The sequence below is a fragment of the Mesorhizobium sp. C089B genome (assembly GCF_030323125.1).
Taxonomy (GTDB): Bacteria; Pseudomonadota; Alphaproteobacteria; order Rhizobiales; family Rhizobiaceae; genus Mesorhizobium.
In genome coordinates this window covers 786,339-1,009,260 of record NZ_CP100469.1, presented here as the reverse complement: position 1 = coordinate 1,009,260, position 222,922 = coordinate 786,339, and the positions used below count along the sequence as shown (strand labels likewise).

Below are 222,922 nucleotides of genomic sequence, written 5' to 3'. Positions count from 1 at the left end.
AAACGTACAAAGCAGGTTGCCGCAAACACCCCATTTTGGAACGGGACCCGCCCTTTGTTCATTATGGGTGGAATCAATTTTTGAATGCAAATCCAAGGAATTTACGCCGTGCTCGCCAAGGATGGACAAAGCGGAGGAGTTCTATACCCGGCTTTTCGAGCGGAGGCCTGATGATCGTCCCATGGACGTGTTGATCCAATGGCGCAACGTCGCAGGCGCGAACTTGCAAATCTTCCATGATAAACGGCGAATGATAAAAAGCCCGCTGACGTCTGGCGACGCTGCAGGGATGGCCCGCGCCTGCTTCGGAGGCTGCGCGGGCCGACCATGACGAGTGGAGAGGACATCTTGGTCACCGGCACGGACCGCTGAAGAACGAGCCAGCTGTGGCCAAACAGCCTCAGAGCGGGAATGTTCCCGCCTGACGCAAAAACACCGTGGCTCAGCCGGCGGGCTCCGTTGCAGGGGCACTCAGGATAGTGCCACGGGCGCGGCGTCTGGGGTCAATGCAGTTTGCCGACTAGCCGAGCGTATTCGGCTTCAGCCCTGCCATATGACCCATCAGCCAGCGCAATCAGACGCGCTCGGTCAAGAATGACTACCTCTCCTCGCATTGAGCGTATCAGACCTTGGCCCTCCAAGGTTTGCAGCGCTATGGTGACGCCGGGCCGCCTGACACCGAGCATAACTGACAAGAACTCGTGCGTAATCGCAAAGCTGTTCCCGTCGACGCGATCATCGCACATCACCAGCCATCTTGAGAGCCTGTCGACGATGTTCATCCGGGCATTGCTGAGCGCGGTGAAGCTTGCCTGGAGGTGAAAGTAGTGAACGTAGCGGAGCAGAAAACTTCGCAGGGTTGGGCTTGTCAAAAGCGCCTTGGTGAAGAGGCCCGCGTCGATAACAAAGGCTCGGGCCTCTAATTGGACGTAACAATCGTGCGTTGACCGGTCATCGCCCATGATAAGCGCTGAGCCGGTCATACCCTCACAACCTATGATTCCGATCTCAGCTTCAATACCAGGCCGCAGTTCGCCCACCACTGACCCGAGACCGCTCTCGAAGAAGTACACGGTTCTGATTGGAGACCCCGCCACTTCGAGATGCGTCTTCAGTCCAAGGGAGACGCTTTCCAAATGAGGTTGCAGCAAGGCCAAATCTGCCGAGCACATTCGAAGCAGCAGCGAATTGCGATAGATGGAATTTTGGCGGGTGTCGCATTGCGCGGCAGTGTGAGTTCGTGAACTGGAGTCTGTCATAGCTCCCTCTCCCTATTGGGGCGGAAGCATGTTGATCGCTCACAGCCGACGGACGCCCTTAGAGTTGCCGTCGATAGCACACTGTATGCCTGCGGGCCGCGGATGTCCCATTTATTAACAACTGCGTTGATCAGCGCGAGCCAAGCTTTGGCGCGCCCGCGCTAAGACGGCATTCAGATACTCCAGGAATTCGTCATCGCTTTTCGTTGACAAGCCGACTTGTCGAGCGCGAGTCACAATGCGCTCCTGGAGTGAAACCGCTGTCTCATAGTGGTCCACGATCATCTGAAATGAAGCGCTCACTGGGGCGGATTCAAAGAGCTGTGCCATTGTGGCAATGTAGTTCCAAGATGATGAGAGTCGATGCGGCCGCTGCTTTGCGTAACAATCGTACAATGTGCTCAAGAATGTGCGGTTACCGGATCTAGACGGCCTATCCGGAGGTGGTGTGGAATTCTGCTGACTTAGCAGCACGGATAGAACTCGTGATCCGCCACGCAGCACGCGCCAGATAGGACCAATAGGGCGTAACTAGCGACGCGAGCGCCGCCGCTGCGATGCAGTGAGCCGAATGCGCCGAGGCCCATCAACTTCCACCGGGTCACCTCGGCAGTGGCCGCCTTCACCCCGGTCATGTCTTCGCTGAGCGATTCACCGCGTCTTCAGCCTTGGCAAAACGCTGCACCAGCTTGTCGGTCTTGGCGTACATCTTCGATCGGCTGGCGGCTGGGCGCTGCTCGGATTGCTCGTAAGAGAGCGCGGCTCAAGCATCGCTGTCGTTTAATGTCGCGCCGGATCTCGGTTGCGTCTCGCTGAACGCCCTCCATGGACGCCCTTCATCGTGGGTCCACCAGGGCTTTCTTGTTGTCTGAATAGCCGCCTTCGTGCGCGAGCACCTTGGCAGGCGCTTTCTTTTCGCGCGAAATTGCCATCGTTTTCAAGCGGGAGGGTCGGGATGCAGATTTTCGATGACATCGAGGCGCTGCTGGATGCGGGTGAAGCCTCGACGGCACTTAAGGAAGTGCGGGCGCTGGTGCATCAATTTGGGCGCGGGTCCAGTGTCTTGGCGGGCGCGATCGACGACCTCATTATTGACCTGTCGACGCTATCATTCGTCGCCGATGCTTACGGAGGCCGCATCGCAGAGGCGGCGCGCATGTTGGCCCGAAAAAGACTATTGAAAATCAAGTTGCTCGCACCTCGTCAAAGCGTTGAAGTGGTCAGCTAGAGATTGGTGGTCGCTACGAAAAACGTGTAGACCTGCTCGGTGCTCCGACGCATCGAAACCTCTCGCCATCATCGGTTCCGTGCGGACGAAAGAGCCGCCTGACCCTGCGACCAGATGAAAGCTTGGACTTGCGGCAGACCGCAAGCAGTTGGAGCTTGAATTGCCGACACACTCTCAGGAACCGTTGCCGGGATCGCACTCCATTGGTCGTCGGCCCAGATCCGGCGCGCCTCGCTTAAGGTGCCGGTCGAATATGGCCAGCTTCTCTTCGTAGCCGATCCGCACTCTGGACCTGCAACTATCGCATTTGAAACCGGCAATCGTTTTCAGCCAGGATCCCCTTCTCACCATAGGGCGTGAACAGGAGGGGCATTGGAATTCTAAAGGTACGTCGCGCAGTTCATTTGATAGAGGCACTGTGCATGTTCTCCTCAGCGGCACGGCCACTGCAACAAAGTAGAAGGAGAAATGTTTCCGGATTCGGCCATTTGCGGGAAAGAATCGGACCTAAGTCTAAATGGTGAGCGGCCCTGAAACCCATCGGCCTTTGCGTCGGAAATTAAAAATAGCGAGGGTTCGAAGGCGGCCGCGGGCGTGAGGCTGGCAAGTGGGCCAAGACGGCGGCGGTAAGGCGGAGCTGTGGCGATCAAATAACCGGTTCGCCCAGAATCTCGTTCACCCAGCTCATGGTTCTCAGCCCGTATGCCATTCCGGCGCAGTCGGCAAACCAGTCGAAGACACTCATGTCACGCCCTGTGACGCTTTGAAGGATTTCGATCGCTGCGCCCGTAAAAGCAAGTAGAACCGCCAGCCGGACCACCTGTTGGGGCCAGCCGAGGCTACCCAAAGCCGACAAGGTGGCGAACGCGGCGGCGTGGTTGAGCTTGTCGTGATGAGACGTAAAGGCCAACGCGTGCAGCAAGTGGTCTGGCAATAGCGCGAGCAACAGGACGACCGCCAACGTGGAGAGAAAGGCAGCCCTTGCCATGCTCTGATAAAAGCTCGACTGCGGCAATCTATCCGCAGCACTCCCGGTTCCTAGTTCTCGCTTCCGATACTGGCGCACTAGGCAGAGCTCCAACCTGCATCTGAGCTACGAGCGCGAACAACTGGCATGCTTAACAGGCCTCCTGATGTCATCAGGAAGTTCCATGAAACAGCCTATGTCACTCTGGATGGTTCCATAGGGCGCTGCGAATGTCGCCCTCCATTGTGATGAGGCCGAGGGTTTCCTGCCGAAAAGGCGCGGCGGAATAGGCGAGCCATTGGTACCGCTTGCGCCCAGGTGCGATGCGTATCGTGCTGGGCGGGAGCGGAACTCTTTCCAGCCTTGGCCCAGCTGTGCAGCCGGGCCGACGCCCTTCTGAATTCAATTATCGCCGGCGTCGCGGCTAAAAGACGAAACCGCTGTTTAGTCTGGTCATCCCTGCCTTGGTGATCTCGCCTCTACATATTCCAATCCTAGACGCTAGGCCAGCAGCGGCCACTCGCGGCTGTCCATCAACAATCCCAAACATCAGGTCGCGGTTATATACAAAAAAGCCGGCCACCTTTCGGCAGCCGGCCAGTGCAAACAAGGAAGGGAACGTTGCACTGATGGGGCAGTGCACCGTCCGAAGCGTTTCCAGGCGACAATGTTCCACCGATGAGAGAACAAAGAAGGCTTCACCGCCAGCGCACATTCCCCTTAGCTGCGCTGTATTGCCAGCGGCTAGTCTCTAAAGGCCTTTAACCAGCCACGGATCGGTGTCGTATCCGAGGCGCGGCTTTTCCGGCGTTCCATCGGCCGGCAATTTGGCGGTTCCGGTCGGCCTGCAGTCCAGTTCGAGCACCTGCTTCTTGGCAGAGTGCTTCGTAGAGCAAAGGTCCGTGGCGTCACTCACCACCACCTTCTTCTCCTTGGCTATAGCGACACCAGTCCCAGCGATCACGATCGCCGCGCAAAACACAGCTACTCTCATCATACTCCCCACCGTTGCTCCTCCCCAAAAATGCTGAGCATGACGTTACGGCACATTTAAATTAGCGCAAGCGAATATTAGCTTGACTAGTCCCCTTCACATCGGCTCTGGTCGCCTCCCCTTGCTGCTGCGCCTTGCGAAACCGGCAGCGCGATATGCTAGGATGGGCGCATGCCTGCTCATGACCGGGCGGCCGCTGTTAACGACTTGAGCTTGACATGGCAGAAGGCTGCAGCCGTCAAGTTTCCCAAGTCGTCGTGGCGATGAACGATCGCGTCGAGGATCGCTTACCAAGCGGCGTTTACTAAGTTCCGCTGGTGCAGCCCTGCGCGAACACCATAACCACGTGATGACAAATCAGCCATGTGTGTGGCGCGGCGGGCTTGTTCCGCTTGTGGCCGGCGCCTACCCACCCGGGTTCCCCAACCATGGCGTCGGCCATTTTCGTTCTCTCAGCGATTATAGGCCTTTGCTATCGGCCTATGTGTTGGCCTTGGATGGCGAGATCGCGGTTAGATCGCCTCGTTCGTTTGGATGTTTCGCTGGCGTTGGCAGGAGGCGCATATGTTCGCCAGCCGGCGGATACCACACCGCCCCACCGGTCAGGCCCAGCGCGTCCGCTGCAAAGTCCCCGCAGACCGCTGCTGGGCCGCTGGCGGGCAGCGGCTACTTGCTGACGATCCAATCCACCAAGCCAGTTTCGATCAGCTCGCACCCAGTGAAATCGCGCACCAGGGCCTTGGCTAAATCGCGCCATTGACACTCAGGCGTACCCGTTTCCCCTACTAGGGCTCGGAATGCACATCGGAGAACGTCGGCTTGAAAGGCGGAGACGGCAACAGTAGACGGGTCGGCATCTTCCCAGCCTAGCGCCACGTCGCGACGACGTTGACCAAGGCGCTTCAGAAGCTCGCGTGAGGCTCGGATGGCCCTGCGCGATTGATCCATGTCCCGGCGAAATGTGGCGGGTTCCGCCATGGACTTCTGGCGCATCAGCAAGGTGGCCGTAGTGGCCGCTCGAGCGATATCTATGGGCGTTGCAACCATCGCAGCCTCCCAGAAAAGGCAATGGCAAACGACACATTAATAAGCTCGCCGAAACTCTCTCCGCAATGAAAAGAGTTGTACGAATTTTACCAACCCGCACCCTTTCAGTGATGCCGGGCCGCTGCTGTCCTCGCTCTTGTTCTGTCATCGTAATGAAGGACGACATCTCCGAGCACCCGTAGCACACCTGTTGCATGGAAAAAGCTGTAGGCGTTTATAGGTGCCCGGGCACTCCGCCATTTGTTTGCGTTGTGGAGCGGGACAAAGCAGGTTTCCTCACTCAGGCCGCCTACCGTGAAGCGGGGCACAAGCCCGACTTCGACGCATTGCCTTGGGAAGCTGAATACAGGGCCGCCAACTCAACGAAAGCCGGTCGTACGCCTAGCTAGCAACCAGAGGCACCGTGACGGTCGTGGCGTAATTTATCGGATACTGGTCGAAATACGGGAAAGCGATGACGAAGGCATAGCTCGCGGTCAGATGCGCCATCTTGAAGCCGCCGCTGGCAGGGTCGATCGCGATCGTCACAATGACGTTCTGCAGACCCAGGTTCACCAATTTCTGCGTGGCGATGGCCTGGATGTCGCTCTGCGAAAGCGTGTTGTTCAGCTGCAGCGCCCGAGAAGAGGTTTCCAGTGTATAGCGGACGGTCGACACGGCATTCATGGCCCAGCCGAAGGCGAAGATTCCGAACAAAAGCATCACCAGGAAAGGCGCGATCAAGGCGAATTCCAGCCCGGCTGCGCCGGAGCAGTCACGGCGCCACCTGGATCCGATCCTTTCAGCGGACACGGATCACCTCCTGATGGCTGATCGCGCGCGGGTCCGGGAAAACACCGAAGTTGAACGGGGGCACCCAGGTGCCCGTGGCCGTTATCTGGACGAAGACAGTCGGCAGCTTTGTTCCGCCGCAGATGGTGGTCTCATCCACGACCGTGGCGCCGCACAAATAGGAGCGGATCAGCACGACGGCGGCGTCCTCGGGCTTGTCGTTCCAGCTCGAAAGCGCGACCGCCTGCGTTCCCGTGTCATTGGACGCGCCGGCCATTACGAGATTGGCCGCGGTTTTAACGCCCGCGCGCATCTGCAGGTAACTCGTTACGTAGGACCAGCCGTCGGCGATGCCGAGGCAAACGAGGCACAGGATGGGCAGCAACATGGAAAACTCGACGGCAGCTATCCCGGATTTGTCCAGGACAATGCGCAAGGTCCGCCCACCCATCCCGCTACTCGACGAGCTGAACGGATTGCGTCGCCGGAATGTTCTTCATCCCGAGGCTGGTGCAGTCCTGCTTGATGGTCGTACTGCCTGACCACTGGATGGTGTCGGCGACGACCTGAGTGCAGCCACCGTTCCCCGAGAAGTTGCCAAGATAGTTGACCTGCTGCCTGGGAAAATAGATGGCGCCGGTCAAAAGCGAGTCCGCTGTGCCATTGAAGGTGCTCTGTGCCGCAGTCCCGGTCCTGTCGCCGTAGAACAGCACGCCGGAATAGGCTCCGGAGGTAGGCGCGCTCAGCGTCACCTTGGCGTTGCCGTTCATGCTGACAGTGTTGCTGCCTGCCATGAAGATGGTTACCCCGCTGCCCGCGACGACCGCGTTGGCGTTGACCTTCATACCGCCCTGCACGACGTAGACGCCGGGCTGCAGGGTGACGTTGCCGCTGAGGCTCATGCCGCTACAGTAGGTGCCAGGCTGGAGTGTTTGCGACGTCTTGTTGCCGTTGACAGACTTGCACGGGTTCCCGGCCGTCGGCGCCGCCAGGCTGGAGAAAGGATCGGCTGCCGGCAAGGCCTGGGTGATGTTGGACTTGCAGACCGTGGTCGCCGGATTGTTCAGCACCATGCCGCCGACCGTGATCAGGCAGTCGGCCTTGAGCACCGCCGAGCCCTGCGTCTTTATGGCGTCCGAGGCAATCGAGTCCGACATGACCGAACAGCCGGTGAGGTTGACGGTGGTGTTGCCGGAAAAGAGCGCAGCCTGGGAGGCCGACTGACTGAGCGCCAGCACGCAAGCCTTGGAGGCGTCATTGATCAGCGCCACCGCCCTTGCCTGTTCGGCAACGGGCGCCTGGTTGAAAATCGCCGTGAAGTAGCGATCTAGGTTCTGCTTGACGATGACCTCCACCGCCTTCTTTGCGGTGTTCGGGCCGGACAATGGCGGCGTGTTGACCTGGATCGTGCCCGGCGTGGCAAAATTGTTCGAGGTCGCGGACTGCGTGGCGGCGGCGATGATGGTCGGGTTATCGGAACCCGCGACTTTCTCGAGCGCACCGGCATAGGCCGCGGCATCGGCAACGGCCTGCAGCTTAAGGCTGCTGTAATACCAGAAGGATGTCTCCACACCGAGGCCGGCGCCGCCAACCACGACCGGCAAGGTGAAGGCAACGATGACGGCAACGTTACCGTTCGTGGCGCGCCTTAGGCGGCTCAAAGCAAACCAGATCCGGGTGAACGCGTTGGATGCCATATGTATTAGAAACCATGAATAGATAAACGAATGTGTAAAAAACCCATTCCGATTCGATGAAGTCCGACCTGCCAGACGAAATAGGTGCGCTGCAATTCCTCCTCGCCTCGCATGTACCGAGATCAGGCCGCTCAATCTGCGGTCGATCTCTACGGGTTGGAAGCGGCGACCGCCGTGGCGCAGTGCGCTTTGGAGGCTCATTTCGACGGTCGACCAGATGACTATCGCTTTTGGTGCGATGTCTTTCACCAACTGAGAAGAGCAACTGAAGGAACTTTTGCCGCGAAATCGTGTTCGTTCGAGCATGACCAGAATAGCCGACCTTGGACCGCCTAAGCCCGGCAAGCCACACCAACCGCAGGACGGGCACGATCGATTTCACCCATGCCCGATCTGCGGCCAGCAGGTCGACAAGCGCGACTTCCGCCAGGTCATGTGGCACGAGCAACCAGATCATGAGCCGCTGGAGCTCGATCAGTGAGGCAGGAACAACTGGGCCGCCAGCCAGAAGCCGACGGCCATCAAAGACAAAACAACGAGTGCGACGAGGAACAGCCTCATCGCCGGTTCCTACCACGCGTCAGAACAAAACCCGCCGACCGAAGCCAGCGGGCTTTTGTTGCAGGGCCGTGGTTTGCTTAGGATGTGGATCGCGGTTCAACACTGGGTGCCAATTGCGCAGTCACTGCGCTCAGACGCCCACGTTTGGTCAGTACTGGCTTGCTGTATTCTTTCTTCATGCAGTCCCTCCAGTGGAAATTTGAGGCAAAGCGCATTTACAGCCAAAGGTTGTCAATCAGCCCGCGCCTTGTCAATTCAAAAGGTGCCCTGCCCTTGCGTCCGGCGGACGAGAGACGTCACACCGCAAGCATCTCACCAGCCATGGAATCGTCCAACACCGTCCAGGTACTGAGGTTACCTAGCCGCAGGAGGGTCCTGAAGCCGCACAACCTTGTCGAGATGTAGCCGTATCCGCTGGCCTTCAGCGAAGGACAGCGCAAACGATTCCAGGCCGAATGAGCGTGTAATTTCCTGGTCGGTCTCTATGATGCGGACGACCCATTCGCCACTGGCTCCGACCACTTCCACGCGAGGCGTGGCCTTGCGAATTGACACCACGTTGCTCATCACATCCTCCCTACGAAACGCAATGGCAAGTCGATTTAAGACCGTCGTAGTCGGTAGATCAATAACAAATGCTTGCTCGGATCGGACGAACCATCCTGGATGGGCATACAACGGGGGCTAATGCCACTTCAGTCAGGCGAACCCTCCGGGGAACCTCCCTTGAGATAGCCTCTGCTTCAGGTCGTTGGCATTCAGGATGGCCGCCAGCTCTTCGGCATACTCCATGTCGGGAAGGTCGACAGATGGGTGGCCCGCTACAATAGCCGGCAGCCCGGTGAACACGTCGAACACCGTCCACGTCCCATCCGGTTCCCGCCTTACGCCGTACCGCAGAGTTGCCATGAGGGGATGCTAATGGAAGCCGCGAATATATGGTACAAAAAATGCGAGCGGGCGATCGGACAACGGGCACGCCTTGCAGAAGTTTTGCCGCTACGACGGGTTCGGTCGGGCACGGCCAGAATAGCCAACCTCGGACCGCCCATCCCCGGCAAGCCACATGACCTGACTGGGAAGAGCATTTCTATGCGCGCCCCATTTGCGCGCAAAAGGTAGACCGTCGCGACTTCCGCCAGGTGATGTGGCACGAGCAACCGGACCACCAGCCGCTGGAATGCGACGCCTAAGAGCGCAGCACAACCCAACTGGTCATCGCTATCGAAGCAGCGTTTGCGGGGCGGCCGCTTCTAGGCGCATGGTGGCTAGATGACCCGAATATGGGTGGGATCGGATGGCGCCACGATTTATAGCGAAACCACTGTCCTGGCCGACCGAACCGGCGGCTGGCTGGTCCGGGCCGGAATGAACCGGGGCAATGCCCGGCTCAACGGCTACGCTCTCGATCAAGTGCACCTGGTCCCGGTAGATCGTGCCGTGGAGGTCGGTTTCGGCGGCGCAGTTTTACTGCCGCAACTTATCCGTGAGGCAGCATTCGTTTGCGGTGTTGACCGCTCGCAGGATGTCGTGAACGCTGCCTCCCACCGGTTCGCCGATGCAGTGCGCGTCGGACGAGCCGAGTTCCGAACCGGGCTAGTCGAGGACTTGCCCTTGCCGGATAGCACATTCGACAAGGCTCTCAGCGTCCACACAGTGTACTTCTGGCAAAGCCTTAGAGCTGGATCCGCAGAGCTCCATCGCGTCCTCAAACCAGGCGGTCGCGTCGTGCTTGGCTTCCTCCCGAAGGCACATATGGACCGGATGAACATGCCGGCCGATATTTTTACACCTCGCGAGCCGGATGAGGTCATTGCTGCCTTGCGAGAGGCAGGGTTCAGCGACCCTGAAGTGCGGAGACCGAGCACGGAAACCGCATGGCTCGTTGTGACAGGCACGCGAAGATAAGTTTCGGCGCCTGGAAGCGGAAAAGCCCGCCGCCGAAGCCAACTGGCTTTGTTGCAGGGGTTTGCCTAGGCTCCTCTGGGTTCAACACTGGGTGCCAATTGCGCCGTCACTGCGCTGAGACGCCCACGTTTGGTCAGTACTGGCTTGCTGTATTCTTTCTTCACTGCAGTCCCTCTCTAGCGAATTTCGGCAAAGCGCCTTGGGCCTAAAGGTTCTCACTCATCGGTGCAGGTTGATGGCGTGCACACAGCCGTTACGGCCGAGAGCTTCTCGCGCTTCTTTAGTTCCGGCTTCTGATAAGGCTTCTTCATGCAGGGTTCCCCACGTTTGTCCCTCAATGCGAAAATGCGGTGCGCCGACCACGATTGTCAACCGGAAACACTGAAGTAGCGGCCGAGCGACGCCAGGGGCCGGCACGCGCGGTCAGGGCGGCGTGCGCAGCGTGGATGCTGCAATTGCCTGGCCGGTTGCCATGGCCTGCTAACGAGCGCACACTGCTGCGGTCGCCTCGAAAAATCAAAAACAAACAGGCACGAGGCGCTTGGGAGCGATCATCAGGCTTTCGCCCGACCAGGGAGAAGGCCCATGCCCACACCGGCACAGAGCCGGCTCATATATTTTATGGGCCAACTCGTTCACAACGAGAGCATCGTTTCCAAGCAGGATATTATCGTCGGCTTACTGGATCACGAAGGCAGTCCGACGGCCGACGCCGACGAATTGCTGGCGAACTTGCATCGATCACTGCAACAGGCCCGACAGAGCTTGCACGAGGCGCAAGAGATCTATGGAGTCAGAAATGCGGAGTAGCGAAAAAACAAAACTCGCATACACAGCCGCAGAGTTCGCCGAAAAACACGGTTTGACCGTGAAGGCAGCCGAAATCATCCTGTCCGTGAACGGCTCCTCACGTGTCGCTTGCGATGCAGCAGCACGCGCATTCAAAGAAGCGGTTGCGCACCGAGCACACAGCAATGACGGCGAATGAGGCCCGCGCCTGCTTCCGAGGCTGCGCGGGCCGACCATGACGAGTGGAGAGGACATCTTGGTCACCGGCAGGAATCGCTGAAGAACGAGCCGGGTGTGAACGAACAGCCTCAGAGCGAGGTTGTTCCCGACTGACGCAAAAAAGCCCGCCAACATGAGCCGGCGGGCCAAGTAATGGGTCGCTGTCCAATGAACGCGTTAGGTGTCTTCAGATGGATTTTGGTCGAGAAGCCGCCGCGCGTCAGGCGCAACAAATCGGGCGCCGATTGAACGCCCTGCGGACGCAGGAACGCCTTCGTCTCGCGGGCGCTCCGCGTAAGCAAATCTTCGCCGCCGAGAAGCTCAATCGTCTCGGCCCAACCGTCGTCTGCAAGCAATTCGTGTGTCATCGCAGTTAGAATCCCACCCGATTCCGCAGGGCAATACCTATCTTATCGCCTAGGCCCTTTTGCCCCTACCGCCGAGACATGACCGCGCACCACGGAGCTGTCGAACATCTGCACCAGGTGCGACCGGTGTCGTTGCGCCCACTTCTGTGCCGGATAAGCAAAGACTAGGCCGGTAAACGGTGAACGCAGTTCGGGGAGTACCCGCACCAGATCGAGCTGATGGGCGAGATAGCCTGGAAGAAAGCTGATGCCCAATCCTATCGCCACGAGCGCCCTCACCGTTAGCAGATCATCGCAGGTGAGGCCCCCTGTCAGGTCAACACCGATCTTCCGGTCGCCCGCCAGCATCGGCAGCGGTCGCGCCCATGCCTTGCTGAGGGCGATTAGATCGTGATGTTCGAGTTGCTCCAGTGAGACAGGTGTGCCCCGGCGGCCGAGGTAGGCCTTGGAAGTGTCCTGAAGGACCCGTCACGAAAGCGCGTGAGATCAGGCTGGAATCGCGCAACGGGCCGACGCGCACGGCGAGGTCGATGCCGTCGGCGACGAGATCGGCAACGCGGTCGGTGACGACGAGATCAACGGCGACCGCCGGATAAGCCTTACGGAACGCTGCAATAACAGGCGGTAGAAGCGTCTGCGCGATATCCACTGACGCCGTCAGCCGAAGCTGTCCGTCCATCCCCGCCGACTCTGCGCGAAGCTCAGCTTCGACGGTCTCGATTTCTCGCAGCGCGATGCGACACCGCTCGAAATAGGCTTGGCCCTTGGGCGTAGCGCGCAGCTTTCTGGTCGTGCGCTGGATCAACGAGAGCCCGAGCCGTCGCTCCAGGGCCGCGACCTTGGCGCTCACTGTCGTTGCAGGCATGCCGAGACGGCGCGCCGCGCCGGCAAAGCTCCCTGCCTCGAGGACGTTGATGAAGACACATATCTCGTCGATGCGCATTCCCGGATTATGCAGAAAACGGGATGCTCATTCCAGTCATCTCATATTTTCCGGGCAATGCATTTGCGCGATGATTTCGCTTGTGGAAATCGCCAGCAGGGGAGCGGAGGCCATGAACGATCAATCGATCAATCCCAATGACGCCGCCAGCGTCGTCGAAAAATATGCCATCAACCCGCGCGTTCGGGTCGGTCACGTCCATCTCAACGTCGCCGACATCGAGCGATCGCTAGCCTTTTATTGCGGTGCCCTCGGGTTCGGCGTCACCATGTCGCTAAGCGAGGAGGCTGCCTTTCTCGCGGCGGGCGGATATCACCATCATCTGGCGCTCACTAACTGGAAAAGCCGCGGCGGCGCCGCGCCCCCGATTGGCACGACGGGCCTACACCATGTCGCCTTTCTCTATCCGACACGGGCGGCGTTGGCGGCTGCGCTGCGCCGCCTGCGAGCAGCAGGGGTGACGCTCACCGGCGCGAATGACCATGGCGGCTCGGAGGCGATCTATGTGCGCGATCCCCGGCAACGGGGTAGAACTCTATTGGGATCGCCCGGAAGCGGAATGGCCGCGCAACCCGGACGGCGCGCTGAAACTGGTCAGCAATCCGCTCGACGTGGACAATCTCGCCCGCGAGGGGGCATCAGACTGCTAAGCCGGCCACCGCCATGGCGGGCTGCGTTCGGAGGACTGCTGCGACAGTGCTAGCCATTCACCGAGCCACGGAGCCGGTTGGCTGCGAGCGGAGGGCAACCACTCGGCTGGCGGGCTTCGCCACCCCAGGTATTAAAGTGTACGCTTCGAGAAGACCGTCGGCAAACTCAAGCGCTTAAAATGCGTCGCAATACCCTGCGGGAAGAGAAGCGAAGCTTCGCATCCGAGCTTATAGGACTTGACCGGCGGCTAGCCAGACGGCTCCCGCGCGGCTGAGACGGCCCTGTCCCGTTCCTTTGGATGAACTGCGCCTTGTGGCCGGTGATGTTCTCGATCGCCTTCAAAAGGGGTCGATGGACCTCACAGAGCTTGGCATGCTCGCTGTGGTACGCACAGCGACCCGAATATGCTCTTGTGCAGCGCTTCGGCTGCCGCCAGGAAGCGCTCGATTTCAGCCCGGGAAAGCTGTTCGGAAGGTTTGGTTCTGGCCATTGGTGCTTGCGCAATTACTAATTTAGTGAAACCTTACGTTCTTCTGGGGAGTAGACGTGAGACCGGTCGGTCCAGCTATGGGCGGCATTGAACATGATGTTTTTTCCGCGATTACTGATTGGGATGTTTGCCACGTCGACCGTGGTAGCGACCTGGACTTACCTAGCAACCGATTCGTTCTGGAAGTCCCTTGCATGGACCTTGCTGATTTTTATCATCTTTCAGGTTGCATATTTCCTATTTTCATTCGCGCTTTTCTACAAGTAAGTTTTGGATGAAAAGAACCGAAGAAAAACCGAACACTGCCGAGCCTACCTGTCGAGACGGCGGTGTCTCATCTGAAGGGCGCTCGATGACGCTTTGAGGGAGACCGCCAGACACGAGAGCAGCGATCATGCTAATCTTTGCGAACCATGCGAAAGAAGGAAAGCCGTGGCAGCGCCAACAATCATCGAAAAGCGCGCTGGCGCTGGATGTCGCCACGGAGATCGTCGTTAGGGTGCGGACCGACGACGCCGAAGCCGAGGAGGGCGAGCGGGGTCTAAGGAGGAAACACAGATGGCTGCCTATCTGATAGCGGATGTAGACGTAAAAGACGCTGCCTTGTTCGAGGAATATCGGCGGGACGTTCCCGCTACCGAAGAGCGGTACGGTGGGCGGTACCTGGGCCGCGGTGGCGCCACCAAGGTTTTGGAAGGTGATTGGGATCCACACCGACTGGTCATTGTCGAATTCCCCGACATGGCGTCATTGATGGGCTGGTATAATTCGCCGGAATACGCCCGGCTGATCGAGATCCGCAAACGTTCCGCTAACACCAGGATCATCGCTTTAGAAGGGATTGCAACGCCTGCCGCGTGACCCATAAGCGCGGCCAGCGGACCCGACGACAGTTGGGCATCCTCAGCGTCATTTCTTCCTCACGGCGAGATGCCGGAGCAGCAAGACCACTTAGTACCGTCTATGATCAATTTGCCGCTGCGCCGGCGAGCGAGCAAAAGACGCGGGAACAGGTGTCTCGTGACCGCCGTGTTATCCCGATCATCCGAAGACGTTCGCTCTGGTGCGGGACGACTTCAAGTTCTTTTTCAAGGGTGTTCGGAGGTTGGCCCACGGCTGAAGGGCTGCACAACCAAGGGGCGACGATCAGCTTCTCCACCTTCAGACACATCGTGATAACCTGTCGGCCATGAAATCGGTGGCTTGAGAGAAACGTGGGCGGGCCCCAGGAGACTAATTTCTGCCCATGGGGAAGGCGATGTCCGCGCTAGCCGGAATGTCAGCTACCGAAGATCCGCCGTGTGAAGGCTGCCAGTCCGCTAACGGCCGCCCCAAAGCTGCCGGTCAAGACAAGGTCGCGTTGGAACCGATCCTTCGCATCCCCCGTTATCGAATGGAAGGGACATTACTTGCCATTAGGAGATGAAGAATGAAACGGCTTCTTTTTGCCACTGCCATGATGGCTCTTTCCAGCGGGCTTGCGTTCGCGGGGACGACAGGGACAACAGGGACGACGTCGAGTGGCTCCTCCACTACCACAACGATGCCGACGACAGATAACAACACGGATTCGACCACAACGAAGTCGACCAATTCGAACTCAGCGAAGGACTGTGCGCCCGGCCAGCAGAGTGGCAGTGCTAAGCAGGCCGCTCCTGGTCAACAGGATGACACCAGTGCCAAGTCCGCAGCCCCTGGACAGATGAAAACGACTGCCGAAGGTTGCTAATTGTGGCGGGAGGGGCTGGTTTGCACCGGCCGGAATGGATGCCTCCCGCTGCCGACCGGCGGCAACGGACCGGCCCGCGCCCTTCGATCAGCGCGGGCCGTTTTTCTGAAAGAACCTCCCTTAATCGTCCAAGGAGCCTGCAGCCTTTTCTTGGGCGAGCCGGAATGCATAGTTGGTTGCGGATGTGATTGTTGAATAGCGGCCCTTGGTGGGGCAGATTTGAACGCGACAAACGCCTCAAGCGGCACGCCCAGGAAATCGTATTGCTTCCCCCCTCGCTCAAACAGACCGAGAGAACCCTGGTCCGGGTCAATAGTCGAACTTGCGCATCGAGGTCGACGGCATGGTGCGTTTCAAGAAACCAGCGTGAGCCGCGGCCAGCCGGGTATGGACCGCCCTACAGGCTGAGCTGTATTCGAAGATGTGGCCGGGCGTAGAATGACCTCGCGTTCCGCCGCTTCGCGCGCCGCCCTGATCGGAGTTTTCGCGTTGACGGTGTGGGTGGCCGTCACGGCATCGGCTGCGATCTCCTCAACACGGTATTTCGGCACTTTTGTTCCTAAGCGTCGGTAGCGACTCCGCTTGTTTAGGGGTCGCCCTCAAAGAGGAGAAAAGGTGGCAAGCTCGTCGTCTCCCTGCCGCCGGGGGTGTGACCCGGCGGCTTGCACGTTCGACTAGGGTCGTTTCAGCGGTGACCGGTCTTACGGCGTTGGCGCAGGATCCTGTTTGGAAGCCATCTCGTCGATCTTCTCGGCAAGCACGCTGTTGGCCCATTCGGTGACCTCGGCGTCGACCGGCTTGTTGGCCATATCGGCGAGCGCGTCATCCAGCGATGGGACGGCGGCAGCAGCATCGGCCGCCGCTATATTGGCGGCATCGAGCGCCGCCTGCGCTGCATCGATCTGCTCCTGGGTCGGGACTTGGTCGGCCGGAGTATTCGGGTCGTTCAATTTGGCGTTCAACGCGTCGACTTCCGCTTGGGCGGCATCTACCGCGGCTTGGGCGCCCTTGGCGGCAGCCGAAGCTGTCACATAAGCCTGAATGCCGGCGAATTTCTTGCTCTTGGAGTTCATATAAGCGTTGATGTTGCGCTGCAGCGAGTTCAGCCGGCCAAGCTTGGCGTGAATGTTCTTGTCCTTAGGCGTCGCGGCGACCTCAATGTCGTCGACGGCGACCTGGTCTTCGCCCGAGGCCTTCTTTCCGGCGTGAGCCGATGCCGACTTGCCGTGCGAAGCGCTGTTGCCGGACTTCCCGCCGCCGTTGCCGGACTTGCCGCTATTGCCGTGACCACCGCCATTGCCGTGACCACCACCATTGCCGTGACCACCACCATTGCCGTGACCACCACCGTTTCCACCCGCACCAGCGAAAGCAGGAGCGGTCACTAGCGCAAGCGCGGCAAGCGCCGCCAAAAGGGTTTTTCGGGATGTCATGGTACCTCCTCAGGCGAATAGCCACCTCGCCGATTCGTTATAGAGCGGCTTATAAGAGTTTCCTAATTCGACTGAATGAACTTTAGATAAATGCTTGTTGCAATGAGCGACTGACGACTGCGAAGCGCTTTGTAACCCTCTGAAATCTAGCAAAAAATCCGGAGTCGCAGACCGTATCCCCCTTTAGCGCGACTGAAGTCCCATACCGATCGACCTTGGTCGGGCGATGCACAACCGCGGAATGCTTGCGGCATTTCGGAGTATGGCGTCACCATGTGGCTGTGACTGCGCATTGGCAGACAACTCGCCGGGCGAAGACCCCAACAACCTCGAGCCCGGCGAGCCTTACACCTGATCAGAGTACGCGATCAGGACCGGGGATCAGCCGGCGAAAGATGTGGGTGCAATATGGGTGCCAAACTATTCGTCCCAAATTGGGACCATGCTGCGGCCGGCAAGCTGCGCTTAGGTCTCATAAAAGGCTTAGGCGCTGGCATCGGAAATGGCGATCGCTGGTCGCTCTGCGCCAAGCCGCAGGACCAGCATCATGGTTGCCCCATTTTGCAGAACTTGACGCACACAACCCCCCGCGACAAAGGCTGCTGGGCCGTCGTAGCGCCGATCTGCTCCGGCATGGCCGCGTGAATGCCCGCTCGACTCCAGCAACAGCTTCATCCTTGGTTGCGACGTTCCCGCGCGCGCCGCCGTCATCGAGCGTATTATCTTACTCGCCTAACCCGGATCGTGCCGCGTCCGCTTTCCGGGACGCACGGATCTATGCTCAATACCTAATGTCAGGCGCGTACCTGAATGGGTCCTCGAGCCGAGATAGCGCGTTAGTCCATACCCGACATTGCGATGTCCAGAAATCGACCGTTTCGCGAACAGCGATGACTACTCGGAGCTGCTATCTCGTTTGCGCCACGAACTGTCCCCTGCCCTCAATGCTTCCAACGTCTCATTTGGGGGCCGATAACGGACTGACAGCTTCGAGCGTCGAGCCGTTGGATTAGACCCTGACGCCGATGCGTGCGCCGACGGAATCTTCCAACAGTCAACAACGCCGAGCTAAGCATCGAGCAAAACCGTCCCTCGCGGGCGGCTGCAACATGCCAGGACATAGCCGGCAGATTTCTCTTTAGCATTCAGTCCGCCCAAATCGTCCATGGTAACCTCGCCGGATAGTTTGGCTATTCGGCACGTTCCGCAAACGCCCTGCTGGCAGGCGGTTGGGATGTAGATGCCACAGTTCCGCGCCGCGTCCAGCAGGGTCTCTCCGGGCGCGCAGCGATGCTCCACACCCGAGCGGACAAAACGGACCGAAGACGAAATCGCCAAGCCCAATTCCGACCGAGAACCATTGCTGCCTCCGAAACTCTCCTCGTGATACTGCGCCGGCGGGAAGCCTATTGCATCAAGGCAGGCGCGTGCCGTCTTCATGTATCCTTCGGGCCCACAGGCAAAAACGGTGCGCTTGTGAAGATCGGGAACCAGGCTCAGCAGCATCCGACCATCAATTCGGCCGGTTGAACCCGTCCAAGCGGGACCTCCCTGGCCGCAAACCAAAGTCACTTGAACATTGGGAAAGCGAGCGGCAAGTGCTTCCAGTTCCGCTCGGAAGATGATGTCGCCTGGGGTTTTCGCGCTGTGAATGAAGCGGATCTCCCTGTCGTCTGCGCGGTCTGTAAGCGCACGCAGCATTGACATGGTCGGAGTCACGCCGCTCCCGCCCGAAAGGAAAACAGGTTTCTCCGACGGCAATTTATCCAGATTGAACGAACCGAGCGGCCCTTCGATCTCGATCTCGCTGCCCGGCGTCAAATGGTCATGGATCCAGTTGGAAGTGAGCCCGCCCTGCGTTCGCTTCACGGTGATCTGAAGATCAAGCGGTCGCGTCGGCGGTGACGATACCGAGTAGGCGCGCGTTATTGTGGCGCCGTTGATCCTGAGGTGCACGAGAACATACTGGCCCGCGCTGAAGCAGAACATCCGACCAGCGGCAGATGTGAGAACAAATGTTTTCACATCGTGCGTCTCGTCTATCACGCGACGGCAGAGCACTATATCTCGCGTCTTTTGTGCCCATCGCCGCTGACGCATGGTGGGCACGACATCTGAGGCTTGGATGGAGGCGTATGCATTCATCGTGCGGCTCGGCGTTAGGTCGAGCGAACATGCCAGTTCTTACCCCGCTGAACAGCAATATTATCCCAGCGTTATGATCGGGAATATCGATTAAACCTCCAGCGACATAACAGCGAGATGGAGAGCACGGATGCCTTTGCGAATGATCGGTTCGTGTTTGCGGCGTGCCAGTATCGCCGTATGGACTGGCTGGTGCAAGGTCGGCGCTCCTTCGACCAGGAACGATGGAATCTCACCGGTAAACCTGCGCGCATCATCGCTGCGCATGTAGCAAGTGCCGCCCGTTCGCCGGAGCATGATCTCCGCCAGAGCTTCCGATCCGGTCGAAAGTCGGCAGATCGCCAATTGAGCCAGCATCTCTGCGTGCGTTTTCTCCAGCACGACGGTGTAGCCTGGGCGGATGTAGGTGTCGGGATCGACGTCCGACAGGTTTCTGGCGGCAGTCGAAACCATTAAATATTCCTCGACCATCAGGTGCTCGTATGCGATCTCAGGCAAGTAGCGGGGGGCATAAAGCACCGCGATATCCAGGTTTCCCATGCTGAGGTCGCTGACCATCTGGTTCGAATAATCCGACTCGACATGGATTGAGGACTTCGGAAGTGCTTGGCACAGGGTTTCGACCCACCCGGGCAGGACTGAGCGGGTCATGCCCACTTGGGCGGCAACGCGCAAGGTGCCTTCGAAACGGTTGAAGGCCCGGACATCGTGGCGAGCCTGCGACCAAGTGGATACCAGAGATCTTGCGTAGGCTTCGAACCGGCGCCCTGCGGCAGTCGGCTCTGCCCCGGCGCGTCCGCGTTGGAACAGTTCAGATCCGATTGCGCTCTCCAGGTTCTTGATGCGGGTGCTGATTGTCGATTGGGTTAAGCCCAACCGATCTGCGGTGCGATTGAAATTTCTCGATTCGATGATGTCGAGAAAGGTTTCGATGTGATCAAGCTGCATGGAAATCCCGATCGAAAAATTCGATCATGTTCCTGCCTACCATAAGCTTGATCAAACAATACTCAAGGGGGAAGCTGCACCAGATCATCGGCCGGCGCACCGCCGGGACGGGCCACGGAGCGGAACAAAGTGTTCATAGTTGATTGCGACTGTCACAATTACTGGTCAAGCGCCACCGTGTTGACGCCATACCTTTCCGGCTTGTGGAAAGACATGTTCACCGAGGGCGAGAAAACAGGTCCAGTCGGCGCATTTCCGCATGGCCATCGCCCCTGGTTTCATCCGCAGGACTTCTCCCGCAAGGACGTCCGTCCGAAGACGGAAGCCGACAATTATCTCATCATGAAAGAGAAGCACCTCGACAAGTACAAAGTCGACGTGGCGATCCTCACCGGCGATGAGCCGATCGAGGCGTCGACCCTCGCCAATCCTTACTATGCCAGCGCCCTGGTCAGCGCCTACAATGACTATCAGATCAACCAATGGCTGCCGAAAGACGATCGTTTCATGGGTTCGATCATCATCGCACCACAGGATCCGAAGCTCGCTGCCGCCGAGATACGCCGTCTGGGCAGTTATCCGCGTATGGTCCAGGTTCTCGCTTCCCAAGGGTCCGTCAAGCCGTATGGAGACCCGTTCTACCATCCGATCTACGAAGCTTGCGCTGAAGTAGGGTTGCCGTTCGCCATACATCTGGGCGGGCATGGCGGCGTGAATTCAACTGCCATTGCGCCTGCGCCCACGACATTCTTCTGGGAAACGCATGCCATTTTGCACATGTCCGCGATGTCGCACGTGGCAAGCATGATCGCCCATGGCGTCTTCGAGAAGTGGCCGGACCTCTACTTCGTGATCATCGAGTGCGGTGTCGCCTGGGTTCCGTCGGTCCTGTGGCGCCTGGATGCCGACTACAAAGCGCTGCGTAAAGAGACGCCATGGCTGAAGATGCTGCCATCGGAATATTGCCGGCGCAACATCCGCTTTTCCACGCAGCCGCTGGAGCAACCTGCAAACATCCAACATCTCTGGTCCACGCTCGAAGCGATGGACGGGGAAAACACGCTGATGTTTGCGTCGGACTATCCGCACTGGGATTACGACGATGCCAACACGCTGCAAATCCCTCCTGCCTGGAAGAGCAAGATCATGGGACTGAATGCGTTGGAAGTCTACAAACGCATCCCCCGTGCGCAAGCCGCGAATGCTGCCTGAGGAACCATACGATGCCCGAGAAGACATATATCTGCCGCGTCCACGAGATCGAAACAGGATCTCCGTTTATCGCCAAGATCCGCAGCCTTTCGGTCGGGATTTTCCGCATCGGAGATTCATTCCACGCGCTGCTGAATGTCTGTCCGCACCGCGGCGCTCCACTTTGCGAGGGACCGCAATGCGGGACAACCGCGCCCGTTGAACAAGCGCAATTCATCTATCATCGCGAAAACGAGATCGTTCGATGCGCCTGGCATGGCTGGGAATTCGACATCAAGTCAGGTGAAGCCTTGGTCGATCCGTCCATTCGCGCTCGCACATTTCCAGTCACCGTCGAAGCCGGCAGCATCTATGTGACGGCCTGATTGGCCCAAAAGCCGATTGGGATTGGAAAAATTCGAAGAAAGATGGCCGAAGCCAACTAGCAGATTTGTTCGCAGGTGCTTGAAAAAAATAACGCGGAGAACTCCGCAATGGGAGAGTCAAATGTCAGAATCTGAATACAAGCTTGGTCTCGCGCAAAGCCTGGTCGGTGGCAGCAAAGTTTCCCGCCGCGACTTCATTCATCTTGGGATAGCCGCAGGCCTGACGGTCGCCGCCGCCGACACGCTCTTCGTCGCCAGGGCGCGTGCCGAACCGATGCACGGCGGCTTCGCCAAGCTCGGCATGGCTCATGGCGCGACGACGGATTCAATCGATCCGGCCGGCTACCCCGATACGTTCACACAAACCGCGTTTTCGGGCTCGCTATCCAACAGCCTCACTGAGGTCGACGCCAAAGGCAATGTCCAACCGGACCTCGCCGAGAGCTTCGAATCTTCGGATGGGGCCAAGACCTGGGCCTTCAAGCTGCGCAAAGGCGCAACCTTCCACAACGGCAAGACTGTGACGGCGGATGACGTCGTGACGTCATTGCAATATCACATGGGCAAGGACACAAAATCGGCGGCGAAGTCGCTGTTGGAGTCCGTCGCCGGGATCAAGGCCGACGGCCCGGAAACGGTGGTCTTCACGCTCAAGAGCGGCAACGCCGATTTCCCTTACATCATGAGTGACTACCATCTGGTCATCATGCCAGCCAAGGACGGCAAGGCGGACTGGGCTTCAGGGGTTCGCACCGGCGCTTTCCTCCTTGAGAATTTCCAGCCCGGCGTTTCGGCGAAACTCAAGCGCAATCCAAACTACTTCAAAAACGGCAAGCCCTATCTCGACGAGGTGGAATTCATCGCCATCACTGATCTTGCCGCTCGCATGGCGGCCTTGTCGACGGGCGAGGTGGACTATATCGGCCGCGCCGACCTCAAGACCCTCGGCATGTTGAAACGCAATCCGAAGGTGGAAATCGTCGAGGTCACCGGCTACGGACATTATACCTTGCCGATGAATGCCGCGATGGCGCCGTTTGATAATCCAGACGTGCGAACGGCATTGAAATGGGCGATCAATCGCCAAGAAATCGTCGACAAGATCTTTCTCGGCCACGCCACCGTGGCTAACGACAACCCGATCGCGCCAGCGATCAAATTCGCCAAGGATCCGCAACCGCAACACAACTTCGATCCGGAAAAAGCCAAGCACTACCTGAAAAAGGCCGGAATGGAGAACCTGAAGGTGGATCTCTCGGTCGCCGATGCCGCTTTTGCAGGCGCGGTGGATGCGGCTTCGCTCATTCGCGAGACGGCAGCCCAATGCGGCATCGACGTCAATGTCGTGCGGGAGGCCGAGGACGCTTATTGGGACAATATCTGGCTCAAGAAACCCTGGTGCGCATCCTATTGGAGCGGTCGAGCGACGGCCGACTGGATGTTCACGCAAGCCTTCGCCGCGGACTCCAGCTGGAATGAGTCGTTCTGGAAAAATCCCCATTTCAACGAATTGCTTGTTAAGGCGCGGGCCGAGACGGACGAGGCCAAGCGAGCGGGAATGTATGCCGAGATGCAGCAACTAACCCACGACGATGGCGGCAGCATCGTGCTGGTCTTCAACAATTTCGTCAGCGCCCAATCCAAAAAGCTCGCACATGGCGAAGTGGCGCCCAACTGGGAGAACGATGGACTGAAAATGGCCGAACGCTGGTGGATCGCCACGGCATGAAAAGGCGGCCGGGGCCACGATGGTTGTGAGGCTCCGGTCGGCTTGCTCCGAGTGCAGGACTGCCGCCCAAAGGGAGACGGCACTCACATGAACCCCGTCGCAAGAACGGTTCTGCAGCGCCTTGGCCTCGGCCTGGTCACTTTGTTCATCGTGTCCATCATCATCTTCTCTGCCATCGCGATGCTTCCGGGCGACTTCGCCAAGGCCACGCTCGGGCAGTCGGCGACGCCCGAAACGGTCGCCGCCTTTCAGCGGGAAATCGGCATCGATCGTCCGCCTGTCGAGCGCTATTTCGTCTGGGTCGCGCAAATGCTTCACGGCGACTTCGGCTCTTCGTTCGCGAGCCGCACCGGATATCGGCGTACCGTGGCCGAGATCATCGCGCCACGCCTCTACAATACGATGTTTCTTGCAGCGGTGACCGCGCTGATAGCGGTTCCGCTGGCGCTTGGGCTTGGCATTCTCGCCGCGCTGTACCGCAACGGCTGGTTCGACCGGCTGGTGAATGCCGTGACACTGACAACTATTTCGTTCCCGGAGTTTTTCGTCGCCTATATGCTCGCCTACCTGGTGATCTCGCGCGACACGTTCATTGCATCCGATTTCGCTCAATCCCTGCCCCATTGGCTCAGTATCTCACTGACCTGGGCACTCAATGCGGTTCCCAAATTTCCGACATTGTCGAATGTGAACGATCAGACCCCATTTTGGGAGCACCTCTGGAAAGTGGCGCTGCCGGCAATCACCCTTACACTCGTGATCGTGGCCCACATGATGCGCATGACCCGAGCGGCCATCATCAACATGCTCGCAAGCCCCTACATCGATATGGCGCGCCTCAAGGGAATGTCCCCGATGGTGATCGTGCTGAGGCATGCCCTGCCCAATGCCTGGGCTCCCATCGTCACTGTCGTGGCGTTCAATATGGCATATCTCATCGTCGGAGTGGTCGTGGTCGAGGTCGTTTTCGTCTATCCCGGGATCGGCCAACTGATGGTTGATGCGGTAAAATCCAGGGATGTTCCGGTTGTCCAGGCCTGTGCCCTGATTTTCGCCGCGACCTACATCCTTCTCAACCTGCTGGCCGACATTATTTCCATCGCCACCAACCCCAGGCTCTTGCACCCACGATGACCAGATCCCAATCTATCGCGGCGGTTCAGAGGCTGAGGCGCTCGCGTGCCAGCCGGGCGACAACAGCGCTGAAGAAGGCACCGCTTAGTGCATGGTTCGGCATCGTGGTGATCGTTGGCTACGTCCTTGTTGCGGTCTTCGCGCACTGGATAGCCCCATATGGCGAGACGCAGGTCTTCAGCGAAGCCTTCGCGCCGTGGAATCAGGAATTCGAATTGGGAACCGACCAGCTCGGCCGCGACATGCTCACCCGCTTGATCTACGGTGCGCGCAACACCATCGCTATCGCGGTCGCGACTACATTGCTCTCCTTCGCGGTAGGCGTGTCGCTCGGCCTCCTTGCCGCATTGTATAGGGGGTGGCTCGACCAGATCTTGTCGCGTGCGGTGGACGTGCTGATGTCGATCCCGAGTCTGATCTTCGCGCTGGTGCTTCTGTCGATCTTCGGCTCGTCGATCACCAGCCTGATTGTTATCATTGCGCTTCTCGATTCCACCCGTGTCTTTCGGCTTTCTCGCGCCGTTGGGCTTAACGTGGCCGTGATGGAATATGTCGAGGTGGCGCGATTGCGCGGCGAGGGACCGAGATGGATTATCGCCAATGAAATCCTTCCCAATGTCATGCCTCCACTGGTCGCCGAGTTCGGCTTGCGATTCTGCTTCGTGTTCCTGACAGTCGCGGCGCTGTCGTTCCTCGGAGTCGGTATTCAGCCGCCGACGGCCGATTGGGGATCAATGGTGCGCGAGAACGCAACCCTGATCACTTACGGCGATGTCACGCCGCTGCTTCCGGCCGGCGCGATAGCTCTTCTTACCGTATCCGTAAATTTCGTTGTGGACTGGTACCTGCACGCAACAAGCGGGTTGCGGGATGAAAAGTAGCGATCCAGGCTCACGCGAAAAAGGAAAGGATCTACTGCAAATCCGCAATCTGCATGTGGAGGGATCCTCGGACGAACAGTGGCATCCCATCGTCCGCGGGATCGATCTTACGCTGAAGCGGGGGGAGGTTCTTGGCCTAATCGGCGAGTCAGGCGCCGGCAAGTCCACCATTGGCCTTGCCGCAATGGGCTATGCCAAACCGGGCTGCCGGATCACACAGGGCTCGGTCCTGTTCGACGGGATTGATCTCCTGGCAGTCAATGAAAAGGGGCGCCGTCGTCTCCGGGCTCCCGCATTGCCTATGTCGCGCAAAGCGCGGCGGCCTCCTTCAATCCGGCACATCGACTTTTGGAACAAACCATCGAAACCGCGGTGGCGCATCGAATCGTCAGCCGGGAAGAGGCGAACCGGAGCGCCGTGGATCTTTATCGGCGTCTTCAGCTCCCAGTACCCGAGAGCATAGGCTTTCGCTATCCTCATCAGGTCTCAGGCGGGCAGTTGCAACGGGCCATGACAGCGATGGCAATGGCTTGTCGACCGGACCTCATAATATTCGACGAGCCAACAACGGCGCTCGATGTGACCACGCAGGTTGAAGTCCTTGCCTCCATTCGCAACATCGTTGAGGAATTCAGTACTGCTGCAATCTACGTAACGCATGACCTGGCGGTGGTGGCGCAAATGGCGGATCGCATCATGGTTCTGCGACACGGAGTTACCGTGGAGGTGGCTGACACACGCCAGATGCTGGCCTCCCCCAGCCAGGAATATACGAGGACGCTCTGGGCAGTCCGCAAGCTCGCCAAGCCCGAAGTTCCAGCCGATGACTATCTCTTGACGATAGACAACGTCACCGCGGCTTATGCCGGAGGGGTCAAGGTGCTCCAGGATGTCTCCATCAAGGTTCCGCGCGGAAGAACAGTCGCTGTGGTCGGCGAATCCGGTTCTGGGAAATCGACGCTCGCTCGAGTCGTTACCGGACTCTTGCCGCCAAGTTCGGGTTCGATTTCTTTCGCAGGCCAGCTCCTTTCCAAGAGCCTGAAGGCGCGGCCCAAGGAGGTCCTGCGTCGCGTCCAGATGATTTATCAAATGCCCGACAACGCCCTTAATCCGCGCCAAACGGTCGAAGAAGTCTTAGAGCGGCCACTCGAATTCTACCTCGGCCTCAAAGGCGCGCAGAGAGATCGCCGGATAAGCGAACTTATGCACCTGGTCGAGATGAGCGAGGATTTTCTGGAACGTCTACCTGGCGAGCTATCAGGTGGCCAAAAACAACGCGTCTGCATTGCGCGGGCATTGGCTGCCGAACCGGAGCTTATCATCTGCGACGAGATCACATCCGCGCTCGACCAAATTGTGCAGGAGGAGATCCTCAAGCTTCTGATGCGCCTACAGCGTGAACTCGGGATGAGCTACATCTTCATTACCCATGACATTGCCACGGTGCGCGCGATAGCAGACGAGATTGTCGTCATGCACGGCGGCAAAGTCGTCGAGCAGGGATTGAAGAGCGTGGTTCTCACACCTCCGCATGCCGCTTACACCGAACGGCTTTTGTCCTCTGTTCCCGAAATGGATCCTGACTGGCTGACAAGATTGCTGGCCAGTCGGAAAATCTGACAGGTTGCAAGGTGGTCAGGAATTAAGTCCCCGTCCGCCCATCTTCCACGTGCTTTGAAGGGCATGATCGAGCTCCACGCGCAGCGATCAGCGCGACTATTATGCACGCCTTCTGGAACCGTCTATCGCTGATCCAGGACCATCAGGCTAGGTTTGACGCTGAGGCGTATCGGAAATACGTTCGCGCACGGCATGCTCGGTCTTGTCTGCTGTGGACTTCACGATCTCGCCGAGCTGATCGGCTATCGTGTCTGCTTCCATATCTTGCCGGCCAGCTTCCTGCTTGATGGTCTCATAGGCGTCGGCGGCGACCTGCTTGGCCTCATCGAGGCCCCTGTCGAGCAAAGTTTCGGCGGAATCGCGAAGCTTGTCGCCATAGGCGCCTAGTTGCTCGTCCTCCGTTGCGGTATGGGGCAGAATTGCACCTATAGCGGCGCCGATGGCGAGACCGACGGCCGCAACGGCCAAGGGTTGATCCTCCAACAGATCTTGCGCGGAGCGGCTGGCTTTCGCCGCCATGTCCCCAGTCGTCGAGCTTGCATTGGCAGCGCTTCCCGTCAGACCCGCCGCAGCGGCTCTTGCGGTGCTCGATATGGTGTCGCCGACGCTGGCAGCGCTCGAGGAGACCAATTCCGCGGCATCGGAGAGCGTGCCGCCCAAGCCGCCGCGCTCCCCTGCTACATCATGTCGTCCCGGCGCTGAAGGCAATGGATAGCCAGCCGAACGGTGGGCGGTGTTTGAGGTACCGCTGCCGAACATCAGCCAGGCCAGACCTGCGCCCACCATGGTGACCGGCAAAGGATTGTCTCGGACCTGCGTTCTGAGATTGCTGAGCATGGCCGCGCTCTCCCCTCCCGAGAACAGCCCGGTGAACTCATCCAGCAATTGTCCAGGCGTCATCTTGCCTCGAATGGATTCGGCGGTCTCCATCACCCGAGCGCGAGCAGCCTCGGCCTCGCGTTCAAGTTCGGCTGCGGATTTCTCGTTCATCTCACCTGTTCCTTAATCGCGCTCGCGTCGCGCTTGAGCTGTCCCTGGGTCCGGTCGGGGGTAAGTTCCGAAGGCGCCATGCTGGCCGTCCCGGTCCGCAGCAGGATGACGCCGAGGACCGCCACGACCACACCGACCAGCAGGGAAGACCACCCCGCGCCAAGCCCTGCCCGCGTCAGCGCGATAATGAGCGCCTGCAGCAACACCAAGAGCGCGGCGAGCAGGCAAATCGCGCCGCCCAGCACTTCCGCGGCACCTGCTCCGGCTTTGGTAAGCTTTTCAGAGAGCTCGGCCCGAAACAGCCTCGCCTCGGTTTGCACCAGAGTGGTGACATTCTGGGCCAAATCGGTGACTAGCCCGGCAAGGCTGGGATTGTCCTGGGTGTTCATCTGTCCTGCTCCGCGATCTGCGTGGCCCCATCATCGCCGACCACGCCAAAATCTTGTGGACGATCAGCGGACCAACCCTGTGGCTGATCGGTGTGTGATCTGAGGCCTCCCGGAGCGGCCTCAGAATCGGGCCTTGCCGGCGGAGAAGCCTTGATGAACCGCCCGAGAGCCAATCCGGCCAACACCGATCCCGCAAGCAGGACACCGGGATTTTGCCGGCCGAAGGACTGCACGTCATCAAGGACTTGGCTAAAGGGCTTCTGTTTCAAGGACGATGAAAGCCGCTCAAGGCCACTGGCAGCATCCAAAGCGAACTTCGATGCGTTCCTTTCATCGTTGCTGGCAAGGTGATCGCTGGCGGCTCGCAGTGCACCACCCAACGCCGCCAAGCTCGATCCGATGTCGCGCTGCGCCTCCTCCGCCTTGTCGGAGATGACCTGCGTGGCTTCAGATGCATAGTCGCCAGCCTTACGGGTCACCTCGTCCCGCGCGTCGTGAAGCAACTCGCTGGCACGCTCATTTTCCTGGCGAAGTCTGTCGGAGACGTCGCTTTTCGCCTTGTCGAAATCGGTGGGCTGTCCGCCCTGATCGTTCTCATGCTGCATGAGGCCACCTAGTGAAAACCGAGGAAGGAGAGGACCGCGAGCACGACAACGATAAGGCCGATAAGATAGATGACACTGTTCATGTGCACGTCCTCCGTAGCTTTCCAACTTCGACGAACCTGCGATGTTCCGTAAGTGAGAGCATTTATCTCAGCCGAAACGAAGAGCTTCGTCAGGCACGCACCCAGTCACCAGTGAGTTGCCCTGTCCCTCGTGCGGAGCGCCAGTTGCTCCGTACGAACGGGTGCGCCCGACATGGTTGACGCGATCCCAAAGAAAACCGGAAGAGCGGACTTGGATCGCTTGACCTGGGCAAATATGATCCTGACGCCTTGCAGAGGGACTGGATGGAAATCGGTCGGGTCGAGCGCAAGCTCTCGGCGATCCTTGCGGCTGACCTCGCCGGGTACAGTCAACTGATGGGCGCTGACGAAGAAGGTGCCCTCGAGCGCTTGAACAGCCATCAACGTGACCACCTCGATCCCTGTATTGCCACGCATCGCGGCAAGATCGTCGGCGACATCATCGAACAGGACGGTCACGTCTTGGGCGCGGGGGTCAACATCGCCGCGCGTCTGGAGAGGATCGCCGAGCCTGGCAGGATCTGCGTTTCCGAACGCGTGCAGGAACATGCAGCGGGAAAGATCGGCCTGCGCTTCGAGGACTCGTGACAGTCCGGCGGAGTGCCCAGAATTTTGCCTGGTATCGTCGCGCCTCATCCATTCGGCCCAGCTGAGCATTTGCCGCGAACATAACAGCCTGAGGGCTGGCCGTTTGGCGACGCCCGCTTTTGGTGAATGGACTGAACCGGGGAACCGACTGTCATGAGGCGCGAAGCCGCCGTTCGCGTCGTGAAAGACATACCTCCACATCGGTGAGATTGTGGAATAGCGGTGACCAACCTGGACTAAGATCTAGGGTCAAAGGGGGCGCTCACGAGCCGCCTAATCGATAGACCGGGATGCCGAGCTTGCGGGCCTTGTCGGCGAGGTTCTCCTGAATGCCGGTGCCGGGAAAGATGATGACGCCGATCGGCATGACCGCCAACATCTGGTCGTTGCGCTTAAAGGGAGCGGCCTTGGCGTGTCTGCTCCAGTCGGGCTTGAAGGCGACCTGCGGCACCTTGCGATGATCGGCCCAGCGGGCGGCGATCTTTTCAGCGCCTTTGCGTGATCCGCCGTGCATCAGCACCATGTCGGGGTGCTTGGCGCGGATTTGGTCGAGCTTTGCCCAGATCATCTCGTGATCGGCGGTATCGCCGCCGGAGAAGGCGATCTTGGGGCCGGCCGGCAACATGACCTCGGTTTCCGCGCGCCGCCTGGCCGCGAGGAAGTCGCGGCTATCGATCATTGCGGCGGTGAGATGGTGGTGGTTTACCATCGACCCCGTGCGCGGTCGCCAGGCAGAACCGGTGTACTGATCGTAGTGTTCGGCGGCCTGGTCACGCATGAGCTCGAAGGCGCCCCGCCGTTCGATCATGGTCTGGCCCTGGGCGGTGAGTGTCTCGAGTTCAACCGCCTTGATCTCGCTGCCATCCTGTTCGCGCTGCAGACAGCGCTGGGCCTGCTCGTTGTCTTCCAGTTGCCGCTCGATCCGTTGTACAGCTCGGTGGAAGACATTGGTGAGGGACCAGAGCAAGTCATCGAGGTCGGGTTCGAGGCGCGTGTCAGCCAGGGTGACGATGAGGGCGTCAAAGATGTCGGCCACGGCTCCGGCCACTTGGTCGCCACCGGGGAGCGGTCGCGGATCGGGCTCGTCCGCAAATGGTCGCCAGCCATAGAGCTGGAGTTCGGTGAGGATGTGATCGGTCGCAGAAGCGGCGTGGTGCGGTTCAGTGTCGTCGTGCTCTCTCATGGGGATGCTCCCGTCGGTTTGACCGCGACCCTCGCGGCCTTCATGGCGACGAGAGCCCACGGGCGGGACGGTCCGACACCCGCAGCGATGCGGAGGGCCGGAGCGCAGCGGAGGATGGCGGCGGCCGACTATTTTGCCTCGCGATGGAAAGGCGTCGCGCCCGATCGCTGCCATTCGCGACCAGTCGCGCGCGCCGGAAAATAGTCGGCCGCCGCCATTGCCTGGCCGGCCAGTTCGTGGGCCGATCGCCCTCTCGAAGGCCGGGTCTCGGGTCTCTGCCGGCGGGTCACTCATCCATGCGCCGCACCGGCACCGTGCGCCGCGCGCTTCCCCTCCCGGCTCATGCCGCCTGTGTCAGATATCGGATGCGATCTTTGCGCATGAGCTGGTCTGCAATCGAGGCCCGGAAGGCCGCAAGTCCGAAGCGGCTGAGGTCTTCGTTGAAGTCTTGCATCGCTGGCGACAGCACGATTGCATCGATTCCGGCGTCCGTCGCGCGCTCGAGCAGGCTGTCGCGGGCACCGTCACCGGCCGGATCGTTGTCGCGGATGACATAGAGCCGGCGCAGGGTTGGCGGGAACAGGATGGCGGCTAGATGGGCTGCCGAGAGTGCCGCAGCCATCGCCATATCGGGCAAGGCGCATCTGAGCGACAGCGTCGTCTCAATGCCCTCGCCTGCCGCCATGACGCTGCCGGGTGCACCGAAGCGGACGGCGTGACCCAGAAGGTCACCCATTGCGCGACGCGGCGTGTCGACGAGCGCCTTGCCGGTGCCGTCCGGTGCGAGCCAGGTGCGGTGCGCGCCGGTCAAATGTCCATCTAGGTCGGTGACAGCAGCGATCATTGCCGGCAAGGTCTCGGTCGGTCCATGATCGCCGGGCCGGTAGTAGCAGCGCGGATGGAACCGCAGCGATCCGGTGCCGGACAAAGTCGCAATGCCACGTCCACGCAAATAGGTTTCCACGAGGGTGCCGATAATGGGCTTCGACATGGCGACCAGTCGGCGAGCCGCTTCCGGAGATCCAATGGGGACCTGCGTGATCGGCGCGGCCGGTCGGGGTGGCATGGCATCTGGCATAGCGAGAAACAGGCGCGCCTCATTGGCGACGTCCCGGAAGTTGACCAGTCCGAGGGATTCGCGGATGACGTCGAGCAGGTCGCCATGCTCGCCGGTAGCGGCGTCGGTCCATTTGCCTGGCGGTCCCTTCGGGGATGGCTGCAGACGCACGAACGTCGAGCGGCCCGGCGCATTGCGGACGTCGCCGACGCTCCAATAGTTGCCCTGGCGACGGCCATTGGAGAGGTAGTGGCGGCACACCGCCTCGGCATGTTCGGCGAGGCGGTGTGCGAGGTCGGATGCAGCGTGACGCGGAATCATGCAGCCTCCCGCTCACTGACCCGCTCGATTGGGAAGCGGTCGAGCACGCGCTCCAGCACGGCGAGCCCGTTGGCGTCGATCGGCACGAACATCCTGAGCTTCCACGAAATGATCTCGTGGAAGAGACCGTAGGCGGTGAGGCGCTCCCGCATCATGTCGGTGAAGCCCGACAGTTCGATGCGCCACGCGCCCATGACGCGGCTGCGGCGAAGCTGGAGACCCTCGGCGAGATCAAGGATCGTCCGCCCGTCGATCAGCGCCGCGAGCGCCTGCTCGGGCGATAGCGATGCGACGCCTGTCACCGTGGCGTTGGCGGCCCAGGCCGGCGTGACAAGGCGACCAATTATGCGCTCGCCCTCGTCGGTCTGAAGTCGAAAAACGCGGGTCGACTCGTTTGGCAGACGCTTCCAGATCGGCAACAACAGGCCCGTCACCATGTGCAGCACGGCATCGGCAAACTCGGGAGTCTCGGCGACCTCCGCATTCCATGCTGCAGCGAAAGCTTCACGGTGGGCCTCGACCCAGCGGGTTTCGCCCATAGCCTTGAGCGGCATGTTCTGGCCTTCCATTGGCCGGATCAGGCGGACCCGCGGCTCGATCTCGCCGTCGTCGAGCATGATGCTGGTGGTTGGGATCTGCACGGCGGCGCGGCCAGATTGCTCGTTGATCAGTAGGATGGCGCGCAAATCGCGAAGGTGATGGAGCGCCGCATCGAGCATGACGGGCCGATTGCGCTTGCGCTGGGTGATCGTCAGCAGCCGCGTTTCGGCGCCGGTGCGCGGATGGGCGTAGATGACCTGCCGGTCGGTGATGACGAAGCTCTCGGCCCGCAGGGTCTCCAGCCCGGTGTCATAGGTGCCCGAGGCGATGGCGCCACCGATCCGAGCGGCCAGAAGCTGCTCGAAGGCGCCGAACAGCACGCCCTGCACTTCGATGGTCAGCGCCAACAGGCGATTGAGGAAGGTGGTGATCGGCGGCAACTCGTCCTTGATGCCGTTGTTGTCCATCAGCTTGAGACCGGTCGCCGCCTCGAAACGCTGGAGTGTGCAACCCTCGACCTTGCCGCGTACGATCAGGAGATAGAGCTGCCGCAAGGCATCGCCGGCATAGTGGCTTTCAAGATTGTCCTCTGGCCGGAACAGCCCTTGGCCACCGGTCTGGCGCTGGCCGCGCGTGATTGCGCCCAACGTGTCGAGACGGCGGGCGATCGTCGAGAGGAAGCGCTTTTCCGCCTTCACATTGGTCGAGATCGGCCGGAACAGCGGCGGCTGCGCCTGATTGGTCCGATGCGTGCGGCCCAGGCCCTGGATGGCGGTGTCGGCCTTCCACCCGGCTTCGAGCAGATAATGCACACGCAGCCGCGTGTTCCGTGCCAAGAGTTCGGCATGGTAGGAACGACCCGTCCCGCCGGCGTCGGAAAACACCAGAACGCGCTTCTGATCGTCCATGAAGGACTGCGCCTCGGCCAGATTTGCCGACCCTGCTCGGTGCTCGACGACCAGGCGGTCGCGCTTGCGCACGATGCGGCGCGAGCGGCCAGTGACTTCGGCGACGAGGTCCGCGCCGAAATGTTGGACGATCTGGTCGAGCGCGCCGGGGACAGGCGTCAAGCTGGCGAGTTTCGCGATCAGCTCGTCGCGCCGGGCGACCGCCTCGCGGCTCTCGACCGGCTGGCCATCGCGGTAGACCGGGCGCGACGACAGATTGCCCTCCGAATCCGTGAAGGGCTCGTAGAGCTGCACCGGGAAGGAATGAGCGAGGTAGTCGAGGACGTATTCGCGCGGCGTGATGTCGACGCGAACATCGTTCCATTCCTCGGTCGGCAACTCGGCCAGCCGCCGCTCCATGAGCGCCTCACCCGTCGAGACGATCTGGACAACGGCCGCATGGCCCTCCTCCAGATCGCCGGTGATGGATTTGATCAGGGTCGGTGTCTTCATGCTGGTCAACAAATGGCCGAAGAAGCGCTGCTTGGCGCTTTCAAAGGCGCTGCGCGCGGTCGACTTGGCCTGGGCATTGAGCGTGCCGGTGCTGCCGGTGATGTTGGCCGCCTGCATCGCAGCATCGAGATTGTTGTGGATGACGCCGAAGGCCCCAGCGTACGCGTCATAGATGCGCACCTGTTCGGGCGTCAGCTCATGCTCGAGCAGTTCGTATTCGACACCGTTGAAAGAGAGCGAGCGGGCGGTATAGAGGCCAAGTGCCCTGAGGTCGCGTGCCAGTACTTCCATCGCCGCCACGCCGCCAGCCTCGATCGCCTCGACGAACTCGGCGCGGGTCGAGAATGGAAAATGCTCGCCGCCCCAGAGGCCGAGCCGCTGGGCATAGGCGAGATTGTGCACGGTGGTGGCGCCAGTCGCCGACACATAGACGATGCGGGCATTCGGCAGGGCGTGCTGTAGCCTCAGGCCGGCACGGCCTTGCTGGGAGGGAGCGGCGTCGCCGCGTTCGCTCTTGCCGCCACCGGCATTTTGCATGGCGTGCGCCTCGTCGAAGATGATGACCCCATCGAAATCCGGACCCAACCATTCGACGATCTGCTTGACCCGCGAAAGCCTCTCGCCGCGATCGTCGGACCGCAGCGTGGCATAGGTGGTGAACAGGATGCCGTCCGCCAGCGTGATCGGCCTGCCCTGCGGGAAGCGGGAGAGCGGGGTGACCAGCAAGCGCTCCATGCCGAGCGCGGACCAGTCGCGCTGCGCATCCTCGATGAGCTTGTCTGACTTGGAGATCCAGACGGCCTTGCGACGGCCCTGCATCCAATTGTCTAGGATTACGGCGGCGGACTCGCGGCCCTTGCCTACACCGGTACCGTCGCCGATCATGAAGCCTTGCCGGAAGCGCACGGCCCGCGCCGCGTCATCTGCCGCCGCGCTAATTACGTCAAAGGTATCGTCGAGCGTCCAGGCGCCGGCGAGATACTCGGCGTGAGCATCGCCCGCATAGATGACGGTCTCGAGCTGCGCGTCCGAGAGCAGGTCAAGGACGTTCTTCGGCAGGCGCGGCCGATAACTCGGCTTGGGCGGCGCGACCGAGGCCATGGCCGCCGATTGCACGAGTTGGGTGGGGTGCGGCTGCGCGCCGGGAATGCGGATCGCCTGAAGCGCGTAGTCCTCGTAGATGGCGTCGCTGATGTGGCCGCCCTCGGCGGCCTTCCAGTCGAGCACCTGATAGGCGAGCTCAACGGCATCGGGATCAGTGAGCGGTGGCCGCGGTGTTATTCTTGCCGTGGGACCAAGATAGCCGCGCACTGTGCGGGGTGCGGCCGACGACGATGTGGGAGTTGCACCTGCGGGTATGGTGACCGGCAGCCGTGCCGGCACATGCTCGCCGACCCATGCGATCAGCGTCGCGGCATCCGGGGCAACGCCCTGATCTGCCGGGAACACGTCCGGATCGTCCGCCGGCACCCGGTCGATGACGGTGAGGCGTGTCGGAAAGGTCGTGCCATGCTTGGCGTAGGCCGAGCCGTCGATGGCGGCGGAGAAGACGATGCGGCCACGTTCCTGCAGGCGAGTAAAGGCGGCGGTCCAGGCCGGGTGGTCGGGCGCGAAGTTCGCACCGGTAATCGTCACCAGCCGCCCGCCGGGCGCAAGGCGCGCCAGGGCCGAGGCGATGTGCCGCCAGGCCGCGTCGGCCATGCGGCCCTCGACGTTGGCCATGACCGAAAAGGGCGGGTTCATCAGCACCACGCTGGGCACGGCGCCGGGATAGAGATGGTCGTCGATCTGGGCGGCGTCGAAGCGGCTGGCGCAGACGGCCGGAAAGAGGCCGGAGAGAAGTGCCGCGCGGGTTTCGGCAAGCTCGTTGAGAATGAGCGAGGCGCCGGCTATCTCGGCCAGGATGGCGAGCAGCCCGGTGCCGGCGGAAGGCTCCAGCACACGGTCGGCCGGCGTGATGGCAGCGGCCGTTGCGGCGACCATGCCGAGCGGAATCGGCGTCGAGAACTGCTGGAAGGTCTGTGCTTCTTCGGATCGGCGGGTATGCGTCGGCATGAGCCGGGCGATCTTCGACAATGCTGACAGCCGGAGAGCCGGAGACGCGGCCTTGCGGAACAACGCCTTTCCGTACTTGCGCAGGAAAAGGACCGTCGCAGCCTCGCAGGCATCGTAGGCCTGCTTCCAGTCCCAGGCGCCGGCGGCGTCGGAGGCGCCGAATGCGGCTTCCATCGCCGCGCGCAACTTTGGCGCGTCGATGCTGTCGCCGCGCTCGAGATGGGGAAGCAGAAGGCCGGCGGCGGCGAAGATAGCGCCGGCTGCACCGGTTTGGGGGAGCGGGAGCGGCGCGGCTGCGGGAACTGCCACAGCGGGCGAGATCATGTACATGGTGTGAACCTCGGGAGAGCGGGGACAGGATCGAGCCGCGCGGCGCTCTCTCTGGACCGTGCGGATTCAAAACCATCCCGGCTCGCCTCTCCCTCTCTGGCCTCCACCGAAGCCAAAATGAAACAAGCGCCCCGCCATGAGGTGGAGCGCTTGCCGGTATCAACCGATCTCGATCATATTCCGCCGTCAGGCCCCGACTTCTGTAGGAAACCATTGGCGCTGTCGGGATCGGGCGGCAGGTAGGCATCATAGGGATTGCCGTCGGCAAGATGAGCGAACGGCGTGAACTCGTAGTGAAGAAGAAAGGGCCGAGCGACCCGCGCCACTCCGCCGACGGTGCTATCCGGCGGCGACCGCGTGTGCGGCAGTCTCATGGGTGGCCGAGCCGTCCTCGTCATCACCGGCCAGGAATTCGGGGAGGTCAGCTTCCTCGCCCACATTCGGCCGGGCGGCGTCATTGCCGCGAAGGCGGAGCGGTTCGGGTAGCCAGCCACTATCGGCCAGGAGGCGCTCGGCCTCTTTGGCCATGTCGGCCTTCTTGAGATGGTCGATAAGCTGGGCGGCCTGGTCGCCGGCGCCTTCGCGCACGGCTTCGAGAATGCGGGACTTGGTGACGCGACCGAGATAGTTATCCACCGTCGGCCGCCAGCCGGCATCTACCATGTCAAGCCCGGTGGCACGGGACAACCGATCGGCTTCACGCCGGCGCTGATCGAGTCCATGCTGGGAAACGCCGCTGCCGTAGGGATTGGGTCGTTCGAACAAGGCGTTGATCCCATAGCTGACGCAATGCGCCAGCAGCGTCTGCCGGCTTGCTTCATCGAGTCCGTCGAGCCACGCCCATAGGGCCTCGTCGTCATCCAGTGGAATGTCGCTCTTCCATGCCTCATGGCGCTCATGGACGGCCTTGGCCGCAGGGCTGTCCTTGAGACCGACGTCCTGCCACGGCAAGTGGACATGTCGGACGAAGGCCTCGACGCAGCCGATGGCGGAACGCTGACCGAAGGTGTCGAGGACGAGCCGGTGCAAGAGCGCCGTGATGGCCACATGCTGGTTCTCGGCCAGTGCGTTGCGCAGCGCCAACGTGCGATGGGCAGTAAGTTCGATGACCAGGCGCTCGGGTAGCGGCTTGATGGTGTCGCCGTCATCCTCCTCAGGCTCGGACGCCTGCGCGCCGATGGTGATAATCGCGCGGGCCGAAGGATTGTGTCTGCTGTCTTCGTTCTCGGTGGCGCAACCTGGCTCGGCCGAGTGGCCGTCGACCGCCTGCATCGCTTCGTCCTCGGGGCGCACATGGGCCCGATCGACGACGAGATCGCCATCACGATCGATGCTGATGAACACACCGGCGCGGGCGATCTCGGCCCCATCGTAGTGCATCGGCCGGCTCTCGAAGGCCTCAAGCGCGGTCTCGATTTGACCGAGGCGCTGATCGACATCGTCGGGGAGTTCGTCGGATTCGCCATACTCGGCTTCCAGCCGGTCGTACTCCGCCCGCAGGGCTTCGCGTTCCGCCCGCTCCGCGTCGGTCAGACCGACGGGGGTGCCAGCGATTGCCCGCAGACCGTGATTGTACCCGTAGGGCAGATCGGCATCGACCACGATCCACTTCCAGCCCTCCGCCGCGATCTCGTCGGCGATCGACTTCAGCCTATCGCCGACCAAGCGGTCGAGCAGAGCGGGGTCCTGCAGCCAGCCGCCATTGTCGGCCTCGAACAGGTCGCGCAGCACCACGCCGCCGGCAGCGACATACGCGTCGACACCGACGAACAGCGCCCGGCGATCGCTTGCCCGCACAGTGGTCTCCGTCAGCAGGCGCCGGATCTGCTGCGGCTCCTTCGACCAGGAGTTTTCGAGCGCCTCCCAGACCTGCTCCTGACGGGCGTGATCGTCGGTCACGGTGAACGCCATGAGCTGCTCGAGCTTCATGCCATCCTGCTCGTAAATCTCCTGCAGCTTGGCCGAAACCCTGGCCAGCCTGAGGCGCTGCTGCACGAATGTTGCGGAGACGAAGAAGCGTGCGGCAATCTCCTCATGGCTCGCGCCCTGGTCATGAAGTGTCTGGAAGGCGCGAAACATGTCGAGCGGATGTAAATCTTCGCGCTGAAAATTCTCGGCCAGCGAGTCCTCCTCGATCGGGACCGCGCTGTGGGCGTCGCTTATGACGCAGGGAACTGGCTCGGTCTTGCTTATGCGCTTCTGCTTGACCAGCAGTTCCAGCGCGCGATAGCGGCGCCCGCCAGCCGGCACCTCAAACATGCCGGTCTCGTTGCCCTCGCCGTCCAACACTGGCCGGACGTTGAGGCTCTGGAGCAGGCCGCGCCGGGCGATCGACGCGGCGAGGTCCTCTATGGTTTCCCCGCGCTTGATGCGCCGGACATTGGACTGGCTCAGCATCAGCTTGTTGAAGGGGATGTCACGTGAAGCGTTGAGGGTGATCTTCTGCTTGGGCGTAGCCATGTGGACTATCTCCGCGACGGGCGGCCGAAACTCTCTCGTCCTCCAAACCCGTCAAAAAAGACGGGCGCAGCCCTCTCACTCTGAGGACTGAGCCGCACCGAAGATCCAGAGGTGGGGACAGGGCCGCAGACACGACTGCGCATCTGCGGCTTGCGGATTACAAGCTGAGATCTCACTCGCCGTCTCGGCCAGATTGGCCGGCATGGTCGAGTTGCGTTCGGCGTCGCGAAGGTTTCCGCCCCGGCGGACCGCCTCTGCCCAGACGGAAATCGGCAGGTCGGTGCCAAAGAGCATGTCCCGCTCGATGCCGATGCCGAAAGGCAGCCGGATCGACGTCATCTCGAGCGCGGTTGCGAGCCAATTCCTTCGCCGAGTTGATTTGAAGAGCTTCACCACCCGTACGTGTTCGGCGTCGCGATCGCGGCTATTGGCGAGCAGGCACGCGCAGTTCCTCGGTGAGAACGATCATGCCGCCCTCTTCTCGATTTCGACCTCATCGACGCTGGCGGGCCCTGCCCTGGTTCCGTTGTCGGGTTGCGGAAGGAAGGCGAGCAACCAGTCGGCTGCCTTGCTGGCTTGGGAGGCGGCACGCACGATGGCTCGGTTGTCTTCGCGCAGGACGTCGAGCCAGGAGGCCAGGTAATCGGCGTGGCGCACGGTCGGCGCAATACCTCGCGAGGCGCAGCAGAAGGCTGCGTTCATTTCGGCGACCAGTTCCTCGAAAGCATATCGCTTTGTGCCGAAGGCGCAGCCGAGGTCACGGCCGACGCGGGAGGGATGGCCGGTCGCATGGCCAAGCTCGTGCAGGGCGGTGCGGTGCCAGTCAATGGTCTCGAAATACGCCTGCGGAGGCGGCACCTGCACGTAGTCGTGCGCCGGCACATAATAGGCGCTATTGCCGCCGATGCGGAAATCGATCCCTGTCGCCTTGATCAGTGCCTCGACGGCCGGTTCGATCAGTCCGGGCTCTGGTGCGGGCGGAAACACCGCCAGATCGTCGGGCAGATTTTCGCATTGCGCGACGTTGAAGACGGTGAAGCGCTTCAGAAACTGTATGGCCCGTGCTGCCTCGCCGGTCTCCCGCGCGCGTTTCTTCTCGTCGTCAGGGATGAAGCGGTCAGAATAGACGACGGTGGTCCCGTGTTCGCCCTTGCGGACATGGCCGCCCAGCGATAGCGCCTGGCGGAAAGTCAGCCAGCCCTGGACGGGAAAGCCATGCTCGACGACCGCACCCCACAGGATCAGCACGTTGATCCCCGAATAGGCACGGCCAGAGGCGGCATTGGCCGGCATGGCGAGGGGTGCTTGCTCCGCCGCCGTGCCCCAGGGCACCCAGGGAAAGCGCCCAGCCTCCAGCTCGGCGATGATCTTGTTGGTGATGTCATCATAGAGGCTTGCCCGGTCGGCGCCGGCGCGAGCGTAATGTCTGGACATCTGGTTTCTCCGCGACGGGCGCCGGAGGCCTCTCCTCCAGCTCTCAACCCGTCACGGCAAACCGGTCCGTACTCTCGCTCTAGAGGCTAGCCCAGGCCTCGAAGGGGGACGCTCCCGGACTTGGGGCAAAGGCGGTCCGCGCCAATCAGTAGTGTCGCTGACCTATGGTTATTGCTGCCGGACTGCGTGCCGAATGCGGTCGGTAAGCGTTTGTGCGACGTCGAAATAACCTTCCCAGGCTTCGCGCACCTGAGCCCGCGCGGCGGCGGCGAAGACATCGAAGCCGTTGGCGTTTTTCGCAGGTGGGCAACTCATCCCAGCTGACAGGCACCGCGCACGACGCCCCCGCGCGTGCCCGAGTCGACCAGGGGCAGATTGCAGTGGAGCCCTGGCCGTTGCGCAGGTAATCGAGAAACATTCGGCCCTTGCGCTTCGCCTTGCTCATATTGGCGACGAAGCGCGACGGATCTGTACGGGCCAGCAGTTCGGCGAAGTCCTGGCAGAAGCTCTTGACCTCGTCCCAGTCTGCCTCCGGGAGGAGCAGGACGACCACATGAACGCCCTTGCCGCCGGACAGCAACGGCCACGACTGCAATCCAAGCGCTTCCAGAATGCTCCGAATGTCGAGGGCTGCCTGCTTGACGGCAGCAAAGCCCAAGCCCTGTCGGGGTCGATGTCGAAGATCATGCGGTGCGGCAGATCCGGCTGCTGGCGACGGCTTCCCCAGATGTGGAATTCGAGCACGTTCGTCTGGACGCCCGCGATCAGCCCAGCCAAGTCATCGACCACGAGATGCGGCTTTCCTTACCGGACACCTTCTCCAAGTGGCCATCATGGATGGCCCTGGGCACGCCTGGCAGGTTGTGCTTCTGAAAGAAGGTCTGCTGCAGGTCGCCGTGAGTATCGCGCACCAGCGACAGCGGCCGATCCTGAATGTGCGGCAGCATCTTCTCGGCGACCACTGCGTAGTAGGCGGCGAGCGTGGATTTGGTCACCTTGGTGCCTGGATACATGACCTTGTCCGGATGCGTCAGCTTGACGCCGACAGCAGCGGCGATCTCGTTGCCGGATCGAGATTGGCCGAGTCTCTGGGCCGTTTGCGCCTTTTGTTGAGAGTGCCGTCTACTCGGACATGAGGAACTCGGATACATGTCAATACGCTGCCTGGGATTCGGTTCCATGCCCAAGCACCGCGCCGGCGACCGTCGGCGCTCAAGGAAGAACGGCGCATAAGCCGCAGTCCTGCGCGCGGCCGCAACAGCGGACAATTGTCACGCGCAGGACGGAGGAAATTCGCCCCCCGCCGCGGGCGGTGAACAGGACAGCCGTAGGAGCGTCAGCATAGCGCCGGCCCCAGGACGGGACGCGGGACCGACTGTCCCCGTCCGCGGTGGTCCGCATGTTTTGGTTCGAAGCCCACCGGCTGAGATCGCGCAGTTCAGTTCTCGACAGTCCGACCGCTGATCCGCGATGATGCAAACAGGATTGAACCACACCAGAGCCGAGTTTGGCTGCAAGAAATCGATCTGGTCTTGCACCCTTTCGGCTTCTTCCTCAATTGCGTTGCAGCTTGTGAATTCCAAGCCTGACAGGCCCTCCCCTGTCACAACTCGTGCAGAAAGCGCTCGCTCGACCGAACTGAGAATGCGGCTTTTCCATTGCGCTCGATGAGGCGTTTTGCCGTTGCATGGTGCGAACATGATCTGCAACAAGCTCGCAACACATGCCACTCGCGAAATGTCGAGCGCCCATACAGGCCACCGTGAACGCTGCCAGGCGCTCTCAAGCGTCAACGCCGGTTGCTGTTTAGCTGGCGACGTCCCTTGGCACGCTTTCGGTCGGAGAAAAGCGAATATCCGCCGTCCTCCCGAAATCTGCAGCGACGCATGAGCCCCGGGCTTGACCCATTGCGTCGCCGAGATTTATTCCCTTGGGCGCCGGCATGGTGTGCCCCAGGAACCTCTTCCACAGTCGCTAGCCAATAGCGGGGCTCGAATTGATGCGGCTGAGCCCACAAATTGGTCGATCGCGCGGCCAATCGAAAGCCATGAAGAGAGGTGGAAACCCTGTAGTGCCGAAGTATCACGTTGAGGGGATGGATGGTGCTACGCAGACGGCCATACGGACAGTCAACGCCCATGTGGGCCGGTAAGCATCCGAATGCACTCTGCGCGCAAGTGAACCCCTTGCGCTAACGCTTCGACGCGCCATCAAAGCATTGACCATGTTGGGGGGCGATCGCACCGCTGATGGCCAGCGAAGGCCAACAAGTGGTCCGGCTACCCTTGGAGCCAATCCGCATTTCTGGCGATTTTTCCCTGGAGCAATCAGTGCATTGACATGAACTCGGCCGTTTTATTGTTCCTTGCTGAGTGCAGGTAATCGTGCCGGAACTCAGCAAGAAAGGCCAGTCCTTCCCAATCATGGATGGTCAATTGGCCATTCACAAGTGATGTAAGGTGCTTCTCCCGAAGAGACTTGAGCGTGCGGTTGATGTGGACTGCCGACAGCCCTGTCGCCTCGCCAAGGTCAGCTTGAGTCACACCAAAAGCGCAGGTTTGATCGGACGCAAGTCCGGCATCTTCCATACGTAGCATGATTTCACAGAGAAGGTGGGCCACTCGGCCAAGCGCTTGGCGCTTCCCGACATTGACCACCCATTCGCGAAAAATCGATGCATCAACCAGTGTCGTTCGCCAAAGATTTGCCGCCAGCCTGGGGTGGCGTTCGCAGAGCAGCCGGATAGCCGAGTGATCTATGAAGCCAACACTGCAAGCGCTCACCGTTCGAACGTCGCTATCCAACAGATCGAGGTGCAGGCTCAACAGATCGGGCATGTCGCCAGGCACATGATAAGCAGTGACCTGACGCTTCCCGTCTCCTGTTACCTTCGAGGTGCTGGCTAAGCCAGCCAGGACCATTATGCACCGGGACGGCTGGTCGCCTTCCCGGACCAAGTTCTGGTTTGCGCCAATCGCAACGATCCTTATTCTTACCGCGTCGAGAGCTTGACGCTCACCTGACGTGAGGGTGAAGGCACGATGGAACTTGGCGGTTAAGGGGCTTTGATAAAGCATGTCGGCTCTCCGTTTGGGCGGGAGCGCTATGGTCTCTCAGTCACCCGCGGCCAGCAGAACGCGAATGATGCCCGACCTTATATCATAAACACCGGACCGACTTAACCTGTGATAAGTCTGGCACTGCTTCCGATGGTCCTTTCCCCATCGGCAAACACAGGCTCAACAGGATTGGTGCTTACGAGGGAAGCGGCCCATCATCGGGCCTCGAGTTGCGCAGCTGCGGCAGCAGCTATAATAGATCGTTCTCAAATTCGAGGACTCACACCATGACCGACGCCCCCGACCACGCCGCTGAACTGGTAGAACTCACGGCGGATGTGGTATCCGCGTACGTCAGCAACAATCCCGTGCCGGTCGCGGGCTTGGCGGACCTGATAGCCTCAGTGCACGGGTCGCTGTCTGGGATTGGCCATCGCGTGGCTGCCGCGACCGAAGAACCAGTGCCTGCGGTAAATCCAAAAAGGTCAGTATTTCCCGATTACATCATCTGTCTTGAAGATGGTAAGCGGTTCAAAACCCTTCGGCGACATCTGCGCGTGGATTTCGGTCTCACTCCTGACGCGTATCGAACGAAGTGGAACTTGCCATCCACTTATCCGATGGTCGCTCCCAACTATGCGGCCTCACGGTCTGCCATGGCGAAGTCGATCGGTCTGGGTAGGAAGGCACCGCAGCCCACGGCAACTGCAACGGGCAAGGCAAGGCCGACGGCTAAGGCTAAAGCGTAGCTTCCGCGATCACACCATTACCACCGCGGCACCAATCGGCGATGTATGCATCGCGGCGGACCTGTCCGCTCTTGGCCGGTGCCCACCCAGGTTCCCCAACCCATGGCGCCGGCCATTTGTGGCCCACACCTCAGCTTCGTATTGCTGCCCAATCTTTTCTTGTTGTAGGCCGCTTACGACGTTAATCTCCGCTTGGCCTGATTGCTGGGAGGCAACGCCATGGCTGACATAATTCCAATTCGCAAAGCACGCCCTTGTGTCGAAGTTGGCAAACCCTGTGGCGAGTGGTTTGTCCGCGTGATCGAGGAAGACCAGGAACTCACCCGATCATTCAAGCTCGAATCCTATGCCGTGGCCTTTGCAGAAGGCCAAAGGTCGCGTCTGCATCTCAACACGTTTTCGCGGCTGTAGAGCAAGCCTATGCAGAGGTCCGCAGGGTTACTGGCGAATTTGGGCGATAGCATCGAAGCCATCGCCGGCCACATTGCGACCATGGAAACGCGACAACTGCACCAATAGCTCAAGTCGTTGCCATCGAGATCGGAAATCGCCAGCGCGGAAATGGTGATGGGCATCCTCGTCTATCGAGAGGTTGAACTGCGCCGCCGGCGGGGGACGGGCGGCAACGTGCTGCCCTTCCCCGGTCTCGGGACTCCACTTATCCAGCACTAGGCAGCGACGCCGGACCTGTAAGAGGCCATCGGATAGCGCATCCCTGTCGGTGATTGTTCACGTTCTTGAGCAGCACTTCATGCGGATCCTGCACGGCCTGGTGATTGTCGCAGATCGGCGACAATCGGGCCGACGATTGCCTTGTGCAGCCGTTCCGCCTCGATCTTGAAGCGGGCGAGCTGTTCCTGCGAAACGTGTTGTGAGGGGTTTTCGTCTTGACCATGGTAGCGAACTCCGTTGAGGGGATCGCCGCAAACGGTTCTTGCACAAAAAGCCCGTCGCGGTGAGCGACAGGCTATTATGACATCAGGGATTAGAACTTGTAGGCGATGCCGAAGCGAACCTCGTTGGTCTTCAGATCAACGTCGGCATTGACCAGACCACCAAAGGATTCTGTACCGAAGTCGGTATAGCGATACTCGCCTCGCAGCAGCAGATTGTCGGTCATGGCATAATCCAAGCCCACGCCTATCGTCCATCCTGTGAATGTATCTCCGAACGAAGGTCCGCCTCCATTATTACTTATGTCGACATCGCCAAACGCAACGCCACCCGCAATATAAGGAAGAAAGCGATCAACGGCATATCCTAGGCGCAGTCTTGCCGCCGCACTCCAGTTGAGTTCTTCGGTGGCGATGCCGCCCGGGATCGGGATACCAGGAGCGCTGAAGACTTGGCCGCTGCCATCAACATTCGCATATACGACGTCCAGCTCCGCGCCAATCACAATGTTATTGGACATCTGATAGTTGTAACCGGCGTAGACGCCACCAAGGAACCCGTCGGGATCTGTGTCGACAAAGCCCGGCCCACCGATTTCGTCTATGTTCCCATTCCCCCAAGCATAGCCTGCCTGTAGGCCGACATACCCACCCGTCCAGCTAAAGACCGGCGCGGCTTCTGCAACGATGGCATCGGCAGCATACGACGACGAAGCCAGCAGAGACAACGACAGACCAAGAAGCAGCTTCTTCATAGGTGATCTCCTGTAACTAACCTTTTTGGTAGCAGAGCGCGCCGATTGATGCAGTTGTTTTTCTGCCACAGTTGGCCGAATTCAAATCGGCCGCCCGCACTTACATGAGAACCTTATGCCAACTCGCTGGTGGCGATCGGATCGCCCCTCGCCACAGTGGGCAACTGCTCGGCCACCCAAACTGTCCGGAACCTTCAGGCCGGGAACACTCATTCCGGTATCCCAAATTTAACATCGAGGAGGGTACGATAAAGGCTGTCGACCTCCTTGTCGTCGAACGCCTCGGTCAGCTCGCTTTCCGCAATCCCCTCAGCCTCTGCGTCGGCGATTAGGCGCTTTGCGAGCTGCTCGATCTCCGCTCGCTCTTTCGGCGCACCGGCGTCGGATAGATCGTGTTTTTTTATCCATTGGTTCAAAATAGGACGGCCGGCTTGCTCATTCGGAAACACCTGGGGCAAAGTGCACGACGGCATCGACCAGCGTCCGATATAGGCTATCAACCTCTTCGTCGATCTCTTCGCGCTCGATCGTCAAGGCTTTAGCGTCGGCATACAATTTGTGTATGTACTCACTTACCGAAACGGCGTCGGTTTTAGCCGTTTCGGGGAAATTGTTGCCGATCCAGCGATCGAGAAAGTTGACGCCGCGTGTGCTCATGAAGCCTAAGCTCGATCCAGCGCTTAGGTTCCAGCAGGGCGCTCGACGGCAGCTTCGTCGACCTCGGCTTCCATTTCGTCGTTGACAGTCTTGGTCTTGCCGAAGGCGGCCACCGGCTCACCGTCAAAGCCCTGCAGCCACGCGTCGGCATGCTCTCCCCAGTAGGCTGGCACCGCACGTCTCCTTGCCATCCTTGCTCGCTTGGGCGTACATCCAGGCGTAGGTGGCGCGCTCCTGATCTTTCCTAGCCACGGCCATCTGTGTCATCCTCTCGGAAGTCCTGCAGTGAGGCGTGGCGCAGGTCATCCTCGCCGCGCAGGTGCTTTACGCGGCCGATCAGCCCCGGCTTGACCCATTGCGTCGCAGGCCGCTTCATGACGCCCTTGGGCGCCGTGCCTGGGTGCTCTTGGACGCGTTTCCATAGCCTCTCGCGCATTTCCCGGTTCAAGGTGACGAACGCGCTGCCGACATAGCGCCCTGTGCCCCGCTCGGCCATGAGAGCGAAAGCCGGCTTGCCCGCTTCACGCTCGACGCCGAGCAGATCGAACTCGTCGATCGCATAGCACTTGGCCTTCAGCCAGTTGGCTGACGGACCGCTGCGGTATTTGCTGTCCTTCCGCTTCGACACCATGCCTTCAAGTCCGGCTTGGTCGAGCAAGTGAAGGATCGCCTTGGCTTCGCCGGGCAGAGGCTCGCTGAACTGAATACGCCGCCCGGGCTTGATCATGCTGGCCAGGATCTCGCGCCGCACCTCAAGCGCCATGTCGCGCAGATCGTGCCCATTGAGGTGCAATAGATCGAAGGCGACGAAATAGAGGTCTTGCTGTCGGCGGGTGATCGCTTTGCGCAGATCGCCGAAGTCCGAAAGGCCAGCTTCGTTCAAGACGATGATCTCACCGTCGACAATCGCGCTTTCGGCACCAAGGCGCTTGGCCTCTCTCACCAGGTCGCGATATTTCGCAGTCCAGTCGTGGCCGTTGCGCGTATAAATGCGTGTGCCGTCTTCATCGATGATCATCTGCGATCGGTAGCCGTCGAACTTGACCTCGTGGGTCCAGCCTTCACCCTCGGGAGGGTTCTCCACAAGGGTCGGCATCAACGGCTCGATGAACTTCAAACGCATGCACTGATCCGCCCTCCGGCGATTCAATAAGATTGAGCTAAAATAGTTCCGAAACCGGAAATCAGCCTCTTGGGTGCAACAAACACGTCAACTCGGCGTTGCGGGATGAGCGAAGGAGGAATCGATATGGCCGACGACAAGAGCAAGCGGGACTTTCGCGATCGGGACCAGGTCTCGGCCGATGAGGATTATGAAGTCGAGTATTTCGCAGCCAAGGCCGGGATCACCCCGCAGCAGGTCAAGGAATTGATCGCGAAGCACGGCAACCAACGCGAAACGCTGGAGCGAGAAGCGAAGGCTCTGCGGAAATAATGACCAGGCTATCGGATCTCGGCAGACCAATAACTGGGCACCGACATGAAGGCCCGCCCGCGAGCGAACTCGCGCATTTCCTCCCTTGCCCTGTTTGCGGGCAACAGATCGATATGCGCGATTTTCGCCAGGTCGCTTATCATGCCGATCCGGATCACGATCAGCCTCTCGAACTAGACGCTTAGGAACACAAGTGCCGAAATACCACGTTGAGGAAATGGATGGCGATACCGTGACGGCTACCCACATCGTGCACGCGACAACGCCGATCAGGGCGGCGCGGGAAGCGACGGAGCGCGACGTCACCCTGCGCACCAGCGAACCCATTTGGATCAGGGTTGCCGACGAGAAGCGCGGGCACGTCTTCGAATACTGTTTCAGCCTGTAGCTGACGATCCAACTCGGCTGGCTGAGTTTTTGAATGGCATACCATGCCGTCGACCTCGATACGCAAGTTCGACTATGACCCCAGCACCAGGGTTCTCTCGGTTTGGTTTGTAGCGAGCGGGAAGCATTACGAGTTTTTGGACGTACCTGCTGAGGCCTTTGCCGCGTTCAAAGCTGCCTTTGCCAAGGGCGTCTATTTTAACAGCCACATCCGCAATCGTTATGCATTCCGGCTCGCGGCAGGGAGGGTAGCACCCGCTTCGGGCGATTAACAGAATCTCAGATTCGAGGCGGCCCGCGCCACCCCAGGGGAGCAACTGTGCGAATTGACCCAGGTTCCGAGGGCAAACGAAAGAGCCCGCCGGCCGGGGCCAGCGGGCGCGTTTTATACTAAGCTAGGTGTTGGGCCTATTTGCCCATCATCATCGCAGCTTTGCAGAAGTTTTCATGGGCCTGTCGGACAGGTCTGCCACGACGCGTGACCCACGGCGACGGGTCGGCAAACAGCGCACTCCTGCGCATCCACTGGGCTTACGAAGTCGGTCGGCTGCTCTGCGATCATAGTGCCTTGTCGGAGAACCGCGCTGAGCTCCGCGCAGTCACCGGTCCTGCAATACGGCCGGATCTATGATCAAAGCGCTGAGCAGGAGCCATTCGGGGTCTACGCCTGCCGCCCGGTATTTATTGTCACAAAAAGGGGAACAACGGCAGCTCGGCCGTGTTGGGAGCACAACATGTATTTCGTCAAAGTGCTTTTGGCTGCGATCGCCATCGGTCTCATCAGCCCGGGGGCAATGGCTCAGACCGCGACGACGTCCCCGCAGGAATTTGTCAAAGCAGCTGCGAGTTCAGACATGTTCGAGATCCAGTCGAGTGAGTTGGCGCTGCGGAAATCGAAGACATCACGAGTGAAGGAATTCGCTCGCATGATGATCAAGGACCACACGAATTCTTCCAAGCGGCTCATTGCGGCGGCAAAGAAGGACGACGTCGCAGTGGCACCGGAGATGACAAGCAAGCATGCTGCCCAATTGGAAGCATTGAGCAACGACAGCAGAGGGGCGTTCGATAACGCCTACGTCGACGCCCAGGTTGCAGCGCACCAGGAAGCCCTGACGCTGATGACCTCCTATGCGGAAAACGGTCAGGAAAAACATTTGGCGGCCCATGCGAAAAAGACCGCGCCGGCTCATCCGGCAGCATTTCAAACATGCCCAGCAACTGAGCAAGAGCGGTTCTCAGGGCTGAGTGGATCTGGCCACGACGTTGGTTCTTCGCGGCGCTGTGGAGTCTGTGCCAACCCTCTGGCACTGCCTCCGCCCCCAGGGACGCTGCAACCTTCAAGCGGTCGTCGATGCAGGCTCTAAAGGGTGCGTCGCTCAGGTAGTCCGGCGTGCAAGCACCAGCGTCGTCGAATTTGCCAAACGAACAGGAGACCTGACATGCCAAAGCAAAACGAGACCTCGCATTCGAGACGAAGTGACTTCGCCAATGATGAACCCATTCGCCCGGAGGATGCCGCCGTGTTGGACAGCCCCGTGGGCCACGAAGACAGGCACGGCGCGGAGCCAGGTTTCGGGGGAGCCGACGATGTCGACCAGCCGATCGGCGCAAGGCCCCGCAGCGAAATTACCGGTCGTCATGATGAAGGGGCAGGCGCCAATGAGACGATCGACGGCTTAAGCGAAACCGAGGAACTGACCCGCAGCTACGCCGAGGACATACCAACCGGTGACAATGATGAGGAGGAGGAAGACATCCCTGTCTTCGAAAGAGGCCGAAGCAACACCGAACTCTGAGCGCGCCAGGTTGAACCCCGCACGGTGAGGAACATGACAATGAGCACATTCGGACTTCGGGTTGCGTCTTTGGGGCTCCGGGCTTTTTTGGGACTGGCGGCCTCGCTGACTTTGGGCGTCGAGGCATCTGCGCAGACAAGTCAGCCCGCGCAGCAATCCGGCGACTCGTCGCAAACAGCCAAGCAGGGTCCACTGCCGGCGCAAGGATCGTCGCCGACCGGCAAGGATGATGTCGGCGTTGACGTCTCGCTCGGCCGGCCGGAGGTGAAGCAACAGGTTGCAAGACATCTGGGAGTGGCTGAGACCGAGTTGCCACTGGCGGTGCACGTGCCGATCGCGCTCGCTTCGCAAGTCTGCGGGCAAGAGGTATTTACCGCCCGCGCCAATGTAAACCGAAGCTGCACCGCGACGAAATTCATTCCGGAAATCGCCGAGGCGGCACGCAACCATCCACAAACCTCCGCGGTACCGGAGCAGTAGCACCGAAAATGTCCGAACCCGGCGCGACGGTCGTGCCATGCTTACCCGAGGGTAGCGCTCCAACCCGGGGTAAATCAGCCAGCCCCACCGCCGTCTGTTTTTGGCGGCATGCATGATGGCGTTCGCCGCCATCTCTTAACCAATGTGAATGCTGTTGCTCCGCAGCCACGCTACGAGATCCTGTCCGAAGCGGAGGCAGGCAGATGCCACTGGAATCCCTGATCGATCAATATGTGAGCAGCCGCAAGCGGCGGGGTCTTTTGTCGATACGGCACGCTCTCGAGGCGTTGAAAGAGGCCGTTCCGGCGCTGTCGATCGGCGAAAGCCATCTTGTCAATATGATCGCCGAGCGAGCGCTCGCCTTTGGCCTCGCCATCCACTTCGATCATTCCGGCGAGAATGCCGGGTAAGACATCCACGAGCGTCTGCTGATGCTACAGGACGAGGAACTCGGTGTTCGCGTAGCTTCATTGCCTGGTGGGCGGATCTTTCCGAGGCTGCTCCCATCCGTGTTCTGGGCGGGTGGTTAAAGTCGCCGAAGCGATGCCACGGCGTGCACCGAGCCCACCCCGGCGTTGGACAAGCTCCCCAGCTTTCGCCAGTTGGAGCTTTCGTCTACTCGCAGCAGCCCTAGCGAGGCTCGATCAGCCTCCGCGTTGGGCGGTCTCGGGTTTTGCTCCAAGGGGCGGTTCGGGCCGGCGAATTGAGGTTGAAAGGAGAAGATGATGACGGACAACAAAACCGAGCGTGATTTTCGCGACAGGAACCGGGTCTCGTCCAACGAACGCAACGAATTCTTCCATTTTGCCCAGCAGAACGGCATCACGCCTGAGCAGGTGATGGAGCTCATCAAAGCCGCCGGGAATGACCGCGCCTCGTTGCGGCTGCGAAGGAATTGAAATCAGTTTCCCGGGGCGGCTCGCTTACGGCATGAAGCCTCGCTGCCGAGGAGAACCTTGAGCCGTGGTGAGAATTTGAGTGTAGCATCATCCTGACGCACACGCGGAGCAGGTCGAGCGTGAAAGTGAAAATTGTACCCCTGCCCAACATGCGGCAAGCGCTGGAGGTTCGAGGCTGCGCAGATCGGCTATGGTCACCCCGAACCATAATCCACTCCAACCCGAGTCCTGGACGCACGGCGTGGCACCGAGCCTACTTCCTGCCGTCGTTCAATAATAATCCCGCGCCGCAGTCAGCCAGCGAGATCACCGTCGTCTGCCGGACGCGTGTCGGCTTCCAAACTGACAACGCACAGCCTTTGTAGCGACGCTTTCCAGCCACGATCACCTGCGCAGCTTTGCCGCGCTCGCTGCGCACCAATAAATTCCATCTCCTTCCCTCACACTGATCTTGTTCAGGCGGTCGTTTTGCCGCTGCGGTAGGCGCTGTCCTTCCGCTTCGATCGCGGTAGCGCCCAGTATCAACGCTGCCAGATCAAACCGCACAATCAGCACCTCAAAGCTGATCAGCAGAAGCAGCAGTGAATCAGGACCTCGTCGATCAGGGTCAAAGGGCCAAGCACATATGTCTGGGCACGGTGACCGTGGCATAGCCGGCGCTGCAATGACGGCGTCGGTGCCCGTCTTGTGGAGCCGGAAAGCCCAACTTAGAAAACAGTCGGCGGTGCCGATCTCGAAGAAATTCTAGCCCGGCACGGTGAACAGGCTGGGGGCCGCATCGCGATCTAGGGTTCAGCACAACTCCGGCGGCATCGAGACGATCGACCTCAGCCCGGTCGGCGGCCCTCGGCCACGTCCATGACCAGCACGCGCAGCATGGTCAGCTGGCGCTTACCCTCCATGGCGCGCCCGTCGGCGACGGTCTGTCTCTTTCGGCTCAGGAAAACGTCACTCTGAGTTTGCTAAACGCGGTGCTGGACCGGTTACCACGCGTCAGATCTGGATCATCACCTTGCCGGCCTCGATTCTCATCGGATAGATCGCGAGCTTGACGCAGACCGGCGCGCCCTTGACCTGGCCGGTCGCAGAGCGGCCAATGTGCTTCAAGGCATTCGATGACGTCGTCGATCACCAGCCCTTCGGCTAGATGCGCCTTCTCATGGGTCCAATATCCGTCGGTGGCGAAGAGCTCGTCATCGGGCGAGCGGCAAACCGCGAGGATCGAAGCAGATGACATCCTCTTCCTCGATGTCATCGACCGCGCACGCTTCAATCCAGTCGGCCATCTCCGGCTCCCGCACCATCCGCTATGGCTATTCAGCCGCCGCCGACATATCCACCTGGTGAAATTCGCCGCGATAGGGTCTGGCTGTCGGCGGCAATTCGCGCTTGAGATAAAAATCCTCGTACCGCAGCTGCTTCAGCAGCACCGGCCAGACCTCGCGATAGGCATGCCACATCGACGGGTTCGCTACCGGCAGGTCGTGCTTGATCAGCTCGTGCAGCCTCGGCAGCGCATGATAGGGCACCATCGGGAACATGTGGTGTTCGACGTGATAATTCATGTTCCAGTAGATGAAGCGGCTGACCGGGTTCATGTAGACGGTGCGGGTGTTCAGCCGATGGTCGACCACGTTGTCGGCCAGGCCGATATGCTGCAGCAACCCTGTCAGCACCATGTGCCAGCTGCCATAGAGGCGCGGCAGGCCGATCAGCACCAGCGGCAGCAGCGACCACGTGAACAGCGCCAGCCCGACTGTCGCCGCATAGATGGCGACATGCCAGCGCGCAGCGATCACCGCCTTGTGCTGCTCCATCTCGGGGATATAGCTCTTCTCTTCATCGGACAGCTTGCCGAACGCCTGGCGCACCAGCGCCGGCAGCGAATAGCGGAAATCGAGAATACCGGTGAAGGCGAGCGCCGCCCGCAGCAGATCTGGGGGCGCATGACGGCGATTTCGGCATCGCGGCCGACGATGATGGTATCGGTGTGATGGCGGGCATGGCTCCAGCGCCATTGCACGGGGTTGCGCATCAGCATGAAGCTTGAGATCTGGTAGACGACATCGTTCATCCAGCGCGTCCGGAACGCGGTACCGTGGCCGCATTCGTGCCAGCGCGAGTCGCTGGACGAGCCGTAAAGCACGCCATAGACGAACAGGAACGGCACCACCCACCACGTGGCCCAGAACCATACGATGCCGGCGGCCGACACCAGGATCGCGGCGACCCAGATGATCGTGTCGCGGATCGCCGGCCCGTCGGAGCGTTGCATCAACTCCTTGATCGCCTTGCGCGGGACATCGGTGTGATACCATTCGGCCGAAGCCAATCCGGTCTCAATGGCGCGCTTGGTGCTTTCACCGACCAGGCTGTAGTCGCGCTTCCTGCTTGCCGTCATCGTCATCTCCGCTTTCCCGCCTGCGCTCCGCAAGGGCCGCCTGGGGCCGGCCGGGCCGCGCCTGCTTCCGTATTCCGGCGCACTTCCCGCCCGCCGCGGCAACCGATCGTGCGTTTCAAGCCGGTCACGCCTGCAGTCTCGCAAAAGCGCCCGACGGCGCAGGGTAATCCTGTTGCGGCTGCCGGGCGATCGACCCTATCCTCGCTTCCGCTTGGGCGATCTGGCCGGCACCGTCGAGCACCCGGAACACGGCGTCATAGGAGCGGCTTTCGCCATGGTCCAGCCAGATCATCTCGCCCCGTTCGCGCGCGGCGAGATTGCCCAGAACATGATGCGTCGAAGGTTCGATTCCCAAGGCATATAGGCCGGCCTGGAAGTTCTGCCACTGATAGGTGCAGGGCAGCTGATCCTTGCGGGTAACGACCTCGAAGCCGAGGCCCAGGTGGTCATTGACGACGGCCACCGGCACCTCGCCCGCCGCATCGGAGCCAAGCTCGTGCTCCCAGACCTGCTCGCTGAACCCCAGCTGCGGCGCCGGCACGGTTCGGTAGCCGACTTTCTGCGCCTCGTAGCGTTCGCCGGCGTGCGCCGCCCAGACGACATCCCGGATCGGCGCCAGGTAGCGCGAACCCTCGTCGAGCAAGGGATGGCTGACATTGACGTGATAGAAATACATATGCGGCGTGCGGCTGAAACCGTGATTGACGACGCGGTCCGACAGGCGGATCTCGCTGCCGCCGACATCGGCCTCGATGCGGCGCAGCAAATGGAGATCCTCGCCGAACACGGTTGCCTGCTGGACGATGCCTTCCGCCCACAGCACGCAGCGGTCGCCGTCCCAGGCCTCGCCGTAGCCGGTCAGCCGCGCCGGCACGGTGCCGATGCGGCCATGCAGCGAGTGCAATACCCGCTTGCGCCCGGGATAATTGTAGCTTTCGGCCGGCACGTCTTGCCGGCCCAGTATATGATCGAGGCCGCAGGTGACGAGCAGCCCCGAGAACGACCGGCCAAAGGCGAAACCGTCCTCCCCTTCATGCTCGTGCAGTCCGGGGTGGCGAAAGCCGCTCGGCGAATGCCAGCCGATCGCCTGGCCCCGGAAGTCGCAATCGGCGATATCAAGCGCCCGGTCGACCAGCGCCGTGAAGCGCAGGCCGGAGCCGGTGCGGAACTCGAGCATCCGGATGCCGCGCTCCACGCCGTCGCCGAGCGTCATAAGCCGCACACCGGCAAACTGCGACAGCATGCCGGACCGCTCGGCCACCTGCCTTCGCGACAGCGTCTTGCCGTAAAGCTCTACCATGCGACGTCCTTCACTTTGCCCGCCTCCTTGAGCAAGGCCGACATGTCGGCGCCGGTGATGATGCTTTCCACCGTCAACAGGTCGGTGTCGGCGACCGTCTGTTCCGCGACGATTTCGCCGCGGCGCATGACGATGATGCGGTCGGCGACCTGGAACACGTGGTGGATGTTGTGGGTGATGAGCAGCACCGAGTGGCCGGCGTCGCGCACCTCCTTGACGAAGCGCAGCACGCCGTGGGTTTCCTCGACGCCAAGATTGTTGGTCGGCTCGTCGAGTATGATCACCTTGGCGGCGAACTGCATGGCGCGCGAGATCGCGATCGATTGCCGCTCACCGCCCGAGAGCGTGCTCACCAGTGCATCGGCATCGAGCTTTTTCGAAATGCCGACCCGCTTCAGCAGCGCCGAGGCGGCGTTGCGAAGCTTGGCGAGGTCGAGGGGCGCGAACACGCCGAGCCAGCCGAAATTGACCGGCTCCCGACCCAAGAAAAGATTGCGCGCGATGCTGAGGTCCGGCGCGAGCGATGTGTCCTGATGGATAGTCTCGATGCCGAGGTCCATCGCGTCGCGCGTCGAGCGGATCGACGCCTTCTCGCCGCGCACGAAGATGTCGCCGTGGTCGGCCGGGAAGACGCCGGAGATCGCTTTGATCAGCGTCGACTTGCCGGCGCCATTGTCGCCAAGCAGGGCAACCACCTCGCCTTCGTTGAGGGTGAACGAGGCGTTCTTCAGCGCACGCACGTTGCCGAAGGACTTTTGCAGGTCTTGCAGACGCAGCACTTCCATCGTCAGCTCCTTGCGGCGTTCTTCTGCAGCAAAGCGTGCAGGATGAGCATGGCGAGGATGATGACGCCGACGAAGATGTTGTATGCCAAGCCCGGCACGCCGATCAGCACGATGCCGTTGCGGATGGCGCGCAGCATCAGCGCGCCGACGATGGTGCCGAGGATGGTGCCGCGCCCCCCAGTGAGCGCCGTGCCGCCGACCACCACCATGGCGATCACTTCGAGTTCGTAGCCGGTGCCGGCCACCGGCGAGGCGGCCGAAATCCGGAACGCGCTGATCATGCCGGCCAGCCCGGCCACCACCGAGGTCAGGATGAACAGCCAGATCTTGACCGCGTCGGCCGGCACGCCGCGCGCCACCGCTGCGTTGCGGTTGCTGCCGATGGCGCTGATCCAGTTGCCGAGCTTGGCGTAGCGCAGGATGTAAATCGCCAGCAGCGACAGGCCGATGAACCACCAGAGCGAGGTGTAGAACCGGAACGAGCCTACATTGAAGCTGCCGGCAAGCAGCGTGACGAAGAAGCCGGGCTGGTCCCACGACTTCAGGGGGAATCCCTGCGTGATGTAGAGCGCCGCGCCGCGCACGACGAGCAGCATCGACAGCGTGACCAGGAAGGAGGAAATGCCGATCTTGGTGACGATCAGCCCGTTGATGGCGCCGATCGCGATGCACAGCACAAGCCCGGCCAGGAGGGCGACGCCGATGTCGATACCGCCATTCTGCACCAGCAGCATCACCACGACGGGCGCAAGGCCGAACACGGCGCCGACCGATAGATCGAACTCGCCCGCCGTCAGCAGCAGCGTCATGCCGAGAGCGATGATGCCGAGCTCGGGCAGGAACGCCATCATGTTGGATATGTTGAGCGGCGACAGGAAGTTGCCGTCGGCGATGGCGAACACCACGAGCAGCACGATGAGGATGATGAGCGAGGAGAATTGCGGCGAACGCAGCAGCGCAGACCTGCCCTTCGCTCGCTGCGTGTCGTCGTCTGCTGTGATTGCCATATCTGTCAGGACCATGCGTTTCGTCCGGCGCCCGCCATTTCGGGGCGGGCGCCGATTGTCGTCACTTGTTGTAGAGTTTCAGGATCGGCTCGACGCTCGAGGCGTCGTAGAGGCTGAATGTGTGAATGTCGTAGCCGATCGGCTCGCCAGAGGCCGCTAGCCCGAGCAGCGCCACCGGCATGAAGCCCTGCGCCGACGGGTACTGCCAGGCCGCAGCATTGACGAAGCCGGACTTGACCGCCTCGGCCGTCTCCTTTGAGTTGCCCCAGCCGACGACCGGGACCTTGCCGGCCGACACACCGGCCCCGTCGAAGACGCGTTTGATGCTTGCTGCCACGGAATCGCCCAGTGCAATGATTGCCGGCGGATTGTTGGCGACCATGTAGTCGGTCATCTTGGCGATGATGCCGGCCGGGTCGGTGCCGCAATCGACCACGTCGTACTTGATGCCGAGCGGATCGAAGACGCTGGCGATGCCCTCGGTCTCGAGCTGCTGGTAGCTGGCGCCCGGCACTTCGACCGGCAGGAACACCTTGTCGCCCTGCTTCACCATCTTGTGGTCGACGAGATACTTGGCCCAGATGACGCCCGCTTCCCTGAGGTCGGCCCCGACATAGGCCTGCCGCCCGGTCGCCGGATCGTCGGTGTTGAAGAACACGATCGGGATGCCGGCGGCCTTGGCGGCCTTCACCTCCTCCGTCCACAGGCCGGGCTGAGCCGAGGTGGTGGCGATGCCGTCCGGCTTGGCGGCGAGCGCCGAGTTGAAAGCCTCCTTCTGCGCCGCCATGTCGCCGCCGCTGAACGAGATCTTGCAGGTCACCTTGAGCTGGTCGCAGGCCTTGGTTGCGCCGGCATTCCAGTCGATCCAGAACGCGTCCGAAGGGCCACCATGCGACAGCAGATAGAAGGTCTTCTGGCCGTCCTGCGCGAATGCCGGCAGGCTCAAGGAGACCCCGGCCACCAGCGTTGCCGCAGCAGCCACTTTCAATGCGAATTTCAACATTCATTCCTCCCTTGGTTGGAGTTGCGCCGCCATGCGCCGGCGGCGCAACCGGCGCTCACAGGCCGTTGGCGCGGAACTTCCCGTCGAGGAATTTCTTCGCGCGCGGCACGTCGTCTTCCGAGAGATGCTCGATGATGACCGGGATGTTTGGGTGCTTTTCCGCCAGCCGCTGCAGATAGAGATCGTAATTCAGCGACCCCAGCCCGGGCGCCGGCAGCTCGATCTCGCCGACGCCGCGGAAGGTGTGGCTCTCCATCGCATCCTCGTCGCCGATGTCGGCATGCTTTTCCGACTTGTCGCTGCCCGAACGCTTGACGTCCTTGGCATGCGCGATCTTGATCTTGTCGGTCAGCGTATCGAACACCTGGTTCAGGATCTGGTCCATCCTGTCGATGTTGTGGGTTTCGAAATAGTTGGTCGGATCCATCAGCAGGCCGAGGCCCGGATGGTCGACCTGGGCGAACATCTTCACCGTCTCCTCGACCGAGCCCACGACGTTGTTGACGTAGGTCTCGAGGAGGAAGACCGCGCCATGGTCATAGGCGGTCTGGGCAAGCTCGGCGATCACCTTGCGGCATTCCTCGAATCCTTCCTCGGTCTTGTTCTTGGGATGATGGACCCAGTCGGATTCGGTGTTGTAGGTGCCGGTCTCGGAGATCACGTAGGGCGAGCCGAAGCTGCGGGCGTTGCGGATGATCTCCTTGAGATAGCCGACGCGCTTGTCGCGCTCGGCCTTGTCGGGATGGATGATGTTGGTGTAGCCCGACACGCAGCAGATCGGCAGGTTGTTGTCGCGGAAGACGTCGCGCACCTGCTTGGCCTTTTCCTCAGTGATCTGCCCGGCCGACAGATCGATATCCCTAAAATGCAGGTCGAGCTGCACCGTGTTGAAACCGAGCCCGCGGATCTTCTTCGCCGTCTCTTCGAGGCCGTACGGGAAATAGCCCGTGAAAATACCTGCCTGCATCATGATGTGAATTCCTCCCTGTAAGCGATTCAGTTGGCTGATTTTATCGAGATTTCGGAAAGCTTGACGGTGCGGCCTTGCGCCATCGAGCGATAGCCGGCCTCGACCAGCGCCATCGTCTTGACGTTGTCGGCCACCGATAATGCCGGCGGCGCGCCTGTCTTTACCGCATGCTGCAGTTGCTCCATGACGCCGATGAAGGCATGCGGGAACCACATCGTGTCCCAGCTCGGGCTGACCCATTCGCCGCCGGTCGTCTCGGTCGAGGCATAGGTCAGCGTCGAGGCCACGCCTTTCGGCCAGCCGATCGTGCCTTTGGCGACACCCTTGGTGCCGTCGACGCGCCAGTTGATGTGCTGGTCGTCCAGATAGCCCTCCTGGCGCGGTCCGGACCAGACATCCTCCAGCGACACGGCGAGCACGCCGGAGGGAAAGCGCAGCGTCGAGACGGTGATGCCGTCGCTATGCTCGAACGCCGTGCGCGGGTCCTTGCGTGTCAGCGTGGTGATTTCCGAGGGATCGCCGAACAGGAATCGCAGCACGTCGAGATGATGCACGCTCATATTGGCGAGCGTCAGCCGGTCGTAATCCTGAAGGAAAGTCTGCCAGTGCGGGATCGCATGCATGTCGATCTGCGCGAAGACGATGTCGCCCAGGGCGCCGCTGTCGATGATCTGCTTCAGCACGCGCATCGACTGGTCGTAGCGCATGTTCTGGTTGACCGAGAGGATCTTGCCTGACTTAGCTGCCTCGTCGCGCAGCTTCACGGCTTTATCGACCGACAGCGCCAGTGGCTTCTGCGCCAGGATCGCCTTGATGTGAGGCTGCTTCAGCGCATGGCGGATCAGCGCCGGCTGCAGATCGGGCGGAAACGCCAGGTCGACGATCTCGATCTCGGGATTCTCGATCAGCTGTTCCGGTGTGTCGTGGACGGTCGGGATGTCCCAACGCGCGGCGACCTTCTGCGCATTGGAACGGGTGCGCGAGGCGATCGCCACCACGTTGAACCCCGCTTCGCGATAGGCGGCAAGATGGCATTCGGCCATGATCATGCCAGCGCCGATGCAGCCGATACGGTATTCTTTCGTGCGGACCTTCACGTCCGGCTCGAAGCCTTCGCTCGCCATGTCTTCCTCCCGCAATTCTGTTTTCGCAGCCGCGATCATCTCGCCAACGCGCCTCCGTCCTGCCCGAAATAATGCACCCGGGCCGGCTCGCAGGATATCGCTACCACCGCATCCGGCCTGATGTCGGGCTGGCCGCGCAGCAGCGCCTTCAGCCGCGCCTCTCCGGCGGCGAGCGTTACCACCGTGTAGCCGCCAAGCGGCTCGACCTCGAATACGCGCGCCGGGCGGCCAGCGCCCCCGTCGACCCAGGGCCGGACCTTGATGTCCTCCGGCCTCAGCCCGATTTCGATCGCGTCGGCCGGAGCAGCGCGATCGTCGATGCTGACCGTGCCTTCGGCGGCCTCGACGCCATCTTCGCCGCGAACGGATTTAAGGATGTTCATCATCGGCGAACCAAGCAGTCGCGCCACATAGGTGTTCGCCGGGCGGTCGTAGATCTCGGACGGGGCGCCGATCTGTCGGATCCTCCCATTCTCCAGAATCGCGATGCGGTCGGCGATCGACATCGCCTCTTCCTGGTCATGGGTGACGTAGATCAGCGTCTTGCCGAGTTCGCGCTGGATGCGCTTGAGCTCGACGCGCGTTTCCTCGCGCAGCCGCGCATCGAGCGCAGAGATCGGGTCGTCCATCAGATAGGCGTTCGGGTCGCGCACCAGGGCCCGGGCTATGGCCACGCGTTGCCGCTCGCCACCGGAAAGCTGCGCCGGCGGCTTGTGAAGGATGTGGCCGATATGCAGCTTGGCGGCGACGTCGGCGACACGCTTCTCGATCTGGGCCTCGGCGACCTTGCGCTCGACCAGCGGGAAACGCACATTTTCGCGCGCGCTCATATGCGGGAACAGCGCCAGGTTCTGGAACACCATGGCGACATTGCGCTCGGCCGGAGAGACGGTGTTGACCGGTTTGCCGCCGATCAGGATCTCTCCGGCGTCAGGCGTCTCCAGCCCGAGCACCAGGCGCAGGATTGTCGATTTGCCCGCCAGCGGCGGCCCGAAGAAGCAGAAGAATTCGTTGTCATTGACGGTGAACGAGGCGTCGTCGACGGCGAGCGTCGTGCCGTAACGCTTGCTGACATTGCGAAAGACGATATCGGCCATGTCAACCTGCCTTCATCGCAATGCCGCTGCGGGCATCGAAGACACGCACGGACGATGCCACGGGGGCGACGACGGCAAGCTCGCCGATCGACAGTCCGACAGCATTGTCGAACACCGCCTTCACGGCGGTCTCGCCATCGCCGAGATGGACGATGGTCCTCGCGCCGATCCGCTCGACGAAGCTCACCGGAATGGCGAGGCCCTGCCCGCTCTGCACCAGCGACACCTGTTCGGGCCGGAAGCCGTAAAGCACCTCGGAGCGCGATCCGCGCAAGGTGGCGGCCAGCGCATCCGGCAGCGTCGGCGTGACCCCCAGCTGCCCGAGATCGACCACCAGGCCCCGATCGCTCTCCGCCGGCCTCCCCCTCAGCAGGTTCATGCCCGGGGCGCCGATGAAGCGTGCGACGAAGACGTTGGCCGGATTGTTGTAGACTTCCAGCGGCGTTCCCACCTGCTGCAGCACGCCGTGATCCATGACGGCAATGCGGTCGGCCATGGTCATGGCCTCGAGCTGGTCATGGGTGACGTAGACCATCGTCTGCCTGAACTGGCGCTGCAGCTGCTTGAGCTCGGTCCGCATCACCGCCCGGAAGGCGGCGTCGACATTGGACAGCGGCTCGTCGAGCAGAAAGATCGCCGGCTCCATGATTGCCGAGCGCCCGATCGCCACCCGCTGCAGGATGTTGACCGAGAGCCGGTCGGCCTTGCGGTCGAGCAGCGGCGTCAACTGCAGCAGCTCGGCGATGGCGCCGACGCGGCGGTCGATCTCGGCTGTCGCCGCACCGCGCATCCGCGGGCCGTAGGCAAGGTTCTGGCGCACCGTCATGTGGGTGAAGATGGCGTAGTTCTGGAAAACGAAGCCGACGCCGCGGCGGCCCATGGGCACGCCGGCCATGTCGCGCTCGCCGAACAGGATCTTGCCGCTGGTCGGCTCTTCCATGCCGGCGATCATGTTCATCGTCGTCGACTTGCCGCAGCCCGAAGGCCCGAGGAGCGCCATGAACTCGCCATCGGCGACATCGAGATCCATGGTCTTCAGCGCCGTGAACTCGCCAAAGGTCTTGACCAGGTTGCGCAGCTGGATCGCGCTCATGCCGGCACCAGCCTTGCCCGCGCCATGCGCTTCATGGCCAATACCGCAACGATCGAAAGCACGACAAGGATGGCCAGCGCGATCGCCGCCACATAGCCCCAGATCAGGTCCTGCGTCGTGACCTTGTAGATGTAGACGGAGATCGTCTCCGTGGCGACGCCGGGGCCGCCGCCGGTCATGATGTAGAGCGTGTCGAAGATCTTGAAGTTCTCGATGACGCGGATCGCCAGCGCGATGATGATGATCGTCTTCATCTTCGGCAGCACGATGGTGACGAAGCGCTGCCACGGGTTGGCGCCGAGCAGGGTCGCCGCCTTGATCTGGTCCTGCGGCACGCCGACCAGGCCGGCAAGCAGGATCAGGAACATCAGCGGCGTCCACTGCCAGATATCGGCGATGATCACCGCGATCAGCGCCAGTGTGGGGTCAGACAGCCAGGCGATGGTGACGCGTGAACCGCTGAGTGCCGACAGGATGTCGTTCAGCGGCCCGCCCGACTGGAACAGCATGAAGAACATGTAGCCGGCCACCGCCGGAACCACCATCATCGGCATCAGCAGGATCGAATAGAAGACCCGCTTGCCCGGAAAATCGTCCGCGAACAGCGTCGCCAATGCCAGGCCAAGCAGGAATTCGACAGGCACGCACACGACCATGACGATAGCCGTGCGCCTCAGCGCGCTCCAGAAGCGCGCATCGGCGGCAAGGTCGGTGTAGTTGGCGAAGCTGTTCCACATCTCCCATGCGTTCCACCAGCCCAGGCCGGAGAGGGGCGACCAGTCGGTGACGCTGATGTAGAGCTGCATCAGCAGCGGGAAGGCGGAGATGAAGAGCACCAGGATCTGCGCCGGCAGCGTCAGCCGGAATCCCAGCCGCACTCCCTCGTCCCGCAGCGCGGGCTTGCCAAGCGCGGCCTTTGCGTCCTTTGAGACAGTCACGGTCACCGCGCTCATTGCTTGAGCGCGCCGAACGTCAGCCCGCGCACCAGATGGCGCTGGATGGCAATGCCCATGATGACCGGCGGCACCGCGGCCATAAGACCGAGCGCGGCCTTGGCGCCATAGAGCTGCCCGGTCATCGAGGAGGACAGCGAGGCCATGTAGACGGGGATCGTCACCCATTCACGCGTCGTCAGGAGCAGCGCGATCAGATAGTCCGACCAGTTGAGGATGAAGACGAAGAGGGCGGCGCTGGCCAGCGGTGCGCGCATCATCGGCAGCGTGATGCGCGTGAAGACGCGCAGCCGCGAACAACCTTCGACAAGCGCCGCTTCCTCGATCTCGCGCGGCATGTCGTCGAAGAAGGTCTTCATGAGCCAGAAAGCGAACGGCAGGGTGACGATGCCGTAGATCAGGGCCAGGCCAAACCAGCTGTCGGTGAAGTTCAGGAAGGCCCACATGATCATGACCGGGATCATCACCGCCATTGGCGGAAACAGCCTGAGCTGGATCAGCGCCAGCGGCAGGTTCTGGCCCGAGCCGAAACGCGACAGCCCGTAGGCCGCAGCCGTGCCCGCCGACATTGCGATCGCCGTGCCGAACACCGAAGACAGCAGCGACGACAGGATCGGCTTCAGCGCGGTGCGGTCGAGCGCCACGATCAGATTGTTGTTGGACTCGCCGAAGACGAACTGGAAATTGCCCAGCGTCGGGTTCTTCGGCCACCATGTCAGGTCCGCGCCGGTCGCCGACCATTCGGCGATCGGCTTGAAGGCCATCGACACCATCCAAAGGATCGGCACCAGCGTCACCGCCATCGCCGCGAAGATCGCGGCGTAGCGGAATATCTCGAAGGGGACGGAACGCTTCATCTGGCTGCTTTGCTGGTGGCGTTGACTGCGGCGGGGAGGAACAGATGCTCCTCCCCTCCAGCGCTGATCCAGGGAGACGGATCAGCTGATTGGATCGAGAACAGTCGGCCAGGCCTCCTTGTTGGTCCTTATGGCTTCAAGCAATTTGTCCTCGCCGATGCGGCGGGCGATCTTCTTCCACTCCGCTTCCGTGTCGGCCATCGCCTGTTCCGCTGTCTTGGCCTTGGTCAGCGACGCCATCAGGTTTTCGTCCAATGCGTTGTGGAAGGCGGTGGCGCCGGGATAGTTGATCGTCGGCACCGTGCGGGCGACGGTCTCGCGCACCACGTCGATGTGGTAGGCGTGGTAGGTCTGGCGCACCAGCGGATCGGAGAAATCCGAGAGCCGGAACGGATCGAGATAGCCGCCCGGATTGGCGCTCATCCAGGCATAGATGCGGGCGGAGCCCAGCCACTGCAGCAAAAGGTAGGCGACCTCCTGGTTTTTCGACTGAGACGAGACCATGCCGGTCAGCGAGAACCACAGCACGGAACGGCTGATCAGCTTGCCGTCGACTTCGCGGCCGGGCGGCAGCATCGAGCCGATCTTGCCGGTGACGGCGGAATCCTTGTTGCCGGCATTGTCGAGGAATTTCGGCAGGTTCGAGAAGGCGCAGGTCATCGCCGCGCCGCCCTTGGCGAAATTTCCATACTGCTCCGGCCAGCCCCAGGAGATCGCGTCCGGCGAGTGATGAACGAGCGAGCCGACATATTCGTTGGTGGCGGCAATGCCGTGCTCGGAATTGATCAGCGGCTTGCCGTCGTCGCCGAACAGGAACTGGTTGGGCGATGCCATCGAGACATAGCGCTGATACCAGTTGGTGTAGCCCCAGCCCTGGTTGCGCAGGTCGGTGGAGCCGAACAGGCCCTTGTCGGGGCGCTGGAAGAAGCCCGCGATGTCACTGTGCTGCTTCCAGGTCTTCGGCGGCGCCAGATCGTAGCCGAATTTGTCCTTGAACGCCTTCTGCTCGGCAGCGTCGCCGAACAGGTCGGTGCGGTAGACCCAGGTCTGGAAGTCGCCGTCCAGCGACACGCCATAGTTGGACCCGCGATATTTGTTGAGCAGCGACACGCCCTTGGCGCCGTCGACATAGCCGGTCTTGGGATCGTCCCATTCGGGCTTGTACTGGGCGACGAAGTCGTCGAGCTTGGCGATGCCGCCGGTCTCAGCGAGGTCGCCTAGCCGGTTCCATTCCGTCGAGTAGATGTCATAGGCCCCACCCTTGGTGGAGATGTCCTGCATCGTCTTGGTGAATTCCTGGCCGTTCGGCAGGCCGACGATCTCAATCTGGATGCCGGTTTCCTTTTCCCACAGCTCCTTGATCGACGGCGCACCCGCCGGGAAAGGCTGTGTGAGTTGACCAATCGAGCCATCCGACAGGCCAAGCACGATCTTGGCCGGCGCCTTGCCTGCTCCCTTCAAGGCCTTGGCCGCCTCAACGGCACGGCCTTCCGGCGTCTCGGCGCCATATTGATAGCGCTCGGCGCCCTCGAAACCGGTGGGGCCGCCTACCATGCCTGGCGCCAGCGCGTCGGCCGCAACGGCACGGCCGGGACGGATGAATTGCGGTGCGATACCAGCCGCAGCCACGAACGCCGCCGCCTTTCCTCCGGACGCCAACAAGCCGCGTCGCGATATGCGGATCAAATCAGACATTGGAATTCCTCCCTCAGGCCCGATGTTTCCTCCACGAGCCCATCTGAGGGATATTGACGGCAGCACCGGAAGGCTGTCAACATCATAAATACTCAAAATACATCGTAACACCGCAACTGCGGAGAAAATACGTCATGCAAAGGTCGACACACCGGCTCAATGCCTCGATTTGATGGGAAATCTGCATTCGTAGCACGGGACGTATCACGACGCGATTTAGCCCAACCTCCTTGCGCATCGGCTAAGGCTGGATACATCATTTTCCATCAGAATCGCTGATGGCTGGCAGCTGTGGCCGTCGGACGGGCTAGCGGCATTGTGCGATCTGATGCATTGAGGAGATGAAAGACGGTGCGTTCCACCTTGACTGACATAGCCCGGGAAGCCGGCGTTTCCGCCGCCACCGTCGACCGCGTGCTGAACAACAGGCCCGGTGTGCGGGCGCGCACGCGTGAGATCGTGCTCGAAATGGCGCATCGCCTCGGCTACATCGCGGAGGGCCCGAACGGAGCGCCGCCCAGGCCCTCACCTGGAGAGGTCATCCGTCTCGACTTCGCTCTGCCGGCCGGCACCAATTCCTTCATCAAGATGCTGCATCGACACATCGAGGCGCAGGCCTTGGCGCGCCCCGATCTCGACGTCCACATCGCCACCATAGAGGGCTTCAACCCCGACCGGCTCGCCCGCCTGCTGCAAGAATTGCGTGGACAGACACAAGGCGTCGGCGTGATCGCGCTCGATCATCCAACGGTGCGCGAGGCGATCCGCTCGCTGTCGGCCAATGACGTCAAGGTGGTGACCATCGCCTCCGACATCCTGCATGTTCCGAGAGTGGCCTATATCGGCATCGACAACCGCGCCGCGGGGCGGCTGGCCGGCTATCTGCTCAACCGCTTCATGGGATCGGAACGCCCAAGCAAGGTGGCGCTGTTCGCCGGTTCGCTGTCCTACCGCGGCCATGAGGAACGCGAGATGGGATTCCGGCACATCTTGACCGAGGAGTCGCCCAATCTCAAGATCGTCGAGATGCGCGAAATGCTGGATGACCGAGAGAAGGCTTATTCAGAAGCATCGGCGCTTCTGGACCGGCACCCCGATCTTGCCGCGATCTACAATGTCGGCGCCGGCAACACCGGCATCGCTCGGGCGCTCAAGGAGCGTGGACGCGCCAAAGACATTCTCTTTCTCGGCCACGAGGTGACAGACGGCACCAAGGAACTTTTGTTGGATGGGACGCTCGATGCGGTCATAGATCAAAATCCGCGCGTCGAGGCGCGGGAAGCGCTCAACATTTTAAGCCACTCTGTCAGGCACCTGAACTATGAACCGCATCAACCACGACTTCAGGTCATCTTCAAAGAGAATATACCTGAAATCTGATCAATGGATCCGTGATCGTATCGCAAAGCACAGCGTTGGCGTCGCCACCGGTCCCAAATACGAACGAGAGCCCGAATGATCTCGTCAAAGCCGCCGATCTGGCACTATTCCGTGCGAAGTCGGAGGGCCGAGATCGGGTCGTGGTTGATGGTGCATGAGAAGGCCGTCGCCCGTTGCAACTCGGTCAGCCTTTCCGAACCTAAAAAGACCAAGTCCACTCATAGCACCGAAGTCGCGAACGATTGGGGCGAAGACGGTTCTGGATGTCGCCGGCACGAAGCCGACGAATGGCATACGCCCGTCCGTCCGCCACGATCACCTGAAGCATCGCCCCGATCAAAGGCGCTCGAGCAGATATGTTGCAGGCGACCTCGTGTGTTATACACGCACGCTGAGTTTTCGGGTCGGACACGAGATCGATGGATCAGGAGACGCTTCTTGCCGCAGTCCTCTTAGCTGATGTCGTGGGCAGCACGCCGCTCTATGAGCGGATCGGAGACGATGCCGCTCTACAGCAGGTCTCGGATTGCCTGGACACAATGCGCGAGATTGTCGCCAAGCACCGTGGTGATTTCATTTACTCGAAAGGCGATGACATACTCAGCCTCTTCGAGAGCCCGGAAATGGCGCTGAGGGCCGTCTGCCAAATTACCCATCAACTGACTAAAGGGCCGTTGAGCGCCCGCATCGGATTGCATTTCGGGGCGGTCATTCGCGCGCGGGGCGCGATATTCGGTGACGTTGTCAATGTCACCGCAAGGTTGTCCACCACGGCGAACCCCGGAGAGGTGCTGATCAGCCAGAGCTTCTGCGAAGCCCTTTCCCCGAGAAGCCGCAAGGGCCTGCGGCTCCTCGACAAAATGGCCTTGAAGGGGAAGCAAGAGTTCTTCGATGTCTATACCCTGTGGAGCGACGATGAAGCCCCCGGTACGCAGATCACCAGCCATGGCGCCACTACAGATAGACGCTCGGTCCTGCCGCGGCAGATTCATATGGTCATCCGCTACAGAGATCAGCTGCGATCCTGTCGAAACGGCGAATCCGTGACAATCGGCAGATCGGCGGAATGCGACATCATCGTCGAGCGGCCCTGGGTATCGAGGCGCCACGCCGCCTTCACCATATTGAATGGCAGAGCTCGGCTTCTCGAACGAAGCTCTTCGGGCACATTTGTGTCCATGGGACTCGGCCATGAAGTATTCGTACGCCGTGAAGATATTATCCTCTTCGGCTCCGGCGTCATCTCGCCTGGAGTGAAGTCGGCACTCGACGAAGCCCAGCTTCTTCACTACGAAATTGTCTCGGATTGACCCGGCCCGGCTACTAGCTCGACCGGTTTAGAGCTGGTTCGCTGGCGCCCTCAATGTCGCGCCGTACTCTTTGACAGCCATTGGAATCGACCGTTCATAAATGTGCCAAGGCCAATCCAGGAACGCTCTCGAAGTTGGGCTGCGAAGAGCTGACTTCCGTTTCCCTCGCTGAGTTCGACGGAGCCGCGGCCGGTGCATCTCCCTCGCAGGATGCGGAGTTCTACCTGCTCCTAGGCGACATTCTGCAGGTGGATGGCTTCGGCAGCAAGCTGGCCCGCTCGATCGGTGACGCGATAGGTCTTGCCGCGAGGGGATTGTGCTGGACTGTCGGCCAGACAATGAGCTGGCGACGGGAGCGGCCGGCTGAAGCGGGATGCCCGGACCATCCCTGCCCTGTGTCGCCTCGATATCCCCAGGTGCTGAAGGTCAGCACAGGCTGTTGCAGCCCGGGGTCGACGAACGCTTCATCAGACCATTGCGCCGCAATAGCTCCTCGACCACCTGCGAAGGCTCGCGATTGGGCTACCGTCACGAAATTGGCGCAGAAGCGCAGACCACTGACATATCGCGACGTCGAGATGGAGCTCGATGCCACCGTGTTTGCAGCACCGGGGAGATTCCTCTTGGGCCGATCGAGTTCAAGTTGCTGCGCCACATGCTCGACAATCCTGAAAGGTGATCAGCCGTGATGAATTCATCGCAGCTGGCTGCTCGCAGAAAGCCAGTGTGAGCGCCCAGGTGGTCGACGTTCACATGAGCCAGTCGCGAAAGTTGTTGAAGCAGTCGTCGCAGAGTTGCCATTCGCACCCTGCGGCTTGCCGGCTATTCTCTCGAAGACACTGCGGGCTGACGATCTCGGCGATTGGGTTCAGAAAGGTCGCTGCGTGAGGCCGCAAGGGGACCGACCCAATGGGAAAGGTCTTGGCAGCTAGGGACTTAACGCGACCGACATTGCAGCCGGGCGCTGCTCTAATCGAGAGAAAGTCTGGGCGTATAGAACAAGCGACATGAGCGTGTCGGATTGTTTGCATTCAAACGACCTTTGCGACGTTATCCGTGCCTTCGCCTTGCTGGTGCCGGAGGAAATCATGACGTCGCCCGACAATTCGGTCGAACTCGTTCGCGACAAGAAGTGGACGGTCCGCATCACCGCCTACGGCAGCACCCTGACGTTTCCGTTCGAAGCAGAAAGCTATGCACGTTCTTATGCCGATGGTCAGGCATTCCGTCTCGGCGTTCAGGTGGCGGAACTGAAGCGATGCGGCTGACACTTTGTCGACGCGTTGGCGGATAGCCTGCATCGCGATCGGAACGAATAGTTCGCTGATTGCAGCCTCGCGATTTCCATCAAATCCCGCCTGCAATCTTGACAGCAACTCGGCAAAATCCCTCGCCGACTAGTGTTGTCATATGAGCTGGAGCTTTCCTCGCCGCCGGTGGTAGGCGGGATACGCTGCCGGGACAGCCCTCTTTTCGCATAGACGCGAACCTTGTGCTTTTCCGTCTCAAGGCTGATTGGCGGCTGGATGCGCGCGCCGTCTTTCATATTCTGCCATCAGCCCGCGCGGAGCGTGGAATCAACGGCGGGGAAGCGGATGATGTTTCCTGTTTGCGCTCGCGTAGCGCAAGAAACGCTGCGAAGAGCATGATAGCCATGCCGATGATGTCGATCAGGCTAACCTCCTCGCCGTAGGTGATGATGCCAAGCACGACGGCAATGACGGGTGAGACGAAGGCAAATGCTCCGGCGCGCGAGGCGCCGATTTCGTGCAGGAGCCGGATAAATAGAGTGTAGCCTATGAACGAACCAAACAGCACGAGGAACAGCCACCCGACCCAGGCCGGCCAGCCCCAATTGCCTTTTAGAGCCGCGGTCGCGCCTGGCTCCACAACGAGTGAGATGAGAATTAGGAATGCGCCCCGAAAAGGGTGGTGAAGCCGGCGATGAAGTCCGATGAATATACCTCAAGAAGCGGCCGCGCGAGCACCGAACCCCATGCATAGATTAAAGCTGCCGACGCCACCGCTGTCATCGCCAGCAGCCGGAGCCCCCTGCCCTGCTGGTCTGCGTGTGTCCAACTAGCATAGGCTTCGGGCCCGAACAGGACGCACAGACCGGCCGCACCGAGCAAAATCGCAAAGAGCCTGCGGCCGTCATAGCGTTCGTCCCCCAGAAGCAACGCAAACCCAAGCAGCGTGACGGGGGTCAGCGAAAGCTCAAGAACAGCCGCGGTGCCCGTATCGACGTAGAGCATGCCCCAAAAGAGTGGGCCATAGCAAAGCGGAATCATGAACAACGTAACAACGAAAAGACGCGGCCAACTCCTTTTCGCCACCCGTGGTAGAGCAGCGCCCCTTAGGCGCGTCGCGCTGAGGATCAGCAAGCCGGCTACTGTAAAACGCGTGCCTGCGAACATCAGAGGCGGCACGGTGGCGATCCCTGCCTTGATACCGATCCACGTGGTGCCCCAGATCACACATAAAACCAGAAATGTCGCTGTGTTGCGGTTCATCGGAAGCAGCCTTCGCTGGGCGTTGTTGGTTCGTCGTAACGGCCAAAAGACGTTTATTTCGTTACAACGGCCTCTTGCCAATACGGTTCCGCCAACCGATGTTTCCGGGATGGATGGTGCGAAGACTATCGTCGACATGCGCATGGTTGGCGGTCACCCCTGCTTGGACTTCGTCAACACGGTCGACGCGCGACGCGATGTGTGGGGGCCAGACCTCTTGCAGACCTATGCCGACCTGGTCGTCTGGGCTGGACGTGCCGATTTGATCGACGTCGATGAGGCGCGAGCACTGCTCGCGGAGGCTTCCGCCCGCCCGCTCCTTGCGGAGGCGGCATTGGAAAAGGCCAAGATTTTGCGCGAGGCCGTTTACGCGGCTCTCCAGGCCGAGGCGGCAGGCGCCCGGGTGCCGGACGATGCCTTGCAAATCGTGCGCGATGCAGTCGCCCTAGCCCTGCCGAAGCGCTCGCTTTTCCCGTCCGGCGACCGCCTCGCTTGGCAGTGGACCGACGCAGCCAGTCTGAACACGATCGGCCACCGCGTGGCCTTTGAGACAGCCGAGTTTTTGGTGTCCAGGAATGACCGCCGCCGCGTGCGCGAGTGCACCGGGCCGAACTGCGGTTGGCTTTTCATCGACACCTCGCGTGGCGGGCGCAGACGGTGGTGCTCGGATGAGAGCTGCGGCACACGCAGCCGGGTAAGGCGCTTCAGGGCAAAAGCCGCAGGGAACATGGCTCCCGACAGCAAGAATTAGTATCTGACGCCAGGCTTGGATGACCAACGCAGCATAGTTGGCTTCACGCTATCCCTGTCGCTGTTTGTCCAACGAAGCTGGTCTCGCGAGCGACTGTGGCCAAGAGTGTGGAGAACACAGCCGGCGCGGCAAGCCATCATCGCGTTCCAGAGCGGGTTGCTTCGGGGCCGCCTACCTCGCCACGCTTCGATCGGTCGATCTGCTCAAACTTGACGGGAACTCCGGTAGCGTTACGGCGTTTTTCTCAATCCGAAACAAACAAGGATAGGTGCCATGGACTGGAACCGTGTCGAAGGCAATTGGAAGCAGGTAAAGGGCAAGGTCAAGGAACAGTGGGGCAAACTCACAGACGATGATCTGGACCGTATTGCCGGTAACCGCGATCAGTTGGAAGGCAAGATTCAGGAGCGCTACGGCATTGAGAAGGACCGCGCTCGGCGCGACATCGATGACTGGTATGGCCGGCAAGGCTGGTAGGTCGCCGGTTCCAAACTGAACTTGAAAAAGGGCTCCGAGAGGTACGGCGCCCTTTTTTGCCGCGTTTCTTGTCGCCTTTTCGTGAGTCTCACGACAAGGGCGCTCACCGAGAGACGTGGAACCGCGAAAGGTGCCCGTCGTTATCTGGTTCTCGAAATTACATTGGGGGATTAGTTGGACAGAGACGACGCCTCGGCGATCACAACTGGAGTTAGCGGCCTCGACTACATTCTTCGTGGCGGCTACGCCAGGAACCGCTCCCATCTCATCGAAGGGAAACCAGGTTCTGGAAAAACCACTCTTGGCCTCCAGTTTTTGATCGAGGGCGCCAAGAATGGCGAGACATGCCTTTACATCACTTTGTCAGAAAGCAAGCGCGAACTGCTCTCGGTTGCTGGCCGTCACGGCTGGGATCTGAAGGGGGTGCAAATTCTTGAACTTGTGCCGCCGGAGCTCAGTTTCGATCCTGCGCAGCTACAGACATTGATCCATTCCTCGGAATTGGAACTCGGCGAAACCGTGCAGTCTGCCATGGCCGAGATCGGACGCGTCAGACCCGATCGCGTGGTGTTCGATTCGCTCTCTGAAATTCGACTTTTATCGCAAGGGTCACTGCGGTATCGGCGCCAGGTGTTGGCATTGAAGAGCTTCTTCATGCTCAACAATGTGACGGTGCTTATGCTCGACGACCTGACCGCTGAGCAGGATGACCTCAATTTGCATTCGATCAGTCACGGCGTCATTCGGATGGAGCAGCTGTCGCCCGTCTATGGTGGAGAGCGTCGGCGGCTACGCGTGATCAAAATGCGCGGCGTGCAGATCCGGGGCGGCTTTCACGATTTCGTCATTCGCCCAGGCGGCGTTATCGCCTATCCGCGGCTCGTTGCAGCCGAGCATGAGGTGGCCGAGCATGATACGCCGGCCATGAGCAACAACCGGATCGACACCCTGCTTGGCGGCGGGCTGGCCCGTGGTACCAGCACGATGCTGATGGGGCCGTCTGGCGTTGGCAAGTCTACAATTGCCTGCACCTATTGCTATGCCGCACTCGAGCGTGGCGAGCGTGTGCTGGTGCTGTTGTTTGACGAGACAAAGCGCATCTTCTTGGCGCGCGCCGCCGGGCTCGGCATGGACCTGGAGCCGTTTGCCGAGGACGGCACGCTGATGCTTGAATCTGTCAATCCGGCTGAGCTTTCACCAGGCGAATTGTCTTCGCGCATCCAAGCGGCCGTCGAAGAATCCAATGTGCGGATCGTCGTGATCGACAGCCTAACTGGCTATCTCAATGCCATGTCCGAAGAACAACATCTGGTGCTTCAGATGCACGAGATCCTCACCTATCTCAATCAGAAGGCAGTGGCGACGATCCTGCTGTTGGCCAATCACGGGCTGTTTGGGCAAACGGCAGCGCCGGTCGACATGACCTATCTCTGCGATTCCATCATGCTTCTGCGCTTCTTCGAGAACGCAGGTCAGTTGAGACGCGCGATTTCCGTTGTCAAGAAACGTGTCGGCCCCCACGAAGAGACGATTCGTGAGTTTAAAATCGGCGGTAACGGCGTGGCCGTAGGTGAGCCACTGGAACAATTCCGCGGCATCCTGATGGGATCTCCGGAATTTGAAGGCAAGCCGACAGACCTTCTGAGGGACAAGGCGTTATGATGTCGTCCAGCCCCGCCGTTCTCGTGCTGGCGCCGCTTGGCCGTGACGCGAGGATCGCGGCCTCCATCCTGGCTACAAACCAGATTGCCTCGCGTGTGTGCGGCAGCTTGGAAGAGGCAGTGCCGCTTCTCGACGAGGCTCAGTGCCTTGTCGTGGCCGAGGAGGCCCTGCTCAGTTCCGATCGAACGCAGTTTGCGGCCTGGCTTGAAGCCCAACCCGCATGGTCGGATTTTCCGATCGTGCTTCTGACGATGCGGGGGAACGAAGTCGACACGCGGATGGCATTTCTGGACCGCTATCTGATCGTGCTTGAACGGCCATTTCTGGCTTCGAGCCTCGCCAACTCGGTGCGCTCCGCCTTGCGTGCCCGCGCCCGCCAGCGTGAGGTCCAGTCCTACATCGAACAGAAGCGGGAGGTCGCCGATCGGCAGAAATTGCTCATCCGCGAGCTGCATCACCGCGTCAAGAACACGCTGGCCAACGTTCGCGCCATGATGGGCGCGACGGCCAAGTCGAGCGGCAACGTCGATGATTTCGTACGCGATTTTTCAGCCAGGCTCGTTTCCCTGGCCCAGACCCATTCGATGCTTACCGACGATTATTGGCAGACTGCCTCCCTGCACAAGCTGCTCGAAAGCGAGCTTGACCACTATGAGACGCGCGACAGGCCGCGTATCGTTCTGGAAGGCCCGAACGTAGCGCTAGTCGCCGACATTGCGGTCCCTGTCGGGATGGCTTTCCACGAACTGGCCTCCAATTCGTCGAAGTTTGGCGCGCTTTCGCAAACGGGAGGCCGCCTTGATGTCCGCTGGTCGTTAGGCGGGTCCGGCGATACACAGATCGTCAATCTTGACTGGCGGGAACGAGATGGGCCGAAAGTCGAGCAGCCCAGTCGCCGGGGGTTTGGCACGACACTTCTGGAAAAAGTCGTGACCGTGCAATGCAACGCCAAGATCGAATTGAACTACCATCGTGACGGCTTGCAGTTCACCATGGCCTTGCCGTTGCGAAACACGCGCCTTGTGCCGGCTTACTGAGCGGCAACGGAAAGGCTGGCTGGGCGCCGCGATAGGGATTAACTGAGCGTCACTCGGCAGGCTGGTCTAGCGCTTTAGCCAAAACATCAGTTCCGAAAAAGACCGCCTCTATATCTCCCATATGCCTCTGCAACATTGCGAGAGCTCCGGCGTGGTCTATGCGGCCGACCTTGGTGATGAAGTCGAACTCGTGCCGCGGCGCTGTGACCCGGGTCATGCGTCCTAGACGAAACTTTGGGCTCCCGGAGCGCAGTTTTGTCGCCTTCGTGGTCACCCCCCGCCATTTTGCTCACGATCCTCGTTGATAGCCCGGATGCGCATCTGAATCATCCGCGACCCGTCTGGGTTCCGACTGGCGTCGTAAAAAACCAAGAGGCCCGCAGACAGGCTCGATCGACGGTCAGCTATCCCGAACAGCAAACGAAACACCCTCGCCTTTGGCCAACCAACTTTCGCCAGATCACCTTCGCAATGCCTGCGGCCCCAGTACGGTCGGACAGCCCGCGCTCTGGCGGCCGAAGTGAGGCGCCGGGAACATACAACGTCGGTCGTTGTTTCTCTGATCAGGAGGAAAGATGATGGCAGACGATAAGAGCAAGCGTGATTTTCGAGATCGCAATCGTGTATCAGTCGATGAAGATTATGAGGTTCGCTATTTCGCCAAACAGCATCGTATCACGCCAGAACAGGTCCGCGAACTAATCAGAGAACACGGCAACGACCGGAAGAGGCTCGAACGCGAGGCAAGAAAACGGGCTGATATCGGCTGATGGTCGCGACGCATCACGCGGCTTTTCGACGAGCGGGCTTGAAAGGCTGCGCGAGCGTGAAAACGTCTGGCCGGATGCCCGCCTCGACTTGCTTCCATGTGACCGGGTGGGCAATTGGGAAGCCGGGCCGCGCTCGCGGGGAAAAAGCGCCTATTGCGGTATTGCCCCGTCCGTTGCGGAGATAGTCGAGAAAGATCCGGCCTCCTCGGGCTGCGGGGTCAGCTGACAACAGGTATCGGTCAGGATAGGTATCAACCAGACGGTGGGCGAGCGACTTGGCCAGTTTCCGGGCGCTGTCATGGGTCATCTTCGCAACGAGCGGGGCCATCAAGTGGATGCCTTTGCCGCCAGTGACCTTTGGCCAGCTCTCCAAGCCTGCCGCTTCCAAGATGCCCCGTAGCGCCAGCGTGGCCTCGATCACAGCGTCCCATGGCACGCCTTCTCCGGGATCGAGGTCGAGGACGAGCCGGTCCGCATGTTCGATGTCTTCAATCGTCGCGTTCCAAGGATGAAGCTCAACGGCATCCATCTCGACCAAGCCAAGCAGACCATCCATGTCATCTATCCATACCCGAACGCCTTCGCCGCCTTCGCGCTTTTGAACGCGGAGCTGGTGCACGGACGACGGTATCCGAGGTAGCGGTCCCTTGTGATAGAAGGTTGCGCCGGAGGCGTGGCGGACCAGCTTCAGCGGTCGCCGAACGAGATGAACTAGAACTTGATCAGCGACCCGCCGCCAATAGTCTGCCAGCTCTTCCTTGGAAGGTGCAACCGCATCGGGTAGCAGCTGGAGAATGTTCTCGCGCGGGACGCCGTGTTGTCCTTCCGACCTCCGCTTGGACGGCGATGGAGGCTTGGGCGGGATTGCCTGAAGGTCCTCGCGGAGTCCCTTGAAGACCGCCTCACGCAAGATGCCCCGGTCCGACACGCCACTGAATTGCACCTCGGCAAGAACGTCTGGTTCGACCCATGTCGCCTTGGGCTTCTTGATCGGCTCCGACAGCGGTGACTTGGCGATTACAAGCGGATCAAGCCGCTCCCTAACGCGCCGGGCTGCGTCCAGCGTATAGCCGGTCTGGGCCTTCCCGGCATAAAGCAGCCGGTCGCCCTCTCGCCTGCCGATGTACAACGATGCGATGCGGCGCGGCTGCGCGCCAAGTTTCTCGACGAAAGCCACGATTGGAAAAGTGTCGCTCTTGACACATTTGACCTTGACCCAACTGGTCTGGACGCCCGAGCGGTAGTGAGCATCCGCTCGCTTGGATACGATTCCCTCTATGCCCATCCGGCAGGCATGGTCGAACATATCCTTGCCGTTCACCTCCAGATGCTCGGCATAAGTCAGGGTTGGCTCGGTTTCGGTCAGCAGCTTCTTCAGCGCAGCCTTGCGCTTCACTAACGGTTGTTCCCGTAGATCACGGCCATCGAGGTACAGGAGGTCGAAAGCGTAGAGAGTCATCCGCAGCGAACTTGGGTTGCCCAGCTCACGTTCCAGGGCTTGATAGTCCGGCAGGCCGGTGTCGCCCAGGACGACAGCTTCACCATCGATGATAGCGGATTTGACCGGCAGGCTTGCCGCGGCCTGAACAATCCTCTTGTAACGGTGGGACCAATCGTAGCCGCGACGCGTGAATGCTCGCGCCTTTCCGCCTTCAACGACCAGCTGCGTCCTGTAGCCGTCATATTTGATCTCGTGAAGCCAATCTCCGCCTTCGGGAGCTTTCTCGACCAGTGTGGGCGATTGGAACTCGATGAACGAAAGCCGGTCAATGGCACTGGTCATATGCTCGCGACTCCAGGAATCGCGACTCAAGCCCCAGCGCCCCTGTCGGTTCCGAGCCTTTTAGAAGAATTGCATCGCGACGATTGGTTATCCGCCTCACTTGTTGATGTGACGGCGCAGCAGAGTGATGTTGCGATTGTTCGCCTTAAAATAGACGTCGAAGATCGAGCCGAGAATTGGGACACTTCCTACGAGCGTATCCAGCAGCACGTTGCCTAGCATGCGGGCGACCAACCCATTTCCGGCACCGACGTTTCGAGCTCGCAAGACGATGTAGGCCGAGACAATGCCCGTCGCCGCATCTCCGAGTACGGGAACCAGACCTACGAGCGCATCCAGTCCAAAACGAATTGATGTGCCTGGAATGCGCCAGCGGGAATCGAGTAGCGCGGCCAATAGATCCAACTCGGCAAGTACGTTTGCTGTATGACCATCGTGACCGCCCTGCCCGATCATGCCAACTCGCGCGCCAGTACGATTTAGTATCTCTCCCTGATGGATAGCCGTCACCTTAGATATCGCTTTGACCGCCTGAATTCGCTTGCGTCCTGTGCGATGGCACGTCGTCGAGCAAGGTCGTCTCACCGGAGCTTTTCGGCGCCTCAACGGGCAATTCACCAGTAGGCGTCATCTTGCTGACGGCCTCAGGCAAATCTCGCGTGATCCGGCTTATGAGCTCCTCGCGCGATAGGCCGGTCTGCATCGAGAGGGAAGTCAGGGTGTCTTCGTCTATGGCTGCTTCCACCTCGCTTGGCTGGATCGGCTCGTTCGGCCCGGTGCCTACCCACGAATCGACCTTCGATCCGGCGCCTGCCCCTCTGAACCGGTCGAGAATATCGCCAAGCGCGGTCCCCGAAACGCCTTTTGAAAGCTGATCCAGAATCCCGCCTTGCGGATCATTTGGGTTGCGATCGCCCGCTCCACGGATCATGTCGCCGATCTTGTCGCGATTTTGGTATGCCAAGACGCCGAGCATCGCGATCGCCAATTTTCCCAGGTTAGCCATTGGTACCTCCACTGTTCAATGGACAAGGGCTCAACATCACAAAAGTTCCGACCGGCGACGATCTAATTGAATAAGGGCCGGCATATCGACACAGACGTGAGCGGTGCTGCCTAACCGGCTTGTTTCCGTTTGCGGTGCGGCTTCGGCCTCGCAGACGTTGATCGTGCAAAGCTCGTTGCCTGCCTGATCGCGCATGCGCACTAACCATCCGGTCATATCGTCATCGCCCAGATCAGCCAACAGGCCGATTCCGCAACGGATCGCTTCGGCGCGAGCGGCCTCAAAACTTGGCGTCTCGGCAGGCGGAACCTGGCGAGCCTGGTCGCCGTCGCGATAGTACAACGTATAAGCGAGATGGATTCCACGCGCTGCCTTAGAGTATGGAACTACCACCCTCATCTTTACGGGGGTTTGGCCAAACAGCGAACATCGGCTAGGCCTAAGACGATCGATCGAGGTCGACTCGCGCGACGGCGTAGGCGCCAAGCGAGATGCTTTGATCATCCAGCGGTCTTGCGGAACTTTCCATGAAGTCGGGATCGGTTGCCGCCCGCTCGAACTGCTCGGCGCCGAGAAGAGCAATGCGGGCGCTGCTCGGCGAATCCGAAAGCCGCACAGATTGCGTCTTGGCGGTAAGGTTAGCGACCCACAGGGTCACGCGGCGATCTTGTTCAGCCGCGATCGTGGCGACGCCGTCAGCGCCGGAAGTTCGTACGGACAGCAAGGTGGCTCCGCCGAGCTTTGAGAGACCAGCCAAGACATGGAAAGCGGGATAGACCGTTGGGCCATCCTGCTGGTCATACCATGGCTGCACGAAATCAGCCTTCCTATGGATTTGGCCAAAGGGGCCGGCGAAGTCACCGAACGCGACGGCCTCGATTCCTTCGCGAGCGCAGGCCGCGAAATATCCGACAGTCCAAGCCGCATTGAACAGCCCGCGCTGACGAGGATCAATGCGCGATAGACAGACGCGAGCGTTCGCTTCATTCGGCGCAGTGGATTTTCCGTATGGGTTCTCACGGCAGCCGAGCTGGATGGGACCGATACGCAGTGGCAAGCGTTCCCCCATGAAAGCATGCGCGGAGCGGATTAGATGGGGGATTGCCTGAAGTGTCTCCATCACCGAGACATCACCTGCGGCGTGCACGCTTGGACAGGTGGTGAAGGTCACGTAGTCGAGCGCTTCGGCTGGCGGACGCTTGCGGTTGAGTTCGGTGAAGTAAGCGGCCATGCCGCCGCCCAGCGCGATGCCCGGGAAAGCCCGGCGAGCGGCGGAGTAGCTTTCGTGGAAGCTGGGCATAGTCGGCCACGGTGCTCCCGGCTGTACGGATGTCATGTCCTGCGCCGGAAAGACGGAGACAGCTTCTAGTTTGAGGCCGAGTGAGTGGACAGCATCCGCGACCGGCGCCAATTCGCCGAATGGATCGCGCGTGCCCTTGGTGATAATCTCGAGGACCACTCCAGCGCCGGTCAGCCGTGCGAGCGCGGCGTAGCTTTCTAGTTCGTCCTGGCCGTGTGCGATCCGGAGATCGACCTGGCAGACCATCCACTGGGGAGCCATTCGTCGTAGGAGCTCGGGGGTTTCGAGCGCGTGCTTTGCCTCGTCGGCGGCGACGCCGACGCCAGTGCGGGGCACTCGGCCGACCGGTCCGCCGATCGTCAGGTTGATGAGTGGATTGCGATTTTCAGACGTCCCGGCAGGGAGCGTTCCTGACACGTGAAGCCGGACGGCCTGCGTGAATTTCTGGCCCCTGGGCAGTCTGTAAGGCCACGGGCGACGCAGAGGGCGGACATATGTTTTATACGAGGCGTCAGACCAATTGCGTTGGTCCTCCATCTCAAAGGCATCACCCTCCATGGTGCATGTCGCCCAGATCCCAGGCGCGATCTCGTGCGACAACGCCCGGATGTCGGTGAACGGACATTTTGGATCGATGTGGTCCGGCAAGAACGATAGCTCGTCGTGACCATCCTCATGCAGCACCTTTATCGGCTTGCCGGCTAAGCCCTCGATCGGATGAAGGACGACGAAGCCGGTCCGATTCGTCAAAAGGTCGGTCTCGGGCTCTGCCTCCGCCACAAACGACAGCGCACCATCGCCACGGCCTGAGACGCGCGCCCGGTAAATCAGGCGGCCGGATGTTGCAGCACATGTTGCACGGTATTCAATGGCGAACGCATCCGGCCTCTCGTCGATCCGCAGATCATCGAGAACGGTGGTACATGTTCCCCAGTTTTCGTCCCGTACAAGAAACGAGATTCCGCGCAAGACCTCGATCGTCCCAACGTGGATGTAACGCAACGCCCCATTGTCGAACGCGACCGACAAGGATCCGGCGCGCAGCGTGCGCAGCGGTGCCTCGAGCTCTTCGGTGCCACACAAGCGGACTGCCAGGGAAGCTGCCGAGGTCAAATTGCGCGCTCCGTCGTGGCGTCGAAGATCGAGGCCCGGTTCATGTTGATGTCGATCGCAAGCTTCTCGCCCGGACGGCTGACATCGTGCGCCTGCAGCTCAGCCATCACCGGCGCGCCGGCCAGTCGGAATGTCGCGTAACTGCGCGAGCCGGTCGGCTGCAGCAGGTCGATCGTTGCCTCATAGCGAAACGTGCCCTGCTCCGGCGTTGCAGTGTGCGCACGAGTGAGGTGTTCTGGCCTCAACCCGAGCAGCACCTGCTGTCCGTCCGCGACGCCCTTCAGCCCCCTGCCGCGCGCTAAAGGCAGCAGTGCATCCGCGAGCCGGATGGCAGCGGCGCCTGCGTCCAAGGCAAGGGTACCTGGCAGGAAGCTCATCCGCGGCGAACCCAGGAACCCAGCGACGAACGTTGAGGCCGGGTGCTCGAACAACTCGAGTGGCGCGCCCTGCTGCTCTATCAACCCGTCGCGCATCAGCACGATGCGGTCAGCCAACGTCATCGCTTCGATCTGGTCATGGGTGACGTAGATCATCGTTGTCGCAATGTCCTGGTGAAGGCGTTTGATTTCGCCGCGCATTTCGTCGCGAAGCTGTGCGTCGAGGTTGGACAGCGGCTCGTCGAACAAAAAGATGCGCGGGTTGCGGACTATGGCGCGGCCGATGGCGACGCGCTGGCGCTGGCCGCCGGATAATTGGCGCGGAAAACGCCCCAGCAAGGGAGTGATGCCAAGCATGCGTGCCGCCTCGGCCACGCGCACCTCGACCTCTGGCTTCGGCATCTTGCGAGCCTTGAGGCCGAAGCCAATGTTCTTGGCCACGCTCATATGCGGATAGAGCGCATAATCTTGAAACACCATTGCCACGTCGCGATCGCGCGGCCGGAAATCATTGACCACCTCGCCGCCGATCTCGATCGTGCCTTCCGATATCTCCTCCAGGCCGGCGATGGTCCGGAGCAGCGTGGACTTGCCGCAGCCGGACGGTCCAACCAGAACGGTGAACTGGCCGTCGCGAATGTCCAGGTCGATCCCGCGCACGGCATGGAACGCGCCGTAGCGCTTGTGCAAGCCGGTAATTTTGACTTCGGCCATGCGGGAGCTTTCCTAACCGCGAACGGCGCCGAGCGTCAGCCCGCGCACCAGATGACGTTGAGCAAGGACCCCAAGGGCGATCGATGGCACAAGGGAGACGATGGCAAGGGCCGCGGCTTCGCCATATTGCGCGCCCTGGAAGCCGATGAAGGCGCGGAAGACCGTTGGCAGTGTAAAGGCAGTTCGGCTGGTCAAGATCAGAGCGAAGAAGAACTCCGTCCAGCATGCAATGAAGGCGAAGACAGCCGCCGCGACGATGCCCGGTGCTGCGAGCGGCACGGCAACGCGCCAGAACGCCTCCCATCTCGTGCAGCCATCGACGAGGGCCGCCTCCTCCATCGACTTCGGCATGCCGCGGAAATAGGCGAACATCATCCACACCGAGACCGGCAGCGTGAAGACCGTATAGGCGATGATCAGGCCGACATGAGTGTCGTAGAGCCCGACCTGGCGATAGATCAGGAACACCGGCAGCACGATCCCGATCGGCGGCAAAAAGCGCTGCGACAGCACCCAGAAAGACAGATGCTTGCCGCCGGTGTCGTAGCGCGCCAGGCTATAGGCCATCAGCGTGCCGAGCAGCGCCGAAAGCACCGTGGCCGAAAGCGAAATAATCAGGCTGTTGATGAGCCCGTCCAGACCACGATAGGCGAACAGCGCAGCTTTGTAGTGGACAAGCGTCGGAGCGGCGGGGAACCAGACAGGCGGTACGGTGAGGTAGTCGTCGCTGGGCTTGATGGAGGTGTTGAACATCCAGTAGAGCGGCCAGAGCACGAACACCAGGAAGAACCCCAGCAGCAGAATTCGGCCGATCGGCAACGACCGGCGTTTCCTGCGGCGGGCGGGCGCGACGGCGGCCATCAGACCGGTTCCACCTTCAAGAGCCGACGCACCAGCAACGTCACGATGAGCGCCGTAAAGATCAGGAACAGCCAACTTCCTGCTGTTGCCTGCGACAGATGAAACTGCGTGAAGCCTATGGTATAAAGATAATAGGAGGCCGTGTAGGTTTGTGTTCCTGGGCCACCCCCTGTCATGATGAAAATGGTATCGAACATACGGATTGCGTCGAGCAGACGGAAGGTCAGCGCCAGCAGCATCATCGACCCGAGATGCGGGAGCGTGATCGCCCAAAAAACCTGCCAGGCGTTGACGCCGTCGAGTTCTGCCGCCTCATAGAGATTGGGTGGGATTGCGGTCAGCCCGGCGAGCAGGATGACGAACATGAACGGCGTCCACTGCCAGACATCGGCGATGATCAGCGAGACGTAGAGCCACGGGCGCTCCGTCATCCAGCCGATCGTAACCTCCTGCCCCAATAGTTGCGTCAGGACATAGTTGGTCGGTCCAAAAGGCCGCTGTAAGAGCAGCGTCCAGGCTTGGCCAACGATGACCGGGCTGATGAACAGCGGCACGATCAGGATCGACATGATCACACCGCGGCCCGGAAAGCTGCGCACCATTGTCAGCGCCACCAGGAGGCCGAGAACGAACTCTATAGCGACGCTGATGCCCGACAGCGATGCTGTCAGCAACAGCGACCAACGTGCTACGGGATCGAACACGACCCGCTCGAAGTTCTTCAATCCGACAAAGGCGTGGCCCGGCACCTGGAAGTCGTAGTTGATGAAGGATACCACCAGCGAGAACAGAAGCGGATAGATCGACAGTGCCAATATCAGCAGCACAGCGGGGGCGACCAGCAGCCACTTGAAATGACGGTCAGCCCATTGGGCAAAGGCAGACAGCCGGGGCGGTGCGCCGGCGGCCTTCAAATGGCGGATCGTGGCTGTGGGCTGCATAGGCGTATCCAATCGCCGCTTAGCGGGGGGTGTTGCGAGCCAAGCGCCCGCAACACCAATTGCTCCAGAGAGTCCGCCTCCCTTCAGAGGGTGACCGCCATGCCAAGTTTTTCCACCGTGTTGTCGGCGGTGGCGCCAGGCAGTTTCAAGAACTCGGTGTAGAAGCCCTTCTGCGAATCCACACCCAGTCGGTCGGTCGTCTCGTTCCACTCGGCGGCCGCCGTTTCAAGCGACGCCTTCGGATCCGCACCAGCCCACACCGCCGTGCACATGCGATCGATGCTCAAGAAGTAGTCCTGCGCGCCTGGCATGATCGGGTCGAGCAGACCGACGTTTGCCGAGTTGTTGAGGTTGGCAAGGTACTCCTTGGCACTCGGGAAGAGCGCGCCGTAGAGCTCGGACTTGAAGTGCGAGATGCGGTACGGGTCGCGTAGCGCGTAGGGCAGCATGCAACGTGCCAGCGAGACGGGTGGCGAGCATACCCACTGCATGAACAGATACGCCGCCTCAGGGTTGGGCGAGTCGGCCGACAGTGCCTTGTTGTAGCCGGTGGCATGTTCCGGATTTCCCGGAACCACGGCATAGCCGACCTTGCCGGCGATTTGGGACTGCGGAATGAAGTTGATTGCCGTGGCCGACTGCGAATAGTTCGCCGCCATACGGCCGCTAGGAGGCCAGGAATAGATCATCGCGACTTTGCCGGTCAGGAAAGCCGCCCACAAGGAGACGGCGTCGAGCTCGTTGTTGCCGGGGATCGAGGCCTTGTTTGCGGCGAGCATGTTTGTCAGCGTCTTGACGCCGGCATCCGAAACCAAACCTGCCTTCATGTCGTCGCCGAAGAGTTTTCCGCCGTTGGCCCGGTACTGCTGCAGAAAGTCGAACTGATTGCCGGGGCTGCCCGCCTTGCGGAAATGTCCCGCGCCATAGACCTTTGGCGCCATCTGGTCGGTGATGAACTGGGCGATCTGGGCATATTCTTCCCATGTCTTGGGCGGTCCAAGCTTGGTGTTGAACTTCGCCTGGTAAGCCTCCATCATTTTCGGATCCTCGAAAATGTCCTTGCGGTAGTAGAGAGCGAACATGTCGCCGTCGTCGAAGAACCCCCAGATCTTGCCCTTGTAGGTCGGCAGCGCCTTGTACAGGGGATGATAGTCCTCCAGGTCTGCCGGGTTCATGTATTTGGCGATGTAGTCGTCTAGCGGGGCGATGACGCCGCCATCGGCAAGCGACGGCGTCCAGGCCGGCGAGATGTCGAGGACGTCATAGGCACCCGAGCCGGCGATGTGCTCGGCGACCGCCTTGGAGTACTGGTCCGGGTTCGACAGCTCGACGACATTCGACTTCATCCCGGTAAGCTGCTCCCACATCGGCCCGCTGAAATTGCGCGGGTCGAGTGCCTGCAGGCCAGCCTCGTAGGTCATGTTGAGGGTGACGCCCGAATGCGCCTTGGCCGCCTCCGCCGCGCGAAAGGCGGAACCGTCCGCAGGCCCTTCCTTCGATGCTTTCAGGGCTGCGGCCTGCGCCTGGCCGAGCGGCGACGTGCCGTCCGCCAATTCCAATGTTTGCTGCGCCAGCGCCCAATCGGTCATCATCCCCAGCAGCGGGCCGGACACGGCCAACATGCCGGTCATCTGACCGAAGCGGGTGATGAAAGTTCGGCGGGTGGTTTCGCCGCGCATGAAGGCGTCGACCTCTGCTTCGAGACCTGCCTGAAAGTCACGTTTTTCACGATCGTTCATAGTGCTTGGTCCTCCCATTTTCCTTTTGCTTCACTCGTCCGCCGGCGCAGCGGTCAAGCATTTCCTCCCGTAAGGTCGCCGCAAACAGGCCGCGGCGGCGCGCCGAAAATCAGTGTCCTCCTAGGTTCCAAAGCGGGCGGCGAGCCCAGACAGCCTGGTCTTCCACAGCTCGCTCGAAAGCACCTCGCGATTGACCACGCCGCGCGGCTCGCGACCGCGCTGCACCTCCATTACCGCTTTGACGTCCGCGGCACCGTTGCCGGCAAAGCACTGGTCGGTCCAGCAAAGCGCGTGCGGCGCCAGGATGACATTGTCGAGTTTGAGGATCGCATCGTCTGCGTCGGGAGGCTCTTGTTCCAGCACGTCGAGACCGGCGCCGGCGATGCGGCGCTCCTGCAGTGCTTGCGTCAGAGCTTTCTGGTCGACGATCGGGCCGCGCGCGGTGTTGATCAGGTAAGCTGTCGGCTTCATCAGGGCGATCCGCTCGGCATTGACGATGTGGTGGGTGTGGGTCTGGGACGACAGGGGGCAACTCACCGACAGCACGTCGGCGCGGCGAAACAGATCCTCCAGCCCTACCAGCTCGACGCCCAGGTCGGCAGCGACCCCCTTGTCGGCAAACGGGTCATGGGCAATGAATTGCATGTCAAAGGGCTTCGCCAAGCGGAAGACCTCGGCACCGATGTTGCCGATGCCCAGCGACCCAAGCGTACGCCCGACGAGGCCGACCCCCATATGTTCGGAGCGCTTCTCAAAACCAACAGACCCTTTGCGGGTGAGCGCGTCCTTTGTCAGCAGCTTGCCGGTCAGCGCCAGCATGAAGGTGACGACGGATACGGCGACGGGCCGTCGCACGCCATCGGGCGTGATAACCAAGGCAATACCGGCTGCGGTGCATGCCTCAACGTCGACAGTGTCGTAGCCGACCCCGAAGCGGGCAACGACGGCCAGGCGGCCGCTCCTGGGGACACTCGTGGCATCGAAACGATGGGCGAGGAGGATCAGCGCATCGAAATCCTCAAGTTGGTCGGCGCGAAGCGGACTGTTTGACTCCAGGAACACCATCTCGACAGCTGTCGCATTGCGCAGCGGCTCCAGATCGAAATCTGGGTAGGTCGGCGAGCCGTCCGGCCTGCGGAAATCACCGGAAAGCGCCACCCTGAATTTCACGCTGTCCATCGTCTCCTCCGCTCCTATTGGCACCCGGCCCGGATCTTGGAAACCGCGTCGGCGATCGCGTCGTGCAGGACCCAAACGTCGCCTGAATAACAAATGAAATCGAAGCCCTGTGCGTAGAACTCGTGTCCCTGGGCGACGTTGGGCACCAAGCGTCCAAGCGATTTGTTGTGCTTCTTGGCGGCGGCAACGATTTTGGCCATTGCAGCAGTGAAAGTGGGGTGGGCGAAGTCGCCAGGAATGCCGAGCGAGACGGACAGATCGAAATGTCCGACCCACAGACAATCGACCCCGTCCAGTCCCGCGATGCCGTCAATGTTCTTGACGCCGTCGGCGGTCTCGATCAGGCAGATGAACGTCGAGCGCTTGTTGGCGGCATCGAATTTGTCAGCGACCGAGCCTGGCCGGTAACGGTCATGAGCGATCTGCAGCGCCACGCCGCGGGCGCCGGCAGGGTGGTATTTCATGGAGTTGATGATGTGCTGCGCCTGTTCGACGCTGCTCACCATCGGCGCGATCAGGCCTTCGGCGCCCATGTCCATGGCGCGGGCGAGGAAATGGTAGTCCTGCGACGGCACACGCACCATGACCGGCAGATCAGCCGCCTCGAAATAACGGATCGCACTCTTCAGCGTTTCCAAGCTAAATCCCGAATGCTCCATGTCGAAAAAGACGAAATCGCAGCCAGCGGACTTCAGGATGTGACCGATTCCCGGCGTGGCGAACTCGGCGACGAGCGTACCGAGCTTGACCCGCCTGTGAGAAGCTAACGCCCTGAGACTTGGCTCCGACATGCACTTCCTCCCGTTCGCCCCAATGGGCCAATCCGCCTATGTTCGCTTCAATGCGTGGCTTCAAGAACGAGGTCGCAGGTCGTCACCAACTTGGTCACGACGAGCGGCGCGCTCTGCGTATTGAATTCGTCGAAATGAGCGGTGCGGCAGTGGTCCTCGAATGCGGCCTCGCTATCGTAAATCTCATAGAGCAGGACCCGATCCAGTTCGCCGCGCGCCTCCGTCACGTCAAAGCGGCGACAGCCGGCCTCGGTGCGCATCGAGGCGGTCGCATTGGCGTCGACAAGTTCTCGGAATCTGTCCCGGGCACCAGGCCTCAGGCGGAAATCGACCCAGACGACAAATCCGGTCATCACTTGGGCCTCGCAAGTTGCAGATACCGCTTGGCCACATATTCGAGATGGCTGCGCATGGCCGTCTCTGACGCGTCTGGATCGCGCGCGGCGACGGCCTCGAAGATTTCGCGATGAGCCTGGTAAGCCTTGCGGTCTTCACCCTTGGCCAATGTGGTGCGACGCTGTTCGAGCAACCATTCAGCCAAGGCCGCGTGAATAGCTGTAAAGATCCGATTGCGGGTGATTACCGCCAGCACGTAATGGAAGTCTACGTCCGTGCGCTCGAAGCGCGCCAGATCGCCGATCGACTGCCGGTTGAGTTCGAGCGCCTCCTTGAGGCTGTCAATGTCTTCCGGGGTAGCATGCACAGCGGCGTTGCGGGCAAGACCGACCTCGAAAAACAAGCGCGCGCTCTGGAAGTCGTGAACGCCTCCCGGCGCCGAAATCATGTGCCGAGCCGGCCCTGAAAGGGCGTCAATCACGAATTGAGGAGTGGGTCGAGTGACGCGGGCACGCTCCCCCGATTTTACCTCGACAAGGCCCATTTTGCTCAGATGCAGCAGCGCCTCACGGATGGAAGGCCGCCCTACCCCGAACTGCCGCATGAGTTCCCGTTCAGATGGGAGACGGTCGGCTTCGGCCAACTCTCCCTCTCGGATCATCCGTTCGAGGTGCGCTGCCACCTCGTCCGAAAGCTTCCGCTGCTTGATCAGAACTCCGATCATGTGGCATACCTGTTATACCAGTCAGGTACGTTATGATCCCATAGCACCCTTGTCAACGATGTCTAAGCATCCGGTAGCCGAGCCGTTTAATCACTCCGCCGATGTCGAGGCGTCCTTTGCACACGCCTTCAACGTCTTCACCAAGGATATCGGTGACTTGAGGAGCGCGAGCACACTCTGCTCGGTGTTCCGATCGGGGACCGTCTTCGAACCCTGGGTCGGGTGGTCAGTTTCAACTGCGGTGTGGACCGCAGTGAGTGCCACCGGGCCGTGTGCTGGCCGAGACCTACCCAACCGCCTGCTTATGAGCCGCAACATGAGCCCTCGATGGCAAAGTAGACCTCGACCTGAGCAAGACCAGCGAATGGAAGTGGGGTTCACAGCCGAGGCGGAAAACGCGAACTCTCGCTGGTGGACCCATTTGGCAATACGCCTGCTCCATCTCGTAATCTTTTTGCGCCGCCGCAATGCCGCAAAGGAAGGTGGTGTCGGGTCAGTTCTCTCTAGGCTCCAGAGCGCTCGTCACGTTGTGCCCATCCTCGTGCGGTGGGCGGCCGCCGCTTGAGGATGCGCATTTGAAACTGGTTTTCTCAAGATCTTTTAGTCCTGAGGGCCTCAGGCGGGGGCGCTTGCCATTTAGTTATCGTCACCTGCAAATGCCGAACCCGCACTCGACGCCAATCTACGCGCTGGCCAGTTTGCGACATCTGGCTTCGGCGATTCCGCTTTCAGTAGCGACGATCATGCTGGACGGCTGATATGAGGCGCGTTCCCGCCTGGCAGCTTAGGGGCAGCAAGCAGGACGTCGGCTTTCTTGCCTCGACCTGGCCTAAGCAGTCATTCAATTCGTGGCCTCAAGCAGCTCATCCACGCTCCTCCTGACGCGGCGTGCCATCCAGCCGATCTCGGGCTGATGTGCGTGGACGGCAGTCGTCCTTTGACCACCGCTTCTGGCGGCGCCGATTGGCGAGCCGCCTCGCCATCATTAGCTATGGAACGGAAAAGAAACCATTCAGCATCAGACTACCGCTTTTCGACGCACCTTTTCGAATATGTCGGAACGAGCGCTTGTCGCGCAGCCCACGATGCCCCCCATTGGTGAACCGGTTCCATGAAGAGTCTGACAATACGCCACCGCATCCTCGTCAGTTTCGCAGCCGTTCTGGTGGTCATGTCCGTGATAGCCCTCATCGCGTACGCCTGGTTTCTTCAGGCGGGGGAGGAGGCGACTGAGGTCGAGAAGGGCATCCTTCCGGACCTTTATCACAGTACCGAGATCATGACGGGCCAGATGGCGGCCCATAGTCTGCTTCAGGAATATGCCCTTCAGGACAACCCGTCAGACAGAAGCACGGTTGAAAACGCGATCACGACCAATCGCAACCAGGTGCAGCGGTCGATGGACGACTATGAGGCAACGATCGTCTCCGATATCGACAAGCAGAATTATGCAGCCGTCAAACAACTCGCCAACCAATTCCGTCTGGCTGAAACTGCTGTGCTGGAAACAAGCCGGGCTGCCTTGTCGAAAGGTGAAACTCCCAATGAAAGCCCAGCTATCAAGAACGAAGTAGAGCCGATCTTTGTAAAATTGCAGTCCGCTCTGCAGGCCATGGTTGAGGATCACAGAGGCGAGGCAAACAGCGCGACGCAGCGGATCAGCTCGATCGTCAGAACGGCCGAAGTCGGTTTGAGCGTTGGCTTGTTGATAGCCCTCGGGCTAGCCCTTCTTTTGGGTTACCAGCTGTTTCGCGCCATTACAGGTCCGCTCACCCGTTTGGTCGACGCGGTTCAATTGATGCGGCAAGGCGACTTCAGCGAACGGCTCGATCTGAGGCGCCGAGACGAATTCAGCGTGCTTGCCGACGGCTTCAACGCAATGGCGGACGATCTCACAACCCTCATTGGTCAGGTTCAAAGGTCCAGCATACAGGTCGGCACGTCGATAACTGAGATCGCCGCCACCTCCAAGCAACAGCAGGCAACTGCGACTGAAATCGCAGCGACCACAACAGAAATCCGAGCGACAGCCAAGGAAATCTCCGCCACATCAAACGAACTGGTCCGCACGATGAACGAGGTCTCCACAGTTGCCGAACAAACCGCTGCCGTGGCTGGCGGGGGGCAAGCGGGGCTGACCCGTATGGAAGAAACCATGCAGCAGGTCATGGAAGCGGCTGGCGCGATCAATTCCAAACTGGCGATCCTGAGCGAGAAAGCCGGCAGCATCAATCAGGTGGTGACGACCATCACCAAAGTGGCCGATCAGACGAACCTGTTGTCGCTCAACGCTTCCATCGAGGCGGAGAAGGCAGGCCAATATGGCCGGGGTTTTGCAGTGGTGGCGACGGAAATCCGAAGGCTCGCGGACCAGACAGCTGTCTCCACCTACGATATCGAGCAAATGGTCAAGGACATCCAGTCGGCAGTCGCGGCCGGGGTGATGGGCATGGACAAGTTTTCCGAGCAGGTCCGTCGGGGTATGCAGGACATCCAGCAGGTCGGCGGGCAACTCTTCGAGATCATTCAGCAGGTTCAGGGGCTGGTGCCACGTTTCGAAGTCGCCAATGAAGGCATGCAAGCACAGGCGACCGGCGCGGGGCAGATCAGCGACACGCTAACCCAGCTAAGCGAGGCAGCTCAGCAAACAGTCGAGTCCCTTCAGCAATCGACGCTCGCGATCGACGAGCTCAATCAAGTCTCAGGCGGCATGCGAAGTAGCATATCGAGGTTCAAGCTACGAGCATAGCGAGCCGGCAGTAGGATGTGACAATGCTATTCCTCGCCTTCAGCATGGGTCCGGATCGCTACTTGATCGATGTCCACAAAATTGAAGAGGTGCTGCCCTATATCGACGTGAAAGTTCTTCCGGGTGCGCCAACTGGTGTGGTGGGTTTGGTCAGCTATAACGGAATACCCATCCCCCTGATCGATGTCACCCTTCTTGCGATTGGCCGACCATCGGAGCGCCTGTTGAGCACCCGGATCGTTGTGACGCGCTATCCGGCGGATGATGGCGAGCGACGCCTGCTGGGGCTGATCGCGGAACGGGTGACGGATACGATCGAGCGAGACCCGGCCGATTTCGCGCCGTTCGGACTGGAACCAGGAACCCCGCCCTATCTTGGGCCGGTGGCTTCCGATGGTTCGGAGATCATTCAGTGGGTCAAAGTGGAAGCGCTGCTTTCGGAAGAGATTCGTACCGCTTTGCTCCGCCAGGCGGCAATAGGTGATCAATGACCGGAGCAATAGAAAAGCTCCTGACGGAAACCATTGGACTGGACAGTGCCAGCGTTGGTCCGACAGTGGTTCGTCAGGCGGTCAGAGAACGGATGGAAGCATGCCGGATAACCAACCCTCAGGCCTATAGGGAACACTTGGCCGGTTCCTCGCAGGAGCTGCAGGAGCTGATCAATGCGGTGGTGATCCCAGAGACCTGGTTCTTTCGCGACCGAGAAGCGTTCACGATGCTGGCGCGGCATGCGCGCGCGCACAAGCCTGCTCAGCCGATAAGAATCCTGAGCCTGCCATGTTCAACCGGCGAAGAGGCTTACTCGGTCGCCATGGCCATGTTCGATGCCGGCTTTGAGGCGCATGAGTTCAAGATCGATGGCGTGGACGTCAGCAGCCGCAATATCGCGACGGCTGAACGCGCCATCTATGGCCGCAATTCGTTTCGCGGCAGCCATTTAGAATTCAAGGATCGCTATTTCGAAGCGACCGAGGGCGGGTTGCGGCCTGTTGCTGGGGTGCTGAAACAGGTTCGGTTCATGGTAGGAAACCTGTTCGGTTCTCACGCGCCTTTCGGGCAAGAGGTCTATGACATCCTGCTTTGCCGCAATTTGCTGATTTATTTCAATCGAGAGCTGCAGGATCGCGCATTGATCTGCCTGAAGGACCTGCTGGCCAAAGACGGACTTCTTCTGGTCGGTCCGGCGGAAGCAGCTCTTCCAAGGGTGCATGGCTTTATTTCCGCTGAATGGCCATTGGCCTTCGCCTTTCTGAAATCGGAGCCCGTCAAGACCACGGCGCCGAAAGTTTCGGCCGCCGTCCCGGTGCGGACGCCAAGCCCTAAGGTCAACAAGAGCGAGCCTCTTCGTCCGTTCCGACCGACAATTGGCAATGAAGGCCGCGGGCAGGCTCCGGCCAAGCCGCTTGCACACGCCTCGGAAAGCCTCATCGCGGTTGAACGGATCGCCAATGCAGGACGCGTAAAGGAGGCACAGGAGGTCGCCCTGGCGCATCTCAAGGAGTTCGGTCCTTCCGCAGAAATCTTCTACCTGCTGGGCCTCGTCCAGGATGCGGATGGTTCTGCACCCGAAGCCGCGCAAAGTTATCGCAAGGCGCTCTATCTCGCGCCAAATCATCGAGAAGCTCTTGTCCATCTGGCCTTGCTGCTTAGCAAGCAAGGCGACCATAACGGCGCCGAGGCGCTGGCCGGCCGGCTGGGTCGGGTCCAGAAAAGGAGCGGCAGTTGATGGCGGCTTCGACAAGGATCGCTCAGCCGGTGGAGGAGATCGAAATCAACGACTGCTGGCGGCAAATAGGCGTACGGGGTGACAAGTCATGTCCGCTACTAGAGCAGCATCTCCACTGCCGCAATTGCCCGACCTACAAGAAGATCGCACGACGCCTCCTCGACCGTGCAGCTCCCTCGGCATCTCGCGACGAATGGCCTGACAACGCTGGTCGTGCAGGGATCGATTCGGCAGACAGCGACGCGCTGCAGACGGCCGTTCTCTTCCGTTTGGGGGAGGAATGGCTGGCACTTCCGGTCGGTATTTTTCATGAAGTGGCTGAATCTCGTCGCGTTCATTCACTTCCACATCGCAGGAACAGTGCACTGCTCGGCATTGCGAATGTCCGTGGTGAATTGCTCATTTGCCTTTCCCTGGCCGAATTGCTCGGGATAGACGAGCGCAAGGAAGGGGAACAGGGCACACGAACCAAGGTATTTCGCCGCCTTGTCGTGGTAGGCGAGCGCGACAAGCGGGTTGCTTTTACGGTTGATGAGATCCACGGCTTACATCGGTACCAGGAACGCGACACTCTCGCTGTTCCGGCCATGATTGGGAAGGCACTGTCTGCCGCTACGGTTGCCGTGCTGCCATGGCAAGGACGAGCCGTTGGTTGTCTCGATCCACGACAACTGCTCACGATGCTGGATCGGAGCATCGCATGACAGATGAAGACTTCAGCCAGGTTTCGATGCTCAGCCTCTTCCAGGCCGAACTGGAGACGCAGTCACGGGCTCTGACCTCTGGACTTCTGGCACTCGAACGCGATCCTATCGCCGCCGACGCCCTGGAAGCATGCATGCGTGCCGCGCATTCCCTGAAAGGAGCTGCCCGCATCATCGACCTGATGCCCGCAGTCAAAGTTGCAAATGCGATGGAAGACTGCCTGGTCGCAGCGCAACGCGGGCATCTGAGGGTGCGACGGGAGCATATAGACGCGCTTCTGCAAGGTTCTGACCTTTTGAAATTGATCGCATCGGGATCATCGAGCGAGAGCGCCAACTCAGAAGTCGAAACCTTTCTCGCCAAGTTCGAGGGGTTGTCCCTCCCCAGGCAAAGCCCGGTCCCCAAGATTCTGCAGCTGATTTCGCAACTCCAGATCATGCCCAGGAGCAACTGGCGACGACCTCTTCAGCGAACCTCCTCGTTGGGGCGGTGCCGCAAGCCCACGGCAGCATCAGCTCTGATAGAATGGTTCGGGTGACGGCAGACAGCCTGAACCGATTGCTCGGGCTGGCTGGCGAGTCGCTGATGGAAGCTCGGCGGCTCAGGCCATTCGCTGACGGGCTGCTACGGCTGAAGCGACTTCAATCGGACCTCGCAAGTGCATTCGACAATCTTCATGCAGTGCTGCCGCCGGTTTCAAACGATGCGGCGGTGGTGGAGGCGCTGGCTGAAGCGCAGCGAAAGCTTCGGTTGAGCCAAGCGTTCCTGGCGGAGCGTTTCGATGAGTTGGATTCAGTGGATCGGAAAGCGACCGATCTTGCCAACAGATTGTACGACGAAACGTTGGCGAGCCGGATGCGGCCTTTTGAGGACGGCGTGCGACACTATGCGAGAATGATCCGCGACCTCGGTCGTACCCTTGGCAAGCGGGTGCGACTGGAGATCGTAGGCGGCTCGACCGGCATCGACCGCGATATCCTCGAGCAGCTCGATGCCCCTTTGGGGCACCTTCTGCGCAACGCTGTAGACCATGGGCTTGAACCGCCTGAGGAGCGCCTCGCGATGGGCAAACCCGAAGAGGGGCTCATCAGGCTCGAAGCGAGGCACAATGCCGGGCTGCTGCAGATAGCCGTGGTGGACGACGGCAGGGGATAGAGCTCTCGAAGCTGCGCGAGACCGTCGTCGCCCGGCAACTTGCAACCAGGGAAAGTGCTGAAACACTCGGCGAAAGCGAATTGCTCGCATTTCTGTTTCTGCCAGGCTTTTCCATGAAAGCGGGCCTTACCGACGTCTCAGGTCGCGGTGTGGGGCTCGATGCAGTGCAAGCCATGGCGAAGGAAGTCCGGGGAGTCGCAAGCGTCTCCTCAGAATTTGGCCACGGAACCCGATTTCAACTGCAATTGCCGCTGACATTGTCGGTCCTGCGCACGCTGCTCGTCGATGTCGATGGAGAGCCCTATGCTTTTCCACTCGCTGCCATTTCCAAGACTTTGAAACTGCAGCGGACGGAGATCAACGTCCTGCAGGGCCGGCCGCATTTTCGATTGAACGATCGACAGATCGGGCTGGTCACCGCTCGCGAGGTGCTCGATCGAGGTGAGCCCGGATCGGAACCGAATGAACTATCGGTCGTCGTCGTGGATGCGGGTCGGGGCGATGCGTACGGCCTGATCGTTGACCGTTTTCTCGGGGAACGCGAGTTAGTGATCAGACCTCTCGATCCACGGTTTGCCAAGATCAAGGACATCAGCGCAGCGGCCCTGATGGAAGACGGTTCGCCTGTTCTGATCTTCGACGTCGACGATCTGATCCGATCGGTGGAAAAGCTTGCATCGTCCGGCGGATTTCGAGCTCTTCGGCGCGCCGCGGGCGGTCCCGAAGCGAGCAGGCGCAAGCGCGTGCTCGTGATTGACGATTCACTGACGGTTCGCGAACTCCAGCGCAAGATGCTCGGCAATTACGGTTATGAGGTCGAAGTGGCGGTAGACGGCATGGACGGGTGGAATGCCGTCCGGTCTGGTCCTTTCGATCTCGTCGTCACCGACATCGACATGCCTCGCATGGATGGCATCGAGCTGGTGAGTTTGATTAGAAAGGACGCTGATCTCAAGAACACACCCATTATGATCGTTTCATACAAGGATCGGGAAGAAGATCGCGCGCGCGGGCTCGACGCAGGTGCGGACTATTATCTGACCAAGAGTAGTTTTCAGGACGAGGCGCTGATCCATGCCGTCGTCGTGGACATGATTGGCGAGGCGGCTGAATGAGATCCGAGATTGGAAGCCAGCGAATGAGAATCGGCGTAGTCAACGACATGCCGATGGCGGTTGAACTTCTGCGTCGACTGGTTCTGTCGACCGGCGAACATCAGGTCGCGTGGATCGCGACTAATGGGCGTGAGGCGGTCGAGGTCTGCAGACGTGATCTGCCGGATCTGATACTCATGGATCTAGCGATGCCAGAGATGGACGGCGTGGAAGCGACCCGCAGAATCATGGCGGAAACCCCGTGCTCAATCTTGCTGGTGACCGCCAGTATCGAAGCCAACCTCGCCGGCGTCTACGAAGCAATGGGTCATGGCGCGCTTGACGCAGTCGATATTCCGTCAGTGGGCATCGAAGGCAACGCGTCCTCGCAATCCGCCCGGCTTTTGACGAACAAGATACGAACGATAGGCAAGTTGATCGGCGATGCGCCTACCCAGGCAAAAAGGCGGATGTCACGTGCGGCTGAGCCGTCAACTCGACACGTGATAGCAATCGGCGCCTCTGCGGGCGGGCCGGCTGCCGTTGCCGCAGTCCTGAGCGCGTTTCCCGTTGATTTTCGCGGCGCGATTGTGCTCGTCCAGCATCTCGATGCTCAGTTCGTTCCAGGCCTTGTTGATTGGCTAGGGCAGCATACGCGTCTCCCGATCCGTCCGGCGGGGGAAAGGGATAGTCCACAAGCGGGCACCGTTCTCGTTGCCAGTTCTGCGGATCATCTGGTTTTCAAGTCAGCTCAGCAACTTGGCTATACGCCCAGCCCCAAGGACAATGTTTATCGGCCGTCGGTAGATGTGTTCTTCGAAAGTGCGGCGCAATGGTGGCCTGGCTCGGTGATTGGTGTTCTGCTCACAGGCATGGGCAGGGATGGTGCGCGCGGGCTGAGACAGCTCCGTGACAAGGGACATCTCACAATCGCGCAGGATAGAGCAACCAGTGCCGTCTATGGCATGCCGAAGGCCGCCGCCGACATCGGCGCGGCTGTTGATATTCTTCCTTTGGGTGCGATCGGCTCACGTATAATCGAAGCCTGCGAGCGCTCCACGTGAAAGGCCCCTTCCGATGACGCAAGAACCAGAGTTGGTCCCGCCACTCGCAGATAACTATTCATCCATGGTTCTGCTCATCGATGATCAGATCATGGTTTGCGAGGCGGTCAGGCGCGCCCTAGCCAACGAGCCCGATATTTCCTTACACTTCTGCACCGACCCGTTGAGAGCGATGACGGTCGCGGATGAGGTAAAGCCAACCGTCATCCTGCAGGATCTCGTCATGCCCGGGGTGGATGGGCTACATCTGGTGCGAGAATACAGGAAGCATGCGTCGACACGCGCGGTTCCAGTCATTGTGCTGTCGAGCAAGGAAGATCCAGCCACCAAGGGCGAAGCCTTCGCTGCGGGCGCGAACGACTATCTCGTCAAACTGCCGGATCGTATCGAGTTGATTGCACGCATTCGATATCACACGCGGGCCTATCTGGATCACGTCCAGCGAGACTCGGCACACCGAGCGCTGAGGGAAAGCCAGCGACAGCTGATCAGTGCAAATCTAGAGCTTGAACGTCTGACGCGGATCGATGGCCTGACAGGTCTCGGTAACAGGCGCTATTTTGACGAATATCTGGCGGCTGAATGGAAACGCGCTTTTCGCGCACAGTCCCCACTGTCGCTGTTGATGATCGATGCCGACAACTTCAAACGATACAACGATACCTATGGCCATATGGCCGGCGACGATGTGCTCAAGCAAATCGCCCGCGTAATCCAGAGCGGTTCCGGCCGTTCCACCGATCTCGCTGCGCGGTACGGAGGCGAAGAGTTCGTCATCGTGCTGGTCGACACTATACTGGAACAATCCAGTGCGATCGCCGAGCGGCTCGTCCAGAGCGTGCGAGAGTTGAACATACCCCACGGCCCGGATCGCGTGACCATCAGCGTCGGCGTCGCAACAGCGGTGCCCACCGAGAACGAGACGCCAAACGATTTCGTCAATGCCGCCGATTTGGCTCTGTTTCGTGCCAAATCGGAAGGACGAAATCGTGTTGCGCTTCATATGTCCCGCAGCTAGAGAAGCTCACATCTCAGTCAACGAAGCGCGCCCTGTTCGATTTGAGGACGACCTTGGCGAAGTCGGGCATCTCGAGACCTTGCCGCACCAGGCCATCAAGAGTTTTCTCAGCCGCCCTGATGGCGGAGAGCCGGGCCAGCACCGTCTCAGCCTCCAGGCGAGGCACCACGGCGAGACCGTCGCGGTCGCCGACCAGTATGTCTCCCGGCGAGATAGTCACTCCTCCCACCACCACCGGGAATCCGACCGTGCCTGGACCATTGCGCGCAGGCGAGTTCGCAATGATCCCGGCACAGTAAACCGGCAACCCGACCGCCTCGATCCCGACAACGTCGCGCACGAGGCCGTCAGTGATGAAGCCGGCGACCCCCTTGTTGCGCGCCATGCCGAGCACGAGATCGCCAGTTACCGCCGTACCGGCAAAGCTGTCGGTGGCCGCGACGATGACATCGCCACTTGCTGCGGCATCCAGTGCTCCAAACAGGGCGAGGTTGTCGGCGGGGCCGCAGTGACAGGTCACGGCGACGCCGACCATCGTCGCAGTAGCTGGCGACAGTGGCTTAATCGCATAATGCAAGGCGCCGCGTCCCCCCATCGCGTCTACGACCTGGCTAACCGGCACGCCCGCAAAAGCACTGATGATTTCTGCTGCGGGCCGTTCGAAACGGCGCTTGATGGTGAGCAGTGGTGGGTCTTCAATCATGTAGCGGCCCCATTCCCTGAACGAACGAAATACAGTCCGGCCCGAGGTCGCGCAGGCTCCGCGCGCCCATCAGTCCCATGACGCGGTCGATCTCCTTGCGGTAGAGTTCGAGCACGTGGCGTACCCCCTCCTCGCCGGCGACCGCGAGCCCCCACAACTGCGGCCGCCCGATCAGACAGCACGAGGCGCCGAGCGCCAGCGCCTTGACGACGTCGGAGCCTCGCCTGATGCCGCCATCGATAAGCACCGGTATGCGGCCTGCGACAGCCGCGACAACCGCCGTCAACGCGTCCAGCGATGCGGCGGCGCCGTCAAGCTGACGGCCCCCATGATTGGATACGATGATGCCGTCGATTCCCCGCGCTACAGCCTCGGCGGCTTCGCTGGGATGCAGGACGCCTTTCAGCAACAACGGTCCGGACCAGACAGTGCGCAGCCAGTCGACATCGGCCCAGGAGAGTCCGGGATCGAGCATTGCGGCCATGCGGCCCGCCAATGCACCGACCGTCGCCGTATCCCCGGGGCGCGCGTAGTTGCCGAAGGTCAGTTTCGGGAGTCGGGTGCGCATACGAAGAAGCCACGCCGCCTTGGTGGCGGCCGCGAGGGTTCCGGCCAAACCGAAGCGCGGCGGGATGGCAAAACCGTTGCGGATGTCGCGTTCACGGTTGCCAAGCATCTGGTTGTCGATGGTGAGCACCAGCGCGTCGTAGCTTGAGGCACGCGCCCGATGCACCATTTCTCGGGTGAAGCCGCGATCGGTGTAGACGAACACCTGCATCCACCGTGGGGTACTTCCGGTGGCTGCTATGTCCTCCAGCGTGCAGACGGATCCGTGGCTGGCGCAGTAGAATGTCCCTGCGGCCGCTGCGGCTCGGGCGGCTGCGCGCTCGCCGTCGGGCCAGAACAGCCCAGCCAGGCCGGTTGGCGCGATGCCCAGCGGGATGGCAAGTTTCGCGCCGAAGAGGTCAAGGGAAAGGTCTCGCGTCGTTGCACCGTTGAGCGGTCGCGGCAGAATGGCAACCTCGTTGAAAGCTTGCTCGTTCCGGCGCAGCGTTCGCTCATCCTCAGCACCGCCATCGGCGAAGTCGAACACCGGGCGTGGCAAAGTCCGCCGCGCGGCGATGCGGACCGCGGCCACGCTGTACAGGCGCTTCAACGCCGCCATCGAAGCAGACGATGCCGCACCGCGGGCGCCGGGGTCATCGCCTGTGTTTGAGGCGGACGAGGAGCTACTCACGGTTGCTTTCCGCCGATGCGACCATGATGCGTCGGTCCACCGCCTCCCGGAACACGCACGCAGGAGAGTGTTCCCTCAAAGGAGGGATCGCTGCCGGTCGCCAGCACGCCGGCATTTGTCACCCAAAGCATCTCGCCCGAGAAGACGCAGTTGGTCGTTGCCTTGCCGCAGACGAAGAAACCTTCCGCTGTGCCGTTGGGCTTCAGAACGTGAATGCCGTTGGCGGCAATATCCGTGACATAAAGGCGGCCATCGGCTCCGACCTTCAGCCCGTCCGGGATCGGATTGGGCCCAGGCAAGCGGCCCAGGTCTTCGACGCAACCATCCGGACGCTGCCGCTTGACGCGCCCCGTATAGGACTCCCCCCAAATGATCGAGCCGTCGGCTTCGATCGCCACACCATTGGGGAAGGTCGGCTTGTCGAAGCCGAGAGCAAGGTACGCACTGCCGTCGGGGTTGACGGCAAAGATGTAGCTTGGGTCCGGATTCCCCGGGTTGTATGTGCCGGGATCGCTGAAGATGAGCCGGCCGTCAGCAGCAAATACAAGATCGTTTGGCCCATTGAGCCGAATGCCCGCGACTTCGCTCAGCAGGATTTCCGGCTTTCCGCCATCGGCAACCCGCTGGATCGATGGCGTCGTCATGTCCGCGGCCCGCCAAGGTCCGGTCGTGCCGCCGTTCTGGCAGACATAGAGCAGGTCATCCGATCCGAGAACGCAGGCGTTGGGCGCTCCGGCAACATACGCGAACTGGCGAGCACTTCCGTCGCGATCTATGGCCGTCAGCTGGCTGCGATAGCTTTCGACGATGACAATTCGGCCATCGGGCAGCACCGTCGGGCCCTCGGGCCAGCCAAGGCCGGTCGCGACAACCTCGACGGCCAGCTTTTCAACCTCGTTCATCGTGCGACCCCCAGAACGGCAGCCTATCAAGATTTGTCGGGTATAATCCAGCCTGACGATCTGGCGGTCACCGGACCCGGCGACTCGAAAGATAGCCAGGCTGACGTGCGCGTTGCTGGGCCCCCCCTAGGCCGGCCCCCACCCCGGCGCCGGTGAACCCCGACGGGCGGAGGCCTATGGCTACAGCGCGAGCCGATCGGTGTCTACACAGCTCGGTAGCACTGGCTTGCTCCTCCAGGTTGCGTGGCAGGATTAGGTGCTGCTGAGGCCAGCGTGCAAGGAACAAGTGCAGGTGGAGAAGGTTGAATCTCAGTTCCTCTCCCTCTACCACTCACAAAGTCCAACAATTCTCTGCTCCGCTGCCAGGCGCTCTGGAGCCCGAGCGTTTGCAGGGCGTGCGTGTGGCCAAAAGCTGGGGAGCGCCGCAGCGCCCAGGCGTGCAAATTGCTCTCTGAACGCCGATCCTTCTCCGAAGCTGGGGAGTAGCCCCAAAATCCAACAGCAATATCATGCCTCAACGGCGGTTTTGCCACTGCCAGTTTTGCGGTTCGCTCGCCTGTCAAAAGGGACAGTCTTTCGGGTCACGATCCGGAGTGGGTTTGCCAAGGCTCCCGGAATCGAGGTGGCCCACTTTTGCGTCGGGGCTCCGCCACTCTTCAGATCAACAGCAACCAGCACCAATACGCACCAATCACCATTTGCACAGCGAACGCGGTGAACCTGAGACTGACCGCGAGTTGGCTGGTTGAGACGAGGTGGATCACCGACTGCACTATACGTGCGCCTAACATCGTGGAGGCCAAGGGATCCGTGACATCTGTCTTTGAAATGATGATCGCGACTCCGAGCAGACCTCCGAAGATTGGAAGCCCTTCAATGCAGGCACGGGCTAACCTCCGCATAAACGGGGAGAGGGCTCCGTTATCTGGCGTAAAGCCGTTTGCCGGGACTTGCCCAGAGATCACCAGGTAGCTCCGGATAACTTCCATCACGATCAGCAGGGCCAGCGCCCACGAGATGAAGCCAGTCAATGCGTAAGCACTCGCCGACATGTGCCCTCCCCGTTGCTAGCACTCTAGGTCGTTGTAGCCGATCAACTAGTCCAATGCTATTCGACGAGGAGGGGCGGCCTGTAGTGGGGCCGAAACGGAATAGCAGCTTTTGGACGTTGTGCCCGGAATAGCTGCCGTTCAGCCAATCAGCAGTGATTGACCGCTTTCGCCCTTTAGCGACCCTTCCGCGCCAGATCAGTCGATGCTTGAAGCTGCCATTCGCAGAGTGAAAGCGGCGTCGAGCATGGTCAGAAAGGCGCGCACGGCGGGGTTGGCGCGTCGGCTTGCCGGCCAGAGCACGGTGACATTGTTTCGCTCGACCGCGAACGTGGACAGCACTGGGACCAGTTCGCCGCGCTTCACATAGGGAGCAGCCATGAAGGAGGCGCCTATGCCTATCCCACCGCCGGCTGCCAGCATGATGAGCACGGCATCGCTGGCATCGGCGACCACACCGGAATTGGGCACGATCTCGATTTCACGGTCGCCAATCCGGAAGGGCCAGCGAAAGGCCTGGCCTGTGCTCTGATATCGAAGGTTGACGGTGTCGTGCCCTTCCAGGTGATCGGGATGGGTCGGTGTGCCGCGTTCCTCGAGATAGGCTGGCGAGGCGAAGCAGCAAAGCCGATGGGGTGCGAGCTTGCGTGATAGTAGCCGGGTGTCAGCCAGATCACCGATGCGTATGGCGACATCGATCCCTTCCTCGATCATGTCCACCATCTGGTCACCCAGCCTGAGATCGACGATCAGGTTCGGATGGAGCCGACGGAAAGCCGGTAAAGCCGGAGCGATCAGATGGAGTCCGATCGGCAGCGACGCGGCCACGCGCAACGTGCCCGATGGTTCGGAGCGCGCGGTCATTGCCGCCTGCTCTATTTCCTCCGCCTCGCGTAGCAGACGCAGCGCGCGCTCATGCAGGTCGCGCCCTTCGGGCGTGAAGGTGAGCGAGCGCGTTGTACGGGTAAACAGCGACACTCCTAAATGCCGCTCGAGCCGCTGGACGCTCTTGCTGACCGCCGACGGGGAAATCGACAGCGCGCGCGCCGCTGCCGTGTAGCTGCCCAGCGATCCCGCACGCGCGAAGGCGATGATGCCGGTGAGCCGATCCAAAGTGATATGTTCCGCCATGGCATTACTTAACCGCCATCGGCACCGATTATCAACCGGCGGTCATGCCGCTAGATTCGCTCCAATGACATGGATGAGCGGAGATTTCACCAATGAGCGATAAGATGAAGGCAGTCCGTCTGCACGCATTCGGTGGTCCCGAGATGCTGGTGTACGAAGACGCGCCTAGGCCGGGTGTGAAGCCCGGCGAGGTGCTTGTCCGAGTCCAGGCGGCCGGGCTTAATCCGCCCGACTGGTATCTGCGGGATGGCTATCGCGCACTGCCGCCAGAATGGCGACCCAACGCGTCCTTCCCACTGATTCTCGGCACGGACGTGTCGGGCGTCATTGAAGCGATTGGCGCTGACGTCGCTGAGTTCAGCATCGGTGACGAGGTCTACGCAATGGTTCGCTTCCCCGATAACTTGATGACGGGTAGCAATGCCTACGCGCATTATGTCAGTGTGCCGGCATCGCATGTTGCGTTGAAACCAGCCGGCATCGACCATATTCATGCGGCTGGTGCGCCGATGTCGCTTCTGACGGCATGGCAGTTCTTGATCGAACTTGGCCACGACGAGCCGAATCCGTTCCAGCCCTTACCGCATGAGCCGGTGCCCCTCGACGGCAAGACGGTGCTCATCAATGGTGCCGGAGGCGGTGTCGGGCATCTGGCCGTCCAGTTGGCGAAATGGCGGGGCGCTCGCGTCATCGCGGTGGCATCGGCCAAGAACGAGGCGCTGATGCGCGATCTCGGCGTGGATCAGTTCATCCACTACAAGACAACCGCGGCGGAAGATGTCGTCCGAGACGTCGACCTTGTCCTCGACGCGGTGGGCGGCGCGAACATGGAGCGGTTCTTCCAGGTTCTGAAGCCGGGCGGCGCACTGTTCCTGGTCAACCCGCTGGGCTTCGCTGGTCACGAGGAGACAGAGAGGCTGGGGATCACGGTCTCATCCACACAGGTTCGATCCAATGGCGCGCAGTTGGCAAAAGCCGCCCGCCTGCTCGACGACGGCATTGTGCGCGTCGTCATCGACAGCACATTCCCGCTGGCCGAGGCATCGCGCGCGCATGAGCGCGCCGCCGACGGCAGTATTCAAGGCAAGATCGTGCTGGCCGTCTGAATTGTTGCTTTCAGTCGCCCGACCATCGGGAGTGCAGACGGTCGGGCGGGATTACGCCGTTCAGCCGACGAAGACCACCGACCGACGTCCGGCTAAATCGTGCTCGACTACAAGTGCCGCGATGGCTGCCGCGATCTTCGCGCCGCCTTGCGCTGACGGTTCGATAGGATTGGCGAAGTCCGCGTCCTCATTCGATACCAAGCGCAGGTCGACGAGCGGCAAACCGCGCGAGAACGCCGCCCGGGTGATGACGTCGTTGAGGACCGTCAGGGCAGTTGCGGCAAGTCTACGACGCTGTGGGTCGGGAAAGCGCGCCTCGTAGATCGTGCAGACAGCGGTGGGTAGGTTTTGGCCCAGCGCCCCCTCGAGCATCGTACAGTAGTCGTGCTCGAATTCCTCCCGGATATCGCTGATCCTGTCCAGAACCTCGGCCACAGAACAGGCCCCCTGCTCCAGAATCCCTGCATGACGAAGAGCATCATTGCCACCGACGCTGACGACAAGATGGCTAGCATCCTGGGGGAGCCGTTCAAACTGCCGCTCGACGCCGCTTGTGACGGCGCCGTCGACGGCGTTTAGCGTTGCACGCCACCCCTCCGGCAAGCGCTCCCGCAGCTGCCGCACTACGTCGGGCCCGTGCGCGACATAGGCAGCGTTGTCAAAGATCGAATCCCCGAGAAGGACGACGTGTGGCATCGGATGCTCCGTTGAGGCCTCTGCAATGCTGCATCAGCAGAGGAGGTAAGGTGGTGGGTTGTGACCGCGGCAGCGAGCACGGTCAGGAGATCACGGCGAGTCAGGCCACCTGCAGAACGGAACGGCATCTCAGCCGTCCAGGAACGCCAGAAGCGCGGCATTCACCGCGCTGGCCTCTTCGCGCTGTACCCAATGCGTTGCCTTCTCGAACGTCTGCAGGCCCCGATCGTTGCAAAAGGCCAGACTGCGCTCGGCCAGGCCATATTCCAGAGCTTGGTCCTGCATCCCCACAGTACAAGGGTCGGTGTCCTGATCCGCTGCTTCAGGCTTGGGCGGAAGCGCAGCGCCCGATACCAGTTGAGCATGCCGGTCAGCGCCCCCGGCCGTTCCCAGGCCTGCCGATACTCTGCGATTTCCTCCGCCGTGAAGGCATCTGTTCGGCTGGATTTGATGAGCGCCCGTGCCAGCAGAGCCGAGTGCCCTGCTCCCAGAACAGCCTCCGGCAGCAAGGGGAACTGGAAGAAGGCCGCATAGCTGCTCCGCAGGAACTGGGTCGGAGATCGCAAGGAATGGGCAAGCAGCACCTCGGGATGGGGCGCGTTCAGGATGACGAGCCTTTCCAGACGGTGCGGCAGCTTTGCGCCTGCCGCCCAGGCGACGATACCGCCCCAGTCATGACCGACGAGGTGAAACCTTCCGATGCCGAGCGCGTCGGCGATGGCAACGACATCGCCGACGAGCTTGGGAGCGTGTATTCACGGATGGCTTTCGGCTTGTCACTGGTGTTGTAGCCCCTCTGGTCGGGGACGATGACCCGGAATCCGGCGGAAGCGAGCGCATCGATCTGCCGTCTCCAGCCGATCCAGAAGTCGCCGGGAGCAGTCTGTCCCGGTCCAGCCGCTAGGCTGGCAGCAGCGGCGGCGTCGATCAGAGTTAACATCTCGCGGAGTTGACGAGGAGTTCTGATAAGCAAGTTTCAATTTCGCGCTTTTTCCCGCAAATTCGAGAGCGTGAGGAATTGAAACCATTCGTTGATGAATCAGGCGTTTTCGCCGGCCTGTCACGCCGGAGGTCGCGGGTTCGAGCCCCGTCACTCGCGCCATTTCTCCTCAGGAGAAATGTGACATAATCGTCTAAAATCATGGTCTTGCATGTGGAAATTCAGATCCGGTCGGATCTGAATTCGGTCTCTCCCGCAACGACGTCACCCCTTGGCCAGCAGCGCCTCGACCTCCTGCAGCGTCGGCATGGACGGCGCGGTGCCCGGCCTTGTCACCGAAATGCCGGCGACGGCGCAGGCGAAGCGGACGGCTTGCAGCGGCTCCACGCCTTTGGCGAGTGCGGCGGCCAGGCCGCCATTGAAGGCATCGCCCGCACCGGTGGTTTCGACCACCGGGCCGGCATTGACCACCGGGACATGGTCGGACCGAGCGGCCGTGTGCAGCAGCGCGCCTTTTTCGCCGAGCGTGATGATGACCGAGCCGACGCCTTTTTTGAGCAGGCTGTCGGCGGCGCGGCGAGCGTCGTCGATCGAAGAAACCTTGATGCCGGTCAGTTCCTCGGCCTCGGTTTCGTTGGGGGTCACATAGTCGCACAGCGTGTAGATGCGGTCCGGCAGCTTGGCCGCCGGCGCCGGATTGAGAATGGTGGTCACCCCTGCCCCGCGCGCGATCTCGAGTGCGCGCAGTGCCGCGTCGATCGGCTGTTCGAGCTGGGTGACGAAGACGCCGGCGCCACGGATCAGGCCGGCATTGGCCTCGATGTCTTCAGACGAGATCAGCATCGCCGCACCCGGGCTGACGATGATGGCGTTGTTGCCGGTCGTCTCCTCGATGAAGATATAGGCCGCGCCGGTATAGCTTTGCGGCGTGTCGATGACGGCGGATTTCACGCCCGCCTCTGCCCAGGTCGCCTTGGCCATGTCGGCGAAAGCATCGACGCCAAGCCGGGTCAGGAAAGTGATGTCGGCGCCGAGCTTGCCTGCCGCCACCGCCTGGTTCGAGCCCTTGCCGCCAGGTCCCAGCTTGAAGGAATTACCAAGAATGGTTTCACCCATGCGCGGCTGTCGATTGGCCCGGTAGGCGGTGTCGGCGACGAAAACGCCCAGAATGACGACAGGTTTGCCCGACGCCATGGCCCTACTCGGCGTCCGGCGGCACGACGCCCTTGCGAAAGGCGAAGCAGCCATAGAAGCGGCGCTCGCCGGTCTGGATGACGCAATAGGCTTTCTTGGCGCGCTCGTAGAAGGCGTAGCGCTCGACCGAGATCATCGGCCAGGCCTTGCCCTCGGCCTTGTCGATCTCCTTTTGCACCTCTTTTTGCACCGGCGGAATTTCGTCCGGCTTGCCGACGATCTCCATGCGCGCGGCCGCATCGTCGACGAAAGTGTCCAGCGGATAGAGCGACAGCACCGCCTTGACCACATCGGCCGCCGAGGCGTCGATGTGCAGCAGCTTGCCGAGCACGGTCTGCTTTGCCACCGAATCGGCGGGGAAATTGGTGTCGGCGATGATCAGATCGTCGCCGTGTCCCATTGCCCTGAGCGCCTGGAGCACATCGGCATTGAGCAATGGGTTGATCCCTTTGAGCATGGCAGTCCTCGTCAAACAGGTTTGGTCAAAGTCGATTGGAAATCAGAGCCGGTTGCCGGTCTCGGCGTCGAAGAGATGGACCTGGTCGAGGCGCGGCTTGAGATTGAGCGTGTCGCCGGGCTTGAAGTCGTGGCGCTCGCGAAACAGCGCCACCATCTCGCCGCTGTCGCCGAAGCGCACGAAGACCAGCGTTTCGGAACCCGTGGGTTCGACCACCGAGATCTTTGCCGGCACGCCGTCGGGATGGATTTCGAGATGCTCGGGCCGCACGCCATAGACCACGGCCTGGCCCTCCTTGGCGGCGCTGCCGGCAGCAATCGGGAACAGCGTGCCTGCTATCTCGACCTTGTCGCCCTTGCGCACCACGCCTTTGAGCAGGTTCATCGACGGCGAGCCGATGAAGCCGGCGACAAACAGATTGGCCGGCCGGTCGAACAATTCCAATGGCGCGCCGACCTGCTCGATACGGCCATCGCGCATGACGACGATCTTGTCGGCCATGGTCATGGCCTCGATCTGGTCGTGGGTGACGTAGATGGTGGTGGTCTTCAGCCGCTGGTGCAGTTCCTTGATCTCGGTGCGCATCTGCACGCGCAGCTTGGCGTCGAGATTGGAGAGCGGCTCGTCGAACAGGAAGACCTGCGGATTGCGCACGATGGCGCGGCCCATGGCGACGCGCTGGCGCTGGCCACCGGAGAGCTGGCGCGGATAACGTTTCAGGTACGGATTGAGGTCGAGAATGTCGGCGGCGCGCTTGACCCGCTCGGCGACCACGGCCGGATCGGTCTTGCGCAGCTTCAGCGCAAACGCCATGTTCTGCTCCACCGTCTTGTGCGGATAGAGCGCGTAGTTCTGGAACACCATGGCGATGTCGCGCTTGGCCGGCGGCAGATTGTTGACGATGCGCTCGCCAATGGCGATCGTGCCGCCGGAGACGGTCTCCAGCCCGGCCACCATCCTGAGCAGCGTGGACTTGCCGCAGCCCGACGGGCCTACCAACACCACGAACTGGCCATCGGCGATATCGACGCTGACCTCGTGCAGGACCTTGACGGTTCCGAACGCCTTGGCCACATTGCTGATCGCGACTTGAGCCATCGTCCCCCCTTTTCTCGCGGTGAAGCTAGCCATTGCCAACGGCAAGGGCAAGTCGGTATGTTATCGATAAAAAGCCATTCGTGTTGACAAGGTAATCGATTACGCAAATATTAGCTGTTGCCAATCCGGCAGTCGGATTTTTATCCGAAAATCGGAGCTCCAGGCGACGCAGGGTGGGGTCCCACGTCCCCGTATGATAAAGGAGAACCGCCGACGTTTCGGCGTCGGAGGGATTGGCATTTAATTCACGACTGTTGTTCTGGGAGGAATAGATGAGAGTCGGTCTGTACGAAAAACTCGTCCGCGCGGGTGCCACCCGGCGTGACATACTCAAAGGCGCGGCCTCGATGGCCGCGATCGCCGCCGCATCGGGCGCTGGGCTCGGCGCTTTCACCCGCCCGGCTGAAGCCGCCAGCGAGCTACGCTCCAAAATTCTGCAGATCCCCGGCGTCGGCAAGGGTCAGCCGACGGATGCCGATTTCCAGAAGGTCGGCGAACTCTGCCTGGAAGCCACCAAGGCCAACGTCAAGGAAGGCGAATTCGCCGGCGTCGAGCTCACCTTCATGGGCCTCAACAACCAGAACCTGCACAATGTGCTGTTCCGCGGCTTCCTGAAGCCGTGGGAGGCCTATACCGGCGCCAAGATCAGCTGGATCGACCTGGCGCAGGCCGACTACAATGCCCGCCTGCAGCAGTCGATCGCCACCGGCACCGTCGACTTCGACATCATCGAGATGGGCGCGCCCTTCGAAGGCGATGTCTGCGGCAAGGGCCTGACGTCCGAGATGCCCGACTGGGTCAAAGAGCAGATCGACATGAAGGATGTCGTGGCCTATCTGCAGCCGCCGGTCGGCACCTGGGACGGCAAGCAGTACCGGATCACCGTCGATGGCGATGCGCACAACTTCAATTACCGCACCGACGTTTTTGCCGATGCCGACCTCGCCAAGGCGTGGAAGGACGGCGGCGCGGCCACCGAATGGGGTGTGCCGAAGACCTGGCAGGAAGTCCAGGCCGTCACAAAATTCCTCAAGGGCAAGAAGTTCAAGGATCAGGACGTCTTCGGCTATCTCGATGCGCCCAAGGCCTGGGGCGGTTTCGGCTTCTACTTCCTCGGCAGCCGCGCCACCGCCTATGCCAAGCATCCCGACGACAAGGCCTGGCTGTTCGATGCCGACACGATGAAGCCGCGCATCAACAATCCGGCCTGGGTGCGCGCCATCCAGGACGTCATCGACGCGCTGCCGTCGGAGCCCGCCGACCAGATCAACGCCGACCCGAACACGACAGCCTTCCAGCAGTTCCTGGCCGGCACCGGTTCGATGGTCACCTGGTGGGGCGACGTCGGCTCCAACGTCAAGACCAACGATAGCTCGGTCATCGGCGACGTCACCGGCTTCTCGATCCTGCCGGGGTCCGACGACGTCTACAATGCCAAGACCGGCGCTTGGGACAAACTCGCCAGCGGCCCGAACTATGCGCCGAACTGCGCCTATCTCGGCTGGGGCGTCTACGTCATGGCCCGCGTCGATACGGACGAAAAGAAGAAAAAAGCGGCATGGTCGGCCGCCGCTCATCTCGGCGGCAAGGACCTGTCGATCTGGACGGCGATGTATCCGTCCGGCTTCCAGCCCTACCGCAACTCGCATTTCGACATTCCCGAATGGGTGGCGGCAGGCTACGACGAGGCGTTCATCACCTCGTATCTGAAGTCGGAAGCCGACAGCTACAACCATCCGAACGCGGCGATCGAGCCGCGCATCCCCGGCATCTTCCAGTACTATTCGGCTGCCGAGGACATTCTGGCCAACACATTCGCCGGCAAGATGAAGGCGCAGGAAGGCGCCGACGCCATTGCCGCGGCCTGGGAGAAGCTGACCGACCAGATCGGCCGCGAAAACCAGATCAAGCTCTACAAGGCCTCGCTCGGCGTGTAGGCTGATCCTATCGTGACAACAGGTTCGGCGGTGCAAGCCGCCGGACCTGACCGGCTCGGGCCGGTCGCAGGCTTGATTTTTAAACGGACGGGGACGCGTGGCTGACCAGACCACCAATGCATGGCCGGCCAACGCCGGCCCAGCCGATCTGATCTCGCCGGCCCGCAAGCGGGCGGGTTTTGCCCTGATGGCGGCCGCCACGCTTGGCCTGCTGGCGGTGATCGCGTTTGAGATCCTCTACAAGAACGAGATCACCACGCTCGGCTTCGAGACCTGGCGTCCGATCGTCTACGCCTATGTTCTGTGGGGCGTGGCGCTCGGCATCGGCCAGGTGCTGACGCGCGGCGAGGACGGCCAGCGCGCGCTGTTCCTGCTGCCGGCGCTGCTGTTCACCATCGCCATGGTGATCTTCCCGACGCTGTTCGGCTTCTATATCGCGCTGACCGACTGGAACCTGTCGTCCTTTTCCGGCCGCAAGTTCAACGGGCTCGACAATTTCTGGCAGATGCTGGCCGATCCCTACTACCGCAACGCGCTGTTCAACATGGTGCTTTATGTGCTCGCCGTGCTGGTTGAGTATGTGATTGCCTTCGGCCTGGCGCTGCTGCTCAACGCGCAGATCCGGGCGCGCAAATTCTTCCGAGTCGTCTTCCTGATGCCGCTGATGCTGTCGCCGGTCGCGGTATCCTGGATGATCGGCAAATCGCTGATGGAGTACCGTTTCGGGCCGGCGGCGACGCTGGCGCGCCATCTCGGCTGGGAGAACCCCGCCTTCTTCTCCAACCCGATCACCGCCCGCATCTCGATCATGGTGCTCGACGCCTGGACCTTCATCCCGTTCATGATGATCATGCTGCTTGCCGGCCTGCAGGCGATGTCGCGCGACGTGCTGGAAGCGGCGCGCGTCGATGGCGCCACGCCCTGGCAGACTTTCTGGCAGGTCACCTTCCCGCTGATGCTGCCGGTGTCGGTCACGGCGGTGATCCTGCGCATCATCTTCAAGTTGAAGCTCGCCGACATCATCATCACCGTGACCTCCGGCGGGCCTGGCGGCGCCACCGATTCGGTGTCGAGCTTCATCTACCGCGAATACCGCGACCGCTCGAATGTCGGCTACGGCACCATGCTGGCGATGGCCTATCTCGTCATCATCGTCGTGTTCGTGACCTGGCTGTTGAAATTCGCCAATCGCTTCGTGCGCAACGTGAACTGACGAGGCACAATGAGCGTCCAGACCACCGACTATACTGCCTCGGAAATCCGCTCACCGCTAGGTTTTCTGGCCAATCGCATCTTCATCTATGGCGCGCTGGCGTTCTGGGCCTTCATCTGCCTGTTCCCGATCTACTGGACGATCACCACCTCTTTCAAGACCGCGGTCGACGTCACGCAAGGACACCTCATCCCGTTCGTCGACTTCCAACCGGACTGGAAGGGCTGGCGCTCGCTCGGCCTGTCGCCGGATTCGATCTTCCAGACCTCGACGGTGCGGGAGGAGTTTTTCAAGCGCTTCATGAATTCGGTCATCACCTCGGTCGGCGCATCGAGCCTCGCCATCGTCATCGGCAGCCTCGCCGCCTATGGGCTGACCCGGTATCGCTATCAGTTCGCCTGGTTCAAGAACGAGGACATCTCCTTCTTCTTCCTGTCGCAGCTGATCCTGCCGCCGGTGGTGCTCGCCCTGCCCTTCCTGGTGCTCTACCGCGAGGTCGGCCTGCTCGACACACGCATCGGCCTGATCCTGCTCTACACGCTCATGGTGCTGCCGATCGTCATCTGGATCATGCGCGACCAGTTCAACTCGATCCCGGTCGAGCTCGAGGAGGCAGCGCTGGTCGACGGCCTCTCGATCTGGGGCGCCTTTTTTCGCATCGTCATGCCGATTGGGCTGCCAGGCATGGTCGCCGCTTTCATCCTGGCGATGGTGCTGTGCTGGAACGAGTACTTTTTTGCGGCACTCCTGACCTCGACCGACGCCAAGACCATCCCGGTGATGGTGGCGAGCCAGACCGGCTCGCAAGGCATCAACTGGTGGTCGATGGCGGCGCTCGCCACCGCCGCGATCGCACCGCTGGCGGTGATCGGGATTGCGCTGGAGCGCTATCTGATCATGGGCATGACGGCGGGGGCGGTGAAGTAGGCGAGAGGCAGCGTGCCCCTCTACTGTTGACCTCGGCGGGACAGCACCCCCCTCTGGCCTGCCGGCCATCTCCCCCGCAAGGAGGGAGATCGGCAGCTTTGGCTGCATCGCTTTTCTTGCGACGTAGGTGATTGGCGAAAGCGGAAATGACATCTGATCTCCCCCCTTGCGGGGGAGATGTCCGGCAGGACAGAGGGGGTGTGAAGGATCGCTACAGAGCGACTTTGTCTGCTAGCGCCCCAATATCGCCCTCAGGTGATCCATGATCATCGCCACACCCTTTCGCCCCAGCTCCGCCGAGGCCTCCGGCGCACTGGCCGTATACCACGCGGTATTCTCGCCAAAACGCCCGGCATCGACCGCTTCCGGACACAGCGCCAGCATCAGCGACGTCTCGCCGATGCCGGCATGATCGAACGGATACTTCCCGTTCATGGCAGCCGACATTAGCGGGTGCACCTGCACCCAGTTGAAGAAATTCTCGCCGGCGGCGTGCCCGGCATAATAATCGGCCATCTCGTCTGAGCCCCACCAGCCCTCGCCGCGCTGCTTCTCGAGGAAGCGGAAGATCGCCTGGCGGCCGGCGGCCTTGAAGGCGAGATCGGTCGGCATGCCGGCGGCAAAGTTCTCGGTCTGGTGGTGGATGATGGCGTTGATGTTACGAAAGCCGATGCGCAGCAGGCTGTAGAACAATTCTTCGGCGAACGGCGCCAGCTGGTTGCCGCCGACCTGCACCGAGCCGTTGCCTTCGGGTGCTGCCACCACATAGCTCGCCGCACCGTAGTAGAAAGCCGGCAGAATGACGATGTCGGCCTCCTTCTCGTAGAGCTCCAGCGTCTTGATGACGGCCAGCGTGTCCATGCCGACAGCCATGTGCTCGCCGTGATATTCGAGCACGCCGAGCGGGAGAGCGACCGGCCAGTTCTCGGCGATCGCCTTGCGGATCTGGTGCGGCAGCATCAGTTCGTAGCGCATGATCTATTCCATGTTGGTGTGGCGGGCGCGCATGGCCTCGGACGACTGGCCGGTCAGCGCCTTGAGCTTCAGCACCATGACCTCGAACAGCAGGAACAGCGCCCCTTCGAAGACCGAGCCCATCGGCAGCAGCGATGTCTTTTGCGGCCCCTGGTCGCGCGCCATGGTCTGCGCCGGGATCAGCAAGGTGAAGTCGGCAAGGGCGACCGCACTGCTGCTTGCCTCGGCGGTGAGCAAAAGCACGGTGGCGCCGGCCTTGCGGGCGACTTGCATCAAGGTGAGCACCGTCGTCGTCTCGCCCGGGCCGGAACTGACCAGGAAGACATCGGCTGCGCCAAGCGGTGGCGTGTTCATGTCGCCGACCACCGACACCTCAAGCCCGAGGTGATAGAGGCGCATGGCGAAACCCTTGAGCTGCAAGGCCTCGCGGCCGCAGCCATAGACGACGATCTTTTGCGCGCGGGCCAGGGTTTCGCAGGCGGTGTCGATGCCGGCTTCGTCGACGCGCGCCAGTACGGCGCCCAGCTCTTGCAGGGCCGTCGAAAACATATCCGAGCCGGCATTCGCCATGAGAGTCCCATCTGTCCGGCTGGGTTGTGGCCGGTGATTTCGGGTTGCGCGCTTTCGGAAAAGGCTTGTTTTTTGTTCATGCTATCACCGCGAAAATGCCTGTCCAACGGCCATGGCGGCTTTTGCTGAGCCAGCGGCGTGATAGTGTCATGTCAGACAATCAATCCAGGAAATCAGCACGACATGAAGACACGGCATTTCGACCGCATCGGCAATGGCGGCCTCGACTTCACCGAGCTTGGCTTCGGCAGCGCGCCGCTCGGCAACCTTTACCGCGCCGTCCCCGACGAGGATGCCAACGCGACGCTGGAGGCGGCGTGGGCGACCGGCTGCCGTTACTACGATACCGCGCCGCTCTATGGCCTGGGCCTTGCCGAAACACGGCTCAATGCCTTCCTGCGTGGTAGGAAGCGCGACGACTATGTGCTGTCGAGCAAGGTCGGTCGCCTGTTGCGCGCCTGCCCGCCGGAGGAACGAACCGGCATCGGCAAGTTCTTCGACACACCGACGCGCAAGGAGGTCTACGACTACAGCTACGACGGCGTCATGGGCTCGTTCGAGGCGTCGCTGGAACGGCTTGGCGTCGACCGCATCGACATCCTTTTCGTCCATGACCTCGACATCTTCACCCATGGCAGCAAGGAGGCGTCAGACCAGCGCATCGAGGAATTCATGGCCTCGGGCTACAACGGACTGGTTGCGCTGCGCGACCAGGGCGTGATCAAGGCCTTCGGCGGCGGCATCAACGAATGGGAGGTTTGCCAGACGCTGGCGGAGCGTGGCGACTTCGACCTGTTCCTGCTGGCCGGGCGCTACACGCTGCTGGAACAGGAAGCGCTTGCCACCTTCCTGCCGCTCTGTGAGCAACGCGGCATCGGCATCGTTCTCGGCGGTCCTTACAATTCCGGCATCCTGGCGACTGGGCCGAAGCCAGGCGCCTATTACAATTACTCCGAGGCGCCAAGGGACATCATGGATCGTGTCGGGCGCATCGAGGCCGTCTGCCAGCGCCATGGCGTCAGGCTGATCGAGGCGGCGCTGCAGTTTCCGCTGCTGCACCCTTCTGTGGTGTCGGTCATCCCCGGCGGCCAGCGGCCGAGTGAAGTCGAAAGCAACCGCGCCCTGCTCGATGCCAAGCTGCCTGCGGCGCTGTGGGCGGACCTCAAGCAGGAAGGCCTGATGCGCGCGGATGCGCCGGTGGGCTGAAGGCTCGCCTCAGCGGGCTGACGGCCTGCCGCCATCGAGGCAAAAGAAAAGCCGGGCGAACCCGGCTTTTCAACATTCTCTGAAAAATTTTTAGTTGACCGCGTCCTTGAGGCCTTTGCCGGCCGAGAACTTCGGCACGGTACGCGCCGGAATCTTCACTTCCGCGCCAGTCTGCGGGTTGCGGCCAGTCGATGCCGCACGCTTGGAGACGGTGAAATTTCCGAAGCCGACGAGCCGTACATCGCCGCCCTTCTTCAGTTCGCCAGTGATGACGGAGAACACCGCCTCAACCGCCGACTGTGCGTCACCCTTCGAAATGCTCGCGGATTCAGCGACAGCGGAAACCAGTTCGTTCTTGTTCATAAAAATTCCCTTCCATGAGAAAACCGGAACTTTCGACTCATCCGGCAGGAGAGGGACTTTAGAAAGAAGCGCTGGCAAACCCAAGTCAAAAAGCCGGAAAAAAGTTGAAAAAAGCCCGGAAATGGTGGGTTTTTCACATGAAAAAGCCGGGCTCAAGGCCCGGCTCTCTCTTTGTGCACTGCAACTTTAGTAGTTTCTAATGTGCAAGCGACTTTCCAGCATCGTCAACGGTATCGGTGGAAGCCGGCGGATTGACCGGCTCGACCCACTCGATTGGCTCCGGCATGCGCACCAGCGCGTGCCTCAGAACCTCGCCGACACGTGAGACCGGAATGATCTCCATACCGTTCTTCACATTGTCCGGAATCTCCGCCAGATCCTTGGCGTTGTCTTCCGGGATCAGCACCTTCTTGATGCCGCCGCGCAATGCGGCGAGCAGCTTCTCCTTGAGGCCGCCGATCGGCAAGATGCGGCCGCGAAGCGTTATCTCGCCAGTCATCGCCACATCGGCCCGGACCGGAATACCAGTCATGACAGACACAATGGCTGTCGCCATGGCAGCACCTGCAGACGGACCGTCCTTCGGCGTGGCGCCTTCGGGCAAGTGGACGTGGATGTCACGCTTGTCGAACAGCGGCGGCTCGATGCCGAAATCGATGGCCCGCGAGCGGACATAAGAGGCCGCCGCCGAGATCGATTCCTTCATCACGTCGCGCAGATTGCCGGTCACCGTCATGCGGCCCTTGCCGGGCATCATGACGCCTTCGACCGTCAGCAGCTCGCCGCCGACTTCCGTCCAGGCAAGACCGGTGACGACACCGACCTGATCGTCAGCCTCGACCTGGCCGAAGCGGAAGCGCGGAACACCGAGGTAATCGGCGAGGTTCGCCGCCGTGATGCTCACCGTCTTCTTCTTCGTCTTCAGGATCTCGGTCACCGCCTTGCGCCCGAGCTTCATCAGCTCGCGCTCCAGGCTTCTGACGCCCGCTTCACGGGTGTAGGTCTGGATGATGCCGCGGATCGCGTCCTCGCCGACGGAGAATTCCTTCGGCTGCAGGGCATGATCGCGGATCACCTTGGGCATCAGGTGACGCTTGGCGATCTCGATCTTCTCGTCCTCGGTGTAGCCGGCGATACGGATGATCTCCATGCGGTCCATCAGGGGCGCAGGGATGTTCAGCGTGTTCGCCGTCGTCACGAACATCACGCTCGACAGGTCGTATTCGACCTCGAGGTAATGGTCCATGAACGTCGAGTTCTGCTCGGGATCGAGCACCTCGAGCAAAGCCGATGACGGATCGCCGCGGAAGTCCTGGCCCATCTTGTCGATCTCGTCGAGCAGGAAGAGCGGGTTGGACTTCTTGGCCTTCTTCATCGACTGGATGACCTTGCCGGGCATCGAGCCGATATAGGTGCGGCGGTGGCCACGGATCTCGGCCTCGTCACGCACGCCGCCAAGCGCCATGCGGATGAACTCGCGGCCGGTCGCCTTGGCGATCGACTTGCCGAGTGAGGTCTTGCCGACGCCGGGAGGGCCGACGAGGCACAGGATCGGCCCCTTCAGCTTCTTCTGGCGGCTTTGCACGGCGAGATACTCGACGATGCGGTCCTTGACCTTGTCGAGGCCGAAATGATCGGTGTCGAGCACGTTCTGCGCAAACGCCAGGTCCTGCTTGACCTTGGAGTTCTTGCCCCACGGGATCGACAGGATCCAGTCGAGGTAGTTGCGCACGACGGTCGATTCCGCCGACATCGGCGACATCGTCCGCAGCTTCTTCAACTCGGCTTCCGCCTTTTCGCGGGCCTCCTTGGAGAGCTTGGTCTTCTTGATGCGCGCCTCGATCTCGGCGGCCTCGTCGCGGCCGTCCTCGCCTTCGCCGAGTTCCTTCTGGATCGCCTTCATCTGCTCGTTGAGGTAGTATTCGCGCTGCGTCTTCTCCATCTGGCGCTTGACGCGCGAGCGGATGCGCTTCTCCACCTGCAGGACGGAGATTTCGGCTTCCATGAAGCCCATCGCCTTTTCCAGCCGTTCCTTGACGGACAGCGTGGCCAGCATCTCCTGCTTCTCGGGGATCTTGATGGCGAGGTGCGAGGCAACCGTATCGGCGAGCTTGGAATAGTCGTCGATCTGGCTGGCGGCACCCACCACTTCAGGCGAGATCTTCTTGTTCAGCTTGACGTAGTTTTCGAAGTCGGTGACGACCGAACGGGCGAGCGCCTCGACCTCGACCTCTTCCTCCTCCGGCTCGACCAGCGCCGTGGCGGTAGCTTCGTGGAAGTCCGGACGGTCGGTGAACGAGACGATCTTGGCACGCGAAGCGCCTTCGACCAGCACCTTGACGGTGCCGTCGGGCAGCTTCAGCAATTGCAGCACATTGGCGAGCGTGCCGATGTCGAAGATCGCATCGGGCTCGGGATCGTCATCGGCGGCATTCATCTGGGTGGCAAGCAGGATCTGCTTTTCCTGACCCATAACCTCTTCCAGCGCCTTGATCGACTTTTCACGCCCGACAAAGAGCGGAACGATCATGTGCGGGAACACCACGATGTCGCGCAGTGGGAGGACTGCGAAGACGCCGTCGCTGGGAGCCTTGGATATTTTGGCCATTGTCCAACCTTTCATGTCGCGGCCGCTAATTGAGCCAACCGCGAATCTCATATTAACGACCGGGGATCGTTCCGCCTACCACCGTTTGTGACGGGAGTTTTACAGCACAGAATTCGGCACCACGGCCTTCCGATGTTAGTTGGATGCACGAGGGGCAAAGATCAAGGGTCGACACGTTCGTTCATCCACTCCGTCACAAGGATCGGTACCTCACCACAGCAAAACGGCGCCCCGCGGGCGCCGTTCCATAAAAAGGTTAGGCCAGATGCCAGATCAGGCGCTGACGTTGCCCTTCTTTTCCTTCTGCTCGGAATAGATGTAGAGCGGCCGGGCGCTGCCGGTCACCACTTCTTCCGAAATCACCACTTCGCGCACGCCTTCCAGGGCGGGCAGTTCGAACATGGTGTCGAGCAGGATCGCTTCCATGATCGAGCGGAGGCCACGGGCGCCGGTCTTGCGCTCGATGGCGCGCTTGGCGATCGCCGACAGCGCATTCTCATGGAAGGTCAGGTCGACACTCTCCATCTCGAACAGCCGCTGATACTGCTTGACCAGCGCGTTTTTCGGCTCGGTCAGGATCTGGATCAGCGCCGGCTCGTCGAGGTCTTCCAGCGTCGCCAGGACCGGCAGACGGCCGACAAACTCGGGGATGAGGCCGAACTTCAAGAGATCCTCGGGCTCGACCAGGCGGAACACGTCACCGGTGCGGCGATCCTCGGGCGAAGCGACGATGGCGCCGAAGCCGATGGAAGTCTTCCTGCCGCGATCCGAGATGATCTTGTCCAGCCCGGCGAAGGCGCCGCCGCAGATGAACAGGATGTTGGCGGTGTCGACCTGCAGGAACTCCTGCTGCGGATGCTTGCGGCCGCCCTGCGGCGGCACGGAGGCAACGGTGCCTTCCATGATCTTCAGAAGCGCCTGCTGCACACCCTCGCCCGACACGTCGCGGGTGATCGATGGGTTGTCGGACTTGCGCGAAATCTTGTCGATTTCATCGATGTAGACGATGCCGCGCTGGGCGCGCTCGACATTGTAGTCGGCCGACTGCAGCAGCTTCAGGATGATGTTTTCGACGTCCTCGCCGACGTAACCGGCTTCGGTCAGCGTCGTCGCGTCGGCCATGGTGAAGGGCACGTCGATGATGCGGGCCAGCGTCTGGGCAAGCAGCGTCTTGCCGCAGCCGGTCGGGCCGATCAGCAGGATGTTGGACTTCGCCAATTCGACGTCGTTGTTCTTGCCGGCATGCGCCAGGCGCTTGTAGTGGTTGTGGACAGCCACCGACAGCACGCGCTTGGCGTAGGGCTGGCCGATGACATAGTCGTCGAGAACCTTCAGGATCTCCTGCGGGGTCGGCACGCCCTCGCGCGACTTCACCATCGAGGTCTTGTTCTCCTCGCGGATGATGTCCATGCACAGCTCCACGCACTCGTCGCAGATGAACACCGTTGGGCCGGCGATCAGCTTGCGCACCTCGTGCTGGCTTTTGCCGCAAAACGAGCAATAAAGCGTGTTCTTCGAATCACCGCTGTTGTTGCCGACTTTGCTCATTTTCCTGTCCTTTCATGGCCGCCCGCCGATGGTCTGGCTGAAAGGGCGCATATTCTATCTATCGCGGGAATTCGCCGCCGCCAGTGTCCCGGCTCCCGCAACGCATTCCGTACGAAACACAAATCAGAAAACGTCGCAATGATTCGCGCCAACCCTGCACAAAGCTAAGCCGTCGAAAATCAACATAGCCTTAACGTAGGCAATCCCATCCACCGAGGGAACAGCCAATTGTGGCCGAAATGCCGCAAATCCCAGCAAAAGCGCGTTATCCAGCCACGCAACTGCCATGCAGCGCTTATGCCGCAGCGCCTTCGACCGGCTCGCGCGACGAAATGACCTTGTCGATGAGGCCGAAATCCTTGGCTTCGTCGGCTGTCATGAAATGGTCGCGGTCAAGCGTCTTTTCAATGTCTTCGTAGCTCTTGCCGGTGTGTTTGACGTAGACCTCGTTGAGGCGGCGCTTCAGCTTGATGATGTCCTGCGCGTGCCGCTCGATGTCGGAGGCCTGACCCTGGAAACCGCCGGAAGGCTGGTGAACCATGATACGGGCGTTCGGCGTGGCAAAACGCATGTCCTTGTGGCCGGCGGTCAGAAGCAGCGAGCCCATCGACGCCGCCTGGCCGATGCACAGCGTCGACACCGCCGGCTTGATGAACTGCATGGTGTCGTAGATCGCCATGCCCGAGGTCACCACGCCGCCCGGCGAGTTGATGTAGAGATTGATCTCTTTCTTCGGGTTCTCGGCCTCGAGGAACAAAAGCTGTGCACAAACCAGCGTCGCCATACCGTCTTCGACCGGGCCGGTGATGAAAATGATGCGCTCTTTCAGCAGGCGCGAGAAAATGTCGTAGGCCCGCTCGCCGCGATTGGTCTGCTCGACCACCATCGGAACGAGGTTCATGTAGGTTTCGACGGGGTTCTTCATGGACTACCCTTTTTGGAGATGGGGATTCCGGCGCCGGAACATCGGGCAGAATCGGTTCTTGATGGTTAGAATGTAAATAGGATGCCGGCTCACCCTAGCGCAAGGCCGCCTGCTCCTAGCCATCTGGTTAAGTCGAATCAAGGTTTCCGCGCAAGGGAAAGTCCGAACGCGGCCAGCGGCGTTTTTGCGGTGTAGCAATTCCTTAACCGCGTCGCTTAACGAAATGCGGCGAAACCGCTTTCCCCCGGAGAACCTTCCCCTACAATTCAACATTGAACCTCACGTTTCGGGTTCAAACAGGGGGAGTGCCATGATCAGGAAAACTGCTTGCCTCGCCATCTCCGGCCTTGCCGGTCTCGGTATGGTGTCCGATGCGGTTGCCGGCGGCCGGGCCGCCGAATGCTATGAGCCGGTGCACAGGCCGGCGCTCTATGACACCGTCTATGAAGACGTCATGGTCAGTCCCGGCGGGCAGTTGGTCGACTATGATCCGCCGATCTATGGCACCATGGAGCGCGTCGAGCAGATCGCGCCGCCCCGAGTCACCTATGACATCGTACCGGCGAGAACCCGCACCGTTTACCGCACGGTCCAGGTCGACGATGGCGGCTATGCCTGGGAATGGCGCGTCATCCACGGCCGCAAGGTGCTGTGCAAGGTGTGGCGCAAGGCCCGCTACGCGCGTGTGGCCGAAACGGTGGTGGTTGAACCGGAGCGCACCCGCCGGGTTGTGCTGCCGGCCGAATATGAGAGCGTCGCCCATGAAGTGCTGGTGCGGCCCGAGCGGCGGCACGTCACCCAGATAGCGCCGTCATACCAGAGGATGGCGCGCCGGGTGGTGGTGCAGGAAGGCTCGACCAGCTGGCGCCGCGTGCATATTGCCAGGCATTGCGAGGATTAGACTTCGGTACTTCGCCGAGGTCCGCCTCGGTTGGCTCAATCCATAGGGCCGTCGGGTGCCAACATCCGGTCTGGCACCAAGCCGGCAAGCCGCGGTAATGGTCTGGCATGACCACATCCATGCCGCCCTACCTCGCCTTTGATCCAGCCACGCGCCGCCTGCGGCTCGACCCGCACGGACCGGCGTTTTTCCAGAACCCTTACGACGCCTATGCCGTCCTGCATGGCGCATCGAATGCCTTCTTCTGGGAGGAATTCGGCTCCTGGTGCTTTGGCGGCTTCGACGACGTCAACCGGCTGTTGCGCGACCGCCGCTTCGGCCGCCAGAACCCGGCCGGCATTCCCGACAGCCGCGGCATCGGCGAGGATCGCTCGCATTTGGCCGCTTTCGACGGCATCGAGAGCAATTCGATGCTGGAGCTGGAGCCGCCGGTGCACACCAGGCTCAGAACCCTGGTCAACCGCGCCTTCGTCTCGCGCCAGGTCGAGCGGCTGCGGCCGCGCGTGGAGGCGCTGGCCAATGAGCTGATCGACCGTTTCGAACCGCGCCACGTCGATCTATTGCCCAGCTTCGCCGCACCTTTGCCGATCACCATCATTGCCGAAATGCTCGGTGTGCCGGTCGAAATGGGGCCGCAACTGCTCGACTGGTCGCACCGGATGGTGGCCATGTACATGCATGGCCGGACGCGCGAGACCGAGCAAGCGGCCAATCGCGCCGCGCGCGATTTTTCCGACTTTTTGCGCGGCTATGTCGCCGAGCGGCGCAAGAAGCCTGGCGACGACCTGCTATCGCTGCTGATCGTGGCGCAAGAGGATGGCCAGAAGCTGTCGGAAAACGAGTTGGTCTCGTCCGCCATCCTGTTGCTCAATGCCGGCCACGAGGCGACCGTCCATCAAACCGGCAACGCCGTGCGCACGTTGCTGGCGCAAGGCGGCGACCCCGGCCGTTTCTTCACCTCGCCGGAAGCAACCGCTGCAACGGTCGAGGAGTGCCTGCGCTTCGACGCGCCGCTGCACATGTTCACCCGCTACGCCTATCAGGAGGTCGAGGTGACATCGGGGGTTGTCGTACAACCGGGCGAGACGATCGGCCTGCTGCTCGGCATGGCCAATCATGATCCGCTTGCCTTTGCCGAACCTGGCGCCTTCCGGCCCGGCCGACTAGACCAGAAGAATGTCTCGTTCGGCGCCGGTATCCATTTCTGCATCGGTGCGCCGCTGGCGCGGCTGGAGTTGCAGGTGTCGCTGAAAACCCTGTTCGAGCGGCAGCCGCAACTCCATCTTGCGGAGCAGCCGCGCTTCCGCGACACCTATCATTTCCATGGGCTGGAAAAGCTCACTGTGAGCTTGTGAGGACGGCGGAGCCGACGCATGCCCGAGAAAATGAGATTCGCCTTTCTACAGGAACCACCCCTTCTGCTTTATCGACGGATCGGGACGTCTGGGCGGCAGCGATGCCCAACTGGCCAAGAGGGTCTGCCTGACGCTCGGGCTGGAACTTTTGCCCATCGAGACCGAGTTTGCCGAGCTGCTGCCTGGGCTTGCCGAAGGGGTGGGACATGACCACCGGCCTGTTCATTTCCGAAGACCGCCGGAAGCTGGTCGACTTCACAAGGCCGATCTGGATGCTGGCGGATGGATTGCTGGTCGCGAAAGACAATCCCCGCGCCTTTGATGGCTATCGGTCCGTCGCCAATGATCGGACGGCGCTGATCGGCGTCATATCGGGCCAGATCCAGCACCGGACGGCCCTGCAAAACGCTATTCAGCCCGAACGGCTAAGGATATTTGCCACCCAGGCCGAAGCAGCTAACGCCGTCGCGGCCGGCGTGGTGCATGCCTATGCGAGTGTAGCGCTCGCGCATCGCGGCTATCTGAGCCGGCGACCCGACGCGCCTCTCGACGTCGTCGACGTCCCGGCAGTCGAAAAACAGCCAGCGCCCGGCGCTTTCGCTCTCGCCAAAGGCAGTGCCACCCTGCTCCAGCGCGTCGACTTATGCCTCAGTGATTTGCTTGGCAGTCCCTGGCACAGGGAGATGATGAGCGGATACGGCTTTTCCGACACTGACATCGATCGGCTTTTGTGAAGTCCAAGCGCGCCGCGAGATCAGAGCTTGACCACATACTCCTTGCGGGTCGTTTCAAGCACTTCCCAGCTGCCCCTGAAGCCTGGCCTGAGCACGAAGCTGTCGCCGGCCCGGACCGTGCGCGCCTCGCCGCCATCCTCGGCAACCACCGAGACGCCGGACAGGATGTGGCAGAACTCCCATTCGTCATATTCGATGCGCCATTTGCCCGGCGTCGCTTCCCAGATGCCGGCATAGAGGCGGCCATCGCGCTCCTCGACATTCCAGGTGCGGAACTTCGGATCGCCCGCAATCAGACGATCCGGCGCCGGGGCGCCATGTTCGGCGTCGACGCTGTCGGTCGATATTGCCAAGTAATGCGCGGACAGGGTTTGCCTCCAACAGATTAGTGACTAGTGAGTAGTGCAGAGTAGTGACTAGTGGGTAGTGAGTAGTGAGTAGTGAGCGGAAAGCGCTCCCTCGAGCGGGTGGCTGATCACTAATCACTGCTAACTAGTGAATACCGACTACTACTCACTACTCACTACTCACTACTCACTAAAAAAATTCAAACCTTGGTCAAAGCCTGTTCCAGATCGGCGACGATGTCGTTGACATCCTCGATGCCGACGGAAAGCCGGACCGTGTCCGGTCCGGCACCCGCCTTGACCTTCTGCTCGTCGGAAAGCTGGCGATGCGTGGTCGAGGCCGGATGGATGACCAGCGACTTGGTATCGCCGACATTGGCGAGGTGCGAGAACAGTTCGAGCGCCTCGACGAACTTGATGCCTGCGTCGTAGCCGCCCTTCAGGCCGAAGGTGAAGACAGCACCGGCGCCTTGCGGCGAGTATTTCTTCTGCAGCGCGTTGTTCTTGTCGCTGGGCAGGCCGGGATAGTTGACCCAGGCGACCTTGGGGTGGTTGGACAGCCAGCCGGCTACGGTGATCGCATTGTCGCAATGGCGCTGCATCCTGAGTGGCAAGGTCTCCAGCCCGGTCAGGATCAGGAAGGCATTGAACGGCGAAATCGCCGGGCCGATGTCACGCAGGCCAAGCACGCGCGCGGCGATGGCGAAAGCGAAATTGCCGAAGGTTTCGTGCAGGACAAGGCCGCCATATTCGGGGCGCGGCTCCGACAGCATCGGATATTTGCCGGATTTCGACCAGTCGAACGTGCCGCCATCGACGATGGCGCCGCCGATCGAATTGCCGTGGCCGCCGATGAACTTGGTCAGCGAATGGACGACGATGTCGGCGCCATGCTCGATCGGCCGCACCAGATAGGGCGAGGCCAGCGTGTTGTCGACGATGAGCGGCAAGCCGTGCTTGCGGGCGATGTCGCCGATTTTCTCTATGTCGACGAAGGTGCCGCCGGGATTGGCCAGGCTCTCGATGAAGATCGCCTTGGTCTTGTCGTCTATCTGGCTTTCGAAGGTGGAGACGTCGTTGGTGTCGGCCCAACGCACCTCCCAGCCGAAATTCTTGAAGGCATGGCCGAACTGATTGATCGAACCACCGTAAAGCCTTGTGGCGGCGACGAAATTATCGCCAGGCCGCATGAGATTGTGGAACACGATCACCTGTGCGGCATGGCCGGAAGCAACGGCAAGTGCAGCCGTGCCGCCTTCGAGCGCCGCGATCCGCTCTTCCAGCACCGCCTGGGTCGGGTTCATGATGCGGGTGTAGATGTTGCCGAAGGCCTTCAGCCCGAACAGCGAGGCGGCATGGTCGGCATCGTCGAACACAAAGGAGGTCGTCTGGTAGATCGGCGTGGCGCGTGCGCCCGTCGCCGGGTCGGGCTTGGCGCCGGCATGGACGGCGAGCGTGTTGAAACCGGGCGTGCGGGTCATCGAAAACCTCCCTGAGCGGTAAACGTGTGAATGATGAAATGGTCAATGGTGAGCGATGAATGGTGGTCGCAAAGTCGGCCAGTCCCACCTTGATTGCAAGCCGCTCATATGCGGCTTTACCCGGCTTCCAGGAAAATCCTTCTATTCACCATTCACCATTCACTGCCTTACTTCTGGCGCACACCGAAACTCTGGAATCCCGACCGCATCAGCGGCTTCTTCGACGAAAGCACACCGGAGTTGACGCCGGTCCAGCCGATCTCGCCCGACAGCTTGCCATATTCGATCTTCGGGCAGCGGTTCATCACCACCTTGATACCGGCCGCCTCGGCACGCGCGGCCGCCTCGTCATCGCGCACGCCAAGCTGCATCCAGACGACTTTCGGCAAGGGGTCGAGCTTCAGCACCTCATCGACAATGCCGGGCACCGCTGCGGAGGCGCGAAAGATGTCGACCATGTCGACCGGTTCAGGCAGATCGGCAAGGCTGGCATAGGTCATGCGGCCGAGGATTTCCTTGCCGGCCTGCCCCGGATTGATCGGAAACACCGAAAAGCCCTTGGCCAGCAGGTATTTCAGCACGAAAAAGCTCGGCCTGACATCGTTGGCCGACGCGCCGACCATGGCGATGGTCTTCACAGAATTGAGGATGCCGCCGATATAGGCATTGTCGTAGCTATCGTGATTCACTCGTCGGTCTCCCTCAGTGCTTCCTCCATAAAGGACTGCGGGTCCGTGCAGAAGTCGCGCATCATGCGAAAATGATCGGTATCGGTGAAATCTGTGGGGTCGAGGCCGAAGCGGCTGATGCGGAACAGCCGCGCGCCCGGACAGGCCATCAGCAGCGGCGAGTGCGTCGCCATGATCACTTGAGCCGTGCCGGACCGGTCCATGCGCCGCAGCATCTTCAGCAGCTCGATCTGCCGCGATGGCGACAGCGCGCTTTCGGGCTCGTCGAGGATGTAGATACCTTGCCGGCGGCAGCGCTCCTCGAAGAAGCGGATGAACCCTTCACCATGCGACCAGGACAGGAAATCCGGCGGCGCCCCGCCAGATTCCAGCGCCGCCTGATCGAGATAGCGGGCAACCGAGTAAAAAGATTCGGCGCGGAAGAACCAACCCGCTGTGACCTTCGGCAGCCAGTGGCCGCGCAACGTGTCGGCAAGCGCTGCACCACTCTCGTCGATGGCGCCGGAGTGGTCGACGGGCATGTAGCCCTTGCCGCCGCCGGCTTCGTCGTAACCGGCCAGCGCGCCGATCGCTTCCAGCAGCGTCGATTTGCCGGTGCCGTTTTCGCCGACAATGATGGTGATCGGCGTGGTGAATTCGAGCTCGAATTCGCGGCCGCGGAACAGAGGCAGGTTCCAGGGATACTTGTCCCAATCTTCCACGCGCTCGGGGTCAATCAGGATGCGTTTGAGATAAGGCGCCTTAAGCCGGGTCAGTTGCTTGCGATAGCCCATGCGGACGCTCAGTCCGGCAGCGAGATGGTGCCGTCATCCGCGATCGGGAAGGCCGGATTGTGTGCGACTTCCCAGACATGGCCGTCGGCATCGGCGAAATATCCATACCAGCCGCCCCAGAAGGCGCGGCCTGCCGGCTTGACGATCCTGCCGCCGGCCTTCTCGGCGGCCGCCAGCACGTCGTCGACTTCGGCATCGGAGCGGGTGTTGTAGGCGAGGTAGACCGCCGACGGTGCTGCGGCGAAGGCAATGCCTGAATCCTCCTCGGCGCTTGGCCTCGGGAACAGGCCGAGAATGGCGCCGCCCATCTGGAAGAAGGCGACGCCATCGGTGATGCCGGCGTGGCGCTTCAAGCCCATGCCTTCGTAAAAGCGCACGGCGCGCTCGAGATCGTCGGTGGCGATGGTGATGATGGAGATGCGCGGTTCCATGGATCGAAAACCTATTCGTCCGTCCATTCCGGTTTGCGCTTGCCGATGAAGGCGCCGATGCCTTCCTCGGCGTCGCGGGCCAGCATGTTCTCGACCATGACGCGGCCGGTATAGGCATACGCGTCCGCCAACCCCATCTCGGCCTGCGCGTAAAAGGCTTCCTTGCCGGTCTTGACCACCAGAGATGATTTGGAGGCAATGGTTTGCGCGTATTTGGTGACGATCTGATTCAGGTATTCGCGCGGCACGACGCGGTTGACCAGGCCGAATTCCTTGGCGGTTGCGGCATCGATGGTCTCGCCGGTGAGCAGCATTTCCATGGCGTGCTTGTGAGACACGTTGCGTGACAGCGCCACCATCGGCGTCGAACAAAACAGGCCGATATTGACGCCCGGCGTGCAGAAGGTCGCTTCATGCGAGGCAATGGCGAGGTCGCAACTGCAAACCAGTTGCAGCCCCGCAGCGGTGGCTAGGCCATCGACTTCGGCGATGATCGGGAGCGGATGGCGCACGATCTGCTGCATCAACGCCGCGCAAGCCGAAAATGTCTGCTCGAAAAACCCCTTGCCCTTGTCGGCGTCGGCGCGGCGCGCGGTCATTTCCTTGAGATCGTGACCGGCGCAGAAGACTTTCCCGGCGGCCGCCAAGACGATGACGCGGACCGATTTGTTGGCCTTGGCACGGTCGAGCTCGGCGCTCAATGCCGCCATGACGGAAAGCGACAAGGCATTGGCGGGCGGATTGGCGAGCGTCAGGCGCAGCACGCCCTTGTCCAGCCCGGCGATGACCGGCCCGTCTATGGCAACAGGTTTGATCGAAAGGATTTCGGCCATGACAAGGGTCTCCGCGATTCCGCCGGGCGCCGCCAGACTATCTAATATCGGATCGAGTTTCATCAACACCCATCGCTTGCGCCAGAGGTGTTGCCAGAAGCGCATCATTGCGTTCATACAGGCCCGGCATAGAACGAGAGACCGACATGCCCGCCCAGGACAATCTCAAGCCGGTGCTGACGGCGGCTGAAGTCAATGCGCTGATGGCCAGCGTCTACCCCCAGCTCAACGACGAGTTCACGTCGTATGAGGCGCTCGATGTGTTTCCCGGCGGCTGCACGGTGCGGCTCAACGCCAGCGAACGGCATTTGCGTCCCGGCGGCACGGTGTCCGGGCCCTCGCTGTTCACGCTGGCCGACATTGGCGGCTATGTCTGCGTGCTCAGCCATGCCGGGCCGGATGCGCTTTCGGTTACCGTCAACCTCAACATCAATTTTGTCCGCAAGGCCGAAGCCGGGCCGATCGACGGCCATTGCCGCATCCTGAAGCTGGGCAAGAGCCTGATGGTGTTCGATATCGACATCGTCGCCGGACCGAAGGGACACACGGTAGCGCATGCGACCGGCACCTATTCGATCCCGCCGAAGCGCGCCGCCGATGTGGTAAAATAATACCTTTTGATCAAACCTTTGTTTTTATTACACTTTACGAGCAGACGTGCTTTTCCCGCGCCTTGACGTGCACCACCCCCTCGCCTATAAGCCGTCACGAAGCAGCGGCCCGCAAAGGCCGCCGTTTTGTTATTGGCGGCGGGCAAGTGCCTTGTCGCCAATCCAAGCAACAAGAAACGCCTTCTTCGGAAGGTCAAAATCGAAAGCAGAAATCCATGGCAACCTTTTCGCAGAAGCCTGCGGATGTGGTGAAGAAGTGGGTGCTGATCGACGCCGAGGGTCTCGTCGTCGGCCGTCTCGCCACTGTCATCGCCAATCATCTTCGCGGCAAGCACAAGCCCACCTTCACCCCGCATGTCGACGACGGCGATAACGTCATCGTCATCAATGCCGACAAGGTGGTGTTCACCGGCAAGAAGTTCACCGACAAGGTCTATTACTGGCACACCGGTCACCCCGGCGGCATCAAGGAGCGCACCGCGCGCCAGTTGCTCGAGGGCCGTTTCCCCGAGCGTGTCGTCGAGAAGGCCGTCGAACGCATGATCCCGCGCGGGCCGCTCGGCCGTCGCCAGATGAAGAACCTCCGCGTCTATGCAGGCACGGAACATCCGCATGTCGCCCAGCAGCCCGTCACCCTCGACGTCGGCGCGCTGAACGCCAAGAACAAGAAGGTTGCATAAGATGGCTGAGCTTTCCTCGCTCGCAGAATTGGGCGCCGCCACCGGCAACACCAACACCCAGCCGGCAGCACCCGTCCATGTCCAGAAGCTCGACAAGTCGGGCCGCGCCTATGCCACCGGCAAGCGCAAGAACGCCATCGCCCGCGTCTGGGTGAAGCCGGGTTCGGGCAAGATCGTCGTCAACGACAAGGAATTCGCGACCTATTTCGCGCGTCCGGTCCTGCAGATGATCCTCAACCAGCCGATCATCGCTTCCAACCGCGCCGGCCAGTACGACATCGTCGCCACCGTCATCGGCGGCGGCCTGTCCGGCCAGGCCGGTGCCGTTCGTCACGGCATCTCCAAGGCGCTGACCTACTATGAGCCGGCACTGCGCGCCGTGCTCAAGAAGGGCGGCTTCCTGACCCGCGACAGCCGCGTCGTCGAGCGCAAGAAGTATGGCAAGGCGAAGGCCCGTCGTTCCTTCCAGTTCTCGAAGCGCTAAGCGCTGCGACGTTCCAGACATCGAAAGGCCGCCTCCGGGCGGCCTTTTCTTTTGGGTCTCGGCAGTCACCCCACCCGGCGCTTCGCGCCGACCTCCCCATCGAGGGGAGGTAGGAGGTCGCGGCAGTTTTGCCGCCCGGACAATCCACGATGGTCCAGCGGCTAGCAAACCAGTTCGACCATAAAAACGCGGCACCCTACCTCCGCTCGATGGGGGAGGTCGGCGCGAAGCGCCGGGTGGGGTGATGGCGCCGGCCTCGGTTCAAGTCTCAGAACTTGCCGGCCTTGATGTAATCGATAAACGCCCGTAGCGGCGCTGGAACCAGACGCCGTCCGGGATAGTACAGAAATGGTCCGGGAAAACTCTGCCACCACGGTTCGAGCACGGGCTCCAGGGCGCCGCTTTCGAAGTGAGGGCGAAGCCAGCCCTCGAAGAGAGCGACGATGCCGCTGCCGGCAATGGCCGCATGGACGGCAAGATCGCTCGCCCCGCCGATCCGCACGATCAACGGCCCCGTCGTGTCGACACGCACCACCTCGCCGTCGCGCTCGAATTCCCACGGCAGCATCGCACCGCTGGCAAAACGACCGCGCAGACAAGCATGGCCAAGCAGGTCGCTCGGGTGCTGCGGCCGCCCATGGCGCTCGAGATAGGCGGGGCTGGCGCCAGTGGCGAAGCGCTGGACGCGCGGTCCGATCGGCACCGCGATCATGTCCTGCTCCAGTCGCTCGTCATAGCGGATGCCGGCGTCGCAGCCCGCCGCCAGCACGTCGACGAAGTTCTCATCGGCGATGACCTCCAGCCGAATGCCGGGATAGGCGGCGAGGAAGCCCGGAACGATGTCGGGCAATATCAGCCGCGCGGCGCTGACCGGGACGTTGAGGCGCAGCGAACCAGCCGGCCTGTCGCGAAAGCCATTGACCACGTCGAGGGCCGCCTCCACCTCCGACAGCGCCGGGCCAAGCCGTCCGAGCAGGCTGAGACCTGCGTCGGTCGGAACGACGCTGCGTGTCGTGCGGTTGAACAGCCTGACGCCGAGCTGCGTCTCCAGGCGGCGCACCGCTTCGCTCAGGCCCGACGCGCTGCCGCCGCCGGCGCGAGCCCCTTCGCGAAAGCCGCCGGCACGCGCCACCGTCACGAAAGCGTTCAGATCGCCAAGGTCCATCATTGTTCGCCATTCCGCACAAGCTGTACGGATTGTACCTTATTATCCCGAGGTTGAGCAGCGTCTATCTTCGCCTCCTCAAAGGAGACCGACCATGTCCACCATCCAAAAATCCGGCACATTCACCCTCGGCAGCCACACCGTGAAACGGCTCGGCTACGGCGCCATGCAACTTGCCGGCCCGCACGTTTTCGGTCCGCCGAAGAATCATGACGCGGCCATTGCAGTGCTGCGCGAAGCGGTGGCCTCCGGGGTCAACCACATCGACACCAGCGACTATTATGGCCCGCATGTCACCAACCAGCTGATCCGCGAAGCGCTGGCGCCCTATCCGCAAGACCTCGTCATCGTCACAAAGATCGGGGCGCGGCGCGGCAGCGACGGCTCATGGCTGCCTGCCTATTCCGCCAAGGAACTTGAGCAGGCCGTGCACGATAATCTCAGGAATCTCGGTCTTGAGGTGCTGGATGTCGTCAATCTGCGCATCATGTTCGGGGTGATGGGTCCCGCCGAGGGCTCGATCGAGCCGCAGTTGACCGCGCTTGCCGAACTGCAGCGCAAGGGTCTGGTGCGCCATATCGGCCTGAGCAACGTCACCCCAGCGCAGGTCGAGGAAGGCCGTGGGATCGCCGAGATCGTCTGCGTGCAGAACCAGTACAATCTGGCGCATCGCGACGACGACGGGTTGATCGATGAACTGGCGCGCGCCGGTATCGCCTACACGCCGTTCTTCCCGCTCGGCGGTTTCAGCCCGCTGCAGTCGTCGACCTTGTCGGATGTGGCCGCGCGGCTCGGCGCCACACCCTTGCAGGTTGCGCTCGCCTGGCTGCTGCGCCGCTCGCCGAACATCCTGCTGATCCCGGGGACGTCGTCGATCGGGCATTTGAGAGAGAACCTGGCGGCGGCGGAACTGGAGCTGTCGGCCGATGTGCTAAGGGAATTGGATGGGGTGGCGAAAGCGGCGTGAAGATTTTGCGGGCGGCGCTGTCACCCCACCCGCGCCTTCGGCGCGACCTCCCCATCAAGGGGAGGTAGGAGGTCGCGGCAGCCTTGCATGCCTCGCAATCGCTACGACTGTCGGAATCTAAAGCGCCAACGCCCTACCTCCCCTCGATGGGGAGGTCGGCGCGCAGCGCCGGGTGGGGTGATGGCGCCGACGTACGATTTCTAATTGATACTCGCCGTATTCGCGGCTCGGCCGGCTTCGCCTCATCCACATAAGGCACCCTAAACCCGTTGGCCCCCAGCCAGCCAATGGCAGCCTTCGGTTCGTCGGTCTGGATGATGGTGGCGCCGCGTTCGGCCCAGAAACCGTGGTCTCGGCCGGCATGCCGGCCTGCACCGCCAGTTCATCGCCGCAGCCGCCGGAGAGGAAGCCGCCGGGCCTTGCACCTTGGCGATACAAGTCCTTCGCCAAGCTGTGACTGGCATCTTGCGTGCCGGTTCTGTAGTTGTGGCAGCCCGATGAACAAAGAAGGACCCGTAATGGCGAACCAGACCATCGACAACGCGTTCACCGCCCGCTCCAAGACGGGGCCTTCCTTCGAGCCGACCTATGCCGGCGCGCTGTCGTTCATGCGGCGCAAATACACCAAGGATGCAAAGGGCGCGGACGCCGTCGTGTGGGGCATTCCGTTCGATGCCGCCGTCACCAACCGGCCGGGCGCGCGCTTCGGGCCGCAGGCGATCCGCCGCGCCTCGGCGATCCTCGACAACGACCCGCAATATCCGTTCTCGCGCGACCTGTTCGAGCATCTCGCCGTCATCGACTATGGCGATTGCCTGCTCGATTCGGGCAATCACCAGAAGACACCAGGCACGATCGAGCGCGAGGCGGCGAAGATCCTGAAATCGGGTGCCTTCCTGTTGTCGCTCGGCGGCGATCATTTCGTCACCTGGCCGCTGCTCAAGGCACATGCCGCCATCCACGGGCCGCTGGCGCTGGTGCAGTTCGATGCGCACCAGGACACCTGGCCTGACGATGGCAAGCGCATCGACCATGGTTCGTTCGTCGGCCGCGCCGTCAATGAAGGCATCATCGACCCCGACCGCTCGATCCAGATCGGCATCCGCACGCATGCCCCCGATACGTTCGGCATCAAGATCCTTTACGGTCACGAGATCGAGGAGATGCGGGCTTCCGACATCGCCTATGCGATCGTCGACCGCACCGGCGGCAGGAAGACCTATCTCACCTTCGACATCGACTGCCTCGACCCGGCCTTTGCGCCCGGCACCGGCACGCCGGTTGCCGGCGGACCGTCCTCGGCGAAAATCCTGTCGACGCTGCGCCAGCTCGGCCAGGTCGATATTGTCGGCGCCGACGTCGTCGAGGTTGCGCCGGCCTATGATCACGCCGATATAACGGCGATCGCCGGCTCGATGGTGGCCATGCACTATCTCGGCCTGGTGGCCGAGCGAAAAGCGCGGGCGGAAGAGCTGAACAGCGGCAACCATGGCGCGGCAAACCATGGCCAGGGCATATAGGCCTGAATTAGCAGGGAATTGACGGGCACATGAAACCGAAAATCTTCATCGATGGCGAACACGGCACCACCGGCCTGCAGATCCGGGCGCTGCTGGCCGAGCGCGGCGACCTCGAGATCATCTCGATCCCGGCCGAGCGCCGCAAGGAAACGGCGGCGCGCGCCGAGTTCCTCAATGCAGCCGATGTCGCCATCCTGTGCCTGCCGGATGCGGCTGCCAAGGAAAGCGTGTCGCTGATTGCCAACGACACCACCAAGGTGATCGACGCCTCCACGGCGCATCGCGTCGCCGAGGGCTGGGAATACGGTTTTGCCGAGCTGGACAAGGATCAGGCCAAGATCATCGCCAATGCGAAACGCGTCGCCAATCCCGGCTGCTGGCCGCAAGGGCCGATCGCGACGCTGCGGCCGCTGGTCGCTGCCGGTCTGCTGCCGGCGGATTTCCCGATCACGGTCAATGGCATTTCGGGCTATTCGGGCGGCGGCCGGCCGATGATCGAGGACTATGTCGCCAAGGGCGAGGATGCCTCTGAATTCCAGGTCTATGGGCTGACCCTGCAGCACAAGCATGTGCCGGAGCTGCGCACCTATGCGAAGCTGTCGCACGATCCGATCATGCAGCCGGCGGTCGGCAATTTCGCCCAAGGCATGATCACAGTGGTGCCGCTGCAGCTCGGCGGGCTCGACCATGTGCCGGCCGGCGCCGAACTGCACGCGGCAATCGCCGACCATTTTGCCGCCATCAAGGGCGGCGTGGTCGAGGTAGCTCCTTACGAGCACGTGGAGCGCCTGCCCGAGATCAATCCCGAGGTCTATAACGGCACCAACCGCATGAAGGTCTATGTCTTTGCCAATGACGACAGGGCGCAGGCGCTGCTGATTGCGGTCTATGACAATCTCGGAAAGGGCGCCTCGGGTGCTGCCGTTCAGAACATGGATCTGATGCTCGGCCTTTAATTCAGTTGGAGAGAGCATGTTGCCCGAAAACCGCTTAACACTTTTCGGCATCACGCTCTGAATGGACGCGCCTGCATTTCCAAAGCGCTGGAAGATCAGCGCGCCCGAGCTCATTGCGGAGACGTTTTCGAGCCGCATCTGGAAGGTGCGGCGTGAGGACGGCTCGCCGGCCATCGTCAAGGCGCTCAAACCATTCGACGATGTCGAGGACGAGTTGCGCGGCGAGCACTATCTCGCATGGCGGCGCGGCGAAGGCGCGGTGCGGCTGCTTGGCCGGGACGGCCACCGCATGCTGCTCGAATATGCCGGCGACACCCTGCTTTCCGACGTTCTGGCCAAAGAAGGCGACAACGCCGCGACCGCAATCGCGGCCGAGTTGATGGGGAGACTGTTCTCGCCCTCAAGACACCCTGCCCCGCCGGACCTGCAGCCGCTGCGGACACGGTTTGCCAGCCTGTTCAAAAAGGCCGGAGCCGATCGCGACGCCGGAGAGCACAGCCTCTATATCGAGGCCGCCGAAATCGCGGACCGGCTGCTCGATGCCCCGCATGCGGTCAAGCCGCTGCATGGCGACCTGCATCACGACAACATTTTGCGCGGTGCGCGCGGCTGGCTGGCGATCGACCCGAAGGGCGTGCTCGGCGATCCCGGCTTCGACGCCGCCAATCTGTTCTACAACCCACTGGGGCGCGACGACCTCTGCCTCGATCCCGAGCGCATCGCGCATATGGCCGAGATCTTCGCCAGGACACTCGGCCAGACGCCGGCTGCCATTCTCGACCATGCCATCGCCTATGGCTGCCTGTCGGCCGCATGGCATCATGAGGACGAGAATGCGGTCGACGAGAACCGCGAGCTGTCGGTTGCGGGAGTGATCCGAAAGGTGCGGCTCAGCTTCTGACCGGCGCAGCCTCGCGCGTTAGACGTGGCGAGGCAGTTCGTTCGCGAAATAGATTATTGCGACGGCCAAGAAACACCGTAGACGATGTACCTGCGTTCATGGGCGGCCGCGTTGGCAGTGGATAGGCGCCCTTGTTGCCGCGCCAGTGGGCGGCGGCAAATCCCAGCAGGACAAGCGCGAAGGCCTGATGGGTCAGCGCCATGTGCAGCGGCACCTGCATCAGCAGCGTGCCGATGCCGATCGAGGCCTGGACCAGCACCAGCAGAAACAGCAGCGTCGCGCGGCGTGCGTGTGTCGTGCCTGGTAAACGCCGGCGTGTCGCGATCATGTGCCAGAGCCCGACGGCAAAGACCGTGTAGGCGCCCAGTCGGTGGACGAACTGCACTGTCTTCGGGTTCTCGAACAAGTTGCGCCAGGCCGGCTCGAGCAGAAGCAAATCTGACGGGATCACCTTGCCGTCCATCAGCGGCCAGGTGTTGTAGCTCAGGCCGGCGTCGAGCCCTGCGACCAGGCCGCCGAGATAGATCTGGACCAGCACCAGCAGCACGATGAAGCCGGCCAGCCTTTGTGTCGGCCGGCCGGCGGCAGGCTCCGAATGCGGCGCCAGCCCGCGCGCGACCACCATGGTGGCGGTGAAGATCAGGGCGGCAAGCGTCAAATGCGTGGCCAGGCGGTACTGGCTGACGGAGACCCGGTCGATCAGGCCGGAGGCCACCATCCACCAGCCGATGGCGCCTTGAAGGCCACCAAGCAGCAGAATACCGACCAGCTTTGGCCCAAGGCCGCGCTCGATGCGGCGCGTCGCCCACAAGACCAGCAGCGGCAGGCCGAAGACCAGGCCGACACTGCGCGCCAGGATACGGTGCGCCCACTCCCACCAGAAGATCGATTTGAAGGCGTCCAGGCTCATGCCCTTGTTGAGCTCGGCATATTGCGGAATCTTTTGATAACGCTGGAATTCCTCCTGCCACTCCGCGTCATTGAGCGGCGGTATCACACCGTGGATCGGCTTCCACTGCGTGATCGACAGGCCGGAATTGGTGAGCCTGGTGGCGCCGCCGACCAGCACCAGCGCAAACAGCACCAGAAGCACGACATAGAGCCAGCCGCGCACCAGCGCCCGATTCTTCAAGTCGCGATCGCGGTCAATGTAAGGCGCGGCGGCTGATATTGCGGCCATGGGTTGGTCCCGGCAGGTTGACGTGGCGGATTGGTGAACCATCGCAACCCGGCTGACAAGACCGGACGGCGCGGCACGCCGTCGCGCCGCATCTCCCGGGTTGCACAGGCGCGCGGTTGGGCCTAAGCGAAGGCGATCAACGAGAACGCCTCATGCCCATCCGCCTGAAAAAGCTGATCGGAACCTTCCTGCTGGTGGCGCTGGTCATCATCTATGCGCTGGTCGCGTCGATCATAGCGGTCGCGCAGCTGTCGCAATCCAGCCCGCTGGTGCACTTCCTGTTCTTCCTGTTCAGCGGCCTGTTCTGGGTGCTGCCGGCGATGGGCATCATCAAATGGCTGATCCTGGAGCCGCCGCCGAAAGGCTGAAGCGCCCGACCCAGGTTAGATGGTGACGACCATTTTGCCGGCATTGGCCAGCGGCGTCGTCACGCCCGACAACATCGTGCGGACATGGGCGACGCTCTGGTAGCGGCCGTTGATCGAAATGCGCGGCAGCGCGTGCAGGAAGCCGGCGTGCTCGGCGTGCAGCACGCCGTGGCGAGTGGTCACCGCCGAGGCGTAGCCGGCGTCGCGGGCAAAGCCCACTTCGCGGCAGCCGACAGCGCTGGCGTAACCATAGGGGTAAGCGAGATGACGGGGGTCTTCGCCGAGCTGCGCCTGCAGCTGGCGCCTGACGTCGACGATTTCATGGCGCGCATCGGCTTCGTCGAGCCGCTTCAGATTGCGGTGGTTGACCGTATGCGCGCCGATCGTCACCAGCCTGTGCCCGGCCACGGCGCGGATATCGTCCCAAGTCATCAGCGTGCTTGGGCGCAAGCCATCGAGGTCGATGCCGTTCGAGTGCGCCAGATCGCGCAGCACGGCGCGCTGATCCTCCTCGCGCACCTCGAGCGTCAGATAGGCATGCAGACGCGCATTGGCGTGGAGTTTCTTGCCGTGGGTCGAGCAGTCTATGGTCACCGGCCCCTTCGGCGTCGCCAGCGTCAAACGCTCCCGCGCGTTGACGATATCCTCGACCACGTCCCACCATAAATCGGCGCTGCCGTCGATCAGACCCGGCGCGACATAGATGGTGATCGGCGCGTCGTGCTTTTCCAGCACTGGCAGCGCTTCGGTCATGTTGTCGCGATAGGCGTCGTCGGCGGTGATGGTGGCGAACTGGCCGTCCTTGCCGCCGGCCTTGATGCGCTCGATCGCCTCGTCAAGGGTGACGAAGGCATAGCCCCTCGACTTCATGTCGGCGACGAGAGCGTCGAGGAATCGCGGGGCGATGTTGAGGTGGCGGTTGACGCCGTCCGGCTTCTCCGGCGTGGCGGTGACCCGATGCAACATGAGGATGGCGCCAATGCCGCCGACGAACGGCTTGGCCAGCGGTGCAAGGCCGGTAAAGCGGGCGATATTAAGCGCCAGTTTCCGAACTGCCTCACCACCGTCGATCATTCATTCACCTTTTGCGCCTAGGCTCGATCCAAGCACGGAACGCGCCGACGCGAACTCCTGATCGCGACGAATACGCCTTAAGGATTGAGGTATGGTTGACGCCACCGCGTCATTTGACGGCAATCGGCTCGCCGCAAGCAAGGCGTCTGCGCGCACGCCGGCTGCCGACCAGACCAGTCTGTCGGTGTCGATCGCAGATGCTGCCGCGCTCGCCTCTTACGGCGAATTCTGCCGTTCGGCGCTGTTTGCGCCGGCGCAAAGCGCGTCCTGGGTTCGTGCCTGGACGGCGCAGGCCAATCCCGATGCAGTCGTCGCCACGCTCAAAATCGAGGACAGGCCGGTCTTTGCACTGGCACTGGAAATCACGCGAACTGGTCCATTCCGCGTCGCCCGCTTCATGGGCGGGCGCCATGCCAACGGCAATTTCGCCGCCGCCGATCCGGCATGGCTGGCAAAGGCCGATGCTAAGGGGATCCGCAGGCTGGTGACGGCGATCGGCAAGGCGCGTCCCGACATCGATCTCGTTGCCTTGGAAAGGCTTCTGCCCGAACTCGATGGCGTTGCCAATCCGCTGGCGGCGTTCTCCAACTTTCCGAGCCCAAACCTGTCGCTCGCCGTCAATCTCGACGGTGGTTTCGATGCGCTGCTGTCGCGTGTGGGCGGCAAGCGCAAGCGCAAGAAGCACCGTTCGCAGACACGCAAGTTCGAGGCGGTCGGCGTTCATCGCCGCATCGAGGCGCAGACACCGGAAGACGTGAACCGGCTGCTCGACGCTTTCTTCGAGATGAAGGAGTTCCGCTTCGCCAAGATGGGCATCGCCAATGTCTTCGGCGAGCCGGAGGTGCGGGCTTTCTTCCGTGCCCTCTTCGCCGGCGCGCTGGCCGAGGAGAAACCGGCCTTTGTGCTGCATGGGCTCGAAGTGGCCGGCAAGCTGCGCGCAATCACCGGCTCGAGCCGCTCGGGCAAACGCCTGATCTGCGAATTCGGCGCCATCGCCGAGGACGATCTCGGCCACACCAGCCCCGGCGATTTCCTTTTCTTCGACATCATCGAGGAAGCCTGCCAAACAGGCTTCGATGTCTATGATTTCTCGGTCGGCGACGAGCCCTACAAGCGGCTCTGGTGCGATATCGAGACCAGGCATTTCGAGGTGCTGGCGCCCCTGACGCTGAAGGGACGCGCCCTGGCGTCGGCGCTGCGGCAGGGCGCACGTGCGAAAGCCTTCATCAAGAACAACCCGACGGTCTGGAAGCTGACCAAGATGCTGCGCCGCAAGGCCGTCGGACAGGCAGCGCCCGCTCCAGCGGACGACGAAAACTAGCCATCAGAAATTCAGCGCTTCGCGGAGCGCCGGGCCGGCCCTGACCCGCAGGTCGAGATCTGCCTCGATGTGGTCGATATGGTGCAGCATCAGCCGGCTCACCAACCCGCAATCGCCGCTTTCCAGCGCGCCGACCATTTCCGTGTGCTCACTGTGTCCGCAGGCCGACACGCCGGATCGTCCGTAAAGGGCGATCACCAGCGACGAACGCGCCACCAGCTCCTCCATGAAGCGCTGCAGGATGGCATTGCCGGCGACGGAGGCGAGCAGCAGGTGGAAATCGCCTGATGCCTTGATTTCGGAGCGCCGCGCGGTTGGGCCGCGCTCGGCGATGAAGCGGCCTTCCTCGTCGAGCTGCGCGCGGAACGCAGCGATATCGGTGGCTGTGACCCGCCCACAGGCGGCAATGGCTATGCCCGGCTCGATCAGCCGGCGCGATGCGAACACCTGGCGCGCTTCCTCGGGCGAAGGGTTGGCGACGAAGGCGCCACGGTTGCGCTCGGTACGCACCAGCCCCTCGAAGGACAGCATCTGCAGCGCCGCGCGCGCGACGGTGCGCGAGACGTCGAACAGCGTGCCGACCTCGCCTTCCGACAGCTTGGTGCCGGGCGTCAGCCGACGGTCGACGATGGCGTCCCGCAGATTGTCGCGGATCGCCTGGGCGCGATCCTGGTTGGCGCTGTCGGCGGAATGGATCTGATCGGCAATGTTCATGGCGATGATGGTTCCCAGCCTCTTCTAGCGCAACTCGTCGCCTGCGCACGAGAGGCAAAGTGGACACCAAGCCAAAAAAGATTGCATACGATTCTTGCGCAGATCGCGCACAATCGCCCATAATTTGTGCAATGCACAAGATAGCCTACCGGCTAGGCAGTGGGCAAGAACCCCGATTTTGCTGACGATTCAAACGCTTGGGCCGATTGCCGCCGATTGGCACGCATAATGCATTGGTTAATGCGACCAAACGGGGAAGCCTGAATGTCCAAAGCCGCCGAGATCGACATCGTGTCCGTTTCGAAAGTGTACGGAACGACGACTGCCGTCGAGGCCATCAGCCTGAAAATACCGGCAGGCACCTATTGCTGCCTGCTTGGCCCCTCCGGCTGCGGCAAGACCTCGACGCTGCGCATGATCGCCGGCCACGAAAGCATTTCGTCGGGCGATGTCCGCCTCGGCAACATTGTCGTCACCGACCTGCCGCCGGCAAAGCGTGGCACGGCGATGATGTTCCAGTCCTATGCGCTGTTTCCGCATCTCGACCTTGTCGACAATGTCGCCTTCAGCCTGAAGATGAAGGGCGTCGACAAGGAGCAGCGCCGTGCCAAGGCGCTCGACATGCTCAAGCTGATGCAGATGGAGGCCTATGCGACGCGCCGGCCGGCGCAGCTTTCCGGCGGCCAGCAGCAGCGTGTTGCACTCGCCCGCGCTCTGATCACCGATCCCGAGGCGCTGCTGCTCGACGAGCCGCTGTCGGCACTCGACCCGTTCCTGAAGATACGCATGCGCGCCGAGCTGAAGAAATTGCAGACCTCGCTTGGCATCACTTTCGTCCACGTCACCCACAGCCAGGAAGAGGCCATGGCCTTGGCGGACCTGATCGTGGTGATGAATGACGGCCGCATCGAACAGGCGGCACCGCCGCGCGATGTATTCGAGCGGCCGGCCACGGCCTTTGTCGCGCGCTTCATGGGCGACCACAATGTCATCTCCGGCCGGGTCACCGGCGAGCGTGGCGGCATGGTCGTCTTCGACGTCAATGGTGGCGCCTCGCTCGCCGCCCGCGGGCAAGGCCAGGAGGTGGGCACGCCGATCGACATCGCCATCCGCACCGACCATGTGCGCATCGGCGAAGCACCCTCTCCCGGCCTCGGCTTCACCGGCATCGTCTCCAACATCGAATATCGCGGCGCCACGGTGAAGCTGTCGGTCACCGGCGGCGGCATCGACGATTTCACCGTTATCATCGACGATTCCGACTTCTTCGCCAAACCCGTCGCCCTTGGCGACGCCGTACCGCTCGCCTGGGATTCCGAGGACGCCATCGTCCTCGGCCGCCTTCATTCATGAATTCAACGAAGCAAAACAAAACAGGGGAATAGGAATGACAAAAACAGTAGAAACAAAGACCGGAATTTCGCGCCGTTCGTTGCTCAAGACAGGTGCGGCCGCCGTCGGCCTCGCAGCAGGCTCGGGCGCCATTACAGGCTTCCCGACCATCTGGGCGCAGTCCAACATCACGCTGCGCCAGTTCGGCACCGGCGTGTCGAACCTGAACGCGATCGCCGACAAGTGCAAGGCCGACCTCGGCATCACGCTGGAAATGACGGCGACCGATTCGGACGCGGCCGCCCAGCGCGCCGTGACCCAGCCCGACAGCTATGACATCGCCGACATCGAATACTGGATCTGCAAGAAGGTGTTCCCGAGCGGCGTGCTGCAGCCGATGGATGTCAGCAAGCTGAAATACTACGACGAACTGGTGCCGTTGTTCAAAACCGGCAAGCTGACGCCCGACAGCATCATTGCCCAGGGCACCGCGCCGCACACGGTCGGCTATGTCGAAGCGCAGGACTCAAAGACCTTCGCCAAGGCGCCGACCAAGTGGTTCACCATGGTGCCGACGATCTACAACGCCGATACGCTAGGCATCCGGCCCGACCTCGTCGGCCGCGACATCACCACCTGGGCCGACATCATGGACCCGGCCTTCAAGGGCAAGACCGCGATCCTTAACATCCCGTCCATCGGCATCATGGATGCGGCCATGATCATGGAGGCCACAGGCAGCATCAAATATGCCGACAAGGGCAACATGACCAAGGAAGAGATCGACAAGACGATCGACTTCCTCATCAAGGCCAAGCAGGCCGGCCAGTTCCGCGCCTTCTGGAAGTCGTTCGACGAGAGCGTCAATCTGATGGCATCGGGCGAAGTGGTCATCCAGTCGATGTGGTCGCCGGCCGTCGCTGCCGTGCGCTCCAAGGGCATCGCCTGCCGCTTCCAGCCGCTCAAGGAAGGCTACCGGTCATGGGGCGGCGGCCTTGGCCTTGCCGCCCATCTCAAGGGCGCCGAGCTCGACGCCGCCTACGAATACATCAACTGGTATACGTCGGGCTGGGTCGGCGGCTATCTCAACCGCCAGGGCTACTATTCCGCCAATATGGTCTCGGCCAAGAAGTTCATGTCCGAGGACGAATGGGGCTACTGGATCGAAGGCAAGCCGGCCAAGGGCGAGATCAAGGCGCCGGACGGCACCGTCATGGAAAAGGCCGGCGCCGTGCGCGACGGCGGCTCGTTCGAAGAGCGTATGGGCAAAGTCGCCTGCTGGAACTCGGTCATGGACGAGGACCGCTACATGGTGAAGCGCTGGAACGAATTCATCGCGGCGTAGAGCGGACGCGTTCACTGTGATGTTGCGATCCTTCGCGCCCCCCTCTGTCCTGCCGGACATCTCCCCCACTTGGGGGGAGATTGGCAGCGTCATGGCCGGCTCTTCGTTAGCAACGTTGGAGTTTGGCGAAGGCCGTTATGAGAGTTCGATCTCCCCGCTCGTGGGGGAGATGTCCGGCAGGACAGAGGGGGGCGCGAAGGATCGCAAGTCATCGCGATCACGCGGAGGATTTTCCCAATGACAGTCGCGCTCGAACGCCCCGCCATCGCAGCAGCCAAGCCCGCCAGACGCCGCCGCGTCTCCCTTGGCGCCGTCACGCCCTATTTGCAATCGGCGCCGCTGGCGCTCATCCTCGGTGCGTTCCTGCTCTTGCCAATCATCATGATCGTCGTCGTCTCCTTCTGGGATTATGACTTCGCCGCCATGTATCCGGATTTCCTGACGACGAACTATTCCGACGTGCTGGGATCATGGGTCACCTGGAAGACCTATCTCAACACCATCAAATTCGCTGCCATCGTCTGGGCTCTGACCTTGTTCATCGGCTTCTGGGTCGCCTATTTCCTCGCCTTCCATATCCGCACCACCGCCATGCAGATGGTGCTGTTCCTTGTCTGCACGGTGCCGTTCCTGACCTCCAACATCATCCGCATGATCTCGTGGATCCCGGTGCTTGGCCGCAACGGGTTGATCAACTCGACGCTGGTGCAATTGGGGCTGGTGCCAAAACCCATCGAATGGCTGCTCTATTCGGAATTCGCCGTGGTGCTGGCCATGGTGCATCTCTACACGCTGTTCATGGTAACGCCGATCTTCAACACGTTGATGCGCATCGACCGCTCGCTGGTCGAGGCCGCGCGCGATGCCGGCGCGTCCGGCTGGCAGATCTTGTGGAACGTCGTCATCCCGCTGGCCAAGCCCGGCATGGCGATCGGCACCATCTTCGTCGTCACGCTGGTGATGGCCGATTTCTCCACTGTGCAGGTGATGTCGGGCGGCCAGAGCGCGTCGGTCGCACTGATGATGAAGAACCAGATGTCGCTGCTGCAGTATCCCGCAGCCGCCGCCAATGCCGTAGTGTTGCTGGTGTTGGTACTGTTGATGGTCGCGGGCATCCTGCGCATCGTCGACATCCGCAAGGAGCTTTGAGGTGAGCCACGAAAAACGCACCCTCGAATTCTATGTGCTTGCGGTCTTCTTCACTCTGTTCGTGCTGTTCCTCTACGGCCCGCTGTCGGCGATCCTGATCCTTTCTTTCCAAGGCGAGACCGGCGGCCTCACCTTCCCGCTCAATGGCGTGTCGCTGCACTGGTTCGCCAATCTGTTCGAGCGCCAGGCGGTCGGCGATTTCGGCGGCAGCTTCAAGCGCTCGCTCGTGCTCGGCCTTATGGTGATGATCGTCACCGTCGTCGTGTCGCTGCTGGCAGGGCTCGCTTTCCGGCAAAAATTTCGTGGCGCCACCGCTTTGTTCTACCTGGCGGTCGCCAGCCTCGTAGTACCCTCGATCATCATTTCGCTCGGCATCGGCGTCGTCTTCCAGCAGGTCGGCTTCCGCCCAGCCTGGTACACATCGGCCTTCGGCGCGCACCTGACCTGGACCTTGCCCTTCGGCGTGCTCATCATGTTCGCCGTCTTCAACCGCTTCTCGCCCGCCTATGAGGAAGCCGCGCGTGACCTGGGCGCCAACTCCTGGCAGACCTTCGCCCATGTCGTGCTGCCGATGATCGCGCCGAGCCTGATCGGCGTCGGCCTGTTCGGCTTCACGCTGTCCTATGACGAGTTCGCCCGCACGCTGATGACGTCGGGCACCTTCAACACGCTGCCGCTCGAGATCTACGGCATGACCACCAATGTCACGACGCCGGTGCTCTACGCGCTGGGCACGGTGACCACCGTGTTCTCCTTCCTGGTGATCCTGGCCACACTGGGCGCCATCCTCTATGTTGGCCGCAGGCGGGCCAGGGTTTGATTGTGCAGATACTGGTGGTGAACCCCAACACGACGGCGAGCATGACCGAGACGATCGCGGCGGCGGCGCGCGGCGTTGCCGGCGCCGGGACCGAGGTGATCGCGGTCACCTCCTCGATGGGCCCGGCCTCGATCGAGGGCTATTATGACGAGGCATTGGCCGTGCCCGGCCTTTTGATGGAGATCGCCGCCGGCGAACGTGCCGGGGCTCAGGCCGCCATCATCGCCTGCTTCGACGATACCGGCCTGGATGCGGCACGCGCCATGGCCTCCATTCCGGTCATCGGCATCTGCGAGGCCGCACTCAGTGTCGCCTCCTACATTGCCCAGCGCTTCACAGTGGTGACGACCACCGAACGCTCGCGTGTCCCTGTCGAGGGGCTGGTGCAGCGCTATGGCATGGCCGGGCGTGCCCGCGTGCGCGCCGCCGACATTCCCGTACTCTCGCTTGAAGACGCTGCTTCCGGCGCTGTCGAGAAACTGCGCGCCGAGATCGCCCGCGCCATAGCGGAAGACCGCGCCGAGGCCATCGTGCTCGGCTGCGCCGGCATGGCCGACCTGGCACACCGGTTGCAGCAAGAGTTCGACCTGCCCGTCATCGACGGCGTCGGCGCCGCCCTCAAACAGGCCGAGGCGCTGATCGCATTGGGCCTGTCGACCTCGAAGCGCGGCTCCTATGCCAGTCCGCTGGCCAAGCCCTATCGCGGCGTGCTGAAATCCTTCTCGCCGGGGGTGGTCGCCGCGGAGTGAACGCTATGAAGCCTACCGTCCGCGCATTGTCTCCGCCGGAACTGACCGTTCTCATCGACTGGGCGGCGGCTGAAGGCTGGAACCCTGGCCTTGACGATGCCGCGGCGTTCCGGCCAACCGATCCTGAAGGGTTCATCGGCGCTTTTGTCGACAACGAGATGACCGCCGCCATCTCGGCTGTCGCCTATGGCGGCAACTTCGGTTTCATCGGTCTCTACATCTGCCGACCAGACATGCGCGGCAAAGGCCATGGCAAAGCAGTCTGGAATGCGGGCATGGCCAGGCTGGCCGGCCGAACGGTCGGCCTCGACGGGGTCGCCGCGCAGCTGGCGAATTATCGCCGCACGGGATTCAGCTCGGCGTACGAAACCATCCGCTTCAGCGGCCGTATCGCGACCCCGCCCGTCCGAAGCGAAGGGGTGCGCATGATAACCACGCAACTCGTGCCCGACATCATCGTCTATGACGCCCGCTGTTTCCCCGCGCCTCGACGAGCCTTCCTGCACCGCTGGGCGCAGCCGCCGCATTGCGGGTTCGCCGCGATCAGTTCACTCGGCACCATAGGCTACGCCGTGGCTCGTCCCTGCCGTTCGGGTTACAAGATCGGCCCGCTGTTTGCCGACGACACCGAGACGGCGATGCAGCTCATGGGCAGTCTGGCTGCCGCATGCGAAGGTGGCGACCTGCATATCGACGTTCCTGCCGAAAATTTCGATTTCACCACGGCGCTTTCAGCAATTGGTTTCAGGCCGACCTTCACCACCACGCGCATGTACAAGGGCCCGCCTCCGAAGGTCGACTCGCGCCGAATATTTGGCGTGACGACCCTGGAGTTGGGGTAGATCCCGGCGCCGACTGACAGGCTTGGTTTTTCGGGAGCCGGCGGGCGATGGACGAGCCGATCCGTAGTAGCGCCGCCTAAGTCGAATTGTCTGATGTCTCAGGCGGCGCTACGTCGTCCCGGCACGGGGTTACCCGGCGTCTCGTGGCCGATCGGCGTCACCAGAGTGAGGTCGGGATAGCCGCTTTCGATCAGCTCGACGGCGGCCTGCGCCACCTCATCGTCCGCCTGCAGCATGGACATGAAGACCTCGGTGCTGTCGCCGACCAGTCGGCTGATGCCTTGCGCATCGGCCGGTCCGCATTCGACGATGACCAGATCATAGGCGGTGGTCAGCGACTGCATGATGATCGGCAGCCGGTCGGCGGCGCGCATGGCGCGAACCGGATCGGCGGTGCCGACGGGAACGACATGGCAGTCCGAATAGAGGTCGGCGTGGATGACGTCGCTGAACTGCGCTTCCGAAGCCAGCAGATTGGTGATGCCGGGGAAAAGTCCGCTGTCCAGCATCGGCCGCGAGGCGGCACCTGACGCCGTGAGATCGAGCAGCAGCACGCGCAGGCCAGCGTCGGAGACTTCGCGCGCTACCAGCACTGCCGATGCAGCCGCCTCATCGCCTTCGGGCGACACGAAGATGGCGCGCGCAGCACCGCTGGCGATCAGCTTTTCCGCCGCCTTCTCGACATCGATCTCGCCAAGGCTGGAGCGGACAGGTTCGGCTTGCGGTTCGGAACCGGCAGCCGCTGCTCCTTCCAGCACTGAAGGAGCCGGCTCGGGCTCTGGCACCAGTTCAGACTCCACGGTCGTCGGCTGATCGTCCACTTCCACGACCTCAGGAGCCGGTTCCGGGTGGACGACCGGCGCCGACATTGCCGACATCGCAACCTGCTCGATACGCTCGAAGCGCGCCCCTGGGGCCGGACGCATGGCGCGGCCGGAAAACAGCTCCTGCAGCAGCGTGATGACCGACATCAGCAGCAGCGAGCCGACTAAGGCGGCGCCGACGATCGGCACGAGCTTGGGGAAATAGGGTTCCGACGGCACGCGCGCCTCGGAAAACACGGTGGCATCGACCGGCAGGTAATTCTTGCGCGAGGACACTTCGCGGAAGCTCGCCATATAGGATTCAAGCTGCTGGCGCCGGACGTTCGCCTCGCGCTGCAGCGCATCCAGCTGGACCTGCTCCTCGCCGGCCCGCGACGACGCCGCTTTCAGCTTGTTGACGTCCGATATCAGCTGGTTTTCGCGCGCCTGGGCGGTCTGCGCCTGCGTCAGCAACCCGCGCATGATTTTTTGCGCTTCGTTGCGGATCTGGCCGTCGAGATCGGCAAGCTGCGACCTCATCGCCCGCAGGCGGGGATGGTTGTCGAGCAAGGTGGTGGAAAGATCGGCGATGTTGGTTCTGAGCTCGATCTGACGCTCACGCAGCCGCTGGATCAGATCGGAAGACAGCACTTCGGGTACAGCGTCCAGCGAACCGCCATTCTGCAAAGCCTGGCGCACCCTTTCGGCCGTCGCCTCGGCCGAGGCGCGGCTGGCGCGCACACGCGACAGTTCGGTCGATAGCTCGGACAATTGCTGTGTCGCCAGCACCGAATTGTTGCCGCCCATCAACAGGTCCGACTGGGCGGAACGGAAGGCCGCGACCTTGGCCTCTGCATCCCTGACCTGCTTCTGCAGATCGTCGATTTCCGGCCCGAGGAAGGCGGTCGCGGCGGCGTTCGACTTGGTCTTGGCGTCCGCCTGATAGGCCAGGTAGGCCTTGGCGATGGCGTTCGGAATGTCGGCGGCAAGCTGGGGATCTTCAGAGGAAAATTCGACGGCGATGACGCGGGTCTTTTCCACGCCATAAACATTGAGCTTGTCGCGCATCTTCGTCAGCACGCGCTCTTCGAGCGGAATTTCTTCCGGATCGCTCTTCAGCCCGGCAATGACCAGGAGCCGGGTGACCGGCGACATGCCGAGCGCATAGTTGAACTCGGGCTTGTCGCCCAGCTTAAGGTCGGCAGCCACCTGCTTGAGAATGTCGGACGAGGAAATGACCTGAACCTCGGTTGCTACACCTTCCGCATCGAGCACAGGTTTGTCGTCTTCATTGGTGCCGGCAGGCCGCGTATAGGCCGATTCGCTCAACTGGATTTTCAGCTGCGTCGTGGCCTTATAATGTGGCGTGGCAAGCCACGCGAACGCGAAGGCGAGACCAGTGACGAGAAGCGTGATCACAAGAATGCGCAGCCAGTTCCGCGCCAGGCTGGCGAAGAGCTGTCTCAGGTCGACATCGACATCTGCGGCCGCGGACTGGTCGGACATGCATTCCTGCTCCGGACATGAGGCTAGATGGTAGCGTAAACAACTATGGTAACTCAGCCGTTAAGATCGCGGTAAGCAGCTGTTAGGGTTTGCTGACATCCGGTAAACAAAGCCAGCAAAACTATACGGCTTTTTGTCGATTGCCGCCAAATCGGCCGCGTCCCTTTACCGGCCATTAACCCTAACAGGATGATAACGAACCCAGATCCTTAAGGTTTGCCGCCGTGTCCTGGCGGCCATAGCGACGAAGGTGTGTGTCCGATCATGAAAAGCGCTGCTGGTCTGTTTCGCGCTCTGCTGGCCGTGTCGATGCTCGCCGGCTGCTCCAGCTACCGGCCGACGCCGGCGGCCTTCCACGAGGTACTCGACCAGCCCTATCGGCTCGGCGCCGGCGACCGTGTCCGCGTCACGGTGTTCGAACAGGACGGTCTGACCAACACCTACAGTGTCGACCAGTCCGGCTACATGTCCTTCCCGCTGGTCGGCGCGGTGCCGGCGCGCGGCCACACGGCCCAGCAGCTGGAAAAAGCGCTCGCCGACAAACTGCGCCAAGGCTATCTGCGCGACCCCGACGTGTCGGTCGAGATCGATCGCTACCGGCCGATCTTCGTCATGGGCGAAGTGGGTGCCGCCGGCCAGTATTCCTACGTGCCGGGCCTCACCGTGCAGAAGGCCATCGCGATTGCTGGCGGTTTCTCGCCGCGCGCCAACCAGGAAAGCGTCGACATCACCCGCGACATCAACGGCAAGGTGATGACAGGCCGGGTGGTTACCTCCGATCCGCTGCTGCCGGGCGACACGGTCTACGTTCGCGAACGCCTGTTCTGACATCAACGTGGCGGACCAGCTCAGGATCGTCCACTGCTTTCGCTCACCCGTCGGCGGGATCTTCCGGCATGTGCGCGACCTGACGGAGGCCCAGCTCGCCGCCGGACATGTCGTCGGCATCGTCTGCGATTCGACCACCGGCGGCCAATACGAGGAACGCCTGTTCGACCAGATGAAGGACAGCCTGGCGCTCGGTATCCATCGCACGCCGATGCAGCGCCATGTCGGACCGGGCGACCTCGCCTCCGCTTGGCGTACCTATCGAATCATCAAGGAATTGCGGCCGGACGTGTTGCACGGGCACGGCGCCAAAGGTGGCGCCTATGCCCGTCTGTTCGGCTCATTGTTGCGGGTATCAAGGTCTCGCGTAGCCCGCCTTTATTCGCCGCATGGCGGCTCCCTCCACTATGACGAAACGACGACCACCGGAAAGCTGTTCTTCGCGCTGGAGCGCTTCATGGGGCGCTTCACCGATTGCCTGCTGTTCGTCTCCGACTATGAGCGGCGCACCTATCGCAGGAAGGTCGGCGAGCCGCCTATCCCGAACACGCTGGTCTATAACGGCCTGCGCGCCGCCGAATTCGAGCCGGTGGTCACACAGCCCGACGCAGCCGACCTGCTCTACATCGGCATGATGCGCGACCTCAAAGGGCCTGACATTTTCATCGACGCGCTGGTGCTGGCCGGGTCCCAGCTTGAGCGCCGCTTGACCGCGGTCATGGTCGGCGATGGCGACGACCTGCCGCGCTACCATGCGCAGGTGAAACGGCTGGGCCTCGAAAAACAGGTCCGCTTCTTGCCGCCTATGCCAGCCAGGGAGGCCTTTGCACTGGCCGACCTCGTGGTTGTGCCGTCGCGCGCGGAAGCCATGCCCTATATCGTGCTGGAGACGCTGGCCGCAGGCAGGCCGATGATCGCCACGGCCGTCGGCGGCATTCCCGAAATCTTCGGTGAGGGATCCCCTGCCCTGATCCGTCCCGATCCGCGCCAACTCGGCGACAAGGTGGGTGAAGCGCTGCGCGATCTCGACGCCTACCGGCGCGTCATGCCCGATACCGCCAGCCTCAAGGCGCGATTCGGCGCCGATGTGATGGCCGCCGAAATCGAAAAGGCCTATTTCGCCGCGCTCAACAGATAGACGACCGTCCAAAACCACAAGTTGTCTCAAGGTTTTTTTAGCTCTCTTTCTGCTATCGTCATCGCGGAAGCTTGTGGGAAACCCGATGAACGAGACCGACCCCACGCGCCGCTTTTCGGCCGATGCGGTGCGCAAATTCGACAGTCCTGCCGAGAGCCCCACGCCCGGCGGCATGAACAGTGTTGCCCGCCAGGTCGCCTCGCAATACCGGCGCGATACGATGTCGCCGGTCATGGTCAGCGGCGTATTGCGCATCGGCGAATTCGGCTTGCTGTTCCTGTCGGGGCTCGCGCTCTACTTCCACTTTGTCGGCTTCTTCAACTATCTCGCCTGGCAATATCCGCTGACCATTGCCGCGGCGTCATTCGTGGCCGTGGTGCTGCTCGACGTCAGCGATTGCTACCAGATCTCCGCCTTGATGCGACCGATCTCCAATCTCGGCCGCGTGCTGATGGTCTGGGCCGGCACCTTCGCGCTGATGGCGCTGACGGCCTTCATCATGAAAATGTCGGAGGATTATTCGCGTCTGCTGTTCGGCACCTGGTTTGTCGTCGGCCTGCTTCTGCTGTTCGGCCTCAGGCTGGTGATGTCGAAGCTGATCCGGCGCTGGGCGCGCAACGGCCGCATGGAACGCCGCGCCGTCATCGTCGGCGGCGGCAAGGCGGCCGAGATGCTGATCCGCTCGGTCGAGAAGCAGCCAGACAACGACATCCGTATCTGCGGCATCTTCGATGACCGCGGCGACAAGCGCTCGCCGCCGATCGTGGCCGGCTATCCCAAGCTCGGCACCATTTCGGAGCTGATGGAATTCGCTCGCATCGCGCGCATCGACATGCTGATCGTGTCGCTGCCGCTGACTGCCGAAACGCGCGTGCTGCAGCTGCTGAAGAAGCTCTGGGTGCTGCCGGTCGACATCCGGCTCTCGGCGCATTCGAACGCTTTGCAGTTTCGCCCGCGCGCCTATTCCTACATCGGCTCGGTGCCGATGCTCGATATCTTCGACAGGCCGATCAACGACTGGGATTCGGTCGCCAAGCGCGCCTTCGACATCGTCTTCTCGCTGATCGGCATCATCCTGTTTTCCCCGGTGATGCTGGCGACGGCCATCGCCATCAAGCTCGACAGCAAGGGTCCGGTGCTGTTCAAGCAGAAGCGGCACGGCTTCAACAACGAGATCGTCGAAGTCTACAAATTCCGCTCCATGTATACCGACCGCTCGGACCCGACCGCCAAGCAGACGGTGACCAAGAACGATCCGCGCGTCACCCGCGTCGGCCGCTTCATCCGCAAGAGCTCGATCGACGAGCTGCCGCAGTTCTTCAACTCGCTGTTCGGCACGCTGTCACTGGTCGGTCCGCGCCCGCATGCGATTGCCGCGCAGTCGCACAACCTTCTCTACAACGAGGTGGTCGACGGCTATTTCGCCCGCCACAAGGTCAAGCCCGGCGTCACCGGCTGGGCGCAGATCAATGGCTGGCGCGGCGAGATGGACACCAATGAGAAGATCCGCATGCGCACGGAATACGACCTCTATTACATCGAGAACTGGTCGATGCTGTTCGATCTGCGCATCCTGCTCATGACGCCGCTGCGGCTGCTCAACACGGAAAACGCCTATTGAGCGCGATTTCCCATGATGTGCCGAAGGCTGCGGTCAATGCCAAGCTGATCGCGCTGATATCCTCGGGCGCGGTGTTTTTCGGCGTCTTCCTGTCAGGCTTCGTCATCGACGAACCGGCGCCCTACGATCTTTTCATGCTCGGGCTGATCGGGGTGTGGGTGCTGTTTGGCCTGCGCATATCGCGCGCCGCCGTGCCGCTGCTCGTGCTGCTGATCACGATGAACATCGGCGGCATGATTGCCATGACGCAGATGGCCGATCTCGCCAACACACCGCTCTATCTCGCCGTCTCGCTGTTTCTCGCGTTCACCGCGGTGTTCTTCTCGTCGGTGACGGCGGTGCAGCCCGGCCTCTACCGGCTGATCTTCATCGCCTATGTCGTCTCCGCGGTGGTGACCTCGCTGCTCGGCATTGCCGGCTATTTCCACGCTTTCCCGGGCGCTGAAATCTTCACCAGATACGACCGCGCCCAGGGCGCCTTCCAGGATCCGAACGTGTTCGGACCATTCCTGGTGCTGCCCGGCATCTATCTGCTCTATCTGCTGTTGACCGGCTCGATCGCGCGCATGCCGCTTCTGGCGGTGCCGCTGCTGATCATCACCGCCGGCATCTTCTTTTCGTTCTCGCGCGGCGCCTGGGGCATGTTCGCCGTCTCGGCCATCCTGCTCACCGGCGCCCTGTTCCTGCAAAGCAACAGCGGCAAGTTCCGGCTGCGCGTCATCATCATGACCATTGCCGCCGTCACCCTGCTGGTGGTCGCCATGATCGTCATCCTGCAGCTGCCCGGCGTCGGCGAGATGTTTTCCAGCCGCGCCCAGCTCGAACAGAGCTACGACACGGCGCGCCTTGGCCGCTTCGCCCGCTACACGATCGGCTTCGAGATGGCGCTCGAACGTCCGCTCGGCATCGGCCCGCTGGTATTCGGCACCATTTTCGGCGAAGACACGCACGACATCTGGCTGAAGACGCTGATGGATTATGGCTGGCTCGGCTTCGTCTCGTTCCTGTCGCTGACGCTGTGGACGATCGCCGCCGGCTTCCGCATCCTTTTGCGCGACCGGCCATGGCAGCCCTATCTGCTCTGCGCCTACGTCGCTTTCATCGGCAATATCGGGCTCGGCACCTTCATCGACATCGACCACTGGCGCCATGTCTACCTGCTGCTCGGCCTGATCTGGGGCGCGATCGCGCTGGAATACAGGCATCAGCGCGGGTTGCGGGCGGTGGCGGCAAGCTAAACCGATGGGAAAGCCGCCGAGTTCGGATGACTTCGCCTTCGGAACGAATTGCGACCGACGATTTCGTCTATCTCGCGATACCGGTCACCCGCTCGGGATACCGCACGGCCAACATCGAATTGTCCGCATGGCTGGCAAAGATGGCGCTGACCTTTTCGGCGTCGAACCGCGCCCGTCGCTTGCGCTTCTCGTCGTTCAGCAAAATCCCGCTGATGGCGTCGAACTTGCGGCCGAGGTTTTTCAATATGCCTCTCTTGATCGGCCAGTTGCTGTTGAAACGGCCGGCCCAGGGCGTGCCTTTCGCCAGATCACGATAGATCGCCATGGCGCCGACCTCGACACCGATCGGCGGACGGTCCCAGGGCTTGCCCCAGGCGAAGTGGCGGGCGTAGCAGCGGCTGAAAGAAATCTGGCTGGTGTAGTTGGTCATCACGTTCCAGAACGGGTGCATCGTCTGCCACCTGCCCTCGAAAGCCACGTTCAATGCACCTTGATCCATCCCGTAAACCTGCTCGGAGGCCAACTGCCGGGTACGCTCCAGAAGCCCCTCCTGCCTGACCAGTGGCATGTTGAACACCAGCACGCCGGCATTGAACTTCGGCGCGCCTGGCTGCATCGGTAAATGCTGTCGATACTTTACGTCGAAATAGGTCTGCTCATCGTGTGCGGCCAGCAGCGGAGCGTTGAGCGGGACGTTGCAGAGGTCTTCTATCGATCTGTTGAAAAGCACATCGGCGTCGGAATAGGCGATGCGGTCATATGGTTCGAACTCCGGCAATTGATCGGCAAACAGCCTGATGTAGGTCGCAAGGGTTGGGTGCGTTCCGCGGTTGAAGTTTGTCGCTTCCATGAATTTCGTGACATCCAGGATGCGGATCTTCCCACCGAGCAGACGCTCTCCGATAGCTCGGTCTTCGTTGGAGATGACACCGGTGTGCAAAATAAAGCCGTCGAGGAGGTCCGACACATTCAGCACGCGGCGCGCCGCCAGGCTGGCATACGGGAAATACCTCTGGTCGGTGGCGAAAAAGAAACACGATTTTTGCGGCATGCTACAACCTGTTGCCTGACCCATTCGCGAGAGCTCCGTTGCGGGTCTCAGGCGAAACCACCGAGTACTTCCGGAAACTGCACAGCCATCGCCCCGGCGTCAGCATGCTCGGCATATATCTTATGCACCTTGCTGCCGTCGTACCGTGCGCGCCGCCGATACCGGTCCTTGTTCGGCAACATCCCCATGATACCGTCGAACCTTCGGGCGAACCGCCTCATGACGCCCCGCTCGAAGGGAATACGCTGCCGGAAGGGCTCAAGCCACGGCGTATCCCTTGCCAGATCGCGCCAGACGGCAAGCGCCTCGGGCTCCACGTCGACCTGGCTTCCCCAGGGCTTGCCGCCGGCGAAATGCCGCGCATAGGCTTGGGCGAACCGAAACTCCTTCGTATCGTTGGACATCAAATTCCAGTTCGGGTGCATCGTCTGCCACTTGCCCTCGAAGACGATGTTCAGCGCGTTCTGATCGTTCATTTGCCCGGCAACGGCAACATCTCTGGCGCGGTGCAAAAGTCCCTGTTGACGCACCGGCGGCATGTTGAAGACGATGATGCCGGCGTTGAAATAAGGCGCCCCCGGCTGCATCGACAGTTTGTTCCGATAGCCCGGGCGGAAATACATGTAATCGTCGTGAGCGGCCAACAACGGAGCATGAAGTGTCTGGCCCACCAGGTCGGCGATATCTCGATTGAACAGAACATCACAATCGACATGGGCGATGCGGTCATAGTCCGCGAACTGAGGCAGTTGGTCGGCGAAAAGCCGAACAAAAGTGCCGACATTGCTTGGCCGGAAAGTATGGCCAGCCTCCGCAAACAGCCCCGAAACGTCCACTATGCGAAGACGGTTCTTCAGCAGGCGTTCAGCAACACGCATATCGGCATCACGTGCGCCGACATGCAGGATGAAGCCTGGCGTTGCGTCTCCCGAAACATCCAGAATTCTGCGCGCCGCCAAGCATGCATACGGAAAATAATTGGCGTCGGCCGCCAGAAAAAAACAGGAATTTGCCACGCGCAATCCTTCGTATCGATACTGCGCGAGCCATATCGCCTTGGCGTTGCGGCGACAAGGCCGAATGCTGGCGACTTTCAGGCCCGGCGCGCCGTTTTAGCGCTTGCACCATACCCCTTGAAAATATATGGCTTTGCGCGGTCCGGAGTGTAGCGCAGCCCGGTAGCGCACTTGACTGGGGGTCAAGGGGTCGTCGGTTCGAATCCGGCCACTCCGACCATTTTTAGACAGGACATGCCCCCAAAGGTCCTGCTTCTCAAATCACCAACATTCATCCTTGGCACACATCAACCCATTCGGCGCCGACAATCTGTGCCATGCGCTGCGGGCTGAGCCTTACAGCGGCGTTGATGGCGCCGGCCGCGGGCACGACTTCATCGAAGGCGCGCAGCGAGACGTCGCAATAGACCGGCAGCGGCGCCGGCAGGCCGAATGGGCAGACGCCGCCGACGGGATGGCTGGTAATCGCGACAACCTCATCGGCGTCAAGCATGCGCGGCTTGCCGCCGAAACGGTCCTTGAATTTGCGGTTGTCGAGCCTCGACATGCCGCCGGCCACGATCAGCATGGTCTCACCGCCGACGCGCAGGCAGATGGTCTTGGCGATCTGCGCCGGCTCCACGCCGTGCGCCTCAGCCGCCAGCGCCACCGTCGCGGAACTCGCTTCGGTGACGAGCACTTCGACATCGGGCGCATGGGCAGCCAGGAAGGCGCGCACGGATTCAAGGCTCATCTCGGCATTGTCCCATTCGAAAACGGTTAGCGTTCACACTGGATAGCTTCACGCTCGGTCGGCGGCAACCTCCCCGCCCCTCGACGGCTGCAGCGATACCAGGCCAGGCGGGTCGCGCCGCATGTCAGCAACGCAAGGCGCATCCCCCGTGCGGGAGATGTGTTCGGGCTGCTGCCTTGGTAGGTCGCAATGGATCAGGGCCGGCGCTGATGCTGTGCTCCCACCACCAACCGGAGAGATCATCATGCTCAAGCTCGCCTCGGCTCTGGCGCTGCTGCTTATCGGGACGGCGCCGCTGCTTGCCGACGACATGCCGATAAACGCGGACGCCATCAAATGGGGCCCTGCTCCTGCTGTCTTGCCCGCCGGCGCGGACATGGCTGTCATCGCCGGGGACCCCTCGAAGGATGGCATCTACGTGCTGCGGTTGAAGCTGCCGGCCGGCTACAGGATTGCCGCGCACAACCATCCCACCTCGGAATATGTGACGGTGATTTCCGGCAATTTTCATATCGGCATGGGCGACAAGCTCGACGAGACCAAGGGCATCGAACTGACCGCCGGCGGCTTCGGCGTAGCCCCACAGGGAATGAACCATTACGCCTGGACGACAAGCGCTACGATCGTCCAGGTTCATGGCGAGGGGCCGTTCGCGATCACCTACGTCAACCCGGCGGACGATCCGAGCAAGAAGTGACATTCGCCGTTGGGCGAATGCAACAAGCCCGCCAGGGCAAACCATGGCGGGCTTGTTGAACGACGCTTGGCCGTTGTTTATGAAACGGACCGGTTTTCCACAGGCGCCGTGGGCGCCGGGGCATCGATCAGGGCCGTTTCCGGCAATTGCAATGCTGCGGCGATCCGGCGAAGTTTCGTCGGATCGGTGTCCTTGCCGCTCTCTATGTCGGCAATCTCGCTGGTCGACAGACCGCAGGTCAGGGAAAGCTCTTCAATACTGTATCCCTTTGTCTCCCGGATGGCTTTGAGGCCGGGGTGCTCGAGCGCAACGTCGGCCGCAACATCGGCCGCCAGCCTGGAGAAGGGTTCGTGTTTTGCAGTTTGGGGCATTGGCAACTCCATGGGGCTAAAGAGTTTTGGATCAAATGATAGGGTGTTGCCTGAGAGCCGGGACAATGCCCGCTTGACGGCGATTTGCCAAGGCCCAAACCGACCGTCACAGCATCGTGAACCGGCGTCAAAACCGCAGGCGCCAGGGCACATATAGGATCTCCGCCCCGATCTCCCAATCAAGTTCTTTTGAAGGGCCGCACGCCGAAGTGTTCAGCGGTTTTGCGCCGCTCGCGCGTTAGCCTGATGTTGCTGGCAGCCGCATCGGGCCAGCTTTTCCCAAGAGGATCAGATCCATGACATTCAAGACATCAGCCATCGTGCTCGCCACGATTTCAGGCCTCGCTGGCGCGAGCATGGTCGCGGCGCAAGCCGCCGAGGCCGTGCGCATTCGCGGCACGGTGACCGCCTTTGCCGGAGCGACGCTGACGGTGAAGACCCGCGAAGGCGCTACCGACGCCATCGCGCTGGCTGAAGGGTGGAAGATTTCCGGCGTCGCCAAGGCGGATGCCGGGGATATCAAGCAAGGCGATTTCCTCGGCATTGCCTCTGTTTCGAAGGCCGATGGCGGCAGCGGCGCGCTCGAGGTGGTGATCTTCCCGGCCGCGCTGAAGGGCGCCGGCGAAGGCGACCGCCCGTGGGATCTCGAGCCCAACAGCCGGATGACCAACGGCACGGTCGCCGATGTCACCGAGATTGCAGGTCGCACGGTGACGCTGACCTACGACAATGGCCAGAAAAAGCAGATCGCGATCCCGCAGACGACGCCGGTGGTGACCTTCGCGCCGGCGACGCCCGCCGACCTCAAGCCTGGCGCTGTGGTGTTCGTCAACGCCGAGCGCGGCAGTGACGGCAGGCTGACCGCGGGCCGGGTCGTTGTCGGCACAAACGGCGTCATTCCGCCGATGTAAGTTGCCGACGAAGCCGCCAGACACAATCCAGAAACAAAATTCTACAGTCCGGAAAAACTGTCGAAAAGTTCGGAGGCGATAGTCATGACTGCGGGGTTCACCGGCACCGATCTTGCTCGGTGACGGCCAAATTCAGCCCGCGCAGAAAAGGAAACGAAGTCATGAAGAAGTCCCTCCTGTCGGCTCTCGGGCTGGCTTTTGCCCTGGCTGTCTCTCTGCCGCTCATCGGCGCCAGCAGCGCCGACGCAGCACCGCTGCACAAGAAGCATCACCACCATCATCATCATCACAACAAGCATCACCGCCATCACCATCACCACCACCACCACCACCACCACCACAAGAAGGTGGAGGCCAAGAAGGCCTGACACGGCCGACTTGCCCAACGGGAAGGCTGGCCCTGGAGTCCTCGCCAAGGCCGCCTTCCCGTTGGTTTTTGCCAGGCGACACGTGGAAAAGCTGAAGGCAGGATTCGATGGCGCCGATGCGCCAGAACGCGAGCAACCACAGCGCACCCCAACGAACGTATCAGGCGCAAGGCCGACAACACAGCGGTTGCCAGTTGCAGGACACCACGGGTCTCTCAATGCTGTCGGAACCCGCTAGGACGGCGCCGCGAACGCGAGCACTATTGCGATCAAAATCAAAAGCGGTCCCATCCATTTGAAATGCTTCGCGACCTGCAGCCACCATGGCTGCTGACCTTTCTGGGCCTGAAAAGGACTTTGGAGCAGCCCAAAACCAACGCCTGTCATCCACAGCCCAGCGCAGAACATGATGAACTCGTCGATGTAATTTGCGACCACGCCCGTCTCCTCCGCCGGTACCTTTGGACTGGCGTTATAGTCGCAGCCGGGAGTGGCAGAAAGCGCGGTGCCAAGTGGCGGCAATGACTGCTGCCGCTACCTGACAAGAGCCGGGCGCGGACTAGGTCTTGGCCGGCCATTTGGGCACGCCACGGTGTGACCTTCGCATGGGATGCCGCGCCGCTACCTCAGCGGCCTTCACGCGAAAATGCATGATCGATGCCGGCCCCGCCAGGCGCCGTCCGTTGGCGAAGGCTAAAAATCGACGTCGCGAAAAAACGCGAAGAAAATTCGAACCACGCATGAACCTTTGCTTTGGAGGCCGCACTAACCGGCATGGACGCCGAGAAGGCGATCCCAACACAGAAGGACGCCATGGTGGCGATCCTCGATCCAGAGAAGGAAATGCTCAAATGACCAACTTCAAGCGCATCACGCTCGCCGCGGCCCTCATCGTCTCGGCCTTCGGTTCGGCTTCCGTTCCGACCTCGGCTTTCGCCAACGGCACGCATCCCACGGGCGACGGCGGCGCGGTTTGCAAGGGCTCCGGTCATTGCCTGGTGCTCTCGATCGAGTGCAAAGGCACCTATACCGACGCCACGGACAAGAATGGCACTGTCTATGGCAAGTGCAGCCAGACCGCGCAGGTTTTGCCGCAGGCCAAGATCAAGCTCGCCAAGTAATCGGCCGCAGATCAGGGAAATGGCGGTCGTCCGCGGGACGGCCGCCATTTTCTTTTTGTTTTCGTGAATTGTTTTAGCGCCGGCTGAGCAACAGGCTGGCGAGAAGGCCGACCACGACCAACCCAACAGCAGCGGCTGTTGCCGGACGATCGCGCGCCGTCTTTTCGATCGCCCTGCCCTGCTTCCTGATCGCCGGCAGCGCATCGCTGACAAGGTCGGCAAGCTGCCCATAATAGTCCGAAGCGGCATCGCGCCCGTCCTCGTAGTAAGCACCGCCGCGTTTGGCCACGACTTTGCGCAACGCGGCGAGCTCTTTGGAAAGGGTCGCGACCTGCTTTTCGAGATCGAGATCGGAGAGGGTCGAAAGCGATACCATGATTGTTTTTCCTTCTTTTGAGAGAAGGCCAAACGCATGGCCGCAGAACCGGTTCCGGTCTGCTTGCCCGAGGGCAGCGGAAAGGTTAGCGCACCTGGTCGAGCAGGCGCTTGCACTCCAAGAGGTCGAACAGCGCCTCCTGCAGCAAGGCCCGGTTGTCGCGCGACAGTTTCGATGCGCCGGGCTGGACCGGACCTTCCTCCTCGGTCTTGCCCAGGCCGAAAAAGCGGCGGCTGGGTTTTACTTTGGGCTGACCGACCAGCATCTCGTCATCCATGCCGCGCGGCTGGGCGGCTGGCGTCAGCGGCACCTGATCGGCCTGCCTGCGCTGCGAGATCGCTTCGACGGCAGCCATGTCGCCATTGCCGATGGCGACCAGGAAATGGTTGCCGTTCTCGCGCAGCAGTTTCTGCACGCCCTTGATCGTGTAACCCTGGTCGTAGAGCATGTGGCGGATGCCCTTGATCAGTTCGACATCCTGTGGCCGGTAGTAGCGGCGGCCGCCGCCGCGCTTCATCGGCTTGATCTGGTTGAAACGGGTTTCCCAGAAGCGCAGCACGTGCTGCGGCAGATCGAGATCCTCCGCGACCTCGCTGATGGTGCGGAAAGCGTCGGGGCTCTTGTCCATGGGCGAAATCCTCACGCTGGACGGCGATCCGGCCCAGTCTACCGAATCGGGTATCATTTCAGCGGTTTATGAAACAATATTCAAGCCCGGCGTCAAAACGGCCCGGCGTTTTCAACCGAAGCCTGCGGCAGAACCTATTTGCCGCCCTTGGCCTTGCTGTTCTGGTGCGAGCGCAGGATACGGCTTTTCAGCACGTTCGACGACTTGAAGGTCATCACCCGGCGCGGCAGGATCGGCACTTCCTCGCCGGTCTTGGGATTGCGGCCGATGCGTTCGTTCTTGGAACGGACGTGGAAGGTGGCGAAGGACGACAGCTTCACCGTCTCGCCGCGTACGATGGCTTCACAGATTTCGTCCAGCACCGCTTCGACGAGTTCTGCCGATTCAGTGCGTGACAAGCCGACCTTACGGTAAACAGCTTCGGCAAGGTCGGCGCGCGTAAGTGTCTTTCCCCCCATGCGACCGTCCCATCAGTTCAAAAAACATAAATCGATACAGGTAAAGGCAGAGCCTAAGTAATTGATCCGGCAAGGTCAAGGACCGAAACCGGACCGTTCGGCACTTACCAGCGAACGAGAACCGCGCCCCAGGTGAAGCCTCCGCCCATCGCTTCCAGGAGCACGAGATCACCCTTCTTGATGCGACCGTCGGCGACGGCCACCGAAAGCGCTAGCGGCACGGAAGCAGCCGAGGTGTTACCGTGCAAATCGACGGTGACCACCACCTTTTGCTCAGCAATCCCGAGCTTCTTGGCCGAAGCGTCAATAATGCGTTTATTGGCCTGATGCGGCACGAACCAGTCTAGGTCGTCGGCGGTTATGCCGGCCTGCGAAAACGTCGCCTCGATGACATCGGTGATCATGCCGACGGCGTGCTTGAACACTTCGCGGCCTTCCATCCTGAGATGGCCGACCGTGCCGGTGGTCGAGGGACCGCCATCGACGAAAAGCTTGTCCTTGTGGGCGCCGTCGGAGCGCAGGCTCATCGCCAGCACGCCACGGTCGGCAATGCCGCCGGTGCCCTCATCCGCTTCCAGCACCAGCGCGCCGGCGCCGTCGCCGAACAAGACGCAGGTCGAGCGGTCGCTCCAGTCGAGGATGCGAGAAAAGGTCTCCGCGCCGATCACCAGCACGCGCTTGGCGAGGCCGCCTCTGATGTAGAGGTCGGCGGTGGTCACCGCATACACGAAGCCCGAGCACACCGCCTGCAGGTCGAAGGCAAAGCCGTGATGCATGCCGAGCCGGTTCTGGATCTCGACGGCGGTCGCCGGAAAGGTGTTGTTGGGCGTCGAGGTCGCCAGCACGATCAGATCAATGTCGGCAGGCGTAAGACCAGCATTGTCGAGCGCTGCGCGCGCCGCCGCCTCGCCCAGCGACGCCGTCGTCTCGTCATCGGCGGAGATATGACGCTGGCGGATGCCGGTGCGCTGGGCGATCCACTCGTCCGAGGTCTCGACCATGCCTTCGAAATCGGCATTCTTCATGATGCGGCGGGGCAGCGCAGCACCGGTGCCGCGCACGACTGATCTGATCAAAGCTCTTTCCTATTCCTTTTCGTCGACGGTGGCGTCGGATTTCCTGCTTGCCTGGGCATGCGGGTTGCGCGCATGGAACAGGTCGAGATCGGCCTCGATGCGGTCGATCAGATTGTTGCGCACCATGTCGTAGCCAAGCTCGATGGCCGCCGCGAAACCGTCCGAATCGGCGCCGCCATGGCTCTTTACCACGATGCCGTTCAGACCCAGGAAAACACCGCCATTGGAGCGGCCCGGATCGAGCTTTTCGCGCAGGCGGTCAAAAGCGCCCCTGGCGAAGACATAGCCGATCCTGGCCATCAGCGTGCGGTTCATCGCGGCGCGCAGATAGCCTGAGATCTGGCGCACAGTGCCTTCTGCCGTCTTGAGCGCGATGTTGCCGGCAAAGCCCTCGGTGACGACCACGTCGACCGTGCCCTTGCCGATGTCGTCACCCTCGACGAAGCCATGATAATTCATCGAGGCCATGTTGGCCTCGCGCAGCATGCGCCCGGCTTCCTTGACCTCTTCCTGTCCCTTGATCTCCTCGACGCCGACATTGAGCAGGCCGACTTTCGGCCGGTCGATGCCGAACACCGAGCGCGCCATGCCGGTGCCGAGAATGGCAAAGTCGATCAGCTGGTGCGCATCGGCGCCGATGGTGGCGCCGACATCCAGCACCACGCTCTCGCCGCGCATCGTGGGCCAGATCGCCGCGATCGCCGGACGATCGATGGTCGCCATCGTGCGCAGGCAGAACTTCGACATCGCCATCAGCGCGCCGGTATTGCCGGCCGAAATGCAGGCCTGCGCGCTGCCACTCTTGACTGCTTCGACAGCCTTCCACATCGACGACTTCCAGCGGCCGTGGCGCAGCGCCTGGCTCGGCTTGTCATCCATCCTGACCGCGACTTCGCAATGGTGGAACTCGCTGACCTCGGCCAGTTTGGGAAATTTGGCGAGTTCGGGGCGCACCAATTCCTCGCGCCCATATATGACGAAGCGGATGTCGGGACGCCTGACGGCGACCGTCATGAGTGCCGGGATGACCACGTTTGGCCCGTGATCGCCACCCATGGCATCGATGGAAATCCTGATCACGCGGTCTTTATCTCACTAGCTTGGGCCAGGGCACATGGCCCGCGAAAGAAATACTAAACTCGCGAAATTCGGGGGCTCGCGAAGGTTCGGCGAAAATAGCGGTTTTGGGCTGCCGCACAACCGGCTTTTCTCCGATCGCTTCGTGTTTTAGGATTTTCCAAGCAAGGATCGCAGCTTTTGCTGGAATTCATTCTCGACGGGCTCGTCCGGGCCGGCGGCATCGAGAGAGGCGCCTGCCTTGCGCGGATAGGGATCGATCGCCAGCCCGAAGAACTGTTCGGCGAGCGCGCCGACGTCGATCGTGTCGCCGGAGAATGTTTCCGGGCCGTCTGGCCCGTCGGCGTCGAGCAGGATCTCGCCGCCGCCTTCGAAACCTTGCCGTCCGAGTTTGGATTGTTCGGGCAAGAACAGCGCCTCGACCTCCTCGTCGATATGGGCCGCGACCGGCTCAAGGGTGACGATGCAGGCCTGGGTGATATCAGCCTCGACGCGGCCGCTGACCTTGACGCCATTGCGCTTCCACGGCGCCACCAAAAGCTCAGCACGGTAGTTTTCGACCGAAAGCAGCTCGTGCTCGCGCGCAAGCATTGCGCGCTGCGCGGCGTCGGCGTCGATCACCACCTGCAAACCTTTGTGCGGCAGGCGGCCGACATTGGCCGCGAATGAGACCGGGCTAGGCGTGTCCACATGTTTCATCTTGGTCTCCCCTCCTCACTCCGCTTTCGCGACGGGAAACGCCACGGCACCGGAAACGATCGATTCGGACGGCTGTGCTTCAAGCTGCCTGGCGGCATCGATTACATAGGACGCCAGCGGCAAGGCTTGCGGCCAGGCGCCGGCATCGGGTCTGACATTGCGCGCCAGGGCGGCAGCAAGCGCGTCGCGGTCGCTGCGTCCCAGCGCGTCGTCATAGGCGGCGGTACGGCCGTAGAACATTTTGGCCAGCCTCTTCATGCGCTTGGGCACGCCGACATCGCCAACGCCCAGTTCCCGCAGCGAATGCTCGACATCGAGAAAGAACTCGTCGATCAGCACCTGCGCGACCTCTTGCGCGACGCCCTCTTCGCCGCGCAGCCGGTGCTGAAACAGGAACATGTGCAGCGACAACATCTCGAAACGGCCGAGCGGCGTATCCGGCACATTCCAGTGGGAATAAAACACGGTCTGCCGCGCCGCCGCCACGATTTGTGCGTAAAGCGCCTCGGTGATAGCGCGGTTGGCGTTGCGTTCGCGGCCAAAAAGGCGCTGGAACATTGAGGGTGGTCTCCTGGGGACCGATTGTTTGAATGGGCCTTGTTGCATCGGCAAGCAAGCTGGTTTACCGGTTTTGCCGCCCAGCGCAAGTTGCGGCCAGCTAATGGAGTTGTTGTTGCGCGCGCTGAAATTCAAGTCGACTTTTCTGCCTGGGGCCACCGCCGCGGTTTCGCTGGTGCTGGTGGCTTCCGCGCTGTCGGGCTGCAATTCGTCCAAGATGTTCGGCGACCTTAACCCTAGCGAGACGCTGACGCAGGGCTATGTTATCGACCAGCAGGCGGTCGATTCGGTGCCGGTGGGCTCCAGCCGCGAACAGGTGCTTCTGGCGCTCGGCACGCCATCGACGAAAGCCACCTTCGACAATGAGGCGTTCTATTACATTTCGCAGACGCGCAAGCGCTATGTCGCTTTCGACAAGCCGCGCCTGGTCGACCAGAAAGTGCTCGCGGTCTATTTTGGCGAGGACGGGCGCGTCACCCAGATTGCCAATTACGGTCTGAAGGACGGCAAGATTTTCGACTTCATCTCGCGCACCACGCCGACCGGCGGCAAGGACCAGAACTTCCTTAGCCAGATCATCAAAGGCGCCAGCAAGCTGGCGCCCCCCATTCCTGGCGGCGGCGCCTAAGAAGCGACCGCCTTCCTTAGATTTTTGCTTCCCCCGAAGCGACACCATCTCAGGCGACCAAAAGCCCGCGGGAGCGATCCTGCGGGCTTTTGTTTTGAGGTCATGCGGCCGCAACACCCGTCGCGCTTTGCCGCGCGTGGCCTGTTCGGCCGCCGGGCTCCAGCGAGGCGCGGTGCACAGCCGCACTCTGCCGCGCTTCCGAAGGCGTCATGCCGAAATGCCGGCGGAAGGCGTGGTTGAAGGTCGAGAGATCGCCGAAGCCGGCGTCGAAGGCGATGGCGCCGATGGTGCGGTGTGCCAGGCGCAGGTCGGCTAGCTTGCTGCAAACCAGCGCCAGCCGCCGGCCAAGCACGAACTGCGACAGCGAGGTACCCTCACCCTCGAACAGCTTTCTGATATAGCGCGCGCTGACGCGGTGGCGCCCGGCCAGGGCGTCCGACCCGACATCGCCGGAAGCCAGATTGCTTTCGATATCGGCTTTGATGGCGCGCAGCCGCGCGGCGCGTATGCCGCGGCCTGCGGCGACCTCAGTGGCGTCCTGCGTTGCCCCGACCACGACCGCGACAAGGTCCTGTATGTGCTTGGCGGCAAGCCAGCGCAATTCGGACGCGGCCAGGTTCGGCTCCTGCATCAGCAGACGGACATAGCTGGTCAGCAGCAAGAACTTTTCGCCCACGCATGACATCGGCGTCATCAGGGCGGCGTCCGCATTCGCAGCCATGGGCCCGAGCGCTGCCTTGGGGATGGTGATGAAGAGATGATGCGACATCGCCCGCTCGATCACATGCGGATCAGAGGAGGACAGAAGGATTGCCTGGCCGGCCTCGATGCTGGCCTCGCGGCCGAGATGCGAGAAGGTGGCAGCGCCCTCCAGACACATGAAGAAAATGTAGTCATCGGTCCCCTTGGCCATGGCGCTGGAACGGATGGTGCGGAAGGCGGTGGTCCTCGAATCGGCAATGCCGACGCCCGGCAGCCGCAGGATGGTCGCGTCGACGGAGAGCTTTTCCTCCGTGACGTTAAAATCCATGTCGGTCACCATCCGGCGCAACAGGTCGCAATAGACGTTTCGCCATTCCGCTCGCGGCCACATGGCGGTCGAAAAGCGCGCATACGCAAACTCGGGGGGTCGAATAGTCATGGGGTACTCCCAAGCGATTGTCTTCATTTCACTGTCGTTCGTAGTCGAGGCTCGTTCCATGAACGGCCTCTCATCCGACGGCGGCAATCGGGGGCACTGGATGGCTACAATGATTTGCGCACTTGGACAAAAGACTATTTACGAAGCTATGGATGAGCTTTGTTCATTCATGCTAAGGAACCCATGGGCAGGATCGGGTAACGGCAAATGACAAGACGGCTTCCACAACTGGAATCCATTCGGGCTTTCGAGGTCATTGCCCGGCTGGGCAGCTTCAAGCGCGCCGGCGATGAGCTGAATGTTACGCCAAGCGCGCTCAGCCACCGCATCGCCGATCTCGAAGCCGATCTCGGCGTGCTTCTGTTCACCCGCCATGTCCGCCGCGTCGAACTAACGCTTGAAGGCGAACGATTGTCCGCGGGCGTGCGACGCGCATTGCTGGAAATCCAGAGCACGGTCGCGAGTGTCGCGCGCAACGAGCGCACGAGGCTGAGGGTCACTGCCATTCCTTCGCATGCCGTACGCTGGCTGGCCCCGCGCCTGCACAGGTTTCGCAAAAAGCATCCCGAAACAGAGATCGACATCAATGCGGATCTTGCAGTCGTCGACCTTTCGCAGCGAACAGTCGACATCGCATTGCGTTTCGGCGGCGGACACTATCCGGCCGTCGAGACCGAATGGCTGATGGCAGATGCGATCTTTCCTGTCGTCAGTCCCGACTATCTCGCCGCCAACGGCCCGGTCAGAGACCAGCACGATGTGCTGCGACTGTTCCGCATCCTCGACACGACGGCCGAAAATGACGAGAGCGGCGCCAATTGGCGCCACTGGTTCGAGAGAAACAATCTGCCGCTGGATACGGTTGGCGACGGCATGAATCTGAATGGCACCTTGTTGGCGGTCGAAGCGGCGGCGAGCGGTCTGGGCGTCGCTATCGCGAGGAAGTCGCTGGTCGAGAGCGATTTGCGGACCGGCAGGCTCGTCCGCCTCCTGACGACGGACATACCGACGAACTGGAACCACTACGTCGTCGTCCACCCGTCCATCTCCGCCTGGGAGCCTGCCAGATCGTTCATCAACTGGCTGAAGGCGGAAGCCGGCGACAACACCGGCGCCGGTTGACCTCGGCGGCCGTCCAGGAGCTCTCATCGGAAGGCGTCGGGGCTCACGGACTCATCGTATCGGCCAGTTGCTCATCCTTGCGGCCCGACTGGTTCGCCGCCTTGGCGCCAAGCGCTGCCGCCATCTGGCTCTCCAGCTCGCGCAGCTTGGCGTCGAGTGTCGCCATGCCGCCCCAGGCGAATGTCGCGCGGTATAGCGGTGCGATCTCGGGCGTCAGGAATTCGACCAGGGTTTCGTCCTCGACCCAGACCTTGAGCACCTTGAACAGGCGGGCATCGATCAGCTCGCTATGCCAGCCCATGCGGGCGGCAATGCCCTGGATGGTTTCGGTCGAATTGGGCGTGCTGAGCAGCACATGCGAGCCGGAGCGCAGGCGCATGTTCGGGTCGAAGCCGATGCCGAGCGGCGCTTGCTGGTCCAGAACCGTGCCGCACGGCAGGATTTCGATCAGCGAGCCGAAATCGTCGCCGAGGCAGACGAACCATGCTCCCTCAGGAAATGGCGGCGACGGCGCACGAACCGCGGTGGCGACAAGCATTTCGGCAAGGACGCTGGCGACAGCCTGGGGATCGCGGGCGTTGAATGAAGCGTGATGCAGCATGGCAATACTCCTGTTTTCAACGGCGGCGACCGGCAGAAGTGCCGACCCATGGTGTGGCGTTCCGCAAAAACTGAATCATCGGCTGAGCGTCAGGATGACCGCGGCAAACAGGCAGGCGTATTCAGCCAGTCCAAGCACAAGGCGCAGATTGTGGTTGGCCGCCCAGCTGTCGCGCGTCTGCGCCCAATCATCGGGGATGGTCACCGGCGTCCAGCTCTGCACCTGTTTGTTGAGCGGCACCTGACGGCTGACGGTGAAGCCAATGTCGATCACCACCAGCGCCGCGGCGACGATGGCCAGGATGCGCGGCAGGCCGGCATCGACCGCAAACATCGCCATCGCCGCGATCAGCACCAGCGTCGTCAGCCTGACGACCGGCATCACCCGGGTAAACGTCCGGTCGCGCATCTGATGCATGGCCATGTACTGGCCGGCGGTAAGATCATCGATGCGAAAATCGTGGATTACGCCCGAGACGTAGATGCCGGCAATAATTCCAGCCAGCGCAAGCGAAGCCGCCATCAAGAAAATGTCCATGTCTTTTCCCTGCCCGAATGTCGTTTCCCTGGCCAAAATCGCCGCAGAGGCGAGCCCGACACCGCGCCTATTGCAATGTCCTGGCCAATGGCCGGGGTATTAAAGCAGGCGGACGGTCCGGGCTTGGGTAGGATGGAACGATGTTTTGGGCAATGCGGCCCTCCGATTGCGTCGGAAACATCAAGTGCCGTGAGGTCGAAAGCTATCAGCAAACATTGACGCGTACTTGCCAGCGACCGGTGAAATTCGTATCAGACCGTGCTGGCCAATGGCGCATCACGCTGAATTGGGAGGAGCATCCGTGCCGGAAAAAACCCGGACAAAACCGACAGGCTGGATGGCGACCGGAACGGCTGACGGCCAGGTGGTCACGCCTGACTGGATGCCCATCGAGCCGGTGGCGATCGATGGCGTGAGGGTCAAGGAGATAAGGCCGGTCGCAACCTCCACCGGCTATCTGACCGAGATCTTTCGCAAGGAGTGGGAGCTCGATTCCGAACCGGTCGGCCAGGTCTTCCAACGCACCTTGTATCCCGGCGCGGTGACAGGCTGGCATGCCCATGCGGTGACCACCGACCGGCTATTCTGCTGCGTCGGCAGCGTCCGCATTTCGCTGTTTGACGGACGCAAGGCCTCGCCGACCTTCGGCGCCGTCTGGCACAAGATTATCGGCCCGTTGCGCCCGGCGGTCGTCATCATTCCACCCGGAATATGGCACGGTGTTGTTTCGCTCGGAGCGGAGACGGCGGTGCTGCTCAACCTCGTCGACAAGGCCTATGCCTACGATCAGCCCGACCATTGGCGCTTGCCGCCAGACACCGACCACATTCCCTACAGACTGGTGTAGCGTGGAAGCATCGGCGCAGCGCGATCAGGCCGGCGGCGAACCGCTGGTCTCGATCGTGATCGCGACGCACAACCGGCCGGCAGCACTGCGGCAGGCATTGACCAGCGTCATGCGCCAGACGTTGCAAGGCTGGGAAGCCTTGGTCATCGGCGACGATTGCAGGCCGGATACGGCGGCCGTTGTCGCTGAATTTGACGATGCCCGCATCGTCTACATCGATCTTCCTGTCAATTTCGGCGAACAGTCCGGTCCCAACAATATCGGCTTTGCCAGGGCGCGTGGCCGCTTCGTCGCCTTGCTCAACCACGACGATCTGTGGTTTCCCGACCATTTGGCGGCGATGACCGGCTGGATCGACGCCTCGGGCGCCGACGTGGTGCTGGCGCGCGGTGCCGTCATCCAGCCGCCGTCGGCGGCCGGCAATCCTGTCAATTCGATCTTCGGGATCGGCAAGGATGGTTTTTACGACCCCGTCACGACGGAAGGATTTGGCTCGGCACACATGTTTCGCCGCGCTTCGTTCAGCCTGCTCGGACCTTGGCGACCCGCCAGCCAGTGCTTTTGCGAAAGCTCGCAGGACTGGCTGTTTCGGGGATGGCGAAAGGGCGCGGTGATCGCGACGATGCCGCACCTCACGGTGATCAAGCTGCATTCCGGCATACGCAAGGGTTCCTATCTCGGCGACAATGCGCAGGAACAGAAGGATCTTCTGGACGCCATGCAGACGCCGGACGCCTTGCGCGTGAAAATCCTTGGCTGCGCGGGCGAACCCATTCGCCTGGCGGCATCGAGTTATCTCAGGCGCAGGCTGATGGCGGCTCTTGGCATCCATCCCCGCGCCCGCGCCTTCCGCCGCAAGTATAAGCGAGGCGCCTTCCTTGCCAAGCTGCGGCGCCTGCGTGGCCTGGCGCCGATGCCTGAGCGCGAACCTGGCGTGAGCGAATTGCTCGATCGCTACAGCAAGCGCGGCGATGCCGGCACCGAGCCGGATGAGGGTTGACTGCCACCAGCGTAAATCTCAAACAAAAACCCGCGGGATCGCTCCCGCGGGTTTGTTCCTGAAGCAGTGGCGTTGCCTTAGCCGTGCGCGAGCACGGCCAGCAGCAGAAGCGCCACGATGTTGGTGATCTTGATTGCCGGGTTGACCGCCGGGCCGGCGGTGTCCTTGTAGGGATCGCCAACCGTGTCGCCGGTGACCGAAGCCTTGTGCGCTTCGGACCCCTTGAGGTGCTTGACGCCGTCCTTGTCGACAAAACCGTCCTCGAACGACTTCTTGGCATTGTCCCAGGCGCCGCCGCCCGAAGTCATCGAGATGGCGACGAACAGGCCGTTGACGATGACGCCGAGCAACGAGGCGCCGAGTGCCGCAAAGGCGGACGCCTTGGAGCCCGAGATCAGCTGCACGCCGAAATAGACGACGAGCGGCGCCAGCACCGGCAGCAGCGAGGGGATGATCATTTCGCGGATCGCCGCCTTGGTCAGAAGGTCGACGGCGCGGGCATAGTTCGGCTTGGAGGTGCCGGCCATGATGCCCGGATCCTCGCGGAACTGCTTGCGCACCTCCTCGACGATGGCGCCCGCCGCGCGGCCGACGGCCGTCATGGCGATGCCGCCGAACAGGTACGGGATCAGGCCGCCAAAGATCAGGCCGGCGACAACATAGGGATTGGAGAGGTCGAAGGAGACATCGCCCATGCCCTGGAAGTATGGATATTTGTCGCCATTGGCGGCAAAGAACTTCAAATCGTTCGAATAGGCCGCAAACAGCACCAGCGCGCCAAGACCGGCCGAACCGATGGCATAGCCCTTGGTCACCGCCTTGGTGGTGTTGCCGACCGCGTCGAGCGCGTCGGTGGAGTGGCGCACTTCCTTGGGCAGGCCGGCCATTTCGGCAATGCCGCCGGCATTGTCGGTGACCGGGCCGAAGGCGTCGAGGGCGACGATCATGCCGGCCAGGCCGAGCATGGTGGTGACCGCGATCGCCGTCCCGAACAGGCCGGCGAGCTGGTAGGTCGAGATGATGCCGCCGACGATGACGATTGCCGGCAGTGCGGTCGATTCCAGCGACACCGCAAGTCCCTGGATGACGTTGGTGCCGTGACCGGTCACCGAGGCCTGGGCGATGGAGTTCACCGGGCGCTTGTTGGTGCCGGTATAGTATTCGGTGATCACCACGATGAGACCGGTCACAACGAGACCGATCAGGCCGCAGATGAACAGGTTCTTGCCGATGATGGTCATGCCGGCGACGGTGCCGACCTCGCCCCAGCCGACGGTTGCCGAGGTAGCGACACCGAGACCGACGATCGACAGCAGGCCGGTGACGATCAGGCCTTTGTAGAGGGCGCCCATGATCGAGCCGTTGGAACCGAGCTTGACGAAGAAGGTGCCGACGATCGAGGTCAGGATGCAGGCACCGCAGATAGCGAGCGGATAGAGCATCGCCGCACCCAGAGCGGCGGTTCCGCCGAAGAAGATGGCGGCCAGCACCATGGTGGCGACGACGGTCACCGCATAGGTTTCGAAGAGGTCGGCGGCCATGCCGGCGCAGTCACCGACATTGTCGCCGACATTGTCGGCGATGGTGGCCGGGTTGCGCGGATCGTCTTCGGGAATACCGGCTTCGACCTTGCCTACGAGATCGCCGCCGACGTCGGCGCCCTTGGTGAAGATGCCGCCGCCCAGACGGGCGAAGATCGAGATCAGCGATGCGCCGAACCCGAGCGAAACCAGCGCATCGATGACGATGCGGTCATTGGGCTGCAGGCCCATCGGGCCGGTCAGGATATAGTAGTAAATCGACACGCCGAGCAGCGCGAGGCCAGCCACCAGCATACCGGTGATGGCGCCCGACTTGAAGGCGATGTCGAGACCGGCGGCGAGGCTGTTGGACGCCGCCTGCGCGGTGCGCACATTGGCGCGCACCGAGACGTGCATGCCGATGAAACCGGCGGCGCCCGAGAGCACGGCGCCGATCAGGAAGCCGACCGCGGCGGTGATCGAGAGCAGCCACCAGGCGAGCACGAGCACGACCACGCCGACGATGGCGATGGTGGTGTACTGGCGCGCCAGATAGGCTTGCGCGCCTTCGCGGATGGCGGCGGAGATTTCCTGCATGCGTGCGTTGCCCTGATCGGCTGCAAGAACCGATCGTGTCGCCCAGATGGCGTAAAGGATTGAAAGCAAGCCGCAGGCGATGACGGCAGAAATGATGGTCATTGCCGAATTTTCCTCGATTGATGGCCCAAAAGAACCCCTCCCTGGGCCGTTGGTGCGGGGAGCGGAAAGCCTAGGCGGAATCCGTCCTTCGCAGCGGTGTATGCGAAACAGGGCTCGGAACGTCAAGATATTGTTCGGTTTTTGCCCCGCTTTCAGCCAAAAGGTTTAGGCCACAACATTCCCGTGGCCGATGCCTTGCTATTAGATCGGTTGAAATGACGCTGCGTCGGTCAATGCTTTGCCCGCAGTCCAGCGAAGGTCAGTCGCCAGTCTCCTGCCCCATCTTGCGCGCCGTGTAGCGCTCGATGGCGGACAGTCCGTCATAGATCAGCACCGCCAGCGCCGCGACGATCAGGCCGCCTTGCAGGACGAAGGCGAGATTGTTGGACAGCAGGCCGGCGATGATCACCTCGCCCAGCGTCTTGGCGGCAACCGTCGAGCCGATCGTCGCCGTGGCCAGGCTGATCACCACCGACAGCCTTATGCCGCCCAGAATGATCGGCGCGCTCAGCGGCAATTCGACCTTGACCAGTCTTTGCCAGCCCGTCATGCCGGCGCCGCGCGCGGCCTCCATGATGTTGCCCGGCAGCGTTGTGAGGCCGGTCAGCGCGTTCTCGAAGATCGGCAGCAGGCCGTAGAGAAACAGCGCAATCAGCGTCGGCTTCTCGCCGAAACCGACGGCGGGCACCGCCAGCGCCAGCACCGCCACCGGCGGAAAGGTCTGGCCGATATTGACCAGACTGCGCGACAGCGGCAGGAATTCGGCGCCCGCCGGCCTGGTCACCAGGATGGCAAGCGCCACGGCAACGATGGTCGCGGCGACGGTAGCGATCAGCACGGTCCTGAGATGCAGCAGGGTCAGCGTCAGCAGGCTGCCCTGATTGTAGATCGCCGGCGCATTGTTTTCGGTCAGCGGCTTCAACAGCGGCTCGAACCAGCCGGGATTGGTGACGAAGGCTATGAGAAGCACCACCAGGGCAAGCCTGAGCAGCGAAGGCAGCCAGGCTTTTAGACCGGCCCCTTTCATGCCGGCCTCGCCGCGCGCTTCACCAGCCCGTCGACGGTGACGCGGCCGAGCAGCTTGCCGTCTTCGCCCTTGACCGGCAGCGCCGGCCGGCCCGACCACAGAAGCTCGGCCAGCGCGTCGCGCTGGCTGGCGTCGCCTGGGATCGCCTCGCCTTCGGCAGTCCCCTTTTCCACGGCGTCGCGCACGCGGCCGAGCGACAAGAGCCGGAACGGCTTTTCGCTGGCGCCGACCAGGGTTTCGACGAAGGCGTTCGCCGGCCGCGCCAGGATCTCTTCCGGCTTGGCGTATTGCACCAGCTTTCCGGCATCCATGACGGCGATCTTGTCGCCCATGTGGACGGCCTCCTCCATGTCGTGGGTAACGAGGATGATGGTGGTGCCGAAGCGCTTCTGGATTGCCAGCAGGTCCTCCTGCGCCTTGGTGCGGATGATCGGGTCGAGTGCCCCGAACGGTTCGTCCATCAGAAGCACATTGGGCTCGGCGGCGAGCGCGCGGGCGACGCCGACACGCTGCTGTTGCCCGCCGGACAGTTCGTGCGGGTAGCGCGGGCCATAGGCCTCGGGGTCGAGCTGGTAGAGTGTCATCAACTCATCGACGCGGGCCTTGATGCGGTCCTTGTCCCAGCCCAGCAGGACCGGCACGGTGGCGATGTTCTGCGCAACGGTGCGGTGCGGGAACAGGCCGTGGCCCTGGATAGCGTAGCCGATGCTGCGGCGCAGCTCGTAGCCGGGCAGCGTGCGGTTGTCGTTGCCGTCGAGCTTGATGACGCCGGCGGTCGGCTCGACCAGCCGGTTGATCATTCGCAGCAGCGTCGTCTTGCCGGAACCGGAGGTACCGACAATGACGCAAACCGTACGCGGCTCGACGACCATGGACACGTCGTCGACCACGGTCGTCGCGTCATAGCACTTGGTAATGCCTTCGATCTCGATCATGCCGTTTCAACCCTGCGCCTGGTGGCGGTCATTTCGATCACTGCGTCGAGGATGATGGCCGCGGCGAAGGCCAGCGCCACCGTCGGCACGGCGCCGAGCAGCACCAGGTCCATTGCGGTCTGGCCGACGCCCTGGAAGACGAAGACGCCAAAGCCGCCGCCGCCGATCAGTGCGGCGATGGTGGCCAGGCCGATGTTCTGCACCAGCACGATGCGGATGCCGGTGAGGATCACCGGAAAGGCCAACGGAAACTCGACGCCGAACAGGCGCTGGCCATCGGTCATGCCCATGCCGCGCGCTGCATCATTGGCCGCGCGGGGTACGCCGGCAAGCCCGACCACGGTGTTGGCCACCACCGGCAGCAGCGAATAGAGGAACAAAGCCACGAAAGCGGGCGCGGTGCCGATGCCTCTGATACCGAGCGCTGCGGCACCCGGAACATGCGCGGCGACCCAGCCCAGCGGCGCGATCAGCAGGCCGAACAGCGCGATCGAGGGTATGGTCTGGACGATGTTGAGCACATTGAGCACGCCGGCCCGCAACCGTTCGACGCGGTGGCACAGGATGCCGAGCGGCAGGCCGACGATCACCGCCGCCGCCAGCGACCCCAGCGCCAGCGTGATGTGCTTGGAGCCTTCGGCCCAGAAACTATCGGCGCGGTTTGCATATTCCTTGAGGATCGACAGGCTGTCCCACTGCCCCGATATCAGCAACAAGCCGATGGCCAGCGCCGCGAGGACGAGCACGCCGACGCGGGCCGGTGGCGACAGGTTGAGCCTGGTCAGCACGTCGGCGAGCAACAATGTGAAGGCAAAGATCAACAGCCAGAACCCGGAAGCCGGCGAGATGCGGGCGAAGGTGTTGCCGGCCGGCGTCAGGAAGGTGCCGGCGACACCGATCAGGATGGCAAGGGCGGCGAGCGCCACGACGCTTGCGGCCAGGCGCAGGACAAGCGGGGTTTTCAGCAAGGCAACAATTGCGGCCACGACGACGATCGCCAGCAGTAGCGGCCCGACTGTGGCCGGCAGCGCCTCCAGGATCGAGCGCGCCTGACCGGGAACGATACGATTGGCGCGGAAGGTGGCGAACGGAGCCAGAAACGCCGCATAGGCAACGATCGCCGCGATAACCATGCCGAGCTTGTCGAAACGCAGGGTCATGGATGCCCCTCATGAGGAGCGATTTTCCACGTTGCGCAGACTACGCTGGTGATCGGCGCAAGCCGACGCGAAATCCGATCTCCCTCTTTGCGGGGGAGATGGCCGGCAGGCCAGAGGGGGGTGTGAAGGATCGCCAGCTTTCGAGCGTCGGCTTGTTCAGAAGCAACCCTGTCGAGGCACGCACCTGCTACCGGTTGTGAGGTCGGCGGGACAGCACCCCCCTCTGTCCTGCCGGACATCTCCCCCGCAAGGGGGGAGATCAGCAGCTTCCAGAGAGGGGTGTCTCGCACCAGCGTCACGATCAGCTATGCGCTGACTACTTCAAAAACCCGTTCTTCTTCAAAAAGTCCTCGGCGACACCCTTGACCGGCTCGCCGCCGACCTGGACGCGGCCGTTGAGTTCCTGCAGCGTGACGAGGTCGAGCTTGGCGAACACCGGCTTCAACAGCGTCTCGATCTCCGGATGCTCTTTCAGCACCGCTTCGCGGATGATCGGCGCCGGCTGGTAGACCGGCTGCACGCCCTTGTCGTCGGCGAGCACGACCAGGCCGGACGGCGCGATGCCGCCGTCGGTGCCGTAGACCATGGCGGCGTTGGCGCCGTTGGTCTGGTTGGCGGCAGCACCTATTGTCGCGGCGGTGTCGCCGCCCGAAAGCGTGATCAACTGCTCGGGCTTCAGCGTGAAGCCGTAAGTGGTCTGGAACGCCGGCAGGGCTGCCGCCGAATTGACGAACTCAGCCGACGCCGCCAAAACCACCGTGCCGCCGCCGGCGACGTATTTGCCGAAGTCGGTCAGGGTCGCCAGCTTGTTGGTCTCGGCAACCTCCTTGCGCAGCGCGATCGCCCAGGTGTTGTTGGCCGGTGACGGCGACAGCCAGACGATCTTGTTGGCGTCATAGTCGAGCTTCTTGGCGGTCTCATAGGCCTTGGCGGCATCCTTCCAGACCGGATCGTCGGCCTTCTCGAAGAAGAAAGCGGCATTGCCGGTGTACTCGGGATAGATGTCGATCTCGCCGGCAGTGATCGCCTTGCGTACCACCGGCGTGCCGCCGAGCTGGATGCGGTCGGTGGTCTTGATGTTGTTGGCGTTGAGCACAAGCTGGATGATGTTGCCGAGCACGCCGCCCTCGGTGTCGATCTTCGAGGAGACGACCACCTGGGCATTGGCGGAGGCGGCCGTGATGCCGAGCGCCAACGCCGCGCCGGCCAGAATCTTGACTGAAAACATTGTGAAAACCCCTTGCTTTGGACCGAAATGCGGTGGCCGCATATGAGCATGGCTTCAACGCCCCGTCGGGGCACACGGTTTCATAACAATGGGTACAGACGCAATAATTTTGTGCGGTCGCCGCGATTTCGGCCGCCGCCATGCTGACACGTCGTGCCAAGCCAAAGATAGAACCGGATCAGGCGCGGGCTTTGCGCGATCCGGTCAGTTTGAGCGCGCCAAGGGCGACGAAGCAGAGGGCGACGACCGGGAAAACCAGCCAGTTCAGCATCTCCCAGCCCCAGGCATTATAGATGGCGCCCGACATTAGCGAGGCGAAGGCGACGGAGCCGAACAGGACGAAGTCGTGGAAGCCCTGCACCTTGCTCTTTTCGGACGGATGGTAGCTGTCGGCGACCATGGAGGTGGCGCCGATGAAGGCAAAATTCCAGCCGAGGCCAAGCAGGATCAGCGCCGTCCAGAACTGCCACAAATGCAGGCCGGACAATGCCACAGCGGCGCAGCCGATGAGCAGGACCAGGCCGGTTGCGACGATGCGTTCGGCGCCGAAGCGATGGATCAGCGATCCGGTGAAGAAGCTCGGCGCAAACATCGCCATCACATGCCAGGAAATGCCGAGCGTGGCGTCGTCCGTCGACAGGCCGCAGCCGACCATGGCCAGCGGCGCGCCGGTCATGACGAAACTCATCAGCGCATAGCTGCCGACGGCGCAAAACAGTGCCGCGACGAAACGCGGCCGGGTGACGATCTCGGACAGCGGCCGGGCGTCGTTTGACGCGACTTGCGCGTGGCCGGGAGCCTTGGCCGGGATGCGCAGGAATGACAGAATGATGGCGCCGGCCGCCGCCAGAACCGGAATGGCCACGAACGAGCCGGCAAACATCACCGGCGCCAGCAATTCGCGGGTGAAGATGACGATCTGCGGCCCGAGAATCGCGGTGATGACGCCGCCGGCCAGCACGAAGGAAATGGCGCGCGCCTTGAATTCGGGCGGAGCATTATCGGCGGCGGCGAAGCGGAACTGCTGGACGAAGGCGCCGCCGACGCCGATCACCAGCAGCGCGAAAGCGAACAGCCAGAAGCTGGCGTGGAACAGAGCCAACGTGGAGATGACGCCGCCAAGCGCGGTGACGATGGTGCCGGTCATGAAACCGCCGCGCTGGCCGAGCCAGCGGATGATGGCCGCGGCCGGCAACGCGCCGAGCGCCACGCCGATGTTGAAGCCGGTGATTGGCGCCGTTGCCAGCGACTTATCGGGGCCAAGCAGATATTGCCCGGCCAGCCCGCCCATGGAAATGGCAATCGGCGCAGCCGAACCGATAATCGCCTGCGACGTCGCCAGGATGATCGCCGTGCGGCGCGCGTCCCGTGCTGCGCCGGCGACGGTGCCGGTCACAATGCGTCCTTGCCGCGCCCCTCGCCCCGCACCCGGCGCGACACACGGTCGAGCACGGCGTTGGTCAGCTTCGGCTCGTCTTCCTCGTAGAAGGCCTTGGCGATGTCGACATATTCCGAAACGATGACGGCCACCGGCACGTCGTCGCGCTTCATCAGTTCGTAGACGCCGGCGCGCAGGATGGCGCGCAACGTCGAATCGAGTCTGGACAGCGGCCAGTCTTCGGTCAGCGCCTGGCGGATGATCGGATCGATGGTCGTCTGGTTCTCGACGACGCCGGCCAGGATGGCGCGAAACCATTGCGCGTCGGCCTCGCGATAAAGCGCGCCGTCGACTTCCTTGCCGAGACGGAACGCCTCGTATTCGGCGGTGATCTCGAAGACGCCGCTGCCGGCAACGTCCATCTGGTAAAGCGCCTGCACGGCGGCCAGACGGGCGGCGCCACGCTTATTGGCATGGCGTGTCGCGGGCTGGCCGGGCGAAGCGGGTTCGCTCACGATTGCGCTCCCAGCTTCTCCTTGAGCGCGATCATGGTCAGCGCCGCGCGCGCGGCAAAGCCGCCCTTGTCGCCCTCCGAGCGCTTGGCGCGCGTCCAGGCCTGCGCGTCGTTCTCGGTGGTCAGGATGCCGTTGCCGATCGCAATCGCTTCCTGCACCGAGAGATCCATCAGCGCGCGGCTCGATTCATTGGCGACGATGTCGAAATGATAAGTGTCGCCACGAATGATGGTGCCGAGCGCGACAAAACCATCATAGTCCTTGCCGCCCTCGCCCATGCCGTCGAGCGCAAAAGTGATCACTGCTGGAATTTCCAGCGAACCGGGAACGGTGATGACGTCATAGGTCGCGCCGGCTTCGTCGAGCGCGCTCGTCGCGCCGTCGAGCAGCGCGTCGGCAAGATCGTCATGAAAGCGCGCCTCGATAATCAGAAGGTGGGCCTTCTTCTTCGGGCGAATGAACGCTTTGCCGTGTTGGGATGTGCCTGCCATGAATGTCTCCGGGGGTAGCCGGTGACTTAGGCCGAAGCGGTCACATTCGCAAGCTTTGTCCGACGCTCAGGCCCGGTCTAATTTCCCAGGGGGCTCAAAGCCCCTCTTTCACCGCCTCGAGCAGTCGCGCGGCGTAGCGGGCCATGGTGTCGATCTCCAGGTTGACCTTGTCGCCCACCTTGCGCTCGCCCCAAGTCGTCACGGTCAGCGAATGGTGGATCAACAGCACATCGAAACGGGCGCCTTCGACCTTGTTGACGGTAAGCGAGGTGCCGTCGAGTGCGACGGAGCCTTTTGGGGCAATGAATTTTGCCAGTTCGCGCGGCGCCTCCAGCGTGAAGCGAACGGCATCGCCTTCATCCTTCCGCTCGGCGATTTCGGCCATGCCGTCGACATGACCCGACACGATGTGGCCGCCGAGTTCGTCGCCGATCTTCAGTGCCCGCTCGAGATTGACCTTGGTGCCTGATTTCCAGCCCGACGCCGTGGTCAGCCTCAGTGCCTCTTCCCAGGCTTCGACCTCGAACCAGCGGGCGTTCGAGCCGCCATCTGGCAGCGCCGTCACCGTCAGGCAGACGCCGCCGCAGGAGATCGAGGCACCGATGGCGATCGTCGCGGGGTCATAGGCGGTGTCGATGCGCAGGCCGACGCCTTCGCTCAGCGGCTTGACGGCCGCGACGGTGCCGATATCGGTGACAATTCCAGTGAACATTTCAGATATCTCTCACCCATTCGGCATAGCTGTCTTCCCCGAAGCGCATCTCGCGCAATTTGCGGAAGCCTGCCGGGATATGGTTGGCGTCGATGGGCGATGCAATGCCGCCCTCGCCGATCGCTTCCGGTCCCTGGAACAGCACGATGCGGTCGACCAGTCCTTCGGCGAGGAAGGCGCTGGCCACCTTGGCGCCGCCTTCGACCAGAACGCTGGCCATGCCGAGCGCGCCGAGATCCTCGAGCAGTTCCGGCAAGGCAATGCCGCCTTCATGGGTTTCGGTGCCGATGAAGCGCACGCCGGCACGCTCCAGCACCGACCGCCGTAGCGGATCAGCCTCCAGGCTCGCGGTGATATAGAGCGGCACCCGGTCGATGCCGGAGACCAGCTTCGAGGCTTCGGGCAGCCTGATCTGGCGGTCGAGCACGATGCGCGCCGGCGAGCGGTTCTCCAGCCCCGGCAGCCGCACGGTGAGCGCGGGATCATCCTCCAGCGCCGTGCCGATGCCGACCAGTATGCCATCGGCTTCGGCGCGCATCAGATAGACTTCGCGGCGGGCGACATCGCCGGTGATCGCAACCTGGCCGGCGCCATACCTGCCGATCTTGCCGTCGCTGGAAAGCGCAAGCTTCAGAGTCACTTCCGGGCGCTTTTTTAGGGATCGAATCAAATAGCCGGCCATCTGCCCGGCGGCTTCCTCGACCAGCACCTTTTCGACCACTTCGATGCCGGCGGCGCGCAGGATGGCGTAGCCTTTGCCGGAGACGCGCGGATCGGGATCGCTGGCAGCGCCTACCACCCGCGCCACTCCGGCATTGACCAGCGCGTTGGCGCAAGGCGGCGTGCGGCCATGGTGGGCGCAGGGCTCCAGCGTGACATAGGCGGTGGCACCGCGCGCCAACTCGCCGGCTTCAGCCAGCGCTTCGGTCTCGGCATGCGGCCGGCCGCCAACAGCGGTGACGCCGGTCCCGACGATCATCGGGCCGGCGCCATCGTCGCGAACGATTATGGTGCCGACGGAAGGGTTGGTGGAGGTGCGGCCGGCATTTTTCCGCGACAGCCGCAGCGCCGCGGCCATGAAGCGGCGATCGAGGGCCTGCTGATCGGCCTTCCCTGACGTTTGGCTTGCCATGCTCAGCCGGCGTCCTCTTCGCTCTTCAGCTCGTCGCCTTTGAGTTCGTCACCTTTGAGCTCACCCAGCACATCGTGGAAATCCTTGGCCTCGCGGAAATTGCGATAGACAGAGGCGAAGCGGACATAGGCGACGTCGTCGAGCGACTTCAGCGCTTCCATCACGAGCCGGCCGACCTCGCCCGAGGCGATTTCCGTCTCGCCGGAGCTTTCGAGCTGGCGCACGATGCCGGTGACGGCGCGGTCGATGCGCTCGGGATCGACATTGCGCTTGCGCACCGCGATCTCCACCGAACGCAAGAGCTTGTCGCGGTCGAACGGCACCTTTCTGCCGGACTTCTTGACCACCACGAGGTCCCGCAACTGGACGCGCTCGAAGGTGGTGAAACGGCCACCGCAATCGGGGCAAACGCGCCGCCGGCGGATCGCGGCGCCATCCTCGGCGGGGCGCGAATCCTTCACCTGCGTATCTTCGGACTGGCAATAGGGACAGCGCATGGAGAGCCTTCGGGTTGGCGATTCTGGCGGAACGATAGGCTTAGAGGTTTTTGCCGGGACGGCAAAGGTTCGGCAACGGCCGCTCGCGCCCTCAGAGATAGCGAGGCGGGAGGAAAATTGCCAGCCGCGCCAGATATGTCAGGGGGCGACGTCCTTGGTCGGGAAGCCGCAGGACGTTCCGAGGTTGCGGTAGGCCTTGGTGAAGCCATCCATCGGGATGCTGGCGACAGCCTGCTTGCCGAACGTCACATCGAGCGAGATGACCTGGCGCATGGCCCGCAACAAAGCGAGACTGGTCTTGACCTGGTTGTCGACGGTCCAGCTCGGGCGGCCGGCATCATTGGAATAGACGGTCGCGGAAACCTTGACGCCGGGGTCGCCAAAGGTCGCGGCGATCTTCTTGCCGGTCGGCAGCTCCTTGTTGGCGATGGTGAACATGATCGCCGGATAGGCATCGGGCGGCAGGGCGTCGCCAGTCGAGATCGAAAGCGTCAGCGTGCCGGCATTGCCGTTGCCGTCGACAAAGGCTGTCGAGGCCGCACAGGTCTTGTGCGAATCCTGGCCGGTGTCGAGCGCATCGATGATCGTGGTCCACCTGCCAAAGGTGCTGGTGGCCGGGATATCCGTGCCCGGCTGCGTCTGCTCCTCGGCGATCGCGCACGACACAGTGAAGGTGGCAAGCAAGCCGAGGAAGGCCAGAACGGCAGGATGGAACATGCGCATCGTCAGATCTCCACAGGCCGCGCCGCCCGGACAGCAAGCGGCGCAGAGCGCGGGATAAAAGACGATGCGCCGCTGGCGGTCAACCGAGATAGGGATAGAGCGGGAAACGATCGGTCAGCGCCACGACCTTGGCCTTCACGGCTGCTTCCACAGCCGCATTGCCTTCGTCGGAATTGGCGACCTTCAGCCCGTCCAGCACCTCGGCGATCAACTTGCCAATCTCGCGGAACTCGGCCTGGCCGAAGCCGCGCGTGGTGCCGGCCGGCGTGCCCAGACGCACGCCCGAGGTGACGAAAGGCTTTTCCGGATCGAACGGGATGCCGTTCTTGTTGCAGGTGATGTTGGCGCGGCCGAGCGCTGCCTCGGCGCGCTTGCCGGTGGCGTTCTTGGGCCTGAGATCGACGAGCATCAGATGGTTGTCGGTGCCGCCGGAGACGATGTCGAGGCCGGTTTCCTTGAGGCTCGACGCCAGCGCCTTCGCGTTGGCGGCGACACTCTCGGCATAGAGCTTGAAGCTCGGCTTCAGCGCCTCGCCGAAGGCGACCGCCTTGGCGGCGATGACATGCATCAGCGGGCCGCCCTGCAGGCCGGGGAAAACCGCCGAGTTCATCTTCTTGGCGATGTCCTCGTCATTGCACAGGATCATGCCGCCGCGCGGGCCTCGCAACGATTTGTGCGTGGTCGTGGTCACGACATGGGCGTGCGGCAGTGGTGACGGATGCACGCCGCCGGCAACCAGGCCGGCGATATGGGCCATGTCGACCATCAGATAGGCGCCGACCGCATCGGCGATCTCGCGAAAGCGCTTCCAGTCCCAGATGCGCGAATAGGCGGTGCCGCCGGCCAGGATCAGCTTCGGCTTGGTCTCATGCGCGGTCTTTTCGATCGCGTCCATGTCGAGCAGATGGTCGTCCTTGCGCACGCCGTAGGAAACGACCTTGAACCATTTGCCGCTCATGTTGACGGGCGAGCCGTGCGTCAGGTGGCCGCCGGAGTTCAGATCGAGGCCCATGAAGGTATCGCCGGGCTGCAAGAGCGCCAGGAAGACCGCCTGGTTCATCTGGCTGCCGGAATTCGGCTGGACATTGGCGAAGTTGCAGCCGAACAGCTTTTTGGCGCGCTCGATAGCGAGTTCCTCGGCGACGTCGACGAACTGGCAGCCGCCATAATAGCGCTTGCCCGGATAACCCTCGGCGTATTTGTTGGTCATGATCGAGCCCTGCGCCTCGAGCACGGCGCGCGAAACGATGTTTTCCGAGGCGATCAGCTCGATCTCGTGACGCTGGCGGCCAAGCTCGTTGCGGATCGAGCCGAAGATCTCCGGATCGGCATCTTCCAGCGTGGTTTCGAAGAAGGATTCGAATTTGTTCGACGCTGCCGCTGCAGTTGCCATGGCCTGAAATCCTTCGGTTCGGGGCATTTATCTATGCATATCGTTGCCCCGAAACCGCTGCACGGTTCCGGGCGACATGCATTGCCGCGCCATTAACACAGTTGTTTTCGCCTCGCCACGTTTGCAGCGCGAAATTTGCTGGCCGGATTGCGCCAGAGCGGCCCTGACCCACTATTTTCGCTCCTGCCGCCCTGCAGCAAGGCTTCGGTGAGCGTGATCTCGGTAAACAGCGCCCGCGCCGTATGGTCGTTGATCGCGCCGCTGCTTAACATGTCGCGCACGGCGATGCGCTCGGCCTCGATGCCGGCAAGCCGCATTTCGAGCTCCAGCCGCCCGGCTTCGCGGGCCTCCGCCCGGGCGTCGTCGGCCTCGTCCGAGGTGGCGATGCGGCGCCGGTAGCCGGCGACGATGTTTTCGGCGGCGGCAAGCCTGGCGCCGGGCACCTCGCCCTGGTCGTCGTCGCTCGCGCCCGCCATGCTTTCGATGCGGGCGATGGCCGCCTTGGCGGCGCCGATGCGGGCGAGACGCTCCTCGATGGCGCTGCCATCCTCGCCCGGCTCGACCAGCCCGCGCGCTATCTTCGGCAGCGCCACGCTGGCGATGGCGAGCGAACAGATGATGACGCCGGCGGCGAGGAAGATCACCAGGTCGCGCGCGGGAAAAGGCGAGCCGTCCGGCATGGCGAGCGGGAGCGACAGGATGCCGGCCAGCGTGATCGCGCCGCGCACGCCCGCCACCGAGCCGGCAAGCCGCACACGCATCCCGAACGGCTCGGCCTTGCGCTTTCCCCATTTTGCCTTGAGGCCTGCCGCGATGTCGCCGACCCAGATCCAGAGGAAGCGCAGCGCGATCAGGCACAGCGTCAGCGCAATCACCGTCGCGACCGGCTGGATGATCGGGTAATGGCCAGTCAGTTCGGGCGGCACGCGGCGAATGATTTCGGGAAGCTGCATGCCGAGCACGATGAACAGCGCGCCATTGTAGACGAAGGACAAGGTCGTCCACAGCGAGATCGTCTGCATGCGCGCCGAGACGCCGAGGAAGCGGAAGACGCCGGAGCCGCCGGTCAAAAGCCCGGCGGTGACCGCCGCCAGAATGCCTGAGGCATGCAGATGTTCGGCGACGAGATAGGCAATGAAGGGCAGCAGGACCATGACCAGAACCTGCGCCTCGGCCGGAACGCCGCCGATGCGATTCAGAAGCTGCAGCAGCCTGGCGGCGATGAACAACGCGGCGATGCCGGCCAGGATGCCGATGGCGACGGCATAGACGAAGGACAGCGATGCATCGGCGAAGGAAAAGCTGCCGGTCACGGCGGCGGCGACGGCGAAGCGGAACATGACCAGGCCCGAGGCGTCGTTGAGCAGCGCCTCGCCTTCCAGAATATGCATCAGCCGCGCCGGCACCAGGCTTCTGTCGACGATCGAGGACACCGCCACGGCGTCGGTCGGGGACAGCACGGCGGCGAGCGCGAAGGCGACGACCAGCGGGATGCTCGGCACCAACCAGTGCAAGGCATAACCGAAGCCGACAATGGTAAAGAAGACCAGCCCGATGGCCAGATCGAGGATCGGTCCGCGCAGCGCGATCAGCTCGCGTTTGGGCGCTCCATAGGCATCGCCGAACAAAAGCGGCGGAATGAACACCAGCAGGAAGAGTTCGGGGTCGATCTCGACATGGATGCCTTTCACCGGCCAGGCGAGCGCGGCGCCGATGGCAATCTGCAGCACCGGCAGCGGCACCCGAACCAACCGCACCAGTGCGCCGGAAAGAGCGACGAAGACCAACACGGCGAGGATGAAGATTGCGACCTGCATGGCGCGATTCCGGCTGTTTTGAGGACCATGCGCAATTGCCGTTAGTCCGTCCAGATGGGCCTGCGGCGCAACGTCCGGCAGTGTTCATGGCCTGCATGGCTGGCGGCCACCAGTCTTCTTCTGTTGGGATGTCGAACGGAAAAGGCCACCTTGCGGTGGCCTTTCCTAAATGAGATCAGCCGCTTAGAGCGAAGAGGTGATCTGCAGTTCGCTGGCGCCATCGAGCGCGTAGACGTCGTCGCGGAACTGCACGACGCCCGGACCCGTCGACCAGGCCGACACATAGAGGAAGTGGACCGGAACCGGGTTGACGACCTGCACCGGCGTGTTCTCGCCGGTCTTGATGGTAGCCTCGAAATGCTGGCGGTCCCAGCCGGGTGTGTCGCGCAGGATCCATGTGACGAGGTCGCGCACGTTCTGGACACGCACGCAGCCCGAGGAATCGAAGCGCATCATCTTGCCAAACAGGCTTTGCTGCGGCGTATCGTGCATGTAGACGCCGTCGGGGCTGGGGAAGTTGATCTTCACCGAGGCCATGGCGTTGCCGGAACCCGGATCCTGGCGGAAGCGGTATTTCGCGGCATCATCCGTCGACCAGTCGACAGTCATCGGATCGACTTCGCTGCCATCAGGCGCAAACAGCCGGATGTGGCTGTCCTTGAGATAGTCGGGGTTCTTCCGCATCAGCGGAATGATGTCCTTGCGCACGATCGAGACCGGCGCGTTCCAGTAAGGATTGACGATGATCTCGTTGATCTTGGAATTGACCACCGGGGTCTGGCGGTCGATCTTGCCGACGATTGCGGTGTGGCGCAGCACGACGCGATCGTTCTCGACCGCCTCGATCTGTGCCGCCGGGATATCGACCAGCACATAACGGCTGCCCAGCGTGCCGGCCTTTTCGCGCAGGCGCTCCAGATTGGTCTGCAGCTGACCGAGGCGGATCTGCGCCGAAACGTTCATCGCCGCATAGGTGTATTTGCCCATGGCGCCGTCGGCCGGCAGGCCATGGCGCGCCTGGAAGCGCTTGACCGCGGCGTCGACATAGGAATCGAACGACGTCGAAATGCCGGCGCTCTGCGCCAGGTCGCCCGAAACCATCAGCCGCTTGCGCAGCGGCACCACGTCCGGATCGTCGACGCCAAGCTGCAGCTTCTTTGTCGCCGGCACCTCGCCCCAGCCGCCCTGGGCGACGATGTTCTGATACTGCGCCACAGCCTGTTCGGTGAAGGCGACCGTCTGTAGGCTGAAGATCGGCAGCGTCGAGGCGACCTTGCCGCCTTCGGAGGCGCGGGCGTCGAACTGGTCGTCCCAATTGCCACGGTTCGAAGACTTCAGGATGTCGTCGATCACATCCTGCGCGCTGGCGGCATTGGCAACCATGGCAACGGCGAGCGCGGAAGCTCCGGAAAGGAAAAAGCGGCGGCTGGTTCTCATGGACGTTCCAGACATTCCTGTCGTGTTTGGCTTGTAGCGTTTGGCTGTTGCAGCGTTCGGCTACGTGCTCGATCTTGGGCGATATCGCCCGCACTCTAAAGTTGGCACTGTTAACAATTAGCCAACCATGACCTGCATCACTTAGCCGTGAAAAGCGGACCGCAATGCGACATTACAGGCGCGCCTATGGCTTTCGCCGCCGCATCACCCGCACCCTCGCTTCCACCGCGAATATGGCGGCAACGTGGCTTTGCGCCGAATTTGGACGCGCAGGCGATCTGAAATGGAGTGACCTGTGCTTTTCGGCACCGGCTCGCCTCCAACGATCTCCGCCAGCGCTTACCCACTAGCTGTTAGAGCCCAGGGCTTTGCGTTGGGACCAGAGCCTCTACCTTCGTTAAACGTAGACAGTTTTATGCCGCAGCAGCAATCTGCAGTCACTTTCTGTAGCGGGGGCGTACATGGAAAAGCTAATCACCGAGCTTTTGGTGGATTCATTCGACCATCTTGGCAAGCTGGGCGTACCGGTCGCATGGTCAATCGGCTCTATCGATGTGATGCCGGGAACTACACAGAAGAGTTACGCCCAAATCAACATCCCGAACCTTCAACGGGTCCTTTATAAAACCGAAGAATTCCCTCCGTTTTTAGCTTTTGCTAAAGCGCTGCAGCAATATGAGCCCTACACCACCCTATTTGCCGAAGCCCCCGACGAGAACGAGAAATTCCTACTTGATCCAATCTACATCGCCTACGAGGTTCTACGCAGCCATATGGAGGCTTATTCCCAGAGGGGCATCGAGATAGCTCTGGCGTCGCAAATCGCGGCTAACCTTGATGACTGCATTAAGCGAAAGATTTTCGTCATTCGCGGTTGGAGTCCGCTGGCAGGGTTTACCTCGACCCAGGACGAAATCGACTGTGGCAATGGACTAGTCATACGTCGTTACAGCGAAATTGATGCCTACAGAATCGGCAGAGTTTTTGAGGATGGCTCCCTCGATATGTTCAATATCCCGCCATATGCGCTTGAGTGGAACAAGGAGTATTCGTTCGTTGGCAACAAGTCCGACGAAAGTTCCTGGCAGAACCATATCTACCCAACGGTTCGGGCTCTGCGTGTTCTCAGCCCCGGCAAAGTCGCGGTTTCATTTACGAAGATAATCCGCGCTGGGCCGGGTCGCCTTTCACCTCACGGCGGAGGCTCAGTACCGGGCTTTGTTCCCCACATCTTCGAGACCAACTATGAACTCGCAGAAGCGGACTATGAGACGTTGCAGGCCCTCATTAAAGTGGTTGCCCGAACAGACCTTCCGAATCCCGTCAGAATTGCGCTGGATAGGGTTCATACGGCGGTTGAGCGCCCAAGTTTGGAAGATGAGTTCATCGACCACATTGTGGCTCTTGAGGCTATGTATGGCGACAACCTCGGCGGGTTGCCGGGTGGACTGTCCCACAAGATCGGCGTCAGGCTGGCGATGTTCCTGTACGCCAGCGTTGCCGACCGAAAGCTGGCTTTCCGCAAGATGTTGGACGCTCTCACCGCGCGAGGGGGTCTTGTCCACGGCTCTAACACCCTCGCCAATCTGAAACCGCGATACCGGGATGCGGTAGTATGGGCCGGTGACGCTGCCCGCGCATCAGTCCGCAAGGCTCTGCTTGAGGACGTGCAGTTGGAAAAGGACTACTTCGAGAACCTGATTTTCTCAGCCAATATACCTACGCCTAGTGTGAAGAAACCCGCCAAAACCAAGGGGTCGGCCTAATACCCCCACCGGGTAGTGATATCAAACCGCAAACTCACTTCGGTTCTGTCCTTCGGCTTCATAGGCGGCCAGCCACTTCGGCGAAGCGCCCCTGCCGGTCCAGGTACCCGCACAAAACGTCAATCAACTTCCCATGACCCAAAGATGAGCCACGACTCATCCGAGATAGAAGGCCAATTGATCGATGGTCAGGATGTACTGCAATGCTCTCGCGAGGGTATACGCCTCTGCTTTTGCATTGCCATGCCCGACTGGGTGTCGGCCAGCGGCCGCACTGGCGCCGGTTTTCGGGTCAAATGGGGCATAAATATATTCCCCGAGATATTGGCCGAACTGATTGGGGAACATTAGCGTATCGTCGCCTTCCGCCTTCGTCACGCCCGCGACTTTGGCGAATTCGCTCAGACTATCGATTTTCGCACCCTTGCCGTGGATCGTGATATGCGCCTCCTGCAAGATCCCCTCGATTTCAGAAGAAAGGGTTTTGATAGCGGCGACGGCATCGCCTCGCAGAAAACTGTCGAGACCCGACTTGAGGATTGCCATTTTGTCTTTTAGTACGGGTACAGCTCTCCAGCGCTCTTCCAGAAATTCTAATCGCTCCCTGTCGAACGCCTTTATGGTTTTTCCTTCAATCTCGGCCATATCAAAACCAGCGGTCAAGTGGTTCATTATTTCTCGAAATTCCGCAGTGATTATCTCAGCGAACGGAAACCAGCCGGCCTTAAATAGATTTGCCACAAACGCTTCGTTGCCAAGCGCATCGTACAGATAATCATATCGCAGAGCCCTAAAAAGCGCTCCGAGCGTGCGCCCCATCTCCTTCTCGTCAAAAGCGCCATTGTCTCTCGACAAATCAAAATAGAGCGCAAACTTCCAACCTTCGCGGAAGCAGACAAGCACACCATCGTCCGGCTTAAATTCAACACCGATGAATCCCATGGCACGAACGTCGGTGATATCCCTTTCAAATACCGGACTACCGGCTTGCACCGAGCGCTTCACCCTCATCTCTACACGGATGCCTGTGGTGTCCACGTAAAGGTCGGCTGATTGATCGGCATGGCACACGAGCAATACCGTATTTGCTCGCGCTAGATTAACGGCTGCGCCAATCTGAGCGGCTTCATGGGTTAGGCCACCATTCAGTCCAGCTACCAGCGTATGGAATAGAGGGGCGTCGGAGGTTGTTGCCAATTTTACGAAAATCGGGATCGTATCACCTTCGCGCCCTGCCCCCGCTGAGAATCCAGCGAACCTATACACCGGCAACTTGATTGACTTGGCAGGCGCTGACTTGACCAGACCCTGACTATCGATAGTGGTGGCGGAGCTTCTTCCGGTTTGGCTTCGTCAACACTCATCTCAACATCCCCTATTGCCTTCGCCTGACTTAGCACGTGTTGGTGGGCTGTGTCGGCGTGGTGAGGATACCAGGCGAAGAAGGTCGCCGGGAGTGACTTCCCTCCCGACGATTACTTTTCAGAGCGGTAGTTCGAGTTGTGCCGGCGGCACGCTGCCGAACCGTTCGCCGGTGTTTATCTCGCTCACGCGGCCCTGATTGACGCCGAGCATCGTGGCGATGTCTTGCTGGCTATATCCAAGACCCAGGAGAGCTTTGGCCTTGGCTGCCATCTCGTCCGACATCCGCGGCGACGAGCGCCTGGGAGCGAGTGGTATCGGTGGAAAGGGTTTCATGTATGTTCTCCAAAGGTGCGGAGATCGCACTTGCTCCAGAGAAGGCTTATCGGTTATATCCGACACGTCAGGGACGGATATTTCCGCTTCCTTTCTCCAGTGACCTGCGTGCGACTCCAATCAAATTGCAGGTCATTCGATTCTGAGGCTGGCTGGGTGTGCTAGACCCATTGCTGGCCTCAGGACGCTGCGAATCAGCGCACCCCTCAAAATATTGGAATTGGCAAGGCACGACGACCCCTATCTGCGTTCGTACCCGGTTTCCACAGGTTATTCACAGACATAGAAAAAGGGCGGCAGAGACATGCTCTACCGCCCAACTGGAATTTGGGGTGCTACGCAAGTGCAACGCTACTCCTGGAACACAGTACGCCTATTGGCGCCTTCTCGTGCCCTTACGTTGCACCCAGCAAGCTTTCACACCCTAATAAAATCAATCACATACGATATGCAATCGTGTCGTTCCAGAAGCGGTCGAGGCGCTGCAGCGCGCGGTTCATCTGCTTGAACTCTTCGCTGTTGATGCCGCCGACCTGTTCGATCGAGCCGACATGGCGCTCATAGAGACCGGCGACGACTTCCGCCACTTCATTGCCCTTCGGCGTCAGCGAAACGCGGACCGAACGGCGGTCGATGCGCGAGCGCTGGTGGTTGATGAAGCCGAGATCGACCAGCTTCTTCAGATTGTAGGAGACGTTCGAGCCGAGATAGTAGCCACGCGAGCGCAGTTCGCCGGCGGTCAATTCGGAATTGCCGATATTGAACAGAAGCAGCGCCTGGATGGCATTGATGTCGGAACGGCCGTTGCGGTCGAACTCGTCCTTGATCACGTCAAGCAGACGGCGATGCAAACGCTCCACCAGCTGAAGCGATTCCATGTAAAGCGAACGGATAGCCTCGCGGCGATCGTCGGATACGTTGGCGGTCTTCGCCGCCGGACGCGAATTGATCATTGTCTTTGCCTCTCGTTTGTCGCCCTGGTGATTTTTTGTTTTTCACCTTGATTGCGACACTATCGAATACTCATAAAATTCGACTTAAACGCTAGGGCTAACAAGAGCTTACCGGTAATAGGTTTCGCAAGACGCTTAACGAACGGTCACCCGAGCAAGGATAATTAACCTAAAGATTTAGCCAATGGCTGCGGGGCGGCGTTTCAGGCGCGCGCAGGGCGCTTGCGCATCCAGATGACGACGCGGAAGGCGATGTAGAGCAGCGCGACCGCGGCATGCGAGAAGACGATCAGCGGCCGGTGGCCGTACAGATCGGGGAAGCCGGCATACATGATGGTCTCGGTGACAGCACAGATGAACCAGATCACCGGGCCCCACGACGCCAGCATCCACAGGCCGGCGGCGGCGAAGGGGAAGAACACGGCCAGCATCACCGCCACGACCTGCCAGTGCACCGGCATCAGGTCGAAGCGCCACAGCGGGCCGGGATAAAAGCCGATCAGCCGGATCCAGTACAGGATGCCGAACAGCAGGCAGTAGCCCGCTATGACGCGCTGGAACCAGGCGAAGATGATCTCGACGCCAGAGGGCTGCAGCACGATACGCCGCGACGTGACCTCGCTCACAGTTCGAGCTCCCGTTCGAGCGGCGCGAAATAGGCGTCCACCGAAGCAGCGTCGACCTCGGCCAGGCTTGCCGGCCGCCACTGCGGCGTCGAACCCTTGTCGACGAGGACGGCGCGGATGCCTTCATAGAAGTCGTGGCCGGCCAGCATTCGGTTGAGGATACGGAACTCCATCTTCATGCAGGCTTCCATCGACAGCGTCAGCCCGGCGCTGATCTGGCGCCACGCGACATTGAGGCTGGTCGGCGAGCGGGTGCGGATGGTGGCCAGCGTCTTGGCGGCAAACTCGTCGGCGCCTGCCGCCCGCTCCAGGCTCTCGAGGATTTCGGCGAGCGAGGGTTGGGAAAAATGCCGGGCGATGGCTTCCAGCACCGGCTGGGCGGTTTCGCGCCGGGCCGGCACGAAGAAGCCGCGCAGCACCGATTCCGGATCGCCATTGGCGCAGAGCCGGTCGAGAAAGGCAGCCTGGTCGGCGGCCTTGATGGTGTGGGTGGCCAGGCCCGACCACAGCGCATCGCCATAGCGAATGCGGTTGCCGGTCAGCGCCAGATACATGCCGAAGCTGCCGCCAAGGTCGGGCAGCAGATGGCTGCCGCCCACGTCAGGGAAGAAACCGATGCCGACTTCGGGCATGGCGAACTGGGCGTTCTCGGTCAGCACGCGCTGCGAGCCGTGGAAAGAGATGCCGACGCCCCCGCCCATCACGATCCCGTCGATCAGCGCGACATAGGGCTTTTTGTAACTGTTGATGCGGGCGTTGAGCCGGTATTCGTCGGCGAAGAACTCGACCGGCGGCTTCCCGGCGCGGGCCTCGTAGACGTGCATGATGTCGCCGCCGGCGCAAAACGCTCTGCCCTCGGCCTTGACGACGACGACATCGACGCCGGTATCGCGTTCAAAAGCGTCGAGCGCCTTGTCCAGCGCCTTGATCATGCGATGTGTCAGCGCATTGAGCGCCTGCGGCCGCGTCAGCGTGACGACGCCTGCCTTGCCCAACCGTTCGAAGCGGATCTCGTCGCCGCCGCCAAAGTCCATCGTCAGAGAATCCCTCCCCGCGCCTGCGGGACTGAAGTGCTAAAGGTGGCGCATGGGTGCGTCAACCGGCGGGCGCGGTTTGGATTTTCGCAAGGCAACGCGACCGTGCTTTGCCTCCGACAGAAATGCGCGCAAAATTGCCGGGCAAAACAGCCTTTCTTCTGATGCAGGGACAAACGCATGACGCTTGAAACCGCAGCGCCGAGCCATGGCTGGGAGATGCCGAAAAAGTTCGACCCGGATGATGTTCTCAGCCGCCCGCTGATGGCCAATCTGGCGACCGTGACCGCTGACGGCGCGCCGCGCAACGCGCCGATGTGGTCCATCTGGGAGGACGCTGCGATCTGGCTACTCGGCTCGACCGGCGCAAGTGCTGTCAAACACCTCGAACGTGACCCGCGCTGCGCCGTGGAGATCGTCCATTTCGACAATGAGGCCGGCATCCTGCTGCATCTCGGCCTGCGCGGCGTCGCCACCATAGAAGCGATGGCGCCGAACCGCTTCAAACGGCTGCTGCACCGGCCCGGAGGCGACCTGGAACCGCTGGTTCATCGACAATGTCGCCGACATCGGCCATCCGGACGGGCGCCTGATCCGGCTCGCCCCGGAGAGCACCTTCACCAACAATGTGTCGTTCTTCAAAACCGGCCCAGAACTGGCGTGGCCGCCAAAGCCGTAAGCACCGCGTCATCGGCTGGCACAATCGTGTCGCATTGGTCAGCGGCAAGGCCTCGTGGTAAAAGCCGCCTCGACCCGGAGTTTTTGCGATGAACAAATTCACCCCCGCGACGAGCAACAAATTCGCGCCGGCAAAGCTCGGCGCACGCAGCGTCGACGAGATCACCGGCAGCCGGCGCTTGCGGCGCATGCGCAAGGCCGACTGGTCGCGCCGCCTGGTGCAGGAAAACCGGCTTACGGTGAACGATCTGATCTGGCCGATCTTCGTGATCGACGGCAAGAACACGCGCGAGCCGATCGCCGCCATGCCCGGCGTCTTCCGCCTGTCGCTGGACCTCGCCGTCAAGGAGGCCGAGCGGGCCGCTAAGCTCGGCATTCCGGCGATCGCCACCTTCCCCAATGTTGAACTCAGCCTGCGCGACCAGACGGGATCGCACATCCTCGACCCGGAAAACATCATCAACCGCGCCACCCGCGCCATCAAGGACGCGGTGCCGGAGATCGGCATCATCACCGATGCGGCGCTCGACCCGTTCACCTCGCACGGCCATGACGGCATCTTGCGCGACGGCATCATCGTCAATGACGAGACGGTGGAACAGGTGACCGCCGCGGCCGTCATCCAGGCGGCGGCCGGCGCCGACATCATCGCGCCGTCCGACATGATGGACGGCCGCATCGGCGCCATCCGCGACGCACTCGACGCCAACGGTTTTTCGGATGTGGCGATCATGTCCTATGCGACGAAATTCGCCTCCGCCTTCTACGGCCCCTACCGCGAGGCGGTCGGCACCGCGGGCCTGCTCAAGGGCGACAAGAAGACCTACTATCTCGACCACGCCAATTCCGACGAAGCGGTGCGCGAGGCCGAGCAGGATATCGCCGAGGGCGCCGACATGCTGATGGTCAAGCCCGGCCTGCCCTATCTCGACATCATCCGCCGGCTGAAGGACGAGTTCCAGATGCCGACCTTCGCCTACCAGGTGTCAGGCGAATATTCGATGATCAAGGCGGCGGCCGCCAATGGCTGGATCGACGGCGAAAAGGCAATGCTGGAGAGCCTGCTCGCCTTCAAGCGCGCCGGCTGCGACGGCATTCTGACCTACTTCGCGCCGGAAGTGGCGCAAATGCTGAAGGGATAAATTCACTCCAGCACATAACTCTCTTTGACATTTCTTGTTTCGAAGTCCAGCCGACCACGCCCGCAAACCGACATGTCTTGGAACAAGTCGGGATTCTTGATGCCTGCTTCGACACAGGCTTCTCTCAATTTGGCGGTGCAAATGACGATCCCCATGTTCTTCTGTTTGAAGATATGCGCATCGCCAACAATCTCCTCCTTGAAATAGAAGCACGCGCCTCCGGCGCGGTCGTAGTGGACGCCTCCATTCTCGCCGATCAAAAGCCTAAACTTCGACGATTCGAGATCCACGGCATCAATCTTGCGAACGATGTCGCAAAGGTAGTGCTTTGGTTCGATCGGCTTTCCGCTCAAATAGAATACGTCGCAGTCGTTAAACACGACCCCATCGGGGTCGACTGACTGCAGAACTTCCTTCAGGCGCTCGGATACAAGCCAGTAACAATGAAAATCTTCTAAGTCTTTTGGTGGCCTGCAATAGGCTGTCGCTTCAGGCCGTAGCCTGGGCGTCTCCGGGTACTCAGGAAAGCCGTATCCCCCAAACTCCGTCGGCCCGAGCAGTATGCGGGGTGGCGGCACCAAAGCTTGGGCGTTTTCCAGCTGAAGACAATGGGACCCGCCGCGATATGTCGGTCCGATCTGGAAGAATTTTCCATGTTTCTTGAATTTCGCCTCTTTGCGGAAAACCCGCTCTGGGACTTGAGCTGGCCTATTCTGCGGGCGGTTCCGGTTGGCAAACAGTTTTGCAATGAGTGAAATAATGGTCACGTGCGCGCCTGCTCAGTTTACCGACTTTCGAGTTCAAGACTAAATCGCGTGAGAGTACCCGTCCACCTGCTTCGCGCCCGAAGTGGCGCAAATGCTGAAGGTTAGCCGGAACCCTGATACACCGGGTTCCGGCTTTTCCTCACGCCTTCGGCAAATAAGGGATCGTTCCAACGAGATCGGTATCGTCGATCAGTTGGAAGCGGCTGTCGCTGCCCTTCTGACGCTCCGCCACAAACGGAGCGTATTGCGGATCGTTGGTGAAGGCCTCGGCTGCCTTTGCCGACGGAAACGCCATGATGGCGATCAGGCTGGTGTCGAGCGGCTTGCCCTCCAGCGTCTTCACATTGCCGCTGCGGGCGAGATACTTGCCGCCATGCTTGTGGACGAGGTCATGCACCGAAGCGGCATAGGCCGGCACCCATTTGTCGTCCTTCACCTTGATGTCTGCGATCACGTAAGCGGTCATTGTCCAACTCCTCATGGATCGGCACCGGACTGCCCGGTGACGTGACCGCTGCCTCGCATGGCGGCGCCGGACCGCTCCAGTCACAGAACTGTACCGGGGGTGCCAGTACAGCTTCTGTACTGGCTGAACTCAGGTTTTCTGAATAAGGTCCGGCAACATCTTTTGGAGCTCACCACATGACACAAGCCGGTTACAAGCAATTCTGCCCGCTCTCCATGGCCGCCGAGCTGCTCTGCACACGCTGGACCATGGTGCTGCTGCGCGAACTGGTGGCGGGATCGACCCGCTTCAACGATTTGCGCCGCGGCGTGCCGAAAATGTCGCCAACCCTTCTGTCGCAACGGCTTAGGGATCTCGAAGCGGGAGGCATCGTCGAGCGGACCGAGATTGCGACCGAGAAGGGCGTGTTCGAATACCGGCTGACCGAGGCGGGCCGGGATTTGCGCCCGGTTGTCGAGGCGATGGGGTTTTGGGGCCAGAAATGGGTCGAGGCCAGGCTGTCGCTCAAAAACCTCGATCCGTCGCTGCTGATGTGGGACATGCGGCGCAATCTGAACCCCAGTCCGCTGCCGGACGGGCGCACCGTGATACAATTCCTGTACCATGACCTGCCGGCGTCAAAACGATCGTGGTGGCTGATCGTCGAAAAGCAGGGCGAGGTCGATCTTTGCTGGTACGATCCGGGCTTCGACGTCGATCTCTACGTCTCGACCGATCTGTGCACCATGACCTCGATCTGGATGGGGCTGACGACAGTTCACAAGGAACGCGACAAGATCATCCTGACCGGCGATCTCGACGTCGCCGGCAAGATGCAGATCTGGCTTGGGCTCAGCCCGTTTGCGGTGATGCCGAAGCGCGTGGCGGCTTGAGGTCCCCGCGCATTCCACAGATCGGCTTGCCTCTAAAAATACTAGTTGCAAAATGCAATCAGTTTGAATACTGATTGCAAATCACAACTGGTCACCAAAGGGAGTCTTCCATGTCCAAACTGCGCGTCAATGCCTTCACCTTGTCGCTCGACGGTTTCGGCGCCGGTCCTGACCAGGACCTGCAAAATCCGCTCGGCGTTGGTGGCGAAGATCTGCACAAATGGATGACCGGCACCCGCACCTTCCATGAGATGGTCGGCAAGGATGGCGGCAGCACCGATGTGGACGACCGGTTCACCGTCCGCAGCTTCGACAATGTCGGGGCCTGGATCCTCGGCCGCAACATGTTCGGCCCAATCCGCGGCGAATGGCCAGACGAGAGCTGGAAAGGCTGGTGGGGCGACAACCCGCCCTATCACGTGCCGACCTTCGTGCTGACCCACTACAAGCGCGACCCCATTGTGATGGAAGGCGGCACCGTTTTCCACTTCGTTGCCGGCGGCATCCACGCCGCGCTCGAACAAGCAAAGGCCGCGGCCGGCGGCAAGGATGTCCGCGTCGGCGGCGGCGTTTCCACCATCCGGCAATATCTGCAAGAGAAGCTCATCGACGAGTTGCATCTGGCGGTGTCGCCGGTGTTGCTCGGGAGGGGCGAGAGCCTGTTTGCCGGGCTGGATATGCTGAAGCTGGGTTACCAGTGCACCGAGCAGGTGGCGACAGCGCTCGCCACGCATGTGACGATCAAGCGGGTGTAAGCCTCATTTGGGAAAATTGCGATCCGTCGCGCCCCCTCTGTCCTTCCGGACATCTCCCCCACGCCGGGGGAGATCGGATGTCGCGCCGGCTTTCGCCACTCATCAACGTAGCAAGAAGGGCGCCATCGGCGAAGCTGCCAATCTCCCCCTTGTGGGGGAGATGTCCGGCAGGACAGAGGGGGCGCGAAAGAATGCCGTCCTCTCGTGTCTTCAATTGCGAAGACGCTCAATACTTCTCCGGCACGTAAAGCTCGCGCGGCAGGACCTGGCGCTCGTACTCCGGGTTGAACACCCGCTCGGGCAGCGTGATTTCTTCGTGCGGCACGTCCTCATAGGGCAGCTGTTTGAGGAGATGGTCGATGCAGTTCAGCCGCGCCCGCTTCTTGTCGTTGCCTTCGACGATGTACCACGGTGCCTCGGGGATGTTGGTGCGGGCAAACGTCTCTTCCTTGGCCTTGGTGTACTGCTCCCAGCGCACGCGCGACTGCAGGTCCATCGGCGACAGCTTCCACTGCTTCATCGGGTCGTGGATGCGCATCATGAAGCGCATCTGCTGTTCCTCGTCGGTGATCGAGAACCAGTATTTGACCAGCGTGACGCCGGAGCGGACCAACATGCGCTCGAACTCCGGCACGTCGCGGAAGAACTCTTCGACCTGATCGGGTTCGGCAAAGCCCATCACCCGCTCGACGCCGGAGCGGTTGTACCAGGAGCGGTCGAACAGCACGATCTCGCCGCCGGCCGGCAGATGCGGCACGTAGCGCTGGAAATACCACTGCGATTTTTCGCGCTCGGTCGGCGCCGGCAGCGCCACGACGCGGCAGATGCGCGGGTTGAGGCGCTGGGTGATGCGCTTGATGACGCCGCCCTTGCCGGCGGAATCGCGTCCTTCGAAAACCACCACCAGCTTCTTCTTGTGGTAGGCGACCCAGGACTGCAGCTTGATTAGTTCCGACTGCAAGCCGATCAGGTCGCGGAAATACTGCATGCGGTCGATCGACGGCGGATGCGCGTTCTTGTAGATCTTGGAGATCTCCAGCGACAGCGCCGGCTCCGACATTTCAAGCTCATAGTCCTCGTCGAGCATGTCGGCGAGTTCGGCTTCCAGCCAATCCCTGGCCGGAGAATTCTGCTTCAACTCGGTCATTTCCACTGCTCCGCTTGCCGGCTGACATGAAACCCTGAGCCGACTTGATATAGGCCGGCAATGACGGTTTTATTGCAACCCGCCAGCCAGCCGATCATCGCTGCAAATCGGCGAGGCATGGCTGATCCATCGCCGTGGCATGGCGACAAGCCGCTCAAATTGTCCTACAAATGGCCGACCCGTTCGGGCTGCCCGCCCTTCTCCAGTAAATCCCCACCCACCAAAATTGCGAGGACCGACATGGAATACCGCACGCTTGGCCGTTCCGGCTTGAAAGTTTCGACGCTGACCTTGGGAACCATGACCTTCGGCGGCAGCGGGCCGTTCGCTGCCGTCGGCAATTCCGATCTCGCGGAGGCCTCGCGCATCATCGACACTTGCATCGATGCCGGCATCAATCTCATCGACACCGCCAATGTCTATTCGAACGGATTGTCGGAAGAGATCATCGGCGAGGCGCTCGGCGGCAAGCGCAAGAACGACGTGCTGATCGCCTCCAAGGCGCGCATGCGGATCGGCAAGGGCCCCAATGACGAGGGCCTGTCGCGCCATCATCTGATCCGCGAATGCGAGAAGAGCCTGAAGCGCCTCAGGACAGATGTCATCGACATCTATTTCCTGCACGAATGGGATGGCGCGACGCCGCTCGAGGAAACCATCGCCGCGCTCGACACGCTGGTTGCCCAGGGCAAGATCCGCTATGTCGGCTGCTCCAACTATTCCGGCTGGCAGGTCATGAAGGCGCTCGGCATCAGCGACAGCCAGCACCAGCCGCGCTTCGTCACCCAGCAGATCCACTACACGCTGGAAGCACGCGAGGCCGAGTATGAGCTCTTGCCGATCTCGGTCGACCAGGGCCTTGGCGTGCTGGTGTGGAGCCCGCTCGCCGGCGGCCTGATGTCGGGAAAATACCGCCGCGACAGTCCGACGGCGCGCCAGATCGGCGGCTGGTCGGAACCACCGATCCGCGACGAGGACCGGCTGTGGCGGATCGTCGACGTGCTGGTCGACATCGGCGCCACTCGCGGCGTCTCGGCGGCCCAGGTGGCGCTGGCCTGGCTGCTTGGCCGGCCGGCCGTCAGTTCGCTGGTGATCGGGGCGCGCAACGAGGCCCAGTTGAAAGACAATCTCGCCGCGGCAAGCCTGACGCTGTCCTTTGATGAACGCCAGCGCCTCGATGCCGTCAGCCGGCCGCCGGTGCTCTATCCCTACTGGCACCAGCAGTTTACGGCGAAGGACCGCTTCGGCCCGGCCGATCTGGTTATGGACCGCAGCGTTATCTGACTTAAGGGCGCCGGAAGCGGCTAGCCCGCGATAAACCGCCAGACCTGCGGATCGGGCTCGATCTGGCCGCTGAGCACGAAATATTTGTAGAGCACGAGCAGGCAGATCGCCTGCTCGGCCCGCTCGTCGGCGAATTTGCGGCAATAGGCGTTGGCCGCCGCAACGATGCGCTGGGCCTCGGCCGGATGCTGCTCGAGATGATGCACCCGCTCGGCCAGATCGCTGAAGTCGGGCGCCAGCGGCACATAATGGACATCGGGCTCGAGTTGCCCCTCGGCGAACCAGGTCTCGTAAGTCGGCGGCGGCATCAGGCAGAGCGAGTTCGAGCTCATGATCCATTTCAGATTGGTCGCGACATCATTGCCTTCGAGCGAGATGATGTAGCGATAGCGGCGCTGCTGATCGATGCTGAGATAGGGCTTGCGGTATTCCGCAAGTGCTGTCGCCCTCGGCGTGCCGACATCGCAGAACGGCAGATTGCGGGCTGCATCCAGCAACAAGGTGCGGATCGGATTGTTGAGTTCGCCGCGCCAAACGACGAGCGGATGCTTGTCGGCGAAGGCGACATCGTCGGCCGGCATGTAGAAATGACGGAACTTGTTCAGCTTGAACAGGACGCCGTTGCCGTTGTCGCCCGCTATCGGCCGGTCCTTGACGATCGACGGCATCTTCGGCACTTCGATGACGTCGCCGAATTCCAGGTCGATGCGCAGATCTGGGTCGAAATAACGGGTGAACTCCTTCAGATCGTAATAGTACATGCTGCGGTCCGACGGCAGCCGGCTGACCGGCACGGCCTCGGGGCTGGGGCTAAAAGGCTCCCGCAGCGTGTTGTAGTAATTGAGCCGCTGGCGGACCGATGCGTCGGAAAGCCTGGCCTGATCGAGCAGCCGGCCGAGCCGGCGCCGGAAAAGAACCGGCGGCGCGATGTCGCGCATGGCGTTGCGCGCATAGTAGATCAGCTTCTGTGCGTTTCTTTGAAGCGTGGCCATCGGTCGTTTTGATTCGAAATCGGTCGGCGGCGGCTCCAGCAACTGTCCCGCAGCCTTTTCTAAACCATTGTGTTCGCCATCACGCAAGTCCAGAACCGCTGGCATCTGCCCTCGCGGCGCTGTTGTGTTTGCCGGCCAATGCTTCTAGGCAGGATCAGGCACAGCGAAAGGAAACGATATGGCTCGACCACCGAATTACGGTCAGGAACGCAAAGAGCGCGACCGGCAGAAGGCCGCCAAGAAGGCGGAGAAGCTCGCCGCCAAGGTCGCGGCCAAGGAGCGCGCCGAGCCTGAGAACGAGGCAAGTTCCAAAACCGACACCGAGACAGAAAAATAGGCAAGACAGGATCACCGGCCCGCGAAACGGGCCGGATCCTGGCAAAATGCCGGTGTGATCAGGCCGATGTGATCAGGCCGGGGCCTTGTCGCTGACGAAGACGTTGACCTCGCGCGCGGCGGCGATGAAGGCGCGTCTTGCAATCATCGCCGGCTTGTCGCCGGCCAGCGCGTCATGGCAGGCCTGCAGCGCTTCGCGGTGCTTGGGGCTGCGCTTGCCGGGCCAGCTGTTGAGCAGGTAATCGGAAGCCTCGCGCACCGTACGCAAGAGCTGAGTGCTTCCCTCCGTGCCCGACTTAACGGTCACGGGTGTTTCAAATCGGTTGTTTTCCATGGCCGCCTCTTACGCCATCGGCGTCCGCGAAGCGAGGCCGAAAGCGGATGGCGTCGGCGTTCTTTCGTTTTCGTGACCGGTATCAAGCGGCGACGACGGCAAAACCCCTGGCGCGCAGGCCGCGCCGGTCATTGTGCAACGACGTCACCAGGCGGGCGCGGCTGCCGGCGATATGGGCGGAAAGTCGCGCCGCCGCCGCATCGGCATCGCCGGCCCGCACCGCTGCCAGAATGGCGTGATGCTCGCTCCAGGCGCGGCCAAGCGCCGCCTCGTCGCGCACCTCCAGCCAGCGCGCCCGCGACAGGCGCGTCATGGCATCGCGCACGGCCCGAAACAGGAACTCGTTGCCGGAGAGCCGCGCCAGTTCGATATGGAAATCCATGCCGACGCGGTGCCATTCCTCGCGCGGCGTGGCAGTGTCGCAGGAGTCCAGCATCGCCTCGATGACATCGGCTGCGCTCCTGTCGACCAGCGCCGAAGTCAGCCTGACCGCCGCGACCTCGACCGCTTCGCGGTACACAGCGATCTGTTCCAATTCGGCAAGGTTGATCGGCGACACGGTCCAACCGCGCCCGTCGCGGCAGATCAGCCCTTCCGTCTCCAGCCGCAGCAGGGCTGCCCTGACCGGCGTGCGCGAGGCGCCGAAGCGGCTCTCGATCCAGCGCTCCGTCAGCCGCTCGCCAGGACCGATCTCGAGGCCAAGGATCATCTCGCGAAGCGCTTTTTCGACGATCTGCATCTGCGACATAGTTGCTTCCATTGCTGGCGATCGGCCGTTGGTCTTGCCGATCACTTTGAGAGCGCCTGATTGACAGCAGCCGGGCTTTGCGTCCATGAGGTACCAAGTTGGTATCCCAAAATGGTATCCGCAGCAAGCGGACAGGACAGGACATGCCGCAGGACAGTGCAGCGCAGGCCGCCGAAGCGCCTTCCACCTACAACATTCATTGGCGGCGCAACCTGTTCGTGTGCTTTGCCGGATCATTCAGCACGCTTGTGGCGATGACGTTGCTGCTGCCGTTCCTGCCGCTCTATGTCGAACAGCTGGGCGCCGTCGGCCACGCGGCGATCGTGCAATGGTCCGGCATCGCTTTCGGCGCCACCTTCCTTGCCGCCGCCCTTGTCGCGCCACTGTGGGGACGGCTGGGTGACCGTTATGGCCGCAAGGTGATGCTGGTGCGCGCCAGTTTCGGCATGGCGATCTGCATGTCGCTGACCGGCATGGTGCAGACCGTCTGGCAATTGGTGCTTTTGCGCCTGTTGATCGGCTTTGCCGGCGGTTATTCCTCAGGCTCGACGATCCTTGTCGCCATGCAGACGCCGAAGGAGCGCTCCGGCTGGGCGCTTGGCGTGCTGTCGGCCGGCATCACCGCAGGCTCCCTGGTCGGCCCGTTGCTTGGCGGCGCGCTGCCGCCACTGATCGGTATTCGCGCCACCTTCCTCATCGCGGGCGGCGTCATTTTCCTGGCGGCGCTGGCGACGACGTTCCTGATAAAGGAGATGCCTCGCCCGCCAGTACAGGCAAAACGCGAGGAGAAACCAAAGGGAAGTTGGGCGCAGATCCCCGACAAACGCCCTGTCGTGGCCATGCTGGCGACCGGCATGCTGTTCACCTTCGCCAACATGTCGATCGAGCCGATCATCACCGTCTACGTCCAGCAACTGGTCGCGGACGCAAGCCGGGTGACCCTGGTCTCAGGTGTCGTCATGTCGGCGGCCGCACTCGGCGCCATCCTGTCGGCGTCACGGTTGGGCAAACTCGCCGACCGCATCGGCCACTGGAACGTCATCGTCGCATCGCTGGCCGTCTCGGCGCTGCTGTTGATACCGCAGGCCTTCGTCACCGAGAGCTGGCAGTTGGTCGGGCTGCGGTTCCTTATGGGTCTGGTGCTGGGCGGGCTGTTGCCCTGCATCACCAGCGTCATCCGCCACAATGTTCCCGATGGGGTCGGCGGCAATGTGCTGGGCCTGGCAATCTCGGCGCAATATGTCGGCCAGGTTGCGGGGCCGCTGCTGGGCGGCTTCGTCGGCGGCCATTTCGGCATGCGCGCGGTGTTTCTCGGCACGTCGTTGCTGATGGCGGGCGGTGCCGCGTATAATTGGCTGGCCCAGGCGCGCCGCACGCGCGACATGCTGGCGATATCGGAAAAATCCTGACAGACAGGTCGCGCCGCCTATCGTCAATCACGGAGCCCGAGACATGAGCATCGCCGAGTCAGCACCAGCAAACAGCGCGCGCATCCTCGTTTTCGCCGGCGGCATTGCCGGCGCGGCGGGCGTGGCGCTGTCGGCGGCTTCAGCGCATCTCGGCGGCGCGTTCGTCGGCACGGCCGCATCCTTCCTGCTCATGCATGCGCCGGTGTTTTTGGCCGTCGGCCTCGCCGGCGCAAACCGGATCTTGCGGATCGGCAGCCTGGTGCTGCTCGTCGGGCTTGTTCTGTTCTGCGGCGATCTGCTGGCACGGGATTTCGTGGGATCGCGGCTGTTCCCGATGTCGGCGCCGATCGGCGGCACCTTGCTCATCGCGGGCTGGCTGGTGATCGCGGCCTCGGCGCTCGTGCGGCAACGGTCCTGACGAGGCAAGAACCCTGCCCCATCAGATATCACACGAGGCTTAATCCTGCCGGTTTTCCGGCAGCAGGTCGCGGTTGCGCTTGGCAGGCTTGGTCGGCCGCCGCCGTTGCGGCTGCTCCGTGGCAGGCGAGATACCCCAGTAATTGCGATAAATGTCTTCGAACAGATGTTTCACGGGATGCATGTTCGTTCTCCTCTTCAAGAACTTGAATCGATCCAATCAGCTGGCACGAAAATGTCTGGCCGATCAGCTGCGCTTGCGTTTCACAAGGTATTGCAGGTCACGCCTCCACGGCAGACCTTGTCGCGGCGCCTGCGGGTGGCGGCGTCGGAGACTATGCCCCAATCATTGCCGTAGATGTCTTCGAACAGATAATTCACGGGATGCATGGCACCCTCCTCTTGAATCGATCCAAGTTGTACTTGATGAATTTCTTGGATCGATTCAAATATAGACCCTCTCCGCCGTCCGATCAAGGGAAAATTTGAACCGATCCAACGAAAGTGCTAAACAGGCTCCGGTTCAGGAGACGAAAATGACGGCATTGACCTCCGGCAAGACGAGACCAGTGCGGCTTGCCGACATCGCCAAGGCGGCCGGGGTCTCGCACGGTACCGCGTCCAACGTGTTCGCTCGCCCGGAGATCGTGCGCGAAGAGGTCCGCGAGCGGGTCAAGGCGGCGGCGGAAGCGATGGGCTATGCCGGCCCGGATCCCAAGGGCCGGCTGCTGCGCGCCGGCAAGGTCAACGCCATCGGCGTGGCAACGGCAGAACCATTGTCCTATTTCTTCGACGATCCCTTTGCCCGCGTCATGATGGCCAGCATTTCGCAGGCCTGCGACGCCACCGGCGCCGGAATTTCGCTGGTCTCGGCCGCCAACAGCGAGCAGCTCGCCTGGAACATCCAGAGCGCCCTAGTCGACGGCTTCATCGTGTTCTGCATCGAGGGTGGGTCGCGGCTGGTCGAACTGGCGCGCGAACGCAAACTGCCTTTCGTGGCGCTTGATCTCGATTCGGAAAATGAGGCGGTCGCTGCGATCGGCGTCGACAACGTCGCCGGCGCGGGTCTGGCGGCGCGCCATCTGGCCGAGTTCGGCCATCGCAGCTTTGCCGTACTCGCCCTGGAATCTGCCGACGCTGGCTTTGGTCCCGTCACGCAGGAGCAAGTCGAGACGACATCCCTCTACTCGGGCACACGCGACCGTCTGCGTGGCTATTTCGGCGAGCTCTCCCGCTTCGGCATCGACGTCTCGCAAGTGCCAATCTACGAAACCCTCAATGACGAGGCGAGCGTTCGGGCCGGCCTCGATCATATTTTCGCGCTGCCGCAGACGCCGACGGCAATCCTGGCCATGTCGGACAAGATCGCGCTGCATGCGCTCGACTGGCTGCGCGAGCGTAACATTGCCGTGCCGGGCGATGTGTCAATCGTCGGCTTCGACGGCGTGCCGGAAGGCGCCGACTCCGAGCCGCCACTAACCACTGTCGCCCAGCCGATCGCCGAGATGGGCCGGCTGGCCGTCAAGGCGATCCTCGAAAATGACGGCTCGCAGCACCGGCAATTGCTGCCGGTCGATCTTGTGGTGCGGGGGTCGTCCGGCCCCTCGCCTGCTAGCTAGGCGGCTGATGTGGGATCATCGGCTTAGCCTTGGCATCGCGGGCATGCCGAAGGTCTGGTGAACGGCTGGCGCTTCTTTGCGAACCGGCTTTTTGCCCAAGCCGATGCCGGACAGCCACTCAAGATAGAAGGCGAGCGCGAATTGCATGGCGATGCCGGCCGAAATCAGCAAGACGTCATAGGCAAAGCCGCCCGGATTGATCAGCTTCATCACCTGCGCCGCCATGGCGATCAGCGTGCCGGCGAGGAACACCGGCAAGGAGCGCTTGCCGAGCAGGGCAAGCGGATGGTCCGGGCTGAGACGGAACAGGTTCGAGAAAGCCGGCAGGGCGACGATCAGATAGCTCACCGCCAATATGTGCAGGAGCCGCGGCAGCGACAGGAACGTCTTGTCGAAGCCGCCGATCACCACGGGCAGGTTAAACCACGTTATCTCGCCCCAGAGCGGGCTGTGCACCCAGACCGCCGCTGCCGCGACATAGGTCGCCGCGGCGCCCACCAGCCAACGATTGACGGGAATTGTGCCGCCGCGCCTGGCATGCAGCATGCCGGCAAGGCCGATGTTGAACAGGAATTGCCAGGACAGCGGGTTGAGGAACCAGAAGCCGGGCTCGGGATAGTTCGGCGGCGCGATCTGCCAGAGGCCGGCGACGAGCCACAGCGCGCCGGAAAAGACCAGCGCCGGGAGCGGCCGGTAGCTGACGAAGAGCAGGAAGAGCGGCGCCATCAACAGCAGCGCCGCATAGACCGGCAGGATGTTGTTGTAGCCAAGCTGGTGGCCGAGCGTGACAATGCCGATCATGACCTCCGGCGTGTTCTTCATCAGCGGCTCGATGTTGATCAGCTTGAGCAGTTCCGGCCGCCGGCCGAACACCGCCGCGGCGCAGAACAACGCCATCACAACCATGGTGGTGACGATGTGGGCGCTGTAAAGCACGCCGGCCCGGCGCCACATCTTCAACATCGCCAGCAGCCGGCCGCCCGGCTGGAACTTGGTGCCATATGCGAGTGCGACCGACATGCCGGAAATCAGCACGAAGGCTTCCGCCGCGTCCGAGAATCCGAAATTCTTGTAGGTCAGCGTTTCGAAGACGGTGCCCGGCACGTGGTCGATATAGATGGTCAGGAGTGCGAGCGCGCGGAACACGTCAATGCGCGTGTCGCGATCGGGGATACGCGGAGCGCGATCGGCGATACGCGGGGCGCGATCGGGCGGGACTGGCAGGGTCATCGACAAAAGGCCTCAAAGGAGAGCAAGGATGCTCGCGTTGTTCATGCCGGGATGCGACCATCGGCGCACACCGCTTCGATTCCTCCCGCAGGGAGCATATCGGCGCAGAAACGGTCTGAAATGAGCCTGTTGCAATCACATTTGGCGGAGCGTGAAAATATTCCGTTTTGAAGCTGGCAAAGGACCAATGTCTCCGTGAAAACAACGAGATATGAGCGTGTATCGATATAGCGACGAGAACGCCTTTCTGCACCAGGATCTGGCCTTTCCCTACCGCCTCCTCAAGCCGGAGAATGCCGGCGGCGAGAGCCTGTTTTTACTGCACGGATCGGGTGTCGACGAAACGACGATGGTCCCGATTGCGAGGCAGATCGCCCCCAACGCCACGCTGGTCGCGGTGCGTGGCCGCATCCGCCAAGAAGACGGCTTCCGCTGGTTCGAGCGGATCACGCCGACCAGTTTCGAACAGGCGAGCATCCGTGCCGAAACATCGTACTTTGCCGCCTTCGCAAGCGAGGCCGCAAAGCGCCACGGGCTCGACCTCGCCCGGGCGACTTTCGTCGGCTATTCCAACGGCGCCAATCTGGTTTCCAGCCTGATGCTGCTCAACTCTGACCTAGTCCGAAAAGCAGTGCTGCTGAGAGCGATGCCCGTGCTTGACGATGCGCCGGCAACCGATCTGACCGGAACGCGCGTCCTGATTGTCGCCGGTGCCGCCGACGAGACCTACGGGCCGTTTGCGCCGCCACTGGTGACGCTGCTCAACAAACATGGCGCCGAGGTCGATGCGCGCATCGTGCCTTCAGGTCACGAAATCGGCGACCCGGATGCCGCCATCGTCCGGCAGTGGCTTGCGGGACCAGCATTGGTCGCACGCCAGGCAGGCTAGGAGACCTTGGTAGACCGCATCGGCGCCCGGCGGAACGGCTGAGCAGATGCTCGTCGCCTAGCCCTGTCCCATCCGGTTCCAGGCATCGAGCCCGGCGATCTTGTAGGCTTCGGCCAGCGTCGGATAGTTGAAGGTGTTGTTGACGAAGAAATCAACCGTGCCGCCGAGGTTGATCACCGCCTGGCCGATATGGATCAGTTCGGTGGCGCCTTCGCCGACGATGTGGGCGCCGAGCAGGCGGCGCGTTTCGACCGAGAACAGCAGCTTCAGAAAGCCGGAGTTGACGCCCATGATGTGGCCGCGCGAGGTTTCGCGGAACCGCGCCAGACCGACTTCATAAGCAGCGCCGCTCTCACGCACCTGCTCCTCCGACTGACCAACGGTGGAGATTTCCGGCACGGCGTAGATGCCATAGGGGAAGGTTTCCGGCGGCGGTGGCAGTTGCACGCCGAAGGCGTGGCAGGCGGCCACCCTGCCTTGCTCCATCGATGTCGAGGCAAGGCTGGGGAAACCGATGACGTCGCCGGTGGCATAGATGTTGGGCGCACTGGTCTGGAAGGTCTGCGGATCGACCTTGATGCGGCCCCGGGAATCGGCCTCGATGCCGACCACGTCGAGGCCGAGGCTGCCGAGATTGCCGCTGCGGCCGGCGGCGTAAAGCACGATCTCGGAGCGGATGGTGCGGCCATCGGCGAGCGTCACTTCGGCATAGTCGGGTTTTGAGACGATTTCCTTGACCGTACTGCCGAGGCGAATGGTCATGCCGCGGTCGCGCATCTGGTGGATGAAGTCGTCGACGATCTCGCGGTCGACGAAATCGAGGATGGTGTTGCGCGGCTCCACCAGCGTCACCGGCACGTCGAGCGCCGAAAAGATCGTCGCATATTCAACGCCGATGACGCCGGCGCCGATCACCGTCAGCGTGCGCGGCAGATGGTCGAGTTCCAGCATCTCATCGCTGTCGAAGACGCGGATCTTGTCGAAAGGCACGTCGCGCGGCCGGTGCGGCCTGGTGCCGACCGCGATCAGGGCATTGGTGAAACCAACCTCCGAGTAGTCGCCATTGTCTGCCGTCAGGCTGACCTTGTTTGGGCCGACGAATTTCGCCATGGCGCGCACGCTTTTGACGGCGTTGCGCATAAACTGGTGCTGCAGCACCTCGACCTCGTGGTCGAGCGTCTTGTGCAGCCGCTCGACCAGGTCGGCGATGGAGATGTCCTGCTTGACCCGGTAGCCTCGGCCGTAAAAGCCCCGCTCGCGCCAGCCGGACAGGTTCAGCACCGTCTCGCGCAGCGTCTTCGACGGGATGGTGCCGGTGTGCACCGAGACGCCGCCGAGGCGCCGGCCCCTGTCGACCACCAGCACCGATTTGCCGAGCTTGGCCGATTGCACCGCGGCGCGGCGCCCGGAAGGGCCGCTGCCGATGACCAGCATGTCGTAATCCATGTAACCCCGTCCCCTCGGCGTCTTGTTGCGCCGCAGCAAGCTAACGCCATCCGTCCACCAAATTCAATCGGCTCAACCGCGTCACACTGCCGAGCCGGACCGATGGACGAACCGATCTTGATTCCGCCCGCGGTCTTCACCATTTCAGTGGCGGCGCACCCTAGCGTGGCGCCTGTTACGAGGACATGACATGAACGCGCGCGTACTTGACGGCGAAATCATCACCAGCAGGCTCGACGACGTCAGGGCCTATGACGGTGTGCGCACGCGGCGCATCCTGGCCTTCATCATCGACTATTGCATCGTGGCGCTGCTCACCATTCCGTTCGCGATCCTGGTGGCCGTGCTTGGCCTTTTGACATTCGGTCTTGGCTGGGCGCTGTATTCCATCCTCGTGCCGGCGGTCGCCATTCTCTACATCTGGAACACGCTGGGCGGTCGCAACCAGGCCACCTCAGGCATGAAGATGATGGGCATTCGGCTCGATCGTCTCGACGGCAGCCGTACCGACGGCCTCACCGCCGTTGTCCATTCGGTGCTGTTCTGGGCGAGCACGGTCATCCTGACGCCGCTCGTCCTCCTGGTGACGCTGTTTTCCGATCGCAAGCGCACACTGCACGACCTGCTGCTTGGCACGGCCGTCAGGCGCAGCGACCGTTGAACCGGCGTTCAACCGACGCCAACAGGCATTTGTGCGCAAATGTGAAGGGGTCCGTTCAACCCCGCCTTCACAATCCTGTTGAATTTTTCGCCAGCCAAGCCAAAGGTAGAGCGATTCGCAGGAGTGTTCCCAACGTTCGATGACGCACCATCCGACCCAGTCGCCGCAGTTCTTCCTGACCGCGCCATCGCCGTGCCCGTATCTCGAGGGCCAGTTCGAACGCAAGGTGTTCACGCATCTGGTCGGCGACAAGGCGCCGGAGATGAACGACCTGTTGACGCAAGGCGGTTTCCGGCGCTCGCAGAACATCGCTTACCGTCCCGCCTGCGAGACCTGCCGCGCCTGCGTCTCGGTGCGCATCCTGGCGCAGGAGTTCACCGCCAGCCGCAACATGAAGCGGGTGATCCAGCGCAATTCCGATCTGATCGGCGCCATGCACGACGCGCAGCCGTCGACCGAGCAGTATTCGCTGTTTCGCGGCTATCTCGACGCTCGCCATCGCCGCGGCGGCATGTCCGACATGACGGTGCTCGACTACGCCATGATGGTCGAGGATACCCATGTCGACACCAAGGTGATCGAATACCGGCGCCGCGGCCCCGACACATTCATCACCGGCAAGGGCCAGGGCGAGCTGATCGCCGTGGCGCTGACCGACAAGATGGCCGATGGCCTGTCGATGGTCTATTCCTACTTCAATCCCGAGTTCGAGGACCGGTCGCTCGGCACCTTCATGATCCTCGACCATATCGCCCGCGCCCGGGCCATGGGCTTGCCCCACGTCTATCTCGGCTACTGGGTCAACGGCTCGCGCAAGATGAACTACAAGATGCGCTTCATGCCGCAGGAGCATCTCGGCCCGAAGGGCTGGGAACGCTACGACCACGAAGCGGTCACGCGCTGATTTTTCTTCTTACCAAATCCTGATCTAAACATTTTCAGCCGAGACGATGCTGGTCTTTCCGCCCGTTGGCGGGGCGATTGCGCCGACCGGCATCTGCTCAAATCATTGCGAAAGCCGTTGCATGTCCTCTCACAATTCCCACACCAAAGGACTTCTGCTCACCGCGCTTGGCGGGCTGGCGCTGACCATCGACATTCCCCTGATCCGGCTCGCCCATGGCGAAGCCTGGACGATCCTTTTGCTGCGAACCGGCTGCACCTTCGTGGCAGGGCTGATCGTATGGGCCATCTGGCGCTCGTTCAGCAAGAATGCTCCGCAGCTGATACCCGGCTGGTCGGGGCTCGTGGTCGCCACACTCTACGGGCTCGGCGCAATCGCCTTCATCACTGCCGTCTACAACACCTCGACCGCCAATCTGGTTTTCATCCTGGCCTTCTCCACCATGTTCTCGGCGCTGCTCTCGTGGCTGTTCCTGAAGGAGCGACCGCAGCCGCTGACGCTTGCGGCAATGGCGCTGATGATCGTCGGCATCGCGATCATCGTCGGCGATTCCGTCGGCACGGGAAATCTGTTCGGCGATGTGATGGCGCTGTGTTCGGCCTTGGCGATTGCCTGCGCAATCACCGTTTCACGCGCCAGCGGCAGGGATATGGGATTCACCGCGCTGACCGGCGTCCTGCTGCCGTTCGGGCTGGCGGCGCTCATGGTCTCCAGGACCGGTTTCCAGGTGGAAGCGCCATGGTGGATCGTTTTCAACGGCGCCGTCATCATGCCGTTCGCCTTCTTCTGCCTAGCCAACGGGCCGAAATACATTTCAGGCCCGGAAGTGGCGATGTTCTATCTCCTGGAAACGGTTTTGGCGCCGGTCTGGATATGGATGATCTTTGCCGAGACGCCGTCGCGCAACAGCTTGATCGGCGGCGTGATCCTGATCGTCACGCTGGTTGCCCATTCCCTGTGGCAGTTGCATGAAGGGCGCAAGCGCCGGGCAGCGCTCGCCGTCGCTTACCCAGCCTGACTTTTCTTCGCCGGGCCGGCGACAATCTCGATCTGCGGCGGCCCGCCTTCGAGCTCGGCCGCCGCGTCGGGAACGGTGTCTTCGGCCAGTTCCACCTCGCGCAGCCATTCGCGCCAGATCGCGACGAGCAGCGCCATCAGCACCGGGCCGATGAACAGGCCGAGAAAGCCCATTGTCTTTACGCCGCCGATCAGGCCGAAAAAGGTCGGCAGGAAGGGCAGCTTGATCGGCCCGCCGACCAGCTTCGGGCGCAAGGTCTTGTCGACGATGAACAGTTCCACTGCGCCCCAGATGAACAGCGCCAGACCCGCCATCGGCGAGCCGCTGGCGGCGAGGTAGATCGACACAAGCGTAAACGACAGCGGCGCGCCGCCGGGGATCAGCGCCATCACGCCGGTCAATGCGCCCAGCGTCACCGGCGACGGCACCCCGGCCAGCCAGTAGGCGATGCCGAGCACCAGCCCCTCGCCGATGGCGATCACGGTCATGCCGGTAACGGTCGAGGAAATGGTCGCCGGCACGACGCGCGAAATCCGCTCCCAGCGCGTCGGCAGGATGCGTTCGCCGAGCCGGTCGATCTGGCTGGCAAAGTGTTCGCCGTCGCGGTAGGCGAAGAACAGCGCGATCATCATGAACAGCAGCGTCAGCAACAGGCCGAAGGCGCTGCCGCCGGCAGCCAGCACGCCGCGATAGATGCTGCCGATATTGGCGCCGCTGACCAGCTGGATCAGCTCGCCGATGCCGCCGGGATGGCCGAAATTGTCGATCCACTGTTCGTTCAGCCACTCGCCGACGACAGGCAGCGAGGTGATCCAGTGCGGTGTGACCGCGCCGTGCCTGTTGGTCTCGATCGCCCAGCCGACCCATTCGCGGACCTCGTTGATGGCGTAGGTGCCGGCGAGCGCTATCGGCACCACCAGGAAGGCGAGGATGAACAGGATGGCGAGCGTCGCGGCGACGGTGCGGTTACCGCCGACACCGGCAAGCAGCCGGCGGTAGAGCGGCCAGCTGGCAAAAGCAATGACGAGGGCTGCCAGCACGGGAAACAGGAACCCGTGGAAGAAATAGACGCCGGCGGCGACGATCAGCACCAACAGCCAGCGCGCCGCCGACAGCGGCGGGATGACGGCGGCTCGCAACGGCGTCGACAGGCCGAACAGGCGCTGCTGACGTTCCGGCTTCTGGATCTTCGCTTCCTTCAAACGGTCAATTCTCCCCAGCCTACACAGCGTTTATGCACTGTTATAGTGCCGCAATCGTGACGATAGTCCAAATGGTTGTTGAAGCTGCCAATCTCCCCCCTTGTGGGGGAGATGTCCGGCAGGACAGAGGGGGGCGCGAAGGATCGCCGCCTGGCACCCGACATTGAAGACCCAAGAGTTGCGACCGAGTGGCGAGCCATGACCATTTGATGCGCTGGCGGACAGCGCCCCCCTCTGGCCTGCCGGCCATCTCCCCCACTTGGGGGAGATCAGCAGCTTCAACCAAATTTCCCCGTCCGCGGGAATCCCTTCGGCACCATCCGTCCGGCCGACGCTCTCGCGCCGATCCATTCCGCCAGCTCCTCGCGCGACCTGACGAAGGTGCGGTCGGCGGAATCCTGCCAGGACAGGCCGCTCGCCAGCGTGAAGGGTTTCAGGTCGAGCAGACCGCCATCCTTGTATTTCTGCAGGCGAACGCCCTTGCCGCGGCCCATCTCGGGAATTTCGGAGAGCGCAAACACCAGCATCTTGCGGTTCTCGCCGACAATTGCGAGATGATCGCCGGAAACCGGGACGCAGGCCTTGGCCTCGTCGGGCGCCTTGACGTTCATCACCTGCTTGCCCTTTCGGGTGTTGGCGACGACCTCCTCCTCCGGCACGACGAAACCATTGGCATCGTAGGAGACGAGCAGCAGCTTGCGCTTCGGGTCGTGGACAAAGGCGGTGACGATGTCCTGGTCGTTGTCCATGTCGACGATGATGCGGATCGGTTCGCCATGGCCGCGGCCGCCCGGCAGCCGGTCGGCGCCGATGGTGTAGAATTTGCCGCCGGTGGTGAAGACCAGGATCTTGTCGGTGGTCTGGGCATGGAAGGCGAGCTTGAGGCTGTCGCCTTCCTTGAAGGTGAGCGTGGAATGGTCGGCCAAATGGCCTTTCATCGCCCGCAGCCAGCCCTTTTCCGAGACCACCACGGTGACCGGCTCGCGCTCGATCATGGCGTGGGCAATGTCGGTCAGATCATGCTCCGGCGCGTCGGCGAACTGGGTGCGGCGCTTGCCGAGTTCGGTCTCGGGGCCGAACTTGTCGCGAACCTGCGTGACTTCCCATTTGATCGTCGACCATTGCTTGGCGTCGGATGCGAGCAATGCCTCGATCTGCTTCTTCTCGGTGGTGAGACCGTCGAACTCCTTGCGGATCTCGAACTCTTCCAGCTTGCGCAAGGCCCGCAGCCGCATGTTGAGGATGGCTTCGGCCTGGGTGTCGGTGAGCGACCAACGGGCCATCATCACCTGCTTGGGCTCATCCTCCTCGCGGATGATCCTGATGACCTCGTCGATGTTGAGATAGGCGATCAGGTAGCCGGCAAGGATTTCCAGCCGCTTCTCGATCTCGCCAAGCCGATGCTTCGAGCGGCGGATCAGCACATCGCGCCGATGGTCGAGCCACTCCTTCAGCACGCCCTTCAGCGACAGGACGTTGGGCACCTTGCCGCGCGACAAAACGTTCATGTTGAGGGGAAACCGGCTTTCGAGCTCGGTCAGCTTGAACAGCGATTCCATCAGAATGCCGGGATCGACCGAACGGCTTTTCGGTACGAGCACAATGCGGACGTCCTCGGCGCTTTCATCCCTGACATCCTCAAGCAGCGGCAATTTGCGCGCGATCAAAAGCTCGGCGATCTTCTCGATCAGCCTGGCCTTCTGGATGCCGTAGGGGATTTCAGTGACGACGATGCTCCAGGTGCCCCTGCCCTGATCCTCCTGGCCCCATTTGGCGCGCACGCGAAAACCGCCGCGGCCGGTCTCATAGGCCTCCAGGATGGATGCGCGGCTGTCGACGATGATGCCGCCGGTCGGGAAATCCGGCCCCTGGACGAACTCCATCAGCTTTGTCACGGGCGCGTCCGGCTGCTCGATCAACTGCAGCGCCGCGTTGCAAAGCTCGGCGGCATTGTGCGGCGGGATGGAGGTGGCCATGCCGACCGCAATGCCGGAGGAACCGTTGGCGAGCAGATTCGGGAAGGCGCCGGGAAGCACTACGGGCTCCTCGTCCTCCTCATTGTAGGTTGGCCGGAAATCGACGGCGTCCTCGGTGATGCCGGCAAGCAAATCGCTCGCCACCTCGGTCATGCGCGCCTCGGTATAGCGCATGGCGGCGGCGTTATCGCCGTCGATATTGCCGAAATTGCCCTGCCCGTCGACGAGGGGATAGCGCATGGAGAAATCCTGCGCCAGGCGCACCAGCGCGTCGTAGATCGACTGGTCGCCATGCGGATGGAACTTGCCCATCACGTCGCCGACGATGCGGGCGCATTTGGCAAAGCCCTGGTCGGGGTTGAGCCTGAGCAGCCGCATGGCATGCATGATGCGGCGATGCACAGGCTTCAGCCCGTCGCGCACGTCAGGCAGCGCCCGGTGCATGATGGTCGAGAGCGCATAGGCGAGATAGCGCTCTTCCAGCGCCTTCTTCAGATCGACCGGTTCGATGTGGTCACCGCCGCCATTTTCAGGCGGCAAAATCCTTTTTCCCATGCGGCTGGACTAGCCGAGCGGGTGATTCGCGGCAAGGCGGGGCTGCGGAAACTCCGCACTTTGCAGCCTTTGGGCTTACGAGCGCGGCTCAAGGTCCGACAATGGATGTGACGGACTTCATGTTCCCCCTTGCCGTCCCTGTGCAACAGCAACGGTAGCAGCGCTGTTGCCAACCAACATCAATCTGTTACACGCCCTCTCTAAGGCAGGAGACGGTACGCAGGGGAGCCCGACCTTCATGACATATTCACCGCATCGGGCGAAGGCTCCCGCTCCGATTTGCCTTTCGCCGTGATTTTCGACAACTCTGCGGGAAAGCGCCTTTTTCCCGTCCAGTTCGTCACGGAATGGTGATGGCGTAGAATTGAGAAAACACTTTTTCAGGACTCTCTCAGGGAACTCGCGATGACAATCCAACGTTCGACACTCAAGAAACTTGCTTTTTCGACCTTTTTGCTGACGCTGCCGCTGAATGCCGCCTTTGCGCAAGACACGGCGGTTGCCGACCGACTGAAGGCCGCACTTGCCGTCCAGGGCGTCGATATCACCTGGACCGGCGTTACCGGCGACAATTCCAGCATGGTGCTGCAGGGCGTGTCGGTCAAACCGGCGGCCGAAAAGGAGGCGCTGCCGATCGGCGACGTCAAGCTCGAGGGCGTGACCGAAGCCAATGGCGGCTTCGATGTCGCGACCATCACGACTTCGGCCTTCGAGCACAGCAAGGACGGCGTCACGCTCAACCTCACCCCTTCGTCATCCACGACGCCAACATCCCGGCTGAGGGCGCTACAGGCCCGCTCGGCTCGATGATGATCTACAAGTCGGCCGAACTCGAAAACCTGACGGTCAAGGTTGCCGACAAGACCGCCTTCTCGGTGGATGGGCTTGCTGTCCAGATCACGCCGCCGGCCGACGGCAAGGCGATGGAGTTTTCCGCCACCACGGAAAAGTTCAACGCCGACCTGACCCTGGTCGACGATGCGAAGTCCAAGGAAGCCATCGAGGCCCTCGGCTACCAGAACATAACGGGCAATATCGAGATCGGCGGCACCTGGCAGCCGAGCGACGGCAAGATGGACCTGTCGAAATACGATATCTCGGTCGAGAATGCCGGCACGCTCGGCATGACCTTCGGCCTCGGCGGCTACACGGTCGACTTCGTCAAGTCGCTGCAGGAGATGCAGAAAAAGATGGCGGCGCAGCCCGAAGGCGCCGACAATTCGGCGCAAGGCATGGCCCTGCTCGGCCTTTTGCAGCAGCTTTCCTTCAACAGCGCGTCGATCCGCTTCGACGACGATTCGCTGACCGGCAAGGTGCTTGAATATGTCGGCAAGCAGCAGGGCATGTCGGGCAAGGACATCGCCAACCAGGCCAAGGCGATTGTGCCGTTCGGCATGGCACAGCTCAACAATCCCGAACTGACCGCCGAAGTGACGGCCGCGGTGAGCAAGTACCTCGACGATCCGAAGAGCCTCGAGATTTCGGCCGAGCCGCCGGCAGCGGTGCCGTTCGCGCTGATCATGGCCGGTGCCATGTCCAACCCGGCCGACCTGACCAAGACGCTGGGCGTCCATGTCAAGGCCAACGAAGACTGATCGAAGTTCGCTCCCTTCTCCCCGTCACTATACGGGGAGAAGGTGCCGGCAGGCAGATGAGGGGCGGCGCCAACGCCTGCAAATTGTAGTTCGATGCTGAACCGATTGTCAGAAGGCGCCAACTGCTAAGGCCGTTCGCCAATCGCCTGCATGCGTGCTGCCCCTCATTGTCCTGCCGGACATTTCTCCCCGAATAGAGACGGGGAGAAAGGGCAGTTGCAACGCTGCTGTCAGTCCTTCTTCACTGCCGCGACACGCAGCGACAGATCACGCAACTGCTGCGGCGAGGCTTCCGAAGGCGCGTTCATCAACAAATCGTAGGCCTGCTGGTTCATCGGGAACATGGTGATCTCGCGCAGGTTCTTGGCGCCGACCAGCAGCATGACGACACGGTCGACGCCGGCCGCCATGCCGCCATGCGGCGGCGCGCCATACTGGAAGGCGCGATAGAGGCCGCCGAAACGCTCCTCGACGGTCTGGCGGTCGAGGCCGCGTATCTCGAATGCCTTGACCATGGTTTCGGGCAGATGGTTGCGGATGCCGCCCGAGGCGATCTCGAAGCCGTTGCAAACCATGTCGTACTGGAAGGCCTTGATTTCCAGCGGATCCTTGGTCGTCAGAGCTTCCATACCACCTTGCGGCATCGAGAACGGGTTGTGGGCAAAATCGATCGCTTTCGCCTCCTCGTCCCATTCATAGAAGGGGAAGTCGATAATCCAGCACAGTTCAAAACGCTCGCGGTCGACAAGGTTCAGCTCCTCGCCGGCACGCGTACGCGCGGCACCGGCGAAGGTAACGAACTTCTTCGGATCGCCGGCGACGAAGAAGGCGGCGTCGCCATCGGCAAGGCCGAGCTGCTGACGGATCGCCTCGGTGCGCTCCTCGCCGATGTTCTTGGCCAATGGACCGGCGCCTTCAAGCTTGTCGCCTTCCTTGCGCCAGAAGATGTAACCCAGTCCCGGCTGGCCCTCGCCCTGCGCCCACGAGTTCATGCGGTCGCAGAAGGCGCGGCTGCCGCCGGTCTTGGCCGGAATGCCCCACACTTCGGCCTTCGGATCGTTGGCCAGGATGTTGGCGAAGACCTTGAAGCCGGAATCGCGAAAATGGTCGGAGACGGCCTGCATCTCGATCGGGTTGCGCAGGTCCGGCTTGTCGGAGCCATATTTGCGCATCGCGACATCGTACGGGATGCGCTGGAATGTCTGCGTCACCGGCTTGCCGTTGGCGAAGGTCTCGAAGACGCCGCGCATCACCGGTTCCATGGTCGACAGCACGTCGTCCTGCTCGACGAAGCTCATTTCGAGGTCGAGCTGGTAGAATTCGCCGGGCAGACGGTCGGCGCGCGGGTCCTCGTCGCGGAAGCAGGGCGCGATCTGGAAATAGCGGTCGAAGCCGGAGACCATGATCAGCTGCTTGTACTGTTGCGGCGCCTGCGGCAGCGCGTAAAAGGTGCCGGGATGGATGCGCGACGGCACCAGGAAGTCGCGCGCACCTTCCGGCGACGAGGCCGTCAGGATCGGCGTCGAGAATTCGGTGAAGCCGACATCGGTCATACGCTTGCGCATCTCGGCGATGATTTTCGTGCGCGCCACGATGTTCCTGTGCAGCGTCTCGCGGCGCAGGTCGAGGAAACGGTACTTCAGGCGGATGTCTTCGGGATAGTCGGGCTCGCCGAACACCGGCAGCGGCAATTCCTTGGCTGCCGACAGCACCTCGATCTCGCGCGCAAAAATCTCGATCTCGCCGGTCGGCAGGTTGGCGTTGGTGGTGTCCGGCAGGCGCGCCTTGACCTCGCCGTCGACGCGGATCACCCATTCGCCACGCAGCGTCTCGGCCACCTTGAAGGCGGGCGAATCCGGATCGGCGACGATCTGGGTCAGGCCGTAATGGTCGCGCAGATCGATGAACAGCAGGCCGCCATGATCGCGCACGCGATGCACCCAGCCCGACAGGCGAACCGAAGAGCCGACATCGCTCTTTCTCAACTGGGCACAGGTGTGGCTGCGGTAACGATGCATTGTCATGTCAAAAGTCCGGGGTGCTGGGTTGTGGGCCGAGCGTCAAAGCCCGGTCCAAAATTTGCGCGAAAAGCGCATGGGAGGCCCGATTTGTCAAGGCAAGCCGGGTGATCCGGCGCAGGCCCATTGTTCAGGCGAAGTGGATTTCGGCGCCCTGACGCTCGAAGTCGGCGAGGATCGCGGCCGGCGCGGTCTTTTCGACCACGAGATGGCGGATCGCCTCTGGCCTGGCGACCCGGTAGGGTGCGGCTGTGGCCAGCTTGTCGTTGGTTACAGCGATGACGATGCCTGCGCTGTTCTTGGCCATGGCCCGCTTTACCTCGGCCTCAGCCGAATCGAAGGCCGTGACGCCGCGCGACGCATCGAGGCCGCAGGAGCCGAGAACAAACAGATCCGCGCCAAGTTGCGCGACGGCGGCAAGCGTGTCGGCGCCGACGCAGGCGCCGAGGTGGCGGTCGAACCGGCCGCCCAGCACAATCAGTTCGACCAAAGCGTGGTCTGACAGGACAGAGGCGATTTCGAGGGAATTGGTGGCGACGGTCAGTTCGAGGTCGCGCGGAATGGCCCTGGCGATCGCGGCATTGGTCGAGCCGCTGTCGATGAACAGGGTCTGTCCGCCCGAAAGCAATGCCACGGTCGCGCGGGCCAGCCGCGTCTTTTCTTCGACCGCATGGCCGGCGCGCAGGCCGACTGGTGTCGATGCGAAGGGTGCGGGCGCGACCGCACCGCCATAGACGCGGCGGCATTGCCCGGCCTTGGCGAGTTCCCTGAGGTCGCGGCGAACCGTGTCCTCCGAAACGCCGAAGCGGCTTGCCAGCTCGCCGGCCAGCACCCTTCCCTCGACGGCGAGGCGATCGCGAATGATTTGATGCCGCTCATCGGTCAGCATTGCATGATCCTGCTTTCTTTGTGCACGTTCTTGCACGATTTGCCTGTTTGTGCAAGATAAGAGAATATCAACGACAATCGCCGGCTCTCTCCCCCGAAAGCATCGTCATGACCTTTGGCCTCCGCCTCGCTCCCCAACACCGGGTCTACGCCGGCTTTGCGATCTATTCGTTCGCCATGGGCCAAATCTTCCCGCGGCTGCCCGACATCAAGCATGCCATGGGCATAGGAGACGGCACGCTCGGGCTCAGCCTGATCGGGACGCCGATCGGCACCTTGACCGCGCTGACGCTGGCGGCGCCGATCCTGGAGCGCGTCGGCTTCCGCCGCGCGCTGCTCGGGCTGGTGCCGCTCTTGTCGGTTGTCTTTGCCATTGCCGTGCATGCGCCTGGGCCGCTTGCGCTGTTCCTGATGCTGTTTCCGGTCGGCCTGATGATCGGCAGCGTCGAGATCATTCTCAACGTCGAGGCCGACAGAACCGAATTCCTGCTCAAGCGCCGGATCATGAACCGGGCGCATTCGTTCTGGAGCATTGGCTTTTTCGGCGCCGGCCTGTTCGGCGCCGCGCTTGCGCATCTCGGCATATCGCCGCAACTGCACCTGGCCATTGTCGTACCGATGGTGGCGACAGGAATAGCGCTGTTTCTCGGCGGTTACGAACCGGCGCCGAGCCGCTTCGCCGGCAATGACGAGACGGCGGCAAGGCTGGCGCGGCCGACGCTGCCTATCCTCGTCCTCGTCGCGGTGACGCTGTCGGCGATGCTGATGGAAGGCGCCAGCATCGACTGGTCGGCAATCTACATGCGCACCGTGTTCGATGCGGGCCCTTTCGTCGCCGGTTTCACGGTGGCGCTGTTTGCATTCTCGCAAGCGGCCACGCGCTTCTTTGCCGACTCCTTTGTCGACCGCCACTCGCCGAGCGGCGTGGCGCGGGTGCTGCTGGCGACGATGGCGGTCGGCGTGCTGCTCGTCTTCTTCTCGCCTGCCCCGCTTGTATCGATGCTGGGCTTTGCGCTACTTGGCATTGGCAGCAGCGCGATCTTTCCGCTGGCGATCTCGGCGGCTGCCCAACGCACGGACCGCTCCGCGGCAATCAATGTCGCGGCGCTGTCGCAGATCTCCTTCGTCGCCTTCCTGCTCGGCCCGCCATTGCTCGGCTTCGTCTCCGACCATTGGGGCATTCGCTCGGCCTTCGGTATCGGCATCCCCTTCATCATCCTCAGCCTGCTGACTGCCGGCTCGCTTGGCCGAAGGGCGTCCCGGGGCAAGCCTGCGCCGGCGAGCGAAGCTTTGGCGAGGGCCGACGGAGCTTGAACGGCCGCACTTGAAGCCACACACCTGTTGGCGGCGGGACAAGCCACTGGCATTGGCCACACCGATGGTTCAGAACTGTGGAGCCACCTGGACGAGTATGACGTTTCGTCGATCGTCACACTCATCCAACTCTTTCTCGAAGCATGATCTTTTCCGAAAACCGGTTCCCACTTTTCGGATCATGCTCTAAGCAACGGTTCCGTATGTCCTCCATCCGCCCGCTGATCCCGCTCCTCATCGCCGCCGGCATCCTGCTTGGCGGCAACGGGCTGCAGGGCACGCTGATCGCGTTGCGCGGCGCGCAGGAAGGGTTTTCGGCCTCCGACATCGGCCTGATGGGCACGTTCTATTTCGCCGGCTTCCTGCTTGGTTGCCTCGCAGTCACCCGCATCCTCAAGGCAGTCGGCCATGTCCGGACGTTTTCAGCGCTGGCCGCCATCGCCGCGGCCAGTACGCTGCTCCTGGTGCTGGTGATCGATCCGGTGATGTGGTGCGCGGTGCGCTTTGCCGGCGGTTTCTGCTTTGCCGGCCTGTTCACCGTCATGGAAGCCTGGCTGAACTCCGGCGTCGAAAACAAGGATCGTGCGCGGGTGCTCGCCATCTACCGCATGGTCGATATCGGCTCGGTAACCGGCGCGCAGTTCCTGATCCCGATCTTCGGCC

The 222,922-nt window shown here is 61.8% G+C and carries 234 protein-coding genes, 1 tRNA gene and 7 pseudogenes (1 of these 242 running past the window's edge); 97 read left to right on the top strand and 145 right to left on the bottom strand.

Translation table 11 applies throughout. The features are described from left to right. Positions 1-503: 503 nt before the first annotated feature. Entirely contained in the window at positions 504-1,259 is a 756-nt protein-coding gene (locus NLY44_RS05100) for a Crp/Fnr family transcriptional regulator (RefSeq protein ID WP_023706251.1), read from the bottom strand. A 464-nt stretch (positions 1,260-1,723) separates the two neighbouring features. Next, positions 1,724-1,846: a hypothetical protein gene (locus NLY44_RS05095; protein ID WP_245261978.1), complete on the bottom strand. Its 123-nt coding sequence runs from the start codon at positions 1,844-1,846 to the stop codon at positions 1,724-1,726. A 368-nt stretch (positions 1,847-2,214) separates the two neighbouring features. Here NLY44_RS05095 and NLY44_RS05090 point away from each other — a divergent pair, with 368 nt between their 5' ends. Next, on the top strand, positions 2,215-2,487 hold the full coding sequence (locus NLY44_RS05090) for a hypothetical protein (RefSeq protein ID WP_023690703.1): 273 nt from the start codon (positions 2,215-2,217) through the stop codon (positions 2,485-2,487). 646 nt (positions 2,488-3,133) lie between these two features. Here NLY44_RS05090 and NLY44_RS05085 read toward each other — a convergent pair. From NLY44_RS05085 to NLY44_RS05060, 6 genes are all read right to left on the bottom strand, one after another. Continuing rightward, the gene (locus NLY44_RS05085; protein ID WP_245261975.1) at positions 3,134-3,502 is read right to left on the bottom strand and encodes a VanZ family protein; all 369 of its coding nucleotides are present in this window, start codon (positions 3,500-3,502) and stop codon (positions 3,134-3,136) included. Between the two features lie 703 nt (positions 3,503-4,205). Further along, positions 4,206-4,451, bottom strand: coding sequence for a hypothetical protein (locus NLY44_RS05080; protein WP_023673947.1), 246 nt, complete (start codon positions 4,449-4,451; stop codon positions 4,206-4,208). A 663-nt stretch (positions 4,452-5,114) separates the two neighbouring features. Then, positions 5,115-5,495 carry a hypothetical protein gene (locus NLY44_RS05075; protein WP_023690706.1) on the bottom strand — a complete coding sequence of 127 codons (381 nt, stop codon included), beginning with the start codon at positions 5,493-5,495 and terminating at the stop codon, positions 5,115-5,117. A gap of 381 nt (positions 5,496-5,876) precedes the next feature. Next, entirely contained in the window at positions 5,877-6,287 is a 411-nt protein-coding gene (locus NLY44_RS05070; protein WP_023716265.1) for a TadE/TadG family type IV pilus assembly protein, read from the bottom strand. Beyond that, positions 6,277-6,702 carry a TadE/TadG family type IV pilus assembly protein gene (locus tag NLY44_RS05065; RefSeq protein WP_031210656.1) on the bottom strand — a complete coding sequence of 142 codons (426 nt, stop codon included), beginning with the start codon at positions 6,700-6,702 and terminating at the stop codon, positions 6,277-6,279. Before NLY44_RS05065 ends, NLY44_RS05070 begins: the two co-directional genes overlap by 11 nt. Before the next feature lie 19 nt (positions 6,703-6,721). Beyond that, entirely contained in the window at positions 6,722-7,963 is a 1,242-nt protein-coding gene (locus tag NLY44_RS05060) for a pilus assembly protein TadG-related protein (protein WP_352498131.1), read from the bottom strand. A gap of 111 nt (positions 7,964-8,074) precedes the next feature. Here NLY44_RS05060 and NLY44_RS33185 point away from each other — a divergent pair, with 111 nt between their 5' ends. Then, a complete protein-coding gene (locus tag NLY44_RS33185; protein WP_084013115.1) occupies positions 8,075-8,299 on the top strand; it encodes a Y4oE-related protein in 225 nt (74 codons plus the stop codon). Positions 8,300-8,878: 579 nt separating this feature from the next. Here NLY44_RS33185 and NLY44_RS05055 read toward each other — a convergent pair. Together NLY44_RS05055 and NLY44_RS05050 are read right to left on the bottom strand one after the other, a co-directional pair. Continuing rightward, positions 8,879-9,091, bottom strand: a complete 213-nt coding sequence (locus tag NLY44_RS05055; protein WP_023690461.1) for a hypothetical protein — start codon at positions 9,089-9,091, stop codon at positions 8,879-8,881. 132 nt (positions 9,092-9,223) lie between these two features. Beyond that, positions 9,224-9,433, bottom strand: coding sequence for a hypothetical protein (locus NLY44_RS05050; protein WP_023694061.1), 210 nt, complete (start codon positions 9,431-9,433; stop codon positions 9,224-9,226). 363 nt (positions 9,434-9,796) lie between these two features. Here NLY44_RS05050 and NLY44_RS05045 point away from each other — a divergent pair, with 363 nt between their 5' ends. The 3 genes from NLY44_RS05045 to NLY44_RS05035 all read left to right on the top strand — a co-directional run bounded on the left by NLY44_RS05045 (position 9,797) and on the right by NLY44_RS05035 (position 11,420). Beyond that, the gene (locus NLY44_RS05045) at positions 9,797-10,432 is read left to right on the top strand and encodes a class I SAM-dependent methyltransferase (protein ID WP_023670654.1); all 636 of its coding nucleotides are present in this window, start codon (positions 9,797-9,799) and stop codon (positions 10,430-10,432) included. Between the two features lie 585 nt (positions 10,433-11,017). After that, a complete protein-coding gene (locus NLY44_RS05040; RefSeq protein ID WP_023690459.1) occupies positions 11,018-11,242 on the top strand; it encodes a hypothetical protein in 225 nt (74 codons plus the stop codon). Beyond that, positions 11,232-11,420, top strand: coding sequence for a hypothetical protein (locus tag NLY44_RS05035; RefSeq protein WP_245261925.1), 189 nt, complete (start codon positions 11,232-11,234; stop codon positions 11,418-11,420). The genes NLY44_RS05040 and NLY44_RS05035 overlap by 11 nt, the downstream gene beginning before the upstream one ends. Before the next feature lie 109 nt (positions 11,421-11,529). Here the strand turns inward: NLY44_RS05035 and NLY44_RS05030 are convergent, their stop codons facing one another. From NLY44_RS05030 to NLY44_RS05020, 4 genes are read right to left on the bottom strand one after another with little or no spacing between them, the layout of a single operon-like run. Further along, positions 11,530-11,808, bottom strand: coding sequence for a hypothetical protein (locus NLY44_RS05030; protein WP_023670652.1), 279 nt, complete (start codon positions 11,806-11,808; stop codon positions 11,530-11,532). Between the two features lie 42 nt (positions 11,809-11,850). After that, positions 11,851-12,219, bottom strand: coding sequence for a LysR substrate-binding domain-containing protein (locus NLY44_RS32920; protein WP_084013112.1), 369 nt, complete (start codon positions 12,217-12,219; stop codon positions 11,851-11,853). Further along, the gene (locus NLY44_RS05025; RefSeq protein ID WP_023690457.1) at positions 12,125-12,751 is read right to left on the bottom strand and encodes a LysR family transcriptional regulator; all 627 of its coding nucleotides are present in this window, start codon (positions 12,749-12,751) and stop codon (positions 12,125-12,127) included. The genes NLY44_RS32920 and NLY44_RS05025 overlap by 95 nt, the downstream gene beginning before the upstream one ends. Positions 12,752-12,758: 7 nt before the next feature. Beyond that, complete coding sequence (locus NLY44_RS05020) at positions 12,759-12,953, bottom strand: hypothetical protein (RefSeq protein WP_023694062.1); 195 nt, start codon at positions 12,951-12,953, stop codon at positions 12,759-12,761. Between NLY44_RS05020 and NLY44_RS05015 the strand changes: the two are divergent. The 3 genes and pseudogenes from NLY44_RS05015 to NLY44_RS05005 all read left to right on the top strand — a co-directional run bounded on the left by NLY44_RS05015 (position 12,864) and on the right by NLY44_RS05005 (position 14,753). After that, a pseudogene (locus NLY44_RS05015) lies at positions 12,864-13,401 on the top strand (VOC family protein). The gene NLY44_RS05020 and the pseudogene NLY44_RS05015 overlap by 90 nt on opposite strands. 584 nt (positions 13,402-13,985) lie before the next feature. Further along, positions 13,986-14,159 carry an exopolysaccharide production repressor protein gene (locus NLY44_RS33180; RefSeq protein WP_023690455.1) on the top strand — a complete coding sequence of 58 codons (174 nt, stop codon included), beginning with the start codon at positions 13,986-13,988 and terminating at the stop codon, positions 14,157-14,159. A gap of 291 nt (positions 14,160-14,450) precedes the next feature. Next, positions 14,451-14,753 carry a DUF1330 domain-containing protein gene (locus tag NLY44_RS05005; protein WP_023670645.1) on the top strand — a complete coding sequence of 101 codons (303 nt, stop codon included), beginning with the start codon at positions 14,451-14,453 and terminating at the stop codon, positions 14,751-14,753. A gap of 1,569 nt (positions 14,754-16,322) precedes the next feature. Here the strand turns inward: NLY44_RS05005 and NLY44_RS05000 are convergent. From NLY44_RS05000 to NLY44_RS04985, 4 genes are all read right to left on the bottom strand, one after another. Further along, positions 16,323-17,054, bottom strand: coding sequence for a hypothetical protein (locus tag NLY44_RS05000; RefSeq protein WP_023694064.1), 732 nt, complete (start codon positions 17,052-17,054; stop codon positions 16,323-16,325). 483 nt (positions 17,055-17,537) lie between these two features. Next, positions 17,538-17,729 (bottom strand): hypothetical protein, encoded by a 192-nt coding sequence (locus NLY44_RS04995; protein WP_156939170.1) that lies wholly within the window; start codon positions 17,727-17,729, stop codon positions 17,538-17,540. A 393-nt stretch (positions 17,730-18,122) separates the two neighbouring features. After that, on the bottom strand, positions 18,123-19,079 hold the full coding sequence (locus NLY44_RS04990; RefSeq protein ID WP_198027084.1) for an FAD-binding oxidoreductase: 957 nt from the start codon (positions 19,077-19,079) through the stop codon (positions 18,123-18,125). A 210-nt stretch (positions 19,080-19,289) separates the two neighbouring features. Then, the gene (locus NLY44_RS04985) at positions 19,290-20,147 is read right to left on the bottom strand and encodes a LysR family transcriptional regulator (protein WP_023690450.1); all 858 of its coding nucleotides are present in this window, start codon (positions 20,145-20,147) and stop codon (positions 19,290-19,292) included. 129 nt (positions 20,148-20,276) lie between these two features. Here NLY44_RS04985 and NLY44_RS04980 point away from each other — a divergent pair, with 129 nt between their 5' ends. The 6 genes and pseudogenes from NLY44_RS04980 (at position 20,277) to NLY44_RS04955 (ending at position 27,088) form a co-directional block, all read left to right on the top strand. Continuing rightward, the gene (locus NLY44_RS04980; RefSeq protein WP_031201701.1) at positions 20,277-21,359 is read left to right on the top strand and encodes an amidohydrolase family protein; all 1,083 of its coding nucleotides are present in this window, start codon (positions 20,277-20,279) and stop codon (positions 21,357-21,359) included. An 11-nt stretch (positions 21,360-21,370) separates the two neighbouring features. Continuing rightward, complete coding sequence (locus tag NLY44_RS04975) at positions 21,371-21,724, top strand: Rieske (2Fe-2S) protein (RefSeq protein WP_023690448.1); 354 nt, start codon at positions 21,371-21,373, stop codon at positions 21,722-21,724. A 121-nt stretch (positions 21,725-21,845) separates the two neighbouring features. Further along, positions 21,846-23,453: an ABC transporter substrate-binding protein gene (locus NLY44_RS04970; RefSeq protein ID WP_023690447.1), complete on the top strand. Its 1,608-nt coding sequence runs from the start codon at positions 21,846-21,848 to the stop codon at positions 23,451-23,453. 87 nt (positions 23,454-23,540) lie between these two features. Next, the gene (locus NLY44_RS04965; protein WP_023673826.1) at positions 23,541-24,587 is read left to right on the top strand and encodes an ABC transporter permease; all 1,047 of its coding nucleotides are present in this window, start codon (positions 23,541-23,543) and stop codon (positions 24,585-24,587) included. Positions 24,588-24,691: 104 nt separating this feature from the next. Further along, positions 24,692-25,468: an ABC transporter permease gene (locus NLY44_RS04960; protein WP_502882051.1), complete on the top strand. Its 777-nt coding sequence runs from the start codon at positions 24,692-24,694 to the stop codon at positions 25,466-25,468. Further along, positions 25,458-27,088 (top strand): annotated as a pseudogene (locus NLY44_RS04955) (ABC transporter ATP-binding protein). The gene NLY44_RS04960 and the pseudogene NLY44_RS04955 overlap by 11 nt, the downstream one beginning before the upstream one ends. A gap of 147 nt (positions 27,089-27,235) precedes the next feature. On the opposite strand, the gene NLY44_RS04950 reads toward NLY44_RS04955, so the two are convergent. The 3 genes from NLY44_RS04950 to NLY44_RS04940 are packed head-to-tail and all read right to left on the bottom strand — an operon-like array spanning position 27,236 to position 29,072. Then, entirely contained in the window at positions 27,236-28,078 is an 843-nt protein-coding gene (locus NLY44_RS04950; RefSeq protein ID WP_286456746.1) for a hypothetical protein, read from the bottom strand. Beyond that, entirely contained in the window at positions 28,075-28,467 is a 393-nt protein-coding gene (locus NLY44_RS04945; protein ID WP_023702904.1) for a phage holin family protein, read from the bottom strand. Before NLY44_RS04945 ends, NLY44_RS04950 begins: the two co-directional genes overlap by 4 nt. After that, positions 28,464-29,072, bottom strand: a complete 609-nt coding sequence (locus tag NLY44_RS04940) for a hypothetical protein (protein ID WP_286456744.1) — start codon at positions 29,070-29,072, stop codon at positions 28,464-28,466. Before NLY44_RS04940 ends, NLY44_RS04945 begins: the two co-directional genes overlap by 4 nt. A gap of 347 nt (positions 29,073-29,419) precedes the next feature. On the opposite strand from NLY44_RS04940, the gene NLY44_RS04935 reads away from it, so the two are divergent. Beyond that, positions 29,420-29,743: a nucleotidyl cyclase domain-containing protein gene (locus NLY44_RS04935; RefSeq protein WP_023690440.1), complete on the top strand. Its 324-nt coding sequence runs from the start codon at positions 29,420-29,422 to the stop codon at positions 29,741-29,743. Positions 29,744-30,005: 262 nt separating this feature from the next. On the opposite strand, the gene NLY44_RS04930 is transcribed toward NLY44_RS04935, so the two are convergent. From NLY44_RS04930 to NLY44_RS04885, 10 genes and pseudogenes are all read right to left on the bottom strand, one after another. Beyond that, a complete protein-coding gene (locus NLY44_RS04930) occupies positions 30,006-30,926 on the bottom strand; it encodes a DUF2493 domain-containing protein (RefSeq protein WP_023690439.1) in 921 nt (306 codons plus the stop codon). 340 nt (positions 30,927-31,266) lie between these two features. Beyond that, positions 31,267-32,304: a DUF7146 domain-containing protein gene (locus tag NLY44_RS04925; protein WP_023690437.1), complete on the bottom strand. Its 1,038-nt coding sequence runs from the start codon at positions 32,302-32,304 to the stop codon at positions 31,267-31,269. Continuing rightward, positions 32,301-36,629: a strawberry notch family protein gene (locus NLY44_RS04920; protein ID WP_023690436.1), complete on the bottom strand. Its 4,329-nt coding sequence runs from the start codon at positions 36,627-36,629 to the stop codon at positions 32,301-32,303. Before NLY44_RS04920 ends, NLY44_RS04925 begins: the two co-directional genes overlap by 4 nt. 173 nt (positions 36,630-36,802) lie before the next feature. Continuing rightward, positions 36,803-37,003, bottom strand: coding sequence for a DUF6117 family protein (locus NLY44_RS04915; RefSeq protein WP_023673140.1), 201 nt, complete (start codon positions 37,001-37,003; stop codon positions 36,803-36,805). Further along, a complete protein-coding gene (locus tag NLY44_RS04910) occupies positions 36,969-39,089 on the bottom strand; it encodes a ParB/RepB/Spo0J family partition protein (RefSeq protein WP_023806499.1) in 2,121 nt (706 codons plus the stop codon). Before NLY44_RS04910 ends, NLY44_RS04915 begins: the two co-directional genes overlap by 35 nt. Positions 39,090-39,164: 75 nt before the next feature. Continuing rightward, positions 39,165-39,485 (bottom strand): DUF2958 domain-containing protein, encoded by a 321-nt coding sequence (locus NLY44_RS33175; protein WP_460221719.1) that lies wholly within the window; start codon positions 39,483-39,485, stop codon positions 39,165-39,167. Positions 39,486-39,554: 69 nt separating this feature from the next. Continuing rightward, complete coding sequence (locus tag NLY44_RS04900) at positions 39,555-40,523, bottom strand: ArdC family protein (protein WP_023690434.1); 969 nt, start codon at positions 40,521-40,523, stop codon at positions 39,555-39,557. 145 nt (positions 40,524-40,668) lie between these two features. After that, positions 40,669-41,267 (bottom strand): annotated as a pseudogene (ligD, locus tag NLY44_RS04895) (non-homologous end-joining DNA ligase LigD). Between the two features lie 20 nt (positions 41,268-41,287). After that, on the bottom strand, positions 41,288-41,704 hold the full coding sequence (gene ligD / locus NLY44_RS04890; RefSeq protein ID WP_155927363.1) for a non-homologous end-joining DNA ligase LigD: 417 nt from the start codon (positions 41,702-41,704) through the stop codon (positions 41,288-41,290). Between the two features lie 1,146 nt (positions 41,705-42,850). Continuing rightward, positions 42,851-43,600 (bottom strand): Crp/Fnr family transcriptional regulator, encoded by a 750-nt coding sequence (locus tag NLY44_RS04885; RefSeq protein WP_023686036.1) that lies wholly within the window; start codon positions 43,598-43,600, stop codon positions 42,851-42,853. A gap of 269 nt (positions 43,601-43,869) precedes the next feature. On the opposite strand from NLY44_RS04885, the gene NLY44_RS04880 reads away from it, so the two are divergent. Further along, positions 43,870-44,331, top strand: a complete 462-nt coding sequence (locus NLY44_RS04880) for a Ros/MucR family transcriptional regulator (protein ID WP_023673144.1) — start codon at positions 43,870-43,872, stop codon at positions 44,329-44,331. A gap of 219 nt (positions 44,332-44,550) precedes the next feature. Beyond that, the gene (locus tag NLY44_RS04875) at positions 44,551-44,742 is read left to right on the top strand and encodes a hypothetical protein (RefSeq protein ID WP_023673145.1); all 192 of its coding nucleotides are present in this window, start codon (positions 44,551-44,553) and stop codon (positions 44,740-44,742) included. Positions 44,743-45,316: 574 nt separating this feature from the next. Here NLY44_RS04875 and NLY44_RS04870 read toward each other — a convergent pair. The 5 genes from NLY44_RS04870 to NLY44_RS04850 all read right to left on the bottom strand — a co-directional run bounded on the left by NLY44_RS04870 (position 45,317) and on the right by NLY44_RS04850 (position 47,759). After that, positions 45,317-45,979 carry an outer membrane protein gene (locus tag NLY44_RS04870; protein ID WP_023806497.1) on the bottom strand — a complete coding sequence of 221 codons (663 nt, stop codon included), beginning with the start codon at positions 45,977-45,979 and terminating at the stop codon, positions 45,317-45,319. 209 nt (positions 45,980-46,188) lie between these two features. Next, positions 46,189-46,395 carry a hypothetical protein gene (locus NLY44_RS04865; protein ID WP_286456742.1) on the bottom strand — a complete coding sequence of 69 codons (207 nt, stop codon included), beginning with the start codon at positions 46,393-46,395 and terminating at the stop codon, positions 46,189-46,191. A gap of 19 nt (positions 46,396-46,414) precedes the next feature. Further along, on the bottom strand, positions 46,415-46,636 hold the full coding sequence (locus tag NLY44_RS04860) for a DUF768 domain-containing protein (protein WP_023673150.1): 222 nt from the start codon (positions 46,634-46,636) through the stop codon (positions 46,415-46,417). Positions 46,637-46,659: 23 nt separating this feature from the next. Then, complete coding sequence (locus NLY44_RS04855) at positions 46,660-46,809, bottom strand: hypothetical protein (protein WP_023673151.1); 150 nt, start codon at positions 46,807-46,809, stop codon at positions 46,660-46,662. A 71-nt stretch (positions 46,810-46,880) separates the two neighbouring features. Beyond that, on the bottom strand, positions 46,881-47,759 hold the full coding sequence (locus NLY44_RS04850) for an ATP-dependent DNA ligase (RefSeq protein WP_286456741.1): 879 nt from the start codon (positions 47,757-47,759) through the stop codon (positions 46,881-46,883). A gap of 126 nt (positions 47,760-47,885) precedes the next feature. On the opposite strand from NLY44_RS04850, the gene NLY44_RS04845 reads away from it, so the two are divergent. The 8 genes from NLY44_RS04845 to NLY44_RS04810 all read left to right on the top strand — a co-directional run bounded on the left by NLY44_RS04845 (position 47,886) and on the right by NLY44_RS04810 (position 51,636). After that, positions 47,886-48,071 carry a DUF3606 domain-containing protein gene (locus NLY44_RS04845; protein WP_023693356.1) on the top strand — a complete coding sequence of 62 codons (186 nt, stop codon included), beginning with the start codon at positions 47,886-47,888 and terminating at the stop codon, positions 48,069-48,071. Positions 48,072-48,264: 193 nt separating this feature from the next. After that, positions 48,265-48,459, top strand: a complete 195-nt coding sequence (locus NLY44_RS04840) for a hypothetical protein (protein ID WP_023673158.1) — start codon at positions 48,265-48,267, stop codon at positions 48,457-48,459. Between the two features lie 43 nt (positions 48,460-48,502). Further along, positions 48,503-48,730 (top strand): KTSC domain-containing protein, encoded by a 228-nt coding sequence (locus tag NLY44_RS04835; protein WP_286456740.1) that lies wholly within the window; start codon positions 48,503-48,505, stop codon positions 48,728-48,730. A 462-nt stretch (positions 48,731-49,192) separates the two neighbouring features. Further along, positions 49,193-49,825: a DUF4142 domain-containing protein gene (locus NLY44_RS04830; RefSeq protein WP_023689422.1), complete on the top strand. Its 633-nt coding sequence runs from the start codon at positions 49,193-49,195 to the stop codon at positions 49,823-49,825. Between the two features lie 75 nt (positions 49,826-49,900). Next, on the top strand, positions 49,901-50,257 hold the full coding sequence (locus tag NLY44_RS04825) for a hypothetical protein (RefSeq protein WP_023685250.1): 357 nt from the start codon (positions 49,901-49,903) through the stop codon (positions 50,255-50,257). Between the two features lie 87 nt (positions 50,258-50,344). Beyond that, positions 50,345-50,737 carry a hypothetical protein gene (locus NLY44_RS04820; RefSeq protein WP_023805140.1) on the top strand — a complete coding sequence of 131 codons (393 nt, stop codon included), beginning with the start codon at positions 50,345-50,347 and terminating at the stop codon, positions 50,735-50,737. Between the two features lie 203 nt (positions 50,738-50,940). Next, entirely contained in the window at positions 50,941-51,147 is a 207-nt protein-coding gene (locus NLY44_RS04815; RefSeq protein ID WP_023673164.1) for a hypothetical protein, read from the top strand. 315 nt (positions 51,148-51,462) lie between these two features. After that, positions 51,463-51,636: a DUF3606 domain-containing protein gene (locus NLY44_RS04810; protein ID WP_023689424.1), complete on the top strand. Its 174-nt coding sequence runs from the start codon at positions 51,463-51,465 to the stop codon at positions 51,634-51,636. A 253-nt stretch (positions 51,637-51,889) separates the two neighbouring features. Here NLY44_RS04810 and NLY44_RS04805 read toward each other — a convergent pair whose 3' ends face one another. From NLY44_RS04805 to NLY44_RS04740, 14 genes and pseudogenes are all read right to left on the bottom strand, one after another. After that, positions 51,890-52,057 carry a hypothetical protein gene (locus tag NLY44_RS04805; protein WP_155927361.1) on the bottom strand — a complete coding sequence of 56 codons (168 nt, stop codon included), beginning with the start codon at positions 52,055-52,057 and terminating at the stop codon, positions 51,890-51,892. Positions 52,058-52,629: 572 nt separating this feature from the next. Beyond that, positions 52,630-52,922: pseudogene (locus tag NLY44_RS04800) on the bottom strand (Rieske 2Fe-2S domain-containing protein). 27 nt (positions 52,923-52,949) lie between these two features. Beyond that, positions 52,950-54,043, bottom strand: a pseudogene (locus NLY44_RS04795) (fatty acid desaturase family protein). Positions 54,044-54,161: 118 nt separating this feature from the next. Next, entirely contained in the window at positions 54,162-55,337 is a 1,176-nt protein-coding gene (locus NLY44_RS04790; protein ID WP_023673170.1) for an aldose 1-epimerase family protein, read from the bottom strand. Further along, positions 55,331-56,128 carry an ATP-binding cassette domain-containing protein gene (locus tag NLY44_RS04785; RefSeq protein WP_023689425.1) on the bottom strand — a complete coding sequence of 266 codons (798 nt, stop codon included), beginning with the start codon at positions 56,126-56,128 and terminating at the stop codon, positions 55,331-55,333. Before NLY44_RS04785 ends, NLY44_RS04790 begins: the two co-directional genes overlap by 7 nt. Then, on the bottom strand, positions 56,125-57,129 hold the full coding sequence (locus NLY44_RS04780; protein WP_050586906.1) for an ABC transporter permease: 1,005 nt from the start codon (positions 57,127-57,129) through the stop codon (positions 56,125-56,127). Before NLY44_RS04780 ends, NLY44_RS04785 begins: the two co-directional genes overlap by 4 nt. Before the next feature lie 61 nt (positions 57,130-57,190). Continuing rightward, positions 57,191-58,132 (bottom strand): sugar ABC transporter substrate-binding protein, encoded by a 942-nt coding sequence (locus NLY44_RS04775; RefSeq protein ID WP_023689426.1) that lies wholly within the window; start codon positions 58,130-58,132, stop codon positions 57,191-57,193. A 55-nt stretch (positions 58,133-58,187) separates the two neighbouring features. Beyond that, positions 58,188-59,102, bottom strand: a complete 915-nt coding sequence (locus NLY44_RS04770; protein WP_023689427.1) for a sugar phosphate isomerase/epimerase family protein — start codon at positions 59,100-59,102, stop codon at positions 58,188-58,190. A gap of 26 nt (positions 59,103-59,128) precedes the next feature. Then, on the bottom strand, positions 59,129-60,226 hold the full coding sequence (locus NLY44_RS04765; RefSeq protein WP_286456739.1) for a Gfo/Idh/MocA family protein: 1,098 nt from the start codon (positions 60,224-60,226) through the stop codon (positions 59,129-59,131). 35 nt (positions 60,227-60,261) lie between these two features. Continuing rightward, positions 60,262-61,323, bottom strand: a complete 1,062-nt coding sequence (locus tag NLY44_RS04760; protein ID WP_023689428.1) for an ABC transporter ATP-binding protein — start codon at positions 61,321-61,323, stop codon at positions 60,262-60,264. A 1-nt stretch (position 61,324) separates the two neighbouring features. Continuing rightward, entirely contained in the window at positions 61,325-62,416 is a 1,092-nt protein-coding gene (locus NLY44_RS04755; RefSeq protein WP_023689429.1) for an ABC transporter ATP-binding protein, read from the bottom strand. Further along, complete coding sequence (locus NLY44_RS04750; protein WP_023689430.1) at positions 62,413-63,369, bottom strand: carbohydrate ABC transporter permease; 957 nt, start codon at positions 63,367-63,369, stop codon at positions 62,413-62,415. Before NLY44_RS04750 ends, NLY44_RS04755 begins: the two co-directional genes overlap by 4 nt. Next, entirely contained in the window at positions 63,366-64,226 is an 861-nt protein-coding gene (locus tag NLY44_RS04745) for a carbohydrate ABC transporter permease (protein ID WP_023689431.1), read from the bottom strand. Before NLY44_RS04745 ends, NLY44_RS04750 begins: the two co-directional genes overlap by 4 nt. Positions 64,227-64,307: 81 nt before the next feature. Further along, positions 64,308-65,921 (bottom strand): extracellular solute-binding protein, encoded by a 1,614-nt coding sequence (locus NLY44_RS04740; RefSeq protein ID WP_023689432.1) that lies wholly within the window; start codon positions 65,919-65,921, stop codon positions 64,308-64,310. A 351-nt stretch (positions 65,922-66,272) separates the two neighbouring features. Here NLY44_RS04740 and NLY44_RS04735 point away from each other — a divergent pair, with 351 nt between their 5' ends. The 3 genes from NLY44_RS04735 to NLY44_RS04725 all read left to right on the top strand — a co-directional run bounded on the left by NLY44_RS04735 (position 66,273) and on the right by NLY44_RS04725 (position 69,879). Further along, positions 66,273-67,301, top strand: coding sequence for a LacI family DNA-binding transcriptional regulator (locus NLY44_RS04735; RefSeq protein ID WP_023689433.1), 1,029 nt, complete (start codon positions 66,273-66,275; stop codon positions 67,299-67,301). 419 nt (positions 67,302-67,720) lie between these two features. Continuing rightward, entirely contained in the window at positions 67,721-68,611 is an 891-nt protein-coding gene (locus tag NLY44_RS04730) for an adenylate/guanylate cyclase domain-containing protein (RefSeq protein ID WP_023805138.1), read from the top strand. A gap of 1,007 nt (positions 68,612-69,618) precedes the next feature. Then, positions 69,619-69,879: a hypothetical protein gene (locus NLY44_RS04725; protein ID WP_245260004.1), complete on the top strand. Its 261-nt coding sequence runs from the start codon at positions 69,619-69,621 to the stop codon at positions 69,877-69,879. Positions 69,880-70,153: 274 nt separating this feature from the next. Here NLY44_RS04725 and NLY44_RS04720 read toward each other — a convergent pair whose 3' ends face one another. Further along, a complete protein-coding gene (locus NLY44_RS04720; protein ID WP_286456736.1) occupies positions 70,154-70,429 on the bottom strand; it encodes an EamA family transporter in 276 nt (91 codons plus the stop codon). 89 nt (positions 70,430-70,518) lie between these two features. Then, complete coding sequence (locus tag NLY44_RS04715) at positions 70,519-71,124, bottom strand: DMT family transporter (protein WP_286456735.1); 606 nt, start codon at positions 71,122-71,124, stop codon at positions 70,519-70,521. Here NLY44_RS04715 and NLY44_RS04710 point away from each other — a divergent pair. From NLY44_RS04710 to NLY44_RS04690, 5 genes are all read left to right on the top strand, one after another. Further along, complete coding sequence (locus NLY44_RS04710; RefSeq protein ID WP_156940987.1) at positions 71,111-71,875, top strand: CGNR zinc finger domain-containing protein; 765 nt, start codon at positions 71,111-71,113, stop codon at positions 71,873-71,875. The genes NLY44_RS04715 and NLY44_RS04710 overlap by 14 nt on opposite strands. A 273-nt stretch (positions 71,876-72,148) precedes the next feature. Continuing rightward, positions 72,149-72,352, top strand: a complete 204-nt coding sequence (locus NLY44_RS04705; RefSeq protein ID WP_023669466.1) for a CsbD family protein — start codon at positions 72,149-72,151, stop codon at positions 72,350-72,352. 174 nt (positions 72,353-72,526) lie between these two features. After that, on the top strand, positions 72,527-74,014 hold the full coding sequence (locus tag NLY44_RS04700) for an ATPase domain-containing protein (RefSeq protein WP_023669465.1): 1,488 nt from the start codon (positions 72,527-72,529) through the stop codon (positions 74,012-74,014). After that, positions 74,011-75,051: a sensor histidine kinase gene (locus tag NLY44_RS04695; protein WP_023669464.1), complete on the top strand. Its 1,041-nt coding sequence runs from the start codon at positions 74,011-74,013 to the stop codon at positions 75,049-75,051. Before NLY44_RS04700 ends, NLY44_RS04695 begins: the two co-directional genes overlap by 4 nt. Before the next feature lie 575 nt (positions 75,052-75,626). After that, the gene (locus NLY44_RS04690; protein ID WP_460221718.1) at positions 75,627-75,821 is read left to right on the top strand and encodes a DUF3606 domain-containing protein; all 195 of its coding nucleotides are present in this window, start codon (positions 75,627-75,629) and stop codon (positions 75,819-75,821) included. A gap of 13 nt (positions 75,822-75,834) precedes the next feature. Here the strand turns inward: NLY44_RS04690 and ligD (NLY44_RS04685) are convergent, their stop codons facing one another. The 13 genes from ligD (NLY44_RS04685) to nanR all read right to left on the bottom strand — a co-directional run bounded on the left by ligD (NLY44_RS04685) (position 75,835) and on the right by nanR (position 88,685). Beyond that, positions 75,835-77,604, bottom strand: coding sequence for a DNA ligase D (gene ligD / locus NLY44_RS04685; RefSeq protein ID WP_023805135.1), 1,770 nt, complete (start codon positions 77,602-77,604; stop codon positions 75,835-75,837). Between the two features lie 96 nt (positions 77,605-77,700). After that, entirely contained in the window at positions 77,701-78,060 is a 360-nt protein-coding gene (locus NLY44_RS04680) for a DUF4112 domain-containing protein (RefSeq protein WP_032905106.1), read from the bottom strand. Between the two features lie 55 nt (positions 78,061-78,115). Beyond that, positions 78,116-78,610, bottom strand: coding sequence for a YidB family protein (locus tag NLY44_RS04675; protein WP_023682271.1), 495 nt, complete (start codon positions 78,608-78,610; stop codon positions 78,116-78,118). 36 nt (positions 78,611-78,646) lie between these two features. Next, positions 78,647-78,952 carry a DUF6894 family protein gene (locus NLY44_RS04670; protein WP_023689441.1) on the bottom strand — a complete coding sequence of 102 codons (306 nt, stop codon included), beginning with the start codon at positions 78,950-78,952 and terminating at the stop codon, positions 78,647-78,649. Between the two features lie 97 nt (positions 78,953-79,049). Then, entirely contained in the window at positions 79,050-81,023 is a 1,974-nt protein-coding gene (locus NLY44_RS04665; protein WP_023805133.1) for a D-apionate lactonase family protein, read from the bottom strand. Further along, positions 81,020-82,114 carry an ABC transporter ATP-binding protein gene (locus NLY44_RS04660; protein WP_023669457.1) on the bottom strand — a complete coding sequence of 365 codons (1,095 nt, stop codon included), beginning with the start codon at positions 82,112-82,114 and terminating at the stop codon, positions 81,020-81,022. The genes NLY44_RS04665 and NLY44_RS04660 overlap by 4 nt, the downstream gene beginning before the upstream one ends. 12 nt (positions 82,115-82,126) lie before the next feature. Then, a complete protein-coding gene (locus tag NLY44_RS04655) occupies positions 82,127-82,975 on the bottom strand; it encodes a carbohydrate ABC transporter permease (protein WP_023827582.1) in 849 nt (282 codons plus the stop codon). Then, positions 82,975-83,916 carry a carbohydrate ABC transporter permease gene (locus NLY44_RS04650; RefSeq protein WP_023669455.1) on the bottom strand — a complete coding sequence of 314 codons (942 nt, stop codon included), beginning with the start codon at positions 83,914-83,916 and terminating at the stop codon, positions 82,975-82,977. Before NLY44_RS04650 ends, NLY44_RS04655 begins: the two co-directional genes overlap by 1 nt. Before the next feature lie 83 nt (positions 83,917-83,999). Then, entirely contained in the window at positions 84,000-85,655 is a 1,656-nt protein-coding gene (locus NLY44_RS04645) for an extracellular solute-binding protein (RefSeq protein ID WP_023689443.1), read from the bottom strand. A 120-nt stretch (positions 85,656-85,775) separates the two neighbouring features. After that, positions 85,776-86,834: an NAD(P)-dependent oxidoreductase gene (locus NLY44_RS04640; RefSeq protein WP_023805132.1), complete on the bottom strand. Its 1,059-nt coding sequence runs from the start codon at positions 86,832-86,834 to the stop codon at positions 85,776-85,778. Between the two features lie 14 nt (positions 86,835-86,848). Continuing rightward, entirely contained in the window at positions 86,849-87,625 is a 777-nt protein-coding gene (locus NLY44_RS04635) for an HpcH/HpaI aldolase family protein (RefSeq protein ID WP_023807875.1), read from the bottom strand. A 47-nt stretch (positions 87,626-87,672) separates the two neighbouring features. After that, positions 87,673-87,978 (bottom strand): putative quinol monooxygenase, encoded by a 306-nt coding sequence (locus NLY44_RS04630; RefSeq protein WP_023669450.1) that lies wholly within the window; start codon positions 87,976-87,978, stop codon positions 87,673-87,675. Beyond that, complete coding sequence (gene nanR / locus NLY44_RS04625; RefSeq protein ID WP_023682279.1) at positions 87,978-88,685, bottom strand: transcriptional regulator NanR; 708 nt, start codon at positions 88,683-88,685, stop codon at positions 87,978-87,980. The genes NLY44_RS04630 and nanR overlap by 1 nt, the downstream gene beginning before the upstream one ends. A 575-nt stretch (positions 88,686-89,260) precedes the next feature. Here nanR and NLY44_RS04620 point away from each other — a divergent pair. From NLY44_RS04620 to NLY44_RS04575, 10 genes are all read left to right on the top strand, one after another. After that, entirely contained in the window at positions 89,261-89,443 is a 183-nt protein-coding gene (locus tag NLY44_RS04620; protein WP_156936023.1) for a hypothetical protein, read from the top strand. A 353-nt stretch (positions 89,444-89,796) separates the two neighbouring features. After that, on the top strand, positions 89,797-91,434 hold the full coding sequence (locus tag NLY44_RS04615) for a methyl-accepting chemotaxis protein (RefSeq protein WP_023689447.1): 1,638 nt from the start codon (positions 89,797-89,799) through the stop codon (positions 91,432-91,434). A 23-nt stretch (positions 91,435-91,457) separates the two neighbouring features. Then, entirely contained in the window at positions 91,458-91,925 is a 468-nt protein-coding gene (locus NLY44_RS04610; protein ID WP_023689448.1) for a chemotaxis protein CheW, read from the top strand. After that, positions 91,922-93,163: a CheR family methyltransferase gene (locus tag NLY44_RS04605; RefSeq protein WP_023689449.1), complete on the top strand. Its 1,242-nt coding sequence runs from the start codon at positions 91,922-91,924 to the stop codon at positions 93,161-93,163. The genes NLY44_RS04610 and NLY44_RS04605 overlap by 4 nt, the downstream gene beginning before the upstream one ends. After that, complete coding sequence (locus NLY44_RS04600; protein ID WP_084012982.1) at positions 93,163-93,867, top strand: chemotaxis protein CheW; 705 nt, start codon at positions 93,163-93,165, stop codon at positions 93,865-93,867. Before NLY44_RS04605 ends, NLY44_RS04600 begins: the two co-directional genes overlap by 1 nt. Beyond that, on the top strand, positions 93,864-94,406 hold the full coding sequence (locus NLY44_RS04595) for an Hpt domain-containing protein (protein WP_286456728.1): 543 nt from the start codon (positions 93,864-93,866) through the stop codon (positions 94,404-94,406). Before NLY44_RS04600 ends, NLY44_RS04595 begins: the two co-directional genes overlap by 4 nt. Continuing rightward, positions 94,403-95,023, top strand: coding sequence for a hypothetical protein (locus tag NLY44_RS04590; RefSeq protein WP_286456727.1), 621 nt, complete (start codon positions 94,403-94,405; stop codon positions 95,021-95,023). The genes NLY44_RS04595 and NLY44_RS04590 overlap by 4 nt, the downstream gene beginning before the upstream one ends. 80 nt (positions 95,024-95,103) lie before the next feature. Continuing rightward, positions 95,104-96,138: a response regulator gene (locus NLY44_RS04585; protein WP_286456726.1), complete on the top strand. Its 1,035-nt coding sequence runs from the start codon at positions 95,104-95,106 to the stop codon at positions 96,136-96,138. Between the two features lie 23 nt (positions 96,139-96,161). Further along, complete coding sequence (locus tag NLY44_RS04580) at positions 96,162-97,181, top strand: chemotaxis response regulator protein-glutamate methylesterase (RefSeq protein ID WP_023669441.1); 1,020 nt, start codon at positions 96,162-96,164, stop codon at positions 97,179-97,181. A gap of 64 nt (positions 97,182-97,245) precedes the next feature. After that, positions 97,246-98,199, top strand: coding sequence for a response regulator (locus NLY44_RS04575; protein WP_023669440.1), 954 nt, complete (start codon positions 97,246-97,248; stop codon positions 98,197-98,199). Between the two features lie 13 nt (positions 98,200-98,212). Here the strand turns inward: NLY44_RS04575 and NLY44_RS04570 are convergent, their stop codons facing one another. The 5 genes from NLY44_RS04570 to NLY44_RS04550 form a co-directional block, all read right to left on the bottom strand. Then, positions 98,213-98,902 carry an RraA family protein gene (locus NLY44_RS04570; RefSeq protein WP_023689452.1) on the bottom strand — a complete coding sequence of 230 codons (690 nt, stop codon included), beginning with the start codon at positions 98,900-98,902 and terminating at the stop codon, positions 98,213-98,215. Continuing rightward, a complete protein-coding gene (locus tag NLY44_RS04565; protein WP_050587471.1) occupies positions 98,895-100,067 on the bottom strand; it encodes an alpha-hydroxy acid oxidase in 1,173 nt (390 codons plus the stop codon). The genes NLY44_RS04570 and NLY44_RS04565 overlap by 8 nt, the downstream gene beginning before the upstream one ends. Before the next feature lie 68 nt (positions 100,068-100,135). Beyond that, a complete protein-coding gene (locus tag NLY44_RS04560; RefSeq protein WP_023689454.1) occupies positions 100,136-101,041 on the bottom strand; it encodes an SMP-30/gluconolactonase/LRE family protein in 906 nt (301 codons plus the stop codon). A gap of 656 nt (positions 101,042-101,697) precedes the next feature. Further along, positions 101,698-102,093, bottom strand: coding sequence for an MAPEG family protein (locus NLY44_RS04555; protein WP_023689455.1), 396 nt, complete (start codon positions 102,091-102,093; stop codon positions 101,698-101,700). Between the two features lie 195 nt (positions 102,094-102,288). Beyond that, on the bottom strand, positions 102,289-103,221 hold the full coding sequence (locus NLY44_RS04550) for a LysR family transcriptional regulator (RefSeq protein ID WP_023689456.1): 933 nt from the start codon (positions 103,219-103,221) through the stop codon (positions 102,289-102,291). Between the two features lie 92 nt (positions 103,222-103,313). On the opposite strand from NLY44_RS04550, the gene NLY44_RS04545 reads away from it, so the two are divergent. Continuing rightward, positions 103,314-104,327, top strand: coding sequence for an NADP-dependent oxidoreductase (locus NLY44_RS04545; protein ID WP_023689457.1), 1,014 nt, complete (start codon positions 103,314-103,316; stop codon positions 104,325-104,327). Positions 104,328-104,387: 60 nt separating this feature from the next. Here NLY44_RS04545 and NLY44_RS04540 read toward each other — a convergent pair whose 3' ends face one another. The 7 genes and pseudogenes from NLY44_RS04540 to NLY44_RS04515 all read right to left on the bottom strand — a co-directional run bounded on the left by NLY44_RS04540 (position 104,388) and on the right by NLY44_RS04515 (position 108,712). Next, positions 104,388-105,023 carry an SGNH/GDSL hydrolase family protein gene (locus NLY44_RS04540; protein ID WP_023805130.1) on the bottom strand — a complete coding sequence of 212 codons (636 nt, stop codon included), beginning with the start codon at positions 105,021-105,023 and terminating at the stop codon, positions 104,388-104,390. Between the two features lie 129 nt (positions 105,024-105,152). After that, positions 105,153-105,308: an alpha/beta fold hydrolase family protein gene (locus NLY44_RS04535; protein ID WP_286456723.1), complete on the bottom strand. Its 156-nt coding sequence runs from the start codon at positions 105,306-105,308 to the stop codon at positions 105,153-105,155. A 59-nt stretch (positions 105,309-105,367) separates the two neighbouring features. After that, positions 105,368-105,724: pseudogene (locus tag NLY44_RS04530) on the bottom strand (alpha/beta fold hydrolase); the annotation flags it as partial. Beyond that, the gene (locus NLY44_RS32915; RefSeq protein ID WP_353654458.1) at positions 105,625-105,963 is read right to left on the bottom strand and encodes an alpha/beta fold hydrolase; all 339 of its coding nucleotides are present in this window, start codon (positions 105,961-105,963) and stop codon (positions 105,625-105,627) included. The pseudogene NLY44_RS04530 and the gene NLY44_RS32915, both read right to left, overlap by 100 nt. A 264-nt stretch (positions 105,964-106,227) precedes the next feature. Further along, on the bottom strand, positions 106,228-107,157 hold the full coding sequence (gene rbsK / locus NLY44_RS04525; protein WP_023805129.1) for a ribokinase: 930 nt from the start codon (positions 107,155-107,157) through the stop codon (positions 106,228-106,230). A gap of 4 nt (positions 107,158-107,161) precedes the next feature. Then, positions 107,162-107,614, bottom strand: a complete 453-nt coding sequence (locus tag NLY44_RS04520) for an RbsD/FucU family protein (protein WP_023669431.1) — start codon at positions 107,612-107,614, stop codon at positions 107,162-107,164. 42 nt (positions 107,615-107,656) lie between these two features. Beyond that, complete coding sequence (locus NLY44_RS04515) at positions 107,657-108,712, bottom strand: ABC transporter ATP-binding protein (RefSeq protein ID WP_023697414.1); 1,056 nt, start codon at positions 108,710-108,712, stop codon at positions 107,657-107,659. 272 nt (positions 108,713-108,984) lie between these two features. Between NLY44_RS04515 and NLY44_RS04510 the strand changes: the two genes are divergently transcribed. From NLY44_RS04510 to NLY44_RS04500, 3 genes are all read left to right on the top strand, one after another. Continuing rightward, entirely contained in the window at positions 108,985-110,649 is a 1,665-nt protein-coding gene (locus tag NLY44_RS04510; protein ID WP_023669429.1) for an ABC transporter substrate-binding protein, read from the top strand. Between the two features lie 97 nt (positions 110,650-110,746). Beyond that, positions 110,747-111,862, top strand: coding sequence for a carbohydrate ABC transporter permease (locus NLY44_RS04505; RefSeq protein ID WP_023689462.1), 1,116 nt, complete (start codon positions 110,747-110,749; stop codon positions 111,860-111,862). Positions 111,863-111,871: 9 nt separating this feature from the next. Further along, on the top strand, positions 111,872-112,789 hold the full coding sequence (locus NLY44_RS04500; protein WP_023805128.1) for a carbohydrate ABC transporter permease: 918 nt from the start codon (positions 111,872-111,874) through the stop codon (positions 112,787-112,789). Positions 112,790-113,020: 231 nt separating this feature from the next. Here NLY44_RS04500 and NLY44_RS04495 read toward each other — a convergent pair whose 3' ends face one another. After that, entirely contained in the window at positions 113,021-113,764 is a 744-nt protein-coding gene (locus NLY44_RS04495) for a creatininase family protein (protein ID WP_023805127.1), read from the bottom strand. 3 nt (positions 113,765-113,767) lie between these two features. Beyond that, entirely contained in the window at positions 113,768-114,334 is a 567-nt protein-coding gene (gene hxlB / locus NLY44_RS04490; protein ID WP_023805126.1) for a 6-phospho-3-hexuloisomerase, read from the bottom strand. 183 nt (positions 114,335-114,517) lie between these two features. Between hxlB and NLY44_RS04485 the strand changes: the two genes are divergently transcribed. After that, positions 114,518-115,540 (top strand): aldo/keto reductase, encoded by a 1,023-nt coding sequence (locus NLY44_RS04485; RefSeq protein WP_023805125.1) that lies wholly within the window; start codon positions 114,518-114,520, stop codon positions 115,538-115,540. Positions 115,541-115,630: 90 nt separating this feature from the next. On the opposite strand, the gene NLY44_RS04480 is transcribed toward NLY44_RS04485, so the two are convergent. The 4 genes from NLY44_RS04480 to clpP all read right to left on the bottom strand — a co-directional run bounded on the left by NLY44_RS04480 (position 115,631) and on the right by clpP (position 120,984). Beyond that, the gene (locus tag NLY44_RS04480) at positions 115,631-115,903 is read right to left on the bottom strand and encodes an HU family DNA-binding protein (RefSeq protein ID WP_023669423.1); all 273 of its coding nucleotides are present in this window, start codon (positions 115,901-115,903) and stop codon (positions 115,631-115,633) included. 196 nt (positions 115,904-116,099) lie between these two features. Further along, on the bottom strand, positions 116,100-118,511 hold the full coding sequence (gene lon, locus NLY44_RS04475) for an endopeptidase La (protein WP_023682304.1): 2,412 nt from the start codon (positions 118,509-118,511) through the stop codon (positions 116,100-116,102). Between the two features lie 273 nt (positions 118,512-118,784). Further along, the gene (gene clpX, locus NLY44_RS04470; protein ID WP_023682305.1) at positions 118,785-120,059 is read right to left on the bottom strand and encodes an ATP-dependent Clp protease ATP-binding subunit ClpX; all 1,275 of its coding nucleotides are present in this window, start codon (positions 120,057-120,059) and stop codon (positions 118,785-118,787) included. Positions 120,060-120,354: 295 nt separating this feature from the next. Further along, positions 120,355-120,984: an ATP-dependent Clp endopeptidase proteolytic subunit ClpP gene (gene clpP / locus NLY44_RS04465; RefSeq protein ID WP_023682306.1), complete on the bottom strand. Its 630-nt coding sequence runs from the start codon at positions 120,982-120,984 to the stop codon at positions 120,355-120,357. 310 nt (positions 120,985-121,294) lie between these two features. Here clpP and NLY44_RS04460 point away from each other — a divergent pair, with 310 nt between their 5' ends. From NLY44_RS04460 to NLY44_RS04450, 3 genes are all read left to right on the top strand, one after another. Further along, positions 121,295-121,885: a hypothetical protein gene (locus NLY44_RS04460; protein ID WP_023689466.1), complete on the top strand. Its 591-nt coding sequence runs from the start codon at positions 121,295-121,297 to the stop codon at positions 121,883-121,885. A gap of 107 nt (positions 121,886-121,992) precedes the next feature. Then, positions 121,993-123,240 (top strand): cytochrome P450, encoded by a 1,248-nt coding sequence (locus tag NLY44_RS04455; RefSeq protein ID WP_023805124.1) that lies wholly within the window; start codon positions 121,993-121,995, stop codon positions 123,238-123,240. 206 nt (positions 123,241-123,446) lie between these two features. Continuing rightward, positions 123,447-123,974 (top strand): type 2 periplasmic-binding domain-containing protein, encoded by a 528-nt coding sequence (locus NLY44_RS04450; RefSeq protein WP_280790547.1) that lies wholly within the window; start codon positions 123,447-123,449, stop codon positions 123,972-123,974. A 20-nt stretch (positions 123,975-123,994) separates the two neighbouring features. Here the strand turns inward: NLY44_RS04450 and NLY44_RS04445 are convergent, their stop codons facing one another. The 6 genes from NLY44_RS04445 to NLY44_RS04420 form a co-directional block, all read right to left on the bottom strand. After that, on the bottom strand, positions 123,995-124,327 hold the full coding sequence (locus tag NLY44_RS04445) for a cupin domain-containing protein (protein ID WP_373420123.1): 333 nt from the start codon (positions 124,325-124,327) through the stop codon (positions 123,995-123,997). 194 nt (positions 124,328-124,521) lie between these two features. Next, a complete protein-coding gene (locus tag NLY44_RS04440; RefSeq protein ID WP_023693295.1) occupies positions 124,522-125,802 on the bottom strand; it encodes an O-acetylhomoserine aminocarboxypropyltransferase in 1,281 nt (426 codons plus the stop codon). Positions 125,803-125,969: 167 nt separating this feature from the next. Next, complete coding sequence (locus tag NLY44_RS04435) at positions 125,970-126,491, bottom strand: CoA-binding protein (RefSeq protein ID WP_023669414.1); 522 nt, start codon at positions 126,489-126,491, stop codon at positions 125,970-125,972. Continuing rightward, the gene (locus NLY44_RS04430; RefSeq protein ID WP_023693294.1) at positions 126,488-127,264 is read right to left on the bottom strand and encodes an AAA family ATPase; all 777 of its coding nucleotides are present in this window, start codon (positions 127,262-127,264) and stop codon (positions 126,488-126,490) included. Before NLY44_RS04430 ends, NLY44_RS04435 begins: the two co-directional genes overlap by 4 nt. 8 nt (positions 127,265-127,272) lie before the next feature. Next, positions 127,273-127,695, bottom strand: coding sequence for a VOC family protein (locus NLY44_RS04425; RefSeq protein ID WP_023689472.1), 423 nt, complete (start codon positions 127,693-127,695; stop codon positions 127,273-127,275). Positions 127,696-127,706: 11 nt separating this feature from the next. Continuing rightward, a complete protein-coding gene (locus NLY44_RS04420) occupies positions 127,707-128,528 on the bottom strand; it encodes an enoyl-CoA hydratase (protein WP_023689473.1) in 822 nt (273 codons plus the stop codon). 146 nt (positions 128,529-128,674) lie between these two features. Between NLY44_RS04420 and NLY44_RS04415 the strand changes: the two genes are divergently transcribed. From NLY44_RS04415 to rpsI, 3 genes are all read left to right on the top strand, one after another. Then, positions 128,675-129,139 carry a PaaI family thioesterase gene (locus NLY44_RS04415; protein ID WP_023693292.1) on the top strand — a complete coding sequence of 155 codons (465 nt, stop codon included), beginning with the start codon at positions 128,675-128,677 and terminating at the stop codon, positions 129,137-129,139. A 215-nt stretch (positions 129,140-129,354) separates the two neighbouring features. After that, positions 129,355-129,819, top strand: coding sequence for a 50S ribosomal protein L13 (gene rplM / locus NLY44_RS04410; RefSeq protein WP_023669409.1), 465 nt, complete (start codon positions 129,355-129,357; stop codon positions 129,817-129,819). Position 129,820: 1 nt separating this feature from the next. After that, positions 129,821-130,303 (top strand): 30S ribosomal protein S9, encoded by a 483-nt coding sequence (gene rpsI / locus NLY44_RS04405; RefSeq protein WP_023669408.1) that lies wholly within the window; start codon positions 129,821-129,823, stop codon positions 130,301-130,303. A gap of 268 nt (positions 130,304-130,571) precedes the next feature. Here rpsI and NLY44_RS04400 read toward each other — a convergent pair whose 3' ends face one another. Further along, positions 130,572-131,471 (bottom strand): LysR family transcriptional regulator, encoded by a 900-nt coding sequence (locus NLY44_RS04400; protein WP_023693291.1) that lies wholly within the window; start codon positions 131,469-131,471, stop codon positions 130,572-130,574. Between the two features lie 91 nt (positions 131,472-131,562). On the opposite strand from NLY44_RS04400, the gene NLY44_RS04395 reads away from it, so the two are divergent. Next, positions 131,563-132,435, top strand: a complete 873-nt coding sequence (locus NLY44_RS04395; protein ID WP_023689475.1) for an aldo/keto reductase family oxidoreductase — start codon at positions 131,563-131,565, stop codon at positions 132,433-132,435. Between the two features lie 200 nt (positions 132,436-132,635). Here the strand turns inward: NLY44_RS04395 and NLY44_RS04390 are convergent. Beyond that, positions 132,636-132,855, bottom strand: a pseudogene (locus NLY44_RS04390) (glycerophosphodiester phosphodiesterase family protein); the annotation flags it as partial. 98 nt (positions 132,856-132,953) lie between these two features. Between NLY44_RS04390 and speB the strand changes: the two are divergent. The 3 genes from speB (at position 132,954) to NLY44_RS04375 (ending at position 135,812) form a co-directional block, all read left to right on the top strand. Further along, positions 132,954-133,955, top strand: coding sequence for an agmatinase (gene speB, locus NLY44_RS04385; RefSeq protein ID WP_023669405.1), 1,002 nt, complete (start codon positions 132,954-132,956; stop codon positions 133,953-133,955). Positions 133,956-133,984: 29 nt separating this feature from the next. Beyond that, positions 133,985-134,911 carry an N-acetyl-gamma-glutamyl-phosphate reductase gene (argC, locus tag NLY44_RS04380; RefSeq protein ID WP_023743592.1) on the top strand — a complete coding sequence of 309 codons (927 nt, stop codon included), beginning with the start codon at positions 133,985-133,987 and terminating at the stop codon, positions 134,909-134,911. A gap of 61 nt (positions 134,912-134,972) precedes the next feature. Continuing rightward, positions 134,973-135,812 carry an aminoglycoside phosphotransferase family protein gene (locus tag NLY44_RS04375; RefSeq protein ID WP_023805121.1) on the top strand — a complete coding sequence of 280 codons (840 nt, stop codon included), beginning with the start codon at positions 134,973-134,975 and terminating at the stop codon, positions 135,810-135,812. On the opposite strand, the gene NLY44_RS04370 is transcribed toward NLY44_RS04375, so the two are convergent. Further along, on the bottom strand, positions 135,802-136,992 hold the full coding sequence (locus NLY44_RS04370; protein ID WP_023805120.1) for a COX15/CtaA family protein: 1,191 nt from the start codon (positions 136,990-136,992) through the stop codon (positions 135,802-135,804). The two genes, NLY44_RS04375 and NLY44_RS04370, sit on opposite strands and share 11 nt — an antisense overlap. Positions 136,993-137,144: 152 nt before the next feature. Here NLY44_RS04370 and NLY44_RS04365 point away from each other — a divergent pair, with 152 nt between their 5' ends. Beyond that, on the top strand, positions 137,145-137,360 hold the full coding sequence (locus tag NLY44_RS04365; protein WP_023669401.1) for a DUF2842 domain-containing protein: 216 nt from the start codon (positions 137,145-137,147) through the stop codon (positions 137,358-137,360). A 15-nt stretch (positions 137,361-137,375) separates the two neighbouring features. Here NLY44_RS04365 and NLY44_RS04360 read toward each other — a convergent pair whose 3' ends face one another. Further along, complete coding sequence (locus NLY44_RS04360; RefSeq protein ID WP_023805119.1) at positions 137,376-138,434, bottom strand: polysaccharide deacetylase family protein; 1,059 nt, start codon at positions 138,432-138,434, stop codon at positions 137,376-137,378. 91 nt (positions 138,435-138,525) lie between these two features. Here NLY44_RS04360 and NLY44_RS04355 point away from each other — a divergent pair, with 91 nt between their 5' ends. Continuing rightward, the gene (locus tag NLY44_RS04355; protein ID WP_023805118.1) at positions 138,526-139,755 is read left to right on the top strand and encodes a GNAT family N-acetyltransferase; all 1,230 of its coding nucleotides are present in this window, start codon (positions 138,526-138,528) and stop codon (positions 139,753-139,755) included. Positions 139,756-139,758: 3 nt separating this feature from the next. Here the strand turns inward: NLY44_RS04355 and NLY44_RS04350 are convergent, their stop codons facing one another. Beyond that, positions 139,759-140,469 (bottom strand): GntR family transcriptional regulator, encoded by a 711-nt coding sequence (locus NLY44_RS04350; RefSeq protein WP_023669398.1) that lies wholly within the window; start codon positions 140,467-140,469, stop codon positions 139,759-139,761. A gap of 264 nt (positions 140,470-140,733) precedes the next feature. Between NLY44_RS04350 and NLY44_RS04345 the strand changes: the two genes are divergently transcribed. The 6 genes from NLY44_RS04345 to NLY44_RS04320 all read left to right on the top strand — a co-directional run bounded on the left by NLY44_RS04345 (position 140,734) and on the right by NLY44_RS04320 (position 146,706). After that, positions 140,734-141,822 (top strand): ABC transporter ATP-binding protein, encoded by a 1,089-nt coding sequence (locus tag NLY44_RS04345; protein ID WP_023750744.1) that lies wholly within the window; start codon positions 140,734-140,736, stop codon positions 141,820-141,822. Between the two features lie 34 nt (positions 141,823-141,856). Next, the gene (locus NLY44_RS04340) at positions 141,857-143,146 is read left to right on the top strand and encodes an ABC transporter substrate-binding protein (protein ID WP_023682324.1); all 1,290 of its coding nucleotides are present in this window, start codon (positions 141,857-141,859) and stop codon (positions 143,144-143,146) included. A gap of 237 nt (positions 143,147-143,383) precedes the next feature. After that, positions 143,384-144,295 (top strand): ABC transporter permease, encoded by a 912-nt coding sequence (locus tag NLY44_RS04335; RefSeq protein WP_023805117.1) that lies wholly within the window; start codon positions 143,384-143,386, stop codon positions 144,293-144,295. Position 144,296: 1 nt separating this feature from the next. Beyond that, on the top strand, positions 144,297-145,115 hold the full coding sequence (locus NLY44_RS04330) for an ABC transporter permease (protein WP_023669394.1): 819 nt from the start codon (positions 144,297-144,299) through the stop codon (positions 145,113-145,115). A 2-nt stretch (positions 145,116-145,117) separates the two neighbouring features. Beyond that, positions 145,118-145,864, top strand: a complete 747-nt coding sequence (locus NLY44_RS04325) for an aspartate/glutamate racemase family protein (RefSeq protein ID WP_023669393.1) — start codon at positions 145,118-145,120, stop codon at positions 145,862-145,864. Between the two features lie 5 nt (positions 145,865-145,869). Continuing rightward, entirely contained in the window at positions 145,870-146,706 is an 837-nt protein-coding gene (locus NLY44_RS04320; protein WP_023669392.1) for a GNAT family N-acetyltransferase, read from the top strand. Between the two features lie 98 nt (positions 146,707-146,804). Here the strand turns inward: NLY44_RS04320 and NLY44_RS04315 are convergent, their stop codons facing one another. Beyond that, a complete protein-coding gene (locus tag NLY44_RS04315; RefSeq protein ID WP_023805116.1) occupies positions 146,805-149,015 on the bottom strand; it encodes a GumC family protein in 2,211 nt (736 codons plus the stop codon). A gap of 264 nt (positions 149,016-149,279) precedes the next feature. On the opposite strand from NLY44_RS04315, the gene NLY44_RS04310 reads away from it, so the two are divergent. The 4 genes from NLY44_RS04310 to NLY44_RS04295 all read left to right on the top strand — a co-directional run bounded on the left by NLY44_RS04310 (position 149,280) and on the right by NLY44_RS04295 (position 153,840). Then, positions 149,280-149,843 carry a polysaccharide biosynthesis/export family protein gene (locus NLY44_RS04310; protein ID WP_023669390.1) on the top strand — a complete coding sequence of 188 codons (564 nt, stop codon included), beginning with the start codon at positions 149,280-149,282 and terminating at the stop codon, positions 149,841-149,843. A 7-nt stretch (positions 149,844-149,850) separates the two neighbouring features. Beyond that, on the top strand, positions 149,851-150,981 hold the full coding sequence (locus NLY44_RS04305) for a glycosyltransferase (protein ID WP_023805115.1): 1,131 nt from the start codon (positions 149,851-149,853) through the stop codon (positions 150,979-150,981). Positions 150,982-151,066: 85 nt separating this feature from the next. Further along, complete coding sequence (locus NLY44_RS04300) at positions 151,067-152,602, top strand: undecaprenyl-phosphate glucose phosphotransferase (RefSeq protein WP_023669388.1); 1,536 nt, start codon at positions 151,067-151,069, stop codon at positions 152,600-152,602. Continuing rightward, the gene (locus tag NLY44_RS04295) at positions 152,599-153,840 is read left to right on the top strand and encodes an O-antigen ligase family protein (protein ID WP_023805114.1); all 1,242 of its coding nucleotides are present in this window, start codon (positions 152,599-152,601) and stop codon (positions 153,838-153,840) included. Before NLY44_RS04300 ends, NLY44_RS04295 begins: the two co-directional genes overlap by 4 nt. A gap of 67 nt (positions 153,841-153,907) precedes the next feature. Here NLY44_RS04295 and NLY44_RS04290 read toward each other — a convergent pair whose 3' ends face one another. Both NLY44_RS04290 and NLY44_RS04285 read right to left on the bottom strand, forming a co-directional pair. Beyond that, complete coding sequence (locus tag NLY44_RS04290) at positions 153,908-154,891, bottom strand: glycosyltransferase family 8 protein (RefSeq protein WP_023805113.1); 984 nt, start codon at positions 154,889-154,891, stop codon at positions 153,908-153,910. A 47-nt stretch (positions 154,892-154,938) separates the two neighbouring features. Continuing rightward, positions 154,939-155,907: a glycosyltransferase family 8 protein gene (locus NLY44_RS04285; protein WP_023805112.1), complete on the bottom strand. Its 969-nt coding sequence runs from the start codon at positions 155,905-155,907 to the stop codon at positions 154,939-154,941. A gap of 143 nt (positions 155,908-156,050) precedes the next feature. On the opposite strand from NLY44_RS04285, the gene NLY44_RS04280 reads away from it, so the two are divergent. After that, positions 156,051-156,127: transfer RNA gene (locus tag NLY44_RS04280), tRNA-Pro, on the top strand. A 51-nt stretch (positions 156,128-156,178) separates the two neighbouring features. Here NLY44_RS04280 and NLY44_RS04275 read toward each other — a convergent pair. Continuing rightward, positions 156,179-156,640: a YbaK/EbsC family protein gene (locus NLY44_RS04275; RefSeq protein ID WP_023805111.1), complete on the bottom strand. Its 462-nt coding sequence runs from the start codon at positions 156,638-156,640 to the stop codon at positions 156,179-156,181. 244 nt (positions 156,641-156,884) lie between these two features. Here NLY44_RS04275 and NLY44_RS04270 point away from each other — a divergent pair, with 244 nt between their 5' ends. After that, positions 156,885-157,337 (top strand): cupin domain-containing protein, encoded by a 453-nt coding sequence (locus tag NLY44_RS04270; RefSeq protein ID WP_023730864.1) that lies wholly within the window; start codon positions 156,885-156,887, stop codon positions 157,335-157,337. Positions 157,338-157,414: 77 nt separating this feature from the next. On the opposite strand, the gene NLY44_RS04265 is transcribed toward NLY44_RS04270, so the two are convergent. Then, on the bottom strand, positions 157,415-157,708 hold the full coding sequence (locus NLY44_RS04265) for a helix-turn-helix domain-containing protein (RefSeq protein WP_023682373.1): 294 nt from the start codon (positions 157,706-157,708) through the stop codon (positions 157,415-157,417). Positions 157,709-158,004: 296 nt separating this feature from the next. Between NLY44_RS04265 and NLY44_RS04260 the strand changes: the two genes are divergently transcribed. Continuing rightward, positions 158,005-158,619: a hypothetical protein gene (locus tag NLY44_RS04260; protein ID WP_023805110.1), complete on the top strand. Its 615-nt coding sequence runs from the start codon at positions 158,005-158,007 to the stop codon at positions 158,617-158,619. A 161-nt stretch (positions 158,620-158,780) separates the two neighbouring features. Next, positions 158,781-158,987 (top strand): hypothetical protein, encoded by a 207-nt coding sequence (locus tag NLY44_RS04255; protein ID WP_084559020.1) that lies wholly within the window; start codon positions 158,781-158,783, stop codon positions 158,985-158,987. A gap of 234 nt (positions 158,988-159,221) precedes the next feature. Here the strand turns inward: NLY44_RS04255 and NLY44_RS04250 are convergent, their stop codons facing one another. Further along, complete coding sequence (locus NLY44_RS04250) at positions 159,222-159,425, bottom strand: hypothetical protein (protein WP_023669377.1); 204 nt, start codon at positions 159,423-159,425, stop codon at positions 159,222-159,224. A 413-nt stretch (positions 159,426-159,838) separates the two neighbouring features. On the opposite strand from NLY44_RS04250, the gene NLY44_RS04245 reads away from it, so the two are divergent. Next, entirely contained in the window at positions 159,839-160,108 is a 270-nt protein-coding gene (locus tag NLY44_RS04245; RefSeq protein WP_023805109.1) for a hypothetical protein, read from the top strand. A 73-nt stretch (positions 160,109-160,181) separates the two neighbouring features. Here NLY44_RS04245 and NLY44_RS04240 read toward each other — a convergent pair whose 3' ends face one another. The 7 genes from NLY44_RS04240 to NLY44_RS04210 all read right to left on the bottom strand — a co-directional run bounded on the left by NLY44_RS04240 (position 160,182) and on the right by NLY44_RS04210 (position 164,980). Further along, positions 160,182-160,484, bottom strand: a complete 303-nt coding sequence (locus NLY44_RS04240; RefSeq protein ID WP_023669375.1) for a hypothetical protein — start codon at positions 160,482-160,484, stop codon at positions 160,182-160,184. A gap of 85 nt (positions 160,485-160,569) precedes the next feature. Next, entirely contained in the window at positions 160,570-161,112 is a 543-nt protein-coding gene (locus NLY44_RS04235) for a MerR family transcriptional regulator (RefSeq protein WP_023669374.1), read from the bottom strand. A 134-nt stretch (positions 161,113-161,246) separates the two neighbouring features. After that, on the bottom strand, positions 161,247-161,570 hold the full coding sequence (locus NLY44_RS04230; protein ID WP_006201891.1) for an integration host factor subunit alpha: 324 nt from the start codon (positions 161,568-161,570) through the stop codon (positions 161,247-161,249). 104 nt (positions 161,571-161,674) lie between these two features. After that, a complete protein-coding gene (locus tag NLY44_RS04225; protein ID WP_023669373.1) occupies positions 161,675-162,646 on the bottom strand; it encodes a beta-ketoacyl-ACP synthase III in 972 nt (323 codons plus the stop codon). 9 nt (positions 162,647-162,655) lie between these two features. After that, entirely contained in the window at positions 162,656-163,726 is a 1,071-nt protein-coding gene (gene plsX, locus NLY44_RS04220; protein ID WP_023689496.1) for a phosphate acyltransferase PlsX, read from the bottom strand. Positions 163,727-163,873: 147 nt separating this feature from the next. Further along, entirely contained in the window at positions 163,874-164,422 is a 549-nt protein-coding gene (locus NLY44_RS04215) for a YceD family protein (protein ID WP_023669370.1), read from the bottom strand. 15 nt (positions 164,423-164,437) lie between these two features. Continuing rightward, positions 164,438-164,980: a ubiquinol-cytochrome C chaperone family protein gene (locus NLY44_RS04210; protein ID WP_023689497.1), complete on the bottom strand. Its 543-nt coding sequence runs from the start codon at positions 164,978-164,980 to the stop codon at positions 164,438-164,440. Between the two features lie 115 nt (positions 164,981-165,095). On the opposite strand from NLY44_RS04210, the gene NLY44_RS04205 reads away from it, so the two are divergent. Continuing rightward, positions 165,096-165,608, top strand: a complete 513-nt coding sequence (locus tag NLY44_RS04205) for an outer membrane protein assembly factor BamE (protein ID WP_023669368.1) — start codon at positions 165,096-165,098, stop codon at positions 165,606-165,608. Between the two features lie 100 nt (positions 165,609-165,708). Here the strand turns inward: NLY44_RS04205 and NLY44_RS04200 are convergent, their stop codons facing one another. Beyond that, entirely contained in the window at positions 165,709-166,749 is a 1,041-nt protein-coding gene (locus NLY44_RS04200; RefSeq protein WP_286456712.1) for a helix-turn-helix domain-containing protein, read from the bottom strand. A gap of 207 nt (positions 166,750-166,956) precedes the next feature. On the opposite strand from NLY44_RS04200, the gene NLY44_RS04195 reads away from it, so the two are divergent. Next, entirely contained in the window at positions 166,957-167,871 is a 915-nt protein-coding gene (locus NLY44_RS04195) for a LysR substrate-binding domain-containing protein (RefSeq protein ID WP_023700544.1), read from the top strand. Between the two features lie 43 nt (positions 167,872-167,914). On the opposite strand, the gene NLY44_RS04190 is transcribed toward NLY44_RS04195, so the two are convergent. Further along, positions 167,915-168,472 (bottom strand): hypothetical protein, encoded by a 558-nt coding sequence (locus NLY44_RS04190; RefSeq protein WP_023805107.1) that lies wholly within the window; start codon positions 168,470-168,472, stop codon positions 167,915-167,917. A 75-nt stretch (positions 168,473-168,547) separates the two neighbouring features. After that, entirely contained in the window at positions 168,548-169,009 is a 462-nt protein-coding gene (locus NLY44_RS04185) for an anthrone oxygenase family protein (RefSeq protein WP_023805106.1), read from the bottom strand. Positions 169,010-169,310: 301 nt separating this feature from the next. On the opposite strand from NLY44_RS04185, the gene NLY44_RS04180 reads away from it, so the two are divergent. Both NLY44_RS04180 and NLY44_RS04175 read left to right on the top strand, forming a co-directional pair. Continuing rightward, a complete protein-coding gene (locus NLY44_RS04180; RefSeq protein WP_245263759.1) occupies positions 169,311-169,856 on the top strand; it encodes a dTDP-4-dehydrorhamnose 3,5-epimerase family protein in 546 nt (181 codons plus the stop codon). A gap of 1 nt (position 169,857) precedes the next feature. Continuing rightward, positions 169,858-170,856, top strand: coding sequence for a glycosyltransferase family 2 protein (locus tag NLY44_RS04175; RefSeq protein ID WP_023805104.1), 999 nt, complete (start codon positions 169,858-169,860; stop codon positions 170,854-170,856). Between the two features lie 77 nt (positions 170,857-170,933). On the opposite strand, the gene NLY44_RS04170 is transcribed toward NLY44_RS04175, so the two are convergent. The 15 genes from NLY44_RS04170 to NLY44_RS04100 form a co-directional block, all read right to left on the bottom strand. Then, entirely contained in the window at positions 170,934-173,075 is a 2,142-nt protein-coding gene (locus NLY44_RS04170) for a sodium-translocating pyrophosphatase (protein ID WP_023689501.1), read from the bottom strand. Between the two features lie 259 nt (positions 173,076-173,334). After that, positions 173,335-174,102 carry an ABC transporter permease gene (locus NLY44_RS04165; protein WP_023682385.1) on the bottom strand — a complete coding sequence of 256 codons (768 nt, stop codon included), beginning with the start codon at positions 174,100-174,102 and terminating at the stop codon, positions 173,335-173,337. Beyond that, the gene (locus tag NLY44_RS04160) at positions 174,099-175,037 is read right to left on the bottom strand and encodes an ABC transporter ATP-binding protein (protein ID WP_023805103.1); all 939 of its coding nucleotides are present in this window, start codon (positions 175,035-175,037) and stop codon (positions 174,099-174,101) included. The genes NLY44_RS04165 and NLY44_RS04160 overlap by 4 nt, the downstream gene beginning before the upstream one ends. Next, on the bottom strand, positions 175,034-176,197 hold the full coding sequence (locus tag NLY44_RS04155; RefSeq protein WP_023689504.1) for an ABC transporter permease: 1,164 nt from the start codon (positions 176,195-176,197) through the stop codon (positions 175,034-175,036). The genes NLY44_RS04160 and NLY44_RS04155 overlap by 4 nt, the downstream gene beginning before the upstream one ends. A 316-nt stretch (positions 176,198-176,513) precedes the next feature. Continuing rightward, on the bottom strand, positions 176,514-177,425 hold the full coding sequence (osmF, locus tag NLY44_RS04150; protein ID WP_023689505.1) for a glycine betaine ABC transporter substrate-binding protein OsmF: 912 nt from the start codon (positions 177,423-177,425) through the stop codon (positions 176,514-176,516). A 178-nt stretch (positions 177,426-177,603) separates the two neighbouring features. After that, positions 177,604-178,821: an MFS transporter gene (locus NLY44_RS04145; protein ID WP_023805102.1), complete on the bottom strand. Its 1,218-nt coding sequence runs from the start codon at positions 178,819-178,821 to the stop codon at positions 177,604-177,606. Beyond that, entirely contained in the window at positions 178,818-179,318 is a 501-nt protein-coding gene (gene nusB / locus NLY44_RS04140; protein ID WP_023669355.1) for a transcription antitermination factor NusB, read from the bottom strand. Before nusB ends, NLY44_RS04145 begins: the two co-directional genes overlap by 4 nt. Continuing rightward, entirely contained in the window at positions 179,315-179,809 is a 495-nt protein-coding gene (ribH, locus tag NLY44_RS04135) for a 6,7-dimethyl-8-ribityllumazine synthase (RefSeq protein WP_023669354.1), read from the bottom strand. The genes nusB and ribH overlap by 4 nt, the downstream gene beginning before the upstream one ends. A gap of 94 nt (positions 179,810-179,903) precedes the next feature. Next, positions 179,904-180,521: a riboflavin synthase gene (locus tag NLY44_RS04130; protein WP_023805101.1), complete on the bottom strand. Its 618-nt coding sequence runs from the start codon at positions 180,519-180,521 to the stop codon at positions 179,904-179,906. A gap of 1 nt (position 180,522) precedes the next feature. After that, entirely contained in the window at positions 180,523-181,653 is a 1,131-nt protein-coding gene (ribD, locus tag NLY44_RS04125; RefSeq protein ID WP_023805100.1) for a bifunctional diaminohydroxyphosphoribosylaminopyrimidine deaminase/5-amino-6-(5-phosphoribosylamino)uracil reductase RibD, read from the bottom strand. A 2-nt stretch (positions 181,654-181,655) separates the two neighbouring features. Continuing rightward, entirely contained in the window at positions 181,656-182,150 is a 495-nt protein-coding gene (nrdR, locus tag NLY44_RS04120; RefSeq protein ID WP_023669351.1) for a transcriptional regulator NrdR, read from the bottom strand. A 138-nt stretch (positions 182,151-182,288) separates the two neighbouring features. Then, positions 182,289-182,873, bottom strand: coding sequence for an invasion associated locus B family protein (locus tag NLY44_RS04115; RefSeq protein WP_023753655.1), 585 nt, complete (start codon positions 182,871-182,873; stop codon positions 182,289-182,291). A 79-nt stretch (positions 182,874-182,952) separates the two neighbouring features. Continuing rightward, positions 182,953-184,266: a serine hydroxymethyltransferase gene (gene glyA / locus NLY44_RS04110; protein WP_023669349.1), complete on the bottom strand. Its 1,314-nt coding sequence runs from the start codon at positions 184,264-184,266 to the stop codon at positions 182,953-182,955. A 92-nt stretch (positions 184,267-184,358) separates the two neighbouring features. Further along, positions 184,359-186,083 carry a Na+/H+ antiporter gene (locus tag NLY44_RS04105; RefSeq protein WP_023805099.1) on the bottom strand — a complete coding sequence of 575 codons (1,725 nt, stop codon included), beginning with the start codon at positions 186,081-186,083 and terminating at the stop codon, positions 184,359-184,361. Between the two features lie 183 nt (positions 186,084-186,266). Further along, positions 186,267-187,520 carry a L,D-transpeptidase family protein gene (locus NLY44_RS04100; protein ID WP_023682396.1) on the bottom strand — a complete coding sequence of 418 codons (1,254 nt, stop codon included), beginning with the start codon at positions 187,518-187,520 and terminating at the stop codon, positions 186,267-186,269. 461 nt (positions 187,521-187,981) lie between these two features. Here NLY44_RS04100 and NLY44_RS04095 point away from each other — a divergent pair, with 461 nt between their 5' ends. Next, positions 187,982-189,286 (top strand): HEPN domain-containing protein, encoded by a 1,305-nt coding sequence (locus NLY44_RS04095; protein WP_023805098.1) that lies wholly within the window; start codon positions 187,982-187,984, stop codon positions 189,284-189,286. 21 nt (positions 189,287-189,307) lie between these two features. On the opposite strand, the gene NLY44_RS32905 is transcribed toward NLY44_RS04095, so the two are convergent. From NLY44_RS32905 to NLY44_RS04070, 6 genes are all read right to left on the bottom strand, one after another. Next, entirely contained in the window at positions 189,308-189,409 is a 102-nt protein-coding gene (locus tag NLY44_RS32905; RefSeq protein ID WP_156940986.1) for an H-NS family nucleoid-associated regulatory protein, read from the bottom strand. Positions 189,410-189,442: 33 nt separating this feature from the next. Next, positions 189,443-190,483: a hypothetical protein gene (locus tag NLY44_RS04090; RefSeq protein ID WP_286456710.1), complete on the bottom strand. Its 1,041-nt coding sequence runs from the start codon at positions 190,481-190,483 to the stop codon at positions 189,443-189,445. Between the two features lie 285 nt (positions 190,484-190,768). After that, positions 190,769-190,984 (bottom strand): helix-turn-helix domain-containing protein, encoded by a 216-nt coding sequence (locus NLY44_RS04085; RefSeq protein ID WP_286456709.1) that lies wholly within the window; start codon positions 190,982-190,984, stop codon positions 190,769-190,771. 437 nt (positions 190,985-191,421) lie between these two features. After that, complete coding sequence (gene ldtR, locus NLY44_RS04080; RefSeq protein ID WP_023672997.1) at positions 191,422-191,937, bottom strand: transcriptional regulator LdtR; 516 nt, start codon at positions 191,935-191,937, stop codon at positions 191,422-191,424. 203 nt (positions 191,938-192,140) lie between these two features. Next, on the bottom strand, positions 192,141-192,563 hold the full coding sequence (locus NLY44_RS04075) for a DUF6163 family protein (RefSeq protein WP_023682398.1): 423 nt from the start codon (positions 192,561-192,563) through the stop codon (positions 192,141-192,143). After that, positions 192,560-193,597, bottom strand: a complete 1,038-nt coding sequence (locus NLY44_RS04070; RefSeq protein ID WP_023689512.1) for an enoyl-CoA hydratase/isomerase family protein — start codon at positions 193,595-193,597, stop codon at positions 192,560-192,562. Before NLY44_RS04070 ends, NLY44_RS04075 begins: the two co-directional genes overlap by 4 nt. Before the next feature lie 180 nt (positions 193,598-193,777). On the opposite strand from NLY44_RS04070, the gene NLY44_RS04065 reads away from it, so the two are divergent. Further along, entirely contained in the window at positions 193,778-194,368 is a 591-nt protein-coding gene (locus NLY44_RS04065) for a pyridoxamine 5'-phosphate oxidase family protein (RefSeq protein WP_023805095.1), read from the top strand. Then, positions 194,365-195,417, top strand: coding sequence for a porphobilinogen synthase (gene hemB, locus NLY44_RS04060; protein ID WP_023673001.1), 1,053 nt, complete (start codon positions 194,365-194,367; stop codon positions 195,415-195,417). The genes NLY44_RS04065 and hemB overlap by 4 nt, the downstream gene beginning before the upstream one ends. Positions 195,418-195,419: 2 nt before the next feature. Here the strand turns inward: hemB and NLY44_RS04055 are convergent, their stop codons facing one another. Both NLY44_RS04055 and NLY44_RS04050 read right to left on the bottom strand, forming a co-directional pair. Then, on the bottom strand, positions 195,420-196,184 hold the full coding sequence (locus NLY44_RS04055) for an imm11 family protein (RefSeq protein WP_023715392.1): 765 nt from the start codon (positions 196,182-196,184) through the stop codon (positions 195,420-195,422). A 139-nt stretch (positions 196,185-196,323) separates the two neighbouring features. Then, a complete protein-coding gene (locus NLY44_RS04050; RefSeq protein WP_023805094.1) occupies positions 196,324-196,650 on the bottom strand; it encodes a DUF1330 domain-containing protein in 327 nt (108 codons plus the stop codon). Between the two features lie 176 nt (positions 196,651-196,826). On the opposite strand from NLY44_RS04050, the gene NLY44_RS04045 reads away from it, so the two are divergent. Beyond that, positions 196,827-197,522: a winged helix-turn-helix transcriptional regulator gene (locus NLY44_RS04045; protein ID WP_023805093.1), complete on the top strand. Its 696-nt coding sequence runs from the start codon at positions 196,827-196,829 to the stop codon at positions 197,520-197,522. A 110-nt stretch (positions 197,523-197,632) separates the two neighbouring features. Then, entirely contained in the window at positions 197,633-198,277 is a 645-nt protein-coding gene (locus NLY44_RS04040; RefSeq protein ID WP_023805092.1) for a dihydrofolate reductase family protein, read from the top strand. 226 nt (positions 198,278-198,503) lie between these two features. Here NLY44_RS04040 and ppk2 read toward each other — a convergent pair whose 3' ends face one another. Next, a complete protein-coding gene (gene ppk2, locus NLY44_RS04035) occupies positions 198,504-199,424 on the bottom strand; it encodes a polyphosphate kinase 2 (protein WP_023682405.1) in 921 nt (306 codons plus the stop codon). A 240-nt stretch (positions 199,425-199,664) separates the two neighbouring features. Here ppk2 and NLY44_RS04030 point away from each other — a divergent pair, with 240 nt between their 5' ends. Beyond that, a complete protein-coding gene (locus NLY44_RS04030; protein ID WP_023715391.1) occupies positions 199,665-200,708 on the top strand; it encodes an aldo/keto reductase in 1,044 nt (347 codons plus the stop codon). A 20-nt stretch (positions 200,709-200,728) separates the two neighbouring features. Here the strand turns inward: NLY44_RS04030 and NLY44_RS04025 are convergent, their stop codons facing one another. Beyond that, positions 200,729-201,700, bottom strand: a complete 972-nt coding sequence (locus NLY44_RS04025) for a glycosyl transferase family 90 (protein WP_023682407.1) — start codon at positions 201,698-201,700, stop codon at positions 200,729-200,731. Positions 201,701-201,878: 178 nt separating this feature from the next. Between NLY44_RS04025 and NLY44_RS04020 the strand changes: the two genes are divergently transcribed. Further along, entirely contained in the window at positions 201,879-202,037 is a 159-nt protein-coding gene (locus NLY44_RS04020; RefSeq protein WP_023673009.1) for a hypothetical protein, read from the top strand. 72 nt (positions 202,038-202,109) lie between these two features. On the opposite strand, the gene NLY44_RS04015 is transcribed toward NLY44_RS04020, so the two are convergent. Both NLY44_RS04015 and NLY44_RS04010 read right to left on the bottom strand, forming a co-directional pair. Next, positions 202,110-202,343 carry a DUF982 domain-containing protein gene (locus tag NLY44_RS04015; protein ID WP_245259900.1) on the bottom strand — a complete coding sequence of 78 codons (234 nt, stop codon included), beginning with the start codon at positions 202,341-202,343 and terminating at the stop codon, positions 202,110-202,112. Between the two features lie 109 nt (positions 202,344-202,452). Further along, positions 202,453-203,118: a GntR family transcriptional regulator gene (locus NLY44_RS04010; protein ID WP_023805091.1), complete on the bottom strand. Its 666-nt coding sequence runs from the start codon at positions 203,116-203,118 to the stop codon at positions 202,453-202,455. Positions 203,119-203,261: 143 nt separating this feature from the next. Between NLY44_RS04010 and NLY44_RS04005 the strand changes: the two genes are divergently transcribed. Together NLY44_RS04005 and NLY44_RS04000 are read left to right on the top strand one after the other, a co-directional pair. After that, positions 203,262-204,527 carry a multidrug efflux MFS transporter gene (locus tag NLY44_RS04005; RefSeq protein ID WP_023727509.1) on the top strand — a complete coding sequence of 422 codons (1,266 nt, stop codon included), beginning with the start codon at positions 203,262-203,264 and terminating at the stop codon, positions 204,525-204,527. A 43-nt stretch (positions 204,528-204,570) separates the two neighbouring features. Then, positions 204,571-204,945, top strand: coding sequence for a DUF423 domain-containing protein (locus tag NLY44_RS04000; RefSeq protein ID WP_023673013.1), 375 nt, complete (start codon positions 204,571-204,573; stop codon positions 204,943-204,945). A gap of 39 nt (positions 204,946-204,984) precedes the next feature. Here the strand turns inward: NLY44_RS04000 and NLY44_RS03995 are convergent, their stop codons facing one another. Next, positions 204,985-205,128: a hypothetical protein gene (locus tag NLY44_RS03995; protein ID WP_023689522.1), complete on the bottom strand. Its 144-nt coding sequence runs from the start codon at positions 205,126-205,128 to the stop codon at positions 204,985-204,987. Between the two features lie 80 nt (positions 205,129-205,208). Further along, positions 205,209-205,334, bottom strand: a complete 126-nt coding sequence (locus NLY44_RS03990; protein WP_280791013.1) for a hypothetical protein — start codon at positions 205,332-205,334, stop codon at positions 205,209-205,211. Between the two features lie 146 nt (positions 205,335-205,480). Here NLY44_RS03990 and NLY44_RS03985 point away from each other — a divergent pair, with 146 nt between their 5' ends. Continuing rightward, entirely contained in the window at positions 205,481-206,563 is a 1,083-nt protein-coding gene (locus tag NLY44_RS03985; RefSeq protein ID WP_023682412.1) for a LacI family DNA-binding transcriptional regulator, read from the top strand. 15 nt (positions 206,564-206,578) lie between these two features. Here the strand turns inward: NLY44_RS03985 and NLY44_RS03980 are convergent, their stop codons facing one another. Then, on the bottom strand, positions 206,579-207,793 hold the full coding sequence (locus tag NLY44_RS03980; RefSeq protein WP_023805090.1) for an OpgC family protein: 1,215 nt from the start codon (positions 207,791-207,793) through the stop codon (positions 206,579-206,581). A gap of 217 nt (positions 207,794-208,010) precedes the next feature. On the opposite strand from NLY44_RS03980, the gene NLY44_RS03975 reads away from it, so the two are divergent. Next, the gene (locus tag NLY44_RS03975) at positions 208,011-208,682 is read left to right on the top strand and encodes an alpha/beta hydrolase (protein ID WP_245263757.1); all 672 of its coding nucleotides are present in this window, start codon (positions 208,011-208,013) and stop codon (positions 208,680-208,682) included. 57 nt (positions 208,683-208,739) lie between these two features. Here the strand turns inward: NLY44_RS03975 and sthA are convergent, their stop codons facing one another. Next, positions 208,740-210,128 carry a Si-specific NAD(P)(+) transhydrogenase gene (gene sthA / locus NLY44_RS03970; RefSeq protein WP_023682415.1) on the bottom strand — a complete coding sequence of 463 codons (1,389 nt, stop codon included), beginning with the start codon at positions 210,126-210,128 and terminating at the stop codon, positions 208,740-208,742. 190 nt (positions 210,129-210,318) lie between these two features. Here sthA and NLY44_RS03965 point away from each other — a divergent pair, with 190 nt between their 5' ends. The 3 genes from NLY44_RS03965 to NLY44_RS03955 all read left to right on the top strand — a co-directional run bounded on the left by NLY44_RS03965 (position 210,319) and on the right by NLY44_RS03955 (position 212,711). Then, positions 210,319-210,789: an RDD family protein gene (locus NLY44_RS03965; RefSeq protein ID WP_023805088.1), complete on the top strand. Its 471-nt coding sequence runs from the start codon at positions 210,319-210,321 to the stop codon at positions 210,787-210,789. A gap of 139 nt (positions 210,790-210,928) precedes the next feature. Then, a complete protein-coding gene (locus tag NLY44_RS03960; RefSeq protein WP_023682417.1) occupies positions 210,929-211,693 on the top strand; it encodes an arginyltransferase in 765 nt (254 codons plus the stop codon). 121 nt (positions 211,694-211,814) lie between these two features. Next, the gene (locus NLY44_RS03955; protein ID WP_023805087.1) at positions 211,815-212,711 is read left to right on the top strand and encodes a DMT family transporter; all 897 of its coding nucleotides are present in this window, start codon (positions 211,815-211,817) and stop codon (positions 212,709-212,711) included. On the opposite strand, the gene NLY44_RS03950 is transcribed toward NLY44_RS03955, so the two are convergent. Both NLY44_RS03950 and parC read right to left on the bottom strand, forming a co-directional pair. Continuing rightward, positions 212,699-213,913: an AI-2E family transporter gene (locus tag NLY44_RS03950; RefSeq protein ID WP_023727506.1), complete on the bottom strand. Its 1,215-nt coding sequence runs from the start codon at positions 213,911-213,913 to the stop codon at positions 212,699-212,701. The two genes, NLY44_RS03955 and NLY44_RS03950, sit on opposite strands and share 13 nt — an antisense overlap. A 278-nt stretch (positions 213,914-214,191) precedes the next feature. Beyond that, positions 214,192-216,444, bottom strand: coding sequence for a DNA topoisomerase IV subunit A (gene parC / locus NLY44_RS03945; RefSeq protein ID WP_023694915.1), 2,253 nt, complete (start codon positions 216,442-216,444; stop codon positions 214,192-214,194). A gap of 405 nt (positions 216,445-216,849) precedes the next feature. Between parC and NLY44_RS33170 the strand changes: the two genes are divergently transcribed. Beyond that, the gene (locus NLY44_RS33170; RefSeq protein WP_286456706.1) at positions 216,850-217,254 is read left to right on the top strand and encodes a hypothetical protein; all 405 of its coding nucleotides are present in this window, start codon (positions 216,850-216,852) and stop codon (positions 217,252-217,254) included. Further along, positions 217,251-218,039, top strand: coding sequence for an aq_1923 C-terminal domain (locus NLY44_RS03935; RefSeq protein WP_286456704.1), 789 nt, complete (start codon positions 217,251-217,253; stop codon positions 218,037-218,039). The genes NLY44_RS33170 and NLY44_RS03935 overlap by 4 nt, the downstream gene beginning before the upstream one ends. 230 nt (positions 218,040-218,269) lie before the next feature. Here NLY44_RS03935 and aspS read toward each other — a convergent pair whose 3' ends face one another. Both aspS and NLY44_RS03925 read right to left on the bottom strand, forming a co-directional pair. Continuing rightward, positions 218,270-220,057, bottom strand: coding sequence for an aspartate--tRNA ligase (gene aspS / locus NLY44_RS03930; RefSeq protein ID WP_023805086.1), 1,788 nt, complete (start codon positions 220,055-220,057; stop codon positions 218,270-218,272). A gap of 130 nt (positions 220,058-220,187) precedes the next feature. Next, positions 220,188-220,946 (bottom strand): DeoR/GlpR family DNA-binding transcription regulator, encoded by a 759-nt coding sequence (locus NLY44_RS03925; RefSeq protein WP_023743629.1) that lies wholly within the window; start codon positions 220,944-220,946, stop codon positions 220,188-220,190. Positions 220,947-221,053: 107 nt separating this feature from the next. Between NLY44_RS03925 and NLY44_RS03920 the strand changes: the two genes are divergently transcribed. Continuing rightward, positions 221,054-222,259, top strand: coding sequence for an MFS transporter (locus tag NLY44_RS03920; protein WP_023743630.1), 1,206 nt, complete (start codon positions 221,054-221,056; stop codon positions 222,257-222,259). Positions 222,260-222,462: 203 nt separating this feature from the next. Beyond that, positions 222,463-222,922 carry the beginning of an MFS transporter gene (locus tag NLY44_RS03915; protein WP_023805085.1) on the top strand. The gene runs 785 nt beyond the window's last position, so the window shows 460 of its 1,245 coding nt (coding positions 1-460); the start codon lies at positions 222,463-222,465; its stop codon lies beyond the right edge, outside the window.

Excerpts from the sequence above, each read along its gene's own strand:
- NLY44_RS05100 (WP_023706251.1), bottom strand. The coding sequence starts at position 1,259 with ATGACAGACTCCAGTTCACGAACTCACACTGCCGCGCAATGCGACACC.
- NLY44_RS05095 (WP_245261978.1), bottom strand. The coding sequence starts at position 1,846 with ATGGGCCTCGGCGCATTCGGCTCACTGCATCGCAGCGGCGGCGCTCGC.
- NLY44_RS05090 (WP_023690703.1), top strand. The coding sequence starts at position 2,215 with ATGCAGATTTTCGATGACATCGAGGCGCTGCTGGATGCGGGTGAAGCC.
- NLY44_RS05080 (WP_023673947.1), bottom strand. The coding sequence starts at position 4,451 with ATGATGAGAGTAGCTGTGTTTTGCGCGGCGATCGTGATCGCTGGGACT.
- NLY44_RS05075 (WP_023690706.1), bottom strand. The coding sequence starts at position 5,495 with ATGGTTGCAACGCCCATAGATATCGCTCGAGCGGCCACTACGGCCACC.
- NLY44_RS05060 (WP_352498131.1), bottom strand. The coding sequence starts at position 7,963 with ATGGCATCCAACGCGTTCACCCGGATCTGGTTTGCTTTGAGCCGCCTA.
- NLY44_RS33185 (WP_084013115.1), top strand. The coding sequence starts at position 8,075 with ATGTACCGAGATCAGGCCGCTCAATCTGCGGTCGATCTCTACGGGTTG.
- NLY44_RS05055 (WP_023690461.1), bottom strand. The coding sequence starts at position 9,091 with ATGAGCAACGTGGTGTCAATTCGCAAGGCCACGCCTCGCGTGGAAGTG.
- NLY44_RS05050 (WP_023694061.1), bottom strand. The coding sequence starts at position 9,433 with ATGGCAACTCTGCGGTACGGCGTAAGGCGGGAACCGGATGGGACGTGG.
- NLY44_RS05045 (WP_023670654.1), top strand. The coding sequence starts at position 9,797 with ATGACCCGAATATGGGTGGGATCGGATGGCGCCACGATTTATAGCGAA.
- NLY44_RS05040 (WP_023690459.1), top strand. The coding sequence starts at position 11,018 with ATGCCCACACCGGCACAGAGCCGGCTCATATATTTTATGGGCCAACTC.
- NLY44_RS05035 (WP_245261925.1), top strand. The coding sequence starts at position 11,232 with ATGCGGAGTAGCGAAAAAACAAAACTCGCATACACAGCCGCAGAGTTC.
- NLY44_RS05030 (WP_023670652.1), bottom strand. The coding sequence starts at position 11,808 with ATGACACACGAATTGCTTGCAGACGACGGTTGGGCCGAGACGATTGAG.
- NLY44_RS05025 (WP_023690457.1), bottom strand. The coding sequence starts at position 12,751 with ATGCGCATCGACGAGATATGTGTCTTCATCAACGTCCTCGAGGCAGGG.
- NLY44_RS05020 (WP_023694062.1), bottom strand. The coding sequence starts at position 12,953 with ATGGACGTGACCGACCCGAACGCGCGGGTTGATGGCATATTTTTCGAC.
- NLY44_RS33180 (WP_023690455.1), top strand. The coding sequence starts at position 13,986 with ATGATGTTTTTTCCGCGATTACTGATTGGGATGTTTGCCACGTCGACC.
- NLY44_RS05005 (WP_023670645.1), top strand. The coding sequence starts at position 14,451 with ATGGCTGCCTATCTGATAGCGGATGTAGACGTAAAAGACGCTGCCTTG.
- NLY44_RS05000 (WP_023694064.1), bottom strand. The coding sequence starts at position 17,054 with ATGACATCCCGAAAAACCCTTTTGGCGGCGCTTGCCGCGCTTGCGCTA.
- NLY44_RS04995 (WP_156939170.1), bottom strand. The coding sequence starts at position 17,729 with ATGAAGCTGTTGCTGGAGTCGAGCGGGCATTCACGCGGCCATGCCGGA.
- NLY44_RS04985 (WP_023690450.1), bottom strand. The coding sequence starts at position 20,147 with ATGCAGCTTGATCACATCGAAACCTTTCTCGACATCATCGAATCGAGA.
- NLY44_RS04975 (WP_023690448.1), top strand. The coding sequence starts at position 21,371 with ATGCCCGAGAAGACATATATCTGCCGCGTCCACGAGATCGAAACAGGA.
- NLY44_RS04970 (WP_023690447.1), top strand. The coding sequence starts at position 21,846 with ATGTCAGAATCTGAATACAAGCTTGGTCTCGCGCAAAGCCTGGTCGGT.
- NLY44_RS04965 (WP_023673826.1), top strand. The coding sequence starts at position 23,541 with ATGAACCCCGTCGCAAGAACGGTTCTGCAGCGCCTTGGCCTCGGCCTG.
- NLY44_RS04950 (WP_286456746.1), bottom strand. The coding sequence starts at position 28,078 with ATGAACGAGAAATCCGCAGCCGAACTTGAACGCGAGGCCGAGGCTGCT.
- NLY44_RS04945 (WP_023702904.1), bottom strand. The coding sequence starts at position 28,467 with ATGAACACCCAGGACAATCCCAGCCTTGCCGGGCTAGTCACCGATTTG.
- NLY44_RS04940 (WP_286456744.1), bottom strand. The coding sequence starts at position 29,072 with ATGCAGCATGAGAACGATCAGGGCGGACAGCCCACCGATTTCGACAAG.
- NLY44_RS04935 (WP_023690440.1), top strand. The coding sequence starts at position 29,420 with ATGGAAATCGGTCGGGTCGAGCGCAAGCTCTCGGCGATCCTTGCGGCT.
- NLY44_RS04930 (WP_023690439.1), bottom strand. The coding sequence starts at position 30,926 with ATGAGAGAGCACGACGACACTGAACCGCACCACGCCGCTTCTGCGACC.
- NLY44_RS04925 (WP_023690437.1), bottom strand. The coding sequence starts at position 32,304 with ATGATTCCGCGTCACGCTGCATCCGACCTCGCACACCGCCTCGCCGAA.
- NLY44_RS04920 (WP_023690436.1), bottom strand. The coding sequence starts at position 36,629 with ATGTACATGATCTCGCCCGCTGTGGCAGTTCCCGCAGCCGCGCCGCTC.
- NLY44_RS04915 (WP_023673140.1), bottom strand. The coding sequence starts at position 37,003 with ATGAGACTGCCGCACACGCGGTCGCCGCCGGATAGCACCGTCGGCGGA.
- NLY44_RS04910 (WP_023806499.1), bottom strand. The coding sequence starts at position 39,089 with ATGGCTACGCCCAAGCAGAAGATCACCCTCAACGCTTCACGTGACATC.
- NLY44_RS04900 (WP_023690434.1), bottom strand. The coding sequence starts at position 40,523 with ATGTCCAGACATTACGCTCGCGCCGGCGCCGACCGGGCAAGCCTCTAT.
- ligD (WP_155927363.1), bottom strand. The coding sequence starts at position 41,704 with ATGGAACCGAATCCCAGGCAGCGTATTGACATGTATCCGAGTTCCTCA.
- NLY44_RS04885 (WP_023686036.1), bottom strand. The coding sequence starts at position 43,600 with ATGCTTTATCAAAGCCCCTTAACCGCCAAGTTCCATCGTGCCTTCACC.
- NLY44_RS04880 (WP_023673144.1), top strand. The coding sequence starts at position 43,870 with ATGACCGACGCCCCCGACCACGCCGCTGAACTGGTAGAACTCACGGCG.
- NLY44_RS04875 (WP_023673145.1), top strand. The coding sequence starts at position 44,551 with ATGGCTGACATAATTCCAATTCGCAAAGCACGCCCTTGTGTCGAAGTT.
- NLY44_RS04870 (WP_023806497.1), bottom strand. The coding sequence starts at position 45,979 with ATGAAGAAGCTGCTTCTTGGTCTGTCGTTGTCTCTGCTGGCTTCGTCG.
- NLY44_RS04860 (WP_023673150.1), bottom strand. The coding sequence starts at position 46,636 with ATGAGCACACGCGGCGTCAACTTTCTCGATCGCTGGATCGGCAACAAT.
- NLY44_RS04850 (WP_286456741.1), bottom strand. The coding sequence starts at position 47,759 with ATGCGTTTGAAGTTCATCGAGCCGTTGATGCCGACCCTTGTGGAGAAC.
- NLY44_RS04845 (WP_023693356.1), top strand. The coding sequence starts at position 47,886 with ATGGCCGACGACAAGAGCAAGCGGGACTTTCGCGATCGGGACCAGGTC.
- NLY44_RS04835 (WP_286456740.1), top strand. The coding sequence starts at position 48,503 with ATGCCGTCGACCTCGATACGCAAGTTCGACTATGACCCCAGCACCAGG.
- NLY44_RS04830 (WP_023689422.1), top strand. The coding sequence starts at position 49,193 with ATGTATTTCGTCAAAGTGCTTTTGGCTGCGATCGCCATCGGTCTCATC.
- NLY44_RS04825 (WP_023685250.1), top strand. The coding sequence starts at position 49,901 with ATGCCAAAGCAAAACGAGACCTCGCATTCGAGACGAAGTGACTTCGCC.
- NLY44_RS04815 (WP_023673164.1), top strand. The coding sequence starts at position 50,941 with ATGCCACTGGAATCCCTGATCGATCAATATGTGAGCAGCCGCAAGCGG.
- NLY44_RS04810 (WP_023689424.1), top strand. The coding sequence starts at position 51,463 with ATGACGGACAACAAAACCGAGCGTGATTTTCGCGACAGGAACCGGGTC.
- NLY44_RS04790 (WP_023673170.1), bottom strand. The coding sequence starts at position 55,337 with ATGGTAGAGCTTTACGGCAAGACGCTGTCGCGAAGGCAGGTGGCCGAG.
- NLY44_RS04780 (WP_050586906.1), bottom strand. The coding sequence starts at position 57,129 with ATGGCAATCACAGCAGACGACGACACGCAGCGAGCGAAGGGCAGGTCT.
- NLY44_RS04775 (WP_023689426.1), bottom strand. The coding sequence starts at position 58,132 with ATGTTGAAATTCGCATTGAAAGTGGCTGCTGCGGCAACGCTGGTGGCC.
- NLY44_RS04770 (WP_023689427.1), bottom strand. The coding sequence starts at position 59,102 with ATGATGCAGGCAGGTATTTTCACGGGCTATTTCCCGTACGGCCTCGAA.
- NLY44_RS04765 (WP_286456739.1), bottom strand. The coding sequence starts at position 60,226 with ATGGCGAGCGAAGGCTTCGAGCCGGACGTGAAGGTCCGCACGAAAGAA.
- NLY44_RS04760 (WP_023689428.1), bottom strand. The coding sequence starts at position 61,323 with ATGGCCGATATCGTCTTTCGCAATGTCAGCAAGCGTTACGGCACGACG.
- NLY44_RS04755 (WP_023689429.1), bottom strand. The coding sequence starts at position 62,416 with ATGAGCGCGATCCAGCTGCGCAACCTGGTCAAGACCTTTGGCGAGTTC.
- NLY44_RS04750 (WP_023689430.1), bottom strand. The coding sequence starts at position 63,369 with ATGAGCGCGGTGACCGTGACTGTCTCAAAGGACGCAAAGGCCGCGCTT.
- NLY44_RS04745 (WP_023689431.1), bottom strand. The coding sequence starts at position 64,226 with ATGAAGCGTTCCGTCCCCTTCGAGATATTCCGCTACGCCGCGATCTTC.
- NLY44_RS04740 (WP_023689432.1), bottom strand. The coding sequence starts at position 65,921 with ATGTCTGATTTGATCCGCATATCGCGACGCGGCTTGTTGGCGTCCGGA.
- NLY44_RS04730 (WP_023805138.1), top strand. The coding sequence starts at position 67,721 with ATGGATCAGGAGACGCTTCTTGCCGCAGTCCTCTTAGCTGATGTCGTG.
- NLY44_RS04725 (WP_245260004.1), top strand. The coding sequence starts at position 69,619 with ATGAGCGTGTCGGATTGTTTGCATTCAAACGACCTTTGCGACGTTATC.
- NLY44_RS04715 (WP_286456735.1), bottom strand. The coding sequence starts at position 71,124 with ATGAACCGCAACACAGCGACATTTCTGGTTTTATGTGTGATCTGGGGC.
- NLY44_RS04705 (WP_023669466.1), top strand. The coding sequence starts at position 72,149 with ATGGACTGGAACCGTGTCGAAGGCAATTGGAAGCAGGTAAAGGGCAAG.
- NLY44_RS04695 (WP_023669464.1), top strand. The coding sequence starts at position 74,011 with ATGATGTCGTCCAGCCCCGCCGTTCTCGTGCTGGCGCCGCTTGGCCGT.
- NLY44_RS04690 (WP_460221718.1), top strand. The coding sequence starts at position 75,627 with ATGATGGCAGACGATAAGAGCAAGCGTGATTTTCGAGATCGCAATCGT.
- ligD (WP_023805135.1), bottom strand. The coding sequence starts at position 77,604 with ATGACCAGTGCCATTGACCGGCTTTCGTTCATCGAGTTCCAATCGCCC.
- NLY44_RS04680 (WP_032905106.1), bottom strand. The coding sequence starts at position 78,060 with ATGATCGGGCAGGGCGGTCACGATGGTCATACAGCAAACGTACTTGCC.
- NLY44_RS04675 (WP_023682271.1), bottom strand. The coding sequence starts at position 78,610 with ATGGCTAACCTGGGAAAATTGGCGATCGCGATGCTCGGCGTCTTGGCA.
- NLY44_RS04660 (WP_023669457.1), bottom strand. The coding sequence starts at position 82,114 with ATGGCCGAAGTCAAAATTACCGGCTTGCACAAGCGCTACGGCGCGTTC.
- NLY44_RS04655 (WP_023827582.1), bottom strand. The coding sequence starts at position 82,975 with ATGGCCGCCGTCGCGCCCGCCCGCCGCAGGAAACGCCGGTCGTTGCCG.
- NLY44_RS04650 (WP_023669455.1), bottom strand. The coding sequence starts at position 83,916 with ATGCAGCCCACAGCCACGATCCGCCATTTGAAGGCCGCCGGCGCACCG.
- NLY44_RS04645 (WP_023689443.1), bottom strand. The coding sequence starts at position 85,655 with ATGAACGATCGTGAAAAACGTGACTTTCAGGCAGGTCTCGAAGCAGAG.
- NLY44_RS04640 (WP_023805132.1), bottom strand. The coding sequence starts at position 86,834 with ATGGACAGCGTGAAATTCAGGGTGGCGCTTTCCGGTGATTTCCGCAGG.
- NLY44_RS04635 (WP_023807875.1), bottom strand. The coding sequence starts at position 87,625 with ATGTCGGAGCCAAGTCTCAGGGCGTTAGCTTCTCACAGGCGGGTCAAG.
- NLY44_RS04630 (WP_023669450.1), bottom strand. The coding sequence starts at position 87,978 with ATGACCGGATTTGTCGTCTGGGTCGATTTCCGCCTGAGGCCTGGTGCC.
- nanR (WP_023682279.1), bottom strand. The coding sequence starts at position 88,685 with ATGATCGGAGTTCTGATCAAGCAGCGGAAGCTTTCGGACGAGGTGGCA.
- NLY44_RS04615 (WP_023689447.1), top strand. The coding sequence starts at position 89,797 with ATGAAGAGTCTGACAATACGCCACCGCATCCTCGTCAGTTTCGCAGCC.
- NLY44_RS04610 (WP_023689448.1), top strand. The coding sequence starts at position 91,458 with ATGCTATTCCTCGCCTTCAGCATGGGTCCGGATCGCTACTTGATCGAT.
- NLY44_RS04605 (WP_023689449.1), top strand. The coding sequence starts at position 91,922 with ATGACCGGAGCAATAGAAAAGCTCCTGACGGAAACCATTGGACTGGAC.
- NLY44_RS04600 (WP_084012982.1), top strand. The coding sequence starts at position 93,163 with ATGGCGGCTTCGACAAGGATCGCTCAGCCGGTGGAGGAGATCGAAATC.
- NLY44_RS04595 (WP_286456728.1), top strand. The coding sequence starts at position 93,864 with ATGACAGATGAAGACTTCAGCCAGGTTTCGATGCTCAGCCTCTTCCAG.
- NLY44_RS04580 (WP_023669441.1), top strand. The coding sequence starts at position 96,162 with ATGAGAATCGGCGTAGTCAACGACATGCCGATGGCGGTTGAACTTCTG.
- NLY44_RS04575 (WP_023669440.1), top strand. The coding sequence starts at position 97,246 with ATGGTTCTGCTCATCGATGATCAGATCATGGTTTGCGAGGCGGTCAGG.
- NLY44_RS04570 (WP_023689452.1), bottom strand. The coding sequence starts at position 98,902 with ATGATTGAAGACCCACCACTGCTCACCATCAAGCGCCGTTTCGAACGG.
- NLY44_RS04565 (WP_050587471.1), bottom strand. The coding sequence starts at position 100,067 with ATGGCGGCGTTGAAGCGCCTGTACAGCGTGGCCGCGGTCCGCATCGCC.
- NLY44_RS04560 (WP_023689454.1), bottom strand. The coding sequence starts at position 101,041 with ATGAACGAGGTTGAAAAGCTGGCCGTCGAGGTTGTCGCGACCGGCCTT.
- NLY44_RS04555 (WP_023689455.1), bottom strand. The coding sequence starts at position 102,093 with ATGTCGGCGAGTGCTTACGCATTGACTGGCTTCATCTCGTGGGCGCTG.
- NLY44_RS04550 (WP_023689456.1), bottom strand. The coding sequence starts at position 103,221 with ATGGCGGAACATATCACTTTGGATCGGCTCACCGGCATCATCGCCTTC.
- NLY44_RS04545 (WP_023689457.1), top strand. The coding sequence starts at position 103,314 with ATGAGCGATAAGATGAAGGCAGTCCGTCTGCACGCATTCGGTGGTCCC.
- NLY44_RS04540 (WP_023805130.1), bottom strand. The coding sequence starts at position 105,023 with ATGCCACACGTCGTCCTTCTCGGGGATTCGATCTTTGACAACGCTGCC.
- NLY44_RS04535 (WP_286456723.1), bottom strand. The coding sequence starts at position 105,308 with ATGCAGGACCAAGCTCTGGAATATGGCCTGGCCGAGCGCAGTCTGGCC.
- NLY44_RS32915 (WP_353654458.1), bottom strand. The coding sequence starts at position 105,963 with ATGTTAACTCTGATCGACGCCGCCGCTGCTGCCAGCCTAGCGGCTGGA.
- rbsK (WP_023805129.1), bottom strand. The coding sequence starts at position 107,157 with ATGGCGTCGGGCAAACCTGTCGTCATTCTGGGCGTTTTCGTCGCCGAC.
- NLY44_RS04520 (WP_023669431.1), bottom strand. The coding sequence starts at position 107,614 with ATGCTCAAAGGGATCAACCCATTGCTCAATGCCGATGTGCTCCAGGCG.
- NLY44_RS04515 (WP_023697414.1), bottom strand. The coding sequence starts at position 108,712 with ATGGCTCAAGTCGCGATCAGCAATGTGGCCAAGGCGTTCGGAACCGTC.
- NLY44_RS04510 (WP_023669429.1), top strand. The coding sequence starts at position 108,985 with ATGAGAGTCGGTCTGTACGAAAAACTCGTCCGCGCGGGTGCCACCCGG.
- NLY44_RS04500 (WP_023805128.1), top strand. The coding sequence starts at position 111,872 with ATGAGCGTCCAGACCACCGACTATACTGCCTCGGAAATCCGCTCACCG.
- NLY44_RS04495 (WP_023805127.1), bottom strand. The coding sequence starts at position 113,764 with ATGCGCTACGAACTGATGCTGCCGCACCAGATCCGCAAGGCGATCGCC.
- hxlB (WP_023805126.1), bottom strand. The coding sequence starts at position 114,334 with ATGGCGAATGCCGGCTCGGATATGTTTTCGACGGCCCTGCAAGAGCTG.
- NLY44_RS04485 (WP_023805125.1), top strand. The coding sequence starts at position 114,518 with ATGAAGACACGGCATTTCGACCGCATCGGCAATGGCGGCCTCGACTTC.
- NLY44_RS04480 (WP_023669423.1), bottom strand. The coding sequence starts at position 115,903 with ATGAACAAGAACGAACTGGTTTCCGCTGTCGCTGAATCCGCGAGCATT.
- lon (WP_023682304.1), bottom strand. The coding sequence starts at position 118,511 with ATGGCCAAAATATCCAAGGCTCCCAGCGACGGCGTCTTCGCAGTCCTC.
- clpX (WP_023682305.1), bottom strand. The coding sequence starts at position 120,059 with ATGAGCAAAGTCGGCAACAACAGCGGTGATTCGAAGAACACGCTTTAT.
- clpP (WP_023682306.1), bottom strand. The coding sequence starts at position 120,984 with ATGAAGAACCCCGTCGAAACCTACATGAACCTCGTTCCGATGGTGGTC.
- NLY44_RS04460 (WP_023689466.1), top strand. The coding sequence starts at position 121,295 with ATGATCAGGAAAACTGCTTGCCTCGCCATCTCCGGCCTTGCCGGTCTC.
- NLY44_RS04455 (WP_023805124.1), top strand. The coding sequence starts at position 121,993 with ATGACCACATCCATGCCGCCCTACCTCGCCTTTGATCCAGCCACGCGC.
- NLY44_RS04450 (WP_280790547.1), top strand. The coding sequence starts at position 123,447 with ATGACCACCGGCCTGTTCATTTCCGAAGACCGCCGGAAGCTGGTCGAC.
- NLY44_RS04440 (WP_023693295.1), bottom strand. The coding sequence starts at position 125,802 with ATGACCCGCACGCCCGGTTTCAACACGCTCGCCGTCCATGCCGGCGCC.
- NLY44_RS04430 (WP_023693294.1), bottom strand. The coding sequence starts at position 127,264 with ATGGGCTATCGCAAGCAACTGACCCGGCTTAAGGCGCCTTATCTCAAA.
- NLY44_RS04425 (WP_023689472.1), bottom strand. The coding sequence starts at position 127,695 with ATGGAACCGCGCATCTCCATCATCACCATCGCCACCGACGATCTCGAG.
- NLY44_RS04420 (WP_023689473.1), bottom strand. The coding sequence starts at position 128,528 with ATGGCCGAAATCCTTTCGATCAAACCTGTTGCCATAGACGGGCCGGTC.
- NLY44_RS04415 (WP_023693292.1), top strand. The coding sequence starts at position 128,675 with ATGCCCGCCCAGGACAATCTCAAGCCGGTGCTGACGGCGGCTGAAGTC.
- rplM (WP_023669409.1), top strand. The coding sequence starts at position 129,355 with ATGGCAACCTTTTCGCAGAAGCCTGCGGATGTGGTGAAGAAGTGGGTG.
- rpsI (WP_023669408.1), top strand. The coding sequence starts at position 129,821 with ATGGCTGAGCTTTCCTCGCTCGCAGAATTGGGCGCCGCCACCGGCAAC.
- NLY44_RS04400 (WP_023693291.1), bottom strand. The coding sequence starts at position 131,471 with ATGATGGACCTTGGCGATCTGAACGCTTTCGTGACGGTGGCGCGTGCC.
- NLY44_RS04395 (WP_023689475.1), top strand. The coding sequence starts at position 131,563 with ATGTCCACCATCCAAAAATCCGGCACATTCACCCTCGGCAGCCACACC.
- speB (WP_023669405.1), top strand. The coding sequence starts at position 132,954 with ATGGCGAACCAGACCATCGACAACGCGTTCACCGCCCGCTCCAAGACG.
- argC (WP_023743592.1), top strand. The coding sequence starts at position 133,985 with ATGAAACCGAAAATCTTCATCGATGGCGAACACGGCACCACCGGCCTG.
- NLY44_RS04375 (WP_023805121.1), top strand. The coding sequence starts at position 134,973 with ATGGACGCGCCTGCATTTCCAAAGCGCTGGAAGATCAGCGCGCCCGAG.
- NLY44_RS04370 (WP_023805120.1), bottom strand. The coding sequence starts at position 136,992 with ATGGCCGCAATATCAGCCGCCGCGCCTTACATTGACCGCGATCGCGAC.
- NLY44_RS04365 (WP_023669401.1), top strand. The coding sequence starts at position 137,145 with ATGCCCATCCGCCTGAAAAAGCTGATCGGAACCTTCCTGCTGGTGGCG.
- NLY44_RS04360 (WP_023805119.1), bottom strand. The coding sequence starts at position 138,434 with ATGATCGACGGTGGTGAGGCAGTTCGGAAACTGGCGCTTAATATCGCC.
- NLY44_RS04355 (WP_023805118.1), top strand. The coding sequence starts at position 138,526 with ATGGTTGACGCCACCGCGTCATTTGACGGCAATCGGCTCGCCGCAAGC.
- NLY44_RS04350 (WP_023669398.1), bottom strand. The coding sequence starts at position 140,469 with ATGAACATTGCCGATCAGATCCATTCCGCCGACAGCGCCAACCAGGAT.
- NLY44_RS04345 (WP_023750744.1), top strand. The coding sequence starts at position 140,734 with ATGTCCAAAGCCGCCGAGATCGACATCGTGTCCGTTTCGAAAGTGTAC.
- NLY44_RS04340 (WP_023682324.1), top strand. The coding sequence starts at position 141,857 with ATGACAAAAACAGTAGAAACAAAGACCGGAATTTCGCGCCGTTCGTTG.
- NLY44_RS04335 (WP_023805117.1), top strand. The coding sequence starts at position 143,384 with ATGACAGTCGCGCTCGAACGCCCCGCCATCGCAGCAGCCAAGCCCGCC.
- NLY44_RS04320 (WP_023669392.1), top strand. The coding sequence starts at position 145,870 with ATGAAGCCTACCGTCCGCGCATTGTCTCCGCCGGAACTGACCGTTCTC.
- NLY44_RS04315 (WP_023805116.1), bottom strand. The coding sequence starts at position 149,015 with ATGTCCGACCAGTCCGCGGCCGCAGATGTCGATGTCGACCTGAGACAG.
- NLY44_RS04310 (WP_023669390.1), top strand. The coding sequence starts at position 149,280 with ATGAAAAGCGCTGCTGGTCTGTTTCGCGCTCTGCTGGCCGTGTCGATG.
- NLY44_RS04300 (WP_023669388.1), top strand. The coding sequence starts at position 151,067 with ATGAACGAGACCGACCCCACGCGCCGCTTTTCGGCCGATGCGGTGCGC.
- NLY44_RS04290 (WP_023805113.1), bottom strand. The coding sequence starts at position 154,891 with ATGCCGCAAAAATCGTGTTTCTTTTTCGCCACCGACCAGAGGTATTTC.
- NLY44_RS04275 (WP_023805111.1), bottom strand. The coding sequence starts at position 156,640 with ATGAGCCTTGAATCCGTGCGCGCCTTCCTGGCTGCCCATGCGCCCGAT.
- NLY44_RS04270 (WP_023730864.1), top strand. The coding sequence starts at position 156,885 with ATGCTCAAGCTCGCCTCGGCTCTGGCGCTGCTGCTTATCGGGACGGCG.
- NLY44_RS04265 (WP_023682373.1), bottom strand. The coding sequence starts at position 157,708 with ATGCCCCAAACTGCAAAACACGAACCCTTCTCCAGGCTGGCGGCCGAT.
- NLY44_RS04260 (WP_023805110.1), top strand. The coding sequence starts at position 158,005 with ATGACATTCAAGACATCAGCCATCGTGCTCGCCACGATTTCAGGCCTC.
- NLY44_RS04255 (WP_084559020.1), top strand. The coding sequence starts at position 158,781 with ATGAAGAAGTCCCTCCTGTCGGCTCTCGGGCTGGCTTTTGCCCTGGCT.
- NLY44_RS04245 (WP_023805109.1), top strand. The coding sequence starts at position 159,839 with ATGACCAACTTCAAGCGCATCACGCTCGCCGCGGCCCTCATCGTCTCG.
- NLY44_RS04240 (WP_023669375.1), bottom strand. The coding sequence starts at position 160,484 with ATGGTATCGCTTTCGACCCTCTCCGATCTCGATCTCGAAAAGCAGGTC.
- NLY44_RS04235 (WP_023669374.1), bottom strand. The coding sequence starts at position 161,112 with ATGGACAAGAGCCCCGACGCTTTCCGCACCATCAGCGAGGTCGCGGAG.
- NLY44_RS04230 (WP_006201891.1), bottom strand. The coding sequence starts at position 161,570 with ATGGGGGGAAAGACACTTACGCGCGCCGACCTTGCCGAAGCTGTTTAC.
- NLY44_RS04215 (WP_023669370.1), bottom strand. The coding sequence starts at position 164,422 with ATGAAACATGTGGACACGCCTAGCCCGGTCTCATTCGCGGCCAATGTC.
- NLY44_RS04210 (WP_023689497.1), bottom strand. The coding sequence starts at position 164,980 with ATGTTCCAGCGCCTTTTTGGCCGCGAACGCAACGCCAACCGCGCTATC.
- NLY44_RS04200 (WP_286456712.1), bottom strand. The coding sequence starts at position 166,749 with ATGACTATTCGACCCCCCGAGTTTGCGTATGCGCGCTTTTCGACCGCC.
- NLY44_RS04195 (WP_023700544.1), top strand. The coding sequence starts at position 166,957 with ATGACAAGACGGCTTCCACAACTGGAATCCATTCGGGCTTTCGAGGTC.
- NLY44_RS04190 (WP_023805107.1), bottom strand. The coding sequence starts at position 168,472 with ATGCTGCATCACGCTTCATTCAACGCCCGCGATCCCCAGGCTGTCGCC.
- NLY44_RS04185 (WP_023805106.1), bottom strand. The coding sequence starts at position 169,009 with ATGGACATTTTCTTGATGGCGGCTTCGCTTGCGCTGGCTGGAATTATT.
- NLY44_RS04170 (WP_023689501.1), bottom strand. The coding sequence starts at position 173,075 with ATGACCATCATTTCTGCCGTCATCGCCTGCGGCTTGCTTTCAATCCTT.
- NLY44_RS04165 (WP_023682385.1), bottom strand. The coding sequence starts at position 174,102 with ATGAAAGGGGCCGGTCTAAAAGCCTGGCTGCCTTCGCTGCTCAGGCTT.
- NLY44_RS04160 (WP_023805103.1), bottom strand. The coding sequence starts at position 175,037 with ATGATCGAGATCGAAGGCATTACCAAGTGCTATGACGCGACGACCGTG.
- NLY44_RS04155 (WP_023689504.1), bottom strand. The coding sequence starts at position 176,197 with ATGACCCTGCGTTTCGACAAGCTCGGCATGGTTATCGCGGCGATCGTT.
- osmF (WP_023689505.1), bottom strand. The coding sequence starts at position 177,425 with ATGTTTTCAGTCAAGATTCTGGCCGGCGCGGCGTTGGCGCTCGGCATC.
- ribH (WP_023669354.1), bottom strand. The coding sequence starts at position 179,809 with ATGGCAGGCACATCCCAACACGGCAAAGCGTTCATTCGCCCGAAGAAG.
- NLY44_RS04130 (WP_023805101.1), bottom strand. The coding sequence starts at position 180,521 with ATGTTCACTGGAATTGTCACCGATATCGGCACCGTCGCGGCCGTCAAG.
- ribD (WP_023805100.1), bottom strand. The coding sequence starts at position 181,653 with ATGGCAAGCCAAACGTCAGGGAAGGCCGATCAGCAGGCCCTCGATCGC.
- nrdR (WP_023669351.1), bottom strand. The coding sequence starts at position 182,150 with ATGCGCTGTCCCTATTGCCAGTCCGAAGATACGCAGGTGAAGGATTCG.
- NLY44_RS04115 (WP_023753655.1), bottom strand. The coding sequence starts at position 182,873 with ATGCGCATGTTCCATCCTGCCGTTCTGGCCTTCCTCGGCTTGCTTGCC.
- glyA (WP_023669349.1), bottom strand. The coding sequence starts at position 184,266 with ATGGCAACTGCAGCGGCAGCGTCGAACAAATTCGAATCCTTCTTCGAA.
- NLY44_RS04105 (WP_023805099.1), bottom strand. The coding sequence starts at position 186,083 with ATGCAGGTCGCAATCTTCATCCTCGCCGTGTTGGTCTTCGTCGCTCTT.
- NLY44_RS04100 (WP_023682396.1), bottom strand. The coding sequence starts at position 187,520 with ATGAGAACCAGCCGCCGCTTTTTCCTTTCCGGAGCTTCCGCGCTCGCC.
- NLY44_RS04095 (WP_023805098.1), top strand. The coding sequence starts at position 187,982 with ATGGAAAAGCTAATCACCGAGCTTTTGGTGGATTCATTCGACCATCTT.
- NLY44_RS04085 (WP_286456709.1), bottom strand. The coding sequence starts at position 190,984 with ATGAAACCCTTTCCACCGATACCACTCGCTCCCAGGCGCTCGTCGCCG.
- ldtR (WP_023672997.1), bottom strand. The coding sequence starts at position 191,937 with ATGATCAATTCGCGTCCGGCGGCGAAGACCGCCAACGTATCCGACGAT.
- NLY44_RS04070 (WP_023689512.1), bottom strand. The coding sequence starts at position 193,597 with ATGGACTTTGGCGGCGGCGACGAGATCCGCTTCGAACGGTTGGGCAAG.
- NLY44_RS04065 (WP_023805095.1), top strand. The coding sequence starts at position 193,778 with ATGACGCTTGAAACCGCAGCGCCGAGCCATGGCTGGGAGATGCCGAAA.
- hemB (WP_023673001.1), top strand. The coding sequence starts at position 194,365 with ATGAACAAATTCACCCCCGCGACGAGCAACAAATTCGCGCCGGCAAAG.
- NLY44_RS04050 (WP_023805094.1), bottom strand. The coding sequence starts at position 196,650 with ATGACCGCTTACGTGATCGCAGACATCAAGGTGAAGGACGACAAATGG.
- NLY44_RS04045 (WP_023805093.1), top strand. The coding sequence starts at position 196,827 with ATGACACAAGCCGGTTACAAGCAATTCTGCCCGCTCTCCATGGCCGCC.
- NLY44_RS04040 (WP_023805092.1), top strand. The coding sequence starts at position 197,633 with ATGTCCAAACTGCGCGTCAATGCCTTCACCTTGTCGCTCGACGGTTTC.
- ppk2 (WP_023682405.1), bottom strand. The coding sequence starts at position 199,424 with ATGACCGAGTTGAAGCAGAATTCTCCGGCCAGGGATTGGCTGGAAGCC.
- NLY44_RS04030 (WP_023715391.1), top strand. The coding sequence starts at position 199,665 with ATGGAATACCGCACGCTTGGCCGTTCCGGCTTGAAAGTTTCGACGCTG.
- NLY44_RS04025 (WP_023682407.1), bottom strand. The coding sequence starts at position 201,700 with ATGGCCACGCTTCAAAGAAACGCACAGAAGCTGATCTACTATGCGCGC.
- NLY44_RS04020 (WP_023673009.1), top strand. The coding sequence starts at position 201,879 with ATGGCTCGACCACCGAATTACGGTCAGGAACGCAAAGAGCGCGACCGG.
- NLY44_RS04010 (WP_023805091.1), bottom strand. The coding sequence starts at position 203,118 with ATGTCGCAGATGCAGATCGTCGAAAAAGCGCTTCGCGAGATGATCCTT.
- NLY44_RS04005 (WP_023727509.1), top strand. The coding sequence starts at position 203,262 with ATGCCGCAGGACAGTGCAGCGCAGGCCGCCGAAGCGCCTTCCACCTAC.
- NLY44_RS04000 (WP_023673013.1), top strand. The coding sequence starts at position 204,571 with ATGAGCATCGCCGAGTCAGCACCAGCAAACAGCGCGCGCATCCTCGTT.
- NLY44_RS03995 (WP_023689522.1), bottom strand. The coding sequence starts at position 205,128 with ATGCATCCCGTGAAACATCTGTTCGAAGACATTTATCGCAATTACTGG.
- NLY44_RS03990 (WP_280791013.1), bottom strand. The coding sequence starts at position 205,334 with ATGCATCCCGTGAATTATCTGTTCGAAGACATCTACGGCAATGATTGG.
- NLY44_RS03985 (WP_023682412.1), top strand. The coding sequence starts at position 205,481 with ATGACGGCATTGACCTCCGGCAAGACGAGACCAGTGCGGCTTGCCGAC.
- NLY44_RS03980 (WP_023805090.1), bottom strand. The coding sequence starts at position 207,793 with ATGACCCTGCCAGTCCCGCCCGATCGCGCCCCGCGTATCGCCGATCGC.
- sthA (WP_023682415.1), bottom strand. The coding sequence starts at position 210,128 with ATGGATTACGACATGCTGGTCATCGGCAGCGGCCCTTCCGGGCGCCGC.
- NLY44_RS03965 (WP_023805088.1), top strand. The coding sequence starts at position 210,319 with ATGAACGCGCGCGTACTTGACGGCGAAATCATCACCAGCAGGCTCGAC.
- NLY44_RS03960 (WP_023682417.1), top strand. The coding sequence starts at position 210,929 with ATGACGCACCATCCGACCCAGTCGCCGCAGTTCTTCCTGACCGCGCCA.
- NLY44_RS03955 (WP_023805087.1), top strand. The coding sequence starts at position 211,815 with ATGTCCTCTCACAATTCCCACACCAAAGGACTTCTGCTCACCGCGCTT.
- parC (WP_023694915.1), bottom strand. The coding sequence starts at position 216,444 with ATGGGAAAAAGGATTTTGCCGCCTGAAAATGGCGGCGGTGACCACATC.
- NLY44_RS33170 (WP_286456706.1), top strand. The coding sequence starts at position 216,850 with ATGACAATCCAACGTTCGACACTCAAGAAACTTGCTTTTTCGACCTTT.
- NLY44_RS03935 (WP_286456704.1), top strand. The coding sequence starts at position 217,251 with ATGATGATCTACAAGTCGGCCGAACTCGAAAACCTGACGGTCAAGGTT.
- aspS (WP_023805086.1), bottom strand. The coding sequence starts at position 220,057 with ATGCATCGTTACCGCAGCCACACCTGTGCCCAGTTGAGAAAGAGCGAT.
- NLY44_RS03925 (WP_023743629.1), bottom strand. The coding sequence starts at position 220,946 with ATGCTGACCGATGAGCGGCATCAAATCATTCGCGATCGCCTCGCCGTC.
- NLY44_RS03920 (WP_023743630.1), top strand. The coding sequence starts at position 221,054 with ATGACCTTTGGCCTCCGCCTCGCTCCCCAACACCGGGTCTACGCCGGC.